The organism is Novosphingobium kunmingense (assembly GCF_002813245.1).
GTDB lineage: Bacteria > Pseudomonadota > Alphaproteobacteria > Sphingomonadales > Sphingomonadaceae > Novosphingobium > Novosphingobium kunmingense.
In genome coordinates, this window is the sequence record NZ_PHUF01000006.1 from 1 (window position 1) to 204,326 (window position 204,326).

The 204,326-nt window shown below is 62.8% G+C and carries 200 protein-coding genes and 10 pseudogenes; 102 read left to right on the top strand and 108 right to left on the bottom strand.

From position 1 onward, the window contains the following. The 3 genes and pseudogenes from B0I00_RS14650 to B0I00_RS14660 all read left to right on the top strand — a co-directional run. Window positions 1-1,529, top strand: a pseudogene (locus B0I00_RS14650) (DEAD/DEAH box helicase); the annotation flags it as partial. A 105-nt stretch (window positions 1,530-1,634) separates the two neighbouring features. After that, window positions 1,635-1,850, top strand: coding sequence for a DUF5818 domain-containing protein (locus tag B0I00_RS14655; protein WP_100868184.1), 216 nt, complete (start codon window positions 1,635-1,637; stop codon window positions 1,848-1,850). Between the two features lie 245 nt (window positions 1,851-2,095). After that, window positions 2,096-2,281 carry a hypothetical protein gene (locus tag B0I00_RS14660; RefSeq protein WP_100868185.1) on the top strand — a complete coding sequence of 62 codons (186 nt, stop codon included), beginning with the start codon at window positions 2,096-2,098 and terminating at the stop codon, window positions 2,279-2,281. Window positions 2,282-2,283: 2 nt separating this feature from the next. Here the strand turns inward: B0I00_RS14660 and B0I00_RS14665 are convergent, their stop codons facing one another. After that, window positions 2,284-3,054: a GntR family transcriptional regulator gene (locus B0I00_RS14665; RefSeq protein ID WP_100868186.1), complete on the bottom strand. Its 771-nt coding sequence runs from the start codon at window positions 3,052-3,054 to the stop codon at window positions 2,284-2,286. A 187-nt stretch (window positions 3,055-3,241) separates the two neighbouring features. On the opposite strand from B0I00_RS14665, the gene B0I00_RS14670 reads away from it, so the two are divergent. Beyond that, window positions 3,242-3,904 (top strand): FCD domain-containing protein, encoded by a 663-nt coding sequence (locus tag B0I00_RS14670; protein ID WP_100868187.1) that lies wholly within the window; start codon window positions 3,242-3,244, stop codon window positions 3,902-3,904. Window positions 3,905-4,032: 128 nt separating this feature from the next. After that, window positions 4,033-4,230, top strand: a complete 198-nt coding sequence (locus tag B0I00_RS14675) for a hypothetical protein (protein ID WP_100868347.1) — start codon at window positions 4,033-4,035, stop codon at window positions 4,228-4,230. A 3-nt stretch (window positions 4,231-4,233) separates the two neighbouring features. Here B0I00_RS14675 and B0I00_RS14680 read toward each other — a convergent pair whose 3' ends face one another. From B0I00_RS14680 to B0I00_RS14775, 20 genes are all read right to left on the bottom strand, one after another. Further along, window positions 4,234-7,272, bottom strand: a complete 3,039-nt coding sequence (locus B0I00_RS14680; RefSeq protein WP_100868188.1) for a conjugal transfer protein TraG N-terminal domain-containing protein — start codon at window positions 7,270-7,272, stop codon at window positions 4,234-4,236. 12 nt (window positions 7,273-7,284) lie between these two features. Then, complete coding sequence (locus B0I00_RS14685) at window positions 7,285-8,739, bottom strand: conjugal transfer protein TraH (RefSeq protein WP_100868189.1); 1,455 nt, start codon at window positions 8,737-8,739, stop codon at window positions 7,285-7,287. After that, window positions 8,739-9,551, bottom strand: a complete 813-nt coding sequence (locus tag B0I00_RS14690; protein WP_100868190.1) for a thioredoxin family protein — start codon at window positions 9,549-9,551, stop codon at window positions 8,739-8,741. Before B0I00_RS14690 ends, B0I00_RS14685 begins: the two co-directional genes overlap by 1 nt. Beyond that, window positions 9,548-9,922, bottom strand: coding sequence for a hypothetical protein (locus tag B0I00_RS14695; protein ID WP_232730279.1), 375 nt, complete (start codon window positions 9,920-9,922; stop codon window positions 9,548-9,550). Before B0I00_RS14695 ends, B0I00_RS14690 begins: the two co-directional genes overlap by 4 nt. 16 nt (window positions 9,923-9,938) lie before the next feature. After that, window positions 9,939-12,029: a conjugal transfer protein TraN gene (gene traN / locus B0I00_RS14700; RefSeq protein WP_408635254.1), complete on the bottom strand. Its 2,091-nt coding sequence runs from the start codon at window positions 12,027-12,029 to the stop codon at window positions 9,939-9,941. 25 nt (window positions 12,030-12,054) lie between these two features. Then, window positions 12,055-12,819, bottom strand: coding sequence for a type-F conjugative transfer system pilin assembly protein TrbC (gene trbC, locus B0I00_RS14705; RefSeq protein WP_100868192.1), 765 nt, complete (start codon window positions 12,817-12,819; stop codon window positions 12,055-12,057). Window positions 12,820-12,827: 8 nt separating this feature from the next. Beyond that, window positions 12,828-13,850, bottom strand: coding sequence for a conjugal transfer pilus assembly protein TraU (gene traU / locus B0I00_RS14710; RefSeq protein ID WP_100868193.1), 1,023 nt, complete (start codon window positions 13,848-13,850; stop codon window positions 12,828-12,830). Further along, on the bottom strand, window positions 13,847-14,113 hold the full coding sequence (locus tag B0I00_RS14715) for a hypothetical protein (protein ID WP_100868194.1): 267 nt from the start codon (window positions 14,111-14,113) through the stop codon (window positions 13,847-13,849). Before B0I00_RS14715 ends, traU begins: the two co-directional genes overlap by 4 nt. Next, the gene (gene traW, locus B0I00_RS14720) at window positions 14,110-14,805 is read right to left on the bottom strand and encodes a type-F conjugative transfer system protein TraW (RefSeq protein ID WP_100868195.1); all 696 of its coding nucleotides are present in this window, start codon (window positions 14,803-14,805) and stop codon (window positions 14,110-14,112) included. Before traW ends, B0I00_RS14715 begins: the two co-directional genes overlap by 4 nt. Then, window positions 14,802-15,344: a S26 family signal peptidase gene (locus B0I00_RS14725; RefSeq protein WP_198519268.1), complete on the bottom strand. Its 543-nt coding sequence runs from the start codon at window positions 15,342-15,344 to the stop codon at window positions 14,802-14,804. Before B0I00_RS14725 ends, traW begins: the two co-directional genes overlap by 4 nt. Next, on the bottom strand, window positions 15,328-15,909 hold the full coding sequence (locus B0I00_RS14730; RefSeq protein ID WP_100868196.1) for a type-F conjugative transfer system protein TrbI: 582 nt from the start codon (window positions 15,907-15,909) through the stop codon (window positions 15,328-15,330). The genes B0I00_RS14725 and B0I00_RS14730 overlap by 17 nt, the downstream gene beginning before the upstream one ends. Then, on the bottom strand, window positions 15,899-16,261 hold the full coding sequence (locus B0I00_RS14735) for a hypothetical protein (protein ID WP_100868197.1): 363 nt from the start codon (window positions 16,259-16,261) through the stop codon (window positions 15,899-15,901). The genes B0I00_RS14730 and B0I00_RS14735 overlap by 11 nt, the downstream gene beginning before the upstream one ends. After that, window positions 16,258-18,864: a type IV secretion system protein TraC gene (gene traC, locus B0I00_RS14740; protein ID WP_100868198.1), complete on the bottom strand. Its 2,607-nt coding sequence runs from the start codon at window positions 18,862-18,864 to the stop codon at window positions 16,258-16,260. Before traC ends, B0I00_RS14735 begins: the two co-directional genes overlap by 4 nt. 6 nt (window positions 18,865-18,870) lie before the next feature. After that, window positions 18,871-19,938, bottom strand: coding sequence for a hypothetical protein (locus B0I00_RS14745; RefSeq protein WP_232730280.1), 1,068 nt, complete (start codon window positions 19,936-19,938; stop codon window positions 18,871-18,873). Window positions 19,939-20,018: 80 nt separating this feature from the next. Further along, a complete protein-coding gene (locus tag B0I00_RS14750) occupies window positions 20,019-20,915 on the bottom strand; it encodes a DsbC family protein (RefSeq protein WP_100868200.1) in 897 nt (298 codons plus the stop codon). Between the two features lie 10 nt (window positions 20,916-20,925). Beyond that, window positions 20,926-22,302, bottom strand: a complete 1,377-nt coding sequence (locus B0I00_RS14755) for a TrbI/VirB10 family protein (RefSeq protein ID WP_100868201.1) — start codon at window positions 22,300-22,302, stop codon at window positions 20,926-20,928. Continuing rightward, window positions 22,302-23,096 (bottom strand): type-F conjugative transfer system secretin TraK, encoded by a 795-nt coding sequence (locus B0I00_RS14760; RefSeq protein ID WP_100868202.1) that lies wholly within the window; start codon window positions 23,094-23,096, stop codon window positions 22,302-22,304. Before B0I00_RS14760 ends, B0I00_RS14755 begins: the two co-directional genes overlap by 1 nt. Then, entirely contained in the window at window positions 23,096-23,719 is a 624-nt protein-coding gene (locus B0I00_RS14765) for a type IV conjugative transfer system protein TraE (RefSeq protein ID WP_100868203.1), read from the bottom strand. The genes B0I00_RS14760 and B0I00_RS14765 overlap by 1 nt, the downstream gene beginning before the upstream one ends. Before the next feature lie 13 nt (window positions 23,720-23,732). After that, on the bottom strand, window positions 23,733-24,017 hold the full coding sequence (gene traL / locus B0I00_RS14770; RefSeq protein WP_010890986.1) for a type IV conjugative transfer system protein TraL: 285 nt from the start codon (window positions 24,015-24,017) through the stop codon (window positions 23,733-23,735). A gap of 65 nt (window positions 24,018-24,082) precedes the next feature. After that, a complete protein-coding gene (locus B0I00_RS14775) occupies window positions 24,083-24,397 on the bottom strand; it encodes a hypothetical protein (protein WP_100868204.1) in 315 nt (104 codons plus the stop codon). A 165-nt stretch (window positions 24,398-24,562) separates the two neighbouring features. Between B0I00_RS14775 and B0I00_RS14780 the strand changes: the two genes are divergently transcribed. The 3 genes from B0I00_RS14780 to B0I00_RS14790 all read left to right on the top strand — a co-directional run bounded on the left by B0I00_RS14780 (window position 24,563) and on the right by B0I00_RS14790 (window position 25,992). Then, window positions 24,563-25,096 carry a hypothetical protein gene (locus B0I00_RS14780; protein WP_232730281.1) on the top strand — a complete coding sequence of 178 codons (534 nt, stop codon included), beginning with the start codon at window positions 24,563-24,565 and terminating at the stop codon, window positions 25,094-25,096. Window positions 25,097-25,199: 103 nt separating this feature from the next. After that, window positions 25,200-25,706 carry a hypothetical protein gene (locus tag B0I00_RS14785; RefSeq protein WP_232730282.1) on the top strand — a complete coding sequence of 169 codons (507 nt, stop codon included), beginning with the start codon at window positions 25,200-25,202 and terminating at the stop codon, window positions 25,704-25,706. A 10-nt stretch (window positions 25,707-25,716) separates the two neighbouring features. Further along, window positions 25,717-25,992 (top strand): hypothetical protein, encoded by a 276-nt coding sequence (locus B0I00_RS14790; protein ID WP_010890990.1) that lies wholly within the window; start codon window positions 25,717-25,719, stop codon window positions 25,990-25,992. On the opposite strand, the gene B0I00_RS14795 is transcribed toward B0I00_RS14790, so the two are convergent. The 8 genes from B0I00_RS14795 to B0I00_RS14830 form a co-directional block, all read right to left on the bottom strand. Beyond that, window positions 25,959-26,756 carry a lytic transglycosylase domain-containing protein gene (locus B0I00_RS14795; RefSeq protein ID WP_232730283.1) on the bottom strand — a complete coding sequence of 266 codons (798 nt, stop codon included), beginning with the start codon at window positions 26,754-26,756 and terminating at the stop codon, window positions 25,959-25,961. The two genes, B0I00_RS14790 and B0I00_RS14795, sit on opposite strands and share 34 nt — an antisense overlap. Before the next feature lie 180 nt (window positions 26,757-26,936). Beyond that, window positions 26,937-27,605, bottom strand: a complete 669-nt coding sequence (locus B0I00_RS14800) for an RraA family protein (protein ID WP_010890992.1) — start codon at window positions 27,603-27,605, stop codon at window positions 26,937-26,939. Then, window positions 27,598-28,296 carry an RraA family protein gene (locus tag B0I00_RS14805; RefSeq protein ID WP_010890993.1) on the bottom strand — a complete coding sequence of 233 codons (699 nt, stop codon included), beginning with the start codon at window positions 28,294-28,296 and terminating at the stop codon, window positions 27,598-27,600. Before B0I00_RS14805 ends, B0I00_RS14800 begins: the two co-directional genes overlap by 8 nt. Beyond that, window positions 28,289-28,681, bottom strand: coding sequence for a RidA family protein (locus B0I00_RS14810; RefSeq protein WP_010890994.1), 393 nt, complete (start codon window positions 28,679-28,681; stop codon window positions 28,289-28,291). Before B0I00_RS14810 ends, B0I00_RS14805 begins: the two co-directional genes overlap by 8 nt. Window positions 28,682-28,758: 77 nt before the next feature. Beyond that, complete coding sequence (locus tag B0I00_RS14815; RefSeq protein ID WP_010890995.1) at window positions 28,759-29,769, bottom strand: amidohydrolase family protein; 1,011 nt, start codon at window positions 29,767-29,769, stop codon at window positions 28,759-28,761. Between the two features lie 59 nt (window positions 29,770-29,828). Further along, the gene (locus B0I00_RS14820) at window positions 29,829-30,326 is read right to left on the bottom strand and encodes an aromatic-ring-hydroxylating dioxygenase subunit beta (RefSeq protein ID WP_100868206.1); all 498 of its coding nucleotides are present in this window, start codon (window positions 30,324-30,326) and stop codon (window positions 29,829-29,831) included. Continuing rightward, window positions 30,323-31,657, bottom strand: a complete 1,335-nt coding sequence (locus B0I00_RS14825) for an aromatic ring-hydroxylating oxygenase subunit alpha (protein ID WP_232730284.1) — start codon at window positions 31,655-31,657, stop codon at window positions 30,323-30,325. The genes B0I00_RS14820 and B0I00_RS14825 overlap by 4 nt, the downstream gene beginning before the upstream one ends. Then, window positions 31,542-32,528 (bottom strand): dihydrodipicolinate synthase family protein, encoded by a 987-nt coding sequence (locus tag B0I00_RS14830; protein WP_100868208.1) that lies wholly within the window; start codon window positions 32,526-32,528, stop codon window positions 31,542-31,544. Before B0I00_RS14830 ends, B0I00_RS14825 begins: the two co-directional genes overlap by 116 nt. 151 nt (window positions 32,529-32,679) lie before the next feature. Here B0I00_RS14830 and B0I00_RS14835 point away from each other — a divergent pair, with 151 nt between their 5' ends. Continuing rightward, window positions 32,680-33,468 (top strand): 1,6-dihydroxycyclohexa-2,4-diene-1-carboxylate dehydrogenase, encoded by a 789-nt coding sequence (locus B0I00_RS14835; RefSeq protein WP_100868209.1) that lies wholly within the window; start codon window positions 32,680-32,682, stop codon window positions 33,466-33,468. A gap of 19 nt (window positions 33,469-33,487) precedes the next feature. Here B0I00_RS14835 and B0I00_RS17415 read toward each other — a convergent pair whose 3' ends face one another. From B0I00_RS17415 to B0I00_RS14845, 3 genes and pseudogenes are all read right to left on the bottom strand, one after another. Beyond that, the gene (locus B0I00_RS17415; RefSeq protein ID WP_408635257.1) at window positions 33,488-33,793 is read right to left on the bottom strand and encodes an oxidoreductase C-terminal domain-containing protein; all 306 of its coding nucleotides are present in this window, start codon (window positions 33,791-33,793) and stop codon (window positions 33,488-33,490) included. Between the two features lie 30 nt (window positions 33,794-33,823). Beyond that, a pseudogene (locus B0I00_RS14840) lies at window positions 33,824-34,714 on the bottom strand (NAD(P)/FAD-dependent oxidoreductase); the annotation flags it as partial. Window positions 34,715-34,807: 93 nt separating this feature from the next. Continuing rightward, a complete protein-coding gene (locus tag B0I00_RS14845; protein WP_100868210.1) occupies window positions 34,808-36,466 on the bottom strand; it encodes a sigma-54-dependent Fis family transcriptional regulator in 1,659 nt (552 codons plus the stop codon). A gap of 220 nt (window positions 36,467-36,686) precedes the next feature. Here B0I00_RS14845 and B0I00_RS14850 point away from each other — a divergent pair, with 220 nt between their 5' ends. The 7 genes from B0I00_RS14850 to B0I00_RS14880 all read left to right on the top strand — a co-directional run bounded on the left by B0I00_RS14850 (window position 36,687) and on the right by B0I00_RS14880 (window position 45,491). Further along, window positions 36,687-38,039, top strand: a complete 1,353-nt coding sequence (locus B0I00_RS14850) for an aromatic ring-hydroxylating oxygenase subunit alpha (RefSeq protein WP_100868211.1) — start codon at window positions 36,687-36,689, stop codon at window positions 38,037-38,039. Continuing rightward, window positions 38,032-38,559, top strand: coding sequence for an aromatic-ring-hydroxylating dioxygenase subunit beta (locus tag B0I00_RS14855; RefSeq protein WP_100868212.1), 528 nt, complete (start codon window positions 38,032-38,034; stop codon window positions 38,557-38,559). Before B0I00_RS14850 ends, B0I00_RS14855 begins: the two co-directional genes overlap by 8 nt. 24 nt (window positions 38,560-38,583) lie before the next feature. After that, complete coding sequence (locus tag B0I00_RS14860) at window positions 38,584-39,951, top strand: aromatic ring-hydroxylating oxygenase subunit alpha (RefSeq protein ID WP_100868213.1); 1,368 nt, start codon at window positions 38,584-38,586, stop codon at window positions 39,949-39,951. A gap of 14 nt (window positions 39,952-39,965) precedes the next feature. Continuing rightward, complete coding sequence (locus B0I00_RS14865; protein WP_100868214.1) at window positions 39,966-40,517, top strand: 3-phenylpropionate/cinnamic acid dioxygenase subunit beta; 552 nt, start codon at window positions 39,966-39,968, stop codon at window positions 40,515-40,517. A gap of 137 nt (window positions 40,518-40,654) precedes the next feature. Then, complete coding sequence (locus B0I00_RS14870) at window positions 40,655-43,180, top strand: TonB-dependent receptor (RefSeq protein WP_100868215.1); 2,526 nt, start codon at window positions 40,655-40,657, stop codon at window positions 43,178-43,180. 87 nt (window positions 43,181-43,267) lie between these two features. Then, window positions 43,268-44,371 carry an alkane 1-monooxygenase gene (locus tag B0I00_RS14875; protein WP_100868216.1) on the top strand — a complete coding sequence of 368 codons (1,104 nt, stop codon included), beginning with the start codon at window positions 43,268-43,270 and terminating at the stop codon, window positions 44,369-44,371. A gap of 121 nt (window positions 44,372-44,492) precedes the next feature. Continuing rightward, a complete protein-coding gene (locus B0I00_RS14880) occupies window positions 44,493-45,491 on the top strand; it encodes a 2Fe-2S iron-sulfur cluster-binding protein (protein WP_232730285.1) in 999 nt (332 codons plus the stop codon). Window positions 45,492-45,528: 37 nt separating this feature from the next. Here B0I00_RS14880 and B0I00_RS14885 read toward each other — a convergent pair whose 3' ends face one another. The 4 genes from B0I00_RS14885 to B0I00_RS14900 all read right to left on the bottom strand — a co-directional run bounded on the left by B0I00_RS14885 (window position 45,529) and on the right by B0I00_RS14900 (window position 51,500). After that, window positions 45,529-47,022: a carboxylesterase/lipase family protein gene (locus B0I00_RS14885; protein WP_232730286.1), complete on the bottom strand. Its 1,494-nt coding sequence runs from the start codon at window positions 47,020-47,022 to the stop codon at window positions 45,529-45,531. Between the two features lie 104 nt (window positions 47,023-47,126). Next, on the bottom strand, window positions 47,127-49,364 hold the full coding sequence (locus B0I00_RS14890; RefSeq protein ID WP_100868218.1) for a TonB-dependent receptor: 2,238 nt from the start codon (window positions 49,362-49,364) through the stop codon (window positions 47,127-47,129). A 91-nt stretch (window positions 49,365-49,455) separates the two neighbouring features. Further along, complete coding sequence (locus B0I00_RS14895; protein ID WP_100868219.1) at window positions 49,456-50,763, bottom strand: hypothetical protein; 1,308 nt, start codon at window positions 50,761-50,763, stop codon at window positions 49,456-49,458. Then, a complete protein-coding gene (locus B0I00_RS14900) occupies window positions 50,760-51,500 on the bottom strand; it encodes a GntR family transcriptional regulator (protein WP_100868220.1) in 741 nt (246 codons plus the stop codon). Before B0I00_RS14900 ends, B0I00_RS14895 begins: the two co-directional genes overlap by 4 nt. A gap of 23 nt (window positions 51,501-51,523) precedes the next feature. Here B0I00_RS14900 and B0I00_RS14905 point away from each other — a divergent pair, with 23 nt between their 5' ends. Then, window positions 51,524-52,636 (top strand): serine hydrolase domain-containing protein, encoded by a 1,113-nt coding sequence (locus tag B0I00_RS14905; RefSeq protein ID WP_157812592.1) that lies wholly within the window; start codon window positions 51,524-51,526, stop codon window positions 52,634-52,636. A 51-nt stretch (window positions 52,637-52,687) separates the two neighbouring features. Here the strand turns inward: B0I00_RS14905 and B0I00_RS14910 are convergent, their stop codons facing one another. Both B0I00_RS14910 and B0I00_RS14915 read right to left on the bottom strand, forming a co-directional pair. Continuing rightward, complete coding sequence (locus B0I00_RS14910) at window positions 52,688-54,001, bottom strand: ATP-binding protein (protein WP_100868222.1); 1,314 nt, start codon at window positions 53,999-54,001, stop codon at window positions 52,688-52,690. Further along, a complete protein-coding gene (locus tag B0I00_RS14915; RefSeq protein WP_100868223.1) occupies window positions 53,973-54,683 on the bottom strand; it encodes a response regulator in 711 nt (236 codons plus the stop codon). Before B0I00_RS14915 ends, B0I00_RS14910 begins: the two co-directional genes overlap by 29 nt. 176 nt (window positions 54,684-54,859) lie before the next feature. On the opposite strand from B0I00_RS14915, the gene B0I00_RS14920 reads away from it, so the two are divergent. From B0I00_RS14920 to B0I00_RS14930, 3 genes are all read left to right on the top strand, one after another. Further along, on the top strand, window positions 54,860-55,369 hold the full coding sequence (locus tag B0I00_RS14920; RefSeq protein ID WP_100868224.1) for a hypothetical protein: 510 nt from the start codon (window positions 54,860-54,862) through the stop codon (window positions 55,367-55,369). 119 nt (window positions 55,370-55,488) lie between these two features. Next, entirely contained in the window at window positions 55,489-55,911 is a 423-nt protein-coding gene (locus B0I00_RS14925) for an EF-hand domain-containing protein (protein ID WP_198519270.1), read from the top strand. Further along, window positions 55,908-56,723, top strand: coding sequence for a sterol desaturase family protein (locus tag B0I00_RS14930; protein ID WP_100868226.1), 816 nt, complete (start codon window positions 55,908-55,910; stop codon window positions 56,721-56,723). The genes B0I00_RS14925 and B0I00_RS14930 overlap by 4 nt, the downstream gene beginning before the upstream one ends. A 120-nt stretch (window positions 56,724-56,843) precedes the next feature. Here B0I00_RS14930 and hcaB read toward each other — a convergent pair whose 3' ends face one another. The 18 genes from hcaB to B0I00_RS15020 form a co-directional block, all read right to left on the bottom strand. Next, window positions 56,844-57,644 (bottom strand): 3-(cis-5,6-dihydroxycyclohexa-1,3-dien-1-yl)propanoate dehydrogenase, encoded by an 801-nt coding sequence (gene hcaB / locus B0I00_RS14935; RefSeq protein WP_100868227.1) that lies wholly within the window; start codon window positions 57,642-57,644, stop codon window positions 56,844-56,846. Between the two features lie 31 nt (window positions 57,645-57,675). After that, window positions 57,676-59,181, bottom strand: a complete 1,506-nt coding sequence (locus B0I00_RS14940; protein ID WP_010891011.1) for an aldehyde dehydrogenase family protein — start codon at window positions 59,179-59,181, stop codon at window positions 57,676-57,678. Window positions 59,182-59,200: 19 nt separating this feature from the next. Then, entirely contained in the window at window positions 59,201-59,482 is a 282-nt protein-coding gene (locus tag B0I00_RS14945) for a 2Fe-2S iron-sulfur cluster binding domain-containing protein (RefSeq protein WP_010891012.1), read from the bottom strand. Continuing rightward, window positions 59,472-59,714 carry a 2-hydroxymuconate tautomerase gene (locus B0I00_RS14950; protein WP_100868228.1) on the bottom strand — a complete coding sequence of 81 codons (243 nt, stop codon included), beginning with the start codon at window positions 59,712-59,714 and terminating at the stop codon, window positions 59,472-59,474. Before B0I00_RS14950 ends, B0I00_RS14945 begins: the two co-directional genes overlap by 11 nt. A gap of 1 nt (window position 59,715) precedes the next feature. Further along, window positions 59,716-60,486 (bottom strand): 2-keto-4-pentenoate hydratase, encoded by a 771-nt coding sequence (locus B0I00_RS14955; protein ID WP_100868229.1) that lies wholly within the window; start codon window positions 60,484-60,486, stop codon window positions 59,716-59,718. Between the two features lies 1 nt (window position 60,487). Next, entirely contained in the window at window positions 60,488-61,519 is a 1,032-nt protein-coding gene (dmpG, locus tag B0I00_RS14960; protein WP_100868230.1) for a 4-hydroxy-2-oxovalerate aldolase, read from the bottom strand. Further along, window positions 61,516-62,454: an acetaldehyde dehydrogenase (acetylating) gene (locus tag B0I00_RS14965; protein WP_100868231.1), complete on the bottom strand. Its 939-nt coding sequence runs from the start codon at window positions 62,452-62,454 to the stop codon at window positions 61,516-61,518. Before B0I00_RS14965 ends, dmpG begins: the two co-directional genes overlap by 4 nt. A 22-nt stretch (window positions 62,455-62,476) precedes the next feature. Further along, the gene (locus B0I00_RS14970; protein ID WP_100868232.1) at window positions 62,477-63,271 is read right to left on the bottom strand and encodes a 2-keto-4-pentenoate hydratase; all 795 of its coding nucleotides are present in this window, start codon (window positions 63,269-63,271) and stop codon (window positions 62,477-62,479) included. Between the two features lie 4 nt (window positions 63,272-63,275). Further along, on the bottom strand, window positions 63,276-64,760 hold the full coding sequence (locus B0I00_RS14975) for a 2-hydroxymuconic semialdehyde dehydrogenase (RefSeq protein ID WP_100868233.1): 1,485 nt from the start codon (window positions 64,758-64,760) through the stop codon (window positions 63,276-63,278). Window positions 64,761-64,801: 41 nt separating this feature from the next. Further along, window positions 64,802-65,233 carry a GlcG/HbpS family heme-binding protein gene (locus B0I00_RS14980; protein ID WP_100868234.1) on the bottom strand — a complete coding sequence of 144 codons (432 nt, stop codon included), beginning with the start codon at window positions 65,231-65,233 and terminating at the stop codon, window positions 64,802-64,804. Between the two features lie 2 nt (window positions 65,234-65,235). After that, window positions 65,236-66,159, bottom strand: a complete 924-nt coding sequence (locus B0I00_RS14985) for a catechol 2,3-dioxygenase (protein ID WP_100868235.1) — start codon at window positions 66,157-66,159, stop codon at window positions 65,236-65,238. 18 nt (window positions 66,160-66,177) lie between these two features. After that, entirely contained in the window at window positions 66,178-67,029 is an 852-nt protein-coding gene (locus B0I00_RS14990; RefSeq protein ID WP_100868353.1) for an alpha/beta fold hydrolase, read from the bottom strand. A gap of 169 nt (window positions 67,030-67,198) precedes the next feature. Beyond that, window positions 67,199-67,804 (bottom strand): glutathione transferase GstA, encoded by a 606-nt coding sequence (gene gstA, locus B0I00_RS14995; protein ID WP_010891022.1) that lies wholly within the window; start codon window positions 67,802-67,804, stop codon window positions 67,199-67,201. A gap of 41 nt (window positions 67,805-67,845) precedes the next feature. After that, entirely contained in the window at window positions 67,846-68,334 is a 489-nt protein-coding gene (locus B0I00_RS15000; RefSeq protein ID WP_010891023.1) for an aromatic-ring-hydroxylating dioxygenase subunit beta, read from the bottom strand. Continuing rightward, window positions 68,331-69,611: an aromatic ring-hydroxylating dioxygenase subunit alpha gene (locus tag B0I00_RS15005; protein ID WP_100868236.1), complete on the bottom strand. Its 1,281-nt coding sequence runs from the start codon at window positions 69,609-69,611 to the stop codon at window positions 68,331-68,333. Before B0I00_RS15005 ends, B0I00_RS15000 begins: the two co-directional genes overlap by 4 nt. A 10-nt stretch (window positions 69,612-69,621) precedes the next feature. Then, complete coding sequence (locus B0I00_RS15010; protein ID WP_100868237.1) at window positions 69,622-70,614, bottom strand: PdxA family dehydrogenase; 993 nt, start codon at window positions 70,612-70,614, stop codon at window positions 69,622-69,624. After that, window positions 70,598-71,095, bottom strand: a complete 498-nt coding sequence (locus tag B0I00_RS15015) for an aromatic-ring-hydroxylating dioxygenase subunit beta (RefSeq protein ID WP_011906646.1) — start codon at window positions 71,093-71,095, stop codon at window positions 70,598-70,600. Before B0I00_RS15015 ends, B0I00_RS15010 begins: the two co-directional genes overlap by 17 nt. Further along, window positions 71,092-72,507 carry a Rieske 2Fe-2S domain-containing protein gene (locus B0I00_RS15020; protein WP_100868238.1) on the bottom strand — a complete coding sequence of 472 codons (1,416 nt, stop codon included), beginning with the start codon at window positions 72,505-72,507 and terminating at the stop codon, window positions 71,092-71,094. Before B0I00_RS15020 ends, B0I00_RS15015 begins: the two co-directional genes overlap by 4 nt. A 231-nt stretch (window positions 72,508-72,738) precedes the next feature. Between B0I00_RS15020 and bphC the strand changes: the two genes are divergently transcribed. The 16 genes from bphC (at window position 72,739) to B0I00_RS15100 (ending at window position 90,664) form a co-directional block, all read left to right on the top strand. Further along, complete coding sequence (gene bphC / locus B0I00_RS15025) at window positions 72,739-73,638, top strand: biphenyl-2,3-diol 1,2-dioxygenase (RefSeq protein WP_100868239.1); 900 nt, start codon at window positions 72,739-72,741, stop codon at window positions 73,636-73,638. 45 nt (window positions 73,639-73,683) lie between these two features. Next, entirely contained in the window at window positions 73,684-74,010 is a 327-nt protein-coding gene (locus tag B0I00_RS15030) for a non-heme iron oxygenase ferredoxin subunit (RefSeq protein WP_100868240.1), read from the top strand. After that, window positions 74,010-74,498 carry an aromatic-ring-hydroxylating dioxygenase subunit beta gene (locus tag B0I00_RS15035; RefSeq protein WP_100868241.1) on the top strand — a complete coding sequence of 163 codons (489 nt, stop codon included), beginning with the start codon at window positions 74,010-74,012 and terminating at the stop codon, window positions 74,496-74,498. The genes B0I00_RS15030 and B0I00_RS15035 overlap by 1 nt, the downstream gene beginning before the upstream one ends. 24 nt (window positions 74,499-74,522) lie before the next feature. Then, window positions 74,523-75,785 (top strand): aromatic ring-hydroxylating dioxygenase subunit alpha, encoded by a 1,263-nt coding sequence (locus B0I00_RS15040; protein ID WP_100868242.1) that lies wholly within the window; start codon window positions 74,523-74,525, stop codon window positions 75,783-75,785. Then, window positions 75,782-76,369, top strand: coding sequence for a 2-hydroxychromene-2-carboxylate isomerase (locus tag B0I00_RS15045; protein WP_100868243.1), 588 nt, complete (start codon window positions 75,782-75,784; stop codon window positions 76,367-76,369). Before B0I00_RS15040 ends, B0I00_RS15045 begins: the two co-directional genes overlap by 4 nt. 70 nt (window positions 76,370-76,439) lie before the next feature. Beyond that, window positions 76,440-78,596, top strand: a complete 2,157-nt coding sequence (locus tag B0I00_RS15050; protein ID WP_232730291.1) for a TonB-dependent receptor — start codon at window positions 76,440-76,442, stop codon at window positions 78,594-78,596. Between the two features lie 28 nt (window positions 78,597-78,624). Then, a complete protein-coding gene (locus tag B0I00_RS15055; RefSeq protein ID WP_100868245.1) occupies window positions 78,625-81,123 on the top strand; it encodes a TonB-dependent receptor in 2,499 nt (832 codons plus the stop codon). Window positions 81,124-81,253: 130 nt separating this feature from the next. Further along, window positions 81,254-82,714: an NAD-dependent succinate-semialdehyde dehydrogenase gene (locus B0I00_RS15060; RefSeq protein WP_100868246.1), complete on the top strand. Its 1,461-nt coding sequence runs from the start codon at window positions 81,254-81,256 to the stop codon at window positions 82,712-82,714. A gap of 110 nt (window positions 82,715-82,824) precedes the next feature. After that, entirely contained in the window at window positions 82,825-83,484 is a 660-nt protein-coding gene (locus tag B0I00_RS15065; protein WP_408635255.1) for a UbiX family flavin prenyltransferase, read from the top strand. Window positions 83,485-83,517: 33 nt separating this feature from the next. Beyond that, window positions 83,518-84,057 carry a hypothetical protein gene (locus B0I00_RS15070; RefSeq protein ID WP_232730292.1) on the top strand — a complete coding sequence of 180 codons (540 nt, stop codon included), beginning with the start codon at window positions 83,518-83,520 and terminating at the stop codon, window positions 84,055-84,057. Further along, a complete protein-coding gene (locus B0I00_RS15075) occupies window positions 84,054-85,613 on the top strand; it encodes an FAD-binding protein (protein ID WP_232730293.1) in 1,560 nt (519 codons plus the stop codon). Before B0I00_RS15070 ends, B0I00_RS15075 begins: the two co-directional genes overlap by 4 nt. Window positions 85,614-85,655: 42 nt before the next feature. Next, on the top strand, window positions 85,656-87,101 hold the full coding sequence (locus tag B0I00_RS15080) for an aldehyde dehydrogenase family protein (RefSeq protein WP_100868249.1): 1,446 nt from the start codon (window positions 85,656-85,658) through the stop codon (window positions 87,099-87,101). A gap of 19 nt (window positions 87,102-87,120) precedes the next feature. Beyond that, the gene (locus tag B0I00_RS15085) at window positions 87,121-88,575 is read left to right on the top strand and encodes a non-oxidative hydroxyarylic acid decarboxylases subunit C (RefSeq protein ID WP_100868250.1); all 1,455 of its coding nucleotides are present in this window, start codon (window positions 87,121-87,123) and stop codon (window positions 88,573-88,575) included. Continuing rightward, window positions 88,572-88,796, top strand: coding sequence for a non-oxidative hydroxyarylic acid decarboxylases subunit D (locus B0I00_RS15090; RefSeq protein ID WP_100868251.1), 225 nt, complete (start codon window positions 88,572-88,574; stop codon window positions 88,794-88,796). Before B0I00_RS15085 ends, B0I00_RS15090 begins: the two co-directional genes overlap by 4 nt. Before the next feature lie 13 nt (window positions 88,797-88,809). After that, window positions 88,810-90,276: an FAD-binding oxidoreductase gene (locus B0I00_RS15095; RefSeq protein ID WP_100868252.1), complete on the top strand. Its 1,467-nt coding sequence runs from the start codon at window positions 88,810-88,812 to the stop codon at window positions 90,274-90,276. Window positions 90,277-90,307: 31 nt separating this feature from the next. After that, window positions 90,308-90,664 carry a c-type cytochrome gene (locus tag B0I00_RS15100; RefSeq protein WP_100868253.1) on the top strand — a complete coding sequence of 119 codons (357 nt, stop codon included), beginning with the start codon at window positions 90,308-90,310 and terminating at the stop codon, window positions 90,662-90,664. Here the strand turns inward: B0I00_RS15100 and B0I00_RS15105 are convergent. Both B0I00_RS15105 and B0I00_RS15110 read right to left on the bottom strand, forming a co-directional pair. After that, entirely contained in the window at window positions 90,661-91,188 is a 528-nt protein-coding gene (locus tag B0I00_RS15105) for a TIGR02444 family protein (protein WP_157812594.1), read from the bottom strand. The two genes, B0I00_RS15100 and B0I00_RS15105, sit on opposite strands and share 4 nt — an antisense overlap. 98 nt (window positions 91,189-91,286) lie before the next feature. Beyond that, the gene (locus tag B0I00_RS15110; protein WP_100868255.1) at window positions 91,287-92,147 is read right to left on the bottom strand and encodes an alpha/beta fold hydrolase; all 861 of its coding nucleotides are present in this window, start codon (window positions 92,145-92,147) and stop codon (window positions 91,287-91,289) included. A gap of 139 nt (window positions 92,148-92,286) precedes the next feature. Between B0I00_RS15110 and hpaH the strand changes: the two genes are divergently transcribed. From hpaH to B0I00_RS15125, 3 genes are read left to right on the top strand one after another with little or no spacing between them, the layout of a single operon-like run. Next, window positions 92,287-93,102 carry a 2-oxo-hept-4-ene-1,7-dioate hydratase gene (gene hpaH / locus B0I00_RS15115; protein ID WP_100868256.1) on the top strand — a complete coding sequence of 272 codons (816 nt, stop codon included), beginning with the start codon at window positions 92,287-92,289 and terminating at the stop codon, window positions 93,100-93,102. Window positions 93,103-93,116: 14 nt separating this feature from the next. Further along, window positions 93,117-93,905 carry an HpcH/HpaI aldolase family protein gene (locus B0I00_RS15120; RefSeq protein WP_100868257.1) on the top strand — a complete coding sequence of 263 codons (789 nt, stop codon included), beginning with the start codon at window positions 93,117-93,119 and terminating at the stop codon, window positions 93,903-93,905. A gap of 2 nt (window positions 93,906-93,907) precedes the next feature. Continuing rightward, complete coding sequence (locus tag B0I00_RS15125; protein ID WP_100868258.1) at window positions 93,908-95,074, top strand: CaiB/BaiF CoA transferase family protein; 1,167 nt, start codon at window positions 93,908-93,910, stop codon at window positions 95,072-95,074. A 14-nt stretch (window positions 95,075-95,088) separates the two neighbouring features. Here the strand turns inward: B0I00_RS15125 and B0I00_RS15130 are convergent, their stop codons facing one another. After that, window positions 95,089-96,267 (bottom strand): MFS transporter, encoded by a 1,179-nt coding sequence (locus B0I00_RS15130; protein ID WP_100868259.1) that lies wholly within the window; start codon window positions 96,265-96,267, stop codon window positions 95,089-95,091. A 128-nt stretch (window positions 96,268-96,395) separates the two neighbouring features. Further along, on the bottom strand, window positions 96,396-97,247 hold the full coding sequence (locus tag B0I00_RS15135) for an IclR family transcriptional regulator (protein WP_232730294.1): 852 nt from the start codon (window positions 97,245-97,247) through the stop codon (window positions 96,396-96,398). A 189-nt stretch (window positions 97,248-97,436) separates the two neighbouring features. Here B0I00_RS15135 and B0I00_RS15140 point away from each other — a divergent pair, with 189 nt between their 5' ends. The 3 genes from B0I00_RS15140 to B0I00_RS15150 are packed head-to-tail and all read left to right on the top strand — an operon-like array spanning window position 97,437 to window position 100,680. Next, window positions 97,437-98,366: a fatty acid desaturase gene (locus B0I00_RS15140; RefSeq protein WP_100868260.1), complete on the top strand. Its 930-nt coding sequence runs from the start codon at window positions 97,437-97,439 to the stop codon at window positions 98,364-98,366. A gap of 57 nt (window positions 98,367-98,423) precedes the next feature. After that, the gene (locus B0I00_RS15145; protein ID WP_100868261.1) at window positions 98,424-99,743 is read left to right on the top strand and encodes an LLM class flavin-dependent oxidoreductase; all 1,320 of its coding nucleotides are present in this window, start codon (window positions 98,424-98,426) and stop codon (window positions 99,741-99,743) included. 4 nt (window positions 99,744-99,747) lie between these two features. Then, window positions 99,748-100,680: a 2-dehydropantoate 2-reductase gene (locus B0I00_RS15150; RefSeq protein WP_100868262.1), complete on the top strand. Its 933-nt coding sequence runs from the start codon at window positions 99,748-99,750 to the stop codon at window positions 100,678-100,680. Here the strand turns inward: B0I00_RS15150 and B0I00_RS15155 are convergent, their stop codons facing one another. From B0I00_RS15155 to B0I00_RS15195, 9 genes are all read right to left on the bottom strand, one after another. Next, complete coding sequence (locus B0I00_RS15155; protein ID WP_100868263.1) at window positions 100,681-101,100, bottom strand: BphX family protein; 420 nt, start codon at window positions 101,098-101,100, stop codon at window positions 100,681-100,683. It abuts the gene before it with no gap. 9 nt (window positions 101,101-101,109) lie between these two features. After that, window positions 101,110-101,394, bottom strand: a complete 285-nt coding sequence (locus B0I00_RS15160) for a DUF1330 domain-containing protein (protein WP_039336924.1) — start codon at window positions 101,392-101,394, stop codon at window positions 101,110-101,112. A 43-nt stretch (window positions 101,395-101,437) separates the two neighbouring features. Next, window positions 101,438-102,505 carry a tartrate dehydrogenase gene (locus B0I00_RS15165; RefSeq protein ID WP_100868264.1) on the bottom strand — a complete coding sequence of 356 codons (1,068 nt, stop codon included), beginning with the start codon at window positions 102,503-102,505 and terminating at the stop codon, window positions 101,438-101,440. A 13-nt stretch (window positions 102,506-102,518) separates the two neighbouring features. Beyond that, the gene (locus tag B0I00_RS15170) at window positions 102,519-103,532 is read right to left on the bottom strand and encodes a ketopantoate reductase family protein (protein ID WP_100868265.1); all 1,014 of its coding nucleotides are present in this window, start codon (window positions 103,530-103,532) and stop codon (window positions 102,519-102,521) included. 25 nt (window positions 103,533-103,557) lie between these two features. Continuing rightward, complete coding sequence (locus B0I00_RS15175; RefSeq protein ID WP_039336920.1) at window positions 103,558-104,520, bottom strand: dihydrodipicolinate synthase family protein; 963 nt, start codon at window positions 104,518-104,520, stop codon at window positions 103,558-103,560. Window positions 104,521-104,577: 57 nt separating this feature from the next. Then, window positions 104,578-107,244, bottom strand: coding sequence for a pyruvate, phosphate dikinase (gene ppdK, locus B0I00_RS15180; protein WP_100868266.1), 2,667 nt, complete (start codon window positions 107,242-107,244; stop codon window positions 104,578-104,580). 66 nt (window positions 107,245-107,310) lie between these two features. After that, window positions 107,311-108,408 carry an NAD(P)-dependent alcohol dehydrogenase gene (locus B0I00_RS15185; RefSeq protein ID WP_100868267.1) on the bottom strand — a complete coding sequence of 366 codons (1,098 nt, stop codon included), beginning with the start codon at window positions 108,406-108,408 and terminating at the stop codon, window positions 107,311-107,313. A gap of 42 nt (window positions 108,409-108,450) precedes the next feature. After that, on the bottom strand, window positions 108,451-108,975 hold the full coding sequence (locus tag B0I00_RS15190) for an aromatic-ring-hydroxylating dioxygenase subunit beta (RefSeq protein ID WP_066762449.1): 525 nt from the start codon (window positions 108,973-108,975) through the stop codon (window positions 108,451-108,453). 25 nt (window positions 108,976-109,000) lie between these two features. Continuing rightward, window positions 109,001-110,437 carry an aromatic ring-hydroxylating oxygenase subunit alpha gene (locus B0I00_RS15195; RefSeq protein WP_232730295.1) on the bottom strand — a complete coding sequence of 479 codons (1,437 nt, stop codon included), beginning with the start codon at window positions 110,435-110,437 and terminating at the stop codon, window positions 109,001-109,003. Between the two features lie 80 nt (window positions 110,438-110,517). Here B0I00_RS15195 and B0I00_RS15200 point away from each other — a divergent pair, with 80 nt between their 5' ends. Then, window positions 110,518-111,447 carry a DMT family transporter gene (locus B0I00_RS15200; RefSeq protein WP_100868268.1) on the top strand — a complete coding sequence of 310 codons (930 nt, stop codon included), beginning with the start codon at window positions 110,518-110,520 and terminating at the stop codon, window positions 111,445-111,447. 138 nt (window positions 111,448-111,585) lie between these two features. Here B0I00_RS15200 and B0I00_RS15205 read toward each other — a convergent pair whose 3' ends face one another. From B0I00_RS15205 to B0I00_RS15215, 3 genes are read right to left on the bottom strand one after another with little or no spacing between them, the layout of a single operon-like run. Continuing rightward, window positions 111,586-113,115 carry a DHA2 family efflux MFS transporter permease subunit gene (locus tag B0I00_RS15205; RefSeq protein ID WP_100868269.1) on the bottom strand — a complete coding sequence of 510 codons (1,530 nt, stop codon included), beginning with the start codon at window positions 113,113-113,115 and terminating at the stop codon, window positions 111,586-111,588. Between the two features lie 6 nt (window positions 113,116-113,121). Continuing rightward, window positions 113,122-114,267: an EmrA/EmrK family multidrug efflux transporter periplasmic adaptor subunit gene (locus B0I00_RS15210; RefSeq protein WP_100868270.1), complete on the bottom strand. Its 1,146-nt coding sequence runs from the start codon at window positions 114,265-114,267 to the stop codon at window positions 113,122-113,124. After that, a complete protein-coding gene (locus B0I00_RS15215; RefSeq protein ID WP_232730296.1) occupies window positions 114,264-115,751 on the bottom strand; it encodes an efflux transporter outer membrane subunit in 1,488 nt (495 codons plus the stop codon). Before B0I00_RS15215 ends, B0I00_RS15210 begins: the two co-directional genes overlap by 4 nt. A 92-nt stretch (window positions 115,752-115,843) precedes the next feature. Between B0I00_RS15215 and B0I00_RS15220 the strand changes: the two genes are divergently transcribed. Continuing rightward, entirely contained in the window at window positions 115,844-116,308 is a 465-nt protein-coding gene (locus B0I00_RS15220) for a MarR family winged helix-turn-helix transcriptional regulator (RefSeq protein WP_100868272.1), read from the top strand. Window positions 116,309-116,336: 28 nt separating this feature from the next. Here the strand turns inward: B0I00_RS15220 and B0I00_RS15225 are convergent, their stop codons facing one another. Genes B0I00_RS15225 through B0I00_RS15240 form a run of 4 tightly spaced genes read right to left on the bottom strand, consistent with a single transcriptional unit; the run spans window position 116,337 to window position 119,219 of the window. Beyond that, a complete protein-coding gene (locus B0I00_RS15225) occupies window positions 116,337-116,729 on the bottom strand; it encodes a PaaI family thioesterase (protein WP_100868273.1) in 393 nt (130 codons plus the stop codon). Continuing rightward, entirely contained in the window at window positions 116,726-117,631 is a 906-nt protein-coding gene (locus B0I00_RS15230) for an alpha/beta fold hydrolase (RefSeq protein WP_232730297.1), read from the bottom strand. Before B0I00_RS15230 ends, B0I00_RS15225 begins: the two co-directional genes overlap by 4 nt. Next, window positions 117,594-117,920: a 2Fe-2S iron-sulfur cluster-binding protein gene (locus B0I00_RS15235; RefSeq protein ID WP_100868275.1), complete on the bottom strand. Its 327-nt coding sequence runs from the start codon at window positions 117,918-117,920 to the stop codon at window positions 117,594-117,596. Before B0I00_RS15235 ends, B0I00_RS15230 begins: the two co-directional genes overlap by 38 nt. Before the next feature lie 33 nt (window positions 117,921-117,953). Beyond that, the gene (locus tag B0I00_RS15240; RefSeq protein ID WP_100868276.1) at window positions 117,954-119,219 is read right to left on the bottom strand and encodes a cytochrome P450; all 1,266 of its coding nucleotides are present in this window, start codon (window positions 119,217-119,219) and stop codon (window positions 117,954-117,956) included. Between the two features lie 210 nt (window positions 119,220-119,429). Here B0I00_RS15240 and B0I00_RS15245 point away from each other — a divergent pair, with 210 nt between their 5' ends. The 14 genes and pseudogenes from B0I00_RS15245 to B0I00_RS15310 all read left to right on the top strand — a co-directional run. Beyond that, a complete protein-coding gene (locus B0I00_RS15245; protein WP_269800246.1) occupies window positions 119,430-120,197 on the top strand; it encodes a FadR/GntR family transcriptional regulator in 768 nt (255 codons plus the stop codon). Window positions 120,198-120,219: 22 nt separating this feature from the next. Beyond that, the gene (locus tag B0I00_RS15250; protein WP_100868278.1) at window positions 120,220-121,359 is read left to right on the top strand and encodes an NAD(P)H-dependent flavin oxidoreductase; all 1,140 of its coding nucleotides are present in this window, start codon (window positions 120,220-120,222) and stop codon (window positions 121,357-121,359) included. Window positions 121,360-121,374: 15 nt separating this feature from the next. Further along, complete coding sequence (locus B0I00_RS15255) at window positions 121,375-122,172, top strand: ubiquinone biosynthesis protein COQ4 (RefSeq protein WP_232730299.1); 798 nt, start codon at window positions 121,375-121,377, stop codon at window positions 122,170-122,172. Then, window positions 122,169-123,341, top strand: a complete 1,173-nt coding sequence (locus B0I00_RS15260; protein ID WP_100868279.1) for a thiolase C-terminal domain-containing protein — start codon at window positions 122,169-122,171, stop codon at window positions 123,339-123,341. Before B0I00_RS15255 ends, B0I00_RS15260 begins: the two co-directional genes overlap by 4 nt. Further along, window positions 123,341-123,787, top strand: a complete 447-nt coding sequence (locus tag B0I00_RS15265; protein ID WP_232730300.1) for a Zn-ribbon domain-containing OB-fold protein — start codon at window positions 123,341-123,343, stop codon at window positions 123,785-123,787. Before B0I00_RS15260 ends, B0I00_RS15265 begins: the two co-directional genes overlap by 1 nt. 14 nt (window positions 123,788-123,801) lie before the next feature. Further along, window positions 123,802-125,025 carry an acyl-CoA dehydrogenase family protein gene (locus B0I00_RS15270; RefSeq protein WP_100868281.1) on the top strand — a complete coding sequence of 408 codons (1,224 nt, stop codon included), beginning with the start codon at window positions 123,802-123,804 and terminating at the stop codon, window positions 125,023-125,025. Continuing rightward, window positions 125,025-126,119: an acyl-CoA dehydrogenase family protein gene (locus B0I00_RS15275; RefSeq protein WP_100868282.1), complete on the top strand. Its 1,095-nt coding sequence runs from the start codon at window positions 125,025-125,027 to the stop codon at window positions 126,117-126,119. Before B0I00_RS15270 ends, B0I00_RS15275 begins: the two co-directional genes overlap by 1 nt. 21 nt (window positions 126,120-126,140) lie before the next feature. Continuing rightward, window positions 126,141-127,754: an acyl-CoA synthetase gene (locus tag B0I00_RS15280; protein ID WP_100868283.1), complete on the top strand. Its 1,614-nt coding sequence runs from the start codon at window positions 126,141-126,143 to the stop codon at window positions 127,752-127,754. Beyond that, window positions 127,751-129,358: a flavin-containing monooxygenase gene (locus B0I00_RS15285; RefSeq protein WP_100868284.1), complete on the top strand. Its 1,608-nt coding sequence runs from the start codon at window positions 127,751-127,753 to the stop codon at window positions 129,356-129,358. Before B0I00_RS15280 ends, B0I00_RS15285 begins: the two co-directional genes overlap by 4 nt. A gap of 21 nt (window positions 129,359-129,379) precedes the next feature. Continuing rightward, on the top strand, window positions 129,380-130,354 hold the full coding sequence (locus B0I00_RS15290; protein ID WP_100868285.1) for an alpha/beta fold hydrolase: 975 nt from the start codon (window positions 129,380-129,382) through the stop codon (window positions 130,352-130,354). Window positions 130,355-130,409: 55 nt separating this feature from the next. After that, window positions 130,410-133,121 carry a TonB-dependent receptor gene (locus B0I00_RS15295; RefSeq protein ID WP_100868286.1) on the top strand — a complete coding sequence of 904 codons (2,712 nt, stop codon included), beginning with the start codon at window positions 130,410-130,412 and terminating at the stop codon, window positions 133,119-133,121. A gap of 327 nt (window positions 133,122-133,448) precedes the next feature. After that, window positions 133,449-133,586 (top strand): hypothetical protein, encoded by a 138-nt coding sequence (locus B0I00_RS15300; RefSeq protein ID WP_198519271.1) that lies wholly within the window; start codon window positions 133,449-133,451, stop codon window positions 133,584-133,586. Window positions 133,587-133,667: 81 nt separating this feature from the next. Then, on the top strand, window positions 133,668-134,687 hold the full coding sequence (locus tag B0I00_RS15305) for an IS110 family RNA-guided transposase (RefSeq protein WP_100868287.1): 1,020 nt from the start codon (window positions 133,668-133,670) through the stop codon (window positions 134,685-134,687). A gap of 335 nt (window positions 134,688-135,022) precedes the next feature. Beyond that, window positions 135,023-135,535: pseudogene (locus B0I00_RS15310) on the top strand (IS5 family transposase); the annotation flags it as partial. 46 nt (window positions 135,536-135,581) lie between these two features. Here B0I00_RS15310 and B0I00_RS15315 read toward each other — a convergent pair. The 4 genes and pseudogenes from B0I00_RS15315 to B0I00_RS15330 all read right to left on the bottom strand — a co-directional run bounded on the left by B0I00_RS15315 (window position 135,582) and on the right by B0I00_RS15330 (window position 140,891). Further along, window positions 135,582-136,355 carry an NUDIX hydrolase gene (locus tag B0I00_RS15315; RefSeq protein WP_100868288.1) on the bottom strand — a complete coding sequence of 258 codons (774 nt, stop codon included), beginning with the start codon at window positions 136,353-136,355 and terminating at the stop codon, window positions 135,582-135,584. 20 nt (window positions 136,356-136,375) lie between these two features. Continuing rightward, window positions 136,376-136,684 carry a hotdog fold thioesterase gene (locus B0I00_RS15320; RefSeq protein WP_198519272.1) on the bottom strand — a complete coding sequence of 103 codons (309 nt, stop codon included), beginning with the start codon at window positions 136,682-136,684 and terminating at the stop codon, window positions 136,376-136,378. Between the two features lie 263 nt (window positions 136,685-136,947). After that, a pseudogene (locus B0I00_RS15325) lies at window positions 136,948-137,598 on the bottom strand (transposase); the annotation flags it as partial. A gap of 359 nt (window positions 137,599-137,957) precedes the next feature. Then, complete coding sequence (locus B0I00_RS15330) at window positions 137,958-140,891, bottom strand: TonB-dependent receptor (protein ID WP_100868289.1); 2,934 nt, start codon at window positions 140,889-140,891, stop codon at window positions 137,958-137,960. A gap of 232 nt (window positions 140,892-141,123) precedes the next feature. On the opposite strand from B0I00_RS15330, the gene B0I00_RS15335 reads away from it, so the two are divergent. Further along, a complete protein-coding gene (locus B0I00_RS15335) occupies window positions 141,124-141,570 on the top strand; it encodes a MarR family winged helix-turn-helix transcriptional regulator (protein ID WP_100868290.1) in 447 nt (148 codons plus the stop codon). A 95-nt stretch (window positions 141,571-141,665) separates the two neighbouring features. Here the strand turns inward: B0I00_RS15335 and B0I00_RS15340 are convergent. After that, window positions 141,666-142,684: pseudogene (locus B0I00_RS15340) on the bottom strand (IS3 family transposase); the annotation flags it as partial. A gap of 111 nt (window positions 142,685-142,795) precedes the next feature. On the opposite strand from B0I00_RS15340, the gene tnpA reads away from it, so the two are divergent. The 3 genes and pseudogenes from tnpA to tnpC form a co-directional block, all read left to right on the top strand. Further along, window positions 142,796-143,227 carry an IS66-like element accessory protein TnpA gene (tnpA, locus tag B0I00_RS15345; RefSeq protein ID WP_232730301.1) on the top strand — a complete coding sequence of 144 codons (432 nt, stop codon included), beginning with the start codon at window positions 142,796-142,798 and terminating at the stop codon, window positions 143,225-143,227. Beyond that, entirely contained in the window at window positions 143,224-143,580 is a 357-nt protein-coding gene (gene tnpB, locus B0I00_RS15350) for an IS66 family insertion sequence element accessory protein TnpB (protein ID WP_100868292.1), read from the top strand. The genes tnpA and tnpB overlap by 4 nt, the downstream gene beginning before the upstream one ends. 31 nt (window positions 143,581-143,611) lie before the next feature. Then, a pseudogene (tnpC, locus tag B0I00_RS15355) lies at window positions 143,612-144,721 on the top strand (IS66 family transposase); the annotation flags it as partial. Between the two features lie 11 nt (window positions 144,722-144,732). On the opposite strand, the pseudogene B0I00_RS15360 reads toward tnpC, so the two are convergent. Further along, window positions 144,733-144,954: pseudogene (locus B0I00_RS15360) on the bottom strand (transposase domain-containing protein); the annotation flags it as partial. A 45-nt stretch (window positions 144,955-144,999) separates the two neighbouring features. Between B0I00_RS15360 and B0I00_RS17380 the strand changes: the two are divergent. Next, on the top strand, window positions 145,000-145,161 hold the full coding sequence (locus tag B0I00_RS17380) for a transposase domain-containing protein (protein ID WP_198519273.1): 162 nt from the start codon (window positions 145,000-145,002) through the stop codon (window positions 145,159-145,161). Window positions 145,162-145,307: 146 nt separating this feature from the next. On the opposite strand, the gene B0I00_RS17100 is transcribed toward B0I00_RS17380, so the two are convergent. Beyond that, window positions 145,308-145,754 (bottom strand): hypothetical protein, encoded by a 447-nt coding sequence (locus B0I00_RS17100; RefSeq protein ID WP_157812596.1) that lies wholly within the window; start codon window positions 145,752-145,754, stop codon window positions 145,308-145,310. Between the two features lie 14 nt (window positions 145,755-145,768). Here B0I00_RS17100 and B0I00_RS15370 point away from each other — a divergent pair. After that, window positions 145,769-146,598, top strand: a pseudogene (locus B0I00_RS15370) (IS3 family transposase); the annotation flags it as partial. Window positions 146,599-146,822: 224 nt separating this feature from the next. Here B0I00_RS15370 and B0I00_RS15375 read toward each other — a convergent pair. Further along, window positions 146,823-148,104 (bottom strand): annotated as a pseudogene (locus B0I00_RS15375) (IS110 family RNA-guided transposase). 153 nt (window positions 148,105-148,257) lie between these two features. Between B0I00_RS15375 and B0I00_RS15380 the strand changes: the two are divergent. Beyond that, window positions 148,258-148,596: pseudogene (locus tag B0I00_RS15380) on the top strand (integrase core domain-containing protein); the annotation flags it as partial. A 424-nt stretch (window positions 148,597-149,020) separates the two neighbouring features. Then, complete coding sequence (locus B0I00_RS15385) at window positions 149,021-149,932, top strand: MarR family transcriptional regulator (RefSeq protein ID WP_232730302.1); 912 nt, start codon at window positions 149,021-149,023, stop codon at window positions 149,930-149,932. 6 nt (window positions 149,933-149,938) lie between these two features. Here the strand turns inward: B0I00_RS15385 and B0I00_RS15390 are convergent, their stop codons facing one another. The 4 genes from B0I00_RS15390 to B0I00_RS15405 form a co-directional block, all read right to left on the bottom strand. Next, window positions 149,939-150,217 carry a WGR domain-containing protein gene (locus tag B0I00_RS15390; protein ID WP_100868296.1) on the bottom strand — a complete coding sequence of 93 codons (279 nt, stop codon included), beginning with the start codon at window positions 150,215-150,217 and terminating at the stop codon, window positions 149,939-149,941. 116 nt (window positions 150,218-150,333) lie between these two features. Then, the gene (locus B0I00_RS15395; protein ID WP_100868297.1) at window positions 150,334-151,347 is read right to left on the bottom strand and encodes a ParB/RepB/Spo0J family partition protein; all 1,014 of its coding nucleotides are present in this window, start codon (window positions 151,345-151,347) and stop codon (window positions 150,334-150,336) included. A gap of 90 nt (window positions 151,348-151,437) precedes the next feature. Continuing rightward, window positions 151,438-152,640 (bottom strand): AAA family ATPase, encoded by a 1,203-nt coding sequence (locus tag B0I00_RS15400; RefSeq protein ID WP_100868298.1) that lies wholly within the window; start codon window positions 152,638-152,640, stop codon window positions 151,438-151,440. 166 nt (window positions 152,641-152,806) lie between these two features. Next, window positions 152,807-153,967 carry a replication initiation protein gene (locus B0I00_RS15405; protein WP_198519274.1) on the bottom strand — a complete coding sequence of 387 codons (1,161 nt, stop codon included), beginning with the start codon at window positions 153,965-153,967 and terminating at the stop codon, window positions 152,807-152,809. A gap of 659 nt (window positions 153,968-154,626) precedes the next feature. Here B0I00_RS15405 and B0I00_RS17425 point away from each other — a divergent pair. Continuing rightward, complete coding sequence (locus B0I00_RS17425; RefSeq protein ID WP_456299531.1) at window positions 154,627-155,385, top strand: DUF7146 domain-containing protein; 759 nt, start codon at window positions 154,627-154,629, stop codon at window positions 155,383-155,385. A 68-nt stretch (window positions 155,386-155,453) separates the two neighbouring features. Further along, the gene (locus tag B0I00_RS15415; RefSeq protein ID WP_100868300.1) at window positions 155,454-159,665 is read left to right on the top strand and encodes a strawberry notch family protein; all 4,212 of its coding nucleotides are present in this window, start codon (window positions 155,454-155,456) and stop codon (window positions 159,663-159,665) included. On the opposite strand, the gene B0I00_RS15420 is transcribed toward B0I00_RS15415, so the two are convergent. The 3 genes from B0I00_RS15420 to B0I00_RS15430 form a co-directional block, all read right to left on the bottom strand. After that, entirely contained in the window at window positions 159,662-160,801 is a 1,140-nt protein-coding gene (locus B0I00_RS15420; protein WP_100868301.1) for a Fic family protein, read from the bottom strand. The genes B0I00_RS15415 and B0I00_RS15420 overlap by 4 nt on opposite strands. A gap of 215 nt (window positions 160,802-161,016) precedes the next feature. Beyond that, on the bottom strand, window positions 161,017-161,607 hold the full coding sequence (locus B0I00_RS15425) for a PIN domain-containing protein (protein WP_100868302.1): 591 nt from the start codon (window positions 161,605-161,607) through the stop codon (window positions 161,017-161,019). 12 nt (window positions 161,608-161,619) lie between these two features. Next, on the bottom strand, window positions 161,620-162,078 hold the full coding sequence (locus tag B0I00_RS15430) for a helix-turn-helix domain-containing protein (protein ID WP_010890902.1): 459 nt from the start codon (window positions 162,076-162,078) through the stop codon (window positions 161,620-161,622). A 205-nt stretch (window positions 162,079-162,283) separates the two neighbouring features. Between B0I00_RS15430 and B0I00_RS15435 the strand changes: the two genes are divergently transcribed. From B0I00_RS15435 to B0I00_RS15465, 6 genes are all read left to right on the top strand, one after another. Next, window positions 162,284-164,356 carry a ParB/RepB/Spo0J family partition protein gene (locus B0I00_RS15435; RefSeq protein WP_100868303.1) on the top strand — a complete coding sequence of 691 codons (2,073 nt, stop codon included), beginning with the start codon at window positions 162,284-162,286 and terminating at the stop codon, window positions 164,354-164,356. Window positions 164,357-164,428: 72 nt separating this feature from the next. Next, entirely contained in the window at window positions 164,429-166,093 is a 1,665-nt protein-coding gene (locus B0I00_RS15440) for an ATP-binding protein (RefSeq protein WP_100868304.1), read from the top strand. Next, entirely contained in the window at window positions 166,090-166,989 is a 900-nt protein-coding gene (locus B0I00_RS15445; RefSeq protein WP_100868305.1) for an ArdC family protein, read from the top strand. The genes B0I00_RS15440 and B0I00_RS15445 overlap by 4 nt, the downstream gene beginning before the upstream one ends. Window positions 166,990-167,078: 89 nt before the next feature. Then, entirely contained in the window at window positions 167,079-167,735 is a 657-nt protein-coding gene (locus B0I00_RS15450) for a hypothetical protein (protein WP_100868306.1), read from the top strand. A gap of 11 nt (window positions 167,736-167,746) precedes the next feature. Continuing rightward, window positions 167,747-168,352 (top strand): DUF6927 domain-containing protein, encoded by a 606-nt coding sequence (locus tag B0I00_RS17330; protein ID WP_232730304.1) that lies wholly within the window; start codon window positions 167,747-167,749, stop codon window positions 168,350-168,352. Window positions 168,353-168,375: 23 nt separating this feature from the next. After that, window positions 168,376-168,609: a hypothetical protein gene (locus tag B0I00_RS15465; RefSeq protein ID WP_100868361.1), complete on the top strand. Its 234-nt coding sequence runs from the start codon at window positions 168,376-168,378 to the stop codon at window positions 168,607-168,609. Here B0I00_RS15465 and B0I00_RS15470 read toward each other — a convergent pair. Beyond that, window positions 168,603-169,091, bottom strand: a complete 489-nt coding sequence (locus tag B0I00_RS15470; RefSeq protein WP_100868307.1) for a hypothetical protein — start codon at window positions 169,089-169,091, stop codon at window positions 168,603-168,605. The genes B0I00_RS15465 and B0I00_RS15470 overlap by 7 nt on opposite strands. Window positions 169,092-169,196: 105 nt before the next feature. Here B0I00_RS15470 and B0I00_RS15475 point away from each other — a divergent pair, with 105 nt between their 5' ends. From B0I00_RS15475 to B0I00_RS15485, 3 genes are all read left to right on the top strand, one after another. Then, window positions 169,197-169,604: a DUF3768 domain-containing protein gene (locus B0I00_RS15475; RefSeq protein WP_100868308.1), complete on the top strand. Its 408-nt coding sequence runs from the start codon at window positions 169,197-169,199 to the stop codon at window positions 169,602-169,604. Between the two features lie 4 nt (window positions 169,605-169,608). Then, window positions 169,609-169,899: a hypothetical protein gene (locus B0I00_RS15480; RefSeq protein ID WP_100868309.1), complete on the top strand. Its 291-nt coding sequence runs from the start codon at window positions 169,609-169,611 to the stop codon at window positions 169,897-169,899. 106 nt (window positions 169,900-170,005) lie between these two features. Next, the gene (locus B0I00_RS15485) at window positions 170,006-170,419 is read left to right on the top strand and encodes a hypothetical protein (RefSeq protein WP_100868310.1); all 414 of its coding nucleotides are present in this window, start codon (window positions 170,006-170,008) and stop codon (window positions 170,417-170,419) included. Between the two features lie 48 nt (window positions 170,420-170,467). On the opposite strand, the gene B0I00_RS15490 is transcribed toward B0I00_RS15485, so the two are convergent. The 3 genes from B0I00_RS15490 to B0I00_RS15495 all read right to left on the bottom strand — a co-directional run bounded on the left by B0I00_RS15490 (window position 170,468) and on the right by B0I00_RS15495 (window position 172,930). Further along, complete coding sequence (locus B0I00_RS15490; RefSeq protein ID WP_100868311.1) at window positions 170,468-171,832, bottom strand: DUF5623 domain-containing protein; 1,365 nt, start codon at window positions 171,830-171,832, stop codon at window positions 170,468-170,470. 220 nt (window positions 171,833-172,052) lie between these two features. Continuing rightward, window positions 172,053-172,184, bottom strand: a complete 132-nt coding sequence (locus B0I00_RS17385) for a hypothetical protein (RefSeq protein WP_269800247.1) — start codon at window positions 172,182-172,184, stop codon at window positions 172,053-172,055. Further along, a complete protein-coding gene (locus B0I00_RS15495; RefSeq protein ID WP_100868312.1) occupies window positions 172,184-172,930 on the bottom strand; it encodes a helix-turn-helix domain-containing protein in 747 nt (248 codons plus the stop codon). Before B0I00_RS15495 ends, B0I00_RS17385 begins: the two co-directional genes overlap by 1 nt. A gap of 132 nt (window positions 172,931-173,062) precedes the next feature. On the opposite strand from B0I00_RS15495, the gene B0I00_RS15500 reads away from it, so the two are divergent. Next, window positions 173,063-173,512: a hypothetical protein gene (locus B0I00_RS15500; protein WP_157812598.1), complete on the top strand. Its 450-nt coding sequence runs from the start codon at window positions 173,063-173,065 to the stop codon at window positions 173,510-173,512. Window positions 173,513-173,522: 10 nt separating this feature from the next. Then, entirely contained in the window at window positions 173,523-173,912 is a 390-nt protein-coding gene (locus B0I00_RS15505) for a hypothetical protein (RefSeq protein ID WP_157812599.1), read from the top strand. Window positions 173,913-174,062: 150 nt separating this feature from the next. Here the strand turns inward: B0I00_RS15505 and B0I00_RS15510 are convergent, their stop codons facing one another. After that, window positions 174,063-177,374, bottom strand: a complete 3,312-nt coding sequence (locus tag B0I00_RS15510; RefSeq protein ID WP_100868315.1) for a DEAD/DEAH box helicase — start codon at window positions 177,372-177,374, stop codon at window positions 174,063-174,065. Then, entirely contained in the window at window positions 177,367-178,164 is a 798-nt protein-coding gene (locus B0I00_RS15515; RefSeq protein ID WP_100868316.1) for a hypothetical protein, read from the bottom strand. Before B0I00_RS15515 ends, B0I00_RS15510 begins: the two co-directional genes overlap by 8 nt. 367 nt (window positions 178,165-178,531) lie before the next feature. Between B0I00_RS15515 and B0I00_RS15520 the strand changes: the two genes are divergently transcribed. Further along, a complete protein-coding gene (locus tag B0I00_RS15520; RefSeq protein WP_100868317.1) occupies window positions 178,532-179,068 on the top strand; it encodes a DUF736 domain-containing protein in 537 nt (178 codons plus the stop codon). Between the two features lie 158 nt (window positions 179,069-179,226). Beyond that, window positions 179,227-179,583, top strand: coding sequence for a hypothetical protein (locus B0I00_RS15525; RefSeq protein ID WP_100868318.1), 357 nt, complete (start codon window positions 179,227-179,229; stop codon window positions 179,581-179,583). Between the two features lie 16 nt (window positions 179,584-179,599). Here B0I00_RS15525 and B0I00_RS15530 read toward each other — a convergent pair whose 3' ends face one another. Then, window positions 179,600-179,791, bottom strand: coding sequence for a DUF6771 family protein (locus B0I00_RS15530; RefSeq protein ID WP_100868319.1), 192 nt, complete (start codon window positions 179,789-179,791; stop codon window positions 179,600-179,602). Window positions 179,792-179,878: 87 nt separating this feature from the next. Here B0I00_RS15530 and B0I00_RS15535 point away from each other — a divergent pair, with 87 nt between their 5' ends. From B0I00_RS15535 to B0I00_RS15555, 5 genes are all read left to right on the top strand, one after another. After that, complete coding sequence (locus tag B0I00_RS15535) at window positions 179,879-180,484, top strand: SOS response-associated peptidase (RefSeq protein WP_100868320.1); 606 nt, start codon at window positions 179,879-179,881, stop codon at window positions 180,482-180,484. A 62-nt stretch (window positions 180,485-180,546) separates the two neighbouring features. Further along, entirely contained in the window at window positions 180,547-180,987 is a 441-nt protein-coding gene (locus B0I00_RS15540) for a hypothetical protein (protein WP_100868321.1), read from the top strand. A gap of 10 nt (window positions 180,988-180,997) precedes the next feature. Continuing rightward, window positions 180,998-181,321: a hypothetical protein gene (locus B0I00_RS15545; RefSeq protein ID WP_100868322.1), complete on the top strand. Its 324-nt coding sequence runs from the start codon at window positions 180,998-181,000 to the stop codon at window positions 181,319-181,321. Between the two features lie 43 nt (window positions 181,322-181,364). Continuing rightward, window positions 181,365-181,877 carry a hypothetical protein gene (locus B0I00_RS15550; RefSeq protein WP_100868323.1) on the top strand — a complete coding sequence of 171 codons (513 nt, stop codon included), beginning with the start codon at window positions 181,365-181,367 and terminating at the stop codon, window positions 181,875-181,877. A 100-nt stretch (window positions 181,878-181,977) separates the two neighbouring features. Further along, window positions 181,978-182,481: a hypothetical protein gene (locus B0I00_RS15555; RefSeq protein ID WP_100868324.1), complete on the top strand. Its 504-nt coding sequence runs from the start codon at window positions 181,978-181,980 to the stop codon at window positions 182,479-182,481. A 6-nt stretch (window positions 182,482-182,487) separates the two neighbouring features. On the opposite strand, the gene B0I00_RS15560 is transcribed toward B0I00_RS15555, so the two are convergent. Next, window positions 182,488-183,714, bottom strand: coding sequence for a DUF1173 domain-containing protein (locus B0I00_RS15560; RefSeq protein WP_100868325.1), 1,227 nt, complete (start codon window positions 183,712-183,714; stop codon window positions 182,488-182,490). Between the two features lie 159 nt (window positions 183,715-183,873). Beyond that, window positions 183,874-184,449: a YdeI/OmpD-associated family protein gene (locus B0I00_RS15565; RefSeq protein WP_232730305.1), complete on the bottom strand. Its 576-nt coding sequence runs from the start codon at window positions 184,447-184,449 to the stop codon at window positions 183,874-183,876. A 56-nt stretch (window positions 184,450-184,505) separates the two neighbouring features. Here B0I00_RS15565 and B0I00_RS15570 point away from each other — a divergent pair, with 56 nt between their 5' ends. Next, window positions 184,506-185,195: a pentapeptide repeat-containing protein gene (locus tag B0I00_RS15570; protein ID WP_100868327.1), complete on the top strand. Its 690-nt coding sequence runs from the start codon at window positions 184,506-184,508 to the stop codon at window positions 185,193-185,195. A gap of 16 nt (window positions 185,196-185,211) precedes the next feature. Here B0I00_RS15570 and B0I00_RS17105 read toward each other — a convergent pair whose 3' ends face one another. The 3 genes from B0I00_RS17105 to B0I00_RS15580 form a co-directional block, all read right to left on the bottom strand. Then, entirely contained in the window at window positions 185,212-185,400 is a 189-nt protein-coding gene (locus B0I00_RS17105) for a hypothetical protein (RefSeq protein ID WP_157812600.1), read from the bottom strand. Window positions 185,401-185,462: 62 nt separating this feature from the next. Beyond that, window positions 185,463-186,626, bottom strand: a complete 1,164-nt coding sequence (tcmP, locus tag B0I00_RS15575) for a three-Cys-motif partner protein TcmP (protein WP_100868328.1) — start codon at window positions 186,624-186,626, stop codon at window positions 185,463-185,465. After that, complete coding sequence (locus tag B0I00_RS15580) at window positions 186,627-187,364, bottom strand: DUF5131 family protein (protein WP_100868329.1); 738 nt, start codon at window positions 187,362-187,364, stop codon at window positions 186,627-186,629. A 398-nt stretch (window positions 187,365-187,762) separates the two neighbouring features. Here B0I00_RS15580 and B0I00_RS15585 point away from each other — a divergent pair, with 398 nt between their 5' ends. The 6 genes from B0I00_RS15585 to B0I00_RS15610 all read left to right on the top strand — a co-directional run bounded on the left by B0I00_RS15585 (window position 187,763) and on the right by B0I00_RS15610 (window position 191,380). Beyond that, a complete protein-coding gene (locus tag B0I00_RS15585; protein ID WP_100868330.1) occupies window positions 187,763-188,107 on the top strand; it encodes a thermonuclease family protein in 345 nt (114 codons plus the stop codon). A gap of 465 nt (window positions 188,108-188,572) precedes the next feature. Next, window positions 188,573-188,908 carry a single-stranded DNA-binding protein gene (locus tag B0I00_RS15590; RefSeq protein ID WP_010890940.1) on the top strand — a complete coding sequence of 112 codons (336 nt, stop codon included), beginning with the start codon at window positions 188,573-188,575 and terminating at the stop codon, window positions 188,906-188,908. A gap of 286 nt (window positions 188,909-189,194) precedes the next feature. Continuing rightward, on the top strand, window positions 189,195-189,689 hold the full coding sequence (locus B0I00_RS15595) for a MucR family transcriptional regulator (RefSeq protein WP_100868331.1): 495 nt from the start codon (window positions 189,195-189,197) through the stop codon (window positions 189,687-189,689). 168 nt (window positions 189,690-189,857) lie between these two features. Further along, the gene (locus B0I00_RS15600; RefSeq protein ID WP_100868332.1) at window positions 189,858-190,103 is read left to right on the top strand and encodes an AbrB/MazE/SpoVT family DNA-binding domain-containing protein; all 246 of its coding nucleotides are present in this window, start codon (window positions 189,858-189,860) and stop codon (window positions 190,101-190,103) included. Then, a complete protein-coding gene (locus tag B0I00_RS15605; protein ID WP_100868333.1) occupies window positions 190,100-190,489 on the top strand; it encodes a PIN domain-containing protein in 390 nt (129 codons plus the stop codon). The genes B0I00_RS15600 and B0I00_RS15605 overlap by 4 nt, the downstream gene beginning before the upstream one ends. Window positions 190,490-190,504: 15 nt before the next feature. Further along, the gene (locus B0I00_RS15610; RefSeq protein ID WP_100868334.1) at window positions 190,505-191,380 is read left to right on the top strand and encodes a hypothetical protein; all 876 of its coding nucleotides are present in this window, start codon (window positions 190,505-190,507) and stop codon (window positions 191,378-191,380) included. Between the two features lie 26 nt (window positions 191,381-191,406). Here the strand turns inward: B0I00_RS15610 and B0I00_RS15615 are convergent, their stop codons facing one another. From B0I00_RS15615 to B0I00_RS15630, 4 genes are read right to left on the bottom strand one after another with little or no spacing between them, the layout of a single operon-like run. Beyond that, window positions 191,407-191,682: a hypothetical protein gene (locus B0I00_RS15615; RefSeq protein WP_100868335.1), complete on the bottom strand. Its 276-nt coding sequence runs from the start codon at window positions 191,680-191,682 to the stop codon at window positions 191,407-191,409. Then, on the bottom strand, window positions 191,683-192,420 hold the full coding sequence (locus B0I00_RS15620) for a zeta toxin family protein (protein WP_100868336.1): 738 nt from the start codon (window positions 192,418-192,420) through the stop codon (window positions 191,683-191,685). Continuing rightward, entirely contained in the window at window positions 192,417-192,755 is a 339-nt protein-coding gene (locus B0I00_RS15625) for a hypothetical protein (protein ID WP_232730306.1), read from the bottom strand. Before B0I00_RS15625 ends, B0I00_RS15620 begins: the two co-directional genes overlap by 4 nt. A 4-nt stretch (window positions 192,756-192,759) precedes the next feature. Continuing rightward, the gene (locus tag B0I00_RS15630; protein WP_100868337.1) at window positions 192,760-193,416 is read right to left on the bottom strand and encodes a DUF6088 family protein; all 657 of its coding nucleotides are present in this window, start codon (window positions 193,414-193,416) and stop codon (window positions 192,760-192,762) included. 684 nt (window positions 193,417-194,100) lie between these two features. On the opposite strand from B0I00_RS15630, the gene B0I00_RS15635 reads away from it, so the two are divergent. Both B0I00_RS15635 and B0I00_RS15645 read left to right on the top strand, forming a co-directional pair. Continuing rightward, the gene (locus B0I00_RS15635) at window positions 194,101-195,144 is read left to right on the top strand and encodes a DUF2493 domain-containing protein (protein WP_198519275.1); all 1,044 of its coding nucleotides are present in this window, start codon (window positions 194,101-194,103) and stop codon (window positions 195,142-195,144) included. A 433-nt stretch (window positions 195,145-195,577) separates the two neighbouring features. Next, a complete protein-coding gene (locus B0I00_RS15645) occupies window positions 195,578-195,889 on the top strand; it encodes a hypothetical protein (protein ID WP_100868340.1) in 312 nt (103 codons plus the stop codon). A 127-nt stretch (window positions 195,890-196,016) separates the two neighbouring features. Here the strand turns inward: B0I00_RS15645 and B0I00_RS15650 are convergent, their stop codons facing one another. Beyond that, window positions 196,017-196,244 (bottom strand): hypothetical protein, encoded by a 228-nt coding sequence (locus tag B0I00_RS15650; RefSeq protein ID WP_100868341.1) that lies wholly within the window; start codon window positions 196,242-196,244, stop codon window positions 196,017-196,019. Window positions 196,245-196,757: 513 nt separating this feature from the next. Between B0I00_RS15650 and B0I00_RS15655 the strand changes: the two genes are divergently transcribed. The 7 genes from B0I00_RS15655 to B0I00_RS15685 form a co-directional block, all read left to right on the top strand. After that, window positions 196,758-197,006, top strand: coding sequence for a CopG family transcriptional regulator (locus B0I00_RS15655; protein WP_232730307.1), 249 nt, complete (start codon window positions 196,758-196,760; stop codon window positions 197,004-197,006). Continuing rightward, entirely contained in the window at window positions 196,993-199,329 is a 2,337-nt protein-coding gene (locus tag B0I00_RS15660; RefSeq protein WP_100868343.1) for a type IV secretion system DNA-binding domain-containing protein, read from the top strand. The genes B0I00_RS15655 and B0I00_RS15660 overlap by 14 nt, the downstream gene beginning before the upstream one ends. Window positions 199,330-199,332: 3 nt before the next feature. Next, the gene (mobF, locus tag B0I00_RS15665) at window positions 199,333-202,389 is read left to right on the top strand and encodes a MobF family relaxase (RefSeq protein ID WP_100868344.1); all 3,057 of its coding nucleotides are present in this window, start codon (window positions 199,333-199,335) and stop codon (window positions 202,387-202,389) included. Then, window positions 202,386-202,628, top strand: a complete 243-nt coding sequence (locus B0I00_RS15670) for a hypothetical protein (RefSeq protein ID WP_100868345.1) — start codon at window positions 202,386-202,388, stop codon at window positions 202,626-202,628. Before mobF ends, B0I00_RS15670 begins: the two co-directional genes overlap by 4 nt. Then, window positions 202,625-202,834, top strand: coding sequence for a hypothetical protein (locus tag B0I00_RS15675; protein WP_408635256.1), 210 nt, complete (start codon window positions 202,625-202,627; stop codon window positions 202,832-202,834). The genes B0I00_RS15670 and B0I00_RS15675 overlap by 4 nt, the downstream gene beginning before the upstream one ends. A 19-nt stretch (window positions 202,835-202,853) precedes the next feature. Then, the gene (locus tag B0I00_RS15680) at window positions 202,854-203,210 is read left to right on the top strand and encodes a hypothetical protein (protein WP_100868346.1); all 357 of its coding nucleotides are present in this window, start codon (window positions 202,854-202,856) and stop codon (window positions 203,208-203,210) included. A gap of 108 nt (window positions 203,211-203,318) precedes the next feature. After that, window positions 203,319-204,326 (top strand): DEAD/DEAH box helicase (locus B0I00_RS15685; RefSeq protein ID WP_198519276.1); only part of this gene is annotated, 1,008 nt, incomplete at its 3' end.

A 204,326-nucleotide genomic window follows, 5' to 3' on the forward strand; every position in this document is an offset into this window, starting at 1 on the left:
ACATCGCCGACCGGCTCCCGAGCGGGGAACGCGCCGAAGCCATCATCCATGATCACGGCAATAGCGTCGCCGAAATGGAATACGGTATTGCGGCGCGAGAGGCGTTTGCCAGGGAGGACGGCTCGGTCAGGGTTGCTTGCGTCGTATTCCGGCTCCGCGAAGGGTTCGATTCACCGGGGCTGCGTCTGGGTTTCGATTGTTCGTGGTCGCCGCGCAATTTGCGCGCAACGGTTCAGAAGATCGGTCGGCTAACGCGCAAGGCCCCAGGCAAGCCGCGCAGTCAGTATTACTATGCGGTCGACGTTAAGACAGTCGCCGGGGCCCGAGCGAGCCAGTTATCCGAGGCCTTTCTCGGGGGGGTACAGGCCGCGCTTCGTGCGGACATACCCAGTGCGCAGTTCACAGCTGAGGCAATTATCGAGGCAGGCGCGATTGCCAACGCGATGAGCGGCAGCGTCGGCGGCGGGCCGCGCAGCTTCTGGTCGCAGGGCTCCTGGACGGGCGAAGCAATCACCCGCGCCCATGTGCCGCTTTTCGAGTTCGACCAGGTTGCCGGATATGCCGAAGTCAGCCGAGCAACGCTCGATGCCGCTTTCATCAAGCCGGACGAACAACTGGACGAGTCTGTTGTAGCCGAACTCGCGGAGCGTTTCCTGGAAGGGCTTGAGCAGGGCCAGCGCGCAGAAGACTATCCGCCTGCCGTGGTCAACGCTCTGCGGCGCTGCTGCACCAAACTGGATTCTCTCCATGATTTGATGTTTCATCGCCGTCTCAACCGGGCCACGCCTGCTCTTGCGACCAGGTGGGGCTGTGTTCTGTCGGATGTTGTACTCGACCGGATGGACCGGGACGATGCCATAGTCGCAGCGATCGAGGCAGGCAAACCGCGTCCGTCGCAAAGGACCTTTGAAGGGCAGCAGTTTTCTCGCGCTTTGATCGCAACTGGCCCCTACTTTCGGCCTGATCTCGCGGCACGCTTGGCCGTCTTGGGACAATATGAGCCGCAGCAGGACAGGCGCTTGCGGCTGAAGCATGAAACCGACTTGAACATCGAGCGGATAGTCGGACTAATCGAACGCGGCGAAGAGCCACCTGCGCAAGGCACGGCCGACCGAAATCGGCTGAGTGGCTGGCTCTCGCCTTTTGGTTCAAAGACCCGTCCCGATGTGCGCGAGCGGATCGAGCGGGTCCGTCCCGACCTGATTCCGAAGGGGATTTCCTATGTCGAACGGGACGCCTCGCGCCGACAACGGCAGCTAGAGATGATTGCATGGGTGACACAACACAAGGCCCTTCCCCCTGCAAGCAGCGGCCTCGGCAAGATTTTGAAGGCCTGGGTCCAGAGGAATCCCTCATTCCTTGCCGCATTTCTGAAGGAACTAAAAAATGCTGCGCGCCCGGGAAAGATCGACGTCAAACTCAAGCCTCGGACAAACCGAAAGCGCAAGGCTAGGAAGCCCTTGGCCAGGAGCGGGACACGCTCGGCAATATCGCCTGTCGCCCAGCATTCGGCCGCGATGCCGCGATGACGCACATGCAACGCTGGAATTTGTCCGGCCGTTTGCTATGGACACCGACGTGTCCGCACAAGTGCTCCGGCACGCAATCTACCCAATTCGAACCCGATCCAGCACATGCACCTCCCTGCCCGCCGCACGGCCAACACCATAACCGGAACGATCGAGGCGGGACCGCGCGGACCGATCCTGCGCGATGCCGACGGCCTTGCCTGGCGGCTGCATTTTGGCGAGGAATCGGTGCCAGAAGGACTGGAGGGACAGGTCAGCGTGCGCGGCAAGATCGTACAGCCCGACCGGATCGACGTCGAGTTCTGCGCCGCGATTGATTGAATTCTCGGCTCGGCGCGCACGTGCAAACTGTACTCTACAGGTATCCATCGTCATGACGGGCCGGGAGCGGAATTAGCAGCCGATGTGATCTCGAGTAGTCGAAGCGCTGCGTGATAAGGGTGCCTACCTAACTTGCACCATTTCAGAGACATTATTCGGCAAATTTAACTTGGTGCAATATTGACAGATTCCCAAGTTTCAACAATCGTTTGCTTGGATTTGGGCTCGGGGGCGGCTTGATGCGAATGCAGCGACTGCTGATCGATCGAAGCACGCTTGACCTGATCACCTCAGATGCCCGGGACTTCCTCAACGTCCTCGATGCCGCAGGTCTTCTCCAGGCCTCGGCGCTGATGCAGGGCGTCCTTGAGCAGCTCGCAATCGACCGCTCGCACCTGCCCGACGACACCAGTGAGGCAGGTCCGAACTAGGCCTATTTGCGGTTGGCGGCCGGAACTCCGAACGGGATCGTCCGGCCATCGACGCCCGGCTCGCGGGTCCCCTGGCCGTAGTGCCTGCCCTCGAACTCAAAGGTCGGCGCGAACCGGACAATCGTCGCAGCCGCGCTCGCTTCGCGTCCAGCCAGGTCCGCGATCGTAGCCAGCACCGCCTCGCGCGAGGAGTAGATGTCCTCGCGCATCAACAGCCTTGCCATCGATCCCGACCGCTCGGCGATGGCGGACGCAATCTTCTGGTGCATGCGGAACGACTGTTCGGCATCTTCGGCGCGCTGCGACCAGGCGATCCGGCGATGCAGCGCATTGGGGAGCACCATGCGCGCCATGTCCGGGATCTGCGGGATGCGCGACATGCGCATGACCTCGACGTGGAACCTGAGGTTTTCGATGACCACCCGCTCAAGTGAATCCGGATCCTCAGACGCTGCTTCCCTCGCCTCGGCAGCGAGCGAAGCAAGCAGCGAGATCTCGGCATCGCTGGCCCGCTCAGCCGCGCGAAACGCAGCGAGGCCTTCGAAATTGGCGCGCATCTCGAACAGGTCTTCGACCTCTTCGCGGCCCCAAGCGCGCACGGCAAATTCGCTCCGGCCCTTGCGGGTGAGGTAGCCTTCATGGGTGAGCGCACTCAGCACTTCGGCGACCCCGGAGGCACGGCAATCGTAGACTTCGCCGACCTCGGCCTTGCTGATCGACTGCCCCGGAAGGTAGCGCGCAGACAGCACCCCGAACCTGATTTCGAGGAACATGAGTTCAGAAAGGGACTGTGCTCTGGTCAATCGACCTCCCTCATGGGTGAGTTCTGGCTCACCGCATTGTTTGGTACTTCCTAGCACAATATCGTTTTGATTTCCGAATCCGGGAGCTTCGCATTATCCCCATTTGGTCGTCGTTCGGGTTTTTGGGGCAGCAGTGGCCAAAGCAAAATTGCCAGTCATGACAACGATTGCCTGCCCGGCGCAGATGATCTTTGCCGTGCTGCGCGAGCCCAGCAAGCGGCGGCGCTATGACAGCGCGGCCGATATTCCCGGCCTTCAGGGCCTCGATGCCCCCGACGCGGAACGCCTCGCGCTCGAACTCATCGAACTTGGTCTCATTGCGCGTGACCATGGCCGCTACACCATCATCGACTGGAGCGTTGACCGGATCACCGAGCACCTGGCGCTCGCCGGTGCGATCCAGGCCTTGGCGGCAGCCGAGGTAGCCGCTTGTCACGGAAAGACGGATTTCAGCCATCTCGAGGCGCTGAATTCGGCGCTCAAGACCTTCGACGACATGGATGCGGCAAACCTCCTCCAGGGCGCCTACATCGACTACCAGTGGCACCTTGAACTGGTCCGTCTGAGCGGCAATCGGGCGGCGCTTGCCGCTTATGCAAAGACGGTTCCGCCGGCGGTGTGGATCGCAGGCGCAAACTACTTCCAGCTCGACGAAGCGCGCAGTTCCTTGGTCGAGCACGACCGTTTGGTCGCCTACATGAGGGCGGGCGACACCCTGCGCGCGCGCGATGCGGTCTCGTTCCATGTCGAAGAGGCGGCTGCTCAAATCCGCCGCGCCGGCGCGGCAAGGATCGAGAGCTATCCGGGCAAAGGCACCTGACTTCCAGCGCCGCGGCGCTGCGAGGAGAGGGGGTTCTAGGCTTGTGCGGAGGGCTCGACCTGCTCCTGGCACATGATTGAAAATCCAGTCCGTTTGGGGTAATCATGGCCAAGGCGAGGAGACCCTCGATGGACCATGATCGTTACGGGCTTGATGGGATGCCGATTTATCCGCGACCGGGTCATTTTGACCATGTCACGGGTGTCAGGCTCCCGACGTTTCGCGGTAAATCCAGGACCATGGGCCGCTGGCCAACGCTTCTGCTCATAGCCCTGATGGCGATCGCTGGGATTGCGTTGGCTTCGGCCTCTCATCTGTTCGGTTGAAAGTCAGGTTCGTCTCTTGGCAACATGCAGGTGATCACGCTCGGGTTTGTCAGGGAAGCGCTCGAACTGAACAGCATATCCGTCACCAAGCCGTGACCGAACCTGCGAAGCCCAGCGTTCGCCCTGCTCGTCTGAAATGTTGTTACCCCTGAAGTCCAGGGCGCGATCGTCATAGTGGGCTGACCCGGCCATGTGCTGGGTGCTGTCATTTCCCGAGGTCACCACCGGGGTTGGCAGACCGAGCGATCGGGCTTCCTCAGCCACCGCTCCCATCGCGGGAACAAGGTCCCCATCCATATGCCCAAGCCTTGCCCCCGGCTTGACCTTGATGCCAAGGTCGCGTGCTAGCGCGGCGCCATCGACCGGACCATCGGGCACCGCGAGCAGCGTTCCGCCTTCGAGCGGCGAAGGCACCAGCCCCTCTGCGCCGGGGGATGGAAGCGAAGGGGTTTGCGGCATGCCGAGATCGGTATTGATCCCCAGCGATCCATTGCCTGCGATCCCGGCGACGTCGCTGAGCTCGTTGATCCGGTGAGCGCGCAAGTCGCCCATCAGGTCGTCCATGATATAGGAGATGGCCTGGTCGCGCCGCGTCACATCCCGATAGTCGAGCCGCGGATTGGAAAGATCGGGCAAGTGCCACTCGGGGTGTTCGCGCTGCAGGGCCTCATAGCGGTCCTGGATCAGGTTCGACATATCGCTCGAAATCTGGAAGCCGTGGCTTTCGGCGTAGCTCGCCTCGGACATCATTCGGCTGCCAATCTCGCGATAGCGGGCAGCAGCAGCGCGCCGTTCCTCGGCCTCAGCGACACGCCAATCACTTCCATCGGTGCTGGTGTGCGAACGGCTATGGTCAGTGTAGTCCGAGCTCTGGCTGTAGGTGCCCGAAGACTGGATATCGCCGATCGACCCGCTGACCACCATGCGATCGCTTGTCTCGTCGGATTTATCGGTGCCGCGCGTGGTCTGGTTGGTTGCTGAACGCTCGCTTCCAGCATTGGCGCTATCGCCGCTTTCACGGCGTCCGGACAGCGAGCCTGAAAGAGAGGCAGACACGCCGCTTCCGACTTCCGATTCCAGAGGTGTTCCGACCGTTCCGGTACCAGTCAGCGACAGGCCTGAACCAAATGTCCGACTGCTGAAATCACTTGATGAGCGGCTATTGCCCTCGCGAAGAATAAGATCGTTATTGGTGACCTCGCGCGTCGAGCTGCCCTTGGCCTGTTCGACGACGACGTTGCCGCCGACATTGTGAGTGTCCGATGCTCGCGCTCCGCTTTCGCGCCTGGCCCCTGTCACATCGCTGGTCGCGGTGACTGCACTGCCGAACTGGCCCTTCGAGCTGGTCCAGCTGCTTGAGGTGCCGTTCTCGATCTTGTCGGCCTCATTGAGATACCATTGGCCCTGGGATCTGAGGTCGGTCGCATAGCCCCGCGTCATGGTCGGCTTGAACGGCAACTGGGACATCGCCGCATTGGTGTCGATCACCGAATGGCCCGAGCCATATTCGTTGAACATGCGCCCGTCCGCTTCGCGGAAGCCCGAGTGCCCGGCACCTGCGAGGAGGTTCGGCGCCTGATTCCACTGCGACACCTGCCGGTTTTCGGCGTTGAGATTTCCGTAGCTGACATCGCCATAAGCGTAGTTGCCGGTGGTCCGCTCAAGCGCAGCGGCATCCGAACCCGCCTGGACCGGGGCGAGCATCGAGCCGAGATTGTTCGCGACCGACATGGTTCCGCGCATGACCATTAGCGCCAGCATCGGCACCGACAGCATCAGGAAGCCCGCCATGGTGGCGACGTCCTGGTTGACCGCATCGATTCCCGCCCAATTGGCGAGGTTCACGCTGCCGGCCGAAACCGCCGCGGTCTGGGAAGCGAGGCGGTCCATAATGAACGAGTGGATGAGGACGTAGATCGGCCCCCAGGCCGAGAGGTAGAAGAAGCCCGAGAAATAGCCCTTCAGGGTCGCGATGCCGGTGCGCGCGAATAGCAGCAGAGGGAAGACGATCGGGAACAGGGCGTAGAACACCACGGTCAGGACCACCCCCAGCACCGGAATCCAGATCAGGCCCTGCTCGGCCGCAGTTGTCATCGCGTTGCGGGTCTGGGTGTCGGCGCGCTGCAGCGCGAAGGAATCGGCGTCGGCATTGCCGAAATCGAGCTGGGCCGCCTCGAAGGCGTCGACCATGCTCTTCTGCTTGAAGAACTGGTTACGGGTCATCGCCGTCCCGGTCAGCAGCTGCGAAACCACCGGCACATCGGCGGCAAGCTTGGCGCCGGCTGCAGCCTCGGTCAGCTTGGGATACATCGAATGCGCAAACGGCAGCGCATAGGCGTTGATTTGGGTGTCCCACTGGTTGTTGATGAGAGTCCAGGCCTCGGCGCAGGTCTTGCCCTCGATATCGACGGTGCCGGTGCCCGTATCGGTCAGATACTTCATGCCGCGGTTGGTCGCGGCGTTGACCCCGAGTTCGGCCCAGAGATCGGGCGCTTCGCTTAAGAGCTTGAGGCTCTTGGTGCCGAGGAGGATGTCATAATAGGCGCATTGCTTGAGGTAGCCGTCGACATTGGCCTTGAACACCGGATCGCGGATCTCGAACCCGCGCGCCTTGTCCCACATTCGCGCGCCGTAGACGAAACCGCCGTTCGAGTAGTTCAGCGCCGCCGGCATGACGAAAACTGTCTCGGCGGTGCGGGTCAGGTAATCGCTGACCTGGCTGGTGAACGAGGCCATGGCGGCGAGCCCGATCGGCACATTGGCCACCGTAGAGGGCGCGAGCCCTGCATTCATCCGGTCGGTGACCTTCACCGTCACGGTCGGGACCATCAGCACGAGGTAGATCAGCGTCGACTGGATGAACCAGCGAAACCATGCACGCCAATCGAGGTCCATCGCGGTGATGAGCAGCGCGTAGATCAGCCCCATCACCATGACGACGCGGATCAGCGACTTGAACCCGCCCGAGCCGGTCCAGGCAGCAATCGCGTTGAAGGTGTTGACGAGGTAGTCGCCGCCCCCGACCGTGAAGACCTCGAGCATGGACGATGCCCCCTACTGGACCTGGCTGCCGAGCGTGCGCGAGAAGCGCAGCGCGGCCGACATCTGAGGGGAGAGCTGAGTGCGCAGGGTCTTTTCGAGCATCTGCGTGCGCTGGATCAGCGCAAAGGTCTGGTCGAAGCGCTGCGAGGTGCGCGCCGCGATCTCGAGGAAATTGCGCCGGGTCTCGTAGAGCCCTTCGCGCCATTCGCGTAAGGAGTCCGCATCGGCCCCGTTGAAGTCGGAGCGCGCATTCACCGCCATGTCGATGAAACGCATGGTCATGGTGGTGACGAGGTCGACCGCGACGATTTCCGAAAGATCGTTGATCTCCTGGGCGGAGATGCCGAACTCGGCCGCCGCGCTCACGGTGATGATCTTGTAGACCGGCACGCTCGCCATGCCGAGGAGTTGGATTTCGGCCGGGGTCAGCGAGGCGCCAGGATCGCGCACCTTCAGGGCCATGCTCTCGATCAGCGTGCGCACCCGCGCCTTGATCGCCGCATTGGGCCCGATCACCATGTCGATCTCGCTGGGCGCCATGCACTTGGCGCTATCGCCGCCGCAGCTCCAGTACTTGTGCGGGGTGGACGAGGTGCCGTCGAGCATGGCGCTGATCAGCGCCGGGTCGGCCGGGCCGATGAATTGGACCCTGGGCTTGCCGCCGTTGCCGGCCGGATCGTAGATCACGGTCCCGACCAGCGTCATCAGGAACTCGCGGAACTGGGTGTCGAACCCGCCGTATTTCTTGCCCAAGGCCTCCCAGGTGTAATTGTTGGGCATCCCGGCCTGCTCCTTCATGTCCGGGTCGGAATTGGCGCTCTTCAAGGCCTCGCGCTGGCCGCCATTGTTGCACTGCTGGCGCGCGCGGGCCCAGTCGGAGACTGCGCCCTGGCTGTTGGCGATCGCCTCGCAGATGACCGAGCTCGCCGTATCGCTCTTGGGCCAGAGGCCGCCGACCAGCGCCTGCGCGGTCTCGCAGGACGAGATGTTCATCTGGTTCATCTGCTGAACCTTCTGCGCCAGCTCATCCATGACCTTGCCGATCTCGGGCGAGATCGTGTCGATCGCGAGCTTGAAGGCAAAGCCGAGCGCGTTGTTCGCTGTCGCCTTGAGCATGGCGACGAGTTCGGCGGTGTTGATGAACGAGAAGGACCCGGCGAAAAGGTCGATGCCCCCGCACCCGGCGCGCGCGTGGGGCAACTGGAGGTTGAAGGGCTGGATGTTCTTCTGCGGGAAGCGCGACCAGACCGAACCCATCGAGTAGTAGCCCGCCGACTGACCCTGGTAGGCGCTGGGGCCGGTGACGTTGGCCTGGACCCCCATGTCGGACATGAAGCTCTGCATCTCGCCTTCGACCCCTGCCATTGCTGGACTGGGCGAGGCGAGCAGGACTGCGGCACCGAGGACTGTCCCAAGGGCGCGGCGCGAGACCTCATGAAGGCGGCGAGCGAGGAGACGCGCACGCATCAGTAGTCGCTCCCCACCTTGACCTGTGTCAGCTGGAAAACGCGGTCCATGATCTCGTCCTGGCTGAGGATACCGTAGCCGATCGGCATCGGCTGCTTGGTGACGGAATCGAACAGGACCAGCGCGGGCACCTGGCGGTCGGTGCCGAGCCCGAGCTTCTCGTATTGCCCGCTGTCGACCATGTAGCCGGGAAAGCTCGCCGAGGGGCCGCCATCCATCGAGACCGCGAGCACCGCGAGGCCGTACTTGTCGCTCACGGACTTCAGGATCGGCGAGAAGATGTCGCAGGCTCCGCAGCTCGAGGCGAAGAAATAGAACACCCCGTAGCGCTGCGAGAGACTGGCCATCACCCGGTCACGGTCGGACTTGCGCTCGTCGATCCAGGCCCGCTTGCCGAGCGTCGAGACCGGGCGCTGCAGCGTGTAATCGAGCCCCGGGTCCTGCCACAGCGCACGCTGCCAGACATCGGCGAACATCGAGGAGCGGTCGAGCTGCTCGCGCTGGAAACGGACATAGGCCGTGACGTTCTCCGGGCTCGGCTCGAGGATCGCGCGCGCCTTCAGTTCTTCAAGCTGGGTCCCGATCGCGGCCAGGCGCTCGCGCGCCGGGGGCTGCGCGGCAGTAGCCTTGCGCGGCTCCTCCTTGGGCTTTTCGCAGTAGAACCAGGTGCCGAGCTTGCGCTCCTTGCAGTAGAGCGCGTCTTCGGACTGACGCACCTCGACCCCGTCGCCGTCGGACGCACGCAGCGGCACGGTTGCGGTAAGCGCGAGGCTGGAGGCGGCAAGCAGGGCAATGCATTGGCGGTGGTTCATGATCCGCTCCTCTCGAATTCCTTGATCAGTGACATGAAGACGCCGAGGTCGAGCAGCCGGCGGCCGCCATCGAGCAGGCGGACAAGCGCGCAGTAGAAGCCGGACAGCGCCTCGCTCCCGGCGTCGGCAATCGTGTAGGTTCCCGACTCGAGCCGGGCCCATCCGCGCCGCACAATGGCATCGAGCTGCGCGCTGAGGCTGCGCGCGCGTACCGGATGGTCGAACCAGGCCGAGATCTCGGCGGCGATCCCGCGCGCGGTCAGCGGGCCTTTCCTTGCGAGCGCCATGCCGACGCAGAACTCGAGCACAGTGAGATCTGGCGCGGCGTCGTAGGCACCGAACGCGACGACGCGCGCACCAAGTTCGGGCACGGGGTTCCTGTCGGGGTCAGGGCTTGTGCGCGGCATAATAGGCCTCGATCTTTGCCTGGATTTCGATGAGCGTGGCGGCCTCATCGGGGAGCTTCGCCGCATCGACGAACTCCGCGTAGATCTCCGAGAAATCCATCACCGAGAGGTCGAGCTGCTGGAACTCGAAGATGGTGAAGCCGTCGCAGACGGGCTTCTTGGGCGTCCCCCATGTCTTGCCGAGCTGCGGGCGACCCTGCTCCTGAAGGATGCGGCTGATCTTCGAGAGGAAGCAGCAATAGACGTCGCGCTTGGAAAGGCAGATGCCGAGGAAGCTCGACGAGCAATAGGTGCCGATCTTGTGGCAGAGCCCGGCATCGTCCTTCTGGTCGAGCAGGACCTCCGAGGGGCTGCACAGCAGCGGCGTCAGCAAGGGCACGCCCTTCCCCGAGCAGCAATTGGCAAGACCGAACACCTTGTGGGCGCAGCTCTCGGCGGTGCCCTTGAACAGGGTCAGGGTGGATTCGTCGAACTCGGAATTGGCCTGGCCCAGCGCATTGAGCGCCACGACCGCGTCCTTGAATTCGTCCGAGGCCTCGCGAACAATCGGTTCGCAGTCGCCATTGATGCAATAGACGTCGTTTCCGCAGATGTACTGCGCGGGCGGCGTAGTCGATCCGGGGATCGGGCACTTGTAGACGCGCTCGGCGACCTTGCAGGAACCATCGCCGCTCGGCGGATCGTCGAGACAGGTCTCGTGGTCGAATGCGCAGCCGGGGGTTGCATCGAGCTTGCCGCAGTCGTTGCCGCCGCCGACCACGGTCTGGCACTGGTAGGTCTTCGTCGTCTCCCAGCAGGCCCGGGTGACCGGCACACCGTCGATCAGGCGGGTTTCGTTGGGGGCAGTGCAGGTTTCGGACGCGAGCGTGCAGGTGCCGAGATCGACCGAACATGCATTGTCGGTCCAGACCTGCGTGAACCACTTCGATACCGAGCTTTCCGGCACGATGCCGGCGATATTGGCGCTGCATGAATAGACCTCTTCGGGCGCGGCAGGCTCGAGGCAATAGAGGTAGCCCCCTCCCCCGAACGGATCGCCGATGAAGTCCCAGGTCTTGCAGAGCTGACGGTCGGTGAGGCCTGCCGCGGCCGCCGTGGTATGGGTGCAGGTCGCTTCCGATGCGAGGCTTCCGCATTGCTGGAGGCCGCTCACGTACTGCACCGGGAAACCCGTCACGGGATCGAAGGTCAGCGCATCGGTGATCCCTTCGTTGTTGCAGCGATAGACGTTGCTGACGACCTGGAAGGCGTCAGCCGGCGGCGGTTTCGCCACGGTGCCCATGAGGTAGACGTTGGGATCGCTGACAGCCGCGTCGCAGTCGTAGTAGTCGACCGTGAGGTTGTAATCGGGAACCGGGAAGGTCCCGGTCTTGCGGCACAGGGCATTGCCTTCAAGCGCCGCGCAGCCCGGAAATCCCGGCGTTGTGACGCAGAGGTACTGGTAGAGCGTCTCGTTCCACGCCGCGACAGTGAGGCTGCGGGTGCAGGTCTTGGGCTGCTCGACTACAGTCGAACCCACATTGCAGGTCCACTCTGCCGTGTTGCTCGTCCCCGGGCTCGGCGGCAGCGGCACGCAGTTGCCGCTCGAGCCGTCCGCGCTCATGCCCTGGAGGTAGGCATTGGGATCGTCGGTGACGGTGTTAGCGCGGGACAGGTCGGCGCGGGTGACATCGACGGTCGGCCGCGTCGTCGAATTGGCGGTACGGTAGGCGTCGCTGTTGTACCCCGCTGCGGCACCATCGGCGTACATGTTGCCGGGATTGTTGTAATACTGGGTGAGCCCGGGATATTCCGCCTGATACCCCGGTATCTGCCCGGCCGCACCCGGGGCATCGGTGATTCCCTGGTAGGCGCCGCGCACGCTCGATCCGGTTGAGCGCGCCTCGGCCTTGGCTTCATCCACGCTCATGGTGGCAGGCGCGGAAGGAGGTGGCGGGGCTGGTGCGGGCACGCCGGGATCGATCGCGGGCGGCAGCGGTGGTTGCGGCTCGACGAGATCGTCGGGCGGGGGGAAATAGACTTGGGCCTGCGCGCCGGTCGCCGCGATCAGCCCCAAGGCGGCAAGCGCCAAACCTGCAAAGCGCCGCCCACCCACCTCAAGGAGCCTTCGCCAGCTGGGACAGCGCAACGCGTGCGATGCCGGCGCCCGGACCCTTGCCGCCGGCAAAGCTCTCGAGGGCATATTCCACGGTGACATTGCCGGTGAGCCGGTCGTGGTCCGGGGTGACACTGGTGCAGTCGAGCCCGTCGCAGAGCTCGTACTCGCGCCCCGCAGCAACGAAGGTCGGCGCGGCCTCGACCTTGAAGGCGCGGAACAGGCGGGGGTCGATGGCGATATGGGCTTCCTGACCCTCGTCGGTCACCACCCGCTTTAGTCCTTCCGCAAAGGCCTTGGTGCTACCGCCCGGGAAGCCGCGGAAAACCACCACGCCGCCCGCCTTGGTCGTGTCGGCGATCAGCTGCGCGAGCGAGCCTTGCGGCATCGACAGGCTGGCAAAGACCATGAACATCGGCCCCTCGCCCATCGGCGCGCGGGTGTTGGCGGCGGCGCCGGACAGCAGCTCGTCGAAGTCAACCGCGCCATCCGGACCCTTGGGGAGGCTGGCGGGATCGATCGCGGCGACGGCGGCGAGGCCCTTCTCCCGCAGATCTTCAGCTTCGCCGCGGTGCGCCTCGCCCTTGCCGGCAACCGCATCGACAAGGGTCTGGGCATCGGCGGTGGCTTCGGTGGCCCGGTCCTTGATGGCCTTGGGATCGATGCCGTCTAGCGTTTGCGCGAGCGCTGCCGAAACCGCAGTGAGCGCGAGGAATCCCGCGATTCCTGCGAGGTGGGGTTTAAGCAAGGTGCGCGCGAAGGTCATGGGCGTCCTCACAGCATGCAGCAGTTGCGCTTGCGCCAGACGAGGTAGCCAAAGTCCTCGCCCTTGACGGGGTAGCCCTTGCCGGTCTGGGGAATGATGGTGGTCGCCCCGACCGGCGCGCAGGCGTAGCGGCCCTTCACCGTCGAGATCGGATTGGTCATCTGCAGCCGGTATTGCTGCTTCCTCATCACCGGCATCAGGTATTTGTGGCATAGCGCCTTCGAACCCATCGTCCCCCAGGCGAGCGCCTCGCGGTGCATCTTGTAGAGCATACGTTCGGCGACGAGCCGCGAGGCCTGGATAGGGGTGACATGCGCGGCGACATGGCCGTTCAGCGGATACATCCCGCCATTGCAGCCTGCGCACCAGAACATCTGGTCGATCGGCAACTTGGCGGTCGCGGCCACGCAGTCGGCCGCGCATGCCGCGGTCGCGATCGGGTTCGAGAACAGCGCGACTTCAGGGTTGATGATCGAGGTGAGCGCAGAATCCTGCCACAGCGGATCGATCTCGGTGACATAGGCGACGTCGAAGGTGGTCTGCTCGAAGCACAGGAAATCGGTCAGGATCTCCATCCAGTAGAGGAGCGGATAGACGTAATAGTGCGACTGCCACTGCGACGAGTTCTGCGCCTTGCCGCCGATCTGGCTGCGCCCCTGGACATGACCATTGCCGATGGCGAAGCCGGGGTTGAGGCGGATGCCGCCAAGGTTGGGAAAGCACCACGCCTTGTTGGTGACGTCGACGAGCCGCACCGGTTCCCAAAAGCCCACCGAGATACCAATGCGCGGGATCGGCGAGCCGCAGGCGCACAGGGGAAACGAGGGGTTCTTGGGATCTGGACGCGAGCCCTTCCAGATCGAGAGCCCGCCGATCGACAGAGGGAACAGGCATGACCAGCACACGTCGGTGATCGGATTGATGACCTTGCCGTGGCACGAGACCGTATCGGCGCGTGCGGGCGCAGTGCCGGCAAAAGCGAGCGCCAGCGCGGTGAGCATTGCGGCGAACTTCCGGCCGAGGTGCGTCATGACCGTGCTCCTTGGGCATAGGCCTCATCGGCCCGCAGTTTGGCGCGGAAGTAGGTGACCCCGTGGAGCGGCGCGGCGAGCGCGAGGATCAGCGCGGGAGCGGCGCCCCACAGCCCGAACAGTGCTTTGAGGAGCGGAAGCAGCAGGACGGTGAGCGCCAGGGACCAGCAACAAGCCATCCACCAGCGCCGCATGTGGCGCAGGCGCGCCGTCTCGGGAGCGGCCATCGGCGTCTTGAGGAAGTCGATGAGCGGGTGGGTCATGACACCTTGCCTCCGCCAGAGGATGCGGGTGCGCGTGCGGATGCGGCCGCCGTGGGCGGTAGCGGCAATTCGCTGATCTTGAGGTTTTCGCCCGCAGCCGAGACCACGGCGGGGGTGTGGCGGATGCCGAACTTGGCGGTGAGCGTGCCGCCCTGGTCGAAGTAGAACCGCCGATGCCAAGGCTTCATCGCATCGAACGGCGAGCCGGATACGAAGATGATCTTGGCGCGCGCGTCACTCCAGGTCCTGACCGCCCAAGCGAGCTCGGCCGCGTTGTCACCGTCGACGAAGACCAGCACCTGGGTGAGTTGCACCATGTCGAGCGGATTGACCCGGGTCCCGCGCGCAGCGATCAGATTGCCCTTGGCATCGACGATATCATCCTCGGTGACGATCGAGGGATCGAACAGCCATTCACGCTTGGTAGGCGCAGGGGTCATGCCATCGACCGCCTTGGGGCGGCGCACGCTGGCGACCGCTTGCTCCTGCATCTGGCGCTGCATACGCTCGATCCCGCCATTGGCCTCGAGCGTCTTCAGCCGCGTCTCGATCGTGGTGAGGAGATCGGTCTCGATGATCGGGAAGGTCTGACCCATCTGCCCATAGTCGGCGGCCCGCAGGCTCGAGATCACCGGCCAACCCACCAGCAGGGCAATGCCGCTTGCGGCGATCAGGGCGGCGAAGGGCCTCACAGCAGCGAGTCCCCGGTGCCGATGATCGTGCCAGCACAGACAAAGCCAATATCGGCATAGCGGCTGTCGAGCCCATCCTTGTGCGCGGTGCCAAGATAGTAGCAGTGTTCGGGGATCCGCCCGGTCGGGCCCGGTTCGAGCTTTTCGCCGCGCGAGCTCGCCGGCTTGAGGCGCGCAACCTCGGCGCCATTGATCCGCACGACGGCGCCCTCGCGGCTCACCACATCGCCCGGCATGCCATAGACGCGCTTGGCAAAGGGCGGGGCCACTTTTCCGAAGTGCGCGGTGATCAGCGGGGTCTGCGGGGCCTTGAAGACCGCGAAGTCGCCGCGCTGGGGCACGCGGTGCTTGTCGATCCAGAAGGCCCAGTTGGGGAGCGACTGGGTGGTGTTGATCAGGATCGCGTGTTCATCGCGCCAACTCGCGAGCGAGGAACTCGCCGCGAGGCACGCTGCAAGCGCGCCAATCGCAAGCCAGCGCTTCGCATGGCTGGTGCGCGCCGCCGGGGGCTCAAGGTGTGCTTCAGTTTGCGGGGGCATTGCCCTGGCCTCCGAGCGCCCCGGCCTGCGGCGCCGGTCCCGGCCCCGAACCCGACATAGCGGCACGCATCGCGCCCATGACGTCGGTGCCGCTGGCGGCCGCCTGTTGCGGCATCCGCACGCGGGCATAGACTTCGCGGCGCACATCGGCGGTAATGTCGGGGACATTGCCGGCGACGACCGCTTCGCCGACAAGCACGATCTGACCTGCCGCGCCGCGCCGTTCGAGATTGCGCTGGATCTCGCTCATGAAGGCGCGGGTCTCGGTGGTGACCTGCTCGGGCGGGGTCGCCGAGCGCGCCTGCGCCTGGACATATTCGCCGACGATTCCGGAGAGCTGGACCTTGGCGATCGCGGGCCGATCATGGCTGCCAAGCACGCTCTTGGTCACCCATGCGCCCCACAGGCCGGCAGCGACGAGAGCCGCCACGAGCGCGACCGGGGCTGCGCCGAGCCGCGCGCGCTGCGGCGGGCTCGCGGGCGCCGCTGCCACATCGGCCTCGAACAGCGGACCGGGCGCTGCGTTCTCGCCGCCTGTTGCGGCTGCGCGGGGCTTACCTGCCATGATCTTTCTCCTTGCAAATGGGATTTGCCGCCGGGCTCAGGCCGCGAAGCGAATGGCGGCGGAAGAAGGCGAGCACGGCGAAGAGCGCGGCGCTCGCCAGCCAGAAGAACAGGCGGAAGCGGTCCTGCCGCGCGGTGTCGGCCGCGACGTAGCGCGAGGCGAAATTGTCGAGCTGGAGCACGGTCCCGGAAAAGCCGAAGTTCCCGAGCGCGACGAAGAGCAGCAGCCACAGAGCGGCGACGCAGCCGAGCGTTACCGCGAGCCAGCCTGTCAGCCGCAGCGCGAGGTAGCAGGCGTCCGCTACGCGGGATGACGCGCGCGATGGCGCGGCCGGGACAACGGCGGGCGTCATTCGGCCGCCTCCGCGAGCTCGCCCTCGGCAAAGTCGGGCGCGCCCGGCTCGGGCGGCACGAAATCGGGAAAGGCGACCCGCTCGATCGCATCGGGGAGCGCGAGGCCGCCCCGCACCTTTTCCTCGATCTCGGAAAAGACCCGCGGGCTCGAGGAATAGAGCGTCGCCGAGTAGGGATCGAGCACGAGGCGCCCCACCGCGAGGGTTTCTGGTCCCTTGATCAGCACGTCGGAATACTCGGTGCCATTGCGCTTCAGCGAACGCAGCAGGCTTTCGGTATAGTGGTCCATCTCGAAGCGCTGGTGCTTGGCGAGATCGTTGATCGTCTCTTCCTTCTGCTGGAGGACGATCGACCAGTCCGAGTTCTCAAGCGCAGCGAGCGAGCCTTCGGACTTGTAGAAGTCATTCAACGACTGGGTCGCTGTGATCAGCGAGCCGCCATATTTGCGGCAGGTGCGGGCATAGGTCTCGATCGCTTGACCCATCTGCCCGCCACCGAGGAGTTGCCAGGCCTCGTCGATCATCGTCAGCTTGGGCACCGAGCGGTCGAGATCGCGCATCACCCGAAGTGTCAGGAACATGAGCGCGGTCAGCGCGACCGAGCGCAGTTCTGGCTTCGAGGAGAGGTCGGAGAGCTCGAACACGGTGAGCCCGGCCGAAAGATCGATCGAGCAGGCGCCTTCGAAGAAGCGGCCATAGGTGCCGCCCTTGAGGAACGGCGACATCGCATCGGCAAGATCGCCGGCATAGGGCGAAGGCAGCGCGCGCAGCGCCGCGGCAACGTCGTCAATCGTCCCATGGCGCTGCTTGTCGCGCCAGACCGTGCTCACCGCAGAATCGATCAGCCCGCGCTCGGTGTCGGACAAGCGGTCCTGCTGGCGCGCCATCTGGCCGACGATCGATTTGAGCATGGCGAGGCATTCGACCTCATAGTCCTCACCGTCCTCGTCGCTCGCCAGCGCCTCGCCATCGATCATGTCGAAGGGATTGAGCGAGAAGCCAGAGGATAGCTTGAACTCGACGAAAGCGCCGCCGAAGGCTTTGACCATGTGCTCGAACGAGCGGCCGTCATCGATCACGATGACCTTGGCCCCCGCGCCGGACATCGCGGCACAGACGTCCTGCAGGAATACCGACTTGCCCGAGCCCGACTTGCCGAAAACGGCGACGTTGTGATTGCCCGCCGCGTTCTGGAACGGCGACCAGAAGAAGGGCTGCCCGCGCCGGCCGATGAGCAGAACGTGCGGGATGTGCCCGCCGGTGTGCTCGCCCTGGAGCGGCGCGATCGAGGCGGCGGTCGTAGTGAGCATGGTCTTGAAGCGCTTCATGCGCTTCAGGTCAGCCGAGAGCCCATTGGGGAGCGACAGCGGCATCGCCGCAAGCAAGCCCATCACCTGAAGGTAGCGCTCATCGATGAGGTCCCACCCGCAGGCCTTGTAGACCGACTTGACCATGCGCTCGTTGACGTCGCCCTTGCCCAGGGGCGAGAGCGCGCCGACGCCGTAGTAGACCTGCGCAAGCTTGCGGCCCTGGCGGATCTCGGCCTGAACGTATTGCCACTCATCGCGCTGCTCGGAGAGCTGGGGCAGAAAGCGCGCCGAGCGGCTGTCGGCAAGGCTGGTGGTGCGCATGACCTTGAGGCCCGCGCGCGAGGCGACCGCTTCCTCGTCCTGGTAGACGAGGCCGAGCACGGTCATGACGTTGCAGCCGAAGCGCAGCTTGTCGTTGATGACATCGCCGATGATCTTCTGGACGTCCCAAGGCGCCCATTGCTTGGGGAGGTTGCGAACCGAGAAGAAGCGCCAGTCGAATTTGTCGGGCACGACCTCGCCGATCACCGGTGCGCCGTCCTGGCGCTCGCCTGTCGGGCGGAAGCGCTCGGTCTGGAGAATAATCCGGTCGGGGGTGACCTGAGTTTCCAGATCGCGCCGCACGCACTGGACGTTGATCGGATCGAGCTCGGAATAGTGCTCGGGCTTGTCGGCGTTATCGACCGCGGGGCAGAGGAAATCGTCGAGGAAGGCGATCAGCTCGACCGGTCCCATGTCGCGGGCCGGGATCGAGAGAGCCTGAAGCGTGCCGCCCAGGCTCTCGCGCACTGACACGAGGGTGTCGGCCCCGATCGGACCACTGAGCCGGGCGCCGACCGAGAGGATTACGCGGGTATTGCGCAGGTAGAATGGCGCATCGCGCGAGATCGACATCCAGGCGGCGCGGCGCAGCCAGCGCGCGCGGTGCATCGCCGCGCGGCCATAGACGCCCTTGGCGACCACGCGTGGCATGACCCAATCAGCGATGCGCTCGCCAACCGAGGGGCTCTGCCAATGGATCAGCTGGATCTCGCAGCCGGAGGGGACGGCGTCCGACAGGAACTGGGTGAGCAACTCGCCGCTGCGCTCGTCGGCCCCCATCATCGGGGCAAGTTCGAGAATGAACCCGAGAGAGTCCGTGTTGATGAACAGGCCGTGCTTCTTGTCGTAGCTGCGATAGGGCAGCCAGTTTGACAGCATCGGCGCGCCGAGCACCGGACGCTCCGCTTCAGGATGCGCGCTTTCGCCGAACAGCATATCGAGGAACCGGTCCCAGAACCCGAGCGAGGCCATCGTCGTCTACTCCTCGACCTTGGCAGGGAAGGCAGCGGGGCCATTGGTTGGCTTGGTCGCCGCCGGAGCGGCGCTGACCGCCAAGGCGGAAGCCGGAGCTGGACCTGGAACCGCACCAGTGGGCGTCGCGGCTGCGGCTGCAGCCGGGGTGTGCGCTTTCGCGGTGGGCGCGAGACGCGCCTGCACCTGGGCCTGGATCGCCTCGATCGCATTGCCCGACTGAAGCGCGGCGCCCTTGGCGCGGGCTGCGGCAATGGCCTCAGGGCGCGGCGGCCCGGCAGGCGCGGCATCAACTTCTTTGGGAGTGGGTGACCCAGCGTCTTGAACAACTGGGGCCGCGGCCACCGGGCTCGGAACGAATGCCGCGCTCGCGAGGCTCACCGCCCGACCCTCGACCTGTTCGCCGATATTGGGCTCGCCCGAGGACAGCTCCATCCAGGCGCCATCGTCGACCACCGCGTGGATGATCCGCGGTTCGTGGAGATTGCCGCCGCCATCGACGAAAGACGGGAACACCACCTTGAGCACGCGTCGCTCGCGGTGGACCAAGCCGCCGCCGGCCGAGGTTAGCCGGCCCGAACCCGACGGCGTGTAGGCCGCGGTAACCGGCTTCGCCGCCGCAGGTTGCCGGATGTACGGGCCCGCCGGGGTCATCGGGCGCGCATTCTGGATCACCGACAGCGCCTGGTCGTCGATCACGGTCGAGGGCGCACAGGTCCCGCCGGGCGCGCTACAGGCGAAGCTGCCCTTGATGTTGCCGCCGAAGAGCGAAGTGCAGGCGGCAAGCTGGGTGGCCACCAGACCAATGGCGGCAATGCTTGCCGCCCGGGTGACGGGGTTTGGCGATCTCCGCGCCGTAACATCCCCAAGCCGGATCGCGAGCCGCCAGAGGGCGAGGCCCGATTGGCGCGACAGCGCAGCCTCCCCGAGCGCCACGTGGCCCGCCGAGCGCGCCCAGGCGCGCTTGCCGAGCAGTGCCTGTTCGCGGAAGGTTAGCAGCAAGCCTTGCGGAGCCGCAGTGGTAAGGACGAGATCCCGCCACAGCTCGATCGCCTCGGCGCGGCTGAGCTCCACCCGTGGAAGTGAGATCAAACCTCGCGATCGCCGCGCCACCGCGCGCACCAGACCAGCGTGTTGCTTCGGGCTGAGCGCGGTCACGACTTGGCGCCCTTCAACCACTGCTCGAGCACTTCGCGCGGACGGAAGCCCTCGATCACCGCGCCGTCCGAGCGGACGATGACCGGGGTTCCGGCAAGGCCCTGCTGGCGGGCGAAGGCCTCGTTTGCGTCGAGCGGCGAGGTATCGCAGGCGCGGGTGTCGGTGATCGGCGCCCCGGCATAGGCGGCTTTGACCGCCTTGCGGCGATCGCGCGCGCAGAACACCTGGTTGGCAAGATCGCGGCTGCCGAGCACCGAGATCGGCCGCTCGATCACCCGCACGTTCATGTTTTCGAGGACGCCCGAGAGCGCCCGGCAGTAGCCGCAGCGAAAGTCGCTGAACACGGTCACGGTCGGCCCCGAGCTTGCTCCCCAGACAATGCCGCCCGCCTCGGGCAGTGCGGCGAGCGACATCATCCGGGGGGCACCGCTCGCCGTCGGCGTGCTGACGCCGCGGCGGGGGGTCTCGACTTCCTGGGCTTCCTGCTTGCTGCCAGCAGCGCCGCCGACGAGGAGGTCGGGGTTGACCTCGAGCAGCCGGACCGCAGTCAGGTCCTGGCGGGTCTGCATGTCGTAGACCCGCCCGATCAGGAGGTAGCGCGCGGTCTTGTCGACGTAGAACAGCTGCGAGCCTGCGGTCACTTCGCAGACCCCGTCGACCACCTGGCAATTGACGCGGGAGACCTGGGTGCGCGGCAGGCGCTGCTTCAGGAGTGCGGTTACCGCCTGGTCCGCCTCGCTTGGCACGTGTTGAGCGGTCGCGGCATCGCCGGCACCGGCGTTCGCCCAAACCAGTGAGCCGCCACTGCCGAGCGCAATTGCGGCGAGCGGCATCAGGACTTGGCCAAGGCGGGGCCGCGCCAGTTTGAAAGATTTCAGGGACGTCAGTTTCATTGCACCCTCCTCACCCGTTGATGAAAACGCCTTCGAGAAACACGATTTCGACATCGATCCCGGTCGGCATCTCGATCACAGGCTGGTACTGTTCGGCCCGCTCGATCAGGTACTTGCTCACCATGTCGCCCGAGGTGGCGATGCCTTCGCCGAGCCCGCCTTCAAGGATGTCTCCGGTGCCAAGCTTCTGGCGCTGGCCATTGACGTTGACGTTGGTCCCGGTGAGCGTCGAATTGGTGTTGGCGGCAAATCCGCGACCAAACCCTCCGGCGAGACCGGCAAGGAAGGCCTGGCCGATCAGCGAACCCTCGCGGCTCACCACCCTGCCCCTGACCCCGGTCTTGCCGCCGAAGGCGATGAAGCCCTTGACGTCCGAGACCGCGTAGCGGCCATTGGGCTGCGGGCAGGTCATGCGCTGCAGTTTGACGTAGACCTTCTCGCTTGAGAGGTCGCCGCGCGCCGCGCCGTTGACCAGGCAGCCGGCGATGTTTGTCGTGAGCAGCCGCCCGTTGTCGTAGACCGAGCGCGCAGGGCCGGTGATGCGCAGCACGACCGGCAGGGGATCGGTCTGGCTCTGGACTCCGGCGGCCGCATCGACTCCGACAATGACTTTGGCGACCGCGATCGAGTTGGGCGGCAGGTAATTGGCGCTGTCGGTAAAGACGGTGTTGCCCTTGGGGACCGGGCTTCCGGTTCCGCTCGTGCCCTCGTTGAACGAGACCAGGCTGACCTCGCTTCCCCGCCCTGCCGGATGGCCCGCCGCCGCCATCGCGGCTTGCCCCGCAGGCGTGCTCGACGCGGTCTGGTAGCTTGGCGGGCTGGTTCGCCCGTACATCGCGCTCGGTCCGACCGGCGCCGCGCCGGCACCCATGACCGGCGACTGACGTGCGGCTGCGAGCGCCGCCTTCAGCTGCTCGTTCTCATTCTGGTAGGCGGAAAGCACCCGTTCGGTGTCCGGGGATATGCCGCCGCCAGACGTACTTTCCGCGGCCTGACCCTGAGCCAGCTGCGCTTCCAGCTGGTCGGCCCGCTGCGCACGGGCCGCGAGCGCGCGCATGTTGGTGTCCATCGACATCATCTGCGCCTCGGACTGGGCGCGCCACTCCTTCTCGGCCATGTTCTTGTTGACCATCTCGTCGACCGAGACGTCGGCGACCTGGCGCTTGACGCTGGCATCGCTGCTCTTGTGATCCCCGGCGAAGATCCACGAAGAGCCGATGACGAGCGCGGCAAGACCGCCTGCGCCGAGCAGCAGCATCTGCTTCTTCTTGACCGCCTCATTGGCGACGATCGCATCGCCGAGCGGCGAGGCTTCGCCATGCCCCGTCTCGGTAGCGGGACCGTCGAGCGCCTTGGGGCCTTTGCGGAACGGGTTCTTCCAGTCCATCACTGGCCTCCATTCGATTGGATGAGGTAGACAGCGGCCGCCTGGCCGGGCGCGAGCTCGCTCACCGGGGTCATGAAGGCGACGCTGCCGCGCGCGGCGAGCAGGTTCTCATCGAGGGTGAGTGGCTTTGCGCCGGTGTTGCGGACCTTGAGAATCAGCCCCTTGAGGTCGGCGCCGCGGTATTCCCCGACCTGCTGGACCTCGAGCTTGCCGACCGCTACCGGCTCGAGCACGCTTTGCCGGATTTCAAAGCCTTCGATGGTCTCGCTGCGGTACATCGCTTGCGCGAGGCGCACCGCGGTGTCCTCGGGCGAGGAGCGCACTTCCCAATCGCGTGCAGATTCGGTCTTGATCGCGGTGTTGATGACGAAGACCTGCTCGGCGTCGTTCCCGCGAACCTGGCAGAGGAACTTGTAGACGTAGCCCTTGCGGGTCGTGCCGAAGAACGAGAGGTTCGGCTTGGTGAACCCGTCGGGCACCGAAATGTAGATGTCGCCGCGCACCGGCTCGTTGACGATCTTGAAGTCTTCGGCGGGGTTGCCCGTGCTGATCTTCGAGACCGAGGCGAACTGGTCGCCGGCGAGGCTGATCCGGGTCAGGTCCTTCGCCGAGGCGACGCAGGTAACGGTGCCGTTGTCAGCCGCGGGGATGCTCTGGTCAGCCAATGCGGGTGCCGCAAGGCAAAGGGCGCCGAAGCAGATGAGCGCGGCGCCAACCGGGCGGCCCGTGATTGCATAGGGCCGTCCGGCGAGCACGCTGCCAACCCCGATCGCGCCCCAACCCAGTTCGGCCATCACGCCTCTCCCCCATCGCTATTGCTTGATTGCGCGCTGCCCGCGCCCTTGGCGTCGATGACCTTGCCCGAAGGATCCTTGGTCACGCGTCCGAACCCGGCGAGCTTGAGGCTGACGCCCGAGTAGCTCCACACGTAGCGGAAGGTCCGGGCTTCGGAGGTGACCTCCTTCGAGCCGACCACCGTGTGCAGCACGCCGTTGACCTCGCTGGTCAGCGCGTCGGGATCAACGGTAAGGTTCTCGATGGTGAAGAACTGCGAGACGTTCGAGCCGTTCTGCTCGTTGAAGATCTTCATCAACTCGGCCTTCATCCGGCCGTGGGTCCTGGGATCGGTGATCTCGAGGATCGAATCCATCCAGTACTGCAGGTTGGACGGCGAGCGGTTGAGCGTCAGCAGAGCGGCATCGCGCGTGACGAGCTCAAGGTAGTCCTTGTCGATGTGGCTCGAGGACAACGTCAGCGGCTTGGCCAGCACCGGCTGCAGCACCACTTCGCGGTCGCGGTGCGCGGCGGTGAGAGTCAGCACGATGCTGAGGGCGAACAGGCCGGTCGCGGTGATCGCCAGGAGGTTGCGCTGCTTTAAGAGCCGCTGCGCCTGGCCGTGAGAAATCGAGAGGTCCATAGGGGTGCCGTCCTCAGCCCGCCATCAGGCGAAGATGGGAGGGCGGCGTCGCTCTCAGCCCCATGAAGGCACCCGGCAGGTACCAGTAGGCCGAATGAATGATCCACGAGACGGCTCGTCCCGCCTTCAACTTGCGCAATCCCCACCAGGCCAGCACGCTTGAACATAGACCGATGAAAATATGTTGAGACAGGATGCCCCACGCGAAGGGCACGATCATCGCGAGAAACTCATCGAGTGTCCAAAACCCGATCAGTTCCGGATCATCGAGATGCGCGGGAACCGTGTAGCGATTCATGAACGACACCGCCCTCTTGTCTGCCCACACAAAGCCCTGCGGCCATGCGGGGACGACTGGTTTGATCAGATCGTCGCGGTGACCGCGGCGGTGACGATGGGCACGCCCGTGCCGGCTCCGACGCCGACCCCCACGGGGATCGCGACCTGGCCGAGGCTGAACCGGCCCGAGGCGAGGCCGACGATGCCGCCGGCCAGGCTCAGCACGGTGATGATCTTGCCGCCCGAGCCTTCGAGGAATCCGGTGAAGCTGGTGAGCGCGGTGTTGAACGTGGTGTCAGCGCCCGCCATCGCCACTTCGCTGCCAAACAAGCCAGCGACCGCGACCACCGCGGCTGCCTGGAGGAGGCTTGCCCCCTTCCCTTTCATCGTGAGTTTCATACTGCCATGTCCTTTTCCAAACGCCGTGATCTTCACGGCCTTCAGAATGAACAGAGGGGCACCGCCTGGAGCAATTAAAGGCCTGTTACAGCGCGCGAGCGAATCGGATCATTTCCCAGAACCGGATTCAAAGGCGCCTTATGTTTCCGAATTAGGGAACCGGAATTGCCGGATCGGGAACTGCGGTTTCCGCTTTTCGCAATCCGGTTTGCTGCATCGGGAATTCTGATTGCCGAACAAGGAATTGGACTTCTCGAATCACTAGCGGGCTCGCGGATTCGCCAAATTTACAATTTCGAGCCATTGTGCCCGTCGACACATGCACCGGATTATTCACCCATGGCCGCAGGAACGCGAAACGTCCGCATCTTCTTGAGCGAGCAGTGTTTCGACCTGCTGGTCGATGCTATGGCGGCCTATTCCAAGGAATCCCGCCGGTTTCAGACGATGCGGATGACTGTCCAGGCAGCGTGCTCTCGCCTCAAATCCCACAGGATTTCGAAACAGGAGCTCGAAGATTTCCTCGCGGAGTACGCCATCGGGGGGGACATCCGCATCTTTCTCGAGGTCGGCCCGGAATGGTCTGGAGATTACGATGCAGTCCGCGCCAAGGTGAGAGAAATCAGCGAAAAGCCGGGCTTGGACAAGATCCTTGTGCCTTTCGCCGTATACCTCGCCGTGAAACACAACCTGCTCTAGGTATTCTCCACGCGAAGCCCGCGCGCTTCTTAAGACTCTTGACAGGTTATGCCATCCCATAGACCTTTTGCCTTGGGAGGGATGGATAATGCCTCACAGGAACTTGACGCCCGAGACGGTCTTCAAGCCGAGCAGTCCACCGGGCAGTGAACCCGTCTTCGCTTTTGCCAGTCCTGGACCACGCGAAGGCGAGCAGGAACAATACAAGCAACTCATAAACGACGAGCTGGTACGACAAGGAATTCTGCCGGCTCACCTTGCTGACCGGATGCAGATTTCGCGGCCGAAGCTGCACAAGATCCTCAAGCAAACCAACCCGCTCTCCGACGACTTGCGAGATCGCATCTTCAGCGAGCTTGGGATGGATCATGTTCGCGCGAAATTCTGCGTGGCACTGCTTCACGATCCGCGGGCCTACATCGAGCAATCGGTCTTTCTGGCGACCGAGAGCCTCAAGAGCTTCTATCTCGAGGTCCTGACCTGTCGGCGCGGCTCGATCGAGGTCGATCTGCGCCCGGCCGTGATCCACGAAGCGGCGCGGCGAGCCTACGATCTGCTGCTCTCGCATCAGGAGCGGGTCATGCAGAACAACCAGACGCTACAGGCTTGATCGGCCCTCCATGCGGCCCGACACCATCGCCGCGTGGACCCAGCTCTATGCGGCCGTCGGCCTCTTGGCCGGGATTTGCTCAGGCTGCGCTCTGCTGAAAACGATCTTCGATATCCGCGCGGGCACGATCGCGCCGCCGTCCGGTTCGGGGCTGCGGTGGTGGCTGTGGTTCCCGAAGGTATGGCTGCATTTTCAGCTCAGCTACCTCTGCGGATTTCCGTGCATTCTGGCCATTGCGATCCTCTATGCGCACTATATCGGGTTTGCGGAATTCGTCCCGTCGTAGGTGACCAATGAAACCTCGCGGTAGCCTGATGCCCAGACGGCTGTGCTGGCTGCTGTCGCTCGCGCAAGAGAGCTGGAATCTGGACGATTGAGCTGGGTAAGGCGGAGCCAGTTGGTTGTGATGGTTCGCACGTAATTGCGGGTTTCGGGGATCGCTGGGATATAGCCCAGCGTGAGGGAGCGGCGCTCTGGTCCGGCATTGTAGGCGGCCAGGGCGAGATCGACGCGTTCAAAACGATCAAGTTGCTGGCGAAGATATCGCGCGCCCGCGCGCATGTTCGCCAAGGCGTCCCAAGGGTTCCATAGCCCCATATGCCTGGCGGTTCCGGGCATAACCTGCATCATTCCCATTGCGCCGGCCCTGCTGATTGCCCAAGCCTTGTATCCTGACTCTTGGGCAACAACTGCATCCAGCAAGCTGGCGGGCAGGCCATTCTCGCAGGCGATTTGCGACATCGCTTCAAAGTACGTTGCTCGGCGTTTCTCCACCTCGGCCGGCAACCACCATGTCTGGAGGTAACCATTCCCAGGACAAGACAGCGGGTTCTGGCTTGCGCTGGCTCCTTTGCCAATTTTATCAATTATATAGACAGGTTGGCTGATACCTTGCAAATGAGCGCGTAGCGCAACCTCGACAGGACCATCTCCGCCACTGGCCGCAATGGCAGAAGGAGCGAAGCGAGACAAATCCACTTCCCTTGCCTTCGCAGGGGCAACGAAGACCATCGCAGCGACTGCGACTATTTTTGCGTAAGTCAAAATCACGACACGCCTTTCCGGGTGGCGTGCAGTCTAGTTGGGAATGCGCACGTGGATTCAACCTAATCGCTGCATTCTTGTCAATTGATGATCTGGAAGCGCCCCCGTTGCCTATAACCTGGTGTCATTCGCGCTAATGGGTGCCTTATCGCATCCCATAGGCCAGATGCCGTTTTCGAGAACGGTTCATGCGCAGGTCCTACCCATACCGGTTTGCAAACTATGATAGCCAAATGCCTTACGTGCCTCTTCCAGGCGCTTTCCGCTATCCACGGCAGCCAATATTGCTTTCTCGGCGACCTCTATTTGCTCTGCGATTGCAAGAACCTCCTCTAGATGGGGGGCAGGGATGGCAACCACGCCATCTGAATCTCCTACCAGCCAGTCACCGGGTTCGACACGCACTCCTGCCAGCTGGATTGGATCGTTGTTGGCAACCGCGGTGGCGCGATCCTTGGCGGTGCGCATTGTCACGCAGCGCGAGAAAACGGGATAGTTAAGCGCGACGCAGCGGTCGCTGTCGCGGCATGCGCCGTCGATCACGGTCGCCGCAATACCTTTGGTATGAGCCACATAGGTCAGAATGTCGCCCCAGACGGTCTGGTTCAAGATGCCGCCATTGTCGATGGCGACCACCGCGCCAGGTGGCACTTCGTCGATATAGTCGCCGACGCTCCCACCGGTAAGGCCGACCGGCAACATCCGGATCGTAAAAGCCCGTCCCGAAAATTTCATGCCGCGAGCAACCGGAGCAAGGCCGATCAACTGGCCTGCAATTTCCAGCCTGTCCAGCGCGTCGGAGAGCGCCGTGACCCCGACGGTGTTCAGACGTTCCACAACCTTCGCTTCATCCATGATTGCTCTCCGCACCGTTCAGCAAGTCTTCGTAATTAGCCCCAAGGACTTGATCGAGTGGCGAACCCGCTTCGATCGCCAGCGCCATCGCCGCTTCGCGTGCGCTGATCCTCTCAGCCTCCCGCAGGACGTCATTCAGACGGTTCGGATCGACGAAAACCACTCCGCTGCCATCCGCGACAACCCAGTCACCCGGTTTGACGACCACGGTCCCGATCGTGACCGGGCAATCCCAGGCGTGCTCCGCAATCCGGCCTCGTGCAGTTACCGGAACCGCATTGCGCCCGAAAATGGGCAGCCCCAGTTCCCTGCTCTCGTCGACGTCGCGGCAGGCACCATCGATTATCACCCCGGCCAGGCCGTACTTGATCGCGCCTCTGCTGAGCAGTCCGCCCCATCCGGAAACATCGGCCCGGCCACGGTGTTCTATTACGATGACTTCGCCATTGCGGGCCGACATCACGGCGGCCGCGCACAGGTGGCGTTTGGGCAATCCGGCAAGCGGCGGCCCGAGCTTGACGGTTACGGCCTCTCCGGCAATCCGACGACCAGGGATGGTGAGCGGAGCCAGACCGATTACGGCGCCCGTTAGCCCAAGAGTATCGAGTGCATCGGATATCGTGCAAGTGTCGAACGAACCGAGGCGATCCGCAATCGACTGATCGTCGGTTGGTGCATCGTCTTCACTCATGGCTGGAAACAAACGCCAGTGCATCGCACTGGATCACGATATCTCCAGGCAATGAATTGTACATCAGTGTGTGTCTGGCTGGCCTTGATTGCTCGTCCGTGAATTCCATCAGCCAGTATTTGTTGATCAGGGGCTTGAGATCGGCCGAGGCAACATAGAAGGTCATCTTCGCGACATCGTCGAAGCTGCCGCCCGCCTTTTCCAGAATGCGGCCCAATTGCCAGAATGTAAGCCGTACCTGGTCCTCCGCGGTCTCCGCAACGATCCCTGTTTCGGGATCCAGCCCATAAACGCCTCCGGTGGCGACGAGGCTGCCGACCCGACTTGCGGCCGGGATCGGATTACCGGAATGGTGGAAGCCATCTACTTGAATGCTGTGTCGCACTGTTCGTCACTCCTTCGTGAACCAGGTTGGGCCATCGCGATGGCCGATCGGACCGGTCCGCGCCGGTTCGCCCGGGATTAAACATCGAGACGTGTGAACAGCTTCCGGGCATTGTGTTCAAAAATGCATGCCCGCGCTTCGTCGTCGAGTGAAGTGAGACCTTCGATCACCGGCTTGAGATCGTCGTAGTGCCGCCTGGTGAGAGGGTCGATTCCGTCGCCCGAGCCAGGCCTTTCGGTGCCGAAACAGCAACGGTCATATCCCACTGTTTTCACCAACAGATCGAGCGAATCGGGATTGTGCAAGACGGTGTCGAACCAGAATTTTCGTAGAATTTCGTCAAACGACGGGGCATCCGCAGCAATCCGTCCCTGCGCCCGTGCCATCTCGCGATGCGAACGCCAGCGTCCGATCTGGTAGGGGATCGGGCCGCCACCATGGCTTATCATGAGTTTCAGATCGGGGAAGCGATCAAACACGTTAGCCCGGTAGACCGAGGTAATCGCAAGCCCCTCCTCGGCGATGAAGTGCTCATCGTAGGATTCCCGACCGTTGCAACATTGCCCGGAATGGATGTGGGCCGGGAGATCCAGTTCGCACAGACGCCGGTAGAGCGGATACCAATAGGGATCGCCCAGCGGGGGCGATCCGTTCATGCCTTCGCTCGGATCAGGGTTGAGCAAAATCCCGACGAAGCCCAAGTCATCAACAACCCGCTCGATTTCGTCAAACAGGGATTCGACGGGTCGGCCCGCCTGTTGGGGCAGGGCTCCCACCCCCCGAAAACGATTGGGAAACATTTTCACGGTGCGGGCGATCATGTCGTTGGTGTCGCAAGTCCAATCGACGATATCTTCCCACCGGGCGGTGCCGTTCAGAGTGAGGAAAGGCCGAGGCGAGAGCAGCTGGACGTCGGTACCCACGGCATCCATGATCTTGACGTTCTGTTCGGCGCTTTCCTGCAAATCGCCGTCGCTTACTTTCGCTCTATAGTTCTTTCCGTACTGCCCCCCGGAAACAATCAGATTGCTTCTGTGTGCGTATAACGATGACGGAGCTACCAGGTGTGCGTGCGCGTCGATTATCATGTCTTCTTACCTTTTTTGGCTCCAGCGCACGGTCGAATCCGAAGCCCGACATGCGAAGCTCAGATCGGGTACACCAGATAACGCGGCAGAACCGAAGTATCGAGTTCGGCGCGGCGGGACAGCAACTTGGCGCCACCATCGTCTGACAGTCGCATTGTATCGAGATAGCGGCCGGCGGCTAGGACTTGGGTGACGCCGGCATCCATCGGCGTCATGAACACCGAGAAATTCGAAACCACTTCCACCGTTCGGGCATCGACCTGGCGATGGCTGACGCGCTGGACGAAATGACGGGTGCGGTAGTCCTGAAAGGTGCCGGCCCAGATCTCGTTCACATAGGTGACGCGATCTTCGAGCCGTGCCCGGCAATCGTCGAACATGAATCCGAGCTCGAGGTTGTGCTCGGTATTTTCAGCCGCGCGGCAATAATAGGATGCTTGGTCTTCCTCGGCATAGTTTGCGAGCCAGCCCGGCATGTCCTTGCTGTCAAGCGCGTTGGCATCGGCCAGCAGCAATCGGTCGATCGCTGTTTCCAACTCGGGAATGGTGGCCGTCATGCTTCTGCCCTCTCGAAACCCATCGCCGAGCGGTAATATTCCCAGCGGGGCAGATTGCCGCTTTCATCGTTCTGCAGAAACTCCGATTCCAGCTTGCCCGGATCGCGCACGCCTTTCTGGAAGATAGCGTTGCCTGGCGTGTGACTGCCGATGTGGATCCGGTGGAAGATCGAGGCGTCTTCCATGCTGATCAGCCCGCAAGGCCCCAGCAGGTTAGAACTTTGCCGCAAGCGGTGGCGAACCATTTCCGCATCGTCGTCCTGGTGGGCGAAATAGGCATAGTGAACTTCTGTAGTCTCTGCATCGACCGGGGTGGCGAAGCGCAGATTGATGACATCGAGGTGCTTAGTCGAGACGAAGGTGGGGAACAGCTGGACGATCCGCGACCCCACCGAAGGGTCCTGCCCCTTGAACGCGATCAGTTCCTTGTCCTTGAGAACACTGGGGCCACTGGCCACCGAGAGCGCCGATTCGAAGCACACGTGCCCACGCTTAGTGCAGGTGTATTGCCGCCCTTTGCCGCCCTGCCAGTTGAGCATCTTGAACGCCGCGTGCAGCAACGGGGCATGATAGCCGTCGTTGTCGTTGTAGCCCTTCCAGTTGCTGTCGTAGCGAACCTTCTGATAGCCGAGCAGCTTCAGCCGTCCGTCGCCGGCCATCAGTTCGCGCAGGGTTTCACCGGCTTCACCGAGGAACTCGTCAAGTGGCTCAGTCTCGGCCGAAAACGTGACGAAGATCAGGCCATAGAAGAGCTCGAAACGCGGCTGCCCCAAGGGGTAATCGGCCTTGTCGAAGCCGGGCAGGAATTCGCGCGGGTTGGGGCAGCCGACCAGGTCGCCCTTGGCGTTGAACAGCCAGCGGTGATAGGGGCACTCAAACTCGGTTTTGTTGCCCATTACCGCGGTTTCGAGCTGATTGCTGCGGTGCGAGCAGGCGTTGTAAAACACCCGCACCACGCCTGCCTCGTCGCGTGAGATCAAAAGCGGGATTCCGGCCATCCGCATCGTCTTGAAATCACCGGGATTGGGCAATTCGCTCTCATGCGCGATCGGGTGCCATTCCGGGCCGTGAAAAATCCGCTTGATCTCGTCAGCGTAGAGATCCGACCGGGTAAATGCCGCCTTGGGAACTTCGTTATAGTTCTTCGGCCAGGTCAGGGTCACGTCAGCCATCCTCTTGCTCCCGATTTTCCTGTGGTCGCCTGCCGGCCTGCCTTTAACGCTCTGCCTCGAGCGCCTTGCCCAGTTCAGCCCACATCCTGCCTGAATTGCGCGCGCCTTCGAGATAGTTTTCGGGACACAGGTGATAGGGCGGACGGCAAGGCCCGGCATTCATCCAGCCGCCGGCGGTCATCCGCGCCTTTTCCAGGGGGATGTTGTAGGTCGAGAATTCCTTGAAGCTGCCGTTCGGGAAAAGCGTCGCCGCAGTCGGCGCGAGCCGGCCCATGAAAGCCTTGGCAGCGCTCCAGTCGCCGCTCGCGCGCGCTGCGGCGACCACATCGCGCAGGGTCGTGCTGACCAGCGGGTGGCAGACCGCGCCGCTGGTCCAGAAGGCGTCGATCGAATCGTCCATCCGCGCCGCGCCGTAGTAATCGAAGTCGATCGGCAGCAGCTTGATCCGCCCCTTGATCGCCGCGAGATCGGGCAGCAGTGTGCCGACGCCGATGTACTTGGCGGTGACAACCTGCGGAATTTCGGCGACCTGGCCCCAGAACGTGCGCGGGAAATCGAACTTGAAGGCTTCGGGGTTGGCATAGATCGCGATGTTGATGTCGGGCACCGCCTCGGCAACGTCGCGATAGAACTGTACCGCGACGTCGACACTGGGGGCGCACCACATCGGTACGCCCAACATCGTCCCGGTCGCGCCGATATCGACTGCCTTGCGGGTTAGCGCAATGGTGTCGCGGGTGTTGATGCAGGTTGTCCCGACAAACACCGGCACCCGGCCCGCGGCGGTATCGACGATAGTCTTCATAAAGACGAGCTTTTCGTCAAGTGTCATGGTCGCGGCCTCGCCCAGCGTCCCCATACTGAGAATGCCGTCGACCCCGGCCTCGATCAGGCCGTCGACCATGCGGGCCGCTTCGTCGACATTAACAGTATCAGCGGCGCGCCAGTCGGAGGCACCTTCCTTGGCCGGCGTCGGCACGATCGCCCATGCACCCTTCACATCGGCAGCAGTCAGCAGTTCACGCGCCACAAAACATCTCCCAAAGACTCTTCAATCATTAGCCAATGTGTAACGCATTGCCTATTGACTTGGCAAGGGTTGAATGCGGTTTTATGAGGCCGAATGCCACTAGGATTGCACGCGTCCGGCCGGATGCGGTGTGGGTTGGGAGAAATCAGGGATGACAGACGCGAACGGCAGATTTGCAGGCAAGATCGCAGTTGTCACAGGAGCAGCCCAGGGGATCGGCTTTGCTACCGCCCAGCGTCTAGGGCGAGAAGGGGCCACAGTCGTGGTTGCCGATCGTGCAGAACAGGCGACACTGGATGCGGTTGCGCGACTTATGGCCGAATCTGTCGACGCGCACCCCGCCATCCACGACCTTGAGCAACAGGCTGGAGCCGCTGCCCTGTATAACGCTGTAAGCGATAAATTCGGGCGGATCGACGTGGCCGTCCATAATGTAGGTGGTACGATATGGGCCAAGCCCTATTGGGAATACACCACCGAAGAAATCGTCGCCGAGATTAATCGATCGCTGTGGCCGACGCTGTGGTGCTGCCATGCAGTGCTGCCCCACATGCGCGCGGCAGGTCGCGGCGCGATTGTCAACATCGGCTCGGTGGCAACGCGCGGGGTCAATCGCGTGCCCTACGCGGCTGCGAAAGGCGGCGTGGCGGCGCTGACCGCTGCGTTGTCTCTGGAATTGGAGGATTGTGGCATCAGGGTGAATTGCGTGGCTCCCGGCGGGGTCAACGTGACCCGTGTCACCCCGCGCAACACCGCTCCGCATTCCGACACGGACCGCAAGGGCTTTGGCGAAGTGATGGAACAGACCCTGCGCGATACGCCTCTGGGCCGTTTCGGTGAGCCTGAGGAACTCGCCGCCGCGATCTGTTTCCTTGCCGCTGACGAGGCATCGTACATTACCGGCCAGACGATCTTTGTCGCCGGTGGCGGTATCGGCTGATCCCGTCTGGCCGGCGGGCCTAACCTGCCTGCTTGAGGATATCGCGCAGCGACACGTCGGCATCGGCCAACTGCGCGGCCTGGGCCTTGGCCCGGCGCTCGACCAGCCGCTTGCCGATGCCCATGTCCGGTGCGCGGTTGACTGTCAGCACACCCTCGATCGTCTCGCCCGACTGGAAGAAGGCGGCAAACTGATTGCTGGCCAGGTCGCCGCGCAGGGTTACCTCGGCCTGCACCGGGATATGGCCGCAGAACTGGATGTTGAGATCGAACTGGTCGCTCCAATACCACACCGGCTTGCAGTAATCGACTTCTTGCCCAAGCATGGCGAGCGCTGCGGCCTGGGCCTGGTCGGCCGCGTTCTGGTAGGTTTCCTGACGGATATGGCCGCCAAAGAAGCTGTCCTGTTCGGCCACGTCGCCGGCCGCAAAGACATTGGCGTTGCCGGTGCGGCACTGGCGATCGACGATGATGCCGTTGTTGGTGACAATGCCTGCGTCACGGGCCAGGCTGATTTCCGGCACGATCCCGACGCCCACCACCACGGCATCGCAATCGATCAGCGAGCCGTCATCGAGTTCGACCTGCGTCACCCGCCCGCCAGTCACCTTCATCGCGTTCACGCCGCGCCCGAAGCGGGTATCGACCCCGCGCCGGCGATGCTCCTCGCCCAGCCATTGCCCGAATTGCGGGCCAAGCGCGCGGATCATCGGCGCCGCAAGCGGCTCGATCGCCGTCACCCGGCAGCCCAGCTTGACAGCGCTCGCCGCCACTTCCGCCCCGATCACGCCCATGCCGACGATCAGGATCCGCGCCCCGTCTTTGAGGTCCGCCGCCATCCGGGTGGCATCGTCGCGGGTGCGCAGATAGTGCACGTTGGCGGCATCGGCGCCTTCCATGTTGAGCTTGCGAGCAGAACCGCCGGTCGCCAGCAGGATACGGTCAGCCTGGATCAGTTCGCCCCCGGTCAGGCGGACACCGCTTGCTGCCAGATCGAGCGCTTCGGCGCGAACGCCCAGCCGCATGTCGATGCGGTTGTCAGCGTACCACGCTTCGTCATGAAGGAAGAAGTTGTCTGGAACGTTGGCCGGATCCCACAACACCTCCTTGGACAGAGGGGGGCGTTCGTAGGGGCGCCAAGGTTCCTCGCCTATCAAGGTAATGCGGCCATCGAAGCCGGCCTGGCGCAAGGCCTCGACCGCGCGGCCACCCGCAAGATTTGCTCCGATCACAGCAACCGATTTCATGTGCTTCTCCCAACTTTGCAGGCCTTCCGAGCGGGCCGGAGGCAAGGTTGCCACTCACTAATCAATCTTTGCACAATATGCAATGCGTTGTCACTAGTGGTGTTGTGGTGCTTGCCCAGGCGGCTCCATCTTCTCCAGCCGAAGGGCCAGCTGGCGCCGGGTCATGCCCAATGTTCGCGCGGCGCGCGCGACGTTTCCGCCACATGCGCCCAGCGCCGCGCGAATAACAAGCCCCTCCATTTCCAGAAGCGTTCCGCCACCCGTAACGATCTGGTCCAGCACCTGGCGCACCAACCCTTCGGGGTCGTCGGCATTGTCAACGGCACCGATCCTGCCATCGCTGGTCACCCCCAACGCCGGATTCAGTTCGAGATTGTCGGTTTCGAGGAACAGGTGCCGGAGGTCGATTGCCCGCCCGTTGTCGGCCAGCAGCACCGCCCGCTCCACCATTCGTTCCAGTTCGCGAACGTTGCCGGGAAAATCGTAGACCAACAGGGCGTTGATCGCCCGCGCGGTGAACCCCGAAACCGTTCGGTTGTGGCGCTGCACGTAGCGTAGCCGGAAGTGTTCGAGCAGAACGGGGATATCCTCGCGCCGCTGGCGCAAAGGCGGCACCCGAACCGGCAGGGTCGAGATCCGGTAGAACAGGTCGGCGCGAAAATTGCCCGCCCGCACCGCGCCGTTCAGCTCGACATTCGATGCCGCGATCAGCCGGACATCGACCCTGGTCGTCCGGGTGTCGCCGACCCGCTCGAACTCACCTTCCTGAATCGCGCGCAGGATCTTGGATTGCGCGAGGGGAGACAGAGTCGCGATCTCGTCAAGGAATAGCGTTCCGCCATTGGCCATCTCAAACCGGCCGGGCCGGGCCGCAACGGCGCCCGTATAGGCTCCCTTCGCCACGCCGAACATTTCGGATTCGATCAGTCCCTCGGGGATCGCCGCGCAATTGAGGGCGACGAACGGCTTTGTGCTGCGGCCGCTCAGGCGATGGGCAAGCTTGGCGAGGACCTCCTTGCCGACGCCGGTCTCACCCATGAACAACAGGGTGGCATCACTTGCTGCCGTGCGTTCAATCATGGTCTTGGCGGCAAGGAACCCGGCGGAAACCCCGATCACCGCTTCGCCTGCGCCAGTTCCCTGTCCGGTCAGGACCAGCGGCGTTGCGGCCATTTCCAGATCGTCCAGTTGATCCCATTCGGACGACGGTTTAGCGTGGAGCACACAGGCCACATCGCCCCGACCGGCGCATTCCAGTTCGCGCATGATGATCGGCTGGCCCGCGAAAGTCGTGGCAAAGCCGCTGGCAAAGCCGGTTTGCATCCAGCACACCGGATCGGTGCTGCGTCCGATCGCGCTGAGATGGATCGCCGCTTCGATCGAATCGTGGACCTTGAAGCGACCTTCGAAATGCCCGCAGGTGGGATCGTTTTCCAGGCTTTCGATCTGGGTCCAGCCGAACCCGGTCAGGGCATGGGCCTGTGGCCCGACCGCGAAGGCTTCGAGGTAATCGCCATTCGGGCGCAATTGCTTGGCGCCGATCGCGCACCGCGCGCCTTCGGCAAAACCGATCCCCCAGAAGAACTTGCTGGCCGCTTCGTGCCCCATTTCGGAAACCAGTCGGCTGCGCCAGCTGGCCAGAGCTGAGTGGCTGAGCAGCACGCAGCGTTCACCATCGTGCCAGATCCGGCCCATTTCCGGCGAGAACTGGAGCTTGCTGGCAAGGTCGGCAAAGCCGGGAAGCGTTTTCATCCTGCCTTGTTATCAGATTCGTAACTTTTCGACTAGCGCCAAGCCTCGTCATTTACTTTTACGTCGATCTGCGGGCTGGCTGACGTCGCATCGACGTGCCCGGACCAGAGCAAATCTGCCCGAAATAGGCGTTGGCACGGTTCGTGCTTTGACGCTGATGGACCGTTGACGGACCGAACAATGGAGGGCGCTCTCGAATGCGCCACCGGGAGAGGATGGGATGAACGCCAATATTGCCGATCTGGTCGATTCGCGCACCGGGCGCCAATCGCGCGCTATCTATTCAGACGAGGCGATCTACCGGCAGGAGTTGGAGCGGATCTTCGGGCGCTGCTGGCTGTTCCTGGTCCACACCAGCCAGATCCCCGGTCCCGGCGACTATTTCCGCACCTTTATGGGCGAGGACGATATCATCGTGATCCGCCAGAAGGACGGTTCGATCAAGGCCTTCCTCAACAGCTGCACCCACCGCGGCAATCGTATCTGCCGCGCCGATCGCGGCAATGCCCGCGCCTTCACCTGCAACTATCACGGTTGGTCGTTTTCCCCCGACGGCGCGCTGGCCGGGGTGCCGCTGGAAAACGAGGCCTATTTCGGCGAGCTCGACCGCAGCAAGTTCGGCCTGGTTCCGGTGACCAAAGTCGCCGAATACAAGGGCCTCATCTTCGGCTGCTGGGATGCCAATTCGCCCAGCCTCGAAGACTATCTCGGCGATGCCAAGTTCTTTCTCGATGTCTGGCTGGATGCCATGCCCGGCGGATCGGCACTGCTGGGCGAAACCCAGAAGATGGTGCTGGGCACCAACTGGAAGCTGCCGGTCGAGAATGTCTGCGGCGATGGCTATCATCTGGGCTGGGCCCATGCCGGGGCGATGTCGGCGGTCCAGACCATGGACCTCACCGGGCTCAGCGTCGGCAATTCGGGCGTCGATCTCGATGGCGGGCTGTCGGTCGCGGGAATGAACGGGCACATGGTGCTGAGCGCGCTCGACGGCGTTTCCGGCTATGCCTTCTATCCCGATCCCAAACCGATCCTGGAATACCTTGAGGCCAACCGTCAGACGGTGATCGACCGGCTTGGCGAAGTGCGCGGCAAGCAGGTCTGGGGGGCGCAGGTCAACATCACCATTTTCCCCAACCTGCAGCTGCTGCCCGGGCTCAATTGGTTCCGAGTCTATCACCCCAAGGGCCATGGCCAAATCGAGCAGTGGACCTGGGCCATGGCCGAAAACGACATGCCCGAGGCGGTGAAGGCGCAGATCCTAGAAAACCAGTGCCTGACCTTCGGCCTGGCGGGGCTGTTCGACAACGACGACGGCGACAACCTGACCGCCTGCACCGAACAATCGCGCGGCTGGCGCACGGCGCAGATGGATGTCTATACCAACATGGCGCTGGGCCGCTCCGGCAAGCGCGAGGGCTTTCCCGGCGATATCGCCGCCGGCCTGGTGAGCGAACACAACCAGCGCTATTTCTACCGCCGCTGGCAAGAACACATGATGGCGCAGAACTGGGCCGAGGTGCCCACCTACAACATCAACTCGCTGGCCGATCAGGAGGCCGAACATGCTTGACCGGCCCCTGTCCCCGCCCCCGGTCGAGGTGATCGTTGCGGTCACCCAGGCGCTCCACCGCGAGGCGCGGCTGCTCGACAATGAAGACTTCGAAGGCTGGCTGGCCATGCTCGGCGAGGATATCGGCTATCTCCTGGAACTGAAAAGTCGCCGGTTCCGCGCCGATCGCTCCAAGCCGTTGCCGCTGGGTCCGGGCGTGATCTTCAACGAGGATCTCGGGAGGCTAAGACTGCGGATCGATCGTTTGAAGTCCGGCTATGTCTGGGCCGAGGATCCGCCCAATTTCATCCGCCGCGCAGTCTCCAACGTCGAGGTGCTGGCCACGCGGGCGGAGAACGAGGTGCAGGTCCATTCGGTGCTCGTCATGCATCGCAACCGGATCGATGGCACCACCCGCCTGCTGACTGCCGGGCGCACCGACCTGTGGCGCAGCGAAGGCAGCGCCTGGCTGCTCGCCGCGCGCGAGATCGTGCTGGACCATGCGGTCCTGCCCGACAGCAATCTCAACGCCTTTTTCTGAACAAACCGACGGGAGAGAACACTCATGCGCTTCGAACGGATCGGCCGCGAGCCGGATTATTCGCGTTACATGGACCTCAAGGAAGGCTGGCTCGACCGTCGGATCTTCTCCGATGCCGATATCTATGAGGAAGAACTCTACCGGATCTTCGCGCGGTCTTGGCTGTTTGTCGCTCACGAAAGCCAGATCCCCAACAGCGGGGACTTCCTGACCACCCATATGGGCGAGGACGCGGTGATTGTTGCGCGCCAGCCCGACGGGTCGATCCGGGTCATGCTCAATTCCTGCCCGCATCGCGGCAACAAGGTTTGCTTCGCCGATGCCGGCAATACCCGCCGCTTCGTCTGCAACTACCACGGCTGGGGCTTCGACACGGCCGGCGAGCTGAAGGGCATGCACGAGGAATATTGCTACGACGCGGGCGATATCGATTACAAGAACCACGGCCTGAAGAACGTTGCCAAGGTCGGCAGCTACAAGGGCCTGGTCTTTGCCACCTTCAACGGCGATGCGCCGAGCCTGGAAGCCTGGCTGGGCGATTTCCGCTGGTATCTCGACATGATCCTCGACAACGAGGAAGGCGGCACCGAATTCATCGGCGGCTGCATCAAGTCGGTGATGAGCGCAAACTGGAAGTTCGGCGTCGAAAACTTCATCGGCGATGCCTATCACGCCGGCTGGACGCACGATTCGGGCTGTCGCTCGATGAACGACGGCATGCCCTTCCCGCCGATCGACATGCAAAACTCATATCACGCCAGCGTGAACGGCCATGGCTGGGAATTCGGCACCGAAGGCGTGGGCGATCTTGTCCTGCTCGGTCGCCCCAAGGTCATGGAATACTACAACAAGATCCGCCCAAAGATGGCCGAACGCCTGGGCGAAATGCGTTCCAAGATCTTCGGCTCGGTTGCTTCCGCCTCGATCTTCCCCAACGTCTCCTTCCTGCCGGGCATTTCCACTTTCCGCCAGTGGCAGCCCAAGGGGCCGATGCAGTTCGAACTCAAGACCTGGGTGATCGTCAACAAGAACATGCCCGACGATATCAAGGACGAAGTGACCAAGGGCGTGATGCAGACCTTCGGGCCCGGCGGCACTTTCGAGATGGACGACGGAGAAAACTGGGAAAACTGCACCACCGTCAACCGCGGCGTGGTTACGCGGCACGAACGCCTGCACTATCGCTGCGGCATCGGACGCCAGATCGAGCACGATACCCTGCCGGGCATCGTCTATCGCGGTCAGTACAACGATGCCAACCAGCGCGGCTTCTATCAGCGCTGGCTCGACATGATGACCCATGACGAATTCGGCAAGATGCCGGCCCGCCCCGAACCGCAACTTGGCAACGTGGCCGAAACCCGCGACCTGCCCGGCCTGTTCGCGCTCTGAAAGGGACCAAAACCATGACCGACACTGCTACGCTTGAACGGCCCGCCGTGGCCGCAGCGGCCTCGCTCGAACTGACCCATGCGCTGACCCAGACGCTCTATCGCGAAGCGCGCATGCTTGACGACGAGAACTACAAGGCCTGGACCGAGATGCTGGCCGAAGACCTGCATTACCACATGCCGGGGATCGAAACCCGCTATCGCCGCGACAAGACCGATCAGGTCACCGACCTGACCCGGATGGCCTATTACAACGACAGCAAGCCGGAAATCCTCAAGCGCCTGTCGCGCCTGGATACCGGCACCGCCTGGTCGGAGGATCCGGCCACGCGCTACACTCACATCGTTACCAACATCGAAGTGGAGCACACGGAGAAGACGGACGAGTTCCGGGTCTTTTCGAACTTCTATGCCTACCGCAACCGTAACGAACGCGACGAGGATTCGCTGATCGGCAACCGCATCGACATCTGGCGCCAGACCGGCGAGGGTTTTCAGCTGGTCAAACGCCGGGCTATCCTCAAGCATAATGTAATGCTGAGCAAAAACCTCAATATCTACATTTAATGCCCATCAATCTCGCGCTCTCTCGTAATTGGCGAGGATACGCGAGTTGTACCAAGATCTACACCGCAATTGAGCGGCAATAGATAAAAAAGTGAATATTTCTTAGGATTACTACGTTAACAAAGGGAGAATTAAACATGAGGAAGATTGCGCTTTGCGCCAGCACGTCGGCCATCATAGGCCTGGCCTGTCTGGCACCCGTTGCGGCACAGGCCCAAGACGCGGCTTCTGGCGCTGCTCAGGCCGAGGAGCAGAATAACGGCGGTCTTGAAGAGATCACCGTCACCGCGCGCAAGCGGTCCGAGAACCTGCAGGAAACGCCTGTCGCGATCACCGCGATGAACGCGGAAATGCTTGAATCGCGGCAGATCAACAACGTTGCCCAGGTGGCCAAGTTCGCGCCCAACGTGAACATCCAGCCGGTGGCCAACATCTCGGGCTCGAGCGCGTCGCTCACCGCCTTCATCCGCGGCGTCGGCCAGACCGATTTCAACATCACCGTCGATCCCGGCGTGGGCGTCTATGTCGATGGCGTCTATGTCGCGCGCTCGGTTGGCGCGCTGCTCGACATGTCGGACATTGCCGACGTGCAGATCTTGCGCGGGCCGCAGGGCACGCTGTTCGGCAAGAACACCATCGGCGGCGCGATCGTCGTCAATTCGGTGCAGCCGCAACACGAATTCGACATGAAGCTCGAAGCGGCGACCGGCCGGTTCAACCGCGCCGATTTCAAGGGCATGATCAACGTGCCGCTCAGCGACAATCTCGCGATGCGCGCCGTTGCCTCGTATGAAACCCGCGACGGCTACCAGAAGCGTCTGTTCGACGGCGGCCGCCAGGGCAACAAGGACAGCTTCGGCGCCCGGCTTGCGTTCAAGTGGGAACCGACCGACAAGCTGACCGTCAACCTGAGCGGCGATGTGAACATCCGTCGCGAGGAACAAACCGCGATCTCGCTGATCGAACTGCAGGACCAGGCCGAGCCGCTGCGCTTCGTCGAAGTTCCGAACAGCGCCCCTCCGGGTGGTTCCAACCGGGTGATCGCCGCGCCAAGCTCGATGTATTTCTGGAATAAGATCTCTGCCAACGGGGCCGGCACCGGCGCCTGCGGAGCAGCCTGGGGCGGGTTCGGTGTTCCTGGAACCCTCGCGCCGACCAGCAATCCCGACTGCGCCAGCACCCGCTGGATCACCGGCGATCCCGACACCACCTGGGCCGGCGGCAACAACCGTTCGGACTTCGACCTGTGGGGGGTCAACCTGACGCTCGATTATGACTTTGGCGACATCAGCCTCAAGTCGATCAGTTCTTACCGCGATCAGAAGTCGGTGTTCGAATACGATTTCGACGGCACGCCGCACGATATCCTGCAGCTCACCAACAACATCGATCTCTGGCAGGCCTCGCAGGAACTGCAGCTGACCGGCAGCATCCTGAACGATCGGGTGAAGTTTGTCCTTGGCGGCTACTACCTGAAGGAAAAGGGCCAGGACAAGGAACCGCTGGAATTCGGCTTCGCCCAGTTCTATTCGGGCGGGGTTATCGACAACGACAGCTATGCGTCGTACCTGCAGGCCACCATCAAGGTGACCGACCGGTTCTCGATCACGCCGGGTATCCGCTATACCAATGAAACCAAGCGGTTCGATCCGTCGTTCCAGACAATCTTCACTGACCGCTCGCAGCTCGATCCGGTGCTGGCATCGGTTTATCCGCAAGGCGCGTTCATTGCGTTCAGCCAGTGCCTGGTCGGACAGGCCAATCCGGCGGCCAACCTGTTCCCGGCAGGTCCGCTGGCCGGCTTCCCGCTGCCGAACTGCACGCCTTCGGCGACTAACCCGGGCGGCAACCATACCATGCCCGCCGTCCAGGTTCAGGCCAAGGCCAAGGAATGGACCCCGGCAATCTCGGCGGACTACAAGATCACCGACAATACGCTGATCTATGCGTCCTATTCGAAGGGCTTCAAGAACGGCGGATTCAGCCAGCGCATCTTCCCGGCTGAAGTCGCAACCCCCTCGTTCACGCCGGAATTCGTCGAATCCTACGAAATCGGCCTCAAGAACGAGCTGTTCGACCGGCGCCTGCGCGTCAACATCGCGGCATTCCTCTCCGATTACAGCGATATGCAGATCGTTGTGAACGAAGGGATTGCCCCGAAGGTGCGCAATGCCGGTGCCGGCCGGATCAAGGGCTTCGAGGTCGAAGGCGAAGCTGCCCCGATCGATCAGGTCCGCCTGACCTTTGGCGTTGGCTACCTGGATGCCTACTACACCGATATCGATCTGGCCGCCGCGCCCGTCACCAAGGCCTCGAAATTCGCCTTCGTGCCGGAATGGACCGCTTCGGCCGCGATCAATGCCGACGTCTATGAAGGCAGCATGGGCAAGCTGACCCTGCGCGGCGACTGGTCCTACCAGAGCAGCACGTTCAAGGATGCGGTGAACAGCCCGCAGCTGTTCCAGCCGGCCTACAGCGTGTTCGGCGCCAGCGCCTCGTTCACCGACAGGAGCGAGCACTTCACGCTGACCGGTGGCGTCACCAACCTGACCGACAAGCGCTATCTGCAGGGCGGCTATGTCGATCTGGATATCGCTGGCGCCGCAACGGCCAGCTATTCGCGCCCGCGCGAATGGTTCCTGAAGCTCGCCTACAAATACTGATACAAGACCTGAGGGCGGCGGTTCGCCGCCGCCCTCACCCTTGCCCGGGCAGGTGCGGCCTGAACGGGGCAACTAGGGAGACGTTCGATGGACGGACTGCGCTATTTCCTCATTCCCGTCATGACCCTGGCGGGCGCCATCGGGTTCATGCTCGGCGGCACTTATGTCTGGCTGGGCGCGGCAACCTTTCCGGTGCTGATGGCGCTGGATATCCTGCTGCCCGCAGACCACAAGATGCGCGCGCAGGGCACCGCGCTGGCGGGCGATCTTGCGATGTACCTGCAACTTCCCTGCATGATCCTGCTGGTCTGGGCCTTTGCCCGATCGGTCGCAACCGGGATCAACCCGATCATCGGTGCCGATAGTTCGGCCTGGCAACTGGCCGGTTCGCTCATCAGCCTGGGCTGGCTTTCGGCGGTGCCGACGCTGCCGGTCGCTCACGAGTTGATGCACCGCCGCCACTGGTTTCCGCGCTATGTCGCCAAGTGCCTGAGCGCCTTCTATGGCGATCCCAATCGCGACATCGCCCACATCGTCACCCACCATGTCCATCTCGACACCGCCAAGGACAGCGACACCCCGCGGCGCGGGCAGACCATCTACAGCTTCGTGTTCCAGGCAAGCTGGGGTTCCTACAAGGATACCTGGGAAAAGTCGGCCGAAATCCTGAGCAAGCTGGGCCACGCCCCGCTGGGGTGGCGCAATCCGGTGTGGCTGCTGCCGCTGCTTTCAGGGGGCATCATCGCCTTCGTGGGGCTGACGGCCGGACTGGCCGCCGCGCTTACCGCCATCGGCGCGATGATCATGGCCAAGATGTTCGTCGAAGGGTTCAACTATTTTCAGCACTATGGCCTGATCCGGGTCGAAGGCGAACCGATCGAGGTCCATCATGCCTGGAACCACCTTGGCGCGATCGTCCGGCCGATCGGTGCGGAAATCACCAACCACATCAACCATCACCTCGATGGGCACATTCCCTTCTACGCGCTGAAGCCCGAACCGCAGGCGCCGCAGATGCCCTCGCTGTTCCTGTGCTTTGCGACCGGCCTGATCCCGCCAGTGTGGTTCCGCTATATCGCGCAGCCACGCCTCAAGGACTGGGACGAGCGCTTCGCCACCCCCGGCGAACGCAAGCTGGCAGACGAGGCCAATGCGCAAGCCGGCTGGCCGCGCTGGCTGGCCAGCGCCTGATCGCGTAAACAAACTTCAAACCCCAGGCGGGCGGCATCCGGCAACGGGCGCCGCCCGCCCCATCTGGACCAACCCGCCGATGTTTTCCTTCCTGCGCAAATCCAAAGTAAACACCGTGTCCGTGGAGGGAACGCCAACCACGATCGAGGTTGCCGCTGGCAAGACGCTGCTCGAAGCGATGCTGGGCCAGGGACTGGCCATGCCGCACGATTGCAAGGTCGGTTCGTGCGGGACCTGCAAGTTCAAGCTGGTCTCCGGAAAGATTGGCGAATTGAGCCCGTCTGCGCTGGCGCTCGAGGGGGAGGAAGTGCGCGGCGGCTATCGCCTGGCCTGCCAGGCCATTCCCCGTTCCGACCTGACCATCGCGGTTGATACGCCGCTCATGCAAGGCAGAGCTGCCGAGGACTATCGCGGCACCATCGTCGCCGCGCCGCGGCTGTGCAAGGATATCATCGGGCTCACCATCGAACTCGACCGGCCGCTCGCTTTCACGCCGGGGCAATATGCCGATCTGACCGTGCCCTGGATCGAAGGCGCGCGCAGCTATTCCTTTGCCTGCGCGGCGCTGGGCGGGCCGGTGCAGCAGCTTCACTTCCACATCCGCCATGTGCCCGGCGGCGCATTCACCGACTGGCTTTTTGGCGCCGATCGCACCGGCACCGAGCTGATGGTTGCCGCGCCCTTCGGCCAGTTCGCCCTCAAGGACGGCCAGGCACCGATGCTGTGCATCGCCGGCGGCAGCGGGCTCGCTCCGATCGTCTCGATCCTGCAACAGGCGCTGGCAGCTGGCGGCACCCGCCCGGTACACCTGCTCTATGGTGCGCGCCGACAGGACAATCTCTATGCCCTCGACGAAATCGAGTCCTTGCGCAAGCGCTGGCACGCCCCATTCACGTTCACGCCCGCATTGTCGGACGAAGCTGCTGGCAGCGACTGGGAGGGAGCGCGCGGGCTGATCACCGAGCTGATCGACGGCGTTGCCGACCTGCCCGCCCACGAGGCCTATCTGTGTGGCCCCCCGGCGATGATCGATCTCGCCGAAGCACAATTGCTCGCCGGAGGCGTGGATCGTGCCGCCATTTCGGCAGACCGCTTTCTCGATCGCGGCAGCGGGCGGTGAAGCCGGGCACCGAATTTCGCTCCCCCTTGGGCGTCGATTACCGCAGCCCGCCCTCGCGCGCGAAGAAGACGCCAAGCAGATGATCGAGCTGCGCCTTGCGGAAGTGTTCGACGTTCTGCGATCGCGGACCGAAGAGCGCCAGCCGATCGGTCGAGCGGTCGTAGCGCGGCCAGTCGGCGACGAGCGCGCAGCCCGGCCTCCCGGTCTTCACGAACGCCGCCCAGCACGCTGAAATCCCCGTGCCGAACGCGCGGTCCTCGGTGCTGACTGGCCCCGCCAGCGAGGCGAAATAGTCGAGCGTGCCGAACACGAACGGAATTTCCGAGCCATGCGCCGCGCCGGGGGCTTTCCCGCGGCGCGAATTCGGCACGTAATCGAAGTGGTAAAGCCAGGACGGCGCGCCCCCGGAAGCCTGCCCGGCAATCCAGCGCGACGGCGCCACGAACCAGGCATCCCCAAGTACCTGGCGGGCCAGCTCGGCATCGTTCAGGTTCGCGCCATAGGCGGCGCGAACGGCGTCCGGCGAGGGACCGAGATAGCTCGCGGCTGAGCCCGGCGGCACACCCATCGCCAGGATCACGCTGGCTTCATTGCTGTTCGCGCCGATCAGCAGAGGCACGTCGATCGCCCCGCCGCGCGCAAAGGCCCGCCAGGGAGCCTCGCGGAGCAGCTTGCCGTCGATCATCGGTCCCACCAGCAAGCCGCCGGACTTGCCGTCGCTGGCCCGGATCAGGGCATCTCCGGGCAGTGCGCGCAGCTCGGCAGCCGTGGCTGCCGAACCCGCACCGGCCCGCTGTGCGAGTTCGCTTCCGCGACGCTCTTCCGCCGCCAAGGCGAACGGATCGGCGAGGCCGACCCCCGACTGGACGATCGCCCGGGCAAAGAGTCCGCGCGCTTCGCGAAGCGAAAGCAACGTCAGCACGTCGATCGCACCGGCCGATTCGCCGGCGACGGTCACGGCCCCGGGATCGCCCCCGAACGCGTCGATATTCCGGCGGACCCAGCGCAGCGCCGCCAGCTGGTCCATCAAGCCGTAGTTGCCCAACGGCTCCCCGCAGGGCGCATCCGCCGAGAGCGCCGGATGGGCGAAATAGCCGAGTGCACCGAGCCGGAAATTCACCGTGACCACGATGATCCCCTGCGCGGCGAGGGCGCTGCCGTCGAAGGCGGGAAACGTTCCGGACCCGATCACGTGCGCGCCGCCGTGGAACCAGACCATCACCGGTAGTCGCCGTGCGCCCGCGGGTCGCCAGACATTGAGTTGGAGGCAATCTTCGGACTGGACGTCGGCGAGTCCGCCAGCGACGAGGGCGGGCCTGACCGGTTGCGGGCACGCCGGCCCCATCCGCGTGGCGTCGCGCACGCCGTGCCAGGAAGCCGCCGACCGCGGCGGCCGCCAGCGCAGATCGCCGGTCGGCGCGGCGGCATACGGTATGTTGAGAAAGCGCTCGATCCCGCCTTCCGCGGCGCCCGCCACCCGGCCCGTCCGAAGCCTGACTTCGGGGGCGGTGGTTGCCGAGGCGGGCGGCACCGCCGCCGACAGCGCGGCGATACACGCCGCCCACCCTAGCCAGGAGCGCGCCTTTCGCGCCGGCCCGGCCGATCGGGCCGGGGCGGGCGGGCGAACCCCCTGCGTCAGAATCGGACGCGTCCTTCGACGCCGATCACCCGCGGCTGGCTGTAACGATTGATCGTGGGGGCCTGCGCGACGAAGTAGACCTTGTCGAACACGTTGTTGGCGAACGCGGCGATGCTGAAATTGCCGAACTCCAGGCCGGCGCGCAGGTTGACGAGGATGTAGTCGTCGAGATCGACCGAGGTCGCGGTCAGTTCCTGCTTGCCGCCCCATTGCCCGCTCACCAGAACGTTGCCGGTGAGAAGGACATCGTCGGCGACGGGCTGGCGGAGGTTGAGGTTCGCCGAGGCAAGCCAATCGGGCACTTGGGCCAGGTCGAGTCCGTCGTAACGCCCGCTGGTGACTTCGCCGCCCTGGCGCGACCCGCTCAGCGTCAGGCGCCCCGTACCCGCCCCGATGTCGAACGACTGGCTGAACTCGGCCTCGATGCCCCAGCTTTTCGCGTTCCCCGCGTTCGTCAGATAGGATACCGCCGCGACCGGGCACGCCGCATTGGTCAGCGCGCAGCCGTCGTCGACCTGCGCGATCAGGTCCTTGAGCCGGGTGTAATAGCCGGCAATCGCGAAATAGCCCCGTCGCATCGGGTTGCCCTTGATCCCCACTTCGTACGAGGTGCTGTTTTCGTTGCCGAACAGAACCTCGACCGGTCGGGGTGCGCGCGGATCCGACAGCCGCGTGTTGAAGCCGCCGGCGCGGTAGCTGCTGCCGACCTTGGCATAGGCCAGCACATTTGGCACCAGCTTGTATGCTAGGGTAGCGTTGTACGAAAGGTTGTCGGCTTCGATCCTGCCGTCGATGATCCGCGCCGCGCCGCCGATCGGCAGACCCGTGGCGAGATCGTACTGTCGGGCCGAAATGCTGCGCGTGTCGTGCGTGTAGCGCAGTTCTCCGGTCAGATTGAGGCTCTCGGTGATGTCGTAACCCAGCGAGCCGTATGCGGCATAGCTTTCGAAATTGAGTCGAGCCGGAGCGATGTTTCCAGGCGACGGATTGGCCAGCGTGGGCGTACGGGTGGTGGTCACCGAGAAATCGCTGTCCAGCAGCAGAATTTCGGCGCCGATGAGCCAGGTGAACCGGTTGCCCGTGCCCGCGACATGGATGTCTTGCGAGAAGTTGTCGGTGATATCGACAACGTAGGAAGCGGCACTCGGATCGATGGGGGTGGTCGCGCCGATCTGCCCGGCGGCACGGGCGCGAGCCAGCTCCGTCGGGTTCACGGCATCGTTGTCGAGGTCATACTCGCTCCGGCGCTTGCGGAACGAGCTGGTCGAGGTCAGTTCGGCACTGCCGAGGTCGACGCGGAAGATCGCCTGCAGGCCATCGACATCCTGGGTCGCACGGGGAGGCGTGTTCCACGGATAGCTGAACTGGTCCTGGATGTAGCCCCCGGGAAAGCCCGGTGTTCCGGCGGGGATGTAGATCTGGTAATGGATGCTCGGCGTGGTCAGCCGCTGCGTTTCCGCCGTTATCACGGCATCGACCGGACCGCGCTTGAGCCGTGCCTGTGTACGCAGGGCGTGGCCCTTCTGACGGTCGAAGTAGACGTCGTTTACAGGATTATAGAAGAAACCCTTGTCCTGCTCGATCAGATCGCCGCTCAGGCGAATTGCCGCGCCTTCGCCCAGCGGGACGTTGACCGCAGTCTGGAGCTGAAGACTGTCGTTCTCGAATCCATAGAGGACGCTGCCCCAGCCCGAGGCAGCGAATTCGGGCTGGGCGGAGATGATGTTGATCGCACCGCCAACCGCGTTTCGCCCATAGAGCGCGCCCTGCGTCCCGCGCAGCACCTCGACCCGCCCGATGTCGAGGAAGTCGAGGCGGGTGAAGTTGCGTCCGCCGACCGGGCCGCCCGCGATATAGGCGCCATTCCGATAGAGGCCGACGCTGGGATCGCCATTGGTGGCGCGCGCGGTTGCCGAGGCGCGGATCGAAATTTCGGAGGTGATCGAGGAATTGAGGTTGTTGAAGCGGACGCTCGGCTGATCGGCGAGAAGTTCGCCGCTGGCAGTTGCCCCACCGCGATCGGCAAGCGCGCTTGCGGAGATGACCGAAGCGGCGGTCGGCACGTCGGCGAGGCGCTCCTCGCGGCGCCGCGCGGTCACGACAATTGCGCCAGCTTCGCCGCCATTGCCGAGGGTGTCCCCTGTGCCGGCGGAGCCGTCCTGGGCCAACGCCGGATTCGCGGCGGTCATCCAGAGCGCCGTCGTGCAGAACAGAAGCTGTCCGAGCCGAACCATTATCCTCTCCCTCCTTTACATTTATTATCGATAATTTCGGACATAGGGCGCAGCGAGTCAACCCACAAACTGCCGCAGTGTCGTGAAACGATCAGAGCGCCGCGAGGGATCCCCGACGCACCAGCTCGCGACAGGAGATCGCTGTGATCGCGAGCGGCTCGGCCACGATCGTCGAAAGAACGTCGGTGGCGGCGTGATGATGGCGGTGCGCGCCAAAGATTCCCGCATGACGCGGATACCCGGCCCTGACGATTTCCGTGAGCTCCCCCGCCGCACCGTTGTCGGATGGATAGGCCGCTTCGATCCCGGGCTGGCCCTTGAAGATTTCGCGCGCCGCGCTGACCAGTCCGGGCGAAGTCATCAGGAAGCGGTTGGGATCGACGCTTGGCAATGGCAGCAGGCCGCCGGGGATCTCCTGATAGTCGCGCGTGGCAACATTGGCGCCGAGATGGAGCCAGAAATCGGTGTCGACCGGCGGTGGCGCAAACGCGTCGTGGAAGCGTCCGGCCCCCAGATTTTCGTATTCGTGACCGCTGGTGGCAACGAACAGCAAATTGTGCCGCGCAAGCGCGTGCGGTGCCCAGGCTGCCAGCGCCAACCAGATGGCGATCCCCGGCCCGCGCTCACCGACGCAATCGGTCCACCCGGAGCGCGGCGTCGATACAACCACCCAGCGCCGCCCCGGACGGTCCCGCCGGCCGACAACGTTCTCGGCCGGGCGCATCCCCCGTTCACCCGTCAGGACGAAGCGGGCCTGCAGTCCGTTACGGGCCGCTTCCAGCACCTTTCCCGCCAGCCGCGGCGCGAGCAGAGCGAGCGGCAAGGTCCCATTCATGGCCATCGGCACATTGAGGCGCAGCGCCTCTCCGCTAGGTCCGGTGGTAACCACTATGACTGCGGCAGCGCCGCGTCGAGCCGTGTCCTCCAGGACCGACCGCACCCGGTTGTCGAGCAGGCTCGACCAGCGCCAATGCGGCAGGCGAACGATGGCGATCGCGCCGTCGAGGCGACCGGGCACCTCGGCAAGGACGAGCGCGCCGGTGATCCCTTCAGGGGGGGTGAAAACAACGGGCGGTTGGACGACCAGCTCAGTCTCGCGGCTGTCGAAGGTCAGTGCGCAATGCGCTGTTTGAAAGCAGGGAACGTCGAACCGTTGCCGCTCGACCTCAAGGCCGAACTCGGTCAGGCGCTGTGCCAGCCAGTCCGCAGTCAGGCCGTCACCCGGCCCGCCGGCTTGCTTGTTCCCCGCCTGCGCGAACAGCCGCAGGTCGGCCATGAGCCGTTCGGCCGTGAACGCCGCCGCCACCGGCGCTGCCGCCCCGGCCCTCGCGGATCCGGCGAGCGGCGCGGCCAGCGCGGCTTTCAGCACCGTGCGCCGGTCGGATCGGCCAGGCTTCATGGCGTCCGGTTCCGTCGGCGCCCGGCCTTGGCCTTCGTGCGCTGGGCCTTGTATTCCTCGAACGCTGCAGCGAAGCGGTCTTGGGTCACGGCGATCAGCGCCCGCGCCGCTGCATCGGCGGCATCGGCTTCGCGGGCAACGATATGGCGACACAGCCGTTCGTAGAGCATTGCCGATTCGCGGCCTGCGTCATGGCCATGAGCCTCGATGAAGCTGTCGGTATAGACATTGTGCTGCCAGCGGGCGAGCAGCGCCACCCGATCGAGCAGCTCGAGCGCAAGCGGCGAATTGCTGCGCTTGGCGATGAACCGCCCGATCCGGTTCGAGACGGCGATATGTTCGAAAGTGTTTTCTGTCCGCCGGGTTACGTCCTTGTATTCGACCAGCCGATGCATCAGCTCGCGGCCCTCGCGGTCGCTCATCTCGAGGGCGGCAAGGCGGCAAGTCACCCCGAACAGCGCCTTCCACAGTTCATAGACTTCGGTTGCGGCATGCTCGTCGATATCGATGACGTGCGTGCCGCGCCAGGGCACGACCTTGACCAGCCCCAGCCGCGCCAGCTGCCGGAAGGCATCGCGCACGGGGGCGTGACTAACGCCGAATCGCGCGGCGATTTCACGCTCGCGTAGCCATGTCCCCGGTGGTATCCGCCATTCGACGATATCGTCGGTCAGCAGGCGCGCGATGACGCGATCCTGCGTGGGGGACTTGTGCTCCTCCTCAACCGTGGCGGGCATGGCTTTCCTTCAAGTGAAACAGTGTGTTTCGGGTAGCTCTCACCATTACCGACAATGCGCAATTGCATAATGTTGATATTATCGATAATAATGCTGCTGGCAAGTCGGTCGTTCTGGAGCGGATTTCGATGATGCGCGTTTTTACGATTCTGGCGGGTGCCGCTGCGTTGGCCACTCCCCATGCCGCGATCGGCGAGACCCTGCCCGGTTGTTCCGTCGCGCTGGCCTACTCCCAGGCTCACCAGGGCCTGGCCGTGCTGGTGCTGCGCGATGGGGAGGTCGTTTGCAGTTCGGCCAAGGTGGATGAACCGCATGAAGTCTGGTCGGGCACCAAAAGTCTGGTCGGCTTGATGGCCGCTGCGGCAGTTCAAGACGGAATGCTGAGGCTCGACGAAACCGCGGCCAATACGCTCACAGAATGGCGCTCAGACCCACAGAAATCCACCGTCACCCTGCGCCAGCTCTTGAGCATGACAGCAGGTCAGCCCTCGGCAGTCGGACGGCCCCAGGGTTATGCGGATTCGCTCAAGATCGCGCTTGTCGCCGCGCCCGGGACCCGGTTCCAGTATGGCCCCGCGCCGATGCAGATCATTGGCGAGGTGATGCGGCGCAAGCTGATCGCGGCAGGCCAGGATCCAAATCCCCGCTCCTACATCGAGCGCAGGCTGCTCGCCCCGATCGGGGTTCGCGTTGCTGAATGGCGCAACGGGCCCGACGGCAATCCGCTGATGGCCCAGGGCTTGGTCCTGTCGGCCAGGGAATGGGTCAAGATCGGCGAATTCGTCCGTGCCGGCGGGACCGTGGGCGGCAGGGCGTTGGTCGACAAGCACGCATTCGCAGAGCTCTTCCAAGGAACCGAGGCGAACGCGGCCTACGGGTTGACGTGGTGGCTTCCGCGCCAATCGGCGTCGCGCGATCCCGTGACTCGAACAGCCGATTTCGCCATGTCGCCCACTGGCCTGCCGAGAGACATGGTGGTCGCTGCCGGGGCCGGCGATCAGCGGCTCTATGTCATTCCTTCTCAGCGGCTGACCATCGTGCGCCAGGCCAGGCTGGATCTTGCGGCGTTGCTGATGCGCAGTGGTGGCGCCGACTGGTCCGATAGGCAGTTCCTCACCCTGCTGCTTGGCAAGTGATCGTGGCGGGCTGCGGCGGTCGCAGCTGCTGGCCGATCCAATCCGGGAGAATTACCCTTGCGGGCCGCGATCGGGCAATGCGATGACAGCGCGGAAGTCGGGCCCGATCTGGTCGAACCGCAGGGCCCCGCCAAGCGCCCGCACTGCCTGGTCGGCAATGGCCAGGCCCAGCCCCGTGCCGTCCTTGCCGCGGGCTGCCTCTCCCTGTGAAAACGGGCGCAGGAGGCTTGCAAGGGCGCCCGGGTCGATGCCTGGACCGTGATCGGTGACGCTGATCTCGATCCCGCCGCTGCGGCGCCTGGCCCCCAGGCGGACCGGCGCACTGCCATGCTTCAGCGCATTTTCCACCAGGTTGGCAACCGCACGTTCCAGCGCCTTGGGGCGCACCGTGGCCGCTAGCGGTGCCTGCACGTCAAGGCTTACCTGGCCATCCCACCCCATGTCGGCCGCCAGGTTGCGCACCAGGCCCGCAACCTCGACCGGCGCAGACGCCTCGGCCTCGAAGCCGCGCGCGAAATCGAGGAACTGCCCGAGCATCGCCTCCATCCGCTCGGTCTGCCTGACCGCCGTTGCCAGCAATTCCGGATCGGCATCCTGCATCAGTTCGATGGACAGACGCAACCGGGTAAGGGGCGTGCGCAGATCGTGGCTGACCCCGGCCAGCATGACCGCGCGGTCCGCTTCCTGCTGGCGCAGGCGATCGGCCATCCGCAGAAACGCGGCTGCAACCGCCTGCACCTCGCGCGGGCCCTCGATTGCCACGGCCTCAGCGCCGGAATGGCCATCGTAGCGATCGACCGCGTATGCAAGGCGGCGAAGCGGCCGGTCGATCCAGCCCTGCACCACCAGCCCGACGGCCAGCGCCACCACCGAGGCGACGAAGAACGCCAGCAGCAAGCTGGTCATCGCGCTGCGCTGCCGGGGCGGCGTCAAGCTTACCCAATAGTCGCGCCCGCCCAGATCAAGCCGGACCCACAGGCGATCGCTACTGTCAGTAATCCAGTCAAGACTGCCGTCGCGGCCAAGCCGTTTGGCCAGCACCTGCATGAAGCTGATTTCAAGGAACGAAGGAAAGCGCTGTCCATCGGCGGGTGGAGAGGACAGCGGCCGCAGGAGCAGCCGGCCTTGCGCGTTCAGGCGTTCGATCAGCGCGTCCTGGGCAGTCACCGGCAGGCCGGCCATCGTCATCGACAGCGCGCCAACCGTATCGGCCGTGACATTGGCGATCCGATCGGCCTGCGGCCTGATCACCATCCGGTGGACCAGCATGCCAGCGCAAACTTGCCCGGCCAGGATGACCCCGACCAGCAAGGCCATGTTGCGGCTGAACAGCCGTTCAAGCATCGCCATTTGCCGCCAGGACATAGCCGACACCCCAAACCGTGCGGATGATCGTGGGATCGGCTGCATCATCGCCCAGCGCCTTGCGCAGCCGGGCGATCTGGACGTCGATCACCCGATCGGTCACTTCCGCATCCCGCCCCAGCGCGCGATCGATCAGCTGCGCGCGGCTGAGAACCCGCCCGGGGCTGCGGGCAAGGGCCGCCAGCAGGGCGAATTCCCGTGACGACAATGGTATCGGGCGACCTTCGCGCTTCACGCTCATCGCCGCAAGGTTCACCTCCAGACCGCCAACAACCAGCAGATCATCCTTCGACGGTGCCCGATCACTGGTGATCCGGCGCAATTGCACACTGATCCGTGCTACCAGTTCGCGAGGGTGAAACGGCTTGGCAACATAATCGTCCGCACCCAGTTCCAGCCCCAGCACCCGGTCCACCGGATCGCCGCGCGCGGTCAGCATGATGACCGGCAGGCTTTCCCCGCCGCCGCGCAGCCGCCGCAGGATCGCCAGGCCGTCCTCGCCCGGCATCATCAGATCGAGGACGATCAGATCGGCACCGTCGCGCTGCATCGCCTGGTCCATGGCCTGGCCATCGGCTGCGCTGCGCACCTGGAAGCCGTGTTCTTCCAGATAGCGGTGCATCAGCGATCGAAGCTCGGGATCGTCGTCGACAACAAGGATTCTGGGGCGTTTCGCGGTCATGGGCGGAACCTTGTCAGTCAGGCCGGGTGCGCACCAGAGGCGATTTCGTGACAAAGTGCGACACCGGCCCTTCCTCGACACACTTTGACACACTTTCGCTCGTTCGCGACATCACCGCGCAATACCTTCGGGCGACAAGGACGGCACAGAAAGTTGTCAACCAAGGAGTAAGTCTCATGACCAAGCGTTCTCATCTGATTGTCGCCTTCGCCGCAACTGCGGCACTCGCCTGCGCAAGCGTTGCCGAAGCGCGGCAAGGTTCGGTGCGTGTTCGCGGAGCGAATGGAGCCGCCGCTGCCGCAATCGGGCCGAAAGGCGCTGCTGCGCGCGGTCACAAGACAACGACAAGCGCAGACGGAACTACCACGCGGACTGCTGCTGGCGGGTTCAGGGGAACGAACGGATCGTCCGGTACCTCGACCGCTTCGACAACGTGGTCGCCCGATGGCTCGGTCAGCCGCACGACGAGCGCCTCCGCCGAAGGCCCTCGTGGCAGCGCCAGCACCCAGTCCGATTTCCAGCGTAGCGCCTCTGGGACCTGGTCGGGCGGGCGTTCGACCACCGCGACCAGCAGCGCAACCGGCAATACCTACACCGGCTCGACCACGATCGATCCTGCAACCGGCAAGCCGGTCCACACCGGAACCTGCACCGACGCTGCGGGCGCCGTCATTCCCTGCCGCTGATCCAATCCAAAGCCCCCCCGCGGGGAGGAGCGGCACTCCGTCGTTCCTCCCCTAATCCGAAAATGAGGGAGGTCCCCGTGCCTAATCGAACCACAGCTCGCGGCAAGTCAACAGCAAGCTTGGCCGCGCTCTTTGCCGCAATCAGTCTATCCGCGAGTGCGCCAGCCCTCGCCCAACCGGATCAAGCGTCGGCGTTGCGGCAGTTGCAGGAACGCTTCGGCGATGCCGACGGAAATCGAGATGGGGCGGTGAGTCGCGCCGAATTCGTCGCGTACCGCGCTGCGCAATGGTCGCGGCTTGATCGCAACGACGACGGCTTCTTGAGTCCTGCCGACCTTCCCGGGTTCCTGCAATCGCGGTGGAATGGTGAACGCGCCAGTGAATTGCGCCGCAACTACGATAGGGATCAAGACGGCCGGGTCTCAAGGCAGGAATTTCTCACTGGCCCAACACCGGCATTCAATCGAGCCGACACCAACGGCAACGATCTCGTCAGTCGGGCCGAACTGGATGCCGCCGTCGCGCAAGACCTCAAACGGTGAACCCGGAACTGGCCCAGCGCCACCCCTTTCTTTTGCTGGTCATACTGAGTGCGGTGCTGGCGGAGTTTCTCTGGCGTCGCCGAAGCGGTTCGTACGACTTGCGCGCCGCTTCGGCCAGCTTCGGTGTTGCGGTTGGCCAGGCGCTGATCCGGCCGGTTTCGGCCCTGCTCATGGTGCCGCTGTTCCAGGCGGCCTATGCGCTTTCGCCGTTCGCCATGCCAGTCCAAGACTGGCGCACCTGGGCCGCCGGATTCGTGGCGGTCGAGTTCGCCTATTACTGGTTTCACCGTGCCAGCCACACCATCCGCTGGATGTGGGCGACACATGCCGTACACCACAGCGCCGCCGAGCTGGTGTTGCCCGCCGCGATCCGCCTGGGCTGGACCGAGCTGTTCTCGCTGGGATGGGCCTTCTTCGCGGCATTGATGCTGATCGGCTTCCCCCCGATCGTGGTTGTCACGCTGCTCGGGCTCAACCTGCTGTATCAGTTCCCGCTGCACACCGAGGCGATTGACCGGCTCGGGCCGCTCGAGTGGGTGCTGAACACTCCGTCGCATCACCGCGCCCACCACAGCAACAATCCGGGCTGGCTCGATTGCAATTTCGGCGGGGTCGTTATTGTGTTCGACCGCATGTTCGGAACGTTCCGCGCCGAACCGGTCGAGCGCGGCTTGACCTATGGCCTCGTTCATTCCCACGCCTCCCATAATCCGCTGCGGATTGCCCTGCATGAGTGGCGACGACTGTTTGCCGACATCGAGGCCGCGAATGGGCTGCTTGGCAAGCTGCGGGTTGCGGCCGGCCGGCCTTGATTGCGATACAGCCCGAAACTGGTTCTAACGGGGCCGCGCTCGATCCATGCCATCACCGTAAAAAAAAAGCGGGCGCCTGCCGAAGCGAGCGCCCGCCAAGGGTGGAGAGAGGTATGTGCTTCAGCCTTCGGGGCGCTTGCCGATGCCGATGCCACCATCGCTGAGCAGCACAGTGCCGGTCATGTAGGCCGAGTCCCGGCGCGAGGCGAGCAGGGCATAGAGTCCCGAATGATCATCCGCTTCAGCGATCCGTGCGAGCGGTGTCATTCCGGCAATCATCGCATCGAGGCCTTCCATATCTTCCATGTGGACATCAGCCGTACCGCCGGCCTTGGTGCCGCCCAGCGGTGTGCGGGTGCCGCCAGGGGCGACACCGTTGACGCGGATGTCCGGGGTCAGTTCCCAAGCTAGCTGGCGGATCAGACCCAGCACCGCGTGCTTCGACGCCACATAGGGCGTGCCGCCGCCGCCTGTGTAGAAGCTCGAAGTCGAGGCCGTGAAGATAATGCTGCCTTTGGTTTTCCTGAGTTCCGGAATGGCGGCCCGGGCACCGAGAAAATAGCCTTTGACGTTGACGCCAAAGATTTCATCCAGCGTTTCCGAAATTTTCTCGGGCTCCATGTCCGCCAAAGGTGTCATGTAGTCCCATATCCCGGCATTGCCGACAAACACGTCAAGCTTGCCGAAAGCGGCTACGGTTGCGGCGACCGCCGCTTCGTTGTCGGCATAGTTGCGGACATCGCCTTCAACCACGACCACCGCGTCGCCGTACCGCGAGCGCACCATGGCGACCTGGTCGGCGTCCCTGACCAGGACGCCGACCCTTGCACCTTCTTCGATAAAGCGGGCGACAACCGCCGCGCCGATTCCGGTGGCACCGCCGGTCAGCAGTGCCACCTGTCCTTCGAGTCTTGCAGTCACATCGTGTCTCCCAATGATCGCTGTTTGCCGATCACTGATCGAACATTCCGGTGCGACCTTCCTGCAGGTTCACCACCACCGACTTGGTCTGGGTGTAGTGGTTCAGCACTTCATGGCTGAATTCACGCCCGAAGCCGCTTTGCTTGTAACCGCCCAGCGGCATGTTGGCCTTCAGGTTGTAGTAGCGATTGATCCAGACCGTGCCAGTTTCGAGCTTGCGCGCAATCCGGTGGGCTCGGGCGATGTCCTTGGTCCAGACGCCGCCAGCGAGGCCGTAAGTTGTATTGTTGGCCTGCTTCATCATGTCGTCTTCGTCGCTCCAGGTGATGACGCTGGTAACCGGTCCGAAGATCTCTTCCTGCGCGATCCGCATGGAGTTGTTGACGTTGGTGAACACGGTCGGCTTGATAAAATTGCCATCGGCCAGATCTGCGGCATCCGAGCGGCTGCCGCCGGTCAGGACCTCGGCCCCTTCCTCGGTGGCCAGGCGCAGGTAGCTTTGCACCTTGTCAAACTGCATCTTCGATGCCTGGGCGCCAAGCTGGGTCGCCATGTCGAGCGGGTCGCCCTGGCGGATGCCTTCAAGCGCGGTCTTGAACTTGGCCAGGAACTCGTCCTGGATCGACTGGTGCAGGAACAGGCGCGAACCGGCCAGACAGACTTCGCCCTTGTTGAGGACGGTCGACATGGTCGCGCTTTCCACCGCCGCGTCGATGTCGGCATCGCCGCACACGATGTGCGCCGACTTGCCGCCGAGCTCGAGCGTCTGGGGGATGATGTTGGCCGAGGCATACTGGATGATCCGGCGCGCGGTGGCGATCGAACCGGTGAAGGCCACCTTGGCGACATCGGGGCTGGTGACCAGCGCCTCGCCCACGTCCGCGCCATAGCCGGTGACGACGTTGATCACACCCGGCGGCAACAGATCAGCCATTTCCACGAAGAATTCAATCACCGAAAGGCAGACCGTTTCGGCCGGCTTCAGAACGACAGTGTTGCCCGAGGCCAGCGCGGGCGCGATCTTGCACGCCATCATCAACATCGGCACGTTCCACGGAATGATCTGCGCGCAGACGCCGAGCGGTTCGCGGTGAACGATGCCGATCGCGTCGGGATAATCAAGCGTCTGGCCGTGCAGGCCATAGGCAGCACCGGCGAACAGTTCGAACTGCCCGATCGTCTGTGGCATATCGAAATACATCGATTCGCGCATCGGCTTGCCGTTGTTCAGCGTCTCGAGCGTGGCGTAGTGCGAATGGCGCGCCTTGAGGCGGCGCGCGACCTCGATCAGGATTTCTTGGCGCTCGCCGGGCAGGCTCTGCGACCACTTGGGAAACGCCGCCTTGGCGGCGGCAATCGCGCGTTCGATATCCTTGGCGTTGCCGGCCTGAATCTTGGTCAGCACCTTGCCGGTCGAGGGATTGAGCAGATCGATGGTCTTGCCGCTGTCCCCGGCGATCCACTCGCCGCCGATATAGTGGCCGTACTCGGACTTGATCCCGTATTCGTTTTCTGCACTTCTCAACTGCGTAGCCATCACAATTCTCCCTTAGTTTTCATCCAATTTCGATGACCAGGTCATTCAAAGGATAGAGCCGACAGGCCAGGACGTATCCCTTTGCCTGATCGGCGACAGAAACCTTGGCCGTGCTCATTTTGCCGGTCCGGTATTCGCCCTCGACGACTCGAACCACGCAAAACCCGCAACCACCGCCGCGGCAGCCCACTCCGATATCGTTGCCACCACTCCGCTCCATCGCGATCAGCACGCGTTCACCCTCGGGGCACGCGAACTGCCCCCCTCCGACGATTCGGATCTGGTGGGTCTCAGTTCTCATTCGACCAATCTTCTTCGACCCGGGGTTGCGCGGCGGCGGCGGCGGCGGCCTTCGCAGCAAAACTTAGCCCCCCTACCGCGAAATGCGCCGGGGCCATCTCGCGAAGGATGACGCGAACCGACTCACGCGGGGCCCCGATCGCATCGATGGCAGCATCGGTCAGAGCCTTGATCAGCCGCTCTTTGGCTTCTGGCGGGCGCCCTTCGAGCAGGTTGACCTCGATGATCGGCATATCAGGCCTCCACCTGGAACATGACCGCGCCAAGGTTCTGCACGGTCGTCCGCACGGTCTGGCCGGGAGCCAGGTTGGGCGCGGCGGTGATGCCGCCAGCCATGACGATGTCACCGGCGTTGATCTGTTCGCCCGCTTCGGCAACCAGCCGGGCCGCAGCAACCAGCGAACGGATGGGGTGGCCAAGGATCGCCGCGGTCGACCCGACCTGTACCACTTCGCCATCGATTTCGAGGATCACGCCCAGATTCGAAAAATCGATCCGGGGATCGCACCAGGATCCGATCACCAGCCCCGACGAGGAAGTGTTGTCGGCGATCACGTCCTCGAGCGCGAACTTGAAGTTCTCGTAACGGCTGTCGATGATCTCCATCGCCGGGGCGATCGCTTCGACTGCTGCCAGCGCAGCGGCGGCAGTCACCTTACCGACCAGCGGCGCCTTCATCAGAAAGGCGACTTCCGGTTCGACCCGGGGGTGGACGTAGCGCGCGCGCGAAAGGGCGGATCCTTCCTCGACCAGCATCGCATCGGTCAGCCTGCCCCATGCCACTTCGTCGACGCCGACCTGCAACATCTTGGCCCGGCTGGTCAGCCCCATCTTGACGCCGATGCGCCGTTCGCCGCGCGACAGGCGCCGATCGACCGAGAGCTTCTGCACCTGATAGGCCTCTTCCACCGTGAAAGCGGTGTCCACAGGGGTGATTTGCGGGGTAGCTGTTGCTTCACGCTGTGCAGAGTCGAGCGTTTCCGCGTATTTCGCCAGCCTGTCCATCTCAGTTCGCCTTGGCTTTGATCAGATCAAGCGCAACGTCGATGATCATGTCTTCCTGTCCTCCGACCATCCGGCGGTTGCCCAATTCGACGAGGATCTCGCGGGTATCGATGCCGTACTGTTCCGCTGCCTTTTCCGCATGGCGCAGGAAGCTTGAATAGACGCCTGCATAGCCCAGGCTGAGCGTCTCGCGATCTACCCTCACCGGACGGTCCTGAAGCGGGCGTATGATGTCGTCCGCCGCGTCCATCAGCGCCATCACGTCGCAGCCGTGCTTCCAGCCCTTGCGGTTGGCGGCGGCGATGAACACCTCGAGCGGGGCGTTCCCCGCGCCCGCCCCCATGCCCGCGAGACTGGCGTCGATCCGCACCGCCCCTGCCTGCGCCGCAACGATCGAATTGGCCACGCCGAGCGACAGATTGTGGTGCGCGTGGATACCGCGCTGGGTTTCAGGTTTGAGCACACGGTCATAGGCTTGGAGACGTGCAATCACGCCATCCATGTCGAGCGCCCCGCCGCTGTCGGTGACATAGACGCAATGCGCGCCATAGCTTTCCATCAGCAGCGCCTGCTGGGCGAGCGCCTCGGGCTCGATCATGTGGCTCATCATCAGGAAGCCCGATACGTCCATGCCCAGATCGCGCGCGATGCCGATGTGCTGCTTTCCGACGTCGGCCTCGGTGCAGTGGGTCGCGACCCTGACCGAGCGCACTCCCATCGAATAGGCCCGCTTGAGTTCTTCGGCGGTGCCGATACCGGGCACCAGAAGCGTGGTCAGCACCGCGTTCTTGATTACGTCGGCGGCAGCCTCGATCCAGTCCCAGTCGGTATGGGCGCCAAATCCGTAATTGAAGGTCGAACCGTTCAGGCCATCGCCGTGCGAAACCTCGATCGCATCCACCCCTGCATCGTCAAGCGCCTTAGCGATCGTGCGGACGCTGTCGGTGCCATACATATGCAGGATGGCGTGCATCCCGTCGCGCAAGGTCACGTCCTGGATGTAGAGCCGGTCGGATTCGGGATCAAAGGTCATGCTGCGGTCTTTTCCATATGAGTCTTGGCCAGGCTCTCGCCTGCCGCCTTGGCGGCAGCGGTCATGATGTCGAGGTTGCCGGAATAGTTGGGCAGATAATCGCCCGCGCCCTCGACCTCGAGGAACACGCTGGTCTTGAGTCCTTCGAATTCACCGTAGCCGGGGATCTTGAGCGGCCGGTTCGAGCCAAAGCGTTCGAACTGTACTTCCTGCTTGAGCCGGTAGCCCGGCACGTACGACTGCACCCTTGCAATCATAGCCAGGACCGAATCGCGCACCTTGTCCTCATCGACCATTTCCGACAGCGTGAAGATCGTATCACGCATGATCATCGGCGGTTCGGCGGGATTAAGGATGATCACAGCCCGGCCCTTGGCCGCGCCGCCGACAGTTTCGATCGCCCGCGCCGTTGTGCGGGTGAACTCATCAATGTTGGCACGGGTGCCGGGACCGGCGGAGCGCGACGAAACCGACGCGACGATTTCGGCGTAGTGCACCTTGGCGACCTGCGAGACCGCCGCGACGATCGGGATCGTCGCCTGCCCGCCACAGGTCACCATGTTGATGTTGCGCACCGCGGCATCGACCGCCGGGTTGACCGGGGGAATGGTCGCCGGGCCGATCGCGGCCGGGGTAAGGTCGACCATCAGCTTGCCGTCACGGGCGAGGATTTCGTCGTGCGCCTTGTGCGCATAGGCCGAGGTCGCATCGAAGGCGATGCCGATATCGGCATATTGCGGCATCCGGCGCAGGCCCTCGATTCCTTCGTGGGTCGTCGGGACGCCGCGTTCGCTGGCCATCGCCAGGCCTTCCGAGGCCGGATCGATCCCGACTACCGCCGCCAGCTCCAGAGTGTCCGAGCCCTTGAGCAGTTTGATCATCAGATCAGTGCCGATATTGCCGGAACCGATAATCGCGCATTTCATCCTGGCCATTTGACCAACCTCCACTTCCAATTCAGTCAGCAGCAAATGTAGCTCGGACAGTGCCAAGCCCATTGATCCGCGCTTCGACGACATCGCCGCGAGAAACCCCGGCCATCGGGCCGAGCGCGCCCGAAAGGATCACGTCGCCTTCCAGCAGGGGCCGCCCGGCATTCGCCATGACCCGCGCCAGCCACAGGGAAGAGGTGATTGGGCTACCAAGACAGGCGATTCCGGCGCCGACCGAAATCGGTTCGCCTTTTACCTCCATAACCATGCCGCACGTGCGCAAATCCAGCCTATCTAGCTTGCGCGGCACCGCGCCGAGCACGAACAGTCCGCTCGACGCGTTGTCGGCGATCGTGTCCCAGATCTTGATGTCCCAGTTGGCGACGCGGCTGTCGACGATCTCGATTGCCGGAACGACATATTCGACCGCGCGGATCATCTCGGCGGTGGTCATGTCGGGGTGGGGCAAATCCCGCCCAACGACGATCGCAATCTCGGCCTCGACCTTGGGCTGGATGACTTGATCAAGCGACACCGGGATACCTTCCGGCACGTCCATGTCTGCGAACAGCATCCCGTAATCGGGCTGGTCCACCCCCAACTGGCGCTGGACTGCAAGCGAAGTCAGGCCGATCTTGCGCCCTACGAGCCGCCGCCCGCTAGCCAGGTAGTGCCGGGTGTTGGATTCCTGCACAGCATAGGCGGCCTCAACGCCACCGGCGGCAATCAGGTCTCGGATCGGACTGACCGGCTTCCCCGTTTCGGCCGCGCCGCGCAGCGCCAGAGCCGCTTGTTCGATGGTTTTAGGGTCGATAGTCATCGTCTTAAAGCTTTACGCAGATGTTGGTGATCTCGGTGTAGAATTCGAGGCTGTGCACCCCGCCTTCCCGGCCTATGCCGGAATGGCCGGACCCGCCGAAAGCCGTGCGCAGATCGCGCAGGAACCAGGAATTGACCCAGCACACCCCCACGTCCATCGCCGCCGCCACGCGGTGTCCGCGGGACATGTTTTCGGTCCAGATCGAGGCGCACAGGCCGTAAACCGTATCGTTTGCAAGTGCGATCACCTCGTCCTCGCTGTCGAACGGCACGATACCGCAGCACGGTCCGAAGATTTCCTCGCGCATCACGGTATCGCCGTGGGCGACGTCGATCCACAGCGTCGGTTCCACGAAGAAGCCACCGGCTTCCGCACCCGAGATTTCGGGAACGCCGCCGCCGGTGACCACGGTGGCCCCGTCCTCGACCGCACGGCGATAGTAACCCAGCACTTTCTCGCGGTGCTCGGCGCTGATCAGCGGGCCGAGATAGGCGCGATCACCGGTCACGCCCGGCTTGAAGCCCTGCGCCGCCGCCGCCATCCGCGCCACGAAGGCGTTGAAGATCGGTCGTTCGACATAGACCCGCTCGGTTCCGAGGCAGACCTGCCCGGTGTTCAGGAAGACCGAGCGCGACAGACCCTCGACCGCCTTGTCGAGGTCGGCATCGGCGAACACAATCGCCGGGTTCTTGCCACCGAGTTCGAACGAAATGTCGCGAACGCCGATCGCGGCCTTCTGCATGATCGCCTGTCCGGTGCCGGTCTCGCCGGTGAAGGTGATGGCATCGACATCGGGGTTGGACGTGAGGAATTCGCCGGCCGAACCCGGACCGAATCCGTGGACGACGTTGTAGACACCCTTGGGCATGCCCACCGCGTTCATTACTTCGCCCAGCAGGGCAGCGGTCCGAGGCGTTTCCTCGGACGGCTTGACCACCACGGTATTGCCGCAGGCCAGCGCCGGGCCAACCTTCCAGGTCATCAGCAGCAGCGGGAAGTTCCACGGGCAGACCACCGCGACCACACCCTTGGGCTTGCGCACGGTATAGTTGAGCGCCTGGCCGCCATCGGGGGTCGATGTGTTGAAGCTTTCGCCCGGCATCGTCGAGACGACATCCGCGAACATGCGGAAGTTGGCGGCCCCGCGCGGAATGTCGATATGGGACGCGACATGGCGCGGCTTGCCGGTGTCGGCCACTTCGGCAGCCAGGAAATCATCCGCTCGGCGTTCGATCTCGGTCGCCACGGCGGCGATCAGCTTGACCCGTTCGGCCGTGGTCATCTTGCCCCACGGCCCCTTGAGCGCGGCCTTGGCCGCCGCAACAGCGTCGGCGACGTCGGCTTCGCTCGCTTCGTGAACAAGTCCGATCTGCAATCCGGTGGCCGGATCGATATTGGGAAACGACTTGCCATCGCTTCCCTGGCGATAGGAACCATCAATGAAGTTCAGGATGGTTTCCGTGACAGAAGGCGAGGCAGGTGAGGTCATTGGTGCAGGATTACCTAAGTTGGCCAGAGGGCCATGTTGGATCAAAATTTCTTTGCGCCGACTGCGGCCAGACCGGCGTTGGCGAATTCGACGTCCATCGCTTCGCTTCCGCCGGAAACACCGATCGCACCGACGAATTCACCGGCGATTTCGATCGGCAAACCCCCGCCGAACATCGCGATGCCCGGCTGCGCGACGATCCCGTCGCGCAAGGCGGGATTGCCCGCGACCATTGCATAGAGCTCCGGCGTCGGGACGCGGAAGCTGGCGGCGCTGTACGCCTTGTCCTGCGCGATCTTCGCGGACGGTGAAGGGGAGCCGCTGGCGCGCAGAAACGCAACCAGATCCCCCCCGGCACCGACCACGGCGGCGACGACCGGACAGCCCACAGTGGCACCCTTGGCAACGGCCGCAGCCGCTGCCTTGAGCGCCAGTTCGTGACCGACTGTCCGGATCGTAACCACCCCGTCCATGATCAGGTGTTCACCGTCATGAAGCGGTCGTTGAGCGCCTTCTCGTAGTAGAAGATCGCCTTGCCGGCGCTCTCCGCCTGCCACATCCGCTGCGGATTGTCCGGGTAGTAGATGTAACCGCCGCTGAAAGTCTCGTTGCGGTTGCCCGACGGATCGAAGAAATAGATCGTCTGGCCGCGGGTGATCCCGTGACGCGTCGGTCCGATATCGAGCGAGATGTCGTAACGGCTGATGATATCGGCAGCATGGCCGACATCATGCCAGGATTCGAGATTGAACGAGGTGTGGTGGATCTTGCCGTCTTCGGGATAGCCGAGGAAGGCAACATCATGCGCCTTGTTGCTGCAGCTCAGGAAGATGCCGAGGCGGGTGCCGCTGCCTTCATCGACCAGCTCCTCGGTAACCGCAAAGTCGAGCGCATCGACGAAAATCTTTGCGGATGCGGAGATGTCCACGCCATTCAGTGCGCAGTGATCGAAGCGGGTGGCACGCATGCCGCGCGGTTCGACCACCCAGACATCGGGGTTCTTGACCGCCGGGCCGGTGGCCGACAGTTCCATTTCGGCGTAGAGTTCGAAAACGTGCTGGGTCGGCGTGCTGAAGCGGATCTTGCGACCCACACCGGGGTCCGATCCGGCCGGGATCACATCGACATGCACGCCAATATCGAGCAGGCGCTCGGCGAAATGATCGAGATCAGCGTCCTTGGCGACCTTGAAGCCCATCACATCCATGCCGGCCTGATCGGCCTCGCGCAGGATGATGCTGTGACGATCGAATTCGTCGAACGCCTGGAAGAAGGCGCGGTCGCTGTCGCGATTGACGAAGTTCAGGCCAATCCGGTCGCGATAATGGGTAATGGCCTCATCAAGGTCGAGGACCCTGAGTTGCACGTAACCAGGACGAATTACACCAGTTAGAGCCATGACGATTCTCCTCTCCGATCAAGCCTTGAGGCCATTCTTAAAGAACTCGGCAACCATGCGATTGAAGCTTGCCATCCGTTCGATCTGCACCCAGTGCCCGCATTCGGCGAAGACGTGCAGATCTGCCCGCTTCATCAAACCGGCAAGTTTCACGGTTGAATCCAACGGGATGACCTGATCGGCGACGCCATGCAGGATCAGCGTCTCGTGTTCGAGTGCGGCGATGTCTTCCTCGCGGCTGGCGAGCATCGCCACATTGCGCTGGCGGTCGGCACCGCCGAAGGTGGCATGATATGGCTCATGCGCTTCGGGCCGGGCGCTGGCGACATAGCGCGACTGGATCAGATCCTCGGTCAGGCGGCTGTGATCCCAGGCCAGGTACTTGAGCGAATCGCGCATCGCCTCGACCGAGGGCTCATAGCCCCAGACCTTGTCGAGCGCCGGGGTGATTGGAAAGTTGAGCCCGGCCGGGCCCATCAGCACGGCGCGCTCAACCCGGTCGGGATGGGCAATCATGAACGCCAGGGTGATGCCGCCACCGAACGAATTGCCGACCATCGAAACCTTGTCGATGCCCAGCCCGTCGAGAAAACCGGCCAGCTGATCGACCCAGATCTGCTTGTCCTCGATCCGGCCCTTGCTGTCCGAATAGCCGAAGCCGAACATGTCGGGCGCGATGACCCGGAAATCCTCGGCGAGAACCGGCATATTCAGCCGCCAGTTGGCCCAGGCAGTCACGCCCGGGCCCGAACCATGGACCAGCAGCACCGGGTCGCCTTCGCCGACGTCGTGGTAATTGGTCGAGCTTCCGCCGACAACCAGCGACCTACCGATTTCCGGACGTGCCGTGTCCAAAGTCGAGCTTGCCATGGTAGCCATCCGATCCTTTCCCGCCTCGATGATTTTGTATTCGGCTGAACCTGGACGCCGAATCGCCGTCTCTGTCGCCAGAGGCGTCATTCATTGCACTATTTGAAACGCATTTGCAAATGAAGAACGACGTGGGCGACGGCGATCGCCGCCGCCCCGCGCCCTTCGATCAGATGAGACCTTCGGCCTGCAAGGCCGCCCCAACCGCAGGCCGCTGCGCAATCCGGCCGCAATAGGCGCCCAGCGCGGGATAGGCGCTCATGTCGATCCCGACATGGGCAGGCCAGCCCAGCATCACGAACAGATAGATGTCGGCCACGCTAAAATCGGCGCCCACATAGTGCTCTTTGCCGGCGAGATCCTTATCGACCGCGGTCAAGTGATTCTTGACTGCGGTCGTAGCGGCTGCCTTGGCTTCATCGCTGGTGCCGGGCGTAAACAGGGGCACGAAGGCCTTGTGAAACTCCGAACCCAGGAAGCTCAGCCGGCTGAGCAGGCGGTACCGGTCCATGGTGCCGTCGCGCGGCGCCAGGCCGGCTTCCGGCTTCTGGTCGGCGATGTAAAGCAGGATCGCGGGATTTTCGGTCAGGGTTTCGCCGCTGTCGAGGGTCAGCGCCGGAACCTTGCCCGACGGGTTGACCGTCAGGAAATCGTCTCCGGTCTCGACCTTGCGGGTCGCCAGATCGACCTTCACCGCATCGAAAGTGGCGCCGGTTTCGCGCAGGGCGATATGCGGAGCGAGCGAACAGGCACCAGGGCTAATGAACAGCTTCATGGATAGTCTCCTTCTGGGAAAACAGGAAATTGGGGATTGGCTCAGATCGGGGTCGCCAACAGCGTGGCGATGCGCAGCGTGTCATAGATGCAGGTCCGGCTTTTCAGTCGAACGGTTCCACCGCTAAGATCAAACCGATCGACATATTTGCCGGCATTGTAGATGCGCGTTTCACCATCGTTACGGGTCTGGAAGACGACATAGCTGGCTTCAGCAGAAACCTGGTCGCCTTCCACGCCGGTGATCACCGCACGCCCGATCAGGTGCCGGTTGAAATGTTCGGGGAAGACGTTTGCCTTGCGCAGCGCGACAACCCGATCCGCCAGCATCCCTTTGCTGTCGCAATACATCACAGCTGCGGGCAAGCCGTTATCGACATTCTCGCGCGCGATCACCTGGTACAGGCAATCGTCAACGAACAGCGTGGGCCATTGCTCGAGCCGGTCATCATCAAGGCAAAGCCCGTAAGCCGCGTTGAAATCGTCGATCGCACTTTGCGCGACTTGCGCTACTTCGGCTGCAACGCTCATGCCCGGCCCTCCGCTGCGAGATCGGCCAAGGCATTGCCCATCAGCCCGAGATAGCCCTTCCAGAACCCGCGCACGGAATTTTCATCCATACCCATCGGGGCGTATGACGGTCGGACATCGTCCCCGCCCATCTCGACGAAGCTGCGCTTGCCTTCGGCACCGATCGTGCCCTGCTGGCACAGTTCGACCGCTTCGCCGTCTTCCATCGAAATCAACCCAGACGGTCCAACCAGGTTGAGGTTGCGAAGGCGGTGGCGAGTCGTTTCATCGTCATCGTCGGCATAGCCGAAATAGGTCCAGACCAGCTCGGTCTTGTCGGTCCCGTGGGGCACGATCTGCCTGGTGGCGAGGGTGTTCTGGATCTGCTGGACAACGACAGACGGGAAGATCGACTGGATGTGCAGTCCGACATCATCAGCGATCTCCGGGCGGAATGCCAGCAGGCGCTCGTCCTGCAACTTGGCCTCACCCTGCATCTCGCGGTTGGCCTCGTCACCGAACGAGCCGTAGTCGACATTGCCCTTGGGCTTAGACACGGTAAAGACGGTGTGGTAGCCCTCGTCCGAAACCAGACCCGCGCTTTCCTGGCTCTGGCGGTAGATGCCGAAAGTCGGATAGAACAGGTGCAACAGACCGCCGTGGTAGCTGTCACGACTGTTTTCCGAATAGAGCTTCCAGTTGCCGGCCATGAACTGCCGCGCATAGCCCAGAACCTTGACCGGGCGCTGGAAGACGCGCTGAATGTATTTGCGCATCACTGGACCCAGAAAGTCGTCGAGCGGGGCGATGGTCGAGTTGAAGGTGCCGAACACGAGGCCGCCGAATGTCTCGACCCGCAACCGCTCCAGCGAATGCTCGGCCATATTGAATTCCTTCGAATAGCCGCCCACGCCTTTCAGCCCCCGCCGGAACGGCACGCCGACAAGCGCACCGGTCGCGTCGTAGGCCCACTGGTGATAGACGCAGACGAACGCCCCGTCGGCCTGGTTGCCACGCAGCGAGCGGCACACGGTTGCGCCCTTGTGGGCGCAGCGATTTACCCAGGCATGGATGGTGCCATCGGTTGCCCGCGTCACCACCACCGGAGTATTGCCGACATGGGTCGAACGGAAATCGCCGCTGTTGGCCAGCTCGGCTTCGAGGCCGAGGTAGCACCAGGTCTGTCCGCGAAAGATGTTTTCCTGTTCGGCAGTGAAGATCGCTTGGCTGTGATAGACTGCGTAATCGACCGCAGTCGGCTCCGACCCCGCGGCGACGGGCATGGTTTCGGCGTTCATGGTCTTCTCCCTAAGCTTGTTCGAAACCGCGGCCCGAAGCGAGTCGTCCGCAAGTGCGCATCGCGCTCAGCATCATCGCGGCATCGGCCTTGCCGGTACCGACGATGTCGTAGGCGGTGCCATGGGCCACCGACATGTGCAGGTACGGCGGCCCCATGATGATCACGCTGTTGCCCGAAAAACCCCAGGTCTTGACGGCGATGTGGCCCTGATCGTGGAACATCGCCAGGACCATGTCGTAGCGGCCCTCGATGCAGTGGCGGAAGACCGAATCGGGCGCGATCGGCCCTTCGACATCGATGCCCCTTGCCCGCGCCGCTTCAATCCCAGGCGCAATTTCAAGGCGATCCTCGTCGCCCATGGCATGTGGGTTGAGACCGGCAACCGCGATCCGCGGTTGGGCGATGCCCCACGATTGCATGGCCTCGTGCAGTTGCCCCACCGCCGTGGCGACGAGGTCTGCCGAAATGACGTCGATCACTTGCCGCAGCGACATGTGGTCGGTGAGATGCGCAACCCTGAGCGGCCCGGTCAGCAGCACCAGATAGCTTTCGCCCGGGGTCGGGCTGATGACCCTGTCGAGCTTCTTGGCCAGTTTAAGCGAACCGGTGCTGATCGGCCCCATGATCGTGGCCGCGAAAGAACCGTCGCGGGCAAGCGCGTCGAGCTCGTCCAGCCATTGCGCGGTGGCGTGCCCGGCGGCCTCGGTGTCCTCGCCCAGGGGCAGAACGCCATCGGGCAGCGCGCCGGTATCGATGACGTCGATAATCGCGGGATCGTCGCTGGGCTTTTCGAAGCAGCGCATGACCCGCAGCCGGGCCTTGGTGCCGGTGAAATCGAGCGCGCGTTCCACCGCAGCCGCCGATCCGAGCAGCACGGGGATCGAATCCGTGTGTACGGCACCGTCGGCCAGCGCCCTGACAGCCACTTCGGGTCCGATCCCGGCGGGATCACCGATCATCGTCCCCACGACGGGGCGCACCCGCTCAGAGGCTGTAGACATCGGCTACTTCTTGGAACAGATCGGTGACGACAATCGTCTTCTTGCGGCGGATCACGAACGAATCATCCCGAGGTTCGAGATCATAGAAGGCCCACCCGCTGAGAGTGGCGACTTTGCCTTCCAGCACCGAAACCGTGGTCCAAGACGTCCGCGCATGCACCTGGCCATCGCTCTCCTCAGCAGACAGCAGGGAGAACTGGTGAACCGTGCGTGGCTGCGGCGTGCTCGCCGCCGAGCGCCGGGTCCTGATCCGGAACACCCGATCCTCAAGCCCGCCCCGGTTGGGATAGTAGATCAGCGAGACTTCGTTCTGCGGATCCGCAGTCGGCCGTTCGTGATCGTCCCAGGCTGGAACCCAGTATTCCGCCTCTTCGTGATAGAGCGCCAGCCAGGCATCCCAGTCCTTGTCGTCAAGCGCCATGGCTTCCTGACCGATGAAGCGGGAAACCGCCAGCCAGCGCGAATGGAATGCGGTCATCATGCCTTCTCCAGCGAACGCTCAAGGAAGGCGGCAAGCTCGCTGCACTCGCTGTCGATGGCCTTTTCCATGAGCGTGAGCCACTCGTCATGGATCGCCACATAGAGGCCTTCGTCGGCAACCGCCGGGCTGCTCAGCACCACATTGAAATCGAGCGGCTCGCCGAACTTGCCCGGGCCGGTGTCCCAGCGCGTCGAACCGCGCGACATCTCGTTGTAGCGGCCTTCGCCGGCGCCATAGCCGGTCTGGCAGTTGTTGAATTCGGTCAGGTCGTCCGGGGTCGCCATGCCGGTCGAATTGAAGAAATCCTCATACTGACGCAGCCGCAGGGCACGCGCCTCGGCGCTTTCGCCGACCGGGGCGATGCACACCGTGCTGACTTCGGTCTCATCCACCGCCAGCGGCTGGATGATGCGGATCTGAGTGCTGGTCTGGTCCATCAGGAAGACGTTGGGAAACAGCTGCAGGTTGCGGATGCGCTTGTTCATCCACTTGGCCTTTTCGGCGCCGTAGGACTCTTCGAGCCAGTCGATGATCTCGAAATTGGGGCGATCCATGAAGTTGGCATAGTCGGCCCACAACACCGTGTGTCCGTTGTGGAACGAGAACGACCCGCCATCGCGCGCGGTGAAGCCATTGAAGCTAATCGCCTTGGTTTCGTTCTTCGAAATGCCTTCGACGCGGCGCTGAACCGTCATGAAGTAGTTGGCGTGCGTGGTCATAACGTGATAGCCGTCGAGCCCGTTCTCGACCTGCATCTTCCAGTTGCCGTGATAGCGGTAGCGGTTGGTTCCGGGCAAAACTTCCATTGCGCCGGACTTCGACTGGTCCACCAGGATATCGATGAAATCCCGCGCGCCGGCGAGGTGATCGACCAGCGGGACGACATCGGCGGAGAGGCTGGCAAAAATGAAGCCGCGGTAGCTTTCCACCCGGGCGACCGGTTGAAGCCCGAAATCAGCGCGATTGAATGCCTCCGGATAGCCCCCGATGCTCTCATCGGTGACGTCCAGCAGGTCGCCCCCGGACGAGAACGTCCAACCATGGAACGGGCACATGTGGTTGCGCTTGTTGCCGGCCCGCTCGCGGCACAGGCGCGCGCCACGGTGCGAACAGGCATTCACGAAGGCGCCGACATCGCCGGACTTGTCGCGGGTGACTAGGATGGGGACGCGGCCGATTTTCGTAGTGATGAAATCGTTAGGCTTGGGAATCTGGCTCTCGTGCGCGAGGTAGACCCAGTTCCGCTCGAAGATGTACTTCATCTCGAGCTCAAACAGCGCAGCTTCGGTGAAAGCGGCGCGGTCCAGCTGGAAGATCCCGCGTTCATGATCCTTCTTGAGCCAAGCGCGCATGCGCCCTTTCAAGCCCTGCAAGTCGGCAATCCTGCCGCCGATTTTCTCAGCGAGTTCCATCGATCCTCTCCCGTTCTGTGCGTCGGGCACCCAATGCCTCCGCGAATCAACCGCAGATCGCATACGGTGATTACCTCATCCCATCATTTCGTGCAACGTATTGCACAATGAAAAACGTTCTGATAGGTGATGGGGCAGAAATGGCTGAAACCGACGGCTCGAATCCGAAGCAAGGCGGCCAGCAAATCGCAAAATGACCCCGCTTCGGGGTGAATTGGGAGAGTTTGAACTATGTCGGTCGTCACCGAACTCGGCTATCTTGGCCTTTCCGTTTCCGATCTCGCTGCCTGGCGCGCTTACGCCGCCGAAGTCGCCGGCATGGAAGTCGTCGATGAAGGCGAAGGGGATCGGCTCTATCTGCGGATGGACCTTTGGCATCACCGCATCGTTCTGCACGCTGATGCAAGCGATGACCTGGCCTACATGGGCTGGCGCGTGGCCGGGCCGCAGGAATTCGCCGCGATGCAGGAAAAGCTGAGCGCGGCGGGCATCCCCTTCACCGTAGGCAGCGAGACCGAGGCGCGCGAACGCCGGGTTCTCGGGCTGCTCAAGCTGGCCGATCCGGGCGGCAACCCGACCGAGATCTTCTTCGGCCCCCAGGTCGATACGCACAAGCCGTTTCATCCTGGCCGTCCGATGTTCGGCAAGTTCCTGACCGGCTCGCAAGGGATCGGGCACTGCATCCTGCGCCAGGACGATGTCGAGGCAGCGGCCCGGTTCTATGAACTGCTCGGCCTTCGCGGGTCGGTCGAATACCATCTCCACCTGCCCAACGGAATGGTCGCCCAGCCCTATTTCATGCATTGCAATGACCGTCAGCACTCGGTCGCCTTCGGCCTTGGGCCGATGGAAAAGCGCATCAACCACCTGATGTTCGAATACACCGATCTCGACGATCTCGGTATGGCGCACGACATTGTGCGCGGGAAGAAGATTGATGTAGCGCTGCAGCTTGGCAAGCACGCCAACGATCAGGCTCTGACCTTCTATTGCGCCAATCCGTCGGGTTGGTTGTGGGAGTTCGGCTGGGGCGCCCGCCACTCGACCGGCCAGCAGGAATACTACACCCGCGACATCTTCGGCCATGGCAACGAGGCGGCTGGCTACGGGATGGACATTCCGCTGCTCTGACAATCGTCCATTTAGCTCGATTCTTGACAGGAAAACAGGTTGATCATGTCAAACAAGTTGCGACTTTGTGAAGCTGCCAGCGTGAAGGACGGCGAGCCGGTTGCGGCATTCGCCGAGGGAATGCCCGCGCTGGCCGTCTATAATGTCGATGGCGAGATTTTCGTTACCGACAATCTTTGCACCCACGGCAATGCCATGCTGACCGACGGATATCAGGATGGCGACATCATCGAGTGTCCGTTCCACGGCGGCTCGTTCGACATCAAGACTGGCGCAGCCAAGGCTTTCCCCTGCCAGGTGGCGATCGTCTCCTATCCGGTCGAGATCGATGATGGCTGGGTGTGCATCACGAAACCGGAAGGAGCAGCCTGATGGGGCTTCCCTCCCTCGAACAGATGCAACTCCAGCACGTTGCGGCGCAGCTCAATGCGCTGCACGCCGAGCTGATCGACGATGACCGCCTTGAGGAATGGCCCGATCTGTTCGAGGAAAAGTGCCGTTACAGCGTGATCTCGGCGGAGAACCACAATCGTTCTCTCAACCTTGCCGCCGTGTTCTGCGACAGCCGAGGGATGCTGGTTGACCGCATCGTTTCACTGCGCCGCGCCAACATTTTCCCGGCCCACGCCTATCGGCACATTCTTGGTCCGACCCGCGTGGTTTCGTCGAACGAGCAAATCGTCTCCGCGCAGACGAACTACGTCGTCCTGATGACGCGCAATGATGGCCAGACCTCGATCTACAATTCCGGAAAATACATCGATGCAATCGACTTTTCCGGTGATGCGCCGCGCTTCGTTTCCAAGACCGCGATATTCGACACGCACCTCATCGATACGATGATGGTCCGGCCGATCTAACAAAAAAATTGAAAGCATCGAACGATGGCCACTGCCCAGCAAACAGACAATGTGAAGCAAGATACGTCGGCTGCCGGATGCCGGGTGCCGTACCGGGTTTTCACCGATCGCCAATACTACGAACGCGAGCAGGAAAACATCTTCAAGGGCGAATGCTGGTCGTTCGTTGGGCTTGAGGCCGAAGTTCCGCAGGCAGGCGACTTCAAGTCGACATTTGTGGGCGAAACGCCGGTCATCCTGACGCGCGACAGCGATGGTGGGGTCCATGTCGTGGTCAATCGCTGCGCCCATCGCGGCGCCCTGGTCTGCCGCGAAGTGCGCGGCAACCGCGCAAGCCTGGAATGCGTCTACCACCAATGGGCCTACGATCTGAAGGGGAACCTGATCGGGGTTCCCTTCCGCCGCGGCCTCAAGGGGCAAGGAGGGATGCCGGGCGATTTCGACATGTCCCAGCACAATCTTCGCCAGCTGCGCACCGAATCCGTTGGCGGTCTGGTGTTTGCCTCGTTCTCCGAAACTGTGGAATCCTGCCGCGATTTCCTCGGCCCGATCGTGGTCGAGCAGATCGGGCGGATCATGTGCAAGCCGATCACCGTGCTGGGCGACCAGCGCCAGCGGATCCACGGCAATTGGAAGCTCTATGCCGAAAACACCCGCGATCCCTATCACGCGAGCCTGCTGCACCTGTTCCACAACACATTCGGTCTTTACCGCTCGACCCAAACCGGCAAGGCGCTGATGGATTCGAGCAAGCGCCATTCGCTGCTCTATTCGATCGCCGCCAGCAACGACGATGCCGCCGACAAGCAGGCCTACGGCGATTCGCGCACCTTCGACACCGAGTTCAAACTCCAGGACATGTCACTGCTGAAGGGCCGCCAGGAATTCGATGACAATATCACGCTGGTCATCCTGGCGGTCTACCCCAACCTGGTCCTTCAGCAGATCCAGAACACTCTCGCGGTGCGCCAGACGGTGACCTACGGGCCGGATGAATTCGAACTCGTCTGGACCCATTTCGGCTACCAGGATGACGACGAGGAGATGCAGGCGATCCGCCTCAAGCAGGCCAACCTGATCGGACCCGCCGGGCTGATCTCGATGGAAGACGGCGAAGCGGTGGAAATCGTCCAGAACGCCATCGTCGGCGAAGAGCGCGCCACCTCCTACATTGCGATGGGCGGGGGCCGCGCCGAGGATGCCGACCACCTCGTCACCGAAGGCGCGATCATTGGCTTCTGGGACAATTATCGCGAAATGGTCGGCTTCGACCTGGAGCCGGCATGACCCGCACGATCGACTTCTACTTCGATTTCATCAGCCCGTTCAGCTACCTCGCGCAGCTGAAACTGCCGGATATCGCCCGCAAGGCGGGTTGCGAAGTCGCCTATTGGCCGATCGACATCCCCGAGGCCAAGATTGCCGCCGGCAACTATGGACCTTCGAACCGCGAAGTGTTGCCCAAGATCAAGGTCATGAAGGCTGACCTCGAGCGCTGGGCCGAACGCTATGGCGTCCCCCTCACGTTCCCCGCCAGCTTCGACTGCGCGGACTGGAACTGTGCGGTGCTGTTCGCCAGCCAGCATGGCAAGGCAGAGCCCTTCGTGACCGACGCCTACCGCCGGATCTGGGGCCTTGGTATCGATCCACGTGATCGCAACGAACTTGCAGCCTGCGCCACGGCAGCGGGCCTCGATGCCGACGCACTCATCACTTTTGTCGAATCCCCGGTCGGCCAGACCGAATATCGCAAAGCGCGAACCCAGGCGATCCAGCGCGGCGTGTTCGGTGCACCGCTGATGTTTGTCGACGACAAGATTTTCTGGGGAAATGATAGGTTAGATTTTCTCGCCGAATATTTGAACAAATAATAATGAATAAAAATAATATATAATAACTTGGGAGATTGAAATGAATTACGGGAAATCTTACGCGGTCGCTTTGTCCGCAGCAACCGCGCTGACGCCGCACCTGGCCCTGGCGCAGAATGCCGACACCCCTGAAGCGCAAGAAGCAAAGGCCGAAGATCAAACCGGTCTGGGCGACATCGTCGTCACCGCCACCCGGCGCGAAGCCAAGCTGCAGGATGTGCCGGTCGCGGTCACCGCGGTTACCGGCGACGCTTTGGCCTCGGCCGACGTTTCCACTGTGCGGTCGCTCACCCAGGTGGTTCCGGGCTTCATCGGCAGCCGCAACATGGGGGTGTTCCAGCCGGTGGTCCGCGGCGTCGGTTCGACCGGCATTTCGGTCGGTGACGAGCCTAATATCGCAACCTATGTTGACGGCGTCTATCAGCCGGAATCCGCCGCCAACTGGATCGATCTGGTCGAGGTCGAGCGGGTCGAGGTGCTGCGCGGGCCGCAGGGCACCACGTTCGGCCGCAACGCCACGGGCGGACTGATCAACGTCATTACCCCCGATCCCAGCTTCGACTTCCGCGGCAAGGCTTCGCTGCGCGTGGGGCGGATGCGGCGCGATGCCGGTGATTACGATGCCCGGCTCTATTTCTCCGGCCCGATGGGCGACAAGGTCGCGGCGGACTTTGCCGCGCTGTTCCGCAAGAACGATGGCTATATCGACGATCTGGTCCGCGGCGGCACACTTGGCAACCAGCGCGTCATCGACCTGCGCAGCAAGTTGCTGTTCAAGCCGACCGACAATTTCAAGGTGGTCCTGACCGGCGAATACTTCAACCAGGAAAGCACGACCAATTCGCCGCAACCGCTGGACGGCAACACTGCGGGCCGCAACTGGCCGGGCGTGATCATTCCGACCGATGCCTGGCAGGCGTCGTTGACCGAGGTGCCGCTGCTCAATCTCACACGGTGGAGCTTTGCGCTCCACACCCGGCTCGATCTGGGCAGTGTGCTGCTTGAGACCACCTCTGGGTTCCTCAATCTGCGCTGGCAGCAGACCACCGATGGCGATGCCTCGAACATCAAGCTTTCGAACTTCCCGGCAGTGTTCGAAGCGGAATCGGGCAGCCAGGAAATCAAGCTGAGCTCGGCCAACCCCGGTCCCTTCCAGTGGCTGGTCGGCGGCTATTTCTACCAGTTCGGCGGCGGCGCGCCGGTGCTTCAGCCTTGGAGCACGACCAACCCCGCTTTGCCTTTGGCCGGACCGTCTTTGACACCCAAGCTCGATGGGCGCTCGTTCGCAGGCTTCGCCGAAGGCACCTATGAGGTTCAGCCGAACCTGTTCATCACGCTGGGCGGGCGCTATACTACCGAAACGCGGTGGTTCAGCCAAAGCAACAATGGCGTGTTGCTGGTCAATCACGTTTCAAAGACGTTCAACAAGTTCAACTACAAGGTCGGCATCCGGTATGAGGTGACCGACAAGACCAACGTCTATGCCACCTACAGCACCGCGTTCAAGAGCGGGGTGTATAACATGGCGGGAACCGGCGGCACCCCGGTCAATCCGGAAAATATCAAAGCGGCAGAATTCGGGATCAAGTCCGATCCGCTTGACTGGCTGCGCACCAACCTTGCCGTCTATTACTATGATTACAAGGGCCTGCAGTTGCAGTCGAAGGCCCCGACCGGCCCCGGATACATCCTGCAGAACGCCGCCAATGCCGAAATCTATGGTGGCGAATTAGAAACCATCATCAGCCCGGTCCGCGACCTCCGGCTGCGCGCGGCGGTTGCCTATACCCATGCCCGCTACAAGGATTTCCCGAACGCCCAGGGCTTTGCGCCGATCGTCAACGGCAATGGCGACTATGCCGGCAATGTCGCGGCGCCGTTCGATGCCTCGGGCAAGGTCATGACCCGCGCGCCGGAATGGTCGGGCAATGTCGGGTTCGATTGGGGCCATGATGTCGGCAACGGCCGCGTCACCCTGGCCGGAAACCTGCTGTGGAGTTCCAGGGTCTATTACGACTTCGCCAACAGATTCTCGCAGCGGCCCTACACCCTCACCAACCTTTCGGTGAATTGGCAGCCCGGAAGCGAAGCCTTCAAGATCGGCCTGTGGGTAACCAACCTGACCAACGCGAAAGTGCTGCAGACCGTTCGGCCCAGCACGCTGGCCGTCGACGGGTTCTACGAACAACCCCGCAAGATCGGGGTCACGATCGAAACAAAATTCTAATTCAAACACAATCATAGGGAGAATGGTAATGATGGCGAGCAACCTGAGCATACGCAGACTTGCGCTTCGGACAAGCGCTTCGGCCATAATCGGGCTAGCCTGCCTTGCCCCGGTTTCGGCCTATGCCCAACAGGCGGCCGCAAGTGAGCAGCAGGCCGAGGAACAGAATTCCGGCGGCCTTGAAGAGATCACTGTCACCGCGCGCAAGCGGTCCGAGAACCTGCAGGAAACGCCGGTCGCGATCACCGCGATGACCGGGGCGATGCTCGAAGAGAAGCAGATCGTCAACGTCGCGGAAGTTGCCAAGTTCGCACCGAATGTCAGCATTTCACCGGTGGCGAACATCTCGGGTTCGAGCGCCTCGATCACCGCCTTCATCCGCGGCGTGGGCCAAACCGACTTCAACATCACTGTCGATCCCGGCGTGGGTGTCTATGTCGATGGCGTCTATGTTGCCCGTTCGGTTGGCGCGCTGCTCGACATGGCCGATGTTTCGAGCGTCCAGGTCCTGCGCGGTCCGCAAGGCACGCTCTTCGGCAAGAACACCATCGGCGGCGCGATCGTGGTCAATTCGGTGGAGCCGCAGAAGGACTTCGACATGAAGCTCGAAGCGGCGACCGGCCGGTTCAACCGTGCCGATTTCAAGGGCATGATCAACGTGCCGCTTGGCGAAAATCTGGCGATGCGGGCCGTTGCCTCGTACGAAACCCGTGACGGCTATCAGAAGCGCCTGTTCGACGGTGGTCGCCAGGGCAACAAGGACAGCTTCGGTGGCCGCGTTGCGTTCAAGTGGGAACCGACCGACAAGTTCACTGTCAACCTCAGCGCGGATATCAACATCCGCCGCGAGGAAATGGCTGCTTCGACGCTGGTCAACCTTTTCGAATCGCCCAACCTGCTGCAGGTTGTCGACTTGAATGGCCGAACCGTGGTTTTCCCCAGTTCGACTTATGCTTGGAACAAGTTGCAGGGCGGCGCAGGTTTCTGCGGTGCGGACGGGCAACTGGCACCGGTCAACGACCCGCGCTGCGCCACCACGCAGTGGATCACCGGCGATATCGATTCAACCTGGTCCGGTGCCAAGAACCAGTCGGATTTCGACCTGTGGGGCACGAACCTGACGCTGGATTATGATTTTGGTGACATCAACCTGAAGTCGATCAGCTCCTATCGCGATCAGAAGGCCACGATCCAGTTCGACTTCGACGGAACGCCACATCCCTACCTCAACCTGACAAACAATATCGATCTGTGGCAGGCTTCGCAGGAATTCCAGTTGACCGGCAGTGTCCTGAATGATCGGGTGAAGTTCGTTCTGGGCGGCTATTACCTGAAGGAAAAGGGCCAGGACAAGAACAACCTGCTGTTCGGCTTCGCTGACTTCTTCAGCGGCGGCAAGATCGACAACGACAGCTATGCTGCCTATCTGCAGGCAACGATCAAGGTGACCGATCGTCTTTCGATCACGCCGGGCATCCGCTATACCGACGAGACCAAGCGGTTCGATCCTTCGTTCCAGACCATCAATGTTGATTACACTGCTCCGCTTGGGCAGGCCGGCATCATCCCTTACCCCCAGGGCGTGTTCATCGCCTTCAGCCAGTGCGTGACCGGCCAGCCAGTGCCCTTGCTGGTGACCGATCCGGCGAGCCCGCTGTTCGGCTTCCCGCTGCCTGGAGGCTGCGCACCAGCCGCCACTAACCCTGGTGGAAACCACACGATGCCGGCGGTCCAGGTTGCCGCCAAGGCCAAGGAATGGACGCCGGCAATTTCGGCTGACTACAAGATCACCGACGATATCCTGGTCTATGCCTCCTATTCCAAGGGTTTCAAGAACGGCGGCTTCACGCAGCGAATCTTCCCGGCTGAACAGGTTGCGCCGTCGTTCAGGCCCGAATTCGTGGAATCATACGAACTCGGCCTCAAGACCGAGCTGCTGGATCGCCGTCTGCGCCTGAACCTCGCCGCGTTCATGTCAAACTACGATGACATCCAGGTCGTCGTCAGCGAAGGCATCGCCCCCCGGGCACGAAACGCCGGTTCCGGCCGGATCAAAGGCTTCGAAGTCGAAGGCGAGGCGGCTCCGACCGATTGGCTGCGCCTGACCTTCGGCGTTGGCTATCTTGATGCCTATTACCGCTCCATTGATCCGTTCGCGTTCCCCGTGAACCTGAACTCGAAGTTCGCCTTCGTGCCGGAATGGACCGGATCGGCCTCGTTCAACGCCGACGTCTATGAAGGTGACATGGGCAAGCTGACGCTGCGCGGAGACTGGTCGTACCAGAGCGAAACCTTCAAGGATGCGATCAACAGCCCGCAACTGCGCCAGCCTGGCTACAGCGTCTTCGGCGCTAGTGCTTCGTTCACCGAGAAGAGCGAGCACTTCACCGTGACCGCTGGTGTGACCAACCTGACCGACGAACGCTATATCCAGGGCGGTTACGTCGATCCGTTCGTCGCCGGGACAGCGCTGGCAACCTACTCGCGCCCGCGCGAATGGTTCCTCAAGCTCGCCTACAAGTACTAAGACCCAATACCCGAGGGCGGCGGCACGCCGCCGCCCTCACCCCTGTTGTGGCACCGTCCACGAGCCTGCCAGACACCTCGCCGCCCAATTTGGTATTGGCAACTTGTCTTGCGGCCAAAGGAGCAATGTCTTGGGCGTTACGATCCCCCCGCTCGAGCGCAGCGATTTCCTGACCGGCCAACCACTTGTCGACGGCACCGAGATCTGTGCCGGCTCTACCTACGCGGTCACTAACCCGGCAACCGGCAAAACGCTGGCGAATGTCGTCAAGCTGGGCGCTGCCCAGACGCGTCGGGCAATTGAAAGCAATTCCCGCGCCTTGATCGATTGGCGCAAGCGGCCCGCTCAGGAACGCGCGCGCCTGCTGCATGACTGGCTGGCGCTGGTCCGGCTCCATCGCCACGATCTTGGTTTGCTGATGACCGCCGAACAGGGCAAGCCGCTGGCCGAGGCGCTGGGCGAGGTCGATTACGCCGCCAGCTTCATCCAGTGGTTCGCCGAGGAGGCGCGCCGCGTCTATGGCGAGGTTATTCCAGGCAGCGCTGACCGGCGGATCATCGTGATCCGCCAGCCGGTTGGGGTAGCGGGGGCGATCACGCCGTGGAACTTTCCCGCCGCGATGATCACCCGCAAGGTCGCGCCAGCGCTGGCGGCGGGCTGCACCGTCACCCTCAAGCCGTCCGAACTCACCCCGCTGACCGCTTTCGCCCTCGCGAAGCTCGCGCTCGAAGCCGGCATCCCGCCCGGCGTGTTCAACGTGGTCTGCGGCGATGCTCCGGCCATTGGATCGGTCCTGACCAGCCATCCCGATGTCACCAAGTTCACCTTCACCGGTTCAACCGCGGTGGGCAAGCTGCTGACTGCGCAATGCGCCACCACCCTGAAACGGGTTTCGATGGAACTGGGCGGCAATGCCCCGCTGCTGGTTTTCGACGACGCCGATCTCGATCAGGCGGTCGAGGGGACGATCGCCTCGAAATTCCGCAACACCGGGCAGACCTGCGTCTGCGCCAACCGCATCCTGGTTCAGGGCGGGATCCACGACCGTTTCGTCGAGGCGCTGGCCGCCAGGGTCAGCGCGTTCACGGTCGGCAACGGGCTTGAGGGCGCAACCGATCAAGGGCCGCTGATCACCCGGGCCGCCTTCGACAAGGTCCAGGGCCATGTCGCCGATGCAATAGCGCAAGGCGGCGGCATCGTCACCGGGGGCAAGCGGCACGGGGCGGGGGAACTGTTCTTCCAGCCGACCGTGCTGACCGGCGCGAACCCCGCCATGCGCCTCGCGGACGAGGAGACCTTTGGCCCGGTCGCGCCCGTGTTCCGCTTCGATACCGAGGCCGAGGCGCTGGCCCTGGCCAACGCCACCCGTTCCGGGCTGGCTGCCTATGCCTTTACCCGAGATATCGACCGGGCCTGGCGGGTCGCGGAGGGCCTCGAAACCGGCATGGTCGGGATGAACAACGGCATCGTCTCGACCGAAACTGCCCCGTTTGGCGGCATCAAGGAATCGGGTCTGGGCCGCGAAGGTTCCCGCCACGGCATCGATGAATTTCTCGAGATGAAGACGATCAATCTGGGCGTCCGGTCGTGAGTCGCACCACGCTTATGGAAATACGAAAAGCGTTGCGCAATGCGGAACGCGTTGTATAGTGTTGGCAAAGATCGGGAGACGGATTACAGCATGCCCAGCAAGGACCGGCCTTGCGCGACCTTGATCGCGATGCGCTCGCAGGCGGGATTTCTGCGGTGAAACGCATGGTCGTCGGCATCACCGGTGCGACCGGATCGGTCTATGGCCTGCGGTTGCTTGAGCTGCTGCGCGAAGCTGGCGGCTGGGAAACCCATCTCGTGTTGTCTCCGGCCGCCCTGCTCAACATTCGCGAGGAATTGCCCGATGGCAAGGCCAGGCTCGAAGCGCTGGCCGATGTCGTGCATAACGTCCGCAATGTCGGCGCCTCGATCGCCAGCGGTTCGTTCGTGTGCGAAGGCATGGTGATTGCACCCTGTTCGATGCGCACGCTGGGCGCGGTCGCCCACGCGCTGTCCGATAATCTGATCACTCGCGCCGCCGACGTGATGCTGAAGGAGCGCCGTCGCCTGGTGATGATCACCCGCGAAACGCCGCTCAACCTGGCGCACCTGCGCAACATGACGGCCTGCACCGAAATGGGTGCGGTGATCTTCCCGCCGGTGCCGGCCTTTTATTCGCGGCCTACCTCGCTGGCCGAGGTGGTCGATCACAGCTGTATGCGGGTGCTGGATCTGTTTGGGCTTCACGCGAAGTCGGAGAAACGCTGGCAAGGCCTGAGCAAAGAGGCGGCAAACCTCGTTCCGGCCTTGGCGCAAGAAGAAGGGAACTAGAGAATGGCGTGGGATGTCAGCCGTCGCACCGTCATGAGCGGGGGTGCCGTGGGAGCGGCAGTGGCCGGTCTGGGGATCGGTCGCAGCGCCTTGGCGAAGCGACCACTGAAGATCATTGTCATTGAGGAAGCAGAAGTCCCCGAAAGTCGGCTCTTTGCCGAAACCTTCGTCAATTCGGGACGTGCGGCAAAGGTGATCCGGATCGACCGGACGCTCAATGGCCTGCTCCATGAACTCGCAATTGGCGAAGGTGTGCTCGTCGGCCTGACTTCCGACCCGGCAGCCATGATTGCCGAACAGGTTCTGCTAGCCGACGGCGCGCGCCCGTTGCTGAAATGGGCGCATCATTACCGCAAAATGCGGTGGGAACACCGGACCGACGGCGCTCCGGCGCTGCTCGCGCGGGCCAGCACCGGCTGGCCGACCGTTCTGGCCAACCACATGCAGGATGCGCTTGGCGGGAGCCGACAGGCTCCCGATCTGCGGTGCGAATCGGGCCATTGCGGGCTCGATGGAAAGAGCCCCGGCATGCTGGTTTCGTGGGCATTCGAAGTAGGAGTACAACAGTCGTGAGCACGCGCATGCCCCATGGCGTCGACGCCGCAACCTTTCGCAAGGCGCTGGACGAACTGGCCGCGATCGTCGGCAAGGAATGGGTCTTTGTCGACGAACTGCCGCTGTCGGCCTATCGCGATGCCTATTCGCCGCTGGCCGATGGCGAAATGCTGCCTTCGGCTGCCGTCGCACCGGCAAACATGGAACAGATCCAGCAGGCGTTGAAGGTCTTCAACGCCTACAAGCTGCCGATCTGGACCTTCGGCAACGGCCGCAATTTCGCCTATGGCGGCCCCGCCCCGCGCCAGTCGGGCTATGTCATGTTCGATCTCAAGCGGATGAACCGCATCCTCGAGGTCAATGAAAAGTACGGCTACGCGCTGGTCGAACCCGGGGTCTCCTATTTCCAGCTCTACCGGCATCTGCGCCAGATCGGCAGCAAGCTGTGGATCGATCCGGCGGCACCGGGCTGGGGCGGCGTGATGGGCAATGCGCTTGAACACGGTGCGGGCTACACGCCTTACGGCGATCACTTCGTGATGCAGTGCGGCATGGAAGTGGTCCTCGCCGACGGTCAGGTGGTCCGGACCGGTCAGGGCGCGATCGAGGGTTCGCAGCACTGGCAATCGACCAAGCACGCCGCCGGCCCGCATTTCGACGGCATGTTCACCCAGTCCAACTTTGGCGTGGTGACCAAGATGGGCATCTGGCTGATGCCCGAGCCGCCCGGCTACAAGCCGTTCATGATCACTTACGAGCGTGAGGAAGACCTCGCCGCGATCTTCGACGCGGTCAAACCACTCAAGGTCAACCAGGTGATCCCCAACGCGGCGGTGGCGGTCGATCTCTTGTGGGAAGTGTCCGCCAAAACCACGCGCCGCCATTACTTCGACGGCAAGGGCCCTGTCCCGGATTCGATCCGCAAGAAGATCGCTTCGGATCATGGCCTGGGCATGTGGAACTTCTACGCCGCGCTCTATGGTCCGCCGCCGATCATCGAGAACAACTGGAAGCTCGTCGAGGAAGCGATGATGAGCATCCCGGGCGCCAAGCTGCACCTTAACCGCGAAAACGATCCCGCCTGGGACTATCGCGTGCGGCTGATGCGCGGCGAGCCGAACATGACCGAATTCAGCATCATGAACTGGATCGGCGGCGGCGGGCATATCAACTTCTCGCCAATCTCTGCACCCGACGGCAAGGAAGCGCTGAGCCAGTACAACCTGATCAAGCAGCGCTGCCACGATTTCGGGTTCGACTATATCGGCGAGTTTCTGGTCGGATGGCGCGACATGCACCACATCCTGATGATCATGTACGATCGCGCCGACGAGGCCATGCGCAAGAGCGCATACGACCTGTTCGGCAAGCTGGTCGACGAGGCAGCGGATGCCGGCTTCGGCGAATACCGCACCCACCTCGCCTTCATGGACCAGATCGCCAAGACCTATAAGCATAACGACGGGGCGCTGTGGGATCTGCACCACCGGCTCAAGGACGTGCTCGACCCCAACGGCATCCTCTCGCCCGGCAAGCAGGGTATTTGGCCTCAGGCGATGCGCAGCCAGGCATAGTCGCCCGGTCGACCGCACAATGCATTCAAGGATTGAAAGACCATGACGCAACTTGAGCACTGGATTGGCGGCGGCGCCGTCGCCGCAACTGGCGGGACCTATTTTGACGATCTCAACCCGGTCGACGATTCGGTCTATTCCCGCGTGCCCGCCGGCACTGCGGAAGACGTGAACCGCGCGGTCGAGAACGCGCATCAGGCATTCTTGCAGCATCGTGATCTTACCGCAGCGGTGCGCGAAGGGTGGATCGCGAGAGCTGCCGAGATCATGGAACGCGATACCGCCAAGTTCGCCGACGTGCTGGTCGACGAGATCGGCTCGCCGATTGCCAAGGCCGGGTTCGAAACCCGCTTCGCGGTCAGCTTCCTGCGCGCGGCGATCGGTGTGCCGCGCCGGATTCGCGGGGAAACGATCCCATCGGACACGCCGGGCCGGTTCAGCATGAGCCTGCGCCAGCCGGTGGGCGTCGTTGCCGGGATCACCCCGTTCAACGTGCCGCTGATCAAGGGGATCAAGCAATCGGCCATGGCCCTGGCCACAGGCAACGCCTTCGTGCTGCTGCCCTCGGAAGCCGCGCCAATGATCGCCGATCTGCTCGCTAAATTGTGGAAGGAGGCCGGCGTTCCCGACGGCTTGTTCAACGTGGTCTACGGCAATGGCGCGGAGATAGGTGACGTGCTGACCGGCCATCCCAAGGTCGCATCGATCACCTTCACCGGGTCCTCGCGCGTCGGCAAGCACATCGCCGAAATTGCGGCGCGCAACCTCAAGAAGTATACGCTGGAGCTGGGCGGCAAGAGCCCTCTGGTGATCTGCGCCGATGCCGATCTGGACAAGGCGGTTAACGCCGCGCTGTTCAGCATCTTCATGTACCAGGGCCAGGTCTGCATGGGGGCCTCGCGGATCTATGTCGAACGGCCGATCTTCGACCAGTTCGCCAAGGCCTTCGCCGCCGCGACCAGCCGGGCGAAGAGCGGCGACCTGCGCGAGCCGACCACCATGCTCGGCCCGATAATTTCGGAGCGCCAGCGCGACCGGGTCCGCCGCCATATCGATGATGCCCGAACCAAAGGTGCCGAGGTTCTCGCGGGCGACGAATGGACTGGGAACTGCTGTTCGGCCACAGTCTTGCGCGGCGTCACCGCTGAAATGACCGTGTTCGAAGAAGAAACCTTCGGCCCGGTGACCTCGCTCTATCCGTTCGACACGCTCGAAGAAGCGCTCGAACTTGCCAACAACACCGAATATGGCCTTAGCGCCTCGATCTTCACCAGCGACATCGACAAGGCCCTGGCTTTCGCCCAGCGGGCGGAAGCGGGCATGGTCCATATCAATGCCCCGACCCTGCACGACGAACCACACGTTCCGTTCGGCGGCACCAAGGCATCGGGTTTTGGCCGCGAAGGGACCGAAGCCGATCTCGAAATCATGACCGAATGGAAATGGGTCACGATCCAATCGGCAACTGCTGGCACTGGCGGACACTGATCGGCGGGATGCAACGGCAATGAACGATCTTCCCAACCGCGCCCGCTCGATCTCCTCGCTGCGCGATTTCCTCGAACTGCTTGAGGATTCGGGCCAAGCGATCACCTGGAGCGATCCGGTGATGCCCGAGCCGGGCGTGCGCAACATTGCCGTTGCCGCCTCGCGCGATGCCAACGGCGCACCGGCGATCGTGTTCGACAACATCACCGGCTATCCCGGCAAGCGCCTGGCGGTTGGTGTCCATGGTTCGTGGGACAACATCGCCCTGCTGCTGGGTCGGCCCAAGGGCACGACCATCCGCGAACTGTTCTTCGAGATCGCCGGGCGCTGGGGCGATCAGGAAGCGCAGATCAGTTATGTCCCCGAAGCCCAGGCCCCGGTTCACGAATGCCGGCTCGAGCAGGACATCAACCTCTATGATATCCTGCCCGTCTACCGGATCAACGAATACGATGGCGGGTTCTACATCGGCAAGGCTTCGGTTGCCTCGCGCGATCCGCTCGATCCGGACAATTTCGGCAAGCAGAATGTCGGGATCTACCGCCTACAGATCCAGGGACCGGACAGCTTTACCCTGATGACGATTCCGGCGCATGACATGGGCCGCCAGATCCTCGCCGCCGAGCGTGAGAAAGTGCCACTCAAGATCGCGGTGATGCTGGGCAACCATCCTGGGCTGGCGGTTTTCGCCGCCACCCCGATCGGTTACGAGGAATCGGAATATTCCTATGCCTCGGCAATGATGGGCGCGCCGATCCGGCTGACCAAATCGGGCAACGGGATCGACATCCTGGCCGACAGCGAAATCGTGATCGAGGCCGAACTGCAACTGGGCGAACGCGAGCTGGAAGGGCCGTTCGGCGAATTCCCCGGTTCCTACAGCGGCGTGCGCAAGGCGCCGATCTTCAAGGTCACGGCGGTGTCGCACCGGCGCGATCCGATCTTCGAGAACATCTACATCGGGCGCGGCTGGACCGAGCACGATACCCTGATCGGCCTGCACACCTCCGCCCCGATCTATGCCCAGCTGCGCCAGAGCTTCCCCGAAGTCACCGCGGTCAACGCGCTTTACCAGCACGGGCTGACCGGGATCATCTCGGTCAAGAACCGCATGGCCGGCTTTGCCAAGACGGTCGCGCTGCGCGCGCTGAGCACGCCGCACGGCGTGATGTACCTCAAGAACCTGATCATGGTCGACGCCGATGTCGATCCGTTCGATCTCAACCAGGTGATGTGGGCGCTTTCGACCCGCACCCGCGCGGATGACGTTATCGTGCTGCCCAACATGCCCGCCGTGCCGATCGATCCATCGGCAGTCGTTCCGGGCAAGGGCCACCGCCTGATCATCGACGCGACCAGCTATCTCCCGCCCGATCCGGTGGGTGAAGCGCACCTTGTCACCCCGCCGACGGGGGACGAGATCGACGCCCTGAGCAAACGAATCCGCGAAATGCAGCTGGGAGCCCTGTCATGACCACCACCGTCTGCGGGCGCTGCAAATCGAGCGGCGCTGTCACCGATTACCAGGGCAGGCAGGACGGCGCGGTCGTGTGGACAATCCTGCGCTGCCCAACCTGCAACTTTTCCTGGCGCGACAGCGAACCGGCCCGCGCGATCGACCCGGCTGCGCGCTCGGCCGATTTCGCCGTCGATGCCGGCGATCTCCAGCGTTATCCCAAGATTCTCCAGCAATAAGGCTCCAGACGCCATGATCGATCAAGCCCGCCAGACGGCCACGCTCGGTACCCTCGCCCAGGCACTGGGCAAGGCCGCCGTCGATACCAGCCCGCAAACCCTGGCCCGCTATGCCGTTCCGGGGATGGCCCCGGCAGGCGTGGTGCTTCCGACCGATGAAGCCCAGCTCGCCAAGGTGCTCGAAGCGGCGCGCACCAGCGGCGGCGTGGTCCAGACGGTCTGCAACGGCGCACATGGGCTGGAAAAGGCGGTGCAGGACAAGGTGATCGTCCTCGACCTCCAGAAGATGAACAAGGTGATCGAAGTAAACGAGCAGCTGGCCACCTGCCTGGTCGAACCGGGCGTCACCTTCCGCCAGCTCGATGCCCATATTAAGGAAAAGGGCATCAAGCTGTGGGTGGACTTCCCCGGCAATCCCGATGAAAGCGTGGCCGCCAGTTTCATCAACCGCCGCCCCGGCTACACCCCCTATTCCGATCACTTCCTGATGCAGTGCGGGCTCGAGGTCATGCTGGCTGATGGCAAGATGGTGCGAACCGGCATGGGCGCCATGCCCAAGAGCACCTGCTGGCAGCTGTTCAAGTTCGGCTATGGCCCGTGGGTCGATGGTCTGTTCACCCAATCCGATTTCGGGGTGGTGACCAAGGTGGGCATGTGGATGATGCCGCAGCCCCCGGCGCATCAGACCTTCATGGTCTCGGTCCCCCAGGAGGACGATCTGGGCGCGTTGCTGGACGTGCTCGGGCCGCTCAAGCTTAACATGGTGGTGGCCAATGGCGTCGCAGTGGGCAATGCGCTCCACGAAGCGGCCCTGCTCGGCAAGCGCCGCGCCGACTTCGAAGGCCAGGGGCCGATGGCGGCAAGCGCGGTCAAGGCGGCCGGCGAAGCGCTCGGCCTTGGCTACTGGAACCTTTACGGCTCGCTCTATGGCTTGCCCGGCAACGTCGCGATCCTGTGGGACACGGTCAAGGGTGCGTTCTCGTCGATCAGCGGCGCACGGGTGATTACCGATGGCAAGGGCATCGATCCCAAGTTGTGGGCCTGGCGGATGGGCACGATGACCGGCGTGGTGGCCGATCCCCCGGCCCGAACCTCGGGCTGGGGCGGCGACACGGCGTTGACGGTCAATCCGGTCAGCCCTGTGGATGGCGAAGAAGCGGTCAAGCTTTATGAACTGTCGCGCGACATCTGCGCCAAGAACGGCTTCGATTTCGTCGGCGAAACCACCGCGATCTGGCGTTCGGCGAACCATCGCCAGGTGCTGTCCCATGCCGCCGGGAAGGCCGAGGACGCGGCACGGGCGAAGGCCTGCGCCGAAGCCCTGATCGCCGCGCAGGCAGAGGCCGGCTTCGGCCAGATCCTGACCGACCCCGGGCTGGGAGCGGCGGTTGCCAAGACCTATGAAAAGGGTGGCCGCTCGGCCCTGCATGCGCGGGTCAAGCAGGCGCTCGATCCCAACTCGATCTTTGCCTCGGTCTGAGCCGATGCGTCGCCATGCCTGCGGAGGTACAATGAACAAGCTCCTCGTCCTTTCGCTCCTCGCCACTCTTGGCGCCTGTTCGTCCAAGCAAGGCGAAGTGGTCGCGGATGGTGCGGAGAACTATGAGCGCTACTGCGCCGGTTGCCATAACCCCGGCCCCGGACACGGAGCGACCATGCTGCTGGCGGAAAAGGGCCGTCCGGTTCCGGCGCTGATCGGCCGCAAGGATCTGGACTACGATTACCTCCATTCGGTGGTTCGTCAGGGCCTGATCGAAATGCCGCCATTCCGCGCCACCGAGCTGAGCGACCCCCAGATCAAGGAGGTCTACGAATACATCAAGACCGCAGAGCCGCCGAAGCAGGAACCCGCGCTGCCCAAATCCTAGAACGGATCGCGTTCGAGCGCCCGATCGGCAAGCTCGCCAAGGCGTTTGACCGCATCGGGATTTGCCTTGTGCGCTTCTGCATAGGCCGTGAAACTGGCTCGGGCGGCTGAGACCGGCGATGCCATCGAGCTGCGCAAAACACCGTCTCGATATCGCACAACCAAGGCGCGCTGGACCAGGCGTTCGCACTTGAGTTCGACGGATTTAAGGGCATCGTATTCGGGCTTGATCGACAATCCCTCGCGCGCTGTCTCGCCATACGACTTCAACCAGCGGCGAGCTGACCGGACGGGTGAAACCAACTCGTTGTTGAGTTCGCCTGCCGCAAGGGCCAAATCGCCGACGCCGGACGATTCAAGCGCGATGCCCTGCGAATCCGCCAGCCATAGGCAGAACAGCATCAGGTTCACGTCGCATCCGTGATCGTCCTGCAGCGCGAGTGACAGGGCCTGCACGCCAGGCTTGGCGTAGGTTTCCAGTGAGAACCGCCAGAAGTCCTCCGTTAGAGCTTCAAGGTCCGCCATTGGGCCGATCATAGCTCAAACAGCGACAGGCGACAGCACAAAGCTGCCGCCTGCCAATCCGGGCGCTGCCCCAGCGGGCCGCGCAGCAGTCGTTTTGCTCAGAACGAGCGGGCGCCGAAGTGGATTTCCATCATCGGGCGCATCACGTCCCAGCGCTCCAGCTGCGACCAGTGGCCCGAACGGTCGAGCACGTAGAGTTCGGCATGCTTGAGATGCTGGATCAGGTAGAGGCTGGTGTCGAGCGGAACCACCCGGTCCTGGCGGCCGTGGAATATCAGCACTTCATGCGGCATCTTGCCCAGCAGCTCGGGCGGCATGTTGAGCGTGTCGATCCCGTTCTTCATCGAATCGATCATCTTGACCGCGGTCTTCATGATCCCCGGATCGGTGGCGATCTTGTAGCGGTTCTGGACGATTTCTTCCATGCCTTCGAACTTGTCGGCATCGTAGGCGAAGCTATGCATCACCTGTCGATAGCGGGCATAGCGCGGATCGGAATAGAATGAGAGCAGGCGGATCAGTTCCGGGGTGCGCGGGCCGGGAGCGCCGATCGAGCCCATCAGCACCACCTTGTCGATCGTGTCGGGTTCCTCGCTCATCATCTGCAGGGTCAGCGCACCGCCCATCGAATTGCCGACGACGTGGGCCTTCTTCACGCCCAGCGCCTCAAGCAGGCCAAAGCACTGATCGACCCGGGTGCCGATCCAGCCCATCACGCTGTCGGGCCAGGGATCGGGGATCACCGACTGGCCGAAGCCGATCAGATCGGGCGCGATCACGAAGAAGTTTTCCGCCAGGTCCGGCATCAGGTGATACCAGTTGGAGGCGGCATGCGCGCCCGGACCCGCACCGTGAAGGAGCAGGATCGCCGGCTTGGACGGATCGCCCGCCAGCAAGGTGTGCGAGGTCAGGCCCCGTCCCGTGATCTTTTCTTCCCTGATAACGCCGTCAGCAGCCATGACCTTCTCCCATGTGGTCTTGTGAAAGTGCCCGCGCGACTCTTCGCCGGAGTGCGCGATGAATTGGGCGGGAGCCTAAGATATCGTTTGACAATGTGCAACGAGTTTTCCCAAGTGTTACGCATTGGGAGCAGGACACATGACAGGCGAGACATTCGACGTTCGACAGGTCGCGCAATTGGCGCAGGAACTCGACCATGCCGAGCAGACCCGCGAACGGATCCGGCCCTTCTCCGTGCGCTATCCCGGCATGCGGATCGAGGATGCCTACCGCATCAACCAGGCCTGGGTCGATCTCAAGCTGGCCCGAGGCCGCACCGTCTATGGCCACAAGATCGGCCTGACCTCGCGCGCGATGCAGCAGGCAGCCGGAATCACCGAACCCGATTATGGCACCTTGCTGGATGACATGGTGTTCGAACAGGGCAGCGACGTGCCGACCGCCCGGTTCATCACGCCCAAGGTCGAGGTCGAGCTGGCCTTTGTCCTCGGGCGCCGCCTGGAAGGAGCACAGACGACGATTTTCGATGTCCTGAGCGCCACCGATTATGTGGTTCCGGCAATCGAAATCATAGACACCCGGGTGCATCCCAAGGATCCCGAAACCGGGGTGGCGCGCAAGGTCCTGGACACGATCAGCGACAATGCCGCCAATGCCGGGATCATCGTCGGCGGTCTGCCGGCGAAACCCGACGGGCTCGATCTGCGCCGCATCGGCGCGCTGCTCAGCCGCAACGGGGTGATCGAGGAAACCGGCCTTGCCGCCGGTGTGCTCAACCATCCCGCCAATGGCGTGGCCTGGCTGGCGCGGCGGCTCGCTCCCTGGGGCCAGGCGCTCGAAGCGGGAGAGGTGGTGCTGGGTGGCTCGTTTACGCGCCCGGTCGAAGGCGCGCCGGGCGATGTCTTCAATGCCGATTTCGGCGCCCTGGGGTCAATCGGCTTCCGGTTCGTCTAAGGGAAGGGGCTGAAATGCAGACACCGATCAACCGCTTCAAGCAGGCCTTGCGCGAAGGTCCGGTCCAGCTTGGCTTCTGGTTGGCCCTGGCCGATCCCGATATCGCCGAAATCTGCGCGGGCCAGGGCTATGACTGGCTGCTGATCGATGGCGAACATGGCCCGCAGACCCTGCCCGGCATCGTCGGGCAGCTGCGGGCGGTCGAGGCGACGCCGCCGTGCTCCGCGATCGTGCGGATAGCCGGCCACGATCCGGTAACGATCAAGCAGGTTCTCGATCTTGGAGCGCAGACTCTGATGGTTCCGATGGTCGAGACCGCCGAACAGGCCCAGGCCATCGTAATTGCGTCCCGCTATCCGCCTGCAGGCGAACGCGGCCTCGGCGGTACCCGCGCAGCGCGCTGGGGCGGCTATCCTGCCTATGTCGCCGAGGCCAACGCGCAGGTCTGCATCATCGCCCAGATCGAGACCGCGACCGCCGTCGACAACATTGAGGCGATCGCTGCGGTGGACGGGATCGACGCGCTGTTTCTTGGACCTGCGGACCTGGCCGCGACCGAAGGGTTGCTGGGCGCAAGCAACTTCGATGCCCTGTTCAAGCTGACCGGCGAAGCACTGGCGCGGATGGTAGCGACCGGAAAACCGGCAGGCATCCTTTCGCGCGACGAGCGGCTCGTCCAGCAGTTCCTCGATGGCGGTGCCCGCTTCATCGCCAACGGCATCGACAGCTTCACCTTGGCAAAAGGCGCAGGCGACGGGCTTCGCCGCTGGCGCGAACGCATCGCCGCGCTGGGCGGAGTCTGACCATGGCGAAACCGGCCTGGCAGGACTCGGCAACCGGCGATCCGGCCAAACCGCTCGATGGCGTACGGGTGCTCGAACTGGCCCGCATTCTGGCCGGCCCCTGGTGCGGGCAATTGCTGGCGGACCTGGGCGCCGAAGTGATCAAGATCGAGCGGCCCGGTGCGGGCGACGATACGCGGCATTGGGGGCCGCCCTTCGTGACCGCAGAAGACGGCACCAGTCTGGGCGCGGCCTATTTCCATTCGACCAATCGCGGCAAGTGCTCCTTCGCGATCGACATCGCCAGCACGGAAGGCCAGGCCATCATCCGCGAGCTGGCGAGCGGGGCCGATATCGTGATCGAGAACTACAAGGTCGGCGGGCTGGCGAAGTACGGGCTTGACCATGCGGCGCTGTCCGAACTGAACCCGCGCCTGATCACGTGTTCGATCACCGGGTTCGGGCAGACCGGGCCTTATGCCCACCGCGCGGGCTACGATTTCATCGCCCAGGCCATGGGCGGCATGATGTCGATGACCGGCGAACCCGATCGCGAGCCGCAGAAGGCGGGCATCGCGGTGGCCGACCTGTTCACGGGCATGTACAGCACGGTGGCGATTCTCGCCGCGCTCAACCGCCGGGACCGCACCGGCAGCGGCGCCCATATCGACATGGCGCTGCTCGACACCCAGGTGGCGGTCATGGCCAATCAGGCGATGAACTGGATGACATCGGGCAAGGTCCCGCGCCGGTTCGGCAACGGCCATGCCAATCTGGCGCCCTATCAGGCCTTCCCCACGCTGGACGGACCCTTGGTGATCGCGGCCGGCAATGACGGCCAGTTCGCCAGCCTGTGCCGCATCTTGCGGTGTTCACTGCATGAAGACCCGCGTTTCGCTACCAATCCTGCCCGTCTCGCGAACCGGGCGGAACTGGTCGCGACGGTCGAGGCACTCACGGCGCAGTGGAACCGGCAAGCGCTATTCAATGCGCTGGAAGAGGCTGGTGTGCCGGCTGGGCCGATCAATGAACTCGACGAAGTCTTCGCCGATCCGCAGGTCGTCGCCCGCGGCCTCGCCGTTATGGCCGGTGGGCGCAAAGGCGTCGCCAGCCCGATCGTGATCGACGGGGTGCGGATGGTTTCGGATCGAGCCGCGCCGGGAAATCCCGAGCCGGTTGACGACGAATAGCAAACCCGCCCAGCTTAAGCCTGGGTTGGGGCCGGCGCTCCGAACAGCCTGCCGCCTTCGCTGAACAGCACCAGCAGGATCGTCACCGTTGCCACACCAACCAGTGAAAAGGCCAAAGGCAACGGCGACCCGTCATACGCCTGGCCGATCAGGGCGCCCAGCCCGGCACCCAGCACCAGCCGGAAAAAGGTCTGAACCGAGGCGGCGGCCCCGGCCAGCTTGCCGAACGGCTGCAGGGCGATCGCGGTGAAGTTGATGAACACGGTGATCAGCAGGCACATGTTCGCAGCCATCAGCACTGCAAACTGAAGCAGGGTCTCGCCGGGGCGCGAGGCCAGATAGACCTGGCAGACCGAAACCAGGAAATGGCACAGGATCGCGGCATGCCCGATCCCGCGGATGCCGAAGCGGTGGACGATGGCCGAATTCACTACACTTGCCAACATCATCGAGCCGGCCATCACGCCGAATATCAGCGAATAGGCTGCGCCAGCCCCGAAATGTTCGCCAATCAGCTGTTGCGAGCTGTTGATAAAGCCGAAGTGCGCTCCGAAAATCAGCGCCATGCCAATCACGTAACCGATCGAACGGCGATTTGTCAGCACGATGCGAACATTACCCAGCAGTTCACCGAAGCTATGAGCCTGGCGTTTCGTTGACGGCAGCGTCTCTTCCATGCGCAAAAAATACCATGTCGAAACGCCCAGCGACAGCAACCCGATCACGATGAAAATGGCGCGCCATCCGACCGCCGTCATGACCAGGTAACCCAGGCTGGGTGCCAAGGTCGGTACGGCCATGAACAGCATCGCGACAAAGGCCTGCAACTTGGCCATGCCTTCGCCCTGGTAGCGGTCGCGAATGATTGCCAGCGGAAGCACGGTCAGGGCGGACGAGGCACAGCCCAGCAGCGCGCGCGCCACCAGCAGAACGGCAAAATTTGTCACGAAGGCGCAAAGCAGATTGATGAGGGCGAAGGCGCCCATGCAGGCAAGCAGCACCGGCCTTCGCCCCAATCGGTCTGAAATCGTGCCAGGTACCAGCGAAAACAGGCCGGAACTGATCAGGAATGCGCCGATCACCCATTGCCGGTGGTTCGCCCCGGTTTCGCCCAGATCGGACGCGATAACCCCAAGGGCTGGAAGCAGTGTTGTGAAACCTAGCGATTGCAGTGCCTGAATCATCGCCATCATCGCGATAAATTCGCCCCTACCGATGGACCGTGCGGGCGAGGGCGACAGAATGCCGCCCAGGTTTGGGGATTGAGTTTCGGTCACAATGGTATCGGGAACCCGTCAGAAACTGTCCAAGTATGACTAGGCTATCCGGACCAGCCGATTGCACGGCTCGCCTCGATCGCCGCCGCGCGAATCCGCTCGATTCTGGGCTTCGTGTAGAAATTCTTGTCCTGAACGCGCGAGAGTATGCTCATCGTCGCGACCAGCTTGTTATCGGGATCGAATACCGGCACGCTCACCGCCGACAGTCCGGGAACAACCGTACCCAGCGTGCTCGCGTAACCCATTTCGCGCGCCTTCACTGTCTGTACTTCCAGTTCCTTGTCGTCAATCACCAGTCCCCCTGCCCGCTCTGAATCAATGATCGGCTGGGTCAGCACTCGCTGACAATGGGTCAGAAAAAGGATTCCGGTAGAAGAAGCCTGAACCGGCAACACCGAACCAACATGCAAGCTGGTGAACAGGGGGATCCCGCCGTCGATCCAGCGGATGACGGTTGGCCCATAATTGCCCCAGACCGAGAGCAGGCCGGTCGTCTGCAGCTCCTCCAAGACCGAAGCGAGATGGTTCCCGGCAATTTGCACCGGATCGACCCGCGCCAGCGCGGCCACGCCGAGGCGAACCGCAAAGGCACCCAGCGCATAGCGGCTGCTCTGGGCATTCTGCTCGACGACGCCGGTATTGACGAACGCCAGCAGGTAGCGATGCGTCTGGCTGCGTGACAGGCCCGATTTCTCGGCAACCTCGCGAAGATGGGCGCCGTCCTTGCCGCAATCCATCAACGCCTTGAGGACGCGAACACCGATTTCGACGGACTGGATGGCCTTGCGCGGCTGCTCATTCGACGAACCGTTGTTGGGAGTTCCCGATGCCGGGTCCTCTTGGTCATCGTCTTCGCCCCGGGAGATGCCTTGATTGTCAACAACTGTGTTCACGGATTAACCCCTCTCGCGCAATCATGCAAGATTCATGTTCGACTTGCACTATGGGAAAGATGTTGCACATTGTCCAATGTATCGTGTATGCGCGTTCCAATTGACCGCGTGGCTCAGCATACTGTGCCCGTTAGGCCGGACGTCACCCTGTCGTGACACAGAGATGCCGGAGAGGAAGGACGTTTGACAATGGCGGCAACGACGTTTCCCACATCGACCGACGAGCATTTCGAACGGTTGCGGCAGGCGCCCGTCCTGGCGCTGCCGACGGCGCTGTTGTTCGTTGTTTCCATGGCGGGAATCGCCACGACCTGGTATCTTGCGCTGAACGCGATGATCCCGCTGTGGGTGGGTGCGATCGCCAACGGCGTCATCACCTATCTGCTGTTCAGCGTCATCCACGATGCTTCGCACAAGTCGTTGTCGAGCGTGGGCTGGATCAACGAATCGATCGGCGCGATCGGCCTGTTCTTCCTCTTCCCCTATGCCCCGATGGTGCTGCTGCGCTGGGTCCACAACAAGCACCACACCCATACCAACGGCCCCAAGGATCCCGACCGGTTCGAACACGAATCGCCGCTTTGGCAAGTGCCGTTCCGCTGGACGTTCTTTGACGGCGCCTACATCTGGTATTTCGTCAAGTACGGCCAGAACGTGCGCAAGAAGCATGGCACCGAACTGGTTGTGTTCTATTCGTTCCTGATGCTTCTGTTCGTCGCCGCGCTCTACTTCGGGTTCGGGTGGCAACTGTTCATGCTGTGGTTCGTGCCGTCGCGGATCACGCTGTTCATCATCGCGATCGTCTTCGTGATCCTGCCGCACCATCCCGCGATCATCGCGCAGGAAGAAGATCCCTACATGGCGACTACCATGCGGTTCGGCTGGGAATGGCTGCTGAACCCGCTGCTGGTCTATCAGAACTACCACCTGATCCATCATCTCTGGCCGGAAATCCCGTTCTACCGGATGCACAAGGCCTATTACCTCAAATACGACGAAATCAACCAGCAGCGCATCCCGCGCCAGAAGGCGTTTGGCTTGAAGCCCGAGAACTATGACGAACACTTCGCGGTTCGGCGGGAACTCGACCAGGCCCAGGGCAAGGCTTTGCCTGCTTGAAGAAGCTCCAGCCGGGCCATCCAAACGGCCCGGCTGAGTCGCAAGATCGGGGTGCCGATGGCCAAACAACTCCACCTTGGCGCGTTCATGCGCCCGGTCAGCATCCACACCGGGGCCTGGCGCTATCCAGGTGCGATCCGCGACGCGAATTTCAGCCTAGCCGCGATCCAGCGCTTCATCCGCAGCCTTGAAGCCGCCAAGTTCGATTACTTCTTCATGGCCGATCACCTTGGTGTGCTGAACCTGCCGCGCCATGCCTTGATGCGCAGCCATACTGTGACCTCGTTCGAACCGTTCACGCTGCTATCCGCGCTGGCCGGGGTGACTTCGCGGATCGGCCTCGTCGCGACCGCCTCGACCACCTACGACGAGCCGTTCCACGTCGCGCGTCGGTTCGCCTCGCTCGATCACATCAGCGGTGGGCGCGCGGGGTGGAACGTGGTGACGACATCCAACCCGGACAGCAGCCGCAATTTCGGACTCGACACACAGCCCGACCACGCCGCGCGCTATCATCGCGCGCGGGAGTTTTACGATGTGGTGAGCGGGTTGTGGGACAGCTTTGCCGACGACGCCTTCGGGATGGACCCGGACTCGGGCATCTATTTCGATCCCGACCGGATGCACACGCTGAACCACAAGGGTGAGCATTTCTCGGTCAGCGGCCCGCTCAACATTGCCCGTCCCGTGCAGGGCTGTCCGGTGATTTTCCAGGCCGGCGCCTCGGACCCGGGCCGCCAGTTGGCCGCCGAAACCGCCGAGGCGGTCTTTGCGGCGGAATCGACCCTGGAGGGCAGCAAAGCCTATTATGCCGACGTCAAGGCGCGCGCGACAGCGGTCGGGCGCAATCCCGACCACATCAAGATCATGCCGGCCGTCTTCCTGGTGGTTGGGGATACCGTCGAGGAAGCCCGCGCAAAGCGGGCGAAGCTCGACAGCCTGGTCCACTACGACAGCGGCATCCATTCGCTGTCGGGCATGCTCGGCCACGACGTATCGGGCTTCGATCCCGATGGGCCCTTGCCGGAAATCCCCGAATCCAATGCCAGCAAGAGCTCGCGCCGGTTCATGATCGAACTTGCCCGGGCGGAGAACCTGACAATCCGCCAACTTGCCGCCAAGGCCGGCAGCTATGGCGGGCTGGCCTTTGTCGGCACCGCCAGGACCATCACCGACGAGATGCAGCACTGGCTCGAACAGGGCGCCTGCGACGGCTTCACCACGATGTTCCCCTATGTGCCCGAAGGCCTGGAAGACTTCACCAGCAAGGTCGTACCCGAATTGCAGGCCCGCGGTCTGTTCCGCTCCGAATACGAAGGCGAAACGCTGCGCGATCATCTGGGCCTGCCGCGCCCGGACAACCGCTTCTTCGCCTGACGGGATGAGCCGGCTCGCCATCGTCGGTGCCGGGGCGATCGGCAGCTTTCTGGGCGCGCGACTGCACGAGGCTGGGCATGAAGTCTTGCTGATCGCAAGGGGCACGCGGCTCGAGGCTTTGGGAGGCGCGGGTGTGCTGCTCTCCGAAGGCGGCACCGAGCGGCAAGTGCGTGTGCCGGTTTCCGCCGCTTGCGATCCTGCCGTTCCGCCGGATCACGTCATCCTGGCGACCAAGACGTTCCAGCTAGAATCGGCGCTCGCCCTGCTCGAACCGCTCCGCGAAAACCGTTTCACGCTGCTGACGGTGCAGAACGGGGTCGAAGCGCCCGGCATCGCCCAGGCCGCCCTGCCCCGCGCCGTTGTCCTGGGCGCACGGATGCACGGCTTCTTCGAACTTGACGGGGGGATCGTGCGCCACACCGGCGTTCCCGCCACGCTGCTGGCCGGCCCGGTCGCCGATCGCCCGACCGACCCGGCTGCCGAACAGGCTGCGGCAAGCCTTGCGGCCGACCTTGAGGGCGCTGGGGTCCCGACCACGCTGGTGGACGACGTGCGCCCGGCGCTGTGGGACAAGTTCCTGATGGCCGCAACGATCGGCGGGGTGGCCCCGGCGTTCGGCCTGAAGGTCGGTCAGATGCTGGGCCACCCCCAGGCCAGCGCAATGCTGCGCGTGGCGATGGAAGAGGTAGCCGGGATCGCAGCGGTACTGGGCATCGCGCTGCCGCCCGGCTGCATCGCCGAAAAGCTGGACTTCATCGGTCGCTTTCCGCCCGATGTCACCAGTTCGCTGCAACGCGATCTCGAAGCTGCGCGCCCGTCTGAATATGCCCAGCTTACCGGCGCAATCCCCCGGTTCGGTCAGCGGGCAGGCCTGCCCACCCCGGCAACGGATGCCATAATCGCGATGCTGCACGCACGGGGATTGATGCTGTCCTGATCAGACGGCGGCGGCAGCTTCCCTGTTCACCGCGCGCGAAGCCAGCCAGGCACCGCCAAAGATCGCGAAATGCCCAGCCAGAGTTGTCAGGCCGACCCACAAGGCCTCGCCGTGCCAGCCAACGCTGTAGATATCCCATACCGCTCCGACCGCTTCGGTCAGGACGATCACCGGTATCAGCGCCCGGTAGCGCAGTGGATTGCGCGCGCCCCACAGCGCGACTGCGCCGATCGCCGCAAGCTGGATGCCGACGATCAGCCAGGCATCGAGCAGCAGGCCGAACACCGGCCTCCCCTGCCCCAGCCCGATGCCGGGGTAGATCAGCGGCAGGGCCCCGGCATAGACCGGCGGCCAGAGCAGCACGAGATTGCAGAGATACCAGAGCCCCACGGCTAACAGGAATGTGCGCAGCGTCTTCATGGTAGTCGCTCAGGCAATCGCGAAGATGTCCGAGGTGGTGCTGGCGATGCGCGCATCCTTGTGCGGCGCGTAATCGGGATCGTTCATGAAGGCGTCGATCGCCTCCATCGAAGGGAACTCGATCACGACGACATAGTCCGGCTCGGTTCCTTCGCCCTCGTAACGAACAAACTGGTTCGAGCGGCAGATCATTGTCCCGCCGTGCCGTCCGACCAGCGCCGGAACCGCGGCCATGTAGCCGGCCACCCAGGCTTCGTCGTGCGACTTGATCAATCCGATGAAATAGGCAGCCATCACCCTGTTTCCTTTTGTCAGGCCGGGATCGCCAGCGTTCCGGTTAGAGCCCCAGCAAAGTGGTGCGGACAGCATCCGCAAACTCGACGGTGGTCCCGTTGCCGCCAAGATCGGGAGTCTTGGCAATATCGGGAGCAGTGAGCGCCGTTTCGAGCGCGCGCATCACCAGCGCCGCGGCTTCGGTCTCACCCAAGTGTTCCAGCATCATCGCGCCTGACCAGATTTGGCCGATCGGATTGGCGATGCCCTGTCCGGCGATGTCCGGGGCAGACCCGTGGACCGGCTCGAACATCGAGGGAAACCGCCGTTCCGGGTTGAGGTTGGCGGAAGGTGCCACGGCGATGGTGCCGGTGATGCCCGGGCCGAGATCGGAGAGAATATCGCCGAACAGGTTAGAACCAACCACCACATCGAAGCGTTCAGGCGACATGACGAAGCGCGCCGCGAGGATATCGACGTGATACTGATCGGCGGCAACATCGGGATATTCCGCGCCAATCGCGGCGAAACGTTCGTCCCAGAACGGCATCGAATGATAGAGGCCGTTCGACTTGGTGGCGGATGTCACATGCTTGCGGCCAAGTCGACGCGCGAAATCGAAGGCATAGCGCAGGATCCGGTCGGTGCCGCGGCGGGTGAAGATCGCCTGCTGGACCACGATTTCATCCTCGCCGGTCCCGGTCCGGCCGCCGACCTGCGAATATTCGCCTTCGGAGTTCTCGCGCACCACCCAGAAATCGATGTCGCCGGGGGCTTTGTCGCGCAGGGGCGAAGCGATCCCCGGTAGCAGCCGCACCGGACGCAGATTAACATATTGCTCGAACTCACGCCGGATCGGCAGCAACAGACCCCAAAGCGAAATATGGTCCGGAACGCCCGGATAACCGACCGCCCCCAGAAACACCGCCTCATGATCCCGCAACTGGTCAAGGCCGTCATCGGGCATCATCTTGCCGGTCTCGAGGTAAGTCTGGCAGCTCCAGTCGAAATGCCGGAAATCGAGCGCGAAACCGCATTTGTCAGCCACGGCGGCAAGGACGCCGATCGCCGCCGGCACCACCTCGCGACCGATCCCGTCGCCCGGGATGCTGGCGATCGAATAGCGCTTCACGCCAAGGCCCCGGTCACAGGTAGGTGTTCAGGGTCTTGAGCACGCGATAGGCACCCAGAAAGGTCGGCGCGGAAACCTGAAGCCGTTCCGCTGCGGCGGCGAGCGGGCCGAGGACCTCGTCGACTTCCATCCGTCGGCCCGCCACCAGGTCGTCATGCATCGAAGTGCGGACCGGGCGGTTTTCCGGTTTGAACCGGGTGCCCATGGCCATAACCCCCGCAACGGCTTCCTCAAAGCCTTCACGTTCGATCTCGACCAACCGGGATACCGGCGCGAAGTAATTTTGCGGTTGGTAGCCAAGCGCCTTGTAGATCGCCAGCAGATCCTTGACGACATGGACGTAGTGTTCGGCGCCTTCGCGAACCGCCACGCCATCCACGAAATCCAGCTTTGGAATCGCACCCAATGTGCTCGCGCTCCACGAGGAGGCGCTGCCGACCTGGACCACTTTTTCCCAATGGACATGAACGATGTCGAAGGTCGAGCGCGAACCCATGCCCGCCTTGTCGAGCGCTTCGGCCATGATCCGCGTACGCTCGCTCTCCCCGCCTTCCAGCTCGCCGAAATAGGCGGTGACCGGAACCGCCATGTGATTGAGCGCCTTGCCCGGCTCGAGCAGGGTCGCTCCGTCCATGATCGAGCCGCCGATCACCTTGTCCTTGCCGAACGCAGCCTGGAGCTTGTCTTCCTTGCCCACGCCGTTCTGCAAGGTCAGCGCGCAAGCGGTGCGATCGACCAGCACCTGCGCATCGGCCAGCGCCTGATCGGTGCCTTTGGCCTTGGTCAGCAGGATGTAATAGTCGATGTCGCCTTCAACCTCTTCGGGTGTCTCCACCGCGAAGAGGTTGTCGCGCTGCACGAACTGGGCGCGCACCCCGGAAATCTGCAGGCCATCCTGGCGGATCGCCTCGACATGGGGCTTGCGCGCGATCAGCGTTACCTTGTGGCCGCCGCGCGCCAGGAATCCGCCGATGACCGAGCCCAGCCCGCCGGCGCCGTGGAAACAGAAATGCAATTGCTTGGACATGCTCTGGGATTCCCGTTCGTTCGGTTCAGGCAATGCCCAGTTCGACCAGCTTGGCCCTGATCTGCTCTTTCTTTTCCGGGGTCACATCGGCCACCGGCGGCAGGATCGGACCAGCCTTGAGGCCGATCGCCTCGTACCAGGCCTTCACATTGGCAAGTGCGCTGGCATAGGTCGCGGTGCGGGCAATATCCCACAGGAAGTTGTCGTGATAGAATTCGCGGACTTCGCTGAGTTGATCGGAGGCGGCACGTGCTTCCTCCCATTTTCCTTCGTGCGCCAGACGGATGTATTCCTTGGCGAAGTGCCGCTTCTTGCCGTAAAGCATGTAGGACAACTCGCCCCAGCAGACCGTGCCGCCCAGACGAAGATCGTCGAGGAAGAAGTATTCGAACGGCTCCATCGTGTTGAAGCCTTCGGGCATCAGCTGGCGGATCTTGATGGTCTCCGCGCGGCTCATCGCGCCCTGCTTGACCCCGATCACGGTATCGATATCGGCCAGGCGGCGCATCAGGTCCCAGCTCAGCACCGTGCCCGAAACCGGGGTGCGGTAGAGGCAGACCGCCAGATCGGTGTGGTCGGTCAGGTACTTGAACCAGGCGTAGATTTCATCGTCGCGCTTGAGCTGGACCACCGGGTTGATCACCTCGGCCCCGTTGTAGCCCAGCTTCTCGACGAACTGCATCTTCTCGATCGCGGTATAGACGCTGGGATCGAGCACGATGGTCCACAGGTCGAGCCGCCCGGCGTTCGCTTCCGCAACGATCTCGTGATAGCGAAACCAGTCGGAGGGGGAGACGTTCCAGCATTCGGCGATGAACCCGCCCACGGCCAGGCCATCGACGCCCATTTCAACATATTTGTCGATGTTGTAACGGATGCCGTCCACGTCGAACTTGTAATCGGCGGTCATCGGCGTGATCGGACACTGATAGAAACCTTTGACCGTCTTGGTAGCCCACGCCTTGGCTTCGTTGCGAGTGTAGTCCATGTCCAGCTTTCCCTTGTCTTGGTGATGTTCGGGTACAGCGTTGTTTGCCGTGCAGGTCTAGGCAGCCGTGAGCGCCGCTTGGGCGGCAGCCAGTCGGGCGATCGGCACGCGGAACGGCGAGGCGCTGACATAGTCCAGCCCGATTTCCTCGCAGAAGGCAATCGATGCCGGATCGCCGCCATGCTCGCCGCAGATCCCCAGTTTCAGATCGGGGCGGGTTTCCCGACCCTTGCGCGAGGCCATCTCGATCAGCCTCCCGACACCGTCGATGTCGAGGCTGACAAACGGATCCTTGGCGATGATGCCCTTGTCGACATAGGCCCCAAGGAAGCGCGCCGCATCATCGCGGCTGATCCCCAGCGTGGTCTGGGTAAGATCGTTGGTCCCGAACGAGAAGAATTCGCCGCTGACGGCTATTTCGTCGGCGACCAGTGCTGCCCGCGGCAACTCGATCATCGTGCCCACGCTGAAGCCGATCCGCCTGCCCTGCTCCGTGAACACGATCTCGGCGACCTTGTGCAGCGCGTCCTTCAGCGTCTCCAGTTCGCGCGGCATACCCACCAGTGGGATCATGATCTCGGGAAAGACCGCCTTGCCTGCCTCAGCGGTGACAGCCAGCGCGGCTTCGAAAATCGCTCGAGCCTGCATCTCGTAGATTTCGGGGTAGACCACACCCAGCCGACAGCCGCGATGACCCAGCATGGGATTGGCCTCGGCCAGTTCGGTCGCGCGATGGCGCACCCGCTCGACCCCGATCCCCATGGCGCGAGAAAGCTCGGCGAACTCGCTGTCGGTGTGGGGCAGGAATTCATGCAGCGGTGGATCGAGCAGGCGGATGGTTACCGGCAAACCTTCCATGATCTCGAAGATTTGCCGGAAGTCCGCGCGCTGTTCGGGCAAGAGCTTGTCGAGCGCAGTCCGCCGTTCCTCCTCGCTGTCAGCCAGGATCATCTGGCGCATGGCGAGGATCCGGTTCTCGTCGAAGAACATGTGCTCGGTCCGGCACAGGCCCACCCCTTCCGCTCCGAACCGGCGCGCCATTGCGCAATCGACCGGAGTTTCCGCGTTGGTCCGGATCTTGAGGCGGCGGTGCTGATCGGCCCAGGCCATCACGGTCGCAAAGTCGCCCGATAGTTCGGGCAGGATCGTGGGCAGCTCTCCGAGAAACACTTCGCCGGTCGAACCGTCGATCGTGATGAACGCACCTTCTTCGAGCCGCTGCCCGCCCACTTCGGCAACCCGCGCGACCGGATCGATCTTGAGGGTGGAAGTCCCCGCGACACAAGGCCGGCCCATGCCCCGTGCGACAACGGCAGCGTGGCTGGTCATTCCGCCCCGCGCGGTCAGAATACCCTGGGCCACATGCATGCCGTGAATGTCGTCGGGCGAGGTCTCGTGCCGGACAAGAATCACCTTTTCACCCAGCTCCGCCCGGCGTGCTGCGGTTTCGGCATCGAACACCACTCCGCCCGAGGCCGCGCCAGGAGAAGCCGGCAGGCCCTTGCCGAGCACGACGCGCTCCGCATCCGGATCGAGGGAGGGGTGGAGCAACTGGTCGAGCGAAGCGGGATCCAGACGGCGTAGTGCCGCTGTTCGGTCGATCAGGCCTTCCTCGACCATGTCGACGGCGATCTTTAACGCGGCCTTCGCGGTGCGTTTGCCCGAACGGGTCTGCAAGAGATAGAGCTTGCCGCGCTCGACCGTAAATTCGATGTCCTGCATGTCGCGATAGTGCCGCTCGAGCAGTTCGAACACCTCCGCGAGTTCACCATAGGCCTGCGGCATCGCTTCCTGCATCGATGGCAGCCGTGCACCGGCCGCCTCACGGGCGGCCTTGGTCAGATATTGCGGGGTTCGAATCCCGGCGACGACATCCTCGCCCTGGGCATTGGCCAGCCATTCGCCATAATAGGCCCTGTCGCCGGTCGCGGGATTGCGGGTGAAGGCAACCCCGGTGGCGCTGGTATCGCCGAGGTTGCCGAATACCATCGCCTGTACATTGACTGCCGTGCCCCAGTCGGCCGGGATATCGTTCAAACGCCGGTAAACCTTGGCCCGCGGCGAATCCCACGACCGGAACACGGCTTCGATCGCCGACCAGAGCTGTTCCTGCACGTCCTGTGGAAACGGGCTGCCGTGATGGGCCAGTACGAGACCTTGAAACGTCTGGATCAGTTCACGCAGATCGTCGGCCTGCAGATCGACATCCTCGGCAACGCCGCGGTCTTCCTTGATCCGGTCGAGCGCGTCCTCGAACAGTGCATGTTCGATTTCGAGCACCACGCTGGCGTACATCTGGATGAAGCGGCGATAGCTGTCGAGCGCGAAGCGTTCGTCACCCGACGACTGGCTCAGCCCCGCGACGGTCGCATTGTTGAGCCCGAGGTTGAGGATCGTGTCCATCATCCCCGGCATCGACACCCGCGCGCCCGAACGCACCGAGACCAGCAACGGGTCGGATGCGTCGCCGAAGGCTTTCCCCGTCGCGCGCTCGATCTGCCCGAGGGCTGACGCCACCGCATCGCGAATTCTGTCAAACGATGACCTTCCACCCTCCAGGTAGGCAAGGCATTCTTGGGTGGCAATGGTGAAACCGGGCGGGACCGGCAGACCGATCCGCGCCATCTCCGCGAGGTTGGCACCTTTCCCGCCCAAGACTTGCTTGTCCAAGCCGGTCTGCCCCTCGGGCACATCACTCGAGCCGAAGGAGAACACGCTCGTCATGGGGAATTCCTGAGAACCAAGTCGGGGGCGGCGCGACAAGTGGACAGCGCCGCCCCGGATATGATTTTACATCTTGAGGATGGCCTTGATCGCCGTGCCGGTCTTTTCGGTATCCTCGACGGCCTGGTTGATCTGATCGAAATCGTAGTAGGTGCACAGCTTCTCGAACGGGAACAGCCCGGCCTTCTGCATTGCGATCAGCTGCGGGATGAACACCTGCGGGGTGCTCGACCCTTCGACCACCCCGCGTAGCTTGCGGCCGAACAGCATGTTGTTCATGTCGAGCGCAAACTCGGTGCCAAGCTTGGCCCCGCCGACAACTGCGGTTTCACCCATGTTGTGGGTGCTGTCCACCGCCGAGCGCAGCACTGCCGGGATGGCGGTGGTATCCATGGCATAATCCGCGCCGCCGCCGGTCATGGCGACAATCGCTTCCTGGGCGTTGACGGTGTTCGCGTCGATCACGTCGGTCGCACCCAGTTCGCGGGCGAGTTCGAGCCGGCCCGGGTTGCGGTCGACTGCGATGATCTTGAGGCAGCCCGAAGCCTTGGCGGCCATGACCGCGCTGAGCCCGACCGAACCGACCCCGAAGATCGCGATGGACGAGCCCGGTTCGGGGCAAAGGGCATTGAGAATCGTGCCGGCGCCGGTCTGGATGCCGCAGCCCAGCGGACCGAGCAGCTCGATCGGCGCATCGTCCGCGACCTTGACGCAGTTGTTTTCGGACGCGATCGAATAGGTCGCGAACGACGACTGCCCGAAGAAGCAGGCATTGACCTCTTCGCCCTTGCGGGTGATCGGGGTCGAACCGTCAAGGCGCCGCCCCATGAAATTGAGCGGGAACAGGCTGGGGCAATAGGCCTGATGGCCCTTGAGGCACGAAGGGCAGGTGCCGCAGTAGCTGAACGAAAGCACCACCTTGTCGCCCGGCTTGACCGTGGTCACGCCGCGGCCGACTTTTTCCACCACACCCGAGCCTTCATGGCCCAGCACGGCGGGGAGCGGCGTCGGGTAGTACTGATCGCGAACCGTCAGGTCGGTATGACACATGCCAGCTGCGGCAACCTTGACCAGCACTTCGCCGTCGCGCGGATCCTCGATGGAGACGTTATCCAGAACGAATTCGCCACCCTGACGCTCGATAATTGCCGCGTATGCGTCCATTTTTGCTCTCCCGTTTCCTGATTTCCAGTTGATTGAATTTGCTTATACAAAGAAATAGAGATTCTTGTCCTGCACGACGCGCGCGTCGATATTCAGCTTTCTGCTGAATACCTTGAAGCCGCTGTCTGTTTTCCGCAGCTTGTCTTCGCGTCCCAGCGTGTGCACGTAAACTTCGCTCTGTCGGCGATTGCGGTGCACCAGAACATTAGAGAAGACCTCGAATTCAAACGGTGCAATTTCGAATGCTTCGACATTGGTGACGAAATAGCGGATACGTGATGGCGGATCTTCCATCCATACCTGACCTGTCAGCAACCGGTCGACCCGCTGCTGCAGCTCGGCATAGTCATCGTTGTAGATTGCGGCATCCCCCGGGGTTGGATCCGGGCGGCGGTCACGTGCGAACCGCTGTTCGTAAACTGGCATCCAGTAATGGATATCTTCGGCGATTACAGTATCGAACCATTCGCGATATTGCTGGTTTTGCAACATCCGCACCTCGGCGGAATAGTGACTGACGATGGCATGATGCAGTTCCATGCCTACGGGCTTGCGTGTTTCGGTCATCTTGCGGTCCAGATTGCTGTCGGGATCAGTCTTGCGGCTCGGCTTGCTTCGCCGACAGACGTTCAGGCCAGAAATTACGGTTGGTCCACATTGCATCCCAGGTATCGTCATTGGCCCGGATGGCGGCCCAATCTGGCGCATCGAGCATTTCTTGCCAGAAACGATAAAAGCCTCGATACGAGGTTTCGCCGATGAAGCTGACCCCGACAATTCCTGGATAGACGGGGTGCGGCCCTTCGCGGTCCTTGCCCATGCTCGAATTCATCCGCCCCTTGCGGGTGATGATACCGTTGTTGTTGTAGGTGGCCGACGACATGTTTTCGCCATCGTCGCTTTCGAGCGTTCCCGCCGTACCAAATGAACGGATCGCTTCGCGCTGGATCGACCGCTTAGTTTCGGTGTCGGCATTCTTCGGTACCATGGTATAGGTCCAGACCTCGATTTCATGCGGCCCGCGCGGATGCCAGATCTTGAAGGTGTTGGTTCCGTAGAGGAACGAACAGTTTGGGAAGATCGACGTATTCCAGTGACCGACGTAGAGCCGTTCGCGCTCCGGCCCGAATTTTTCGCGAATTCCGCCCCGCGTCTCCTCGAGATATTTGACGTACCCGTCGCGCTTGACGTGGATCGCAGTCGCCGCGTTATCGATCAGGCCAAACCCGTGGCCATGCCGCATGGTGAATTGCAGACCAAGGTCGTCAAACGGCATGTCGGCGCGATTGCCCGACAGGCCAGCCAGCTCGCCCCCGATCATCTGGAGAGCGGCGGCATGCGTCCAGCCCACGTGATACCCATCGCCGACGAAGTTCTCGGTCGGGACTTTCCAATTGCAGGCGAGGGTGCTCTTCAACGGCGGCCCGAGCAGTTCCAGACCACCGTCCGGACCGTCCCAGATCGTATCGAGGTACCAGCAGAAGTCCCCCAAATAGTCCTCAAGCGAGGGCGCTTCGGGATCATGGCAGCCGAAGATGAAGCCCTTGTAAGTTTCGACCCGGATCGGCGCGAGCCCCAGCTTGGATTTGTCGAGATCGCTGTGATAGCACCGCTCTTCCATCGGAACATCGACGAGCGAACCATCCTGACCGAAAACCCAACCATGATAATTGCACACGAACGCCTTGGCGCTGCCGCTGTCGGCATGACAGATCTGGTTGCCGCGGTGAGTGCAGGAATTGATGAACGCCTTCAGCGAACCGTCCGGCTGCCGCGACAAGATGACACGGTCTTCTGCCATGTACGTCGTAATGAAGTCGCCCGGTTTGGGAACTAGCGAATCATGTCCGAGCATGAGCCAGCATCGCGAGAATATCCGCTCCAGCTCCAACTGATAGACGTCCTGATCCCAGAACACCCGGCGAGACTGGCTCGCGTTGGCATTATCGACGAGTGCCGCCGATCCATTCATCGCATCGCTCCCATGCATTTTGGTCCAGATGCCGTATAGTCGAATCGTGCTATACATGCAACGCGATGCACCATATGCAAAACTCGATAGCGACGCAAGAACGATTCCCATTCCGGAACTCAGGGGAGTATGCCAGGTTGCAAGGGTCCGACCAGAATACCTCCGTTATCCAGGGTCTCGGGTCCAAGCTCTGGCAGGCTCCAGCCCTTTTGCTGTGTCTGGCTTCGTTTTTCTGGGCTTTGAACCCCATAGTTGGGCGCGCGGCGAAAGACATGCTCTCGCCGGTAACGCTGGCCTTCTGGCGGTGGGTTGTCGCGCTGGTTTTCGTGATTCCCTTCGCCTGGCGACACGCCCGGGCCGATTGGCCCGTCATTGCGGGCGCCTGGCGCTTTCTCGGACTGCTCGGGGCTTTCGGCGTGGGGCTCTTTTCCTTTCTTGTCTATCAGAGCCTGCAATTCACCACCGCGACGAACAACCTGCTGTTGCAGTCGACCATGCCGGTCATGACCCTGCTCATGCCGGTAGTCCTGTTCCGCGAAAGGGTGCGTCCGATCTTCCTGGCTTGCGCCCTTCTCTCGATCGCCGGTGTCGTCTGGATCATGACAGCAGGCCAGCCAAACGATCTGCGCTGGGATGCGCTCAACAGCGGAGACCTGCTGTCCGTTTCCGCAGTGTTTCTGTATTCGGCTTATGCAACGTTTCTGCGCCGTGCGCCGGCGATGCATCACCTCAGCTTGCTGGTCGTCCTGTTCGGGGTCGGAATTGCGACATTGTGCGGGCCCTATTCCCTTCACCTGCTGCGTTCCGGATTGACCGTGCCTTCGCCCGCTGCCGTCTGCTCGTTGCTCTATGTCGGGATCTTTCCCTCATTGGTGTCCTATGCGCTGTTCAACCGCGCAGTCGCATTGATCGGTTCGGGCCGGGCCGGACTCTACATGAACTTGCCGTCGGTGTTTGGCTTACTGATGGCCGTCCCCTTGCTTGGGGAACGGTTCGAGCCGTATCATCTGATTGGGGCGTTCATGGTGGTCGGTTCGATCCTGCTTTCGAGGCAGGTCCGGACATGACGGCGGCGGTCATTTCATCGGCACGGGACACAAGCAGGGCATCCTGATTTGACCGCTGTCGGGATTTTCGTCAGCGCCAGATCGATGCGCATGGAAGCAGCCGCACCTGCTCCGCGACGGAGGTCGCCGCACGCGGCGTCAATGCCCCATCGACATGCCACCCGATTTCTTCGGACGCGGGGCGAGCCAGATAAGCACAGCGGCAAACAGCGTGATGGAAGAGGTTACCCAGAACGTGTGGATGAGCGCGAGGGTTGTGGCCTCGAGCTCAGCCATGTTGCCAAGCACCTGCAGGGTCTGATCCGGCGAGAAGCCAAGCCCCGAGAGATTTGCCTGAGCAGCCTCGGGCTGCATGGTTCCAACGATGTCGTTGCGCGCCAACCTTTGGGTATCGCCCCAATAGGAAAGCGTTACCGATGTCGCCACGGCCGTCGCGATGGTCCGCACAAAGCTTTGCAACCCGGCGGCCGACGCGACCTCGTCGTCATCCACTGTATTGAGGTTCATGGCGGTCAGCGGCAGCATCATGAGGGGAACTCCAAGGCCCTGTACGAACTGCGGCAGGCTGAGCGTCCAGAAATCGGAGTCGGTTGTCCAGTTCGTGCGGATCAGCGTTGTCAGACCCACCCACGTAAGTCCGCAGAACACCAGCAGACGCGGGTCGAACCGGTCGAGCAAAAATGCGACCAGCCCCACGGTAATCAAACCGGCGAAGGCGACAAAGGATGAGGACAGGCCGGAATCTGTTGCCGGGAAACCAAGCCACGCTTGTTGCCATTGCGGAATGACCACGAAACTGGCGAAATAGGCGCCAAAGGCCAGGGACAGGACGGTCAGGCTCACGCTGAAGCCGCGATGCCGCAACACCCGCAGATCGACGATAGGATGGTCTTCGCCCAGTTCCCAAACGACGAAGACAACAAAGCCGATCAGCGACGCAATCGCCAGCGCCACGATCATCGGGTCGGCGAACCAGTCATGGTTGCGGCCGAGGTCGAGTACAAGTTGCAGGCAACCGACCCACAGCACCAGCAAGAGCAGGCCAATGAAGTCGATCGGCAGAACCTCTCTGTCCGTCTCGATCGGCCTCAGCAAAGCCATGGCCAGGACAGTGCAAAGCACCGCCACAGGAATATTGATGAGGAATATCCAGTTCCAGCTGAAGTTATCCGTCAGCCAGCCGCCGATGATCGGTCCCAAGGCCGGCCCCATCAGCAGGGTGGAGGCCCACAATCCCATGGCCATGTTGGCTTTCTCCGGCGGAAAGACCTTGACCAGAAGCGTCTGGGACATCGGCATCAGGAAGGCGCCGAATATGCCTTGGCCGATGCGGCAGGCAATCAGCATTCCGATCGTCCCGGAAATTCCACACAGCAATGAAAAGATGCCAAAGCCGACCATGCTCAAAACAAAAGTCCGTACCGATCCGAACCGGGCCGCGACCCACCCGGTCAACGGCACACAGATCGCTTCCGCCACGGCGTAAGAGGTGATGATCCACGCCCCTTGTTCGAGCGTAATGCCCAGACTTCCGGCAATGTGCGGGATCGAGACATTGGCGATGGTCAGGTCTAGAATGACCATGAAATTGCCGAGTGCCAGCACAAAGCCCGCGAGAATCTGCCGGGATGGCGCGATCCCGCCACTGACCGACACGGCGGCACTCATAACGCGTCACTCACTTGAAACATCGATCTCGACGTCCATCGACAGACCGACGCGCAACGGATGTTCCCTGAGCTCGGCGGGATCGAGTTCGATCCGCACCGGCAGGCGCTGGACGGTCTTGATCCAGTTGCCGGTGGCGTTCTGCGCGGGGATCACCGCCATCGACGATCCGGTTCCGCCGGCAATCCCGGTGACCTTGCCGTGATAGACGACATCGCCGCCGTAAAGGTCCGAGGTGAGCGTTACTGCCATGCCGGGTCGCACCCGACCGAGCTGGCCTTCCTTGAAGTTCGCATCGACATAGAGCTTTTCGAGCGGAACGATGGTCATGATCGTCTGGCCGGGGTTGAGGCGCTGGCCGACCTGCACCTGCAACCGGCTGACCACTCCGGCGACCGGCGCGCGGATTTCGGTGCGTTCAAGATCGAGTAAGGCCGCACCGAGCCGCGCCTGCGCGGCGCGCACGGCGGGATCGGTTTCGACGCTCGAACCGCGCACCAGCGCGTCGTTCGCCGCCAACTGGCCTTGGGCGACACGGCGGGCCGAGGCGACCTCGGAGATGCCGCCGCGCGCTGCGTCGAGCGCGGCGCTGGCCGCCGCATAGGCCCTGCGCGCCTGGGTCACTTCATCGCCCGAAACCGCGCCGCTGCCCGCGACGGCTTCGCGGCGGCGCAGGTCGACCCGCGCCTTGTCGAAATCGGCCTCAGCCATGCGCAGCCGCGCTTGCGCCTGGACAAGACCGGCGCTCGACGTATCGATCTGCGCCGACAGCGCACTGTTGGTTGCGACGACTTGTCCGAACTTGCGCCGCGCGGCGGCAAGATCGGCCTCTGCCTGTGCGACCGCGATGCTGGCATTGGCCTGATCGAGCCGGACCAGCACATCGCCCGCCTTCACCTGCTGCGTATCCTTGACCAGCACTTCGACCGCAGAACCGGCAACCAAGGGCGTCACCTGCGCCATCTGCGCGTTCACATAGGCATTGTCGGTGCTGACATGGTGGCGCGCGACCAGCAGATACCAGGCACCCCAGGCCAGCCCCGCCAGAACCAGCACGATCGCCAGCCGCTTCAGCCATTTGGCACGTCCGGCCTTGCGCGCGGCGGAGACCTGCGGATCGACTTCGGGAACTTGGGCTTCGGCTTCGCTCATTGGTTGGTCTGTCCTGCTTGTCGGGCTTTGCTTGCATCGAACCCGCCGCCCAGCGCGCGGATCATCGCCAGCGTTGCGCCGCGTTCGTATGTCTCGAGCCCGATCACCGCGAGCCGCAAGTCCTGCACCCCGCGCTCGCTGGCGAGGACATCAAGGTAGCTGGCCAGCCCGGCTTCGTAGCGCTTGCGCACCAGGCCGAGCGCATCTTCGCTTGCGGTCAATGCCATACGGGCCGCACCCAGCCGCTTGTCCGCCGCATCGCGCTGGGTCACCGCGTCGGCAGCCTGCTGATAGGCGGTGACGACGGTCTGGTTGTAGTTTGCGACGGCCTCGTCATAGGCCGCCCAGGCGCCGCCATATTGCGCCTTGATCGCACCGCCCTGGAAGATCGGCAGACTGATCGCCGGGCCAACGCTGCCGAACAGCGACCCCGAATCGACCAGATTGCCAAGGCCGAGCGATTGGAACCCGATCAGCGCCCTGAGGTTGATCGACGGGAAAAACCCGGCGCGGGCGACCTTGACCCGGCTTTCCGCAGCCTCGACCCGATCGCGCGCCGCGACGATGTCGGGGCGCCGACCGAGCAGGTCGGTGTTCACACCTTCGGGCACCCAGGCGGGCGTCGAGGGTGTAAGCGGCGGGCGGGTGATCGACCGGCCCCGATCCGGTCCTGCCCCAACCAGAGCCGCGAGCTGGTTGCGGCGCAGGCCGATGTTTTCCTCGACCGCCGCGAGATCCTGCTCAGCCAAGGCCACTTCGGCATCGGCGCGGCGCAGGCTGGCGAGGTTGTCGAGTCCGTTGCGCTGGCGCTGCGCCACCAGATCGCGGGTTGTCTGGCGGTTGCCGAGCATGGCCGCCGCGTTGTCGCGCTCGCGGTAATGGCGTCCGAGTTCGGCATAGGCTGCGCTGATCGCCACAGACAGCACCAGACGCGCCTGCGCGGCATCGACCACCGCCGCTCTGGTCTCCGACGTCGCGGCAGCATAGGCCGCGCGGTTGCGACCCCACAGGTCGAGATCGAAGCCGAAGCTCAGCGAGGTTTGGCCATAGTCTTTCCAGCCATCGGGCAGGAACTGCGCGGGGATGCCGTTGTTGCCGCTCTGGCGGCGCATACCGCCTTCGGCCTCGGCACCGATCGTTGGCAGCCGCGCGGCCCCGGCGCGCTGGGCTTCGGCTTCGGCGCGCCTGACCCGCGCCATCGCCACCGCGACTTGCGGCGAGTTCGCCAATCCTTCCTCGATCAGCGCGTTCAGTTGCGGATCGCCTGCCAGCCGCCACCATTGATCGGGCGGCCAGGTGGCGTTGCCGCGCTCGGCGAGGGTCTGCCCGGCCTCGATTGAAGCGGCGGTTTCCATTGCCGGATGAACGCCGGCATCGGGGACCGCAACGCAGCCTGCGAGTGCCAGTGACAAGGCGGTGCCGGCCACGCGCACGGTGTGGTTCGTCCGGTTCGTGGGTCTTGGCTGCTGGACTGATCGGGACACAGCGCGCCGATAGCAGGTCGTAAGATGTATTACAATCTACCGTACAAAAATATTGCTTCAAACGAACAGACAGATGTCCTATCGCATGTCACATGATTGACGCGGCACAGCACGAACGGTTCGTGACCGAGGCGGATGAGTTGATCTTCCTCATCGAGGAGGTTCCCCGCCGACTCAGGCGCATGTTTACGGTCTCGATGGCCGCGTTCGACATGACCACTCCGCAATGGCGGGCGCTGTCGTATATCATGCGCACGCCCGGTTTGAACCAGACCATGCTCGCGCGACAACTGGATCTCGAACGGGCTTCAGTGGGCCATATCGTCGATCAGCTCGAAGCGGCAGGCCTTGCTGAACGTCGCGCGGCCGGGGGAGACCGGCGGGTTTGGACCTTGCACCCCTTGCCGAAAGCGATCGAAATCCTCCCCTCGGTGCGGAAGGTCGCCGATCGACTCTATCTGGATTTGCTCCGCAACGTCCCCCTTGAGGACATCAACCAAATGCGCTCCACGCTCTCCAGGATGGTAGCCAACATCAGTGGTCTCGACCCCGACTGAAGTCGGTTTGGGTTGGCAAGAATGCCCGTTACATGTTGTAGGCCCCGCGACCGCTGGCGACCAGCGTCCCGGCCTCATCGTGAATGCGCACGTCGGCAACGCTTAGCGATTTCCCGGCCTTGATCAGGCGCCCTTCGGCATGAAGCGTCTGGCGGCTCGCTGCCCGATGGTAATCGACCCTCAGGTCGGCTGTGGATTTGCACATGTTGCCTGAGGCCAGGACTGCATAGAATCCCGTCAGATCGATCAACGAGGCCAGAATTCCGCCGTGCATCGACGGGAGCGCGGGATTGGAGATCATCTCATCCCGCCACGGCATTTCGATCAGGATGTGCTCTGCGCCAGCTTCGACCATCCGCAAGTTCAGCCAGCGGTGAAACGGCGCGACCAGCAGGGCGCGGTTGAGCTCTTCCAGCGTCATGCAATCGTCTCCGGTTCGGACTGGCTCTCGAGGAATTCGATGATAGCACGACTGAATACGTGGTTGTCGTCGCCGACAACCATGTGTCCAGCGCCCGAGACGTCGGTGAAATGCGCGCCAGGTACCATCTCGACAAATCGCTGCGCGGCCTCAAGTGAAATCAGGTCGCTCGACCCGCCCCGCACGAGGTGGACCGGCAGCTTGAGAGTGCCTGCAGCAGCCTTGGTCTGCGCATAGTCCTTCTCCCTGCGTCCGGTCATCCCGCTTAGAAAGCCGGGATCCCAATGCCAACGATAGCGCTGGTCCGGGTCGAGACGGAGATAGCTCTTCAGGCCTTCGCTTGCGCCTCGCTTCTCGCGGTTCGGCATATAGTCTGCGATCGCCTCTGCGGCTTCGTCGTATGACGCGAAGCCGTGCTCCACATGGGCGTTCATGAAGCCGACAATCCTCGAAACTCCGTCGGGATCCATCTCAGGAGTGACATCGACCAGCGTCAAGGAAGCGAAGCTGCCCGGACGCAGCGCGCCTTCCGCCACCAATGCAGCCAATCCGCCAAGCGATGCGCCGATCACATGCGGCCGGTGGTCCAGCCTGTCGCAGACCGCGAGGATATCCTTGCCGAAATCGGCAAAGCCGTACTGGTCGGGGGCAGCCCAGTCGCTTTCGCCATGGCCGCGCATGTCGATTGCCACCGAGCGATAACCGTGCTGCGCCAATTGCTGCATCGTCCTGCGCCAGGTGCGCCGGGTTTGCCCTCCGCCATGCGCCAGTAATACCGGCGGCCGACCATGACCATCGCCGGCAAGGCTTGCCGCGATGGAGATGCCCCCGCTTCCATCAAACGTCATGTGCATGGCGTCTTGCTTAGTGCTGAAGCTCGGGCAGATGCAGCACCAAGCCATCGAGTTCGGGGACCATCGGAATCTGGCAGGCGAGCCGGCTGGTTTCGGTCGTTCCCTCGGCGAACTGGATCAGATCGCTCTCCATGCCGCCTTCTTCCGGTGGCCCGACCCGATCCATCCAGGCCTGATCGACATGGACATGGCACGTGGCGCAGGCACAGACCCCGCCGCAATCGCCGTCGATCCCCGGCACACTGTTGAACAGGGCGGCCTCACGGGCGCTGAGGCCCTCGTCTATTTCAACCGACCGACGTGTGCCGTCGGCGGAAACAAAAGTTACGTTGATCATCTGGAAGTTCCGTATTTGTAACGAGCCAAGCCTTCAGTGGGCGTGAAGTTTCACCGGCAGCCGGGTGATGCCGCGAACCAGATTGGACAGCAGCCGCTCCGGCTCGCCGACAACTTCGACGAAGCGAAAGCGCTTGAGGATCTCTTCCCAGATGATGCGCAGTTGCAATTCAGCCAGACGGTTGCCCATGCAGCGGTGGATGCCGAACCCGAAGGAAAGGTGGTGGCGCGGATTTTCGCGGTCGATGATGAACTTGTCGGCCCGGTCGATCACGGTTTCGTCACGGTTGCCCGAGAGATACCACATCACCACCTTGTCACCCTTCTTGATCTGCTTTCCGCCGATTTCGGCGTCCTCCAGCGCGGTACGGCGCATGTGGGTCAGCGGTGTCTGCCAGCGGATGATTTCGGGAATCATGCTGGAAACGAGCGCCGGATTGTCCCGCAACTTCTGATATTCGCCGGGGTTCTGGTTCAGCGCCAGGACCCCGCCACTGATCGAATTGCGGGTAGTGTCGTTGCCGCCCACGATCAGCAACAGCAGATTGCCGAGAAATTCGAGAAACGGCATGTCGCGGGTCGCGGGCGAATGCGCCATCATCGAGATCAGGTCGTTGCCGCCGGGCTGGTCGATCCGCTGGTCCCACAGGCCCTTGAAGTACATCGCACACTGGATGAGTTCCTCGCGGCGTTGTTCGAACGATTCGACGATGCCGGTCTCTGGCGACGCGGTGGTAATGTCCGACCAGCGGGTCAGCTTGGCGCGCTCGTCCCAGGGGAAATCGAAGATCGTCGCAAGCGTCATGGTGGTGAGTTCGACCGACACCAGCTTGACCCAGTCGATCTCCTCGCCGACCGGCAGTGAATCGAGGATCGCGCCCGCGCGTTCGCGGATGATCGGCTCAAGCAGCAGCAGGTTCGAAGGCGCGACCACCGGGCTTACCGCCTTGCGCTGCTGGTCGTGCTTGGGCTGATCCATCGCGATGAACATTTCGAGCTCGAGCGCACCTTCGATGCCGTGCATGTCCTGAACAGCGATCCCGCCCAGCTTGGCTTCCGACGAGAAAACCTTGTGGTTGGTGTCGACCGCCATGATGTCGTTGAACTTGGTCACCGACCAATAGGGTCCGAACCGGCTTTCGGCGCAGTAATGGACCGGATCCTCGCGGCGGAGCCGGGTGAAATATTCCCCCACGGTGTCATTCTGGAAGAGGTAGGGATTCGCCACGTTAATCTCGCCCAGCGGGATCGCATCGACGGAGTCGTAGTGGACTTTTTCCTGAGTTGCCGAAGTCGCCATGGAACAGACCTTTCACAATGGCGTCACCTAGGGCTGAAAGGGTCATTCTGTCAATAAAGATTATCAGCTTTAATCCGCCATTTCGGGGAGGCGCCTGGTCGGCCTCGCCTGCAATTACCGAAATGCCGCGTTTTCTGCGGGCCCCATAGCGCCGACGTTCTTCTACAGGAGATGCTAGACACGGTGATCGATTAATGCTTATACGTTTTTATGGCTTCTGTTCCCCATCGATCTCCGGACGACAACGCTGTGCCCGCAAACAAGGCGAAACGCGCCTTGCAGGTCGCGCAGGCCATCGTGTCCGATATCCAACTCAACGCCCGTGAGGCCGGAGACCGCCTCCCGCAAGAGGAGGATATGCTGGCGCGTTACGAAGTGGCGCGCGCAACCTTGCGCGAGGCGCTTCGATTTCTTGAGCTGCAGGGGGTGATCCAGCTGCAACTGGGCCGCGGTGGCGGACCGGTTGTGTCGCGGCCGCAGACGCGCGATTTTGCCAGCTCGCTGTCGCTCATCCTGCAATTCATGGATACCGATCTGCGGGCTCTGCTCGAACTGCGCGAAGCGATCGCGCCCGATATGGCGGCAAGGGCGGCGGTGCGGGCAACCAACGCCGATCTCGCCGCACTGGACGATTGCTACGCCCAGCTCGAGCGTGACCGCGAAACCGCCGCCTTCGAGGAAACCAACCGCCGCTTTCACGATTTGCTGGGCTGGGCCAGCGGCAATCCGACGTTCGGATTGCTCACATCGGCACTGCATTTGCTGACTCGCGATCTCGCCGTGGAATTGGGTTATTCCGCGCAGGAACGGGCCAACCAGCTGCGTTGCCTGGCGCGCGTGCTCAACGCGGTGCGCCTGCGCGATGCCGATGGTGCCCGCCGTCACATGGAGCGGCTGGTCAAGGGATCGTCGGAATATCTGGCTGCCCGCAGTCCGGAACTCGTTTCCCAAAAGGTCAGATGGGGAGACCCAGGCTAAACCAGCACTTCTGGAGAGGACAATGGCACTGAACAGTCGAATTTGCGGAATGCTCAAGATCGAGCATCCGATCCTGCTGGCCGGCATGGGCGGTGCCAGCGTGCCGAGACTGGCTGCGGCGGTTTCCAACGCCGGCGGGCTGGGAGTGCTGGGCGCGGCAGCGTGCTCGCCCGAACGCCTGCGCAGCTGGATTCGCGAGACCCGCGCGCTAACCGACAAGCCGTTCGGCGTCGATACCTTGCTGCCCGCTTCTGTCCGCCGGGGCAAGGCACCGGAAACCGGGGTAGCCCCTGCCGATCCTATGGCGGTTTTTGGCGAATACCAACAGTTCGCCCGCGATTTCATGGCCCGTGAAGGACTGGGCGAAGTCGATTCCGCCGCAGCGATGCGCGCCGCTGCCGGGGCGGAAAGCGAAGGTGGTCCCCCGATGTTCTCGAAGGAGTTCTTTGAAGCGCAGATGGAGGTGGTTATCGAGGAAAAGGTGCCCGTCTATGCAGCGGGACTGGGCAATCCCGGTCCGTGGATGGACCGCCTGCACGCTAATGGCACGATCGTGATGGCAGTGGTGGGCAAGGTCAAACACGCCTTGCAGGTGGTCGAGTCCGGGATCGACATGATCGTCGCCCAGGGCCACGATGGCGGCGGCCACAATTCGCCGATCGGGACGATTTCACTGATCCCGCAGGTGGTCGACGCCGTTGGCGATCGGGTCCCTGTGCTGGGTGCCGGCGGCATCAGCGACGGGCGCGGAGTGGCGGCGGCCTTCATGCTCGGCGCCGAGGGTGCGTGGGTGGGAACGGCCTTCCTTGCGACCGAAGAAGCCGGAATCGAGGATTTCCAGAAGCAGGCCATTGCCGAGGGCGGTGACGGCGACACGGTGGTCAGTCGCTCGATCACCGGCAAGCCAGCCCGGATGATCGCCAACAAATGGGCCAATGCCTGGATCGAAGCGGGCAAGGAACCGCTCCCCATGCCCTACCAGTCGATGATTGCCGGCCCGGTCATGGCGGCGGCGATCCGCGACAAGCGGATGGATGTGCTCCCCGGTTTTGCCGGACAGGGCATCGGTTTGATCAAGTCGGTTCGCCCCGCAGCCGCGGTGATGCGCGATCTGGTCGCCGACGCCGAAAAGGCCTTGGCCGGAGCCAAGCGATTTGGGTGAGGAGGCCGCATCGTAATGGCACGCGAGGCGAAGATGAAGGGACAGGAGCTGAAGCGCCGCATCCGCCCAGGAGAAGCGCTTTCGGCGATAAAGATTCTACTCCGCGACAAGGAAGATACCGCACAGGTATTCAGGATTGTCGAGGCCTTGGCTGGAAACAGCTATTATCGTCATTTCAGGCGGTTTGCGGGATCCGAAGGCGGGAGGCGCATCCTGACCAGACGTAGCAATCTGCTCGATCACCTGCGCGACCGCGAACGGCTGGCACGGTGTCCGAAGGGAAGCCTGGGACAGCAATATCTGGCCTTTGTCTATGGCGAAGGCCTGAGCGCTGACGGCCTGGTTGAGGCGAGCGAAGAGGGTGGTGTCCGGACCTTTGTCGATCCCGATGTCGCCCTGTTCCGCAACCGGATGAGGGATTCGCACGATCTCTATCACGTTGTCACCGGTTACGGGCGTGATGGGCTGGGCGAAATTTGTGTGCTGACCTTGGGCAACGCCCAGTTCCACAACCACGGCATCTCCTTCCTGTTGCTGCTCGGACTGTTCAAATCAAGACGTGAGCATCCCGGACTACCGGTACTGGGCCCGATGATCGAGGCTTGGCGGCGCGGGCGTGCGGCCAAGAACTTTCCCGAGATCCAGTGGGAAGAATTGCTTGATCGTCCGCTCGAAGAGGTTCGCGCGTCGCTCAATTTGGCTCCCGCGCCGCGATACCGATGGGCCGAACCCGAGGCCAAGCGGATCGAGGTCGAATTCCAGATCCGCCGCGAACTCGCCATGCAACGACAAAGAGACCTGGAACCCGCATGACCTTTTCCGATAAGACAGCCATCACCGGGGTTGGCGAGACTGATTTCGTCAAGGGAACCGAACGCACCGCCGTCGACATGATGCTCGAAGCGTCGCGCAAGGCGATTGCCGATGCCGGGCTCAAGCCTTCGGACATCGACGGCATGGTGCCGCCGCCGATCTATACCACGAGCGAGGAACTGGCCGCCAATCTCGGGATCGACGTGCTGCGCTATGCGGCGACGGTGCACATGGGCGGCGCCAGCCCGACCACCGCGCTGCAGAATGCGGCGATGGCGATATCTGCGGGGCTGTGCGACCACGTGCTGGTCACGCTGGGGTGGAACGGCTTTTCGGCGCTGCGGCCCAAACCGGGCGCGCCCCCGACCCGGTCGATGAACATGAACACCCTGACCAATACCATCCAGGGCTATTACATTCCCTACGGCGTGTTCCTGCCGGTGCAGATGTACGCCTGGCTGGCGATGCGGCATTCGCAGCTTTACGGGGTGGGGCCGGAAGCCACCGCGGCCATTGCCCTGGCCTGCCGCAAGCACGCCCAGCTCAACCCCAAGGCGTTCACCTATGGCAAGCCGCTGGACCGGGAGACCTATCATGCGGCGCGGTGGATTTCGGAACCGTTCCGGCTTTACGATTGCTGTCTCGAAACCGACGGGGCCTGTGCGGTGGTGGTCTCGCGGCTCGATCGCGCGCGCGACCTGCGGCACGTTCCGGTGACGATTGCGGGCGCTGCCGAAGGGCATCCCTATCCCGCCGATGATATTCCGTCCCGGCCCGAACCGTTCAAGATCGGCCTGTCCTATGCCGCGCCCAAGGCTTTCGAGATGGCCGGAGTGTCGCGTAGCGACATGGATTTCCTCCAGGTCTACGATTGCTTTACCTACGTGGTGCTGCTCCAGCTTGAGGCGATGGGCTATTGCGAGCCGGGCGGCGCGCTCGAATTCGTCAAAGATGGCCAGATCGAGCTGGGCGGGAACTTTCCGCTCAACACGCACGGCGGCCTGCTCAGCGAAGCCCACGTCTGGGGGCTCAACCACGTGGTCGAAGCGGTGCGCCAGCTGCGGCACGATTGCGGCGAGCGGCAGGTCGAAGGGGCGCAGACCGGGCTGGTCACCGGCTGGGGCGATCTGGGTGACGGCAGTATTGCCATCCTGCGGAGGTTTGGCTGATGGACGAAGATATTTCTCCCAAGGCGCGCGCCGCCGCCGCTGCGCCGGCCAAGCCGCAGCCCCGCCCGCAGGACCCGGTCGAGCAGGAATTCTGGAAGCGATGCCAGGATGGGCACCTTTACTTCCAGAAATGCGGGGGTTGCGGTTCGTGGCGGCACTTGCCGCGTTACATGTGCGCGCGTTGCGGCTCGCCTGACTTTGCGTGGGAACAAAGCTCGGGCAAGGGCAAGGTGTTTTCCTGGACCGTGGTGCATCAGGCGCTGCACACCGCCTTCGCGGCGGACATTCCCTATGTCGCCGCAGTGGTCGAGCTCGACGAGGGAGTCCGCATGGCCACCCGTTTAATCGATTGCCCGATCGACGCTGTCCGGCTCGACCTGCCGGTGACGGTCGCGTTCGAAACCATCGGCGATGACTTCCGCCTGCCCGTCTTCCGACCGGCCTGAAAGGACGCTGTGCAATGGACCTGAGTTATGGCCCCGAGTATGAGACGTTCCGCGAAGAGGTGCGCGGCTTCATCGCCGTCAATCGCCATCTCGCGCCAAAGAATGCCGGTCGTGCGGCCCGCCCCTCCAAGGAAGGCGTGGCCTGGCAGAAGCTGCTGATCGAGCACGGCTACACCGCGCGCACCATTCCGCGCGAATACGGCGGGTTCGGGGCCGAGCCCGACATTCTCAAGTCCCGGATCATCGCCGAGGAGTTTGCGCGCGCCGGTGTGCCGGGGGGCCTTGCCAACCAGGGCATTTCGATGCTGGTGCCGACCTTGCTCGAACTTGGCACCGAAGAGCAGAAGCGGCGCTGGATCGAACCGACTTTGGCCGGCGATGTGGTGTGGTGCCAGGGCTATTCCGAACCCGGATCGGGATCGGACCTCGCCAGTCTCAAGACCAGCGCCCGGGTTGAAGGCGGCGACTTCGTCATCAACGGCCAGAAGATCTGGACCAGCACCGCCAAGGAAGCGGACATGATCTTCTGCCTGGTGCGGACCGAAGGGGACGCAGCCAAGCACCAGGGGATCAGCTATCTGATCTTCCCGATGACCACGCCGGGGATCGAAGTCCGCCCGCTCAGAACCATGACCGGCCATGCCGAATTCAACGAAACCTTCTTCACCGATGTGCGCGTGCCGGTCGATCAGATCGTCGGACAGCGCGGGCAAGGCTGGTTCGTCGCCAACGCCACCCTGGGGCACGAACGCGGGATGCTGGGCGATCCCGACGCGCTGGAGAACCGGCTGCTCGCGCTGATCGAACTGATGACGGTGGAACAGGTCGGCGGTGCACGGGTGATCGACCTTCCGGCCCTTCGCGACCGGTTGGTGGCGCTCCAGGCCGAAGTCGCGGCGATGAAGTACAACGGGATGCGGATCCTATCGAACCAGATCAAGGGCGAGCCGGGCGGCATGGCCAAGCTGATCGTCAAGCTCCAGGCCTGCGAGTTGGCCCACCAGATTTCCGCTTTGGCGATCGACGCGCTGGGCGAATTGGGAATCCTGTACAACGGCAGCGCCCATGAGCGCGAAAACGGAAGCTGGCAATGGAACTACATGTTCCAGCTTGGCCTGATCATCGGCGGCGGAACCGCCCAGATCCAGAAGAACATCATTTCGGAGCGCGGCCTCAACATGCCGCGCGAGCCGCGCCTGGACCTGCCCAAAGGCCCGTCCGCGCAAGGAGGGCAGTGATGGATTTCGGACTTTCGCAGGAACAGCAGATGCTGGCGGAAAGCGTTACGCGGCTGCTGCGCGAACTCTCTCCGCTCGATCATGTCAGGCAAGTGGCCGAAGGCGGCAGCGCGGTTAGCGCGCAAAGCCAGGCCGCGCTGGCCGAATTGGGGCTACCCGGGCTGGTGGTGCCGGAGGCCCATGGCGGCCTTGGCATGGGACTGCTCGATGCGACGATCGTTGCCACGGCGCTGGGGGAAGCGGTGGCGCCGGTGCCGTTCACCGCTCGCAACGTGATGGCGCCGCTCGCGCTGATCGCGGCCGGATCCGAGGCGCAGCAGGCCCAATGGTTGCCGCGCATTGCAGCTGGCGAGGTGCGTTTCGGCGTCGGGGTGCATGAGCAGGTCTCCCGCCGCGATGGTTCGGGCGTGCGTTGCAGCGGCGGCGCGCTGACTGGCACGGCGCTGTTCGTGCTCGATTGCGAGGAGGCCGATCACTTCATGATCGCCGACGAAGCGGGACGGCTGCACATCGTTTCGGCACAGGCAGACGGGTTGGAGCTGATTGCCCTGAAGACGATCGACGCGACGCGCTCGGTCGGCGAACTGCGGCTTGCTTCGACCCCGGCGGAAGCCTTGGCCGACGACGGCGGTGCGGCGGCGCGGCGACTGATTGCCGCAGGCCGCATCCTGCTCGCGGCGGACAGCCTGGGTGCGGCGGATGCGATGATCGCCCAGGCGGTTGCCTATGCCGGGCAGCGCGAACAGTTCGGGCGGGTGATCGGCAGCTTCCAGGCGGTCAAGCACATGTGCGCTGAAATGGCCGCGAAGAACGAGCCGTGCCGGTCGCTGGTGTGGTATGCGGCCCATGCGTTTGACGCGGTCCCAGCCGAAGCGGAACTGGTCGCCTGTCATGCCAAGTCGCACACCGGCGAAGTAGGCCGGTTTGTCGCCCGCACCGCGACCGAGGTGCACGGCGGCATGGGCTTTACCGACCTGTTAGGGCTGCATTACTGGTTCAAGCGGATCGGTTTCGACCGGCAGGTACTGGGCGGACCCGAAACGGTCCGGGAAGAGGCGGCGAGGCTGCAGGGCTGGATCGCAGTTGCGGCCTGACAAAGCGAGAGGATGGTTCGAATGACGCAGTGGAATCTCGGGGACATCCTCGATGCAATCGAGCCAGCGCTTCCGCCCGATACGCCGGCGCTGATCCACGGCAAGCGCGTCATCACCTGGGCGGAGATGGGTGCGCGTTCGAACAACATTGCCCGCGCCCTGGCCGCGCACGGCATTTCGTCAGGGGCCAAGGTGGCGTTCTACATGCGCAACCGCCCTGAATACGGCGAACTGATGGCGGCTTGCTTCAAGGGTCGGTTCACCCATGTGAACATCAACTATCGCTATCGCCCCGAGGAAGTGTTCTACATCTTCGACGATTCCGACAGCGAGGCCATTTTCTACAGCGCCGAATTCCGCGATTGCATAGTCGAACTGAAGGACAGGCTGACCAAGGCCAAGGTCTTCGTCGAAATCGGCGACCGCGCGGCCAAGGCACCCTTCGCGCTTGCGTACGAGGACCTGGCAACAGCGGGTGATGGTTCGCCATTGGGGATCGAACGGTCACCGCACGACGAGCTGTTCATCTACACCGGCGGGACCACCGGCATGCCCAAGGGTGTGGTCTGGCACCACACCGATATGCGCGAAGCCCAGCTCGATGCGCAGCGCCTGCTCGCCCCTGTGCCGGACAGCCTCGACAAAGCCGTCGCCATGATCCGCGCTGAAGGCCCGGGTCGGATGACCCTGCCTGCCTGCCCGATGATGCACGGGACCGGGTTCATCACCGCGATCGGCACCCTTGCATCTGGCGGCTGCCTCGTCACGCTGGACAATCCCTCGCTCGATGCGGTCGAGTTGTGGGAAGCGGTCGAACGCAACAAGGTGCAGTCGATCGCGATCGTCGGCGATGCCTTCGCCAAACCGATGCTCAAAGCCCTCGATGATGCCCCTGGCGGTTTCGATACTTCCAGCCTGATTACCATCGTCTCGTCGGGGGTGATGTGGAGCAAGGAGGTTAAGCAGGGCTTGATCGGGCATATTCCGCAAGTGGCCCTGATGGACAGCTTCGGCGCTTCGGAAGGACTTGGTTTCGGCCGCTCGGTGACCACGGCTGCGGGGACTACGGAAACCGCCAAGTTCACCATCGGCAGCATGTGCGACGTGTTCGACGAGAACGACCAGCTGGTGCTTCCGGGCAGCGGCACACCTGGATTCATCGCGCTCAAGGGACCGATCCCGCTCGCCTATTACAAGGATCCTGAAAAATCGGCGCGAACCTTCAAGACCATCGGCGGGGTCCGCTATTCGATTCCCGGAGACTGGTGCACGGTCGAGGCCGATGGCAGCCTGACCCTGCTCGGACGGGGCAGCGTCTGCATCAACACCGCAGGCGAAAAGGTCTATCCCGAAGAGGTCGAGGAAGTGCTCAAGACCCATCCGGCCATCGAGGATGCGCTGGTTGTCGGGGTGGCCGACGAGAAATGGGGGCAGGCGGTGACCGCAGTGGTTCACCTCGCAGCGGGCGAAACGCTCGATGAACCGGCCGTCAAGGAGCATGTCCGCAGCAAATTGGCGGGCTACAAGACCCCCAAGACCGTGTTCGCTACCGCGATGGCGTTGCGTGCGCCCAACGGCAAGGCCGACTACAAGGGCGCGGCAGACCTTGCCGCCAAGCTGAGCGCCGCCCAATGAGCGCACTCGATCCAGACTGCGACGCACTGATCATCGGTGCGGGATTCAGCGGAATCTATCTGCTCCACCGGCTGCGTCAGGCCGGGTTTCGCACAAGGTTGATCGACGCCGCCGCCGAACCCGGCGGCATCTGGTACTGGAACTGTTATCCTGGCGCGCGGGTCGATTCGCACGTCCCGATCTACGAATTCTCGCTGCCCGAGTTGTGGCAGGACTGGACCTGGAGCGAACGCTTCCCTGGCGGCGGAGAGCTGCGACGATATTTCCGCTACGTGTGCGACAAGCTGGAGCTCTGGCCCGACATGGCCATGGGGACGCGGGTGTCCTGTGCCCGCTTCGATGCCGAAAGCGATGTCTGGCGTGTCGATACGGCGCAAGGCGAGCAGATCAGCGCCCGCTTCCTGCTGCCTTGTGCCGGTTTTGCCGCCAAATCCTATACTCCGGACATTGCCGGCCTGGAGACGTTTGCGGGTGAACGGCACCACACCGCGCATTGGCCTCAGGGCGGCCTTCCGTTTGCCGGGAAGCGGGTGGCGATCATCGGCACCGGGGCGAGCGGCGTGCAGGTGGCGCAGGAAGCCGCGCGCGACGCCGCGGAGCTGACCCTGTTCCAGCGCACCCCGATCCTGGCTCTGCCGATGCATCAGCAGCCGCTGAGCCTTGAGCAGCAAGCGCAGGAAAAGCCCGGCTACCCCGCCAAGTTCGCGGCGCGGCAGACCTCGAACGGCGGCTTCGACGCCGATCGAATGGAAATCAGCGCACACGATGTCGATGCATCAGAGCGCACCGCAACCTTTGAACGTCTATGGCGAGCCGGCGGTCTGCGGTTCTGGTACAACAATTTCTCCGACCTGCTGACCGACGAACGGGCCAACCGCTTCGCCTACGATTTCTGGCGCGAGAAGGTCCGCGCGCGGATTGCCGATCCCTCGCTTCACGAGGCATTGGCGCCGATGGAACCGCCGCATCCCTTCGGCACGAAACGACCCTCGCTCGAACAGAACTATTACGAGATATTCGCACAGGACAATGTGTCGCTGGTCGATCTCAAGCGCGATCCGATCGAGCGTGTGGTCCCCAGCGGTATCGAGACCGCAAGCGGCCTGATCGAATGCGACATCATCGTATTCGCCACGGGGTTCGATGCCGGCAGCGGGGGGCTGATCGACATGAATCTGCGCGGTACCGAAGGCTTTAACCTGGGTGAGGCGTGGAAGGACGGGGTCCACGCCTATCTGGGCAATTCCGTTTCCGGGTTCCCCAATATGCTGTTCCACTACGGCCCGCTGAGCCCATCCGGCTTTTCCAATGGTCCGACCGCCGCCGAACTGCAGGGCGACTGGACGACGGATTTCCTGGTTCACTTGAGGAGTGAGGGGATCACACGGTTCGAGCCCGATCCGGCAGCGGAGCGCGAATGGACCGGCATGGTCGAACAAATCGGCGCGATGACGCTCTTTCCCAAAGCCAGGTCCTGGTACATGGGCGACAATATTCCGGGCAAGAAGCGCCAGCTGATCAACTTCCCGAGCGTATCAACCTATGCCCAGATCTGTGCCGACGTTGCCGCGAATGGCTATCGCGGCTTCAGGCTGGCTTCCTGAACTTTCTGATCGGAAAATACCTTGTCGAGTGACATAACGAACGGTCTTGGCGATATCGACCCGGAATGGGCACCGAACCCTGAAGAACTGCCCCGCTGGTTTGTCGATGCGCTTGCCGTTCCGCGCGAGGAAGGCTTCGTTGAGGTTGATGGCACGGGGATCCACTATTTCCGGTGGGGACAGCGCGGGAAGCCACCCGTGCTGATGACGCATGGCTTTCTCGCCCACGCCCGCTGCTTTGCCTTCATCGCGCCATTCCTTGCGAACGATTACGATGTTGTGGCCTACGATCTGTCTGCGATGGGCGACAGCGCGGTGCGCGAGGATTGCGACATGGCCGCGCGCGGCCGGGAAATGATCGGGGTGGCGCGGGCGCTGGGCCTGTTCGATGCTGACCGGAAACCGGCGATTGTCGCGCACAGCTTCGGTGCCAGCGTCGCGCTGGAAGCGCTTGAGCAGTTGCCCGGCGGCTTTGCCGGTGCAGCCATCTGCGACATGATGACCCTGCGCCCCGCCATGCTCGAAGCATTCTGGGCAAGCGGCCACACCAGTCCGGGTTCAGGGAATCCGGACAAGCCCCAGCGCATCTACCCGGACTTTGCGACTGCCCGCAGCCGCTACAAGCTCTCGCCACCGCAGCAAGTCGGGGAGCCTTTCCTGATGGACTATATGGCCTATCATTCCATGCGCCGGGTCGAAGGAGGTTGGAGCTGGAAGTTCTCGCCTGCGGTGTTCAATCGCGACAATGCGCGCACCGACTGGCTCACGATCGGACCGAAACTGGTTTCGGCACCGGGGCGAAAGGCGATCGTCCACGGCAAGGAAAGTCTGCTGTTCACGCGTGACTCCCAGGATTTTGTTCGGGAGTTAGGGGGATTGGATATCCCGATCATCGCGATACCCGACGCACGGCACCATTTGATGCTGGATCAGCCCTTGGCATTTGTCGCCGCGATCCGGTCGGTGCTTGGATGCTGGCTTTGGCCGCCCGGTTGATCGGCAGATAGAAATCAACGTGAGTTCAAGATTCTAAAAAAATGAGGAGGATTATATGTTGAGATCTAATGGTTTTCGTTTGATCGCGTTGTCGGGATCATGCAGTCTATTGGCGATAGCGGGTCCCGCTCTGGCCCAGCAAACCGCGGATGGGGCAAATGAGACCGAGCAGGTAGACCAGCAAGCGGCAGGTGGAGAAATCGTGGTCACCGCAACCCGCCGTTCGGAAACCCTCTCCAAGGTTCCGCTGGCTGTTACCGCCGTTAATGCTCAATCGCTGCAGAATTCCGGCGCAAGCGATATTCGGCAACTTGGCCAGCTCGCACCTTCCTTGATGGTCTCTTCGACAGGAACCGAAGCTAACGGCTCGGCGCGCGTTCGCGGCGTGGGGACAGTCGGGGACAATCCGGGCCTTGAAAGTTCGGTCGCGGTATTCATTGATGGCGTATACCGGTCTCGGTCCGGCGTGGCCTTGTCGGAACTTGGCGAGGTCGAGCGGATCGAAGTGCTGCGCGGACCGCAGGGCACACTGTTTGGCCGGAATGCGTCGGCTGGCTTGATTCATGTGATCAGCAAGAAGCCATCCTTCACCTTCGGAGCGAACGCCGAGGCCAGCTATGGCAATTATGATTATTGGCGCCTGGCTGGTTCGATAACCGGCCCTTTGACCGATACACTCGCGGCAAAGATTGAGGGCGTATACGCCAAGCGCGACGGCTTTTATGACGATGTGAACACAGGAACGACAGTTAACAACCGTGATCGCTATTTTGTGCGCGGGCAATTTCTGTTCGAACCGACGGATGCAACCAGCGTCAGGTTGATCGGCGATTACACGCACCGCGAAGAAGCATGTTGCGGCGCAGCATATATCGATGCGGCCTTCAATCCGCTGATCGGGGGCCTCAACGATCCTACACAGAACAACATCGTCAAGGTTCTGCTCGATCTCGGCCAACAGTCCCAGGCATTCGGCGATCCGTTCAGCCGAAAGATCTGGACATCCCCCGCCCATCCGATGGGCGGGACCATCAACGATGGTGGCGTTTCGCTTGAGGTCAATCACGATTTCGGCGGAGCAAAACTCACCTCCGTCACGGGCTATCGCGAGTTCAAGAGCGAACAGGAAGGTGATAGCGATTTTTCCACGGTTGATCTGCTTTACAGGGCGCCTGGCTCTTTCCGGCAGTTCAAGACCTTCACCCAGGAATTGCGCCTTCAGGGTTCTGCATTCAACGATAAGCTGGATTGGCTGGTTGGGGGTTATTTCGCGGACGAAAAGCTGAATGTCGACGATGCGCTGCGCTTTGGCAGCCAATACGGACGCTTCGCCGCCTGCCGGATCGTTTCGGGCGGAGGCCTCGCGGGCTTCTACGATCCTGCAAGCACCGGTTGCCTCAGTGCAACCGGCCGGACTGTCGTGGGAAGTTTCGGCGCCGACATTATCAATGGCTTTGATCGCCTCGATTCGATCAGCAACGTCGGTACGACAATGGATTCGTACCACCAGCATTCCAAGAATTATGCGATGTTCACGCACAACATCATCACACTTGCCGATGGATTGAAGTTGACGCTTGGCGCGCGTTACACGTGGGAAGACAAGAGCCTCGACGCCACCTTTGGCAACAACAACACGATTTGTCCGGCACTGCAGGGAACCTTGATCGATGATCTTTCCAGCGCCAACGCCACGGTTCGCACGCTAGCCGGATCGCTCCTCAGCCTGGGCTGCCAGGGGAACTCGACATCCGAGGTGAACGGGGTCTCGATCAACGGCAAGCGCAGTGAAAGTGAATTCACCTATACGGTGGGCCTCTCCTATCAGGTCCGCCCAGAGATAATGATCTATGCCAACTATTCAAAGGGATACAAGGCGGGTGGATTCAATCTCGATCGATCTGCCCTTAAGTCGCCAATCATGCCATTTGCGGCAGGTGGCGGTGCGCAGGCCTATGTTCACAACCTGATGTTCGATCCGGAATATGTCAAAGCCTATGAAGTGGGCCTGAAGTACAGCTCACGGGAATTGAGCTTGTCCGTGACAGGATTTCGGCAGGAGTTCAGCAACTTCCAGTTGAACACCTTCGCCGGCGCGGTATACATCGTGCAAACGGTCAACGGTTGCAAATCGAGCTTGGGCGGTGCGGACAGGGACGCTGATCCAGCTACTGGCTCCTGTGCTTCCGGCGATGTTGGCTATGGTGTCCTCAGCCAGGGCGTGGAGATCGAGGGATCCCTCCGCCCTGCGCGGAATCTGACCGTTAACCTTGGTGTCACTTACGCCAGCACAAAATACCGCGACAACCTGGTCGGAAACAGCCAAGGTGCTCCGCTTGACCCGGCATTGCGCATGCTGCCCGGCAAGCAGATCTCGAATTCCGCACCGTGGGTGGTCACCAGTTCGGCCTCCTGGACACCCAAAATCGGCAATTCGGGATTGCATGCGCTGTTTTACGTCGATGCCCGGCTCAGCTCCGACTACAATACGGGTTCAGACCTCTATCCGCAAAAACGGCAAGACAGCTTCTTGGTCGTCAACGGACGCGTCGGGTTGCGCGGGCCGGACGATCATTGGGGAGTGGAATTCTGGGTCCAGAATCTGTTCAACCAGGATTACACGCAAGTCACTTTTAACACGCCCTATCAGGCGGGCGGAAGCTCTGCCAGCTATGTCTACCCGCAGTTCCCAGGCGGAAAGCAGCTCTTCTCGTCATTCCTCGCCGAGCCACGCACCTACGGTGTCACTTTGCGCGGCAAGTTCTGATTAGCCCTCAGCTTCCGGGATGCTTAATTGCGTCCCGGAAGCTTCCTTGTTCTTCGCGCTATTAGAGCGTGATCTTGTTTGAGTGAATCGATTGGGGATCCACTCAAACAAGATCACGCTTGTCTTATGACATTTCCATCCGTTTGGGTCATGCTGGATTGCCCGGACCGGGGTGGCCACCCCGGTCCGGGCGGAAGGGGACGGATCGCGAAATCGCCGGTCGTTCAGGGACCGGGTTAGAGTAAGATCGCCCCCTTTCTTTTCCATCAGGCCCGAACGGATACCGGGGTTTTGGACCCGGACGACAAGCATGGGACAGCGGAAAAGATGAGCGACAATCTACCACAGACCATCGGCATCGACATCTCCAAAGCGAGCCTCGACTGCCATGTTCATCCGATTGGTGCCGAGCGGCAGCTCGCCAATACCGCCAAAGGGCACAAGGCGCTGATCGGCTGGTTGTGACGTGATGGCGTGGACGGCCCCTGCACCAGCGTAGCTGTGTCATGATGCGGCCGTTGTAGGTCCACGTCTAGGAGTCGGCAAATGAAGCAGGAGGTTGTTACCGTCGGATTGGATCTGGCGAAGAACGTTTTCCAAGTTCACGCGATTGGGGATGATGGCACCGTTCTGGTCCGCCGCAAGCTTCGACGCGCAGAGGTAGTCGGCTTCTTCAGCGATCTTCCCGCCAGCCTCGTCGGCATGGAGGCATGCGCATCGGCGCATTATTGGGCTCGGGAGCTGATCGCGTTGGGGCATGAGGTTCGGCTGATGCCACCTGCCTACGTGAAGCCCTATGTGAAGCGCGGGAAGACCGACGCAGCAGACGCAGAGGCGATCTGCGAGGCGGTGACGCGTCCGACAATGCGGTTCGTCGCGGTGAAGACCGTCGAACAGCAGGCAGTGTTGATGCTCCACAAGAGCCGCGACCTGATGGTGCGCCAGCGGACCATGCTCATCAATGCCTTGCGCGGGCATCTGACTGAGTACGGTATCGTAACCGGCGTCGGCACCGGCGGCGTAACCGCGATGCTCAAGGCGCTGCATGAGCGACAGGAAGAGCTGCCCGTTCATGCACGGTCCGCGCTGCACGGCCTTGCCGCCCAACTGAGGGCGCTTGCCAGCGAGATCGACCGGTTAGAGGGTCAGATACTCGCATGGCACCGAGCCGACGAGACGAGCCGCCGGCTTGCCACGATCCCGGGCATCGGCCCCATCACTGCGTCGGCCATATCCGCAGCGGTGCCCGATGCGTCTCTATTCCGATCCGGTCGGCAGTTCGCAGCTTGGCTCGGGCTTACCCCTCGAGCGAACAGCTCCGGTGGCAAGGAGCGGCTGGGCGGCATCACCAAGCAGGGCGATGGCTACCTTCGACGGCTGCTTGTGGTCGGCGCGACCGCGGTGATGCGTATGACGCGCAAAAATGCCGATCGGCAGCCGTGGATGGCGAATCTCTTGGAGCGCAAGCCTGCGAAGATCGCGACAGTCGCGCTCGCCAACAAAACAGCGCGCATCGCTTGGGCGGTGATGTCGCGCAAAGAAGTCTACGCGGCGCAGGTCGCGTAACCGTCGTCCGCGCCGCCGGGTAACGCAGGTGGGAGGATGGCGCAGGAGTAGCTGAGTAGTGATGACGAACCGGTCAGACCGGGGGTCGGCGAAACCCAGGGGGTCACAGCGCTTCGAGCGCGATGACGTGATTAGGGAGCCGGCCTGCGGACTTCATCAGGGCCAGCAGCCATACGGTGCTGCGCGAACAGGCCGAACACATGGATGCACCCGACCAGTGCTCATCGCTAAACAAAAGCTCTTGCGTCGCAGGGGTCGTCCACACATGGACCTACAACGGCCGCATCATGACACAGCTACGCTGGTGCAGGGGCCGTCCACGCCATCACGTCACAGTGTCCGACGATCCTGACATCGAATGGCTGGCGATCGACGCCACCGTGATCCGCGCCCAGGCCCAGGCAGCAGGGGCCAGGGTAAAAAGGGGGGCGTTCAAGCCCAGGCTCTCAGCCGCTCCCGTGGCGGGTTCGGAACCAAGATCCATGCCGTAGTCGATGCGCTCGGCCTGCCGGTGCGCTTCGAACTCGGCCCCGGCCAGCCGACATGGCCCCCGCCTGCGGCCTGATCGAAGGATTGCGCGCCGGACAAGTCCTGGCCGACCGGGCCTACGACGCCGATGCCTTGTGCAACCTTATCCGCGCGCAGGGCGGCGAACCGGTCATCCCGCCGCGCCGCCACCGCAAGGTCGCGCGACCCTACGACACCATCGCTTACAAGCAGCGCTGGGGTATCGAGGGCTTCTTCGCCAAGCTCAAGCAATGGCGCCGCATCGCCACACGCTACGACAAACTCGCCGCCAACTTCCTCGGTTCATCAAGCTCGCCAGCATCATGCTATGGCTCAAGTGATTAAAATGTCACTACAGCCTAGCTTTTCAGCGGTTATAAATGATCGCTATCCGACAACCTCAACTACAGGACCATAACCGGCATTGTCTGGAATAACAAGGACACGTTTACCATCGCGTTCTTCCACCTTGGGAAGGACGGTAACAAGGATTCGCTCTTCCGCGCGTCTGATGCAGTCCGCTGCGTTGTTGGCTTCGGCCAGCAGTTGCAGGTTCATCCGGGTCGGGAAAATGACCGTTCGCCGTCCGCTTTCAGCCAGACGCAAGACATCGCTTGGAGAAATCCATTCGGCATCGACGGTCTCGTGTCCATCGCAAGCCGCGATCTGGTTGGCCGGGGCGCGGACGGCGTAGAAGTAGGTATCGAACCGCTTTGGCATGATCGGCGGCGTTATCCAGCGTGCAAAGATAATCAGCGCATCGAGCCGCAATTGTACGCCCAGTTCGCGCACCACGTCGATGAATGCTAGGTCACCGCGATCCACCGCGACACGTACATCTGGATCAGAAGCTGCCTCGAACAGTTCGCCGCTCGGATAGTGCGCCAGCAGGATGCCGGCCTCCTCGTAGACTTCACGGATTGCAGCGACGCGAAGTGTACGCTGAACAACGTCGAACTGATCCCATCCAGCGCAATGCTCCACCCAGGCCGGGTCCGAATCGCCTCGATGTAACTTTCCGCCGGGAAAAACGAGCGCACCGGAGGCAAAATCGATTTGCTGGTGCCGCTTGACCATCAGCACCTGGAATTCCGGATCATCGCGCAGCAACATGATCGTTGCTGCCGGTTTGGGCTCAGGTGCTCCTTTGTCATGGTGCATCTTGTCTTTCCTTTTGCTATCTAGCCAATAAGTTCAATCATGCCCTTTGCGCCATGCGAACGCCAGCTTAAGATCCTTGCCGACTTAGACACCTCGACCAATTTCGTACAGCGGCCCCGAAGTGCCGGAAGATGGAAATCGACCAATATATCGGCGCTCGCGCTCGCCGAACCGCGCAGCGCGTTGATCGTGTAGAGGCCGGTCAGGTCGATCAGCGCGGAAAGGATGCTGCCATGAGTCGATCCGATCATCGGTTTCGAGGCGATCTCCTCTCGCCGCGGGATTTCGAGGATCAGTGTCTCGTCGGTGAGTCCGGTAAAATCCAGCACCAGCCGTTAATGAAACGACGCAATGAGCAACATGGCGCGGGAGTTGGACACCTCGCAGTACCGGCTGTTTGCGGGCTGACGAGGCGACGGCACGGCTTTGCGGGTGCGGAAGTCGCACTCTGCCGGTGATGATTGTGTGATTTTGCGGGTGGATCCGGCGCTCTTGGCTGTTTTCGGCGTCATGCAGGCGCAGTAGGTCCTTTTAGCCTAGCGAGTCGCTGGAATTTATATGCGAGGTTGGCCATACCGATTTTGATGCGGGCCCGGTCGATGCCGATGTGGTTCTTGTAGCCGAACATCGGGATGGCGAGGCCGACCGGCTTGAACGCCTTGGTATACTTGACGCTCCAGCGCGCATCGCGATCTTTCTGGCGCAGCCGTGCGGGCTTCGCCTGTGACGTCTCGGGCACTCGGCCTTCGTTGATCGCCGCCTTTTCGGCTTCGGTGTTCCTCTGCTTGGGTGCCGGAACGACCGTGGCGTCGATGATCTGCCCGCCCATGGCGAGATAGCCCCGGTCGGCCAGCGCGGCATCAAAGCAGGCGAACAGCCGGTGGATCGCCTTCGCCTTGACCAGCCTCTCGCGGAAGAGCCAGACCGTCGTCGCGTCGGGCACCGTGCCATCGAGCCCGAGGCCCAGGAACCGCTGGAACGACAGGCGATCCTTGATCTGGAACTCGGTGGCCTCGTCCGAGAGCGAATACAGCGCCTGCAGCACCAAGATCTTGAACATAAGAACCGGGCCGAACAGCGGGGGGCCGCCCTTGCCACGAAAGCTGCGTCGCAGCGCTGCCACCAACGGACCGCGGAAAACCTCGAATTTCACAACTGCGGTCAGCCGCTCGAGCGGATCACCCCCCGCGCTCAGCACCTCGTACCGGTCCGAAAGATCAAAGAAACCCGGCTGCATTGCCATCATCGCCTCTGCTGCAACGCAAAGGCAGTGAATCACACGGCCTCATCAAACACCATGAGTCTTTCGAGGTATCGAATTTTATTCTCGTTCAACTGACCTAAGGAAAATTCTCCGCACAAAAAAGGGTCGTGCTCGCGCACGACCCAAGTTTTGAGAGTGGGCTGATGAGGCCCGCTTTTCCTTACCTCAAAACAAACATAAAATAAAGAACTAAATTTGGTCGTTCTGCTATGTTTCAGAAATACGAAGCACTTCTGGCATCTATATGAGACGCAGATTCGCTATCATCATCAATACGTATTGAATATTATTCAAATATATTAATGCCAAAATGCGTCTACATTGCCCGACGTTTTGAATCAGAACTTAAACCCAGCGGAAATTCCGTAAGTTCGTGGATCGAGCGTATAGATATTGGTAAACAGGCCCGATGAAGGATCAGTGATATACTTGCCGGTAATCGCCTGCGAATTGAACACGTTTGACACGAATGCCCGCGCGAAAAAGCGATCTTCCGGAGCGGTCAGCGTCACCTGAGCATTAACGATTTCGTAAGCAGGAATCTTGTCACGGATCGTGTTGAAATTGCTGCCCCAGGATTCTCCTGTGAAGTGCACGTCTACCCGGGGTGAAATGGTCCATCCCCCCGCAAGCTCGGCGTCATACTGTGCGCCGACGGAGAATTTCCAATTTGGTGAGTTTGCAAGTTCATTGCCCTTAAGGTTCCGCTCCACGCCGCCAGGGAGGAAGAAGCCGCCGCCAGCGCCGACATCGAAGAGGTACGTGCCAGTGGGTGTGTTAGCGCGAATGAACGACCCCAGTGCGCCGCATAGTGAGAAGGCGCCATAGGAGTTCGTCCCTGGAACCTGGACCGCTGGGCGGATCAAGCCTCCGCCCGCAGCAGCATTGAATCCGTTAACCAGTGCAAGCGTGTTGGCAATCGGCACGCTACCTTCCACGCTAGGTGCGACCACGCAGTTTGCAGCGCTCTGCAAGTCCTTGATGATCACGACGTCAGACCGACCGTTCGAGGGATTGCGGGTGTCAACAGTCCTGAAATCGGATATCTCGGTGTTGAGATAGGACATGCTCGCGTTGACTGTGAAGTTTCGGGCAGGCCTGACGATCGCCTCCATTTCCACCCCGTAGATCTTTGCGTCCGTATTGTCGTTAAATGATGTACGATTGATGATCCGGCTAACCTGAAAATCCTTGTATTTATAGTAAAATGCCGTCGCGTTTAGCTGAAGCTCGCCGCCCAGAAATGTGTTCTTCGTGCCAATTTCGAAGGCATCGATTGTTTCGCCCTTGAAGGTCAATGGAATCGGAGGGAACAGGTTGGGATCATAAGGTGGATTGAAGCCACCCGGCTTGTTGCCACGAGTGTAGCTGGCATAGACCAACGTATCTCGCGTGAAGCTAAGATCAGGTTTCCAGTCGAGAACGACGCGACCTGTGACCGCGTCAAACGTCCCACTTTGCTCAGCAAATGTCTGCTGACCAGGCCTTGAACTGTCGCCATCGAAATTCAAAAGAAGTGCATTAACATCGCTTGTTCCAAATGGAGTCATGACATTCAGGAATGGCTGCCGGGCCCTGATATACTTCTTATCGTTCGAATAGCGCAGGCCGCCCGTAAGCTTGAGGTTGTCGGAAAACTTGAAATAGGCTTCACCAAAAAGGCCGTACGTCTTTAGTTCTGAGCGATCTGTATCACTGTGAAAGAACGGCGGTCCCATACCGAAATTCAACGAGGGTGAGCCCGCGCCAAACGCCGTTACTGTACCGAGAAACGCCGACATGTAGTCGAACCCCGAAGCCATCACCGCATAGTCAATGTCTCGCCCCGTGGCATTCAGATAAAGACCGCCCAACAGGAAGTTGAACGGTCCGTCGAAGTCGGACGCAATGCGTGCTTCCACCGACCATTGTTCGTTGTGGCCCCCTGAGTAGTCATTCTCATTGGTATTGTCGCCGCACTGGGAAATTCGCCCTGCCAGGTATCCGGCGTGTAGCGGATCGAATTGCGATGAGCAGATCTGGTTACCGCGAAACACACCTGAGTTGAGAATTGCGTTGGCGATCGGATTGCCGCCTGCACCAGCAGCGCGCAGGGCAACCAGACCCGGGTTGTTCAGGATGCTACGGGTTGTGGTCAGATTGTAATCGAGCGTAGAGCTATAGTCACTGCGCGAATACCCGCCATTGATCGTAGCCGTGAAACTGCCGAACTTCTGTTGCAGTTCCGCCTGCGCGGTAAATTGCTCGGATTTCCAGGTCGGCTCATAGTCGATGGCAACCTTGCGGACATCCGGAGGATTGATTGAGGTATCATAAGCGTTCCCATCGTCCGCGTAGACACTGCCAAGTGCGAAAGCTGCAAGCGGGCCAAATCCTGCAATGGTCAGGAACTCGCGGCTCGCCAATGTGCCCACCGCAGTCGCATCGCCATTGATCGCTCCGAAAGCCTCCTGATCCGGCCGACAACCGAGAATCGCGGTTGGATCGGTCGCGCAAAGTTGCTTCTGCCCCCTCGAGCGGTTGCTATCCTCCTTGAAGTATTGCGCCGATACGGTGAAGCGCGTGCTGTCGCTGGGCTCGATCTTGAAAGACCCGCGCAGCGAGTAATAGTCACGACCATCGATCTTGTGGCCGGTGTTGAGATTTGTCGTGTAACCATCGCGCTTCAGATACATGCCGGCCAGGCGCACGCCAGCAATATCGCCGATCGGCAAATTGACCATGCCCTTGGCCCGGATTGCATTGTAGTTGCCGTAAGAGGCTTCACCAGACGCCTTGAAACCGGAAAGATCCGGCTTCGCAGTGATGATGTTGAACACGCCGGCCGTGGCGTTTCGCCCGAACAGGGTGCCTTGCGGTCCGCGCAGCACCTCGAGTCGTTCAATATCGTAGAATTCCGAATCAAAGATGCGACTGGCGATCAGCGGCATGTCATTGAAATGGATCGCGACGCCGGCATCGCCAGATGCGGCCACCACCGGGGAACCGATGCCACGGATAGTGATATTGGTCCCAGAGAAATTGCCATAGGTCAGCGTGGTGCTGGGCAAGGCAAGCTGCAGTTCTAACGGATTATCTATCTGTTGCCGCTCAAGGGAATCGTTCGAAAACGCGGAGACTGCCACAGGAACATCCTGAAGTCGCTCGCTGGTACGTTGGGCCGTGACGATAATTTCATTGGGATCAGCCGGATCAGGCACCTCCTGCGCATGCGCTGGCAACGCGATCGCCGCGCTGCAAACCGAAATCAACCAAGTCATCTTGCGACACATGATCTCGCCCTCCTCTCCTAGGCCTTTTTGATTTTGACATCCCCTCACCTCAACCGGCGGAGATGCATAAGGCATTGGTATATCACTGTATTAAAGTCTTTGCGCTTTGGAAAAGAACCCCCATTCGCAACCAATGCACGCACACCTTATCTTATGATCTCTTATCGTCAAGTATCATCCGTTTCAGCTTTTGCTGTTCAACCTACGCAACCCAAGCTAAACCTCTGACCCTATGCATGATCAGATTTCCCCTCTCGGCTTTGTCAGTGAACTCGACGAATTGGTCTTCCTCGTCGAGGAAGTCCCTCGCAAACTTCGCCGGGTATTCGACGCCTCGAACGCCCGGCTCAGGTTAAACCGGTCGCAATGGCGTACACTTGCCTATATCTTCAGGACACCAGGCCTGACCCAGACCGAGCTAGCCAAATGTCTCGAACTGGAACGTGCGAGCGTCGGTCATGTGATAGACCAGTTGGAAAAGGCGGATTTCGTCGAGCGCCGCGCTGTGGAAGGGAATCGCAGGGTGTGGACGTTGCACCTGCGCCCCAAAGCCATCGGTATCTTGCCTACCCTTAGGGTAGAGGCCGATTTGGTCTACAAACGGTTGCTCCAGGGAATATCGGTCGACGAGGTTGTCATTTGCAAGCGGCTATTGGCAGCGATGTCTGCAAATCTGTAGAGTCTCACCTGGAGGTGACGATAAGCGGTGACGTGCTCCCCTTTTCTCCTCCACTCATAAGTAGAGTCCGGGGTGGGCATGGTGCCCCTGCACTGCTACCCAACCTTGGACCGCACCGGTCTAGAGTTTTCCGCCTTGCCCGGGACCGGTGGGCTGGTGTCACCGGTCGGGTTTGCCAGCATGATCGGGGGGATATTCCCGATTGCGCTGTGCGGTCGCTCTTCGTTGTAGTGTCTACGCCAGCGGTCCAGCTTTTCGCAAGCATCTTCGAGCGACAGGAACCAGTGGGTGTTCACGCATTCGCTGCGCAGCTTGCTGTTGAACGCCTCGATGAACGCGTTGTCGGTCGGCTTGCCAGGCCGTGAGCAGTCGAGCGTGACGCCCCTCTGGTAAGCCCGTAGATCCATGTCCCGAGAGACGACCTCGCTGCCATTGTCGACCCGGATGGTCCGGGGATATCCAACCATCCGGCATGTCCGATCGAGCGTCGCCACCACGTCCTCCCCGCGGTAGCTTAACCGCGCATCGATCACCGGCGAGAACCGGCTGAACGTGTCGACCACGGTCAGGATGCGCAGCTTGCGACCCGTCGCGAGCTGATCATGGACGAAGTCCATTGCCCACACATCGTTGTGCCGGACCGCCGGTGCACGATCCTCGCGCAGCTTCGCCTTGACTCGCCGCTTGGGCGTCTTGTGGCGCAGCTGCAGGCCCGACTCCCTGTAAAGCCGGTAGACCTTCTCCGCGTTCACCACCCAGCCTTCCCGGCGAAGAATGTGATAAACACGACGATCGCCGTAGCGGACATGCGTCTCACAGATGGTCTTGATGCGTTTTTTGAGTACGGTCGGATCGGTGCGGCGGGACTGGTAGTGGTAGCTCGACGTGTCGAACGGCAGGACCTTGCAAGCCCTTCGGATCGACACGCCCCAGTCCGTCAGCATCCCGCCGACCAGCTCGCGCTTCTGATCCGGCCTCAAAGCTTTCGGCGGACGATATCCTGTAGCATCTCGCGGTCGAGCGTCAGGTCGGCGACGATCCTCTTCAGGCGACCGTTCTCCTCTTCCAGCTCACGCAGACGCCGCATCTCCGTTGGCAACAACCCTGCGTACTTCGTAAGCGGGGCCACGACCCCACCTTGCGTGCCTGAAGCGCAGCGCCGAGTCTTCGCGCCCTGATCGGGCGGGAGTGCGCTGCTACTATGATAATCTCGGGTGATGATACTGTGAGCAAGGGTGCGCAGCGGTTCGAGATGTTCACGGGCGCGGGCAAGCGGCGCGAGTGGCCGCCAGAGGTGAAGGCGTCGATTGTCGCCGAGCGCTATTCGGGCCGTGAAGGTGTCAGTGCCGTTGCTCGCCGGCATGGGCTCGATCCTTCGCAGGTTTCCGCATGGCGGAGGGAGCTGCGGAACCAACTCGAGGCGGCGGGCGTGGTTCTGCCGACGACGGAGCCGGAAGCGCCGTCATTTGTGCCTGCCATAGTCGAAGTGGCTCCTGCTGCTGAGCTTGTCCCGACAGTACGTCGTTCGAAGAAGCGACGGCGTTCGAAGGCAAGTGCGGTCGAGTTGGAGATTGACGGCGTGGCGGTAAAGATCAGCCGTGGCGCCGATGCGGGCGTGATTGTCGCGGTGATCGAAGCGCTCAAGGCGACACGATGATCGGACCCGGCGCTGGCGCGCGCGTGATGGTCGCAACGCGCCCGGTAGATTTCCGCAAGGGGCCTGACGCCTTGGCCGCTCTGGTCGGCGCCGAGTACGGCGGCGATCCTTATTCCGGCGTGATCTATGTCTTCCGGGCCAAGCGCAGCGACCGGATCAAGCTCGTCTGGTGGGACGGCACCGGGCTGCGCCTGATGGCCAAGAAGTTGGAGTCCGGCGGGTTCAAGTGGCCGGCGATCCAGGATGGTGTGATGCGGCTGACGGCAGCCCAACTGGATGCATTGCTCGAAGGTCTGGACTGGCGCCGGGTGCATCGCGGACGCCGCCCGATCGCCCCGCAGATTGCCGGTTGACGGGGCCTCGCGCTGCTGATTCATTGCTACCATGCTCATGGAAGCGGACCTTCCCAACGATGTCGAAGCGCTCCGCGCGCTCGTCCTTGAGCAGTCCCGCACACTGGCAACAGAACGCGCGGCAAGGGCCGATCTTGCGCTCACCAAGGACGAGGCCGATGCAGAGATCGAGCGGCTGCAGTCGATCATCGATGCCTTCAAGCGCCACCGTTTCGGGCGCAAGTCCGAGCAGCTTCAGCTTGGCCTTGAGGATATCGAGACGGCACTGGGCCAAGCCCGCGCCGCACGCGAGGCGGTGACGGCGAAGGCCGGAGGTGACCGCCCGCGCAAGGCCAACCGCGGCGCTCTGCCGGCGCATCTTGAGCGGATCGAGCAGATTGTCGACGTGGATGATCGGGCTTGCCCCTGCTGTGGCGGCGCACTCCACCAGATCGGCGAGGACGTGGCCGAGCGCCTCGATGTCGTGCCCACCACCTTCCGCGTGCTGGTCACGCGCCGCCCGCGTTATGGCTGCCGCTCTTGCGAGAGTGCGATCGTCCAGGCACCGGTGCCCGCGAGGATCGTCGAGGGTGGCATTCCGACCGAGGCGCTGATCGCGCAGGTGCTGGTCGCCAAGTACGCCGACCATGTTCCGCTTTACCGCCAAGCTCAGATTTACGCCCGTCAGGATATCCAGCTCGACCGCTCAACCCTTGCCGATTGGGTTGGCCGGGCGGCATGGTACCTGCGCCCTTTGCGTGATCGCATCCTCGAAGAGTTGCGACGATCCCAGCGGTTGTTCGCTGACGAGACGACCGCCCCGGTGCTCGATCCCGGGCGGGGTCGGACCAAGACCGGCCAGCTTTGGGCCTATGCCCGCGACGATCGACCATGGGGCGGCGATGATCCACCGCTGGTGGCCTACGTTTATGCTCCCGATCGCAAGAGTGAGCGCGCCGAAGCGCGCCTGGGAAGCTATTCCGGCATCCTGCAGGTCGACGGCTACAGCGGCTATGCCGCGCTCGCCAGGCGTAGTCAGCAGTTCAGCCTCGCCTTCTGCTGGTCGCATGTTCGGCGCAAGTTCTACGAACTGGCCGATAGCTCGCCGGTCGCGACCGACGTCCTACGCAGGATCGCCAGTAGCCATCCGGTGAAGGCCGCAAGGTAGTTTGATCAGGCGGCGATAGCGGTGCGTCGTGACTGCCAGTTCCATGGCATCAGTTCGTTGAGCCGATTGATGGGATGGTCGGCGATACGAGCGAGGATATCGGCCAGCCAGGCCTGCGGATCGACGTCGTTGAGGCGGGCGGTCTGGATCAGGGAGTAGAGGACGGCCGCGCGCTGGCCCCCGCGATCGGATCCGCAGAACAGCCAGGCCTTCCGGCCAAGGGGCACGCAGCAAACTGGGCGGCGATCGCCTCGCTGGTCGAAACCTGCAAGATGCTGGACGTCGAGCCCTACGCCTACCTCTCCGACGTGCTCGCCCGGATCATCACCCGCTCCGACACTGATCCGATCGACGGCCTGCTTCCATACAACTGGGTCGATACAAACGCCGGGCAAATCGTGTTCGAAATGAGCAACATCGCCACCGCTGCGTAATCGCCGAAATTAAATCGACAAAACCCGCCACTGCGGCTCCGACGTCTCGTGGGGGATTTTTACCGCTTACTCCCTGATCCACGTACCACGTGAATCAAGAAAATCGCCCGGAATCAATATGCTCGTTGAGTTTTGACCCTAATAAATCATGAAATTCCCGGAATCATGTACAACTTTTCAACTCCGAAATCATTTAACTCGTTCATTAACAACATGGCTTCACTTTTTTGCCAGCCCTTGTTAATAGAGATTGTAATTACAAGAAATATTTTTACAAATTCATTCAGATAAGAATAGTCAGATAGTCCCCCACTCGACCAATAAAAAATTAATCCATATTCTACATTTGCAAAGTGCCAGGCGATATATTCTACCTCAACCCAGTCCTCAAGCAATTTTTCATCTCTCAACTTATTGAGCCATATTGAAGTATTTCCGATAGCCATATCCTGCAATGTTTTCCGCAATTCAGAAGAAGCCGGCGTTGAAAAATAGATAGAAGAAATAGATTTTTCATAATTTTTTGATTTAATATTACCTTTATTGATCTGCCCCCTTCTGAGTGGCCCAATTTCTATTTTAGAATTGGCCACGAAGGAGGAATGGAATGGCGAGGAAGCACAAGCCGGAGGAGATCATCGGCAAGCTGCGTGAGGCGGAGATCGTGCTGGCGCAGGGCGGAACGGTTGCCGATGCGTGTCGCCGGATCGGCGTCACCGAGCAGAGCTACTACCGCTGGCGCAAGGAGTATGGTGGCCTGAAGATGGATCAGGCCCGGCGGATGAAAGAGCTGGAGAAGGAGAACGCCCGGCTGCGTCGGGCGGTATCGGACCTGACGCTGGACAAGCTGATCCTGCAGGAGGCTGCGCGGGGAAACTTCTGAGCCCCGCGCGCCGACGGCGCTGTATCGATCATATCCGGGGCATGATGCCGGTGTCCGAGCGGCGGGTCTGCCGCGTGCTCGGACAGCATCGATCGACACAGCGCAAGACGCCGCGAGGGGCAGATGACGAGGCTGCACTGACCGAGGACATCATCGCGCTTGCCAGGCAATACGGTCGCTACGGCTATCGCCGGGTAACGGCCATGCTGCGCGATGCCGGCTGGCATGTGAACCGCAAGCGGGTGGAACGCATCTGGCGACGTGAGGGGCTCAAGGTGCCGCAAAAGCAACCGAAGCGAGGAAGGCTTTGGCTCAACGACGGATCATGCATCCGACTGCGGCCCGAGTATCCGGGGCACGTGTGGTCCTACGACTTCGTCGAAGGGCGCACACACGACGGTCGCAAGTTCCGCATCTTGTCGATCATCGATGAAGCCAGCAGGGAATGCCTTGCGCTGCCGGTTGCGCGGCGACTTCGCAGCGAGGATGTGCTCGCGGCACTGGCCGAGCTGTTCGTCACCCGTGGGCCGCCAGCGCACATACGGTCAGACAACGTCCTAGGTTGGGAAGCAGCGGCGGGAAAAGGCCAGCAGGTCTCGTTGCGCCGATAGCTGTCGGCGCAGATGGTGTTGTGATCCAGATGGCTTCCATCGTCAAGGAATGCGCTCTCGGCCATAGCAAACACAGGATCCAGCGGCCGTGCCGGTCGTGGTCCTCACCGTCCTTAAAATGAGATGCGGATGCCAGATGGAAGGCCCGAACATTATCTACAGGGTCGCTATTGCGCCCTCACGGCACAGCAGAGAGGGGTCCTTCCATCTGGTGTCCGCCCGCTCAAGGAACGGGCGGTACTCGGTTCCCGTCTTGATGACAGCGTGTGCAACGCGCGCCATCTTGGCGGTCAGAGCGGTCATCGCTTTGCGGCGGCGATCAGGGTCGTTGGGATGTCCTTCCATGTAGCGACCGAGCTTGTCGCGGAAGCTGTTGTCGCGCTGGCGCGCAGCAACCTGTGCAGCCATCCAAAAGGTACGACGCAGCCGGGCGTTGCCATACTTCGAGAGCTTGGTTCGCCCGCGGAAGGTGCCCGACTGGCAGGTCGCGAGATCAAGCCCGCAGAACTTGAGGAACTGGCGGTGGTGGGCGAACCGGCGAAGATCGCCAGCCTCGGCGAGGATGGTCAGCGCGTTGATCGGCCCGATCCCGGGTATCATGCGCAAGAGTTGATAATCGCGGTTCTCGCTCAGCAGGTCATGGGCGGTCCGCTCGATCTCGTCGCGTTGCCGGATCAGGCTGCGTGCTTGAGCTATGACCATACGGAACATGGTGATCGCGACGGAGTCCTCGGCGACTGGCAGCGCTACCGAGGCGCAGGCCGTCTCGTAGATGTCGTTGATTAGCCTGGCTTTGGAGACCTTGCGGCCCACTAATGACCATGCCTCGCGAGTGAATGCCTCCTGGCCAATCACCGTCATGCTGGCTGGCGTGGGGAAGCGCTCGAGCAAGGCCAGGAACCAGTCGGATCGGCTGTTGCCAGCGAAGCGCTCGATCTCCGGAAAGTACAGCGGCAGGTAGTGCGTCAATATCCTGTGCCAGGTCTGAGTCTTGGCCTTCGAGATCGCTTCGTGGGTCTTCGACATCTCCTGCAGATCGTTGATGCCGGCGGCGAGCGGATCGACGTAGCGCTGGGTGGCGCCGATGCGCAGCATGTGCAGGATCACCTGGGCGTCCTTGGAGTCATTCTTGTCCCAGCCATTGTGCAACGCCTCGCGGGTGCGAGCCAGGGCAACCGATGAGATCAGGCGCAGCTCTAAACCCGCAGTCAGCAGTCGGTGCGCCAAGGTACGATGGTAATTACCAGTGGCTTCGAAGCCGACGATGATCGGACGCCCGATATCTCCGAGATCGGTGGCGAGGCGATCGTAATCCGCCTTGGTCGCCATCACCGTCATGCGACGTCGACGTCCGCTTTCCGGACGTTCGATCAGCACCTCCTGACGGTGCTTGGACATATCAATGGCTACCAGCACGGCGTCGGCGGGAGTAGAGCTACGCTTGGTCATGGTCGGTCAGTCTCCAAAGTGTTGAGTCGACAACTTCACTTTAGAGACCTGCTGGCCGATCATGGCCGCCTTGATGAAGCCTGCGGGCGCTACGCGCCCTTGTCTTCATCAAGGCATCGCGGCCCTTCAGGGGGCCGCTTCCCAATGTGCTACGGCCCCGAGTTCATCGCCAACGCCGTTCAGGAATGGCTGGCGAAGATCGGCGTGAAGACGCTTTACATCACACCCGGCAGTCCGTGGGAGAATGGCTACTGCGAGTCCTTCAACGGCTCGATGCGTGATGAACTGCTGAACGGGGAGATCTTCTACACTCTGGCTGAGGCCCGGATCCTGATCGAAGCCTGGCGAAGGCATTACAACACCGTTAGGCCGCATAGCTCGTTGGGATATCGTCCACCGGCCCCGGAAACGGCGACGCCGCCATGGCTGCCCTCCGGTTCCGCTTTGCTCCACCTGCGGCCAGCCATGGCGCCGGAGGCAGTTTTACACTAACAATCCACACGGACCACTCAGTGGGGGCCCGTCAAGAGGTCGTGACGTCGGCCTGTGAACTGAGCTTGCCGCAGGCCCAGGATTGCGGCCGATCCCGCATGCTGTCGAAGACCCAATGATCGAGCGCAATCGCCGCAGAAATCCGCGGATCAGCAGTGCTCCAGGTTTAGGGAGTCCGGTGGTATTCCTGCAGAATCCGGCCGTAGTCTATCATTCGGCAGCCCGGAATCGCGGAAAGGTGGGAGAGTCCGGTCGTATTCTTTCACCGACAGAACAACCTCCTTTCTACCGTAAAACCTACTGTCCGTGAAGGGCCGTTATCGGACCGTGATAGGTACCCTAAAGGGCCGTCAAAGCTGAGTATACTTTTTCGGCCATTTCTATATTATTGGCAGCGATGGTGCTCTCCCCTCCCCCGTGGCAATTGGCCCTCGCGCGGATCGAGGGGGCGCTGCCGTTTCTGGGCTCGGAGGTCGCCGACGGGTTGGCGCTGGCTTCGCTGCGGCGGTTGTGGCGCGTCCATGTCCGCGACTTTCCTCAGGAAAACCAAGGTCCTGAGCACAATCCCGGGATCGAGGCGGCCGAGCTGACCCGCTCGTGGTACACGGCCGAACGCCGCGATTTTCTGTCATGGATCGCCCGGCGCGGCTCCCCTCCCCTTGCCCGCGCGGCCAGGCTCGCGCTCGCCGCCAAGGGCGCGACCGAGAGCTTCGCCAGCGTGTTCGAACCGGCCGATCGGGCGCTCGATCGGCTCGATGCGCTGCTACCGGCGCGCGACCCGGTGGCAACGCTGAGTGAATGGCTCGAGCAGCTACGTGAAGATGAGATCGAGTTTCGTGAACTCGGCAGCGAGGAGGTCGTGATCGAAGGCAAGGTGTTCCAGCGCTTCGCCGCACGCGGAAGCGCCTGGGCGGCCTCGCTCGCTGTGGCCATGCGCCCACATGTGTTCAGTCTCGGCGCCGCGCCGCTGGCCCTGGCTGGGCTCGCCCCGCGCAGCCTATTCCGTGCCGAACCTGAGAGCCCCTTCCCCGCCCTCCTAGGCCAAGCGATCACCGCGGCTGCGGCCGACGTTGCCACTGACCTGGCCGCTGTGCGCACGGCTCTCGCGCTGGGCGATCAACGTCTGGCCCGTCTCTATGCCTCGTCGCAGGCCCCGGCGGTGTGGCAGCTGATTGCGGGTCTGGGGCCCCTCACCCGCGCCGAATTGGCCCGGGCGCTCGGTGTGACCCGTCGCACCGCCTCGCAGGCCGCCACAGCGCTCGAGAAGGCCGATTTGGCCGTCCTGCGCCCTGGTGACCACGCCCTGGCCCCCAAAACGGCCCCCAGGGCCTCCTGAGGCGCCCTACGGCGTCAATGCGACCTCGCGGTAGGGCACGCCAATGCGCTTGGGGGCGCTGGCCCTGCGGCGCAGCAATTGGCTGGCAAAGCGCGAAGCTTCGTCTTCGCTGGTAAACGAGACCACCCTCCCCTGCCCCCGGGTCCCGATCCGGCCCCAGGCGAACTCGACGATAGAGGCCCCGAACAGGTCGCGGCTAAGCGCGACGGTATAGCGCCGGGCGACATTGCGCTCTGCGCAGACGGCTTCGAGCCAAATGAAGCTTCCGTGGGTCGGGGTGTCCATGCGCGCATAAATGCCGCAGGCGGATTCACGCGATCCAACGGGAATTTTGAATCACAGGAGTCGGACTGATTCACGCAGGCGATTTGTTCCGGCCTCCCGCGCGAAGGCCTGAGTCTTCAGGTCCAGTACTGGTCCAAAACCGCGCGAACTGCTTCTTCCGCCTCTTGGCGCGTCGCTCCGCCCTTGCTCAGGAGAGTGAGGCGAATGCCCTTACGATCCGCGCCTTCAATCCGAAGCACCGGCTTACCGCTCCCATTCGCGACCGTTTCGGCCTTTCCTGACTTTTTGGGGGATCCTGACTTCTTGGGGGGGTCTGCAGCCAGTGAGAGTGCCTTGATCACATCGATCACGGGCATCGACTTTCCGGTTGCCTCACGCTCGTCGGCCAAGCGTGCGGCCTCTTGGAAGGCGCGTGCCTTGCGCTCGTCTGGTTTCAGAAGGGCCTTGAGAGCGATTGCGTTTCGAATGCCGAGTTCTTGCGGGTCGCCAAAAGCCCGGGTCAGTTCGTCGGGAAGACGAGCGAGATCGAGATATCGCGTGAGCCAGCTTTCAGAGACTTTCAGCCGCTCGGCCATCGTCCTCTGACGGCCATCATAGTACGCTGTCAGTGCGCGCAGATAGTCCCTGGCCCTCTCAAGATCCGTAAGATCATCCCTGGCTCGGTTTTCGATGTCAGCGAGCCTGAATGCCTCTTCGTCGCCGATCTCCCGGACGTCGACCAAGAACTTGAAGTCTGGATAATTGTGAGACCGCAACCAGCTAATCGACCAATGTCGCCGCGCGCCGCAGATTACCTCAAAATCGAAATCCTCATCACCGGAAAGGCGGCGCACAATTGCGGGGATTTCCTGCCGCCCTTGCGCCTTGATGCTCTCAATGAGATCCGAACACCGTTCTTCGTTTAGCAAGGCATAATCGCGGTTATGGCCTGCCCACATCCGGCATCTGGCAGGATCCACCAACTCATGGGTCCGATTGACAATTGCCCCGGATGCCAGGTCGGCAAGACGGTTTGAACGACCGGTTAGAACGTTCGATGCAATGCTCGATCGACGAGGCGCTGTGCCTGCGTCCGTCAGGTCAATTCCGGCCGCCAAATCGGCCGCAAAACCGCTGTTTTTCTTACTCATGCGACCCTCCCGTCAGCCGAATTGCACGCGTGCAATTTTCCAAGAATGCGAGCCTCTCACCCCGAATTGCACGCGTGCAATTTCCGGTTTTCATGCCAAGGCCTCCTGGCGCAACCGCTTGTGATGACTGGGCCACATCGAACGAATATCGACCTCAATCTCAGCGTTGACGCCATCAAGATAGTTCAGGCACCGATTGCGCACAGCTGAACTGGTGGCGGGGCCATCGAGCTCATAGACCGTCATCAAACGCGCAGTTGCATTATCGATCTCGGCGGAGTCCTTCAGGGGTGTACGGACCATTGTGTGGCCGAACAGCGTCCGCATGAGCTGTATCAGCTCCTTCTGCATCGACTTATTTTCGTCGACCTTCGACGCAACGAAGCGAAGAAAATTGAGCTCCGGCGCAAGCCCGCGGTCAGCAAGCTGCTCGATCGTCTCATCCAACATGGACAGGAACGCTGCAGTCGACGAAAAATCCATGACGGTTGGCGGCACCGGCACCACCAGCGAATTCGCCGCGCGCAGCACAGAGAGCGAGATCGCGCCGAGCGCCGGTGGAGGATCCATCACGATAACGTCAAACCGATCCGAGATGCTCTCAATGCCCTCCTTCAATCGGTCGAGAAGTGACGCATTGCCTTGGGCCATTCGGGCAGCGAGCTCGTACTCGGAGTTGAACAGGCGAAGGTTTGCCGGGATCAATTCCAAACCATCGAAATGGGTCTTGCGGAGTGCATAATCGAGGGACGATCGTTCGCCTTCGCGAAGGAACGGGTAGAGTGTGTCATCCTCGTTGAGATCGAGATCGGGGACGTAGCCAAAAAGCGTTGTTGCCGATGCCTGGCTATCGCAGTCCACCAAAGCCACGCGGTATCCTCGAATGGCAAGATACTGCGCCAAATGGACAGCCACCGTCGACTTGCCAACGCCGCCCTTGAAGTTCTGGACCGCTACGACGCAGCACGGGTCGCTCTCAGCTCGGTACGGCCTCGTGCCGAAGACGCCCCGCATATCGTTGAGCTGCGCCAGCGTGTATCGCTCACGCCTGTTGTTATCAGTTCTGGCAGGCTCTGGAAGCCGACCGTCCTTCTCCGCATCGCGTATCGCAGCTGGGGTCCTACCCACGAGTTCGGCAGCTTTACCGATCGTGAAAGTGGGCTCACGGCGGTCATCCGACCGGGCGCTTCTGGCGGAATCCCGCAGCTTCTCGAGCACCGACGAGGTCCGACTGGCCAGCGTTGCCACCGACACCAAGCGCTCCGCTTCCTCGATTTGAAGTCCGTTCGACACATACCCACCTTTCGCAACTGAGCGTGTGCTACACTCACTTGCGCTTTTGGGTCAAGAAATTCGCAAATTTCGAAAGTTGAAGCATCAAAACGGGGTCTAAATACCCCTAGCTCGGCCCAACCTGACTCGGTGGGGGATGCTGAAATTGCACGCGTGCAATGTCCACTCATTGAGGCCGGCCGCGACGATTGACCCAGCCCTCGCAAAACCCCTTCCACGCTGCGATCAACTTAGCACCACGGAGCTTTTCCAATCGCTCGCCCATGTGCCCGCGAAAACCATCGGCGATCATATCCACATCCCAACCGCCGCCATACTGTCGGCCGATCGAACGAAACTCGGCCTCGTCATCGCCATAGCGCAGCGACCCTCGCGGAAAGCCGGCTTCTGTCGGCTTGCGGCCAGCGACTGCCTTACGCGGTGCCGGTATAGCCCCCTGCCCCACGGAAACGTTTTCAACCGTCCCTTCCCGGCGCGCTTGGCGGCCAGCTGAATGCCTATCCAGTTCGTCGACTGTCTCGATTACCTCGGGCGCACCCTTTGGCTCAAACCGGAACTCAAGCTCAGTAACGGTTCTGCCCTGCCGGATCTCACGCCACTCGACACGGAAGTGAGCCAACTGATCGATCTCAGACTTGGCCTTTTCAAGAACTTTGCGGCGAAGCTGGGCAAAGTCCGTGTAGACATCGGGCGGGATACCAAGGGCAGCTCGGAGCGCCTGCATATCACCTCGCCATGTGGCCTGACGACGATGCAACCGAAGCGCCCCTAGTTCATACAACTTGAGCGCGTAATTCGAGCGGAAACCCAGAACAGCCTGACGGTTGAGAACGGCATAGGTTTCGGAGGCTTGAATCAGTTTGCGCGCATCTGGCGTGAACTCCCACTCGATCCAGCCTGCTTCGCCGCCCTCTTCCTCTGTCTCCTCACGCGACCGGGAGATCAATGAAAACAGCAGCGTTGCCTTCTTCCCACGCCAGGATTTGTCATCAACGGCAAAGAGCGTTCGGTGCAACTCCTGAAGCATGTCGGTGATCCGCTCATTGCCCTTATGGCCGCGGCGGATGTCTGCTTTGCGGATCCGGTGTGGCCGATCCTCCCAAGCATCTCCTCCAGCAGTTAGGATCATCAAAGCCAGCAGCCGAGACGCCGTGAGACTGAGCGATTCACCTTTGACGAACTTAATTTCGATGATGCTGCCAGGCTTGGCGAATTCGTCTCCGCCCTTCGCCTTCAGAGCAGCAGCAACGCGCATGGCACGGCCGGGAGTTACTTCCTCCAGGTCCTCTTCAACAGCTTCGGCTATTTGGCCAGCTTCACTTTCCATGCCATATTTCGATCAGAACGTGATTCTCGGGACTGGATTGCTGCCTGACCTGACCTCTTTCGTCAAGTCAGGTCAGGATAGTGACGTGGCCGCACCCCCCAAGCGGTCAGGATAGAATTGCCGCCCGTTGCAACGGGAAGCCGCGAAAACAGGCGAGTCGGTGGACCCTGGGTGAAAATAGGAAACTGCCCTTGATTTCGACCGGTTCGCGTTTCAGAAGTTAGCTACGGGAGGGCAGGGGACGCTCGATCGGATGAGACCCCCAAGGAGTCAGGAAGACCCCAATGGGTCAGGTAAGTGCCCCCGTTGGGTCAGGCTGTAGCCCCCATGAGGTCAGGGAAACTCCCCCATCCGGTCAGCTTTGTGGCTGTAAACGTATGGATTTACGTCACTTTTAGCCTGCTGAATCTGAATCTCTAGAATCATGAATGCTTCCGCTGCAAGCAGCGGCGTCTGTAAATTGATTTTTTGAGAAACAGATACCGATTCGTGTGCGGCACATGGGCTGCCCATTCGGTAAGCAGGGCGCACAAGTCACGCTACGGGGGAGGGGAGTAGGGCTGAGCTGGGCAGTCATGCCCCTCGTCAGCAATCACCCTACATCAGATCTCCGCGCCCTCGTCGCACGCCTTGGGGGCAAATGGTCAGGCAACACCGCGATGTGCCGTTGCCCGTCCCATGCAGACCGAACGCCGTCACTGGCGATCAGGCAAGGCGATCGCGGCATCCTCGTGACCTGCCATGCCGGTTGTGATGCTACCGATGTTCTCCGTGCACTGCGCAGGATTTCGAACCTGCCAAGCATTGGCCCCGCTGAGCTTGATGGCCGACAAGCTCAGCGGCCCACAGCCTTCCTCGCCATCTGGCACGCCGGTCGTCAGATCGAGGGCACCCTGGCTGAGAGATACGTCCGCGAAGTCCGCAACATCTGGTCACCACTTGAAGACCTGCGCTATCATCCCGGCTGTCCAAGAGGGCAGGGGAGGCTCGTTCAGTTTGAGCCGGCCTTGCTCGTCGCGATGCGCAAGGCTGGCGAGATCGTCGCAATCCAGCGGATTTTCCTCGATCCAGCGACTGCCCACTACACCGATAAGCTGGTGCTCGGGCAGGCCATTGGCGCTGCCTGGACCAACGGGTCGCCGGGTAAGACGATCGGCGTCTGCGAAGGGTTCGAAACTGCCGCGGCATACACTTCGCTCACCGGTATCCAGACATGGGCCACCATGGGCGCGAAGCGCTTCCACCAGGTCGAGATCCCGGCCAGCGTCGAGCGGGTGATCCTGCTTGCCGACAACGATCCCGAAGGACGCCGCGCCGAAGCCCGTGCGCGCGAAGCATTGGCCCGCCCGGGCCTGGCGATCGACACCGAGTGGCCACCGGGACGCATGAATGACTGGGCGCAGCTCCTGAAGCGATGAGGGGAGGGGGGCTGCGGGGGATGTGCCGCCGGTCGGCAGCAGACCTTACAATTCTCCCGGAGACCTCCATGACCGCTACGATCTCACGCAGCAGCGCCATTCTCGGCGCTGCGCGAACGCTTGCTGCCAAGCTCCTGCTGGCCATTCCCATCGACCGGGGGGCGCTCACCCAAGCCATGACCGAAAGCGCAGGTGCCATCGATGCGGAAGGCGCATGGACCCAGCGCGAGAGCTTCGAGGCGCTTGAGGTAGCGCTCGCCATGGCAATCCCGGAATTTGTTGGCCGAATGGATGCCGGTGCTGGCATCGGCACGCTCGAGGCACTGGCAAAGGAGCTACCCACCCACACGGTGCGCAGTGAAGACCAGATTGCTTTCCAGCAGTTCTCGACACCGCCGGCGCTCGCGTGCCTTGCCGTCCATCTCGCGCGCCTCGGCTCCGAGGATATCTTCCTCGAACCGAGCGCGGGCACCGGGATCATCGCATCGCTTGCCAAGGGCACCGTGAAGCAGTGCCTGCTCAACGAACTCGAAGAGACCCGCGCGGACCTGCTCGAAGGTCTGTTCCCGGGCGCGGCCGTCTATCGACATGACGGGGCCAAGATCGCCGCGTTGCTCGCCGGAACAGGGCGACCGAGCGTTATCGTGATGAACCCGCCGTTCTCGGTGTCGCAGTCTCGCGGTGAGGATCCGAACACGGCAGCCCGGCATCTGCGCTCCGCGCTCGATCACCTGTTGCCCGACGGCCGGGTCGTGGCGATCATGCCGGACTGGTTTGCTGACACCACGCGGGGCGGGGAGATCTATCGCCGAACGCTGGAGGGCGCGCGGGTCGTCATGTCGCTGCGGCTTGAAAAGGGCTGCTACGCCAAGCACGGCACCGGCATCGCGGTGCGGTTGCTGGTCATCGACAAGGTTCCGGGCGACACCTCGGTTTCGACGATCAACCGAGCGTCCGTGAGCGAGCTGTTCGCGGCGCTAGGACCTATTCCTCCACGCGCGGCGTTGCGCGAGGCCAGCCCGGTTGCCGTCGTCCGCCCCAAGCTCAGCCTGTTCCGATCGGTGAAGAGCGGCCCGGCGCGGCCGGTAATCGTCCGGGCACCGCAGGCCAATGAAGTCAGGCCCGTCGTCTACCAGGTGCTCGAGGAGGCCGCAGCCATGGGCGAACAGCGCGGGGTCTATGCCGATTATCGCCCCTCGCGCGTGGTCATCCCCGACGCAGGCGAGCATCCGACCCACCTCGTTGAATCCGCTGCCATGGCGTCAATCGCCGCGCCGAAGCCGGGCTACGTGCCGTGCTTACCTGAGCGCACGGTAACCGCGAGGCTGCTGTCCGATGCCCAGCTTGAGACCGTGATCTATGCGGGCGAAGCTTGGAGCCGCGACCTCCACGGCCGGTTCAGCCAGACCCCCGGCGAAGTGGCGCTCAAGGAAGATCCCGAGGGCCAACTCTACCGCACCGGCTTCTTCCTCGGCGACGGCACCGGGGCTGGGAAGGGGAGGCAGGCTGCCGCCTGCATTCTCGACCAGTGGCTCAAGGGCAATCGCCGCCACATCTGGATCTCCAAGAATGCGCCATTGCTCGAAGATGCACAGCGCGACTGGACCGCGATCGGCGGACTGCCGTCCGATATCATCGACCTCGCGCGCTGGAAGATCGGCGAAGATATCACCGCGCCCGAAGGCATTCTGTTCGTCCCCTATGGAACCCTTCGCTCTGCCCGTGTCGAGGATACCCGGCTCGACCAGATTGTGCGCTGGGCCGGTCCCGCATTCGAAGGCGTGATCGTGTTCGACGAATCCCATGAAATGGGCGGTGTCGCGGGCGGGGAGGGGGCTCTCGGTCAGAAACAGGGATCGCTCCAGGGGATCGCCGGCGTCCTGCTGCAAAACACCCTGCCGCGGGCCCGGGTGCTTTATGCGTCCGCCACCGGTGCCTCCGACGTCAACAACCTCGCCTATGCGGTGCGGCTTGGCCTGTGGGGACCGGGAACCGCCTTTGCGAACCGCGAGCAGTTCATCTCCGAGATCCGCGACGGCGGCATTACCGCGATGGAACTGGTCGCGCGCGACCTCAAGGCCTCGGGGCTCTATCTCGCCCGCGCGCTCAGCTTTGCCGGGATCGAGTACGACATCCTGCGCCACGACCTCAGCCACGACCAGATCGCGATCTACGACACCTATTGCGAGGCCTGGACGATCATCCACCAGAACCTCGAAGTGGCGCTCGAACTCACCGGCGTCGTCGATGGCCTTGAAAACCGCACGCTCAACAGCGGCGCCAAGGCTGCCGCGCGTAGCCGGTTCGAGGGCACCAAGCAGCGCTTCTTCGCGCAGGTTTTGCTCTCGCTGAAGCTGCCTTCGATCTTCCCGGCGATCGACGAACATCTGGCGCAAGACGAAAGCGTGGTCGTCCAACTCGTCAGCACTGCGGAATCGATCCTCAATCGGCGCCTCAACGAGCTCGATCCCGAGGAGCGCGAGGCGCTGGATTTGGACCTGTCGCCGAGGGAGGCGATTGTCGACTACCTCACTCGCGCATTCCCGACCCGCCAGATGGAGGAATACGTCGACGAGCTTGGCGATGTCCGCTCGCGGCCGATGTGGGACCAAGCTGGCAACCCGGTCCACAACCCCCAGGCTGAGGCCGCGCGCGAACAACTGATCGAACATATCTGCGCGATGCCGCCGATCCCGACCGCGCTCGATGCGCTGCTCGATCATTACGGGGTGAGCGCCGTGGCCGAAGTGACGGGGCGGTCCAAGCGCCTGGTCCGCGACGGCAGCGGCCAGCAGCGCCTAGAAAGCCGCTCGCCGCGCACCAACCTCGCCGAAACCACCGCGTTCATGACCGGCGCAAAACGCCTCCTGGTGTTCTCCGATGCTGGCGGGACGGGCCGGAGCTACCACGCGAGCCTCGATGCCAAGAACCAGCAGCGCCGGGTGCATTTCCTGCTCGAGCCTGGTTGGCGCGCCGACCGCGCGATCCAGGGACTGGGGCGAACGCACCGCACCCACCAGGCCTGTCCGCCGCTGTTCCGCCCGGTGACGACCGACTGCAAAGGCGAGGCCCGGTTCACCAGCACGATCGCCAGGCGGCTCGATGCGCTTGGAGCCTTGACCCGCGGGCAGCGTCAGACGGGCGGGCAGGGGATGTTCGATGCTTCGGACAACCTCGAAAGCGCCTATGCCAAGCATGCGTTGCACGATTGGTACGGGCTGCTGGCGACCGGCAAGCTCAAGAGCACCACGCTGGGCCAGTTTCAGACCATGAGCGGGCTTGAGCTCACCGACCAGGACGGGGTGCTCCGCGAGGACCTGCCGCCGATCCAGCGCTGGCTCAATCGCATCCTGGCAATGAAGATCGCGGTGCAGAATGCCATCTTCGACGAGTTCCTGACCCTTGTCGAAACCCGCGTCTCCGCCGCCAAGGAAGCCGGCACCTTCGATATCGGCGTCGAAACCGTCGCGGCCGAGACCTGCGAAGTTCTCTCGGATACGGTGATCCGCACCGATCCCGTGACGGGGGCGACCTCGCATCTCCTCGAACTGTCGCTGACCCAGCGGCGCAAGCTGCTCACGCTCGACCGCGTCCTGAAAATGGCCAGCTACGAAGACAAGCCGCTGTTCCTGCGCAACGGCAAATCGGGCAAGGTCGCGCTCGTGATCCCTGCGCCCTCGCACATGGACGAGGAAGGCGAACTGATCCGCCGGTTCGAGCTCGTGCGGCCGCTTCGCAATGAATACATCCTCGCTGGCCGGCTTGAGGAGTCTGCCTGGGAGCACGTGCCCAAGGTCGAGTTCAGCGCGCTGTGGGAGGCAGAATACGCCGCCGACGAGAACCAGCTGGTGACCGAGACGGTGTTTCTTGCGACCGGGCTATTGCTGCCGATCTGGGGTGCGCTGCCCAAGGAAGACCTCACGGTTAACCGCATCGTCGACAAGTCCGGGGCATCATGGCTCGGCCGTCATGTCCACGATCTCTACGTCGATGCAACGCTCGAAAAGCTTGGGGTCTCGCGCAAGGCGCAGACCGACCCGGCAAAGATCGCCCAGGCTATTCTGGGTGGCGGCACGTGGAAGGCGCCGCATCCGCTGAAGTTCACCGTCCGCACGTCCCGTGTAAACGGGGCGCGGCGGATCGAGATCGTCGGTGCTGAAGCTGCCCGCATCCCCGAACTCAAGGCCCTTGGCTGCTTCACCGAGATCATCGCCTACAAAACCCGGGTGTTTGTCCCGGGTGACAAGGCCGAGCTCGTTTTGACCAGATTGATCGCCTAGCTAGCGGCCGGAGCGGGATTGGGATCTCCAGTCGGCCCGAGGATCAGGTGGTAACGGGTGGCCTTGAGCGTTCCCGTTTGCCCCATCGCGCCGAGCGCGACCAGTTCCTGAAGATCGCGGGTTGCCGTGGCTCGCGAGGTGTCGGCGATCGAGATGAAGTTGGCTGCACTGAGACCGCCCTTGAAGCCGCCCGTCCCCTCCCGGAACATGCGCGCGATCACTTTCTCCTGCCGCGCGTTGAGCTTCCCCCTGTACCGGTCGTGGAACCGGGTCTTCTCCAGCAGGAAGTCGATCAGCGCCAGGCTGTGGGTCTGCGCCTCGAGGACAGTCTCGGCCCAATAGGCGAGCCAGTTGGAGATCTCGTTGAACTTGTTCGCCGCTTCGAGTGCGTCGTAATAGGCCGAGCGCCGCCGCTGGATGGTCTGCGAGAGCGCGATCAGGCTCGGCTGCCCGATTGCCTGCGAAAGCACTTTCTCCGCGATCGCGCGCCCAATCCGGCCATTGCCGTCTTCGAACGGGTGAACGGTCACGAAGTAGTGGTGGGCAAGGCCGGACCGGGTCAAGCCCGGTAGCGGTGTAGCGCCGCCCGGACCGGTGGCGGCAAACCATTCGAGGAACCTCGACATTTCCGCTGCCATCTCGCGCGACGGCGGCGCCTCGAAATGGACAGTTGGCTTGTGCAACGTGCCCGAGACGACCTGCATCGCGTCCTCGTGCTCGCGGTAACGGCCAACGACGTCGATGTCGCTGCGTCCACTCAAAACCAGTCGATGCCAGTCGCCCAAGACCGCTTCGGTCAGCGGTGCGGCGAAATCCCGGTAAAGCGCCATCATCATTTCCGCGATGCCGCGTTCGGCGGGCGGAATCCGGCGGGCTTCGGTTTCGAGACCGAACTCGCGGCGCAGCGAAGACTGGACGCTATCGCGATTGAGTAGCTCGCCCTCGATCTGCGAGGTTTTCATCGCTTCGTCGGTCATGACGTCGAGCACGACGCTGGTACGGTCCTCATCGCCGAGGTGCTTCACCACCCCGATCATGATCCCGGATTGCTGCAGGAAACGGGCCTCGTGCACGGCCAGGGCTTCGCTGTTCCAGCGAAAATTGGGCCAGTCCGGCTGCTGCCAATTCCACTTCATGAGGCATTCGTTCTCGCTTTATAACTCACCCGATAGCCCATTATGAGGCATAAAGCCATAATTTATGCCTCACGGGGTGCTGGCTCTCGTTGCCCAAAACTCAGGGCCATCAGCGGCGCTCTGCGTCCTGAATGGGTTTAACATCGGCGATGTTAAATAGGGCTGCGCTGTTATACCGTCCTACCTCACGTCAGCGATCGGGACGCGAATGGACCTCAAATGGATTCGATGTGGTTGTTGAGTAGTGAGGCGGTGACGAACAGACCATGCGCCTCTAGCGACCTCAGGTAGCCTTCGGCCGACATTTCCGGTCGCGTGAGGCGTGTGCGCAATGTTCGGATTGCGGCAACCGCCTTGCCTTCATCAAGAGCAATGGTGTCGGCGATGAACTCATCTGCAGTTCGTGCTTCGATGTTGAGCGGCGCCAGGACTGCCTCGGGGAAATCCGCGATATTTTCGGTGACCACCGCTTGGGCCTGTGTCTGGACGGCGGCAGCCAGTACATGTTCGTCATTCGCATCCGGAAGCCCGAAGGTCATCGACGCAAGCGAGGTGTGAGCCATTACCAAGGCTTCCGGGAAGGCGCGGTGCATGGCCTCGACTGAGCGCGCCGCGCGTGAGGTCGAATCTTCGATGCCGCGCTCGGCGAAAATCCTGCCCAGTGCGCCTTGCGTTTCATCGAGGATCCGCTGCGACCATCGCACCCGGAAGAATTCCGCTTCGGCCAGCGTGAGTAGCAGGTCCCGCCTAGGGGCGCTGACCAGTGTGCATGCATCTACTAGAGCTGTGTAACGATTGGCGAACATGGCGGCCGGCGATCAATAAAGGTCCGCGTCGCCCGAAAGCAGATCGTCCATCGCCTTGGCGCGTGTCTCATCACGCTTTGCCTTGTAGGCGAACACGTCCTCAGCCTTGAGACGACGATGCCGCCCGACCATGCTGTGCGGGATATCGCCCTTTTCGATCAACTTGATGAGGTAGGGCCGCGAAATATTGAGCAGGTCCGCCGCTTGCTGTGTGGTCAGCATCTGCTGAATCGGAACGAGCGTAACCGCATCGCCGCTGCCAATGTGGCGCAGCAATTCCAGGAAAAGGTCCGACATCGCCGGCGTAAGGGCGATTTCGACGGGCTTCCTCGTCTTCGGATCTGGCACGCGCAGCTTCGCCTCGCCCGCCTTCTGTGCGGCAAGAATTCGGCGAAGCTGGTTGGCGATCTGCCGGTCATCGGCCGAGGGCAGCCTGTTGCCAAAGGGCAAGGCGTTGGCTGGCAGGGTCATAGGCTCTCTCCGTGATGGCCATATGGGCTATCAGTTATTCGCAATAAACGCAACCAATTTCTCCGCTTCAGGTTCCGCGACTCCGTCATATCGCCGTAATCCATTGGTCTGAATTTCAATGCCCGTTCCTGAAATGTCGAGAGGAGGGGGGCTGGAAGGGGTGAGCCGAAGGGCTCGGTCAATCCAGCTTTCAGGAGCACCCCCAATGAACGACATCGAGATGATCCCGCTTGGCAAGCTGCGCTTGTCCGAGGCCAATGTGCGCAAGAACGACAGTAACCTCTTCATCGAGGAACTCGCCGCCAACATCGAGGCCAAGGGCCTCCTCCAGAACCTGATCGTCGCCCCGGCCAAGAAGCGGGGTATGTTCGACGTGACCGCCGGCGGTCGCCGCCTGCGCGCACTCAATTTCCTCCTCGAGGCGGGCAAGCTCGCCAAGGATCATCCCGTCGCCTGCCGCGTGCTCGACATCGATGCCGCCGAGCAGTCCGAGCTGTCGCTGATCGAGAACGTCATCCGGCTCGACATGACCCCGACCGACGAGATCCGCGCCTACAAGCACTTCGTCAATGAGGGCAGCGACCTCGACGCGATCGCCAAGCGGTTCGGCCGCACCCGCCGGTTCATCGAAGGCCGCCTCCGCCTCGCCGACCTTGCCGATCCGATCTTCGCCGCGCTCGAAGAGGGCAAGATCACCCTCGATGTCGCGAAGGCTTACGCCACCACGCCCAATCACGAGCGCCAGATGCTGGTGTGGAACGAGCTCTCGAACAGCTGGCAGGGCAACCAGGCCGATTCCATCCGCCGCATGATCACCCACAGCGCGATCCGCTCGTCCTCGCCGATGGCGAAGCTCGCAAGCGAAGCAGATTACCTCGCCGCCGGCGGCAAGATCGAGCGCGACCTCTTCACCGAGGATGGCGGCGAGACCTGGATCGATGCCGAGATTGCCCAGCGCATCGCGGGCGAGAAGCTGCAGGCCTTCGCGACCCAGATCGCCGAAACCTCGGGTTACGCCTGGGTGCGGCCGATCCTCGAGACCCGCGTGACCTATGGCGCAACCGAAGACCTCTACCAGGTCCACCTCGAACCCGCACCGCTTTCTGACGAGGAACAGGCCGAAGCCGACCGCCTCATGGAGACGATCTCCGCGCTGGAAGCGGAAAGCGACGGCGTCGACGAGGACGATGAAGCGGCTGCCGCCGAATTCCAGGCCCGCTGGGACGCCGCAACCAATGCCTACGATGCGCTCCACGACAAACCGCCGGTGATCCCCGAGGAGATGAAGGCCAATGTCGGCTGCTTCGTCATCATCGGCGCCGACGGCGAACCGACCGTGGCCAGCGGCCTCTACAGCGACAAGCCGCTTGAGAAGCGCAAGGCGCGCGGCGGTGCAGATACGCAGGGCGGCGCAGACAGCGGGGCAGGGGAGGGCGCAGGCGCCGCCTCGGCACCCAAGCCGTTGTCGCAGAAGCTGGTCGAGGAACTCGCCGTCCAGCGCCGCGACATCCTCGCGATCAACCTCGCCTCCAACCCGGCGATCGCGCTCGACTACCTGATCTTCGCGATCGCGGATTCTCGCGCACTCTACAGCGCCCAGGCTCTCGGTACGACACTGCGCGCGCCGTCACCCTCGCTTTACCTCGCCAACTATCCCGAAAGCCCGGCGCATACGCTGATGGCCGACATGCGCGAGACGCTCGATATGTCCTGGACCGAGCACCGCCACACGGTCGACCGGTTCGCCGCGTTCAGCGCGCTCGACGACGATGCCAAGGCTAGCTGGCTTGCCTGGTGCATGGCCAAGACGCTCGAAGCGAGCATGGGAATCGACAAGAAGGCCGGCCAGTCGGGTCCCGAGCCGATCGACCTTCACGATCACCTTGCCACCCTGATGGGGATCACCGTCGCCAGCCACTGGCGGCCGACCTCGGCCAACTACTTCGACCGCGTGAGCAAGCAGACGCTGCTCGCCCATGTCAGTGAAGTCGGCGGGCCGACTATGGCGGCGAGCTTCATGGGCTCGAAGAAGGGCGACCTGTCGGCGTCGTGCGAGAAGCTGTTCGCGGGCGAAACGATCGTCGCGCCCGAGGTCAAGGAAGCGGCGCTTGCCTGGGTGCCCGAGGCGATGCGGTTCCGCGCCACCGCCGCCAGCGAGAGCGAAGACGAGCAGGTGCCGATCGAAGCTGGGGGCGAACCCGCGCCGGAGGGTGAGGGCGATGAACTGGAGGCCAGCGAAGATCAGGACGCCGAAGCGGCCGAGCCTGTCGACGCCTGATCCATCCCCAGCGAAGCAGCCGTGGGCCCACCGGCCTGCGGCTGCACGTCTCCCGCATACAGGACATGTCCCATGACCACGCTGACCAAATTGCGCGCCCGGGTTTCACCGCAAGCAATCTCCAAAGTGACCCGCATCTTCAACGGGACCCTCGACGACATCTTCGCCGAACTCTTCCAGAACGCGCGGCGCGCCGGCGCCACACGCGTCGCGGTCACGGCCGAGCACCTGGACGATGCCTGCCTGATCACCGTCGATGACGATGGTGCAGGCATTACCGATCCCATCGATCTCGTCTCGCTCGGCCAATCCGATTGGTCCGGTGAATGCCGGACACGAGAGGATCCCGCCGGCATGGGCTTCTTCAGCCTCGCTGGACTCGACACGGTGGTTAGTTCCACCAGTGCTGTTGGCTCGTTCTCTTTGGGAATCGCAGGCGATGCCTGGACCGGGGAGGCCGACATAGAGGTGCTCCCCTGGGATGGCCCGCGCGGCACGACAATCGCCTTTCACTTTCCGCCCGGACCCGATGGCAAGCTCGAGCGGACCGTTGAGGCGGCGGCGCGGTTCTTCCCCCTGCCGGTCACTTACAACGGCAAGGATCTCGCCCGCACCGACTTCCTCGCCGATGCCTACAAGATCATCGAGCGCGACGGATTTCGCATCGGGGTGTTCCGCGACCAGCATTCGCCGCACGTCGCGACACTCAATTTCCACGGGGTGACGCTCAAGCACGCGTTCCCGGTGATCAAGGAAGTTCACCACACCCAGTGGAGCGTCCAGGTCGAGATCGTCGATGCCCCGGACCTCGTGCTTGTTCTGCCCGCCCGCAAGGAGATCTACCGCAATGCCGTACTCGACCATCTCGTCGAGCTCTGCCGCCGGGCCATCTTCTCGGTCATCTACGCCGAACCGCTCCATCGGCTGAGTTTCGAGGACTGGCTCGAGGCGCGGTCCTACTGTCCGGATTTTTCGCAAGCCGCGCGGCAACTGCCGCTTTGGTGGCCGACGCTGGCGCGCGACGACTACCGCGAGGTACCGCGCTTTGCCGATCTCGAAACTGGTGCGGCGATCTACGACGACACGGACTCGTTTGACGCCGTATCCTTTGGCCGCGCGCTGCGTCGCTCCGCGGGCGATGAGCCGCACAAGCTGGCCGGGCCGGAGCCGCTGGCGTTCTACGAGCCGATCACCAATATCATCGGCTACCCCTGGTATGACGGGATCCGGTGTTTCGTGCGCACCGGCGAATGCTTCACGCACGACGGTGGCGCGCCTGCGGAGGGCGATGAAACACTGACCCTACGGCCCGACGCCATCCGGCTCGAACTCACCGACCAGCATGGTCGCCGCCTCGACATCGAGACTGACTTTGTCATCCAGGAAAGCGACGATAGCTGGGGCGATCCCGATTGCGCGCGGATCGCGTTGACCCAGAGCTCGGAGCTGAGCCCGGACGATCTCACCGACCTCATCATCGATGCCGTATTCTCGCCCTCGGACGACTCCGACGCAGACAGCTACGACACGCAAGAAACTCGCTTCCGGCATGACGCTGCGGTGCGGGCCCACGCTATCCTAGAGGGCGAGGACGCCGCGATTATCGCTGGCATCCGGATGGCATTCGCCGACCGGATCGCCTGGCGCATTCCGCATGGGCGGACGCTGAACCTCACCTGGTCGCGGGGAGGCTCGCATCTCCAGCTTGCCGATGCAGGGGAGGGCTCCGACCAATGACCCGCCATCCCAAGCCCGACGTCGCCCAGGTCATCACCGACCTCATCCTCGAGAAGATCGCCGCCGGCACCGCCCCGTGGCTCAAACCTTGGTCGGCGACCAGCACCCGTCCGCTGCGCCACAACGGACTTTCCTACACGGGGATCAACACCTTCTTCCTTTGGGCCGTCGCCGAGAGCCGCGGCTTCACCAGCCCTTATTGGATGACGTTCAGACAGGCGATCGAACTCGGGGGCCATGTCCGCAAGGGCGAGAGCGGCTCGTTCAGCGTGTTCTATTCCTCGGCGCGCAAGACCGACACCGACCGCCTGACCGGGGAGGCGACCGAAAAGACCATCCGGTTCATGAAGTGGAACCACGTGTTCAACGCGTCGCAGATCGACGGCCTGCCGGGGCACTACTATCCCGAGCCGCCAAGCCCGGCGGCAATCGGCGAATTGTCCGCTGGCGTGCGGGACTTCCTCGACGCGATCCCGATCCGCGTCGTCCATGGCGGCGATAGCGCGCATTATTCGCCGGGGACCGATACGGTAACCTTGCCGCACCCGCAGGCGTTCCATTCAATTGAGTCTTACTTTTCAACGAGATGCCATGAACTTGGACACGCCACGGGGTCACCCAAGCGGCTCAACCGGCAGTTCGGCAAACGCTTCGGTGACGACGCTTACGCTTTCGAAGAAATCGTCGCGAGCCTGACCCAAGCCACCTTGTGCGCCGAATACGGCCTGCCCAACGAGCTCCACGACAGCCATGCCTCCTACATCCATCACTGGATGAAGATCCTGCGCGGAGACAAGACAGCAATCCTCCACGCGGCAGCCAAGGCCGAGCAGGCGGTCAAATGGCTGCGCCAGTTCGATCCGGCCCTGGCGGGCGAACTCAAGGAGGCGGCTTGACGGGAGCCTTCGACCCGCTCGCAGCGCGAGCGGGAAGGGGAGGGGGTGAGGACCCGGCGCGCCATGAGGCGCGAAGGAGACCCCTCGCGATGAACTACGATCTCGACTTTCGCTATCGCCGCGCACTTCAGCCTGACGGCCTTGCGACCATCCCGACCGCAACCCAGGCAGTGGTCGATGCGATGCAGGACGCGCGCAATGCCGGCATAGACCCGGCCCGCGATCCCGCGACCATCCTGCTGGCCCGGCACCTCGGCCGCATTGCGCTCGGCCATGCGCCCGACGAGACCTTCACCGAAGACACGCCGCTGCGCCGGCAGTGCATCGCCAAGATCGATGAACTGAAGTCCAAGCCGGCGTTGGTCGCGCTCGCTCGCCGCGGCATCGGCTATGACCCCGAAGCCAAGCGTGCTTTCCACCGCGAAGCCCGCTCGGCGCTCAGAGTCGCAGCGCGCCATCTGGGGCTCGGTCCCGACCAGTACGACCTGCGCAGCAATTTTGCAGGGCCCGCTGTCTCGGGCGAGATCACCCTTCATGGCGACGAGATCTACGTCCAGGTCTCGATCCCCTGCATCCGGCCCGGGCGCGAGGTCATGTTCCGCCGCTGCAAGGGCCGCCAGGACTACCTCGGGGACCGCAATCACTTCTGCGACATCGCCGTGCTCGCCTCGCCGCACAGCTTCCGCTCGCTGGTGGTTCGCGAGACCGGCCTTTCCATCAACCCGCGCGAGCAATCGCTGCTCTAGGAGAAAACCCCATGGGTTGGCTGTTCATGTCCCGCGGCGGAATGTCGCCGTTCGCCACGCCGAAGGCCTATCTCGACAACCAATGCACTTATCCGCCCGATCCCGAGAAGGGACGGGAGACGGGCCTCAGAGTGCTCAAGTCTACGGTCCGTTCGGGCGCCTACTACGCTGCCTGCCAGAGCTATGACGCGGAAGGCCCCAAGGAGACCTTTGCCATCATCTGCCTGGTGAAGTGGAGCCCCGGTGCCCGCAGCGGTGAGGAGTTTGGCTACAAGGACATGACCGAAACGATGGGGCCGTACCACTACGATTGCCCGGCCTCGATCCTCGACATGCTCGGGCCTCCCGGCAACGAATACGCCGCGAACTGGCGTGAGGCCTGCCGGGCGCGGCTTGCCCTGACCTCGCGCCGCAAGCCCAGGCCCGGCGATATGCTGGTGCTCGCCGAACCTCTCACGTTCACCGACGGGCAGAGCGAGCGCAGTTTCCGTGTGGTTCAGTCCGGCAAGAAGACCGTGCTGCGCCGGGTCAGCGATGGGATGGGCGTCAAGATCAGCAAACTGATGAGCCGCGCCTGGACGATTGTCCCACCCCCCGCTGCGCCGTCGGCATCGTGAACGAGCAGAAGGCCAGTGCCGCCATGTCCGAAGTGCCCGCCCCCAATCGCTCACCCAAACGCGGGCGTCTGTGCAGCATCGAGAACGCCAACCGCGTGGCGACCCGCGTTGCCGAGCATATTGCGACCGACACCGCCGTGGTGAAGACCGGAAACCCGCTGCAGCCGTTCCGGGTGGTGTTGGCGAGCAAGGCCACGCCGGGGCGCACCGTCTCACGCGTCGTCACCTGCAACGATGACGATCCCGAGGTTCAATAAGGCTCAGGTCCGCGCTCGACGAACCACGACTGGCCAAGCTCGAAATCGGCACTCGCCGAGACCAGCGGGCCGTCGGGGCCTTCTGCCACATAGGGCGAGACCAGGTCCTTGCGGCGCACCCGCGAGCGGCTAAGCCAGGCCGCTGTCCGGCCGCGCGCCTTCAGCATGCCGAGCAGCCAGTCCATCGCTTCGGCCATCTCGACCACGCCGCGCCCGGCGAGGCTGTAGTAGATCGCCCGCTGGAAATCGTCGCACGAGGTGCTGAGGATCGATGCGAGCTTCGCCCGCCCGCCGGGCGCATTTTCATGCACCAACGACACCGCTTCGCGCAGTTCGCGGACCGAGAAGTAGGCATCATCGACCCCGACCCCGATGCACAGTGCCGCAATCGCGCGCCGCGCCGGCAGCACGTTGAGGTCGCACGAGGCATCGCGCAGCGCGATGTCGAGATCGAAATGGTCGGTGTGGGCGCCGATGGGCATGGGGGATTTCCTTTCGAGCAAGAACGTAGCGTGAACGCTCAAGCGCCGTCAACCGGCGGGCGGAGGGGAGGGGGGCGTCGGGAGATCACCGCAAAGGAGAGTTTGATGACCCAGCTTGCCCAAGTCGCCCCTGCCGACACCGACCGCAGCGCCGAGATCGCCGCGCTCAACGATGCCGCCCGCGCGGGATCGCTTGTCACTTCAAAGACCGTATTCACGCGGGCGCTAGCGGATATTCTGGCCGGAGAGGATCCCGATCCCGGCACTCGCCAGTTCAACCTGATGATGGGACAGCGCGCACTGCGGCGGCTAATCAACGAAACGCCGATCGATCCTGGCAACGACCCGCACGGCGAGCGCGACTTCGGTGTGGTCGAGCACCTGGGCCACAAAATATTCTGGAAGGTTGATGTCTACGCCAACGACGGAACGTTCGCTTGGGGATCGGAGGTGCCCTGGAACGCTCAGCAGAGCTTCCGCGTCGTGACCGTCATGCTGGCGAGCGACTGGTGACGCGATGAGCCGGTATTCTTTGAAGCCGTTGTCTCATCGTGCGGATTTGTTCGAGGTCGCGGTCGGATGGGACGCAGGCCTTAGCACCTACTTCGCCATCGTGTTTGGCGCGCCGGAGATTGCATGCGAGCCCGAAGTGTTGCTTTGGCGTGGACGGACTTTTAGTGAGATCTGCGCAGTTGGGGAATTGATCGACATTGTGGTTGGGATTGCTGAAGTGACCCCTGAACTGCGATTTCGATTGGATGCCGACCGCAGTGCCGAGCCATCAAGCTTAGGCACCAAGCTGAGTTAGGCCCGCTCGCCAATGTTTCGTCACAAAAACGAGTGTTAGGATCCCGCAAAAACCGGATAAAGGGATTCGCCCGATGGTGCCAACACTTGCTCAGATCTATGTTCCGATGATCGCGACGCTGGGAGCGTCGGCGGTCGCCGTTGTCGGAAGTTTCTACGTCGGGCGCGGCATGCGCTCCCAGGAGTGGAAGCTTAGCCTAGTTCGCGAAAGGCTTCTGGAACGACAGCGCCTATATGCCAGGTTCATTGCCGAGGCGGATCGCAATCTCCTGCTCTTGCTGAGCGGCAAGGAGGCCCATGTTGACAACGTAATGCCGGTGCTCGCGCTCTACGCCGAAATTTCGTTACTCTCTACCGAGGCCGTCCTCCAAGGTGCGAAGCGAGTTTGCGATCTCGCGATATCGGCCAACGGCCAAGAACCCGATCCCCAAAGCGATCACTATGGGGTGAGGTCGGCCTTCGTCGAGGCCGCGCGCAGCGAGCTCGCTGCACTTGAAACCGATGCGCTCCTCTTCCGCTGACGTCGGGGTTGCACGACACGACCGTGCGGCCCCGACATCGCTCTGGCCTCAATGCAGGCTTCGCCGTCCCGTCTTTGTTCTGGCGAGGGATGCCTGCAGCCGGGCCTCCTCCCTAACTCGGTGCCGGGTGGTCATCTTTACCGCTGTATCGATTCGGCCGGTCAGCCTGCGCAGAGGCGCACAGTCCGGATAGGCCCCGGTGAGCATTGCCCGCAGCTTGGAGAGCATGGCGATGACGCCGTCGCTGCTCTCGGCTTCCACTACCAGCGGATCTTCCTTGTCGAATGCGCCGTAGTAGGCGTCGAGGAACTCGCGCCTGGACATGTCCTCTTCGCGGGTTTCCATGGCCAGCCAACTCTCGAGCGTGCAGCGTAGCGTCTCGAAGCGGGCGTTGACCGCATAGGGTTTCGACGCCGAGTAGAGCAGCGCCCTGATCATCCGCCCGGCTTCGACATGCGTATCGAGGCCGAAAGTGCCGACGGGCTTGCGCAGCGCATTCCACCGCGCGCTTGAGGGCACCGTCGTCTTCGAAGACATCTGGTAAACGGTGCCTCTGGCCCGAGAGCGCCGCTTATCTTGCGGCGTGATCGCCATTGGGCTGTGAAAAGTTTCGTGGCCCGGCACTGAGACACCGGGCCAGGCGTCGGCGGTGACCGGGGGAGAAAGACCATCGATTTTCGCCATGAGCGAGGCGAAGTCAAGATCGCCGTCGGCCTTCGCTGCGACGAAGAGCGCGCAAGCGTAAGGGCTGTAGATGCCGGGCCACGAGGAGGCCTGCAGATGCCACCCATTGCGCGCTGCCCAAGCCCCACGTTCGGGACTGACGACTGCGGCGCTATAGGGCTCGTCGAGCAGGATGACATGGCCGGTGCGCGGATCGTACCACTCGGTACCGTGATCCTTGCCCGGCAGTTCGTCCTCCCGGTCCGGCATGGCCGCCCGCGCGCGTCGCCACGAGCACGGCTCTAGACCCGTCGCCTCCATGAAGCGCAGACTGCGAACGAGTTTGCACAGTTCGCCGCGGGCATAGTCCTGCGACTGGGCAAGGAAGTCGTGGACGAGGTGATCGGGCGTGACGAGCCGCATCCCGGCGGTAACGCGCCCTTCGCGAAGGCCATCCTTACTGCAGATTTCGGATAGCGGTCGCGAGAGCCGGATTTCGATGGTCTCGCGGCCGGCGCGATAGGGTTTCCGGTCGTACCAGTAGTAGGTCAGGAACAGGCTATGACCGTCGCCGGTTACATTGTCGTTGCTCCCGAGCATACGGCGCGCATGGTCGAAGCTCTGATAGCCTGCTTTGCGTGAGGCGAAATCGAGTGCCTCGCGATGCGATATGCCGGCGGTCTTCTTGTGCTGGGTGGCCAGTCGCTTGATGCCGACAATCGTGGTCGGACGAATTGCTTCCTTCAACATGGTCGTTCTCCTGGCCTGCTGGGAAGTGTCACCCGCCGAACACCTCGCAAGCCCGGACAACGTGGTTGAACGAACAGCGAAAGGACAAGGTAGTGCTGTCGAACAGCTTGGGGAAGGCGGGTGCCGAGCTCCTACCGAGAGCTGAATTCAAGCTACGGCCAACCGTATCCAAGTGCAAGACCCCTATTCCATCTGGTTGCCGCAGCTCTCTGACGCGGGGCTAGGCAGGCAGCAGGAAATAGCCGCTGGCGGCAGCAACCACCAAGGCGATCACCACGCGCGCCGTCCATTTGCCGATCTCTTCTACGAACGCGCCGGTGAACCGGTCGATGAGGCGGGGCTCGGTCGCCATCAATTGCACCCTGTGAAATAGTCGGCGAGCATCTGCCGCTCATCGACCCTGGCGTCTGCCCACAGCGTCGGGATCGTCCCCGCGGCGGGATTCGAGCGGCGCGAACGCACCGCCAGAAGCGCGATCATGATCGGCTCACCCCCGTGACTCGATTTGGCCTCGTAGGTACCGGTGAGAATTGCCGCAGCATGCGTGCGCTCGATCCGCTCGGCACAAGCAAGGACATCGCGCCACAGCGGCCGTACGCGGAAGTCGCGCTCGGGCTTGCGCCCGATTAGCCCGTGGCGTTCGGCCTGGACAAAAGACGCGAGCTCCAGCCATTCGCGCAGTTCGGCGAGGTCCTCGGCGGCGTCAGGCCCGAGATCGGAATCAAAAAGCAGGCTATGGGTGGCGAGCATCGCCTTGAGCTGCGACTCGCCGCGGAATGGCGCCACGGCCACCGGCACGCGTCCCTCGGTCCAGGCGAACATCTCGACGAAATTGGCAGCGGCGTCTTCGGCTGTCGGGCGCACGCGCAAGCGAAGGAATTCATCCTCGGGCTGTCGCAGTGCGACGGCGATTTTGCGGAGCTGCGCTGGGCGCACCCGTACGCCGCGCTCGACGCGCTGCACTGTCGCAAGCGAGACACGGGCTTCGCTTGCCAACGTCGCCTGCTTCCAGCGGAAGAACAGTCGCTGCAATTTTACGAAATTGGCGATGGCAGCACCATCGAGGACAAAAGTCGCTGAGGGATCGATCGTGGTCATGGCCGTTAGTATGATGCAGTTTGCCGGTAAATTAGAGAGCGATATGCACGTCAGTTTGGTCACCCAACACCCGTCCGAAAAGCAATGCGGGAGCCACCCCGTGCCGGTGAACGGATCGATAAGGACGTCACGATGGCGGTGAACCGTCACGTCATCGATACCAACTATCTCGGCCACGATGCCTTGGCCGCATTTCTTTGCCGCTCGACCGAAAATCACGCGGTGATCGCGGAGATGACATTGGTCGAAGTGCACAAGAAAGCGGCGGCGTTTCAGGCGCGCCAACTCCTCAAAATCCTATGTCGGCACCCGCGCCAGGTTATCATTCTACGCAGCACGTTCGATCTCTATCGCGATCGGGGTGACAGCAAGGGGCTGGTCAATCGCCTCATCGAGCCGAAACAGACCGGGTCATTCGGCGAATATTGCCGCACGGTGATTGACGTTGCCGATGACGAGCATGTCGATGCGCACTTCGCGCTGATGGAGGAGCAGTCGCGCGCAGGTCGCCGACCTGCAAGCATCGGTTGGCAACATCCTCAACCTATTCCAGCGCTGTGCGACGATCTTCGACCGTGGTGAGCTCGACAGGTTGCGTAAGCGGATCCCCTATTCGGAAGCGTTGCAACGCAAGCTCATCCACCTCAGCATGGACATCCACAAAGTGTTGCTGCGGTCACTCAACATCGAGCAGCGCTTCCATCCCAAGACGATGCCATGCGCGCTCAACACGTTTGTGTTCCGCTACGCACTTTGCGTGGTGATCTTTCTGACACGCTGGATCCGTCACGGCGAGGCCAAAGAGATTCGGCAAGAGCGGCTCGTCAACCACGTGATGGATTTGAAGACGGCGGCGGTCGCGACGTTCTTTGACGGGCTTAAGACGCATGACGAAATGCCCAAGGATGTCCATGCCGAGGCGAAATATGTGCTATCAGCGATCGGCGCCTATACCAATTGCGGCAAAGGCGGATGGCGATGACGTACGGCGCGTCGATCTCTAATGCGGCCCTCACGCGTTGGCGGGCTAAGGCGAGCCTGCCCATTCTGAACTTGGATGGACCGAGGCCCGAGCATTGGGGGCTTCTGCGCGCCGACATTGTGCGTTTGGCGACCTCGGCAAACTAAACCCTCAACCATCTCCATCTAGATCATCTGGGTCGGTGAAGCTGGCGACGAGATCGGCATGCCGGATTCGCTCCAGAGTGTCATCGAAGCCCTCGTTGGAATTGCCCGGCTGAATATGCTGGCGGATGGCATCATAATGTTTGCGGGCGGCAACGCGCGAGACTGATCGTGTCAAATGGAGGCGCACGGCTAGACTGTCAGGGCTGTCGCAGCCTTCGCGGACGATACCGCTTAGCGTGGCCAAAACCAAAGGGACGGGCGTCTCGTCTTCCGCGGCGCGCAGCCGCGCCGCAAGCAGGCGTCCGGGAAGGCCTGTTAGGAACGCAAGATCGGGCACGAGCCGCGACGCGAAATTGCGAGCATTTTTGCACTGCTTGAGATTGGTCGTGCCCCCGAGAAATACCTTCTCGAGTTCGCACAGCGGCACCCCGGACATCCATATCGGCCATAGCTTGCGCAGCCAGAACAACGCATGCTTTCCGCGCGCCTCGTTATCGGCCAGGCTTTTGTAAGGTGTACCGAACATCTCCTCCAGGCTTTCGGGCCGAATCAGGCTGAGCAACAGGCTCGGATGCGCGTCGAGCCAGTCGAGCAACGCCACCACGACCTCGAGAGCTGTACCTGAAAAGGCGCCAGCGTCGAGCCGGTCAACGATCTGCTGCAGCAAGGCTACGGAGAGTCCTGTTGCGCCAGACACCTGCTCGATCCAGCGGTCAGGTTCGGGGAGATCAAGAGTAGCTCGCGCGGCGAGCGCCGAGGCGACCCTCGTGCTCAGCCAGTCGGCGTCGGCGGCGACAATCGCGCGGTAGGCGCTGAAGCTCCTGTTCAGCAACGCCGCAGCCGGATCGGATTCGGCACCCGCGACGGCCAACGGCAGCTTGCTCAGGAGATAGGCCGAGGCGCCCGTTTGAGTGATGCCGTCGTGAATGCGGTCGAGCACCGCTTTTAATGGGTCCTCGATCACGAGGCATTGGTCGGCCTGCTCGAAGATCGCTTGCAGGTCCATCCAATGGCCGTTGATCTGGTTGTTCTGGTCGTCGAAGTCGATGACCTTGCTCGGCACTAGCAAGACGAAACCTTGTGCGCCTTCGCCGGCACGTCCGGCTCGCCCTGCGGCGTTCAGCAGCTCGTGCGCTTCGAGCTTCTGCATCTTATCGGCCTGAGGGTCGAAGCGGCTATCGCCGGAGATAATGACGACTTCGCTGGGCAGGTTCATACCTTGTGCAAGCGTCGAGGTTGCGAATAGCGTTTTGACCCCGTCCGGACGGCGAAACAGGCTTTCGTGCAGCTCGCGTTCCTCGCGCAGCAGCAGTGCATGATGGCTGGCGGCCCCTGTCCGCAATGTCCCGTCCGAAGCAAGCTTCATGTAGCAGTAGCCAGCGCCGCCCATTTCCTCCTCGGCGAGTTTCCGCCATTTCTGCTCATCCTCGTTGAGCGCGATTTGGGTAGCGGAAACGCGCGCAGGATAGCCTTTGACGCAGCTTTCGCAAAAGACAGTAGTCTGCACGAATACCAATGTCTTCATACCTGCGCTGGCCGCGGCGGCAGCGATTGCGGCGCTAGTCTCGTTGCCGTTGGGGGTTAGATACCAATTGCCTCCCCAAGCCCTGCCGCTCGACAGCAGCTTGCCATCAGCGAGCAATTGCAGCAGCGCATAGTCGCTGCGGTCGGTCGTCGACCATGTTTGAAGCAGGCTGAACAGACCGAAGGGCTGTGCGAGCAGCGCGTTCTTTATCCCGACCGGCGGCAAGTCATGATCCGGATAGTCGATGCGCGCTTGGGCAAGGGTGGTTTTGAGCGCAGTGATTTGCTCAGCAGGGTAGACGACGCAGCCACGCACCTGCCTTGTCGGTTTCCAGCTCAAGTCAAGTGTCAGGCATTGGCGTCCGGTCAGGAAGGCGACCCATCCGGCGATCTCCTGTGTGTTCTTCATCATGGCCGAGAGGAGCAACAGATCGGCCGCAGGCGCCACACGGGTCAGGTTGAGGATGGAGAGCATCGCATCGAGGCCGCGTCGGCTGCGGTCGTCCTCGCGGGGGTGAAGCAAATGGCATTCGTCGAAGACGATAAGGCCCAGATCGGCGAAGGCGTCTGGATCGACCGACAGCAACATCAGGCAACGCTCGGGTGTCATGACCGTGACTTCGCCGAGCATGACGACATCGCCGATACCGACATCCTCGTCGACATCCGCGAGAATGCTGTAGTCTTGGAAAGTGCCCTTGAGTGCACGTTGAGTCTGTCCAACCAAGGCATGGGTGGGTGCGAGAAAGATGACACGCTCGCCACGAAGCAGCGCGGTTGCGATCTTGAGCTCGGCAAGCGTCGACTTGCCGCCTCCGGTCGGAAAGCTAATCGCAGACGACACGCCTTGCTCGAGATAGCCCTTTCCGATCGCTTCGCGGTGATTGCGCCAGAGATAAGGGCGCTGACGAGCCATGCGGCGTAGCGTCTGCCACCAACCGTTTTCGTCAACCCCACTTGGCGTCGGGATACGGCCGAGCGCCGTACTAAGAAGGTCACCCTCAAGCCCGAGCAGCAAATTGGCGAGATGCAATGGACCGGGATAGAGGCTTAGCAGCGTCTCCCCCGCCACACCGGCACCATCAATAGGTTCGCTCGCCAATCCTCGCACTTGCGCGAAAAGCTCGCTCGCGGGCACAACACCGCCGGCCTCCGGGGCGAGATCGACGCGCAGACGCAACTGCCGGGCGAGGTTGGTTACCCCGCGCAAAAGCAGCAATCGGAGCGCATCGAGCGCCCGCAAGCCAAGATCGTCGCCGTCGGTATCGATTTCCGGTTCATCGGCGGCGACAATCTCGCCGAGCCGCCCTTGCGCCAAGCTACGAATCGCTAGGAGTAGCGCTCGTTCGATCGGACCGGCATCGGCTGCAGGCACGATCCGCTTGGCGGCTTCGGAGGCGTCTGCATGGGCTTCCGCCAGAAGAAACAGTAAGGTTGCGCAGACGTCGGAGCTTACCGCCGCCATGCCAACATTGCTTGTCGTTTGCGCGCTGCGGAAAGCCAGCGAGACACCCTGATGTGCCGAGGCTGCGACGAAGGCGGCTGCAGCGCGGTTCTCCCGGTCGGGCAGCAAGGCAGCATAGGTCTCATGCGCCGCAGCGATCCGGCGCAGCTCTGTAACGGTTGAGACAATCGCTTCGTCCTCGGCGTCCGCTGGCGCGCCGCGCAACCGAATGCGTGCCGAGACGATATCGGCAAAGGCTTCGGTTAGCTTCTTTGGAAGATTGTCGAGGTCGAGCCCTTCGAGCGGCGGCGCCGCTCGGATCAGCGCTGCGGTGGTCGGATCAAACATGGGCGATCACCTTGATCTTACTAATCACCCGTGCAGAGAAATCGGCCATCCAATCGCGAAGCGCCGGTAGATGGATGGTATCTGCGCGACGACGCGCGACTGCACCCGGTGCGCTTTCATCAAATCCCTTGAACAGCTTGGCACGCGCTGAAGCATCATTGTGTGTGTCGCCGATCGTAATGCTTACGCGGTAGCGCCGGGCATCGTGCCAGAGAGTGTTGGCGATGGCGGAATCGAGGTCGAATTCAGGGTCGGCGGCGGCGCGCGCGTCGAGCATGCCGCTCACTTCCTGGCTGAGTTCATTCAGCCGTTCGCCTTTTTCCAAGGCGATGATGCCTGGCCAGACATCGTCGCGGATCGTGTCACGTGCGTTGTCGGTAGCCTTGTCCTCAAAGACGACGACCGCAGTGATCGCGGTACCGGCTTCGTTGAGTTCCAGTTGCATCCCGTCAAAGCCCTTATCGGCCTTGCGGATGTGCGGCATGCGCGTGAGCGAGGCCGACGGCTGCTGATGGGCCGCAATCCACGAGATCGCCTGGAACAGCCAACCGTCCCGGTGCCAAGGATCAACCCCCTCCGCGAGCGTCAGCTGCTTGACAGCAGCATTGGCCTGCTCGGCATTAGCGACCGGTCCTGGTACGCCTGCGCCGCTCAAGATCTTCGTGACATGACGATATTGGCCGAGCACGATGCGTGCAACGCGCTCGGCGAGCACTTCCTCATCTTCTATAGTCCATGCCCAGCCATAGCAGAGCTCGCCGTGATCAATCGGAACAAGCGTCAGGGTCATGAGCGAGATCCCAACAATGCGCAATCCTTCAGGAGTTCAGACGATTCGATGGCAGCGCTCACGCGATGCTCCACGAATACAGCACCGAGACAGCAAGCACGTATTTTTTTCGCCTTATGCGAGCAAGAAATAGATTGCTTCTATGCAGCTTCGCGGTTGCCACTCGCCCCCCCGCCCGGTTGGTCGACCCTATCACGCAAGCAAGAAGGGAGCGACAATCGATCGCGAAGACACAGCTGCGAGCGGTTCGGACGCCCCCTGCGGGCAGAGCCCGCAGCTTCGGCCTGACGGCCGGGAGGGAAGGGGGTGGGAAGAGAGTGACCGGACAAGGGGTTCGGTCGCAATCAATCCTACCAGGAGACAGTCCATGAACATCGGTGAAATCCGCAAGAACGCCAACGGCCAGCTGATCGGCTCCGTCGAAACGCTCACCATCACCCGCACCATCGGCCTCCGGCCCGTGACCTCCAGCAACCCGCGCGCGCCCAAGTACGAGATCGTCGCGCTCAACGACCAGCGCCGCTGGGTGATCGTCGGCGCGCTGTTCGAACTGTCCTCGAACTCCACCGGCGAGAGCTTCTACCAGGGCAAGATCGACGATCCGTCGATGGCGCAGCCGCTCTACATCGCCGCTTTCCCGCGTGAGGACGGCACGATGGCGGTGGCCTGGCAGCGTCCGCGCCGTCGCAGCAGCCAGCTCGGCTCGGCCGAATACGGCGAGAACGACATGTTCGGTGCTGACGACGTGGCCGGCAACGACCGCGGCGGCGAGCACGCCGGCGAAGCTCGCCACGACGATGGCCTCGGCGACAGCACCGCGACACCTCCGGGCAAGCGCGGCCGCGCGCAGGCCAAGGACGGCGCGGAACACGAAGGCGCGCTGCCGCCCCTCGTCGACGCCTGATCGTCCAACCACTCCACCGACGGGGACCCACTCGCGGGTCCCCGTCCCCGTGCAAGGCCGCGCAATCGCCCCCCGCGCGGCCTGAGGCGGAACGCCGGCCTGCCCCCCGCCCGGCGTTCCGCCACTTTATTTGCCTGGGGCACTCTGGAGATCCCGACATGTTGACCGACAGCGACCGTTTCGCCTTCGAGACGCGGCGCCATCACGCCTTCGCGAGCACCGGAAATGCCTATGACGCCTCGCAGTGCGACGAAGCGATTAGGACCGGTGACACCCTGATCGTACTGACCGAGCAGGTAGTGGCGATCGCCATGACCTGGCCTTTCGCGGTGACCGAGACCTGCGGCAAACTTCATGCCCTGGCGCCGCCGAAACCCGGCGAAGACCTCGCCGCGCTTGCGAGATCGCTTCACGTGCGCGCCGCCGACTTCCGACACGCCGCTGACCTTGCCCGCCGTCTGGGATTTCCGCTCGATCCGCAGCTCATCCCGCTGCTGGACATGCCTGCCGAGTGACGCAGTCCTGCTGGCCTCAGAGTGGCAGCGACGCCTGTGCCTCGGCCTTCTGGCGGGCAGGTGCGGTCACGGCATCGGCAATGACCCGGGCAAGTTCCAGTGCGGCGTCTTCGCGCAGGCATGAACTCGGAGCGGTGATCCCGACCCGTGCCCAACCGGGGGCGTCGAGGATCGCATGCGCGACAGCAGACGTATCGATTCGTTCCATCCGAGCAATGGAACATAGAGAGAACATATTTGCAAGGGGCGAGCCCTGGCGATTGACACGACGGGCCGTCCAACCGAGCATCGGGCCATGTGCAACCTGTACCGTATGACCAAGGCGCAAGCAGAGATCGCCCGGCTATTCGGCGCGCGGGCAGGGGAGGGCGCCAACTTCGCGGCCGAGGTCTATCCCGGCTATCCGGGTCTGGTCGTCGCAGAGGGCGAGGCCCGGGTGATGACATGGGGATTCCCGCTCGTGCTCAAGGGCAAGAGCGGTCAGCCGCTGAAGCCCAAGCCGGTCAACAACGCGCGTGAGGACAAGCTCGGGACCGCGTTCTGGCGGGCCAGCTTCGAGCGCCGCCGCTGCCTGATCCCGGTCAGTGCCTGGGCCGAGGCTGAAGGCGCCAAGGGCGAGATGACCCGCACCTGGTACTCGCTATCGGGCGAAGAAGTCTTCGCCGTCGCCGGGCTCTGGCGTCCGACCGAGGAATGGGGCCAGGCCTATTCGATGGTGATGGTCGATGGCTGCCCGCAAATGTCCGACGTCCACGACCGCATGCCGGTCGTGCTAGCGCGGAGGGACTGGGAGCAATGGCTGGCAGGCACCCCTGCCGAGGCCTTTGCGCTGTGCCAGACATGCTCAAGCGAGCTTGAGGTCGACCGCACTCCCGAGCGCTGGGCCGCCCGCCGCGGCTGACATTAAGGGGAGGGGGGCTTTTTCGGGGTCGGATCAACGACCCACGAGAAAGGACCTGGCCCATGGGCGACCGCGCTCCCGTTCACATCACCATCGGCGGCACATGCCCGCGCGAGCACCTTGAAACCTTCGCCGCACACGCGGGCAACTACGACCTGCGCGTCGAATGGGACGGTGAACCGTTCGATCCCGCCGCGCTCGTCGCGGACGAGCCGCTCGAACTCTACGGCACCGAGCTCAACGGCGGGCAGATCCCCGAGATCGACGCCTTCTGCGTCGCGCACGGTCTGCCGTTCCGCCGCTGGTCGGGCGGATGCCTCGGTGCATACCTCCCCGAAATCATCCTGTTCGACGGCAGCGGACCCTTGCGTGACTACACGGCGAGCGAGGACGAATGGGTCCTCTTTCCCCCGGCGTGGATCAAGGGCTTCACCCGGCTGCGCGATCTCAAGCGCGAGCTGGCCCGGGCTGAACTGACCATCCCGCCGTTCCAGATCGTCTGAGGGGGAGACCATGAGCAGCGATTCCGATCCGGCGCGCGCCGCCGCGCTCGCTCGGTTTCCGCTCTCGCGGGTGAGCGAGGCGTTCCACGACGAGATGCTCGGCGTGCTCCCGCCGGTCCATTGCCGCGGCGCTGCCGGGTTCTTCGTCAGCGAAGCCGTCACCGGCGATGTCCATGCCCAGTTCGTGGCCTGCAATGGCCGCTTCTACGGGGCCTATGTCGCGCTGCGCGATCCCGCGACCTGGATCACCCACGCCGCGATTGCCGCGTTCGACGCGGTCCATTCCAACCCGCCGGTGCTGGACTGGTATCCGGCGGAAGCCGTCGATCGGTAAGGGGAGGGGGCTTGGGTCCGGTGTTCCTATGGGGAGACCGACCATGCTTCGCACCTACACCGGCATCGGCGCGCGCGCGACGCCGCCCGAGGTTCTTGGGGTAATGACCCGCGCCGCCTTCGCGCTCATGAAGCGCGGCTACGTCCTGCGCTCGGGCCACGCGATCGGCGCCGACAGTGCCTTCGAACGCGGCGCGGGCAGCGCGGCGCAGATCTTCCTGCCGGTCCCGGACTGGCGCGGCTCGGCGAGCACCTTTCATGTTGGAACGCTTGGACCGGAGCTGTGGGGCAGGGCGCGCGAGATTGCCGCCGCGCACCATACCGCCTTCGCCGGGCTCTCGCGCTTCGTCCAGGACCTCCACACCCGCAATGTCTTCCAGGTGCTGGGCCCCGCGCTCAATAGCCCTGCGGAATTCGTGCTGGGCTGGACCGCCGACGGCGAAGCCTCGGGCGGCACCGGCCAGGCGCTGCGCATTGCCGCCACACACGGCGTTCCCGTCTACAATCTGCAGCGAGCACGCGAGCGCGCGCATGTCGAGCGCCACCTCGTCCTCTGACCCTTCACCTGCGCGCATCTGCGCCGTTCTTCTGTCTGTCCCGGCGGGTGCTCCGTCCGGGCACGGCACCTTCGCGCGCACCAGCAAAAGCCCCCGAGCCATGCCCTCCCACACCTTGTCCTGCGAACTTTCCTGCACCCGCGAGGAGGCCGCGCGCTTTGCCGCGGTCGAACTGTTCCTTGCCGATCTCGCGCATGACCCGGCCGCGCAGCCGCCGGGCGAACTCCATGCGGTATTCGGCGCCAACGCCAAGCCGACCATCCTCGGGCTTGTCGGCCATCCCGAGCCGCTCGGCATCACCTGCCGCTACGACCGGGACACGGGCGTGATGACGCTGCTGGCGATCGATGGCCGCCCCAATCTCGCCGCGCTCCCCGTCCTGCTGCTGTGGCTCTACCCCGAGAAGCTGCCGATCGCCTATTCGGTCCACGTCACCGAGCGGCCCCAACTTGCGGTCTGGACGATCGTCTCGCTCCAGCGGATCGAGATCACCCAGCACGCGGATGAGGTTCCCGCCCTTCTCGAAGCCCTGCGCGCAACGTCCCCGGGCCCGCGCCGGATCGATCCCCTGCCGACCCGGCCGCTGCCGCGCGCCGACGACTGAGTACGCTCAGGCGGCTTGCGCTTCCCACGTTCGCCGGGCGCGCGAAACGCGGGCCGGCAGCGGCTCGCCTTCCTTCCAGAACCGGTGCACGACGCCTTGCCCGGCGAGCAGGGCCTCGAGCGGTTCGGCCACTTCGTTGTCGCGGTCATGGATATGGACCGCACACGCTTCTTCGCCGGTGTCCTTCAGCACCAGGCTCGCGATCGGCGTGTCAACGTCGAGGTTGACCCGCAGACCTTTCACGAACCGGCGCTTCTCGGCGACCGCCTTGGCGAGGAGGTAGCGCTCGTCGCTGGTCTCGTAGGGAAGCCACTCCGGTGTGACCGGCATCAGCGCCACCTCGATCAGGTCAAAGGTGCCTTCGCGCCTTCTGGCGAACGAGCCCGCGAGCACCAGGTGATCCTGCTCGCCCTTGGCGCCGTGCTGCGCCTGCCACAGCGCGAGTTCGCCCGCGAAGCGCTTGTGAAACCGGCGCGCCATGTCCTGGTCCATCACGAACGGCATGTCGCCGACATGGCGCAGGACGATACGCTCCGCGCCGTGCGCCGAGACTATCTCCTTGATCTCGCCCACCACAACCATCATCTCGTCGCGCGAGCGATAGACCCGCTCGAGCGCAGCGCGGCGACGGGCGCGGATGTCCTCCTTGTCCTCGAGCCTGAAGCTTTCCGGCACGAACAGCACATGGGGCAGGGCTTCCTGTTTCGCCCGGCATGACGCGGCTGCCTCGAGCAGCGCGCGGCGCACGACAAACCAGCTGCGCTTGCCCGCCATCTTGGGATGCCAATGCGTGAGCTCGGCCCGGTCCCACAGGACGTGGAGCAGCCCGCGCATCGACAGCTTCTGTCCGGACGATTTCACTGTCGGCTTGTCGTTGGTCAGCGCTGCCGGGGCGAGCCGGGCGCTGCCGCGCGAGAGCGGGAAGCCGAGCTTGAGGCTGGTCTCGCCGCTGGCCTCATCGTCGATGATCGCCGCGCCGCGGACCTGACCCATGCCGGTCAGGTAATCGGGCGCCTCGTAGTGATCGCAGGCAGTCGCGTGGCGCGCACCCGAGCCGGGCCAGCGCGCCAGCACGTAGCGGTCATTCCTGTGCGAAATGTAGAGCGGCAGGTCGAACCCCTTGCGGCATTCGCACAGGACCTGGACCTTTTGCGCGTAGGCCTTTGCCAGAAGCGGCTGAAGTTCTTCGCCTTCGGCCACGCTGCGGCCGAGCACACGGTATCGCTGGATCATTGGGTTCTGCTCCAATTTCTCGCGATCGACGCTGCCCGTTCGACCTCTCGCGCATCTCCTTCGGTTGAACGCGGCCCCGGATGGGCACGCTGGGGTCAGTCTATGCCGCGCATTGCGCTGCGGCAAGACGTCCGGTGACCGGGTTTGGTCCGCTCCGGCTCAGCCGTGGAGGGTTTCGCGGCGCGCGAGCATGGCCACGAACTTGGCGATCTTGCGCGCCCGGGTTTCCGGCCTTTTCACCGCGCCGATCCGGTAGAGCACCGCGTAGCGGTTGGCTCCGGTCAACCCTTCGAAGAAGGACTTGGCCTCGGGGTTTGCCCCAAGCGCCGCAGCGAGGTCCTCGGGAACTTTGGCTGTGCTCGCCGGGGCATAGGCCGCTTCCCAGCGTCCGTCGGCCTTGGCCCGCTCGACCTCGGCGATGCCGCGGCGCTGCATCTGCCCTGAAACGATGAGCTCGATTGCCCGCTTGCGGTTGACCTCGGACCATTTGCTGCGAGGCTTTCGCGGCGTGAAGCGGATCAGCCAGCTTGCCCCGTCGTACTTGTCGAGCTGGCCGTCGATCCACCCATGGCAGAGCGCGGCATCGATCGCTTCCGCCTTGGTGAGGCTGGTGACGCTCGCGCCCTTCTTGGCAAAGCGTAGCCAGGCGCCGGGGGCGTCATCGCCCTGCTTAGCAAGCCACTCGCCAAACGCGGCCTGGCTCGCAAACAGCAGGATCGGCAAATTCCCACGCATTTCCGTCATCGCGCGCGAGCCTAGCGGCACCGGCCAACGGCGGCTAGGGCAGGGGCATGGACGACCTGTTTTCTCCTCGCGGCCTTTCGGGGCGGACGCTGACGCGGTCCGACCTTTCTCCGCTCGGTGGCGGCCCGCCGCAGGTCCTGATTGAGTGTGATCTCGAAGAGGCGGACCTCTCCGGGCTCGACCTCACGGGCTGGCGGTTCGAACGCTGCAATCTGCGGAAAGCCGATTGCAGCGGGACCAAGCTTGAAGGCTCGGTCTGGCAGGGTTGCCGGGCTCCATTCGTGAGCTTCGTCGGTGCCAATCTCAGCGAGGCTGCGTTCTCGGGCGGCGACTTCAACAATTCGGTGTGGCGGCGCGCGACGCTGACCTCGGCGAAGTTCGTTGGCACCAAGCTCACTGGTGCGGATTTCACCGAAGCACGCGCCATGCACGTCCAGTTCGAGGAAGTCCTGCTGGTCAGCGCCAAGCTGCCCGGATTTTCGTTCCGCAAGGAAACTCTGCGCCGGGTCGACCTTTCAGGTGCCGACGTGCGCAAGGGCGATTTCCGGATGACGGTTTTCGAGGACTGCAGCCTGCGCGAGGCGATGGTTGCGGGTTCGCGTTTCGAAGGCTCGGATTTGCGCGGTGCCGACCTTGGCGGACTGCGTCTGGTTGATGCGGGATTGTTCCGCGGTGCGACGATCTCGCGCGAACAGGCCGGGCAATTGCTTGGGGAACTCGGGCTCAACGTGCGTTAGGTCAGGGGCAGGGGGCTCAGCCCGCTTTGCCCTCGCTTTGTTCGAGGTTCTCGACGACGCCGTCGGCCAGCCCAAGACACAGCGCAGCTTCCTCACGAGTCAGCACGATCTCGCCTGCCGCCTGATCGGCAAGCTTCCTGCCCAGCACCGCCGACACTGCGCGGGCGACCTGCAGTGCGCTCGGCATTACATTGTCGTTACTCATCTCGGCGTTCCTGGTCCGATGTTCAAAAGCGCGCAGATGCTAGCAGATCAAGCGCGTCGGGCCTATCCGGCCTGTGGCAATCTGAAATGAAACTCGTCCTTCGGTCGTTTGACTGCCTGGCTTTGCCAGGCGGGAACCTCGACTTCGCCTGACGACCAGAGGCCGCGGGCGATCTCGCCCAGAGCGCCGTAGGTCACGACGCAAGCGTCCAGCACAGCGGGCCACAGCGTCTTCCACTCGAGGCCGTCGGCGCTGTCGGCAATTCGCTGCAAGAGCAAAGCTCGCGCCTGCGTCTCTCCCTCGCTGATTGCCCGGGCGCTGCGCTCGCCGGGCTCCATGACCGTAGTCTGCGCAAACAGGTCGTCCATCCCGGTCGCATTCTTCCGGACCTCGGCTTTCTTTGCCGTCCGGTACTCCGACTGGGTCTCGAGCGCCTTTCGATGGGCGTCGCGAAAAACTTTGATCCCGGCCGGGTGCCGCGTGAGATAGATCAGCTTGTAGAGTGTGCGATCGACGTCGGTTTCATCAACGGTGAGCGCTGGGGCGAAAGCGTAGGTGCCCATCCGCTTCAGCACCTGGCGAGCACGCTCCGAAATCGCGGCTTCGCGCTCTGCGCCGCGCAGCTCGACGAATTCCGACCGCCATTCCGCTTCGCCCTGGAGGTCGCCGAGCCAGCCCTCGAGCGTCGGCATGCGGTCCTGCGACCCGGCAAAGCGGTTCGCGAACTGGAACATGAAGTTGAGGAGGACTTCGGTTCGGTCCGGTTCGATCAGGCACTGGAATTTCCGAATGTCAGGGACGCCCTTTGGATCGATCACAACGAAGCGGAAGGCGCGCACCGGCAAGGCTGCAGCGATGGTGGCCGCGTGCTGTTCGGCCAGACCCTGGTAGCAATGCACTTCGACTTGGGGAAAGCGCTTCACCGCCTCGACGAGCTCGGCAAAGTTCTTCGGATCCTTCTCGACGAGATGCGCCACCATGTGCACTGATCGACCCAGTTCCGCCTGCTTCGCCTTCGCTTCGCACATGCGCTGGAGCGCAATCCCGAAACTGGTGTCCGAGTAATCGCCGCTTCGCGACTGCCAGGGCCCGGCGAACAGGTCGACATAACAGAACGTGTCGGCCCAGCTGACGATCTTGGGTATTTGCGCGGGCATATACGTGTCGAGGAAGGTGTGCTTGACGAGCGCCTGTTCGCGGCCTTCGTACCAACGGGACTCCAACACTCAGCCGACCATCCGTTTAGCGGTGGGCCATTCGCTCCATTCCCGGCCATCGAGTTCGCGCCCGCCCGACTTCGGCCGAAAGCCGCCCCACTGCTTGAAGAAGAACGGCACCCCCTGCACGCGGCAGGCATCGCGAATTTCCCGCGCCCATTCGATTTGCATGACACGTGCGCTGGGACCGCTTTCACCACCCGCGATTACCCAGTGTATGTCCGTCAAATCGACTGGTCCGACAGGACCGATCAGTGGCTCGACCGACAAGAACCTCACGGCCGAGCGCGCTTGGCGAAGGTGCTCGATCCGCGCCGCGCCCTTCCGGTCCTCGACCGACACCCCGGTCCAGATGTGTGCCGGGGGAACCCGGTCCGCATAACGCTTGGACATGTAGTCGCGCAGCCGGGGACTGCGTTTCGTCAGGACCTGATAGGTGTGCCAGTCGGCACTCTCCATTGTATCGAACACCGCGTCGATGAATGCCTTGGGGACTTCCTTGTGGAAGAGGTCGCTCATCGAGTTCACGAAGATCATCCGTCCTCGCCGCCAGCGCAACGGCTGATCGAGCCGTTCGTGTCGAAGGGTGAGATCGAACCCGTTTTCGAACGGATGCCCTGGAACGCCCCGGAACCGCTCCGAAAAGCGGTGGGCATAACAATTGTCGCAACCAGCTGTGATCTTCGTGCAGCCCGTTACCGGGTTCCACGTTGCATCAGTCCACTCGATTGCACTCTGTTCCGCCATTCAGGTCACCGATCTGTACAATTAACAGCCTCCATGGACCGCAATCAGCAAAGCCATTGAATCATAGATCAGCCTAGATTGGAATCCATCATCGATGTGGAGGTTCAATTAGGTAGAATATCCAGTCCAGTCTCCAAGCCTGCTGACGCATCGGCCTCGAACTGCCCGGTGATCACTCGACTGCATTCTTTGTCCGCGATGATAGGACAATCGTTCGAGATGGGGGCACCCCTGCGCCCACGCCCCACGCGGGCTGGGGGCGACCCGCTCTACTCGCTAGGGTGCGCGTCGGCGCTGGCGCACCGCCGCCCACCCAAGCTCGCCGGCATGGATGCCGGCCCTGCGGGTGACGATCGGGGCCATTGGCGTTGACGGGACGGGTTGCTAGGGTTCCGACCATGCCTGTCGTTCTCGCTGCCGCCGTCCTGTGCCTTTCACCCTCGGTTCACGACGGCGACACGATCCGCTGCGGCCGCGAGCGGGTGCGGATTTCCAACATCGACGCGCCGGAGCTACCCGACAGCCCCAAATGTCAGGACCGACGCCGGTCCTATGCCTGGTGTGACTTTGCCGCAGGCGAAGCCTCGCGCGTGGCGCTCGTCCGGCTGCTGTCGCGCGGCCGAGTCATGATCGAACGGCTCGGGACCGATCCCTATGGGCGGACGCTGGCCACCGTCTCGGTGAATGGCGTTGATGCCGGTGACTACTTCATCTCGCAGGGTCTCGCACGGCCCTGGCGTTGAGGAACCACTTCGAGGGGCGCGCTGTTCGGACCTCGGATCGAGCTGACTTGCGCGGCTGCGGTGCCAAGCGCCGAGGCGGCGCTGATGGATCGAGCAAGCATCGGAGCGCCTCGTTCTGACGATGCCTCCCGGCAGGGCGGCAGTGCCGGTTCGGGTAAGGCGCGCATGCACTGCGGCGCAGATCCGGGGCGGGCTGACAAACGATCAGGTCTGACGGCTCCAGGGTCTTGCTGATTTCCGGCATGAATTGACGAAACCGCCCTTCGTTTGCCGATGAACCCTGCGGCGCCAGTCCCCGGCCGCAACCCAAAAGCAGCGGACCGTGAAGCCCTGGCGGGCTTGCCGCACCACTCCTCGCTTTTGGGTTTCCCTCGCGTGCCGCTCGGTGCGGGCCCGGGCCTAACGGCGCCGCCTGTCTGGGTCATCGGCGGGCGGTTCCGCCGAATTCAAGACCGGAGACAACCCATGAAGAACCTCGTCATCCTGATCGGCCGCATCGCGTCCGCCCCCGAAACCCGCCACGCCGGCGAAACCGCGATCACCTCGTTCACCCTCGTCACCGACCGGCCCAAGCTGGTCGACGGCAAGACGGTCAAGAACGAGGCCGGCTACACCGAGACGATCCCCGAGTTCCACCGCATCACCGCCTTCAACGGCCTCGGCACTTCGGTCGCCAAGCACAAGAAGAAGGGCGATCTGGTCGAGGTCCAGGGCCGCCTCCACTACTCGAAGTGGACCGACCGGGAAGGCGTCGAGCGCTACGCGGTCGAGATCGTCTCCGAGGAAGTCCTCTTCCTCTGAACCGAGCCGGGGAGGCGGCACTGCCGCCTCCCTTCGGGCATCTCGGACGAAGCTCGATGCGAAAAATTCAACGGCGTCGGCTCTTTTCGCACTTGCAGCATAGGTGGCCGCGACCCATATCAGCCTTGCCTTTCAGGCATCCTCTCCCAAGACTTTCACGGGGCCGGCAGCAATGCTGGCCCCATTTTTTTGTTCATGGGCCTCCTGAATTCGCGGCCTTGAACTGGCAATTCCTCGCTTGGACCCATAGGGTCCAGCATCGCCACTTCGAGGAAGCGCAAAGATCATGGCCGACGAAACCCTGCTGGACCATGTTGCCGACATCGTCTCCGCCCACGTCAGCAACAATTCGGTCTCGGCCAACGAGCTGCCGGGGCTGATCCAGTCGGTCTATGCTTCGCTTGCTGCGCTCGGCCAGGCACCCGAACCGGTCGAGGAAAAGCTCACCCCGGCAGTTTCGGTCCGCGCGTCGGTCAAGCCCGACGCCGTGACCTGTCTCGACTGCGGGGCGAAAATGAAGATGCTGAAGCGTCACCTTGGCACCGATCACGGCATGACCCCGGCCGAGTACCGCGCGCGCTGGAACCTGCCGGCCGACTATCCGATGGTCGCGCCTGACTATGCCGCGAAGCGCAAGGAACTCGCGGTCCGGATCGGCCTTGGCCGCAAGCCGAAGGCCGCTGTGCCTGAGGCACCGGCAAAGGCACCGGCAAAGGCACCCAAAGCCGCCAAGCCGCGCAAGAAGCTGGGTGTGGCGTTCGGATCGGCGGACGCCGCCTGATCCGATTGCCAATAAGCCATTGATTTAACATAAGAAAGATTATCAATCTAGACGATCGTGCCATAAAACGGCGGGCGTGACACATTTTTGTTTTTATGGCATAAGCTTTAATTCATGCCCCAACATGGATCTCGCAGTAGATCCATTCTGGCGACCTGGAGCACTGCCATGACGGTTCAAGTGACGATCACGCCTAACGGCCGAATGAGCCTGCCGGCCGATATCCGCAAGCGGCTCGGCCTGGCCGGTGGCGGCGCCTTGCTGGTGGAGGAAACCGAGGATGGCGTCATCCTGCGCACGGTCGCCCAGTCGATCGCTCACGCGCAGGCGCTCGCGAAAAAGTACACCGGCGGGAAGCCCGAGGCCTCGGTCGATGCCTTCCTTGCCCGGCGCCGCGAGGAATCGGGCGAATGAGCGAAGTGGTGCTCGATGCCTCGGCACTCCTTGCCTTGCTCCGGGACGAGCCCGGCACCGACAAGGTGGCCGACGCCATCGCGGATGCCCGCATGTCCAGCGTCAACTTTGCCGAAGTCGTCAGTCACTTTATCCACGCTGGGATGCCCGCGGGCGAAGTCGATGCGATGCTGAAGCCATTGCCGATGGCCATCGTCGATGCGGACCAGGGCCTTGCCACGATCGCCGGGCGTTTGCGCGCTGCGACGGCCGAAGCCGGCCTGTCGCTCGGCGACCGGTTCTGTCTTGCGCTGGCCCGCCGCGATGGCCTCCCGGCCCTGACCGCGGACAAGCAGTGGCGGACCGTGGCCGATGCCGCCGGGGTCAGCGTCGCAGTCATTCGCTGAGGGAAGGCAATTGAGATGACGTCCAAGCAATCCGGCTCCGACCTCGAACGCTTCCCGGATTGCGATGGACTGCGCAAGCTTTCCAGCTGCGGCGGCGGCGGCGGCAGTTCCGACGATATCAACGAAGCGCAGCAGTTTGCCTATGACGCTTGGGACGAGCCTGACCGGACGCGTCGCAATTTGCTGGCCCGCAAAGCCCTCGCCCGGTCGCCGCTTTGCGCTGATGCCTGGCTGCAACTCTCCGAGCTTCGCAATCTCTCGGACTCGCAGCGCCGCGAATATCTTTTGCGTGCGGTTTGCGCCGGTGAACTCGCGGTCGGCGAACGACGATTTGCCGAGGCCAAGGGCGATTTCTGGCTGGTTCTCGATACCCGCCCTTATATGCGCGCGCGTTTCGCGCTGGCTCAGGATCTCTGGTATTCTTGTGACAAGGGTGAGCGGATCGCCGCAATCGCCCACTTGCACGAGATGCTCGACCTCAATCCGAACGACAATCAAGGTCTGCGCTACGTCCTTCTGATATGGCTAATCCGGTCGGATGCCTATCAGGCAGCGGAAAACTTGCTCGACAAGCACCGTGATGAAATCTCGGCATTCATGGAATTCACCCGCGTGCTGCTTGCCTACCGTACGCAAGGCGACTGCGAGAAAACGCATGACATGGCGGCAAAAGCTTACCTCACCAATCGCCACATCCCACACTATCTCGCCAACTCAGAGCTTTGGCACGAGGAATCCGGCACCTATTCGCCCGGACGCGAAAGCGAAGCCGCATGGTATGCTCAGGAACTCGGGATCGACTGGTTCTGCACCCATGGTGCCATAGAATGGCTTGCTCACTGCACGGACAGGGAACCCGTGCGCAACCGCGATGGCGAAACGCTCCATTGAACGCCTGACATGTGTGGAGCAGCGCCTTAGTGCGCGCCGCGTGCGTCCTCATTCGCCTGGTCCAGCAGGTCCATGAACGTGCGCGCCGCATCGCGATCACGCTCGTCCTTGAAGGCGACGTCGAGGTCCGGTGCCTTACCAAGCATATAGAGCAGCGACCACATCGCGAACCGGCGACCTTTGTCGGTCTCGAGCCCGAACTCGACCTGCATCCTTTCGACGCCGCTGGCCATTGCTGCGGGTGAAACCGCTCCGAGATCATCGGTCCCGAAGAAGCGCCGCATCTGGTCGTCGAATTCCATTTAAGCCTCGCGTGGCGCCACGACCTCGAGCCATTCCGCGATTGCGGGCGGCACGCTGGCAGGACCTGATCGCAGGTCGTAGAGTTCGCTCTCGCCGAGCTGGACACGGCAAACGGTGAAGGCCTGCTTGAGATCCCGGCTGTTGTCCGTGAAGATCGCGGCATCGGCGACCTTGGACGCCGCTGCGATTGCGCGCTGGGTCTTGGGGAACCGCTTCAGCAACCGTTCCATCGGTACGTCATGCCCGTGTTCGGCAACCCGCGTCTGGACGCGCAGGATCGAAAGTTCGGCATTTGTCAGCCCGACAAAGAACAACAGAACGAAATAGCCCGCGCGCTGCATGTCCTCGATCAGGTCGATCTTCGAAAGCACGGTCCCGTCGGGCTGCTCCTCCCAGTACGAAAACACGGTCTCCATTGCGAAAGGGACCTTGGCCCCCATCGCATGGCCGACGAACGCTAGGACGCCGTCCTGCGCCACGCGCATCCAGCTTTCATCTGTATCGCGCAACGTCTGCGCCCACTCGTCGAGCGCACCATCGCTTCCTGGCTCCGGAAGGATCGAAAGCATCATGCGGTCCGCATTGATCAGCGGGATCTGCAACTGCCCGGAGAGCCGCTTGCGCCACATCGTCGACTTGCCAGAGCCGTTATGGCCCGCGAGAACGATCGCCAATGGCTTCTTGGTCTTCTGCTGTGCCGCGAGAATCTGTTCGACGGCCTCCGAAAGACCGGTCAATCGATGACCTCGAACGCACCGTTGACCAGACGCCCCCGATTGATGCGCCCGTTAAGCCGGCGAATAAACACGCCAGGCTCACCATCGGCCACCGAGAACTGCGGCACATCCTTCTTCGCGCGGATATCGACGCCCGGACGCTCGAGGCGCTTCACGACGCGCTCAAGCGCTGCCGTGCTGCGTTCGATGTTCTTCTTGACCAAACCGGCCGATGGCTTGTTGCCGCTGATGGTCACGCTGCCGAACTTCACCTTCGAGCCACGCGCGCCCTTGGTGCGAACGACGACATACTGGCCGTTAGTTCCGGTACGGGAATTGGTGCCTTGCTTCGCCATGATCTCAAGATAACCCTTCGGGTGAATTCTTGCCACCCCTGATTGCGTCGATGGCGCTGCGACGATGCGCGTTCAATCGAAGAACGACATCCCCCATCCAACCTGGCATCACTGGTCTGCCTTTGAGCAGCGCCTGCATATCCTTGTTATCGAGCCGGTCGGAGAGATGGGCAATGGCGTCGGCATCGACCTTATTCCGTCCGAGACTGGCCAGAAGCTGGACCACGCCGTTCGCCGTCTCCGATGCGTTACCCAGCACCGGTGCACGGCTGTGCTTAAGCGCGACACTACGGCCTGCAGCCATGCGCACGCGCGTTCGCCCCGTCGTCGCACAGCTCGGCTTCGCCGGTATCTGCGCCGAGAGGCCAAGCCCGTTCGCTGCGGTAGCAGCAGAGGGCGCGAGCTGGTCGCCGCTTTGCGCCGACACAGCGAGCGCGATCATCTCGGCGTCCGGTGTCAACGCGCCCAGCTTGTGGTGCAGCTTCGGATAATCATAGAGGCCGCGACCAACCCTGCGGACCTCGCCCGCTTGCGCGAGACGCGACAATGCCATGTCGACTGAGCCGCGAGTGCCGAAGTCGATGAAGTGCTTGGGCGTGAAGACCCACCCTCGCCCTTTCGCGCGAACGCGCCTCATGATCTTGTCGGCCACGGCGGACATGCTTTGATTGCTCCTTTCGTTAGAAACTAGCACAGGTTTTTCTAACGAACCATTGCTCCACGCACATCCCGAACTCGAGCATAATGAGCGGCCCCGTCAAGAGTGTCGCACTCGGTCCCGCGCGCCCTAGCGGGCTGCGCTCCTGCGGGTGCGGGGCTTCTTTCATTGGGCCGCCGGCACTCTCGCCTCCGCCTCCGTCGCCGTCCCGAGCCCGTGCTATGCACCGGGCCACGGGCCGACTGACTGTCTGCGGCGAGGGGTCCGGTTTTCGTGCTGGCCGCGCCGGGGCGGCGCAGCCAGGGCGCCCCGCTTTCAGCCTGAGTTCTGTCTAATCGAGTGTGCAAAGACGGGGCGCAGAGGACATGGCATTTTGCGGTTAACCCCGAACGCCCTGAAGGGGTTCGGGGGCAAAACCGTAATCTCTCTCTCATCTCGGTGGCTGAGCGAAATCAGCATCGCCATAGCATGACGCCTGGGTGATTGGCGGCCGTCAAGGATCGCGGGTGCCCCCCGATTTTGTCGCCCCTGCGGCTACGCCTTGGTTCAAAAAATCGGCTCCCCCCGCGCCCGCTCTTCGCGGCGGCAGCGCGGAGGCGCTGCCGTCCCTGACTGCCTGACTCCGGCGTCCTTCCGATGGGCATCTTTCATCAGTCCGATGAGAGACAATTCCTTTTGGAGGTTATCATGACGGACCGTTTCTCGAACTTCGCCGACCTTGCCGAACACTATGCGCGTGAAGTCGCCACGCCCGACTACGCCCGGGCATTCATGGAGCAGACCGAGTTTGCCAAGCTTTCGATCGAGCACGAACCGAGCAGCAGCGAAATGCCCGATCCCGAGGTGGCGCAGGCCGCGATCGAGATGATGCTGGCAACGGTCTTCGACCTGTTCCGCGACACCCGGATGGAAGACTTCGCCAGCGAAGTCGCCTGGGGGATCGCCAACAGCTTCCATGTGGTGGCGAAGCGGCTTGATGACCGCGAAGATGCCATGGCCAACAGGCTGCAGGAAAAGCTGCGCGAATACGATCCGAGCGAGGTCTATGCGACCGACCTTGAGGATCTCACCATGCAGGCCCGCAGCCTCGCCGAATGCCGCGACGCGATGGAATGCATGCGCGACCATGCCGCCCGGATCTACCTCGTCGAAACCGGCCGCCCCTTCTCACCGGTGCGCGGCTCGCGGGTCTCCTCGAAGACAAATGCCTCGATGATCGAAGCGCGCGATTATCTCGCGGCGCAGAAGGCACAGCGGCGCGAACAGTTCGCCCCGTCGGGCCCGGTCGTGGTGTTCTCGGGCGGGCAGCAGTTCACCGATATCGCGCTCGTAGAAGAATACCTCGATGCGATCCACGCGCGGGTGCCGTCGATGGCACTGGCGACGACGGCCCAGAACAAGGGCGCGGACGTGATCGCGGCAGCCTGGGCGTCGCGCCACAATGTCCCGGTGATCCTGTGCAAGCCCGATACCTCGCGGGGACCTTCGGCGCCTTATCAGCGCAATGTGCGGATGCTCGCATTCAAGCCGGTCGAGGCCGTGGTGTGCAGCGGCGGCGGCATCCAGGCGAACCTTGCCGACCGGCTGCGCGAGGCCTGCATCCCCTTGCATATCGTGCGCGACGCTTCGGCCCAGAATGAGGCTCCGGCGCAGCGCGCCAAGACCCCGGCGCATGCTGAGCGTCCGGCGATGAAGCGGGTGGCCAATGGAGACGATCTCCCGCCGTTCTGAGCAGGCGCGCAACCGTCCCAATCAACCAGAAGGGTGTCCGGTCTCACCGCCGGATGCCCTTCATTTTTGTCGCTCGGGACGCATACCTGGACGGCCCGGCTCGCTCGCTTCTTGGCCTCGCCAGTTACGGCCTGACGGCCTGCTGGCAGGGCCGCGAAGCCTTCGCATCGGCCGGGCGGGCGAGACCCGGGCCGGGGGCACCCGAGGTGCTGACCAACAGGGTTAAATACTCTCGCAGAATTCCAAGTTTGATGGCCGCCATTGGCCCGCGTCAAGAAGGGCGGTTCCCCCAATTTTTTCGCCTGAAGAAGACGAAAAAATCGGCTCCCCCACCCCCGCTGCGCGGCGGTCCGCGCAGCGGCCCGTTCCTGACCCGGACCAAGCTCGGCCATCCTTGAGGAGACCTCTTCAATTCCTTTGACAGGAGGCTCACATGAACGCTCTTACCAAGACCCTCGAAATCCCGGCTTTCGACCCGATCAGCTATGACGCGGCAGTACGCGCCGCTACTATCCGGGCCCAGCACAGCTTCTTCGACCAGCACGTCATCGAGGACGAGTTCGGTTGCTTCCTCGCCATCGACGAAGGCGACTACAACGCCTTGCCGCAGGACCTGATCGACCGGATCGTCCATTCCGTCCCCGGCATGATGGCCGACGACTTCGACGAGGCGAACATCGCCCGTGCCGCAAGCTTCATGAGCGTGGTGATGGATCCCGAATGGGATGCGGACTGCCCGTTCTGAAATGACCATCGGCCGCAGCGCCGGAGGGCTCCGACGAGGGGCTCTCCGGCCCCCTTTTTTGCGCGTCCGGATAAAGCACAGCCGGGGCATCGAACCCCGACTGCGCTGGCCTTTTGCAAGGCCGGTTTCAGCTTGCCCGAAGGCGTTTCTCGGCTTCGTCGAGACCGAGCTTAGCGAGAGCGGCGAAGAAGCCTTCGACCCTCTCGAACGGCGCCTTGCCGAGAACCGATTTCTGCATCAGTTCAACGCTTGCCGCCCGCTCGCTGTCACGCAGTTTCGCCTCGCGCGCTTCCAGCGCTTGACGCTCCTTTGCGATCGATGCTCGTTCCGCTTCGAGACTTCCTTTCCTGGCCATGATGATACCTCGTGGGTTGGTGCTGAAACCTCCCGCGCGCGAGGATCGTCATCCTGGCCAGCTTGGCAAGCCCCCTGCCCCAATCGCCGCGTCTGAGCTTACGAAAGTCGAGCGATCCGGCGGCCTCAGTTGCCGCCGAGGGGGCGTAGAAAGCCCCCACAGGATTCGGGCAAAACCACCAAAACCCGCGAGCCATCAAATCTACGGGATCAAGGGGAAGAGGTGCACACCCTACACGGAGGTCCGTTTAGAAGAATGGCGGAATTCCGTTAGTGTACAGGTGATGCGGAATGATGCGCTTCGTAATACAGCGAGGTGCACTCGTCCGAACCGCCTGAATTTCCGCGATTTGATCGGTATTACAATGTAATACGCGAGCCTTGAGTCAGGCCCTTGCTTGCCAAGGGTTCGATGATCGCCTAGAACTGTCTTCGCGCAATTCCCGCCGGGCCCTTTTCGAAGGGTTTGGCGATGTCAGAAACAGTCCTGATTACGGTCCGGCTTCCGCAAGGCTTGGCCGATGCTGCGCAGACAGCGGCCACTGCAAAACAGGTCTCCCGTTCCAACCTGCTGCGAATCGCCCTGGAGCATTTCCTGGGCACAGTGTCGGGCAGTTCCGAACAGGAGCGGCGCAGGCAGTTTTCGGCCGAGTATCTCTTCCTCGTCGCCGACCTCATCGTCCAGCGCCAATACCCCGATGCCCATGACGCGCTGATCACTGAAGCAGAGGCGCGGATGGAGGCAGTCTGTGCCGCGTCCTGACACCTGGTCGGACCGGGCGCGCCCGGGCAAACTCCAGCACCATTCGGCGCGCGGCAACATGCCCCGCAATGCCGGCGATTTCACCCGCGGCTCGCAGCTCATCACGCACGAATTCATGATGTGGTTCGCCTCGGCGAAGATGCCGCTGCTGGTGTGGTTCTTCACCTTCTTCGTGTCGCTCTCGATCGTCCTCGCCCTGCTCCTCCACGAGCATGAAGTGCAGATGATCCTGATGCGGATCTATGCCGCCGGATGGAGCTTCATGGAGTTCAATCCGCGCAAGATCCTCAACCTCACCCTGCCCTCGGGCGAAGTGGTGCGCGCGCCTGTCGCGATGGTCGCCACGCACCCGGATGTCGTGATCGCGTGGAACAAGCTCATGCGGGCAATCTGGGGTTCGCTGTTCATCTCGCTGTTCGTCGCCGTGCCTATTTCGGTATGGTTCGTCGACTTCTCGAAGCGGCGCGGCAAGTCGATCCTCGAAGAGCGCCACCAGCGCGGGGCGATGCTCGTCGATGGGCCGGAGCTTGCCGCGGTCATCAACGCCCACAACCGCGACATGCTTGGCGCGGAAGTCGCCCAGCAGCTGCCCGGCAAGACGCTCCAGCAAGTCATCGCCATGCCGCTTGTCGAGCGCAAGGCTGCGGGAATCCACCACGCCTATTCGATGGCCGATGTGCCCTTCCCCTGGCGCACCGAACAGGCCCACACGATCATGATCGGCTCGACCGGGACCGGTAAGACCACCCAGATGCGCGCGCTCATTGCGCAGATGCGCGCACGGCGCGACCGGGCGGTCGTATTCGACCTCACCGGTGCCTACGTCGAAGCCTTCTACAACCCCGACACCGACACGATCCTCAATCCGATGGACGAGCGCTGTCCAAGCTGGTCGGTATTCGCCGAAGCCAAGAACCACGCCGACTTCACGGGGATTGCAGCCGCCCTTCTCCCGGCCGATGGCGGCGGCGCCGAACCCTTCTGGATGCTCGCGGCGCGCACGCTGTTCGTCGAGACTTGCATCAAGCTGATCAAGCTCGGCGAGGCGACCAACCAGGCATTGGCGAGCCGGCTGATGATGGCGGACCTGAAAGAGGTCCATAAGCTTCTCGAACACACCGTTGCCGATCCGCTGACCGCGCCTGAAGCGGCCAAGATGGCGGAATCGATCCGCGCGGTCTTCAACACCAATGCCCAGGCCTTGCGCTTTCTTCCCGAGGGCAAGGAGCCCTTCTCGATCAGCGACTGGATCCGCGCCGAGGACAAGCCCGGCGCAATCCTGTTCATCACCTCTTCGCACAACGAACTGGTGCTCAACCGGGCGCTCTTGTCGCTGTGGATGAACCTTGCGGTCCATACGCTGATGCGCCTGCCGCGCACGCGCGATCTTCGCACCTGGTACTTCTTTGACGAGGTCCATGCGCTGCACCGCCTGCCGGCAATCGAGGATGGCCTGCAGACCGCGCGCGGCTTCGGCGGCGCCTTCGTGCTCGGCATTCATTCATTCGCCAAGCTTGCCGAGACCTATGGCAAGGAGGGCGCGCAGAACCTCGCCTCGCTGGCGCGCACCAAGCTGATCCTCGCGGCCGCCGATCGCGACACCGCCGAGCACTGCTCGGACTACATCGGTCACCGCGAAGTGCGGATGATGGATGAGGCCTACAGCTACGGCTATTCCAACATCCGCGACGCCGCCACGATCACCCCGCGCTCGGAAGTGCAACCGCTCGTCCTGCCCGATGACATCATGAAGCTACCTTCCTTGCGGGGCTTTCTCGTGTTCCCCGAAGGCTTCGATGCGGCGCGGATCAAGCTCACTTACAAGGACTATCCCAAGGTCGCCGAAGGCTATGTCCTGCGGCAAAACGTTGAGCCCATTGAGTTCATGCGCGAGGCGCAAGGTGACGAGGCCGAAGAGGCAGGCGGCCGCGAGACCAAGGACGAGCTTGAACTGGCCCGAGATAGGGCCCCGGAGGAGGCAGCGGCACGAAGCAAAAAGGCCCCGCCAACGCAGGAAGAATTGAACTTCGCTGCGGCGCAGCCAGTCGGCCCGGTCGAACTCCCGGTGTCGAGTTTGGGACGCTCGATGATCGTCAGCCAGCAGATCGCGGGCGGCCCCTCCCAGCCCCACGCCCGCGATCCCGAGGCTGGACCCAAGTCGGTCCAGCAAGCGGCCAAGCCTGCGCCCCAAAGGCAAGCGCAAGCCAACCGCGAACTCAACGAAGCCATCGACGAACGTGGCGCTGGCAGCCGCGGCAGGGAAGGCGCGAAGGAGGCCGAAATCGAGAGCCCTGCGCCCGACGACGGCGGGTTGGAGATGTAGGCCATGCACTCGATCGCATCCGTCAGGTCGTCGAGCGGCGCTGCCGACTACTTCGCCAACGACAACTACTACTCGGCCGATGAACACGCGGAAGCAGGGGTCTGGGGCGGCGAAGGAGCGCGCGCACTTGGGCTCGAGGGGCAAGTCGAGCGGGATGCGTTCGAGGGCATCCTCAATGGGAAGCTGCCCGATGGCGAGATGGTCGGGCAGGTCGAAGGCCGGCGCCTGGGTCTCGATCTCACCTTTTCGATGCCCAAGTCTGCCTCGATCCTGGCGCTGGTCAGCGGCGACCGGCGGATTCTCGATGCGCACCTGGCGGCGGTCAAATCGACCATGTCGCAGCTGGTCGAAAAGCAGTTCGCCGAGAGCCGCAACTATGAGCGCAGCCGCAGCGGCGAACCCCAGAAGACCGGTAATCTCGTCTATGCCCTGTTCGCCCACGACACGAGCCGCGCGCTCGATCCGCAAGGCCATATCCACGCCGTCGTCGCCAACCTGACCTGCGACCCCAAAGGCACCTGGAAGGCGCTGTGGAACGGCGAGATCTGGAAGAACAACACCACGATCGGTCAGTTCTATCACGCTGCATTCCGCGCGCAGTTGCAAAAGCTCGGCTACGAGACCGAAGCTTCAGGCAAGCACGGTTCGTTCGAGATCAAGGGCGTGCCTGCTGAGGTCATCAAGGAGTTCAGCCAGCGCCGCGAAGACATTCTGACCAAGGTAGAAGAATTGGGCATATCATCGCCCAAGGGACAGGACCGGGTCACCGTCACCACGCGCGATCCCAAGCTCGCGGTCGAGGACCGGGCAGGCCTCATACAATCGTGGCAAGATCGTTCGGCCCAGCTTGGCTTCGACGGCAAGGCGCTCATTGCCGAGGCCAAAGCGCGTGCCGACATCGAGGCAAAACCAACCTTCCGCGAGACGGCAACGGCTGCGATCGGCGAAGTCGCGACCCGGATCAATGCCGCGCTGCGCACCCCAAGTCCGCTTGCTGTGAGCGGGGCCGCAGCATTGTTTCTGTCGGCCGACACCATCAAGGCACAGCACGCCACCGCTTCGGCCATTCGTCATCTCTCAGAGCGCGAAGCGGCATTTTCGCCGCAGGCAATCCTGGCGAGCGCGCTGGGGTTCCAGATCAAGGGCCTCGAGGGCGGCGCCGTCGTTGCGCGGATCGGCGAGCTCATCCGTGACGGGCACCTCATCCCCGGCAAGTCCGACCGGCTCGACGGGCACTCCGATCTCGTCACTACGCCGGCCGCGCTGGCGATGGAGCAGAAGATCCTCGACACCATCGACCGTGGGCATGGCGAGGGCCGTGCCTTCATGCCGCCCGAGGCGGCGATGGAGCGACTGCAGGAGGCCGCGCGCGAACTGGGGCGCGAGCGCGCCGGGGTGGATAGCTGGCAGCTCAACGAAGGCCAGCTCGCGGCGGGCGTGGCGATACTCTCAGGGAGAGATCGCTTCCTCAACGTCCAGGGCGTCGCCGGTGCCGGCAAATCCACCTTGCTTGGCGCGCTCGACAAGGTGCTGGACGCGCAAGGGGTCAAGCTCGTCGGGCTCGCCTTCCAGAACAAGATGGTCGCTGATCTTCGCGGTGTTGGCAGCGGTGGCGGCGGCCAGGGCATGTCGACCGACCAGATGCGCGAGGCAGGGATCGAGGCCTACACGATCGCCCGTTTCCTCAATACCTACGGTTCGGCGGCGGCTGCAGGTAGCGGCGAGCGCTACGAGGCGGCCAAGGCGGCGCTCGCCAACACCGTCATCATTACCGATGAAAGCTCGATGGTTTCCTCGCGCGACATGCTGCGCCTGGTGACGCTCGCCGAGCAACTCGACCTCGCCAAGGCGCCGTTCATGGGCGACCGCCAGCAATTGTCAGCGATCGAGCAGGGCAAGATGTTCGCGGTCTCGCAGGCCTCTGGGCAGGCGACCGTGCGGATGGACGAGAACATCCGCCAGAAGAATTCGCCGCTCCTCCTCGCTGTCGCGGGGCTCTCGAACGAGGGCCATGCCGGTCTCGCACTCGACCTGCTTGCCGCGCACGGCCGCGTGATCGAGGCGGGCCCAGAACATGTCGCCCGCGCCGCAGAACTGTGGCTGTCCCTCGACCCCGACAAGCGCGGGGCGACCGCGATCTTCACCGCGGGGCGTGACGATCGCGCCGAGATCAACGCGCGGGTTCAGGCGGGCCTGCTCAAGGAAGGGACCCTCAGCGGCGCGGGCGTGCCGCTCGCCACCCTGCAAAGCGTCAACGCCACCCGCGAGGAGCTGCGGTTCGCCTCGACCTACCGGGCCGGTCAGGTGCTCGAGGCGCGGATGGAGGTGCGCGAGATCGGCCTCAAGGCCGGCGAATACCGGGTGAGCGAGGTGCGCAAGGACGGCAAGGTCGTGCTCGAGCGCGATGGCCAGCGCAAGGTCATCGATCCTGACCAGATCAATCCCGACCACCGCTTCGACCGGCTCGGGCTCCATGAAGCGAAGCAGATCCGCCTCCACGATGGCGAGACCGTATTCTGGCGCGAAATGGACGCAGCCCGGGACATCGCCAAGTCGACCTATGCCACCGTGCTCGAGGCGCGGCCGGAAGGTATCCGGGTCGAACTTGCCAACAAGCGGCAGCTGGTGCTGACCCCCGGCGATCCGATGCTCCGCCGGCTCGACCTTGGCTATGCGCTCAACGCTCACATGGCGCAGGGCATGACCAAGCCGCAGGCGATCGAGGTCATCTCCTCGACCCAGCGCAACCTTGCCACCCAGCGCACGCAGAACGTTCTCAACACCCGCGCCACCGACGACATGACCGTCGTCACCAACAACCTCGAAGGCCTGAAACAGCAGCTCGACCGCACGCCGGGCAACAAAACCTCCGCGCTCGAAGTGACCGGCAAGGTCGAGGTCGAGCCGCGCCACCACAATCCGATCGACACCAGGCAGGTGCCGGATCTCAAGATGAGCCCCGAACTCAAGGCCAAGCTCGATGCCGTGCTGGGAACCGCCCCGGAGCCGCAGGTGCGCCAGCTCCCGGTTCCGGAAAAGACGCTGGGGCTCGACCTTTGAAGGCGTGGCTCGCCTTTTCTCCCGACGCCGCGAGCCGCGTGTTCGACCGCGCGCAGGCGACTCTGGTCTGGCTGGCGGTGCTGGTTTTCTTGTCTTCCGAGCCGGCGGTGCGCGGCCTGGCGATCGCCGCGATGCTCGCCGTCGCACTGGCGGCAACGGTGGTCGCGCTCCTCGCCGAGGCCGCCCCATCCCTTCCTCAATCGCCGGCCCCTCCCCCGGCTGCCCATTCTGGAGAATGACCATGGCCTACGAGCATGACGAAATCGGCGACTTTGCCAGCGAGCGCGACGCGCAGGACTGGGCCGAGCGCAACAACATCGATCCATCAGATCTCCACTTCCGCGCCCGCGGCAAGCGGGGTGTCACCCTGAGCGTGCGCCGGTCGGCGCTTGGGGATTCATCGCAAGCCGACCTCTCGTTTGGTCGGCGGACCGGCTTTTTCTGAAAAACCAAGGAGACCGAAGATGAAGCGTTACCTCTATCTCGCCCTGCCGTTGCTTGCGGTGACGGCCACCCCTGCCCTCGCAGCGGATGCGAGCCCACAGGCCGCGGCTGTGACAGCTATGTCGGCCGCGGTCGCCCAGCGGGCAACCGACAGGGAGGCTATGACCGAGCAGGTCCGCCAGAAGCTCGCGCGGCTGCGCGACGCGCTCGAAGCCCGCAAAGGGGATGCCAAGGACAGTTCGCCGCGCGCCCAGCATGAGGCGCAGGGCCTTTGTTCGGATTGCCCGGACGAGGACACGCACGCCCATCATCATTCCGTCAGCGAAGGGAGCAAAGTCGACTGCATCGAGTGTGTCGACCGCGCAGTCTACGCCTGATCGGGAAGGTGCGGTCCGGGTCACCTCCCACCGGGCCGCGCCCACCCGCTCATTCATTGTCGACCGGTTGGGCGCTGCAGTCGCCACGCACAAACCAGGAGAGATCCAATGCTCGCTACTGCCGATGCCCCGCCCACCTCCGTCGCTCGCAATAGGCGGCGCAAGGCGTTATGGCAGCCACGCGCTGACCAGACGCGCCTTGCAGCACGGGTCGCCGAGATCCTCAGGACCTCGAGCCATGCCTATCTTGAGGCCCCCACCGGATCGGGCAAGACCCTTACTATGGCGCTTATCGGCGAGCTCCGCGCAGAGAAGACCAAGGTCTACCTTGCGCATAGCGTTGATATCGTTGACCAGACTTCCGGTCAGTTTGATGCATTCGCTGCCGCTGGCGTGATCTCCAACCGCGCGTCATGGCGTTGCACAACGTGGCAATCCTATCGCGAAGCAGTCCGGCGAGGCCGGCTCCAGGAACTCGTGGGCACGGCTTCGCCCGATCTGGTTTTTGTCGATGAATGCCATATCGGCGGCGGCGATGGGCCGGACAGCAATGTCTCCTTTCAGGCAATCCGCGCGACAGCAAGGAAAGTCGTCTGGGTTTCGGCAACTCCCTGGGACGTCAACGAGGCGGTACTTGGAGTTCGGGAGGGTTGCTCTGCGGTCCTGCGAATGCAGGAGGCGTTCAATCTCGAACTGCTCAATGCGACGGACATTGTCCGGATCGACTGCGGTCTCAGATTGCGAGCCGCGGTCGCACAGTTGGAAAGGAGCTCGGGGACCGCCTTTTCGTCGCTTGCGAGGCAAAGCTTCGTAGTTGAGCAAGATTGTGCCGAGCTCGCCTATGATGACCTTTCTGGTCAGGTCGAAAAGTTGCTCGACCGCTCGCTGCGTCCATCTGACGTTTCGACCATTGTGCGCCATCGCATCCGCCTTCTCGCCGACGTCTATCTGCAGCGACATATGTCCGAACGCGCGATGTTCTGGCTGCCCAATCAGACCTATGCTCGTGAATGTGCGCAATACATCGCCGACCGGCTCCCGAGCGGGGAACGCGCCGAAGCCATCATCCATGATCACGGCAATAGCGTCGCCGAAATGGAATACGGTATTGCGGCG

What these genes read in the sequence shown, in the direction of transcription:
- gstA (WP_010891022.1), bottom strand. Translation starts at nt 67,804, where the DNA reads ATGAAGCTGTTCATTAGCCCTGGTGCCTGTTCGCTCGCTCCGCATATC.
- B0I00_RS15520 (WP_100868317.1), top strand. Translation starts at nt 178,532, where the DNA reads ATGAACATCGGTGAAATCCGCAAGAACGCCAACGGCCAGCTGATCGGC.
- B0I00_RS15445 (WP_100868305.1), top strand. Translation starts at nt 166,090, where the DNA reads ATGACCCGCCATCCCAAGCCCGACGTCGCCCAGGTCATCACCGACCTC.
- traU (WP_100868193.1), bottom strand. Translation starts at nt 13,850, where the DNA reads ATGACGCACCTCGGCCGGAAGTTCGCCGCAATGCTCACCGCGCTGGCG.
- B0I00_RS15635 (WP_198519275.1), top strand. Translation starts at nt 194,101, where the DNA reads ATGACGGACCGTTTCTCGAACTTCGCCGACCTTGCCGAACACTATGCG.
- B0I00_RS15420 (WP_100868301.1), bottom strand. Translation starts at nt 160,801, where the DNA reads ATGAAGTGGAATTGGCAGCAGCCGGACTGGCCCAATTTTCGCTGGAAC.
- B0I00_RS15190 (WP_066762449.1), bottom strand. Translation starts at nt 108,975, where the DNA reads ATGACCGAAACACGCAAGCCCGTAGGCATGGAACTGCATCATGCCATC.
- B0I00_RS15220 (WP_100868272.1), top strand. Translation starts at nt 115,844, where the DNA reads ATGATTGACGCGGCACAGCACGAACGGTTCGTGACCGAGGCGGATGAG.
- ppdK (WP_100868266.1), bottom strand. Translation starts at nt 107,244, where the DNA reads ATGACGAGCGTGTTCTCCTTCGGCTCGAGTGATGTGCCCGAGGGGCAG.
- B0I00_RS14730 (WP_100868196.1), bottom strand. Translation starts at nt 15,909, where the DNA reads ATGGCAGGTAAGCCCCGCGCAGCCGCAACAGGCGGCGAGAACGCAGCG.
- B0I00_RS14895 (WP_100868219.1), bottom strand. Translation starts at nt 50,763, where the DNA reads ATGAAGCCTGGCCGATCCGACCGGCGCACGGTGCTGAAAGCCGCGCTG.
- B0I00_RS14750 (WP_100868200.1), bottom strand. Translation starts at nt 20,915, where the DNA reads ATGAAACTGACGTCCCTGAAATCTTTCAAACTGGCGCGGCCCCGCCTT.
- B0I00_RS14815 (WP_010890995.1), bottom strand. Translation starts at nt 29,769, where the DNA reads ATGATAATCGACGCGCACGCACACCTGGTAGCTCCGTCATCGTTATAC.
- B0I00_RS15285 (WP_100868284.1), top strand. Translation starts at nt 127,751, where the DNA reads ATGAGCGCACTCGATCCAGACTGCGACGCACTGATCATCGGTGCGGGA.
- B0I00_RS14970 (WP_100868232.1), bottom strand. Translation starts at nt 63,271, where the DNA reads ATGACTATCGACCCTAAAACCATCGAACAAGCGGCTCTGGCGCTGCGC.
- B0I00_RS15270 (WP_100868281.1), top strand. Translation starts at nt 123,802, where the DNA reads ATGGACCTGAGTTATGGCCCCGAGTATGAGACGTTCCGCGAAGAGGTG.
- B0I00_RS14805 (WP_010890993.1), bottom strand. Translation starts at nt 28,296, where the DNA reads ATGAGTGAAGACGATGCACCAACCGACGATCAGTCGATTGCGGATCGC.
- B0I00_RS14865 (WP_100868214.1), top strand. Translation starts at nt 39,966, where the DNA reads ATGACCGACACTGCTACGCTTGAACGGCCCGCCGTGGCCGCAGCGGCC.
- B0I00_RS14735 (WP_100868197.1), bottom strand. Translation starts at nt 16,261, where the DNA reads ATGACGCCCGCCGTTGTCCCGGCCGCGCCATCGCGCGCGTCATCCCGC.
- B0I00_RS15275 (WP_100868282.1), top strand. Translation starts at nt 125,025, where the DNA reads ATGGATTTCGGACTTTCGCAGGAACAGCAGATGCTGGCGGAAAGCGTT.
- B0I00_RS15440 (WP_100868304.1), top strand. Translation starts at nt 164,429, where the DNA reads ATGACCACGCTGACCAAATTGCGCGCCCGGGTTTCACCGCAAGCAATC.
- B0I00_RS14825 (WP_232730284.1), bottom strand. Translation starts at nt 31,657, where the DNA reads ATGCCGGGCCTTGCCGTCCGCCCTATCACCTGTGTCCCGAAAACTATC.
- B0I00_RS15650 (WP_100868341.1), bottom strand. Translation starts at nt 196,244, where the DNA reads ATGGCCAGGAAAGGAAGTCTCGAAGCGGAACGAGCATCGATCGCAAAG.
- B0I00_RS14975 (WP_100868233.1), bottom strand. Translation starts at nt 64,760, where the DNA reads ATGACCTCACCTGCCTCGCCTTCTGTCACGGAAACCATCCTGAACTTC.
- B0I00_RS14690 (WP_100868190.1), bottom strand. Translation starts at nt 9,551, where the DNA reads ATGAACCACCGCCAATGCATTGCCCTGCTTGCCGCCTCCAGCCTCGCG.
- B0I00_RS14765 (WP_100868203.1), bottom strand. Translation starts at nt 23,719, where the DNA reads ATGGACCTCTCGATTTCTCACGGCCAGGCGCAGCGGCTCTTAAAGCAG.
- B0I00_RS15500 (WP_157812598.1), top strand. Translation starts at nt 173,063, where the DNA reads ATGGCGGTGAACCGTCACGTCATCGATACCAACTATCTCGGCCACGAT.
- B0I00_RS15405 (WP_198519274.1), bottom strand. Translation starts at nt 153,967, where the DNA reads ATGGAAAGTGAAGCTGGCCAAATAGCCGAAGCTGTTGAAGAGGACCTG.
- B0I00_RS15015 (WP_011906646.1), bottom strand. Translation starts at nt 71,095, where the DNA reads ATGATGACCGCATTCCATTCGCGCTGGCTGGCGGTTTCCCGCTTCATC.
- B0I00_RS15395 (WP_100868297.1), bottom strand. Translation starts at nt 151,347, where the DNA reads ATGAGTAAGAAAAACAGCGGTTTTGCGGCCGATTTGGCGGCCGGAATT.
- B0I00_RS15485 (WP_100868310.1), top strand. Translation starts at nt 170,006, where the DNA reads ATGATCGCGACGCTGGGAGCGTCGGCGGTCGCCGTTGTCGGAAGTTTC.
- B0I00_RS15465 (WP_100868361.1), top strand. Translation starts at nt 168,376, where the DNA reads ATGTCCGAAGTGCCCGCCCCCAATCGCTCACCCAAACGCGGGCGTCTG.
- trbC (WP_100868192.1), bottom strand. Translation starts at nt 12,819, where the DNA reads ATGACCTTCGCGCGCACCTTGCTTAAACCCCACCTCGCAGGAATCGCG.
- B0I00_RS15680 (WP_100868346.1), top strand. Translation starts at nt 202,854, where the DNA reads ATGAAGCGTTACCTCTATCTCGCCCTGCCGTTGCTTGCGGTGACGGCC.
- B0I00_RS15585 (WP_100868330.1), top strand. Translation starts at nt 187,763, where the DNA reads ATGCCTGTCGTTCTCGCTGCCGCCGTCCTGTGCCTTTCACCCTCGGTT.
- B0I00_RS14835 (WP_100868209.1), top strand. Translation starts at nt 32,680, where the DNA reads ATGACAGACGCGAACGGCAGATTTGCAGGCAAGATCGCAGTTGTCACA.
- B0I00_RS15155 (WP_100868263.1), bottom strand. Translation starts at nt 101,100, where the DNA reads ATGAAGACGCTGCGCACATTCCTGTTAGCCGTGGGGCTCTGGTATCTC.
- B0I00_RS15250 (WP_100868278.1), top strand. Translation starts at nt 120,220, where the DNA reads ATGGCACTGAACAGTCGAATTTGCGGAATGCTCAAGATCGAGCATCCG.
- B0I00_RS15005 (WP_100868236.1), bottom strand. Translation starts at nt 69,611, where the DNA reads ATGAACGCCGAAACCATGCCCGTCGCCGCGGGGTCGGAGCCGACTGCG.
- B0I00_RS15150 (WP_100868262.1), top strand. Translation starts at nt 99,748, where the DNA reads ATGAGCCGGCTCGCCATCGTCGGTGCCGGGGCGATCGGCAGCTTTCTG.
- B0I00_RS14915 (WP_100868223.1), bottom strand. Translation starts at nt 54,683, where the DNA reads ATGACCGCGAAACGCCCCAGAATCCTTGTTGTCGACGACGATCCCGAG.
- B0I00_RS15510 (WP_100868315.1), bottom strand. Translation starts at nt 177,374, where the DNA reads ATGTTTGATCCGACCACCGCAGCGCTGATCCGAGCGGCGCCGCCGCTC.
- B0I00_RS14760 (WP_100868202.1), bottom strand. Translation starts at nt 23,096, where the DNA reads ATGGCCGAACTGGGTTGGGGCGCGATCGGGGTTGGCAGCGTGCTCGCC.
- B0I00_RS14655 (WP_100868184.1), top strand. Translation starts at nt 1,635, where the DNA reads ATGCACCTCCCTGCCCGCCGCACGGCCAACACCATAACCGGAACGATC.
- B0I00_RS15195 (WP_232730295.1), bottom strand. Translation starts at nt 110,437, where the DNA reads ATGTATAGCACGATTCGACTATACGGCATCTGGACCAAAATGCATGGG.
- B0I00_RS17380 (WP_198519273.1), top strand. Translation starts at nt 145,000, where the DNA reads ATGCTGGACGTCGAGCCCTACGCCTACCTCTCCGACGTGCTCGCCCGG.
- bphC (WP_100868239.1), top strand. Translation starts at nt 72,739, where the DNA reads ATGTCGGTCGTCACCGAACTCGGCTATCTTGGCCTTTCCGTTTCCGAT.
- B0I00_RS15540 (WP_100868321.1), top strand. Translation starts at nt 180,547, where the DNA reads ATGGGCGACCGCGCTCCCGTTCACATCACCATCGGCGGCACATGCCCG.
- B0I00_RS15430 (WP_010890902.1), bottom strand. Translation starts at nt 162,078, where the DNA reads ATGACCCTGCCAGCCAACGCCTTGCCCTTTGGCAACAGGCTGCCCTCG.
- B0I00_RS15085 (WP_100868250.1), top strand. Translation starts at nt 87,121, where the DNA reads ATGAACGATCTTCCCAACCGCGCCCGCTCGATCTCCTCGCTGCGCGAT.
- B0I00_RS15080 (WP_100868249.1), top strand. Translation starts at nt 85,656, where the DNA reads ATGACGCAACTTGAGCACTGGATTGGCGGCGGCGCCGTCGCCGCAACT.
- B0I00_RS15545 (WP_100868322.1), top strand. Translation starts at nt 180,998, where the DNA reads ATGAGCAGCGATTCCGATCCGGCGCGCGCCGCCGCGCTCGCTCGGTTT.
- B0I00_RS14755 (WP_100868201.1), bottom strand. Translation starts at nt 22,302, where the DNA reads ATGGACTGGAAGAACCCGTTCCGCAAAGGCCCCAAGGCGCTCGACGGT.
- B0I00_RS15335 (WP_100868290.1), top strand. Translation starts at nt 141,124, where the DNA reads ATGCATGATCAGATTTCCCCTCTCGGCTTTGTCAGTGAACTCGACGAA.
- B0I00_RS15530 (WP_100868319.1), bottom strand. Translation starts at nt 179,791, where the DNA reads ATGGAACGAATCGATACGTCTGCTGTCGCGCATGCGATCCTCGACGCC.
- B0I00_RS14715 (WP_100868194.1), bottom strand. Translation starts at nt 14,113, where the DNA reads ATGACCCACCCGCTCATCGACTTCCTCAAGACGCCGATGGCCGCTCCC.
- B0I00_RS14855 (WP_100868212.1), top strand. Translation starts at nt 38,032, where the DNA reads ATGCTTGACCGGCCCCTGTCCCCGCCCCCGGTCGAGGTGATCGTTGCG.
- B0I00_RS15555 (WP_100868324.1), top strand. Translation starts at nt 181,978, where the DNA reads ATGCCCTCCCACACCTTGTCCTGCGAACTTTCCTGCACCCGCGAGGAG.
- B0I00_RS15280 (WP_100868283.1), top strand. Translation starts at nt 126,141, where the DNA reads ATGACGCAGTGGAATCTCGGGGACATCCTCGATGCAATCGAGCCAGCG.
- B0I00_RS15490 (WP_100868311.1), bottom strand. Translation starts at nt 171,832, where the DNA reads ATGTTGAAGGAAGCAATTCGTCCGACCACGATTGTCGGCATCAAGCGA.
- B0I00_RS17415 (WP_408635257.1), bottom strand. Translation starts at nt 33,793, where the DNA reads ATGCTTGGGCAAGAAGTCGATTACTGCAAGCCGGTGTGGTATTGGAGC.
- B0I00_RS15130 (WP_100868259.1), bottom strand. Translation starts at nt 96,267, where the DNA reads ATGATGGCGATGATTCAGGCACTGCAATCGCTAGGTTTCACAACACTG.
- B0I00_RS15145 (WP_100868261.1), top strand. Translation starts at nt 98,424, where the DNA reads ATGGCCAAACAACTCCACCTTGGCGCGTTCATGCGCCCGGTCAGCATC.
- B0I00_RS15315 (WP_100868288.1), bottom strand. Translation starts at nt 136,355, where the DNA reads ATGCACCATGACAAAGGAGCACCTGAGCCCAAACCGGCAGCAACGATC.
- B0I00_RS15110 (WP_100868255.1), bottom strand. Translation starts at nt 92,147, where the DNA reads ATGGCTGCTGACGGCGTTATCAGGGAAGAAAAGATCACGGGACGGGGC.
- traL (WP_010890986.1), bottom strand. Translation starts at nt 24,017, where the DNA reads ATGAATCGCTACACGGTTCCCGCGCATCTCGATGATCCGGAACTGATC.
- B0I00_RS15170 (WP_100868265.1), bottom strand. Translation starts at nt 103,532, where the DNA reads ATGTCCAAGCAATTGCATTTCTGTTTCCACGGCGCCGGCGGGCTGGGC.
- B0I00_RS14820 (WP_100868206.1), bottom strand. Translation starts at nt 30,326, where the DNA reads ATGACGGCCACCATTCCCGAGTTGGAAACAGCGATCGACCGATTGCTG.
- B0I00_RS15645 (WP_100868340.1), top strand. Translation starts at nt 195,578, where the DNA reads ATGAACGCTCTTACCAAGACCCTCGAAATCCCGGCTTTCGACCCGATC.
- B0I00_RS15470 (WP_100868307.1), bottom strand. Translation starts at nt 169,091, where the DNA reads ATGCCCATCGGCGCCCACACCGACCATTTCGATCTCGACATCGCGCTG.
- B0I00_RS15210 (WP_100868270.1), bottom strand. Translation starts at nt 114,267, where the DNA reads ATGAGCGAAGCCGAAGCCCAAGTTCCCGAAGTCGATCCGCAGGTCTCC.
- B0I00_RS15020 (WP_100868238.1), bottom strand. Translation starts at nt 72,507, where the DNA reads ATGGAACTCGCTGAGAAAATCGGCGGCAGGATTGCCGACTTGCAGGGC.
- B0I00_RS15605 (WP_100868333.1), top strand. Translation starts at nt 190,100, where the DNA reads ATGAGCGAAGTGGTGCTCGATGCCTCGGCACTCCTTGCCTTGCTCCGG.
- B0I00_RS15610 (WP_100868334.1), top strand. Translation starts at nt 190,505, where the DNA reads ATGACGTCCAAGCAATCCGGCTCCGACCTCGAACGCTTCCCGGATTGC.
- B0I00_RS14875 (WP_100868216.1), top strand. Translation starts at nt 43,268, where the DNA reads ATGGACGGACTGCGCTATTTCCTCATTCCCGTCATGACCCTGGCGGGC.
- B0I00_RS15240 (WP_100868276.1), bottom strand. Translation starts at nt 119,219, where the DNA reads ATGGCGACTTCGGCAACTCAGGAAAAAGTCCACTACGACTCCGTCGAT.
- B0I00_RS14910 (WP_100868222.1), bottom strand. Translation starts at nt 54,001, where the DNA reads ATGTCCTGGCGGCAAATGGCGATGCTTGAACGGCTGTTCAGCCGCAAC.
- B0I00_RS14900 (WP_100868220.1), bottom strand. Translation starts at nt 51,500, where the DNA reads ATGCCCGCCACGGTTGAGGAGGAGCACAAGTCCCCCACGCAGGATCGC.
- B0I00_RS14890 (WP_100868218.1), bottom strand. Translation starts at nt 49,364, where the DNA reads ATGGTTCGGCTCGGACAGCTTCTGTTCTGCACGACGGCGCTCTGGATG.
- B0I00_RS15245 (WP_269800246.1), top strand. Translation starts at nt 119,430, where the DNA reads ATGGCTTCTGTTCCCCATCGATCTCCGGACGACAACGCTGTGCCCGCA.
- B0I00_RS15185 (WP_100868267.1), bottom strand. Translation starts at nt 108,408, where the DNA reads ATGGACGCATACGCGGCAATTATCGAGCGTCAGGGTGGCGAATTCGTT.
- B0I00_RS15570 (WP_100868327.1), top strand. Translation starts at nt 184,506, where the DNA reads ATGGACGACCTGTTTTCTCCTCGCGGCCTTTCGGGGCGGACGCTGACG.
- B0I00_RS15305 (WP_100868287.1), top strand. Translation starts at nt 133,668, where the DNA reads ATGAAGCAGGAGGTTGTTACCGTCGGATTGGATCTGGCGAAGAACGTT.
- B0I00_RS15625 (WP_232730306.1), bottom strand. Translation starts at nt 192,755, where the DNA reads ATGGCGAAGCAAGGCACCAATTCCCGTACCGGAACTAACGGCCAGTAT.
- B0I00_RS14870 (WP_100868215.1), top strand. Translation starts at nt 40,655, where the DNA reads ATGAGGAAGATTGCGCTTTGCGCCAGCACGTCGGCCATCATAGGCCTG.
- B0I00_RS14665 (WP_100868186.1), bottom strand. Translation starts at nt 3,054, where the DNA reads ATGTTCCTCGAAATCAGGTTCGGGGTGCTGTCTGCGCGCTACCTTCCG.
- B0I00_RS15255 (WP_232730299.1), top strand. Translation starts at nt 121,375, where the DNA reads ATGGCACGCGAGGCGAAGATGAAGGGACAGGAGCTGAAGCGCCGCATC.
- traC (WP_100868198.1), bottom strand. Translation starts at nt 18,864, where the DNA reads ATGGCCTCGCTCGGGTTCTGGGACCGGTTCCTCGATATGCTGTTCGGC.
- B0I00_RS17105 (WP_157812600.1), bottom strand. Translation starts at nt 185,400, where the DNA reads ATGAGTAACGACAATGTAATGCCGAGCGCACTGCAGGTCGCCCGCGCA.
- B0I00_RS15070 (WP_232730292.1), top strand. Translation starts at nt 83,518, where the DNA reads ATGAGCGGGGGTGCCGTGGGAGCGGCAGTGGCCGGTCTGGGGATCGGT.
- B0I00_RS15160 (WP_039336924.1), bottom strand. Translation starts at nt 101,394, where the DNA reads ATGGCTGCCTATTTCATCGGATTGATCAAGTCGCACGACGAAGCCTGG.
- B0I00_RS14940 (WP_010891011.1), bottom strand. Translation starts at nt 59,181, where the DNA reads ATGGCTACGCAGTTGAGAAGTGCAGAAAACGAATACGGGATCAAGTCC.
- B0I00_RS15205 (WP_100868269.1), bottom strand. Translation starts at nt 113,115, where the DNA reads ATGAGTGCCGCCGTGTCGGTCAGTGGCGGGATCGCGCCATCCCGGCAG.
- B0I00_RS15630 (WP_100868337.1), bottom strand. Translation starts at nt 193,416, where the DNA reads ATGTCCGCCGTGGCCGACAAGATCATGAGGCGCGTTCGCGCGAAAGGG.
- B0I00_RS14670 (WP_100868187.1), top strand. Translation starts at nt 3,242, where the DNA reads ATGACAACGATTGCCTGCCCGGCGCAGATGATCTTTGCCGTGCTGCGC.
- B0I00_RS15475 (WP_100868308.1), top strand. Translation starts at nt 169,197, where the DNA reads ATGACCCAGCTTGCCCAAGTCGCCCCTGCCGACACCGACCGCAGCGCC.
- B0I00_RS15525 (WP_100868318.1), top strand. Translation starts at nt 179,227, where the DNA reads ATGTTGACCGACAGCGACCGTTTCGCCTTCGAGACGCGGCGCCATCAC.
- B0I00_RS17385 (WP_269800247.1), bottom strand. Translation starts at nt 172,184, where the DNA reads ATGGCGACCGAGCCCCGCCTCATCGACCGGTTCACCGGCGCGTTCGTA.
- B0I00_RS15090 (WP_100868251.1), top strand. Translation starts at nt 88,572, where the DNA reads ATGACCACCACCGTCTGCGGGCGCTGCAAATCGAGCGGCGCTGTCACC.
- B0I00_RS14860 (WP_100868213.1), top strand. Translation starts at nt 38,584, where the DNA reads ATGCGCTTCGAACGGATCGGCCGCGAGCCGGATTATTCGCGTTACATG.
- B0I00_RS15590 (WP_010890940.1), top strand. Translation starts at nt 188,573, where the DNA reads ATGAAGAACCTCGTCATCCTGATCGGCCGCATCGCGTCCGCCCCCGAA.
- tnpB (WP_100868292.1), top strand. Translation starts at nt 143,224, where the DNA reads ATGATCGGACCCGGCGCTGGCGCGCGCGTGATGGTCGCAACGCGCCCG.
- B0I00_RS15045 (WP_100868243.1), top strand. Translation starts at nt 75,782, where the DNA reads ATGACCCGCACGATCGACTTCTACTTCGATTTCATCAGCCCGTTCAGC.
- B0I00_RS15390 (WP_100868296.1), bottom strand. Translation starts at nt 150,217, where the DNA reads ATGGACACCCCGACCCACGGAAGCTTCATTTGGCTCGAAGCCGTCTGC.
- B0I00_RS14985 (WP_100868235.1), bottom strand. Translation starts at nt 66,159, where the DNA reads ATGGCTCTAACTGGTGTAATTCGTCCTGGTTACGTGCAACTCAGGGTC.
- B0I00_RS15055 (WP_100868245.1), top strand. Translation starts at nt 78,625, where the DNA reads ATGATGGCGAGCAACCTGAGCATACGCAGACTTGCGCTTCGGACAAGC.
- B0I00_RS15030 (WP_100868240.1), top strand. Translation starts at nt 73,684, where the DNA reads ATGTCAAACAAGTTGCGACTTTGTGAAGCTGCCAGCGTGAAGGACGGC.
- B0I00_RS15450 (WP_100868306.1), top strand. Translation starts at nt 167,079, where the DNA reads ATGAACTACGATCTCGACTTTCGCTATCGCCGCGCACTTCAGCCTGAC.
- B0I00_RS15580 (WP_100868329.1), bottom strand. Translation starts at nt 187,364, where the DNA reads ATGGCGGAACAGAGTGCAATCGAGTGGACTGATGCAACGTGGAACCCG.
- B0I00_RS14790 (WP_010890990.1), top strand. Translation starts at nt 25,717, where the DNA reads ATGCGGCCCGACACCATCGCCGCGTGGACCCAGCTCTATGCGGCCGTC.
- B0I00_RS14845 (WP_100868210.1), bottom strand. Translation starts at nt 36,466, where the DNA reads ATGAAAACGCTTCCCGGCTTTGCCGACCTTGCCAGCAAGCTCCAGTTC.
- B0I00_RS14850 (WP_100868211.1), top strand. Translation starts at nt 36,687, where the DNA reads ATGAACGCCAATATTGCCGATCTGGTCGATTCGCGCACCGGGCGCCAA.
- B0I00_RS15235 (WP_100868275.1), bottom strand. Translation starts at nt 117,920, where the DNA reads ATGATCAACGTAACTTTTGTTTCCGCCGACGGCACACGTCGGTCGGTT.
- B0I00_RS14685 (WP_100868189.1), bottom strand. Translation starts at nt 8,739, where the DNA reads ATGCGTGCGCGTCTCCTCGCTCGCCGCCTTCATGAGGTCTCGCGCCGC.
- B0I00_RS14990 (WP_100868353.1), bottom strand. Translation starts at nt 67,029, where the DNA reads ATGGCAAGCTCGACTTTGGACACGGCACGTCCGGAAATCGGTAGGTCG.
- B0I00_RS15300 (WP_198519271.1), top strand. Translation starts at nt 133,449, where the DNA reads ATGAGCGACAATCTACCACAGACCATCGGCATCGACATCTCCAAAGCG.
- B0I00_RS14680 (WP_100868188.1), bottom strand. Translation starts at nt 7,272, where the DNA reads ATGCTCGAGGTCTTCACGGTCGGGGGCGGCGACTACCTCGTCAACACC.
- B0I00_RS14945 (WP_010891012.1), bottom strand. Translation starts at nt 59,482, where the DNA reads ATGAGAACTGAGACCCACCAGATCCGAATCGTCGGAGGGGGGCAGTTC.
- B0I00_RS15000 (WP_010891023.1), bottom strand. Translation starts at nt 68,334, where the DNA reads ATGAGCGTTGCAGCCGAAGTAGCGCAAGTCGCGCAAAGTGCGATCGAC.
- B0I00_RS15230 (WP_232730297.1), bottom strand. Translation starts at nt 117,631, where the DNA reads ATGGCTTGGTGCTGCATCTGCCCGAGCTTCAGCACTAAGCAAGACGCC.
- B0I00_RS15550 (WP_100868323.1), top strand. Translation starts at nt 181,365, where the DNA reads ATGCTTCGCACCTACACCGGCATCGGCGCGCGCGCGACGCCGCCCGAG.
- B0I00_RS14800 (WP_010890992.1), bottom strand. Translation starts at nt 27,605, where the DNA reads ATGGATGAAGCGAAGGTTGTGGAACGTCTGAACACCGTCGGGGTCACG.
- B0I00_RS15225 (WP_100868273.1), bottom strand. Translation starts at nt 116,729, where the DNA reads ATGACGCTGGAAGAGCTCAACCGCGCCCTGCTGGTCGCGCCGTTTCAC.
- mobF (WP_100868344.1), top strand. Translation starts at nt 199,333, where the DNA reads ATGCACTCGATCGCATCCGTCAGGTCGTCGAGCGGCGCTGCCGACTAC.
- B0I00_RS15040 (WP_100868242.1), top strand. Translation starts at nt 74,523, where the DNA reads ATGGCCACTGCCCAGCAAACAGACAATGTGAAGCAAGATACGTCGGCT.
- B0I00_RS15120 (WP_100868257.1), top strand. Translation starts at nt 93,117, where the DNA reads ATGCAGACACCGATCAACCGCTTCAAGCAGGCCTTGCGCGAAGGTCCG.
- B0I00_RS15330 (WP_100868289.1), bottom strand. Translation starts at nt 140,891, where the DNA reads ATGTGTCGCAAGATGACTTGGTTGATTTCGGTTTGCAGCGCGGCGATC.
- B0I00_RS15595 (WP_100868331.1), top strand. Translation starts at nt 189,195, where the DNA reads ATGGCCGACGAAACCCTGCTGGACCATGTTGCCGACATCGTCTCCGCC.
- B0I00_RS15600 (WP_100868332.1), top strand. Translation starts at nt 189,858, where the DNA reads ATGACGGTTCAAGTGACGATCACGCCTAACGGCCGAATGAGCCTGCCG.
- B0I00_RS14775 (WP_100868204.1), bottom strand. Translation starts at nt 24,397, where the DNA reads ATGAAACTCACGATGAAAGGGAAGGGGGCAAGCCTCCTCCAGGCAGCC.
- B0I00_RS14725 (WP_198519268.1), bottom strand. Translation starts at nt 15,344, where the DNA reads ATGCCCCCGCAAACTGAAGCACACCTTGAGCCCCCGGCGGCGCGCACC.
- B0I00_RS17425 (WP_456299531.1), top strand. Translation starts at nt 154,627, where the DNA reads ATGTGCCGTTGCCCGTCCCATGCAGACCGAACGCCGTCACTGGCGATC.
- B0I00_RS14920 (WP_100868224.1), top strand. Translation starts at nt 54,860, where the DNA reads ATGACCAAGCGTTCTCATCTGATTGTCGCCTTCGCCGCAACTGCGGCA.
- B0I00_RS15495 (WP_100868312.1), bottom strand. Translation starts at nt 172,930, where the DNA reads ATGACCACGATCGATCCCTCAGCGACTTTTGTCCTCGATGGTGCTGCC.
- B0I00_RS15675 (WP_408635256.1), top strand. Translation starts at nt 202,625, where the DNA reads ATGACCATGGCCTACGAGCATGACGAAATCGGCGACTTTGCCAGCGAG.
- B0I00_RS14675 (WP_100868347.1), top strand. Translation starts at nt 4,033, where the DNA reads ATGGACCATGATCGTTACGGGCTTGATGGGATGCCGATTTATCCGCGA.
- B0I00_RS14950 (WP_100868228.1), bottom strand. Translation starts at nt 59,714, where the DNA reads ATGCCGATCATCGAGGTCAACCTGCTCGAAGGGCGCCCGCCAGAAGCC.
- B0I00_RS17330 (WP_232730304.1), top strand. Translation starts at nt 167,747, where the DNA reads ATGGGTTGGCTGTTCATGTCCCGCGGCGGAATGTCGCCGTTCGCCACG.
- B0I00_RS14965 (WP_100868231.1), bottom strand. Translation starts at nt 62,454, where the DNA reads ATGGCCAGGATGAAATGCGCGATTATCGGTTCCGGCAATATCGGCACT.
- hpaH (WP_100868256.1), top strand. Translation starts at nt 92,287, where the DNA reads ATGACAGGCGAGACATTCGACGTTCGACAGGTCGCGCAATTGGCGCAG.
- B0I00_RS15140 (WP_100868260.1), top strand. Translation starts at nt 97,437, where the DNA reads ATGGCGGCAACGACGTTTCCCACATCGACCGACGAGCATTTCGAACGG.
- B0I00_RS15100 (WP_100868253.1), top strand. Translation starts at nt 90,308, where the DNA reads ATGAACAAGCTCCTCGTCCTTTCGCTCCTCGCCACTCTTGGCGCCTGT.
- B0I00_RS15010 (WP_100868237.1), bottom strand. Translation starts at nt 70,614, where the DNA reads ATGTCTACAGCCTCTGAGCGGGTGCGCCCCGTCGTGGGGACGATGATC.
- dmpG (WP_100868230.1), bottom strand. Translation starts at nt 61,519, where the DNA reads ATGACCTTTGATCCCGAATCCGACCGGCTCTACATCCAGGACGTGACC.
- B0I00_RS15265 (WP_232730300.1), top strand. Translation starts at nt 123,341, where the DNA reads ATGGACGAAGATATTTCTCCCAAGGCGCGCGCCGCCGCCGCTGCGCCG.
- B0I00_RS15535 (WP_100868320.1), top strand. Translation starts at nt 179,879, where the DNA reads ATGTGCAACCTGTACCGTATGACCAAGGCGCAAGCAGAGATCGCCCGG.
- B0I00_RS14955 (WP_100868229.1), bottom strand. Translation starts at nt 60,486, where the DNA reads ATGGACAGGCTGGCGAAATACGCGGAAACGCTCGACTCTGCACAGCGT.
- B0I00_RS15480 (WP_100868309.1), top strand. Translation starts at nt 169,609, where the DNA reads ATGAGCCGGTATTCTTTGAAGCCGTTGTCTCATCGTGCGGATTTGTTC.
- B0I00_RS15175 (WP_039336920.1), bottom strand. Translation starts at nt 104,520, where the DNA reads ATGGACTACACTCGCAACGAAGCCAAGGCGTGGGCTACCAAGACGGTC.
- B0I00_RS15615 (WP_100868335.1), bottom strand. Translation starts at nt 191,682, where the DNA reads ATGGAATTCGACGACCAGATGCGGCGCTTCTTCGGGACCGATGATCTC.
- B0I00_RS15095 (WP_100868252.1), top strand. Translation starts at nt 88,810, where the DNA reads ATGATCGATCAAGCCCGCCAGACGGCCACGCTCGGTACCCTCGCCCAG.
- B0I00_RS15125 (WP_100868258.1), top strand. Translation starts at nt 93,908, where the DNA reads ATGGCGAAACCGGCCTGGCAGGACTCGGCAACCGGCGATCCGGCCAAA.
- B0I00_RS15035 (WP_100868241.1), top strand. Translation starts at nt 74,010, where the DNA reads ATGGGGCTTCCCTCCCTCGAACAGATGCAACTCCAGCACGTTGCGGCG.
- B0I00_RS15415 (WP_100868300.1), top strand. Translation starts at nt 155,454, where the DNA reads ATGACCGCTACGATCTCACGCAGCAGCGCCATTCTCGGCGCTGCGCGA.
- B0I00_RS15295 (WP_100868286.1), top strand. Translation starts at nt 130,410, where the DNA reads ATGTTGAGATCTAATGGTTTTCGTTTGATCGCGTTGTCGGGATCATGC.
- B0I00_RS15435 (WP_100868303.1), top strand. Translation starts at nt 162,284, where the DNA reads ATGAACGACATCGAGATGATCCCGCTTGGCAAGCTGCGCTTGTCCGAG.
- B0I00_RS15260 (WP_100868279.1), top strand. Translation starts at nt 122,169, where the DNA reads ATGACCTTTTCCGATAAGACAGCCATCACCGGGGTTGGCGAGACTGAT.
- B0I00_RS15560 (WP_100868325.1), bottom strand. Translation starts at nt 183,714, where the DNA reads ATGATCCAGCGATACCGTGTGCTCGGCCGCAGCGTGGCCGAAGGCGAA.
- B0I00_RS14980 (WP_100868234.1), bottom strand. Translation starts at nt 65,233, where the DNA reads ATGGACGGGGTGGTTACGATCCGGACAGTCGGTCACGAACTGGCGCTC.
- B0I00_RS15105 (WP_157812594.1), bottom strand. Translation starts at nt 91,188, where the DNA reads ATGGCGGACCTTGAAGCTCTAACGGAGGACTTCTGGCGGTTCTCACTG.
- B0I00_RS14660 (WP_100868185.1), top strand. Translation starts at nt 2,096, where the DNA reads ATGCAGCGACTGCTGATCGATCGAAGCACGCTTGACCTGATCACCTCA.
- B0I00_RS15515 (WP_100868316.1), bottom strand. Translation starts at nt 178,164, where the DNA reads ATGACCCTGACGCTTGTTCCGATTGATCACGGCGAGCTCTGCTATGGC.
- B0I00_RS15565 (WP_232730305.1), bottom strand. Translation starts at nt 184,449, where the DNA reads ATGCGTGGGAATTTGCCGATCCTGCTGTTTGCGAGCCAGGCCGCGTTT.
- B0I00_RS15425 (WP_100868302.1), bottom strand. Translation starts at nt 161,607, where the DNA reads ATGTTCGCCAATCGTTACACAGCTCTAGTAGATGCATGCACACTGGTC.